This window comes from Luteolibacter sp. SL250, assembly GCF_026625605.1.
GTDB lineage: Bacteria > Verrucomicrobiota > Verrucomicrobiia > Verrucomicrobiales > Akkermansiaceae > Luteolibacter.
This window is the reverse complement of record NZ_CP113054.1, coordinates 852,054-1,082,739: the sequence shown is the minus strand read 5'-3', so window position 1 is coordinate 1,082,739 and position 230,686 is coordinate 852,054. Positions and strand designations below refer to the sequence as shown.

Genomic DNA, 230,686 nt, shown 5'->3' with positions numbered 1-230,686 from the left:
CCCTTACAAACAATCGGGAGCTTTCGACCACCGGCCTTCCGTCACTCCAGGCCGCGCTCGTTCACCTCATCCTCATCCCAGCCGAGGTAGTGTCCGAGTTCATGGAGGAAAGTGGTGCCGACCTCGTCACGGAAGTCCTGTTCGTCCTCCTCCACCCATTCCCAGATGTTTTCCACGAAGATGCGGATCCGGGGAAGATCCTCCGGGGAAGGTTCATCGAGCAGGCAAACGCCTTCGAAAAGACCCAGCTCATCCCCGGCCAGCTCCGTATCGAACGCGCCGTGGCCAGGTTTCGCTTCGAAAGTGATCACGCATTTTTCCGCCGCTTGCTGCACATCCGGAGGGAGGATGCGGACGACCGCTTTCACTTCCTCGTCCGCCCACTCGCTCAGCGTTTCAAATTCCATGCCCCGCTCTACGGGATTTCCGGATGGGATTCAATCACAGGATGATCGTCCGCCCCACGATCGTGCTATGCCGCGGCCCCTTGTAGGACGGGGGAAACTGGTGTCTCTTCTGAAAGGTCAGCCGCCCGTGGGGCGTAGTGGCAGCGCGTGTTTTTCCGATGAGAATCCTGACTCCCAGCACATTCGCAGTCGCCGCCATCTTCATGGCAGGCCTGCCCCTGCATGCCCAGGACGCTGCTCCCAAGGAAGCCGCAACTTCAGCACCCGCTCCAGCACCCGCTCCAGCACCGAAGCCCGAGGCAGCGGATGTCCATCCCGGAAAGATCATCTGGGAAAAGCACTGCGTGGACTGCCACGGCCAGAACGGCGAAGGAGTGAAGAACAAATACGAAGACCCTCTCCATGGTGACAGGACGCTCGCGTCCCTCGCCAAGCGCATCGACAAGACGATGCCTGAAGATGAGGAGGAGCTGCTGGACGCCGTGCAGTCCGCCCAGGTGGCCGACTACATCTACCACGCTTTCTATTCCGAAAAGTCGCGGGAACAGTCCACACCACCGGCCAAGCAGAGTTTTTCACGCCTCACCGCATCCCAGTTCAGGAACTCGGTGGCGGATCTGTTCGCGGATTTCCAGCCGGTCTGGACGAAGGAGCGCGGCCTGAGCGTCCGCTTCACCAGCAAGGGAGTGACCGCGCTCCAAGGCATGGGTGGCGGCCGCAATACCGTCATGCGGAAGGATGGGCAGGTTTCCTTCAACTGGGGCGAGCAAAGCCCCGTGCCGGAAGTCCTGCCGAGTGACGAATACTCATCCAAATGGGAAGGCTCCGTCATCGCCGAGGAAACCGGCGTGTATGAGTTCGTCATCAAGTCCCAGAACGGCGTGCGCCTCCACGTCAACAACTGGCGCGACCCCATCATCGACGGCTGGGTCAGTTCCGGTCCGGACATCCGTGAGGAGAAAGGCACCATCTTCCTGCTCGGCGGGCGGTCCTACCCGATCACGCTCGAGCATTTCAAATTCAAGGAAAAGGCGTCCTCCATCGAGCTGCTGTGGAAAGCCCCGAACGGCGTGCTGGAGGTCATTCCGCAGCGCAATCTCGTCCCCTACTCCACGCGGGAGACGCTGGTGGTTTCCACCCCGTTCCCAGCAGACGACTCCAGCGACGGCTATCCCCGCGGCACCTCGATCTCGAAAGCATGGTTCGATGCGGTCACCAGCGCCTCGATGAGCGCGGCGGACATCATCGCCGACCGGCTCGACTCGTTCATGTGGACGAAGAAGGATGACCCGGAGCGCATCAACAAGATCAAGAGTTACTTCCGCGGTGTGGCCTCCATCGCCTTCCGCCAGAACCTCTCCGACGAGGAATACAACACCCTCATTGAAGCCCGCTTCGCAGCAACTCCGGACAAGCCGGACATCGCCGTCAAACGCGTGGTGCTGGCGATCCTGACCTCCCCGAGGTTCCTCTACCCGTCCGCCGCCGAGGAAGGGCAGCCAACCCAGCAGATCATCGCCTCCCGCCTCGCGCTGACCATGTGGGATTCCGTACCCAGCCGCGACCTGTTCCGCAGGGCGAACGAAGGGAAGCTCGGCACCGAGGAACAGATCCGTGCCTATGCCAATGGCATGCTGTGGGACCCCCGGGCAAAGGAAAAACTCCATGGCTTCTTCCACCATTGGCTGGAGATGAAGGATATCCACAACATCGCCAAGGATTCCAAGACCTACCCGGACCTCAACGACGCCGTCCTAGCCGATCTCCGCCGCTCGCTCGATTTCTTCATCGACGACATCGTCTGGAACGGATCCGGCGACTACCGGCAGCTCCTGAGCGCGGACTACATGGTTCTCAACGACCGGCTCGCGAAGTTCTACCAAAAAGAATCCGTCGGTCCCGACTTCAAAAAAGTCCACCTCGAAGGCAGCCAGCGCGCCGGGGTGCTGACCCATCCCTACCTGCTGACCTCCTTCGCCTACTTCAAGGACACCTCACCCATCCACCGGGGCGTGTTCCTGACCCGCAGCATCGTGGGCCGCGCGCTCAAACCCCCGCCGGAGGCCGTGGAGTTCAAGGACGCGCATTTCGACCCGACCTGGACCATGCGTGAAAAGGTGACGGACGCCACCCGCTCCGCCGCGTGCATGGGCTGCCACTCGGAGATCAACCCCCTCGGCTTCGCCCTCGAGCAGTACGATGCCGTCGGCCGCTGGCGGGAGATGGACAACAACAAGCCGATCAACACGGCCAGCGACTATCCGGACGACAACGGCGGCACCATCCGCATCGCCTCACCGAAGGACATCGCCGCCTTCGCCATCGGCAGCGACACCGCGAAGAAGACCTTCATCAAGCACCTCTTCCACCACACCAACAAGCAGCCGCTGGCCGCCTTCGGCAAGGACACGGAGAAAAACCTCGTCCAGAAATTCGCCGAGCGGGGCTATAATGTGCGGGACCTGCTGGTGGAGTCCGCCCTCATCGCCACGACCCAGGGCATGCAGCCTGCTCCGCCGAAGGAGACCGCCTCGAACTGACCTGAATCCCGTCACTTTCCTGGAATAAACCACCGGACCACGCCTCCCAAACGTTCCCATCACTTTTTCACCGCCCCACCCGCCATGACCTCCATCCCACGCCGCGATTTCCTCCGTCACCTCGGTATCTCCGCCGCAGCCCTGCCATTCATCGGCGGACTGGGCAGCCTCTATGGCAACCAGGGTACCGCGCCGCGCAAGAAGCGGCTGGTCATCATGTTCTCCCCGAACGGCACGGTTCAGGAGAAATTCTGGCCGGATGCGGCGGGCAAGGATTTCCAATTCAAGTCGATCCTGGAACCGCTCGCCCCGTTCCGGGACAAGACCCTGCTCCTGAAGGGCGTCTACAATAAGATCCAGGGCGACGGCGACCGCCACATGCGCGGCATGTCCTGTCTCCTGACCGCGACGGAACTCGCCCCCGGCAACATCCAGGGCGGCTCCGACACCCCGGCCGGCTGGGCCAGCGGCATTTCCATCGACCAAGAGATCAAGAATTTCCTCCAGGGCAAGGCGGAGACGCAGACGCGCTTCGGCTCGCTCGAGTTCGGCGTGGCCGTGCCAAAGCGCGCCGATCCTTGGACCCGGATGTCCTACGCGGGCGCCAACAAGCCCGTCGCCCCGATCGACGATCCGTCCCAGATGCTCGGCAAACTGTATGGCAAGATGCAGGACAAGGAAGGTCTCGTCAGCGTGCTGGACCACGTGAGCGGCGACCTCAAACGCATTTCCACCAAACTCAGCAGCGAAGACCGTGCCCTGCTGGACGAGCACATGAACCTGGTGCGCGAGATGGAGGGCGAGATCGCCCGCCAGAGCCAGCAAAAGGACATGGGCCACCCGATGCCGGAGATCGACCCGACCATCGAGCTGGTCAACGACAACACACCACAGATTTCCCGCATGCAGATCGACCTGCTGGTGAATTCCTTCGCCAACGACATGGCCCGCGTGGCCACGCTGCAATACATGCGCTCCGTGGGTGAGGCCCGCATGAACTGGCTGGGTGTGCAGGAAGGCCACCACACGCTTTCCCACGAGCCGGACAACAACGCGGACGCGCAGGCGAAGCTGGAGAAGATCAACCTCTGGTTCGCCGGAGAGTTCGCCTACCTCGCGAAGCGCCTGGCCGACACTCCCGAGCCTGGCGGACAGGGCAGCATGCTGGACAACACGCTGCTCGTCTGGACCAACGAACTCGGCAAGGGCAACAGCCACACGCTGGATGACATCCCGATGGTGCTCCTCGGCGGTGGCGGTGACTTCACCATGGGCCGCTCCCTGGTGCTCGACAAGGTCCCGCACAACCGTCTCTGGATGACCATCGCAAAGGCCATGGGCCACGACCTCCAGAGCTTCGGCAACACCGCCCTTTCGAATGGCGGCGCGCTGGATCTGGTCACCGTCTGAGGACGGGCGGAGTCACTTCCGGTATTGGTTCGGTGTCACCCCGTGATTGCCGCGGAAGTCGCGGCAGAAATGGGAAACGTTCCGGTAACCCACCTTCCTCGCCACCAGCTCCACGGCATCCGTGTGGGTCCGCAGCAGTTCCGCGGCGCGTTCCATCCGCACGCGCTTCAGGAACGCGTGGGGTGAAATTTCCAGCCGCTCCCTGAACAGGCGCGTGAGGTGGCTCGCGCTGACGAAGCTGACATTCTGCGCCAGCCACTCGACATCGATCCCGCTGGCGTAGTGGGTGCAGATGAACGACGTCGCCCGGTCCACTGGATGGATGTCCGGCACGACCTGTCCCTGCGCGCTCGCGACCCGGAACCATCCGGCTTCCAGGTGGTGGTGCGTGGCCTGCTCCGCAACCCATGACTCGTCGGAAGCCCAGGCTTCAATGAGGAATTCATGCTCCCGGTAGAGGGTCATCAGGCTCGGCCAATAGACTTTCTTCACGTGCCGGATCCATTCGCCGAGGTCTCCCGCCACGGCCTCCCAGCAGTGCGACAACGCGGCGACACCAGCACTTTCCACCAGGGATCGGTGCAGCTTCATGTCCTCCGCATGGAACGCCGGATAGTCTCCCTGCATGGCGTGATCCTTCATCAGGGCGAGATGGCCGAGGAACATCCGGTGCAGCGCACTGCGGTCCGGATGGCCGCCCAGGCGCACCGCCGCGAACGCCTCCAGCGTGGAGCGGAGGCGGCACAGGTCATGCAGTTCCTGCAAATTGTCGAATCCAGCCACGGCGGGTTACGGGTTGATGCCGGATTGCACCGCCGGTCCGCTCGGGAAGCGAGTCAAAATCCCTTCACATGGCCGTGTCCCAGTCCTTCGCTGATCCTGGCGGTCCGGGTGAGAGTATTGCCGCTTTCCCTGATACGGACCACGGCACCGGCGGCATCCGGAGAAATTTCCCCGAGTGTCATCCCGGTACCACAATCTTCGAATCCGTTGCCGCTGATGTCGATCAGATCGACCAGCCCGCCCATCCATACGCCTTCATCGAATCCGCGGAAAGCATTCGAACGGATCTCCAGCCCGGCGGACTGGTCCGGCAAATGGATGCCGGTAGCAGGCTGGCCGTCTTTCCCCGCCGCACGCGAGAAGGTGTTGTTCCGGATGACAACCTTCAGATCATTCCGCCCCAACGAAACGCAGTGCGGATTCTTGTAGAGGGTGAACCCGCGGAGGCACCCGCTGACGGCGTTGTTCTCAAACAGGATGTTGCCTTCCTCGAAGCAGTTCTTGTCCTCGTAACCATCGACCATGGCGAGGCCGGAACGGAAGCCATCGATGATGTTGTTCCTGACGATGCTGCCGCACGCGTAGCCCTCGATGACACCGACCCCCATGGTGCCTCCACGCGTGACATGCGTGTAGTAGTAGTCCGCGGAGTGGGGCACCGTGGTCGTGAGCCGGTTGTCCGTGATCCGCGTGTTGCGGCCGCAGGTGATGATGCCCTGGGCGCTGGCCGTAACCGTGTTCCCGGATACCTCCGTGTCGTAGCAGGCCTGCTGGACCTTGATGCCGGACCAGATGCAGTTCGACGCGGTGCAGTTACGGATGAAACAACCGATCGAAGGGATGCCGCCTCCCGCCTCCACCGAAGCGCTGCGGGTGATATTGAACGGATGGGTTCCGCCGTTGGCACTGCATCCCTCCAGCCCGCTGGCCGTGCTGCTGATGATCTTGAACAGATTGTAGTTCGAGAAGTTTTTATAGACCTTTTCCTTGGCGTCGAGGACGGCCAGAAGCTCCGGTGAAAGCTCCACCCGGAAATTGCGGACGGTGGTGTTCCGGACGTAGATCGCATAGACCACCGAAAGGTCGGGCGTGCCGTCCTTCTTGAACGATTCGGTGTTCGTCGTGAAAGCGATGTTCTCCAGCAGGCAGTCCTTCGCATAGCGGACGCGGAAAGGCATATGGCAGTCCCGGGTCCCCTCCACGGCGAAGTCGCGGAGGGTCACGTTCCTGACCAGGGACAGCTTGCTCACAGTGGTGGACTTCCGCTGGACGAAATCCTTCCCGAGGGACGGAGGTTCGCGGCTATCGTCCTTGAAGTAGCCGGGAAAGATCCGCTTGCCGGCGGTGGTGAGCTTCGGACCGTCGATGGACTTGACGGTATCGAACTCGCCGTAGAAGCAACTGGATTTCCGGGTCCGACCGAGCACCCAGTCCGTTGCATAGTGGAGTCCGGCGGTGCCTTCGCGGATCATGGAGTTTCGCTGGCCGCGGATGAGGATGTCATCCCCGGCAGTCAGTCCATCGGCGGATTCAAGATCGATTCCGTCTGAGAAATCCACGATGTCAGCAGCAACGGGCACCTCTTTCCCGGCCTCGCCGTTGATGTCAAAAAGACGTGTTCCGAGGGGAACGAACACGGTGCCTTCCCCCGCCCCGCGGAGGGTCATGCCATCGGAAAATTCCACCCGGGAGGTGAGGTAGCGGCCCTCGGGGACGTTCACCGTCGGCGAATCCGCGAATGCCTTTCTGATGGCGGGCGCCCAATCGTCGCCCTTCTTGTGGTCGGCATAGTCAGCAAGGGAGACTCCGGTGTCCGCCAGAGCCGGGGAGATGCAGGAGAGAATGACAGCTGCCAGCGCCGCCGGTTTGAGCAATGGAATCATGGGAGTAATGTTGCCGGGTTATTTGAGGGCGTCTTTTCCTTTGGTATCGATAATGCCGCCGTAGGCGGAGCCACCGCCGCCGAGGTAGCCGCCGGACGCGCCGTTGGCATCCTGGCTGACCCAGAAGGAATAGAGGCTGCCATCCGTGAGGTGGAAACGGAAGCGGACGGATTTGCCACGGAGCTCTTCGAGGTTTTCCGCACCTTTCCAGATGACTTCGTGGAGGGTGCTGTCTGCCTTGATGGTGACGCTGTTCTCCTTGGTGAAGGGAGCGATGGGTTTCCCTTTTTCATCAAGAATCTCGACGCGGAGTTCCCCTCCCGGGTTGCTGATGTTCACGAAAAGATGGCGGCCGTTGAAGGCGACGGGCCGGGTGGTGAGGGTGCCGGATTTCCCGGTGGCGTCCATGGATGCGAAGCCGTCCCGGCGGAGGGTGGCCATGCCGATGGAGGCGCCGGTGTACATGCCGCGGTGTCCGTTCGGCGCGATGCCGGAGTAGCCGCAGTAGGGGAACCAGAGCTTGTCATCATGGACGAGCATGACGCCGTTGGTGCCGTGGAGATAGGCTCGGTCGTGCTGTCCGTCCTGGCGGCTGGCGGCGATGAAGGGCCTGCGATCATCAGGCCGCGACCAGTGAAAGCCATCGCGGCTGAAGCCGAGATGCAGCTCGGTGATCTTCGGGAACTTCCCTTGTTCGCAAACCCGGTTCGTGGGACCGAGCAGGACGTAGTGCTCGCCAAGGAGGATGCTCTCATAGGCGACGGCGTTGAGGCTGTAGAGCTGGGGGGCATTATTGATCGCAGGATCGGGCGGATCGAGCTTGTCCGCGTTCGTCCAATAGACGGACTTGTCCCGCCCGGCGGAGCCGGTGAAGGCACGGCTTTCATGGTAGTAACGGGCGCGGCCACGGTCGGTGTTGCGCTTGATGCTCTGGACCCAGACGTTGCGGAACGGGTTATGGAAGAACGACGAGTAATCTCCGGAATCCCCTGCGGGGATGCCGGACGACCAGACGAGGCCGTCGGGTGAGGTATGGAGCGTGTGGCCTTTCCCGCGCTGGATGATGGCCTTGTAGCGTTGGGAAGGATCCTTCGCGGCCAAATCGAGCCAGATGGCGTTGTCCTTCCCGGCGAAGTCGGAGCCTGCGGGCAGGATGATGTTATCTCCGGAAAGCCCGAGCTGCGGACGGGTCCAGTGGATCAGGTCCGGACTGGTGGCGAGCGCCAGCCCACCGCGCCAACTGGCGGTGTAGAACATCTCGAAATGGCTCTTGGCAGGATTGTAGAACACCCCGCCGTGACCAAGGTAGGTGACGGCCTGGTCCTGTCCCTCGATCCCGGTGGGTTCGAGTTCGTGTTTGGTTCCCGGCTTGAAGACGGGGTTGGTTCCGTGCTTTTCCGCAGCGTGGAAGGTGCGGGTGAGGTCGGTGCTTTCGACCAGGAAGTCATCGACGAAAAGCTGGCGGCCGATGTTGATGGGGATGACGGCGGGAATGTTCTTCTTTTCCAGATACGGCACCGGCATGGGTTCCGCGGACTTCGGGTCCAGATCCTTCGGCGGCCATTGCTCGGCAAGCTGGATGCCGTTGTTGGGAAGATACGCACCTTTCCGCGCCCCCCGCCCTTTGAAGACAGGGATCTGTCCCGCTGAACCCTGGGTGACGAACTCTTTCGCGAGGATATCCGCCTCCGTGAACTTCGCGAAGAGGATCTCGCGCTGCTTCGAGCGTTCGCGGTCGTGGATGATGTAAATGCGACCGTCCGGTGCCTGGAAGCCGTCGGGATAGGAAACGTCCTCGCGCTCGTCGATGACCAGCCCGCCTTTCCATGTCTTCCCGTCGTCATCGGAAAGATAGGCGGTCATGTGGGTGCGCTCAAACTTCCGGTCGAGCGGGCCGTTCTTTACGAGCAACAGGTTCCCGGACTGGAGGCGGCGGAAGAAGAAGCGCGAGCTGGGGTTCTTGATCTCCGAGGGCACGGGTTCGCTCCACGTCGTGCCCTGGTCACCGGAGTAGGACTCCATGATACCATCGCCATTGCGGGCGAGCATCCGCAGGCGTCCGTCCTTGAGCTCGACCAGCATGTGCTCGTCAAAGCGGGGCTTCGGGAATGCGACGCCGCCGCGCCGGGTCCAGGTTTTCCCCTGGTCGCTGGAGGCGAACCAGTGGGCCATGCGCTGGTCATCCAGTTCCGGGTAGGCGTCTCCGAAGACCGGCTTGATGTGCCCACGGTCCCACAGGGAAATGGGCAGCATCCAGTCGCCGTTGGTGAGGACGGTGGGCTTGTTGAGGGACATGCCGTGCCAGATGCGGCGGGGCGCGGACCAGGTGGGCTTTTCGTCATCGGGATTCTCGCAGGTGATGGCCCAGACACCGGCCCGGCCATCGAACTGTTCCAGCGACTGGTCATAGAACATCCAGAGCTTTCCGGTGGGATCCGTCCAGAAGTTGCCGACGATGACGCTGCGGTTCAGCCCGGTCACCGTCCGGCCAGGGCGGATGACCATGCGCGGGTGGGACCACGTTTTCCCATCGTCATCGCTGGTGGCGGCGATGAAGTACGCGAGCGGACTGTCACCGCCGCCGACCCATGCGGCCCACAGCCGGCCCTTCGGCGTGCGATCCATGCCGATGACCATGGCGTAGTCCTGCTGCTCCTCGGAATATTCCGGACCGGGGTTGAAGTTGATTTCGGTGGGTTCGAGCGTGAGATCGAGGATGCTCCGGGGCACCGGGCTTTCAGCACGAACGAAGCTCCAGGAAAGGAAAAGGGCGGACAGGAGAAGATGGCGCGTCATGGGTTCGGAATGAGTTGGGTTCGTGCGAGGGTGAGGATCTGCTGGTAGCCGTTGCGGAGGATGGAGAGGTCGGAGTCGATGGCGATGTGGGTGAAGCCGAGTCCGAGATGGTGATGATACTGCGAATGGTCCCGCACGAGGATCCCGGTAGCCTTACCATGGGCGCGGGCGGCTTCATTCACCCGCCCCAGGCATTCGGCGTAGGTGAAGGCGGCGGCTTCGGGCCGGGCATTGAGGTCGAACTGGAGATCCGCTGGCCCCACAAAGAGCACGTCGATGCCCGGCACCGCGGCGATCTCCGAGGCATGACGGACGCCCTCGATGGTTTCGATCTGCGCCATGATGAGTGGGGGCGTGATCTCCGCGGCGGAGGACGGAGATTGGAGGCCGTAGCCGTAAGCGCGGGAACTGCGGGAGTATCCCCGGTTGCCGCGGGGGGCGTAGTGGGCGGCACTTACCAATGCCTCCGCTTCCGCGGCGGAGTTGATGCGCGGAGCCATGATGCCATCGGCACCCCAGTCGAGCACGCGGGCGATGAGATCCGGATACGGCGCGCCGACCCGGACGATGGCTTTCACGGAGGTGCCGGAGATGGCCCGGAGCTGGTCGGGGATGGCAGCCTCCGTCGCGTTGCCGTGCTCCAGGTCAAGAAGCAGCCAGTCAAAGCCGGAGCGGGCCGCGATTTCCGCGATCACCGGGGAACCAATGGAAAGCCAGGAGCCGATCATGGAGGGAGGTGGTTTATCGGAGGGATGAAATGGGGAGGTCCCCGCGCAGGCCGGCGAGGGCTTGGCAGAGGCGCTGGTGGGTGAATGTCTTCAGATCCACACCGTCATTGATGAGGAAGAAACTGTTGCTCCGGTCGAAGTAACCCGCGCCGATGCGGATGACGGACTTCACCAGCATGTTCCGCAGGAGATGCAGCCAGAAGCGGCGCTGGTGCTCAGGGGGAAGCGCCCGCCGGGTCTGGTAGGATGCGAAGGCGGGCGCAAGAACCTGCGCGCCGTGAAAGCAGGCGAGCAGCGAGAAGTCATCCATGGGATCCCCGGAAATGGCATCGTCCCAGTCAATGAAGGCGAGGATTTCATCGGGGGTGCCGAGGATATTCCAGAAGGCGAGATCCTTGTGCACCAGGCAACCCCGGGGCAGATCGAGCAGGGTCTGATGGGCGATGATCTCACGGCGGATGGCCGATGTTTCCACAGGGGACAGGAAGGACTCCCGCTCGAGAAAATGGAGATGCCGGTCGAGATGGAGGAAGAAGTAGTCGCCGTAGGTCGGGTGCCATCCCTCCAACGCGCCTTCGGTGGACCTGAAGGGACCGAAGCCCGCGGGACAGAGAGATTGCCAGGTTGCGATGGCGGCGCCGATGGCCTCCGAAGCGGAATGAAGATCGAGGGTGCCTGCCTTGAAATGGTGGTTGATGTCCGGCGCATCGATCCGGCGCATGATCTGCCATGCGAAGGGAACCTCCGACCTTGAGGCATCGGCCGCGAAGATCTCCGGCGTGGGGATACCCAGCGCGCGCACCGTTTCCTGGACCCGCGATTCGATGGCCAGGTAGCCGTCATGCTCCGGGCTGTCGTCGATGCGGATGAAAAGGGACCGCCCTCCGCAGGTGGCGGTGAAGGTGACGTGGTTCCCCTGCCCCGGCCCCTCGCTGATTTCCGCAGGAGCTGAAAACCGGCGCTCCACCAACGACTCCACCATCCGGGATAGGGTGGCGTGGTCATGGCCGGAGCTGCCATGGAACGCGGCGGGGCGGTCACATTTCCAGTAGTAGGTGCCCGCACGGAGCGGTGGGGTGGAAGAGGGCATGGCGGTGGATCAGGCTTCTTCCGAGGCGATGGGTTCCACGGGAGTGGAGGATCTGACCGGCCGCTTCCGCCACCAGGTTGCGAGGAGGCTGCCGAGCAACGTCTGGGTGATGGCGCTGAACACGGCGGGAACCGCGGCCAGCGGCTGGAGCGGGAAATTCTGCTTCGCCAGCACGGCGGCCAGTCCGCCGTTCTGCATGCCCACCTCGATCGAGATGGTGCGGGCGATGTCCTCCGGATAGCGGATGAATTTCGCGACAACGTAGCCGATCCCAAAGCCCAGCGCGTGGAGCAGGACAGCGGCGATGGCCAACGTGCCCGCGTTCTCAATCACGGAGCTGGCGTTCTGCCCGACGATGCTCCCTGTGATGAACATCAGCGCGACGACTGACACCAGCGGGCCGATGGGCTTGATCCTCGCGGTGGCGGCGGGGAATTTCCAGTTGCAGAAGACTCCGAGGAGGACGGGGATGACCGCGATCTGGAGCGTGGAAAGGCAAAGTTGGAGGGCATCCACCGGGACGTATTGTCCGGCCAGCGCCTTGCACCACAATGGGGTGGTGATGAAGGCGACGAGCGTCGAAGCAAGTGTGATGATGACGGCGAGCGCGACGTTGGCGCGGGCCAGGTAGCAGATGACATTCGACGCGGTGCCGGACGGACAGCTCGCGACGAGGATGAGGCCGACGGCGAAACCGGGATCCAGTTTCAGGAGGTGGGAAATGCCCCACGCGGAGAGAGGCATGATGGTGTAGTGGGCGATGAGTCCGACAGCGACACAACCGGGCATCCTGAAGATGCGGCGGAAATCATCGACGGTCAGCGTGAACCCCATCCCCAGCATGACCGCGCTGAGCGCCCAAACCACCCACGGACCGCTGAACCAGGTCATCGCCTCCGGCTTGACGAGGCCAATGACGGCAAAGGAGATCACCCATACGGGATAGAGATCGGTGAAGCGGCTGATGAGTCCGTGCATGTCGTTGTCCCATCACGGTCAGGATACCGTGGCAGGGCAAGTCCCTTGCGGCGATGCTTGCCGGTTGGATTCGGACAGAACACACGGATGATCGTTTCAGAACATTTCAGACGGGATCATCCCGCGCTGATCAGGCTCCCGGATGCACCCAAGGCGCACGGTAGGGCCGCGCGAGCAGCGCGTTCGCTTCATCATCCTCGATGACCTTCGCGCCATCCCAGCGGAGCGTCCTGCCCAGCTTCATCGCATTGTTCGCGAGGATGCACGCCGCGCTGGAGATGTGGCCTTGCTCGATGTCGGCCACCGGCTTGCCACGCGACTGGATGTTTTTCAGCAGGTCGATCATGTGGCCGCGGATGGCCGGGGCGACGTGCTTCTCCAGATCCTTCTCGGTCTGGTCCTCGACATACTTATCCAGCTCCATCACGCAGTCGCGGTGGATGGCCGCCTCGCCCTTCGCCCGGGGGATGAAGTCATAGGAATTCACGCTCGCCTTCAGCGTGCCCTTCTCACCGTAGAACGTCGCCCCCCACGGATACTTGGGATCCGGCGCATCACCCCAGGAACGGTGGCTCCAGATGACGTTCAGTTCATCGAACTCGAAGGTCGCGGTCTGCGTATCGGAAATGTTCGCCGCGCTGGCCTTGTCCATGAAGATGCCGCCGCTGCTGCTGATGCTTTTCGGCGAGCCGAGATCCAGCATCCACCGCACCATGTCCAGCATGTGGACGCACATGTCACCGACGATGCCGTTGCCATACTCCATGAACGCCCGCCAGCTCCGCGGATGGACGGTCGGAACATAGGGCCGCATGGGCGCGGGGCCGGTCCACATCTCATAGTCGAAGTTCGCCGGAGGAGTGCCCGCAGGCTCGTTCTTTTTCGAGCGCATGTGGTAGTAGCAATAAATCTCCACGTGCGAGATCTTGCCGAGCTTGTCCGCCTTGATGATGTCGTTCATCGCCTCGATCAAATGCGGCGTGCTGCGGCGCTGCGTGCCCACCTGGACGACTCGGCCATGCTTCCGCGCGGCGGCCAGCATGGCGGCGCTCTCCGCGACATCCACGCCGGTCGGCTTCTGCACATAGACGTCCGCGCCGGACTCCACCGCGGCGATCATGTTCAGCGCGTGCCAATGGTCCGGCGTGCCGATGATCACCATATCCAGGTCCTTTTCCTTCAGCATCTCACGGTAGTCGCCGTAGAGCCGCGGCACCTTCTTCGACACTTGGCGGGAGGCGACCAGATCGCCCGCTTCCTTCAGCATCACGGAGTCCACGTCACAGAGGGAAACCACATCCACCGGCGAAACCTGGATCAGGCGGAGCAGATCACACTTCCCATACCATCCGGAGCCGATCAGCCCGACGCGGTGCTTTTTGTCCGAAACCTCCTCCGCGAACAGCGACTTCCGGGTGAGGATGAACGGGGCCGCCGCGAGGCCAGCGGTCTGGAGGAAATTCCTGCGATTCATTCCCCGAGATTTACCCGCGATGCCAAGGTGCCGCAAGGATTCTGACACCTCCGGGCCAATGCCGCAGCCGGGGACCGCCGAACTTGCTTGAAATCCCCCTCCTCCTCCCCATGATGGCGGGAACCCATTTTTTTCCGCACGTGAAACCCCCGTCCGTTTTCCTCGTCTGTTTGCTGCTCCTGAACCAGGCATCAGCCGCCGTCTATTTCCTGAACTTCGGCAACGGAGGTGACCCGCTCAACGTGCCGACCACGGTTCAGGATCAGACCAACAGCCCCTATCACACGGAGAACCCGTCCTTCGCGGGAACCGTCTGGAACAACCTCACTACGGCGGATGTCGGCAGCGGCATCGTGGACGCCGCAGGAGCTTCATCCTCTCTCGGGATCAACCTCGGCGTCGCGCCTTCGACCGGATCCACCAGCATCAACCTCGCCGCACAGCCCGGCGGGCACTCCGCGGTGACAGGGACGGCGTTCAGCTCGAACATCTATGCCAACAATTCCGTCGGCAGATACGCGATTTTCTCCAACTCCACGGCCAACAACGCGACCACCAACCGGATCGCCCTGGGCCTGCAGATCTCAGGCCTTGCGGCGGGCACCTACGACATCTACACCCTCACCCGGAACACCAACACCTCAAGCGCGCAGACTTTCCAGGTTCATCTGGGAACCAGCGCAAGCGCGGGAAATTTCGACTTCTCCGGCTACTCTTCCGAGTCGATCAGCATGAGCACCGGTGCGAACACCGCGTGGGTGGACAACACGAACTACCTGAAGCAAACCATCACCATCGCGGATGGAGAATTCCTCAACATCGCGGTCGACGGGACGTCCGGACAGACGCGCGGGTTCCTCAACGCGATCCAGATCGTACAGGTTCCGGAGCCGTCGTCATTGCTGACGGCGGGCATGGCCGGATCCTTCGCCTTCCGGCGACGGAGGAGGTAGGCCAATTCAGGCGAAGCCGGGCACGGACGCCTTGCTGCTGCTGCCGAACTCGTCGATCTCCACGCCCATCTTCTGTGCGACCTGCACGAAGAGGTTGGCCAGCGGGGTGTTGTCCTTCGCGTCGCAGGCGATGTGCTGGCCGTGCTGGAAGCCTCCACCTGCCAGCAGTACCGGCAGGTTCCGCCAGTCGTGGCTGTTCGCGTTGCCGAGGTTGCTTCCGAAAAGGACGGAGGTGTTGTCGAGCAACGTGCCGCCGCTTTCCGATTTCCCCTTCAGGGAGCCGATGAGCTTGCCGTAGGCGGTGAGCTTCGCCTTCTCGATCAGTTCAAGCTGGCGGATCTTCTCCGGATCCTGGCCGTGGTGGGAAAGGTTGTGGTGGTCCATGCTGACACCGGGCACCGGCGGCACGTCTCCGCGACCCTGGATGAGGATGGTGATGAGCCGGGTGCTGTCCGTCTGGAGGGCCAGGGGCACCAGCTCGAAAAGCAACTGCGTGCGGCCGATGATGTCGTTCGCCTCGCTGACGTCGGCGGAGATTTTCTCCTCCATGTCCGGCTTCGGCTTCTGGACCCATTCCTCCGCCGTTGCCAGGCGGCCCTCCATCTCACGGACGGAGGTGAAGTATTCGTCGAGCTTGTCCTTGTCCCCGGCACCCACCTTCGAGCTGAAGCGCTTCGCCTCCTCCCCCACGCTGTCCATGATGCTGCGGCCCTCGCGGAGCTTGCGCATCTGCTTCTCCACCTCCGCCTTGCTGCCGTTGATGAAAAGTTTCGCGAACACCTTGGAGGGCGTCGTTTCCGCCGGGATCATCACCCCGCTGCGGGTGTAGCTCTGGCTCACGCCGTTGGTCCCCAGCACCAGCGAGGAGTAGCGCGTCTGCAGGCCGATCTTCTCCGCGATGGACTGGTCGATCGAGATGGTGTTGCGGAACCCACCCATGCCCGGGTGGCGGGCGGAAGTCAGCCAGGTCTGCTCGGAGGCATGGCCGTCCGGCCCGGACTGCTCCGGATGGGAAAGGCCGGAGAAAATGGTGAAGTCATCCCGGTAGTCCTTCAGCAGGTCCAGGTAGGGGGTGGAGCTGTATCCCCTTCCCGTCTCCTTCGGGAAAAGCGCGGGCCCGTAGATGCCCAGGCTGGTGCAGATGGCCACCATGCGCTTCGGCGCGGCGGCGGCGGATGCAGCGGCGAGCACGCGCACCGGCAGCATGGCCTCCAGAAATGGCAGCGCCATCGTGACACCGGCACCACGGAGAAAGGTGCGGCGGGAGAGTGGGGCGGAGCGGAGGTGCATGACTTTTACTTGGATAGGAACAACGGGCTGGCGACAACCTGGTGAACTAGGGTTCGCAGCCCGCCGCCCTGTTCTTTCGTTTTGCGTGAAATCTCTGCGACCGCCCTGCGGTCCGCGAAGCTGATACCGGCACCCGTGGAGTAGGTCGCCAGCTTGCCGGCCATCGCCGTCATCAACTGGTCCGGCTTTTCCAGGATCAGTTTCTTGAACTCCCGGATGTCAACGAATGCCTTCCCGTCCAGGGTGCCGCTGGCATCCACAGGTTGGCCATACTTCACATACTTCCGTTTCTCCCGGGTGTTCGACAGCTCGATCAATTTTCCGCCTTCACCCTGCGAGCGGTATTGCTCCCGGTAGCCGCCGATCACGTCGAAGCTCTCCAGCGCGAATCCAGGCGGGTCGATCTTCGCATGGCAGGCCGCGCAGCTCTGCGAGGTGCTGTGGAGGGCGAGCTGCTCCCGCACGGTGGTGGCTCCGCGGGTGTCCGGCTCGATGGAGCCGACACCGGGCGGTGGCGGCGAAGGTGGCTGGCCGAGGATCCGCTTCATGACCCACGCGCCGCGCAGGACCGGAGAGGTGGTGGTTCCGTTCGCCGTGATCTTGAGAACGCTCGCCTGGGTGAGGAAGCCGCCGCGCGGGCTGTCCGGCGGCAGTTTCACCTTCCGGATGTCCTGCCCGCTCACTCCGGGGATCTGGTAGTGCTCCGCGAGGCGTCCGTTCACCATCACGAAGTCGGAATCCACCACCGTGGTCACCGGCAGGTCCGCCTGCAGCATTTCCGCGAAGTAGGCCTTCGTCTCCTCCGGCATGGAAAGGCGGAGCAGTTCGTCGGACTCCGGATACAGTTTCGCGTCCGGCGTCGTCGCATCGATGTTCCGGAGATCCAGCCACTGCCCGGTGAAGTCCTCCACGAATGCGGCGGACTTCCCGTCCTTCAGGAGCCGTTCCACCTGGCCGCGCAGCACCTCCGGCTGGGACAGCTTTTTCTCTGCAGCCAGCTTCAGCAACTCGCCATCCGGCGGCCTGCTCCACAGGAAATAGGACAGCCGGGAAGCGAGTGCGTGGTCATCCAGTTTTCCATGGTCCTCCCGGAAGAAAAGGAACTGCGGGGAAACGAGGATCGCCCGGAAGCCGATGCGCATCGCCTCCATGAACGGTTGGCCCTCATCCAGCGCCGCGTGGGTCAGGCCGACGTAGCGGTCCACCTCACCCGCCTCCAGGGGACGGCGGAAGGCTTTCCCGGCGAACTGCTCCAGCGCCCGCCGCGAATCCGCCTTCGGATCCTGTGGCCTGATCTCGTAGGCGACGTTCTTGTTCTTCTTCCTGGCCTCCTCGTCCAACTCCACCACCGGGATGTCACCGAACAAGGTCGCCACACCCTTCGGCGGCCATGTCTCCAGCAATGGTCCCTCGACCTCCACCCACTGCAGGGCCAGGCCGGAACCGGTGAAGTCCTTCACCGGGGTGTTATAGACGTTCTTTCCTTCCTTATCCTGTCCGGTGTTGGAGGGCTCGATCTGGATGAAATCCCCGCCACGGATGAAGGTCGTGAACTCCACCACCTGCGGCTTGTCCGGCTCCATCTCGAACCAGCCGAGGAGCTGCTTGTCCTTGTAGTTGTTGCCATAGACCCGCATCGGGACGGACACCCCCGGGCTTTGGTAGGCATATCCGCTGATGCGGACCTTATAGATTCCTTCCGGCCGTGACCGCGGCTTTTCCTTCGGGGGCTTGATCTGGGCCGAGGGATAGCCCGTGTTGAAGAACACAACCCCGTCCGGCAGCATGCGCAGGAGATGCCGGTGCGGCCCGGCGCCACCCGCGCCATCGCCCTTGCCCTCCGGCTTCTCCAGGTGCCAGCGGACCTCCTGGTTCTCCACCATCTCAAAGCGGTCTTTCACCAACTCTGGCTTCGGTTCCAGGCGGATCGCGTCGTCGATGGCCTTGTCCGCCGCCTCCAGGTATTTCTCCATCTGGAGGGTGGAAAGCCGGAGTCCCTCCGCCACGGTGTCGAACCCGTGCATGGGCGTGTCATTCGGCAGCATCACCGTCAGCGGCGTGCGGATGCCCAGCAGGTCGTGCAGCGTGCGTTCATACTCCACGCGGTTCAGGCGGCGGAGGACCGTCCGGCCGCTCGCCGCCTCACGCTTCTCATCCGCCGCGGTGAGTTCCTTCCCCAGTCCGCCCAGAAATTCCTCCACCTCCGCGGCGTCCGGCCGCTGCTTGCGGTTCTTCGGCGGCATCTCGCCCTTGTCGATGAAATCGAAAACCTTCACCCATATCGCCTGGTTCGCCCGGTCGCCCGGCCTCCATTCCAGCGCCTCCAGATCCAGGCCGCCTTTCTTCTCCTCCGCGTCATGGCAACTGACGCAGTAGGTACCGATCAGCTCGCGCGGAATCTCCGCACCAGCGATCGCCGTGAACAACAGGACAGGGAGGACGGAGCGGAGCAAGTTCAAGAGGCGCCGGATACGGATACACCCCCAGCCGCCTTTCCTCAATCTGCGAACAGATAACACTTTGGGGTGATCCCGGATTTCAATCTGGCCAAAAAGCAATATTTCCCCATAATATCCCACAAATCCCCAAAATCCATGAGAATCTCCCTCCCCATTTGCTGCATTTCCGGTGCGTTTCTGGCACCCGCGATCACACATGCCGCGCTCACGGACAATTTCGACACCGGAACCTACCCGAACTCCGGGACTGGATGGTCGGCAGGGTGGACGCAGGGGGCCTCGACCGGAACTGTGGTTTCCACCAATCCACTCAGTGGCGGAGGCAGCTACCTCTCGGTCACCACCGGCACAACAACCAGCAGCAACGCGGGCATCAGCCGCAGCATCGGCACCATGGCCGCGTCTCCATACACACTGACATTCAACTGGAGATATGATGGAAACGTCTCGAATTTCGTCAGCTATGACGATCGCATCCACTTCGGGGCATCGACCGCGGTTGACTATGGCACGAACGCCAACTTCACCTGGCTCATCGGGGTGGTGGGCGGGGACAACTCGACCGACTTCTCCGACGGGGAGTGGTATTTTTACGATGGTTCGTCATCCACCACCACCAGCGAAAACACGTTCGTGCCCGGTGACATGCAGATGACCGGCATGATGCTGCAAAGCGGTGTCGTCTATTCATTCACCGTCACCGTGGACCCGGCCAGCCAGACCTATTCCGCGTCCATCAACGATGGCAGCACCTTTTTCAGCGCCGCCAGCCTCAACTTCCGGAATCAGGGTGCGACCAACGGTGCATCCAATCTTCTCTTCGGCGGAGCGACCACAGGCAGCCCCACCGCCGACCATGTCCTCACCTGGTCCATCGATTCAATCAACGTCGTTCCGGAGCCCTCCTCCGGCCTGCTCGCCGGGTTGTCCGGCCTACTCTGCTTTGTCCGCCGCCGCATCGCCCATTGACCTTCTCCCCCGGCCGGACAAAATCCCCGCATGATCGCCCGACTGCGCGGAACCGTCCTGGAAGCCTACCCGAACCGTCTGGTGGTGGACGCCGGCGGTGTGGGCTATGAGGTGTTTGTCCCCCTCTCCACCTTCGACCGGCTGCACGCGTCCGAGGGCACCCGGGTGGACCTGCGCACGCACCTGCATTTCAGCCAGCTCGGCCAGAAGCTGTTCGGCTTCGCCACGGAGGAGGAGCGGGATATTTTCCTGCTGCTCATCGACCGCGTGAGCGGCGTGGGTCCGACGATGGCGGTCGCGGTGCTCAGCGGCATGGAGCCGAACCGGTTCAAGCAGGCGGTGGTGGCGGGGGATACCGCCGCCCTTTCCAAGCTGAAGGGAGTGGGGAAAAAAACCGCGGAACGGATCGTCCTGGAGCTCAAGGACAAGGTGGGCGTCGTCGATACCTGGACGGATGCCGCTTCCGGCTCTGTCAGCGCCGCCGCGGCGGATGCGGAGTTGGCGCTCATCGCGCTCGGCTACAAGCAGGTGGACGCGCGGAAGGCGGTGAAGAAGGTGCTGGATACCGATCCTGCGGCGACGACGGAAATCCTCATCCGCGGATCGCTGCGGGCGCTCCAGGGGTGATCAGAGAAAGATCCGCTCGAACGCCCACCACGAGCCAATGCCCGCGATGCCGAGGCAAGCTGCCAGCCGCACCCAGCGGTAGGCGGGCGTGGAGTTCCAGCCGATGGTGAGAATCCAGGCTCCTGCCAGCAACGCCGCCTGCGCGGTCTCAACTCCGAGATTCGCCATCAACAGCGATGGCAGGAAACCATCCCCGGGCTTGAGCCAGACGGAGAGCGCACCGGCGAAGCCGAGGCCGTGGATCAGTCCGAAACCGAAGATGACGGCCAGCCTCACCCGGCCATCCGCTTCCTTTGATGCGCGGAGGTTCTCCAGTGCCACCGCCACCAGGCTCAGGGCGATGACCGGCTCCACCCAGTTTCCCGACACCTTGACGATCCCACCCGCCGCCAGTCCGAGTGTGACCGTATGCGCGGCGGTGAACGCCAGCGACTGGGAAAGTAGCGGCCGCCATTTCCTGCGATAGAAGAACAGGCCGAGCACGAAAAGCACGTGGTCCCAGCCTTCCGGGACGACATGGAGGAAGCCCTGCCGGAATGAAGTCAGCAGGGCACCGCGGGCCTGTGATTCTTCTACGACATCACCCCCGACCGCTCCGCTCCCTCCGGGCTCCAAAGTGAGATATCCGCCATCCGAACCTGCGGTTTTCAGGATGAAGGTTGGACGCCCCTCCCCCGCCGCCCATTTCAGGGTAACAGGCTCCGCAACGGGATTCACGGGATCGACCTTGATCCGCAGGTAGGCGCCGTTGGTAAGCAGGACGGGAAATGCAGGAGGGTCCGAATCAAAGTCGATGAACGTCGCCTTCCACTGCACCACTTGTCCGGCGGACTCCACAGCCAGGCACTCGCGCAGGTACCGCTCCGCCTCCGTGCGGAGGACAGCCCAGCCTTCCTGCCCTTGGGCAAGCAGCCATTGGCGGTCCGGTGCGGCCGCCACGGGGTCCTCACGGACGGCAGGCACGGCGAAGCCCGCTTCGAAAAGCACTTCCATCGACCATGCCTCCGGCGTCCCTTTCGACTCCGCGTAGAGCTGGGTGACGACATGGGCGGACGCTGCCGCCATCAAGGCCAGCCAGCATCCGAAAAACAGGGCGACGCGCTTCACGGCGTCGCCTCCACGGGCGCGGGCAACACACACAGCCGGATGATAGCGACCACCATCCAGATGAACATGATCGCCGAAATTCCCAGGCCGATTGTCGTCGCCACCATCACGTTCCCGATGTGGTCGCCAAGCGCTCCGACATCAGCCCCGCTCGTTCCCAAAGCCCCGAAGGCTCCTTTCATCCCGACCATGGTCGCCATCATGGCGGCGACTGGAGAAAAGATCATCAGGATGGAGCTGATGACGATGTTCCAAATCCAGAAGCTCCGCTTCTTCCGCCAGACGGGATCAACATGGACCACGGCGACGGAGGGCGGAGCTTCCATTGGAATCTTGTGCTAGTGGGAGCCTCAGGAGGTGACGCGCATCGGCATCAGCACGTAGAGGAAGGAACCCTCAATGCGCAGGACGCCGGGGCTCATCTCATCGATGAGGTCCAGATAGACGTCGTTGCTGTCCAGGGCGCGCAGCGGGGCCTGGAGGAATTCCGGGTTGAAGGCGATCTGGATGCGCGGGCCGTTGTAGGCCACATCCATGGACTCCTCCGCCTCACCGACGTCCGGAGAGTTCGCGGTGATCTGGATGTTGTTCTCGCTGAAGACCATCTTGACCGAGTTCGACTTGTCGGAGGAAAGGAGGGAAACGCGACGCACGGTTTCCAGCAGCGCCTCACGGGAAATGATGACCCGCTCGTTGCTGTCGCCCGGAATGACCTGACGGTAGTTCGGGTAGTTGCCCTCAATGAGCTTGCTGGCGAGGAAGTTGTCGCCGACCTGGAAGGAGATCTGGTTGTCGCTGAGCTTCACGATCACGTCGCCCTCGTCACCGAGGAGGCGCTGGAGTTCCTGCACCGCCTTGGTCGGGATGATGACGTCCGTCTCATGGGAGGCCGGGAACTCGAGATCCGTATCGACCATGGCGAGGCGGCGGCCATCCGTGGCCACCAGGGTCAGCTTGCCCTCGCGGAAGGAAGCGAAAATGCCGTTGAGCACGTAGCGGGTCTCGTCCGTGGAGATCGCGTAGGAAGTTTTCTTCAGTCCGTCGCGGAGATCCTTCTGGGGGATCTTGAAGGTTTTCGCACCCTCGAAGTCCGGCAGTGGCGGGAACTCCGCCTCACCCAGGCCGATGATCTTGAAACGGGAAGGACCGCTCTTGATTTCCGCGTGGTTCTTGGAGTCCACGGACACCTCCACCTCGCTGGAAGGAAGCTCCCGGACGATGCTCACGAGGCGCTTGGCAGGCAGCGTGGTCGCGCCTTCCTTCTCGATCTGCGCTTCCACGGAACCGGTGATTCCCACATCCAGGTCCGTCGTGGTGAATTGCAGGCGGCCTCCCTTGGCCACCAGCAGCACGTTGGAGAGGATCGGGAGGGTCGTGCGCGAGCTCACGACGTGTTGGACCTTCTGCAGGCCATCGAGGAACGCTTCCTTGGAAATACGGAACTTCATGGAGAGAAAACTACGGATCGAGTTGGCCCGTAGTTTCCGTTTTCAACCTTCCTTGGCAAGCCTTCTGTTGGAAATCCGGAGGTACTCGCGCACCTCCGGGAATCCCGCGGCTCAGCGCCGGAGCTGGGCCTCGATCCGGTCCACGACCTGCCTGACCTCGCCCTCCTCCTTCATCCGCCCGGCCACCTTCTTGCAGGCGTGGATGACCGTTCCGTGGTCCCGGCCGCCGAACTGCTCGCCGATCTCCATGAGGGACACCTTCGTCATGCTGCGGCTGAGATACATGGCCACCTGGCGGGGGAAAGCGATGCTCGCCGGACGGCGGCGGCTGGTCATGTCCGCCACCCGCACGTCGAAGTGCTCCGCGACGGCTTTCTGGATGGAGTCGATGGTAACCTGGCGGCCCGCCTCCTCACGGAGGAGGTCCTTCAGGAGGTGCTCCACCTTGTCCACGCCGACGGATTCACCGGCCAGGGAGGCGTAGGTGGCCACCCGCATCAGCGCGCCCTCCAGGCGGCGGACGTTGGTGCGGATCTTCTCGGCCAGGAATCCCAGCACGGTCTCATCCACGCGCACCTTCCAGTCGGCGACCTTCTTCTTGAGGATGGCCATCCGCGTCTCCATGAGCGGCGGCTGGATCTCCACGGTCAGGCCGCACTCGAAGCGGGAAACAAGACGCGGCTCCAGGCTCTTGATCTCACAGGCAGGGCGGTCACAGGTGAGAACCACCTGGTTGCGACCGTCCAGCAAGGTATTGAATGTGTGGAAGAACTCCTCCTGGGAGCGGTCCTTGCCCGCCAGGAACTGGACATCGTCAATGAGCAGGACGTCCGAACTGCGGTAGCGGCGGCGGAATTTCTCGATGTCGCCTTTCCGCACCGCGTCGATGAACTCGTTGGTGAACTTCTCGCAGGTGAGGTAAATGACGCGGGAGGTGGGGTTGCGCTTCAGCAACTCATGGCCGACCGCCTGCATGAGGTGGGTTTTGCCCAGACCCGGACCACCATAGATGAAGAGCGGGTTGTAACCGACGCCGGACTTCTTCGCCACCGCCTCGCACGCCGCATGGGCGAACTGGCTGTTGCTGCCCACCACGAAGCTGGAGAACGTGAACGCGGGATTCAGGCCGGCGTTCTTGATGCGGCGCTCCAGCGCCTCCCCCCGCTCCTCCGGAGTCTTCGCAGGGGACTGATAGACGTAGCCCTTCGCCTCCGGCTCGGAGGATGGGACTTCCCCGGGAATGGCGCCGCCCACCACCACCTTCACATCGCGGAGGTCGGCGAAAGCCTGGCTCAGCGCCATGTTCAGCTCCGGCATGTAGTTGGTCTCGATCCACACCTGGTGGATCTCACCGGGAACCGCCACGCGTCCCACGCCATCCTCCAGACCCTGCCACTCGGTCGCACGGAACCAACGCTGGAACGCGTCGTTGCCGACCATCGAACGCAGCAGTTCACAAGCCTGCCCCCAACCGCCCTGTCCGGCGGAACCCTCCTCGGAGTATCCTGTTAGATCATTCTCTTCGACCGACACTCCCTGCCTTTCCAACATGATGCTTTGGTATGAAAAATTTATGAGTTTATTTGCGGCGCACGCTTCGTTTCGGAAGCCCCTCGAGCGCTGCTGGGTCACCATCATGCAGACCGATCCGGGGCAGGGAAAATTTTTTTAGAAAACCCCCGGCGGGCACATGCCGCAGTCCGGCATTCCACAAGCGTTCCACGGCTAATTTTTTTTAAAACTTGATCTCCCGAATACTAAACCAAGCCAAAATATCGGAATCGCCGAAGCCGCCGGAGCGTGCGTAAATCTCTAACAGACAGAACCCTGCATGTGACATTTCCGCCATTCTACAAGGCATTCACCCACGCACGGTGGTTCGCACGGACGCACATTCCAAGCCGTTGCAACGATCTACGGCGCACGCCGTATTCACAAGAACACCGGTTTGCCACCGGAGCAAAACGCACCTCCCATTTTTCACGCTTCGAACCGATTGCGGGAGGGGAAAAGAAGCGCCACTCCCACGGTGACCAGGGTGCCCGCCATGATCCGCCAGGTGAACGAGATCATGGGCAACCACGAAGGATTCTTGTACATCTCGTTCCCGGTGACCATCTTCCACACGTCGTTCGGCAGGTTGGTCAGCAGGCCGACGACGATGAACCCGCAAAGCATGGCGATGAGGTTGCCGGCGCAGTTCCCGCGTTTCTTCGTCAGCATGCCGACCAGGAAGACCCCGAGCAACGAACCATACGTGTAACCAAAGGAGCCGAGCACGATCGGGATGATCCGCAGTTCGGGATTCTTCAGCTTCACGAAGGCGGTGCCGATGCCGATCAGCGCGAGCAGGACGGAGAACACGATGGTGGCTTTCTTCGCGGCCTTCATCTGCTGCTCGGACGTGGCGTCCGGCCGGAACACCCCGACGTACCAGTCCTTCGTGTAGGTGGTCGCCAGCGCGTTGAGCGCGGTGGAGAGGGAGCCCATGGCCGTGGCGAAGAGGCCGGCCGCGATGAGTCCACGCAGGCCCGGTGAGAGATCATGGACCATGAACCAGGCGAAGATGCCCGGATCCCCCTCCGGAGCACGCCCCGGGTTCATCTCATAGAAGCGGTAGATGAGGATGCCAATGGCGAGGAAACCCACCACCACCGGCAGGTCAACCAGACCGGAGACGATGACGGCGCGCTGACCCTTCTTCGCGTCCTTCGAGGTGAGCATCCGCTGCACCATGTCCTGGTCCGTGCCGTGGGTGGCGAGGGTCGTGAAGATGGAGCCGAGCAACGCTGCCCAGATGGTGTATTCCTGGGACAGGATGAAGTAGATGGATTCACCGATCGATTTGTGGTCCTCACGAATGCCCGTATCGATCGCCACCGGCGTGGCAACCGATGAGGTGAACCCCTCCCAGCCACCCGTTTTCCCGAGCAGCCAGAAGAACACGTAGAAGGCCGCGCCGAACATCAGGGACACCTGGATGAGGTCCGTCCACACCACGGCCTTGATCCCGCCGAGGGTGGTGTAGATGGCGGTCAGGAAGGTGATGAGCACCACCGCCCCCGCATAGATGAACATCTCCTGCACGAAGCGCTCCTCCTTCGGCATGGCCATGAACTCGGGATGGACCACCTCCCATGCCAGCACCAGCAGGATGGCGGCAACGAAGATGCGCGAACCGCTGGCGAGAGACCGAGTCAGCAGGAAAACGAAGGACGCCAGCCGCCGGGTCAGCCTGCCGAAACGGATCTCCAGGAACTCATAGATGCTGACGACGTTGTACTTGTAGAATGGCTTGATGAAAATCGCAGCCACCAGCAAGCGGGCGAGGATGGTGCCGATGACGAGCTGCGCGTAGATGAAGTTCCGCTTCGCGAAACCTTCCCCCGGTGTGCCGAGGAATGTGCCGGCTGAGATCTCCGACGCGAGGATGGACGCCAGCACCGCCCACCACGGCATGGAGCGGTCTCCCAACGCGTAGGACTCCATCGTTTTCTGCCCCCTGGCCGCGTACAGGCCGATCCCGATGATGACCGCGAAATAGACGCCGACGATGAACAGATCCAACCCGAATTCCGACATGCCCGCCAAACTAGGCTTCCCCACCGCCGATCCAAGCTAATAAGCAGCATTCCGGATGCCGGGTTGATCCGCATTTCCCGTACATTTCCCTTTCCGCCACCATCCGGAACCGGCATGCTGCGCGGCGATGTCGGAAGCTCCCAAACTCGTTCGTGACGATCCTTGGCTGACCCCCCACCAAGCCGCCATCGAGGGGAGGATGAACCACTTCGCGACGACGCTGGCGGACATCCGGCGGACATCCGGCTCGCTGCCCGCCTACGCCACCGGCCACAAATTTTCCGGCATCCTCCACAATGCGGCGGCCAACCAGTGGATGGTCCGCGAGTGGGCCCCAGCGGCGAGAGGTGTGTTCCTGACAGGAGACTTCAACGGCTGGAACCGGGAAAGCCACCCGCTCGCCCCGTCCAGCGGCGGTGTCTGGCAACTCCGCCTGCCGGGCGACGCGCTCCAGCACGGGCAGCGGGTGAAACTGCACGTCATCGGTGCGGATGGCAGCCGCCGCGACCGGATCCCCGCCTGTATCCGCCGGGCGGTCCAGGACCCCTCCACCAATGACTTCAGCGGCCAGATCTGGAATCCACCCCAGGCCTACGTGTGGCGGAATGATTTCGATCCCACCGTGGTCGGCACCCCGTTGATCTATGAGACCCATGTGGGCATGGCCGGGGAGGAAGCCCGCGTCCACACCTACCGGGAGTTCGCGGACGGCATCCTGCCGCGCATCGTGAAAGCGGGCTACAACACGGTGCAGGTCATGGCGGTCCAGGAGCATCCCTACTACGGGTCCTTCGGCTACCATGTGTCCTCCTTCTTCGCCGCCTGCTCCCGCTTCGGCACCCCGGAGGACCTCAAATACCTCATCGACACCGCCCACGGCCTTGGCGTGGCGGTGCTGCTTGACGTGGTGCATTCCCATGCGGTGAAGAACACCGCGGAGGGGCTGAGTGATTTCGACGGCTCCGGGAACCAGTATTTCCATGCGGGGGAACGCGGCGACCACCCGCTGTGGGACTCCAAGTGCTTCGACTACGGCAAACCGGAAGTACGCCAGTTCCTGCTCTCCAACCTCCGCTACTGGCTGGAGGAGTTCCGCTTCGACGGCTTCCGCTTCGACGGCGTGACTTCCATGCTCTACCACTCCCGCGGCGACAAGGCGTTCAGCACCTACGACGACTACTTCGGCGCGGATGCGGACGGCGACGCCATCCTCTACCTCCAGCTCGCCAACCAGCTCATCCGGGAGATCAAGCCCGGCGCGATCGTGGTGGCGGAGGACATGTCCGGCATGCCGGGACTCTGCAAGCCGCTGGAGGACGGCGGCATCGGCTTCACCCACCGCCTCGCCATGGGCATCCCTGACCACTGGATCAAGCTGCTGAAGCACAGCCGCGACGAGGACTGGGACATGGATGAAATCTTCGGCATCCTCGCGAACCGCCGCTACGGGGAGAAGACCATCGCCTACGCGGAAAGCCATGACCAGGCGCTGGTGGGGGACAAGACGCTCGCCTTCCGCCTGATGGACCAGGAGATGTACTTCCATATGGGGAAGGAGGACCGGAACCCTGTGGTGGAACGCGGCGTCGCCATCCACAAGCTGATCCGTCTGATCACCCTGGCCGTCGGCGGTGAGGGCTGGCTGAATTTCATGGGCAACGAGTTCGGTCATCCGGAGTGGATCGACTTCCCGCGCGAGGGCAACGGCTGGTCCTACCACCATTGCCGCAGGCAGTGGTCGCTGATGGACAACCCGGAACTGAAATACCACTGGTTGTCCGACTTCGACCGCGCGCTCATCACCCTGGCGCGGGAGACCAACCTGCTCGCCGCCGCCCCCGCCCAGTATCTCCACGTGGACCGCGAGCGGAAGATCCTCTGCTTCGAACGGGCGAACCTCGTTTTCGTCCTGAGCTTCTCCGTCAGCCAGTCCGTCTTCGATTTCACCTTCTCCGTCCCCGGGACGGAGACGCGGAAGCTCGTCCTGGACAGCGATGCGCGGGACTTCGGCGGGCACGGCCGGGTTGACCATTCATTCGACTATCCCGTGGATGCGGATGGCCGGCTCCATGTCTATATTCCGTCGCGCACCGGACTGGTGTTCGCGAAAATGTGAAATGGACAACCTCCCCGTCATCCCCGATCCCGACCAGCCGGGCCACAAGATCGCCAACGCGATCCTGAAGTTCCTCGGCAAGATCCCCGAGACCAAGCAGTCGGAAAGCATCACGCCCCACCAGAGCGCACAAGCGATCGCGAATGCCGCGGCGGCGAAAGCGGCGGCCGCCGCCGGAGCACTGGCCCTGCCACCCGGCCCCATCGGCTGGCTGACCATCCTGCCGGAGCTGCATACCATGTGGAAGATCCAGACCCAGATGGTGGCCGACATCGCCGGGGCCTACGGTAAGACCGCGGCTTTGTCCCGGGAGCAGATGGTCTACTGCCTGTTCCGCCACGGTGCGGCCATGGCCGTGCGGGATGTCGTCGTGCGCGTGGGTGACCGCTACCTGGTGCGCCAGCTTTCACCAAAGGTGCTGGAGAAGATCGCGAAGAAGATCGGCGTGAAGATCACCCAGAAATCGCTCGGCAAGGCGGTCTCCCGCTGGCTGCCGGTGGTCGGCGCCCTCGGTGTGGGAGCTTACGCGTTCTACGACACCGTCAAGGTCGCGAAGACGGCGATGGAGCTGTTCGAGCATGACATCGACGTCGAACCGCCGACGGGAGGAAAGGGTCCGCCGCCGCTCCCGACCAGGACCCTCGAGCTGGAATAGCCGCGACATCTGGCTGCCCGGGTAGCGGAATGGCTGCGCCATTCCGGTTGGGGAGATCCACTGACATCCCTGCGGCTCCGTCCGGAGAAATGATGGCATCCATGACGCATTGGAATCGGAGATGGCACCCATCCACCCAACCGTGATGGCGCAGCCATCCCGCTACGGAAAATCTCCTACGGCTTCCCCACGGGTGGTTCCCCCTTGAGCAGCACCGCCCCGTCCCTGAGGTGGACCAACGGTTGCTTCTCGTTGTCCGTGACATTCCCCTCCTTCACCCAACCGGTCGTCTCGGGAAAGCGGAGCTGGATGTTCATCCCGCAGCCGGTCATCCGATTGCCTTCGATGAGGCAGGAGTTCCCCTTGTTGATGTAGATGGCGGCGTCCGTGCAGTTGATGAAGACATTGTTCCGGATCACCCCCCAGCGATGCTCCAGCGAGCGGTCGTGATCCCGGAAGTAGGCCGGACCGGTGCCGCCACCGCCGAACGACGCGCCGATGAAGCAGTTCTCGAAGCGGTTGCCCTCGATGACCGTATCCAGCGAGTTGCCCTTGGTGAACGCGCCATAGGCGGGGCCGCCGTTTTTCTGCACGTTCACGAAGCGGCTGTTGCGGATGACCCAGTCCTTCACGGCCACCCCGTCGATTCCCTCCACCACGCTGCGGGTACCCCCGGTCTTCTTCGTGAAACCGATGTCACATCCATCCACCAGCAGGCGGTCCGGGTAGTGGCCCTTGTCCGGATCACTGGTGCCCTTGACCCCGGACTCACCGTGGTCGCGCATCACCACGTTCCGCAGGACGCAGTCGGTGGAAGAGGCATTGAACTTGAAGCCATGATAGTAGGAATTCCGCACCGTCAGGTCCCGGAACGTCCACTTCGGGGAATCGGTGAGTTCGAAAATCATCTGCACCGACTTGGCGTCCTGCCCGTCCCCCTCGATGATGACGTCCTGCGGCTTTCCCGTCGCGCCGCTTACCGTGACCTGCCCGGGACGTCCGGTGATCCAGATCCTGGAGTTGCCGGTGATGCGGTACGTCCCCTTTGCGATGACGATCTCGTCGCCGGGCAACGCGGTCGCGCAGGCGTTCTCCAGAGCTTTGAAATCCGCCACCTCATGGACCGCCCCGATGGCGGATACGGCGGAAAGGAGGAACAGGCAGATGGCTTTCATAAGGTTTCGTGTTCGCTGCTGGCAACGAGTCCCGTCCCATCCTGCAGGTTGAAGTAATAGACCTTCGTGTCTTCCGGCAGTTCCGCCTCCACGCGGCCATCGCCGGGCGTCGCGGGGATTTCCTTCCACACGCGCTTCTGCCACTGCCCTTCGTCCGTGGTGTAGTTGAGCGCCGCGGAAACCATCTTCCCGCCACCGGTCCATGTCGCGGAAACCTTCCGGCCATCCCGCTTACCGAGAGCCACCCTCGCCATGGCGGGGCCACCTTTCAGAACCGCATCCGCCATTGCATGGATCTCCGCCGGTGCCTCCCCCGCCGCTCCATGGCCGTGGGGCATTCGTGGCCGGATGGCGAGGAAGCGGTCACCCTGCGGCTGCTGGTAGGATCGCTGGAGGGAGTCCATGGGAAAGGCGAAGTCATTGGTCCCCGTGACCCACAGCATCGGCATCTTCGCCTGCGGCAGGTAGATGGAGGGGTCCCAGTTCGCCCGCCACTTCTCCTTGTTCTCCGGCCCCATCCTTCCGAAGGCATCCAGCCAGGCGGAATTGTCCGTTAGGAATCCGCAGCCGTACACTGGCACCGCGAACTTGAACCGGTCATCCACCCCGGCGGTGATGCAGGTGAGATAGCCACCCCACGAGATGCCGGTGATTCCCGTCTTCTCCGCATCCACTCCGTCCTGCGCCCGGATCCACGAATGGGCCAGCATGACATCCGAAACGGCGTGATACGTCCACTGATCCTCCAGTGGCTGTCCGATCTGGTCGAAGCCGCCCCACCCCGGAGGGCCTCCCAAGGGATGGCGGGGATGATTTCTGTAACCACCCCCGCTGACCGAGCCGCAGGTATCCATGGAGATCGCCGCGTAGCCGCGGTCCACCCACAGCTTCACCCATGAAGTGAATGCCGAGCCACCGCCGCCGTGGACCAGCACCATCGCCGGCACCTTCTCCCCAGCCGCCACTTCCGGGATGCCGTAGTAAGCGAAAAATCGGGTCGGTTTGCCCGGTTCGGAATAACCGGGACCATCGATGAAAACCGCCTTCACCCCATCCACCGCCTTGTCTGGCAGCTCTTGGGAAAGGGGCACCTTCTTCAGTTCATCGACGGGCCACGGCGAAGCGGCGGCCACCACCGCGAGTCCCAACCAGCAGAGAAAGGCGGACAGTTTCATCAGGCCTTCAGGATCTTGATGTCTCCCTTGTGGGATTTTTCGAACGCGTGCATCCGGTTGCCATCACCGTCGATGAGCTGGACCAGGATGCGCTCATCATTCACATGGATGTGGTTGAAGCCGAGGATCGGCCTGGAGAATCCCCGGCCGGTGTCCGTGATCTCATAGAGCTTCGCCCCGCCACCGCCGGAGACGAGGAAGCTGGGCTGGTAGCCCTCCACCTGGAGGTGCTGAAGGTTGTGGTCGTGGCCGGAGAGGTAGAGCGAGATCGGGTTCTCCTGGAAGTAACCACCCCAGCTTTTGATCAGGCCCTGGTTGTCCTTCCTTTTTGTGGTGTCGGAAAAGACCGGATAGTGGCTCACCACCCACGTCCACTTCGCTTTGGTTTCCTTTTTCAGTTCCGCTTCCAGCCAGCGCTTCTGGTCCACCTTTTCCTGAGGGGTGAGCGCCCCCTCGAAGTTGTTCGAGTCGAGGTAAATGATCTTCACCAGCGGCTTCCCGGCGGCGGAGAACTCCTCCGCGTACCATTTCGCCGGCATCTTCCAGCGGGAGGTGGGGTTCGCCTTCGCATACTCAAGCTGCATGTCCGCCTTCGCCCGACCCTGCTTCGAGTCATAGGACGGACCGTAGTCGTGGTTCCCCAGGCAGGCGTAGAAGGGGACATCGAGGTGCTCCTTCGAATACATCTCCTCGAAACCCGGACCGAACCGCGCGGGTTCCAGGTGGTTGTAGAAATTATCGCCCAGGGCAAGGACCGCGGCCAAGGGGCTCCCCAACTTGCCGGCGAACTCGTTCATCCGCTCCGCCACCTGCTTCTGCGCCGCGTTCCCGGTCCCGAAATCGCCGACAGCGAGGAAGTGGACGCCATCCTTTCCGAACTTCAGCTCCGGCGAGGCCGCAACAGCCCGGCCCGGCCAGCCGGTGCCGAGCGCGGCACTGCTGAAAACGAGGGTCTTGATGACGTCCCGGCGGCGGAACGAAGGAATTTCGGCGGATTCTTTCATGGGTTGATACGGATACTGTCCATCCCCGCCCTACTCTTGCAATAGGTTCGCGGCGCCTCCGCCAATTCCGGAAAACACGGAGCCCTCATTCCCGCCGGTTCCATCCCAAAAGCCGATTTTCCACACAAAGGGTTTCAAAAAATACGGTCAATTTAACAATGCTTTGCCAAACCGGCAGGGAACGCCATACTTCCGCCCATGAAATTGGCTCTCCAGATGACCGCCGCGGGCTGCACCGCGCTGCTGCTCGCGAGCTGCGGTTCCACGGGATCCACGGCCAGCAACAACAATCCCTCCGGGACCGGACCGTTCGACAGCCGTGGCAACTACATCGAGGAATGGGCCGACAATCCCTCCAAATGGAAGCGCGGAGGCTCACAGACAGGTGACGCCCTGGTCATGAATGATGAACCGCCGTCGGATTCCGTGCCGATCCCGACTGCCGAGAACACCCCTCAACCCGGCCGGATTTCCTCCACCCCGGTGATCTCGAGGCCCACCCAGGTGAAGACCGCCTCCCGCACCACCACCACCACCCGCAGGACATCCGCCTCCACAGCTTCCACGAAGCCGAAGGCCACGGCAAAGAAGACGGTGGCGAAAAAGCCCGCCACCGCCCGCTACACCATCAAAAAGGGAGATACCCTTTCCGCCATCGCCGCACGCAACAAGACCTCGGTTTCCGCCCTGCAGCGCGCGAACGGCATCAAGGGTTCCCTGATCCAGCCGGGCAAGGTCCTGGTGATCCCGAGGTAACAGGCTTCCTTCCGGAGGAATCCCTCCGGAGATGGCGCGAAAAAAGGCGGGCATCACTGCCCGCCTTCTTCGTTCCATGGGGCGGCCTCTTACTTGTAGGTCTTCATCCACTCGACGATGTCCGCCACATCCTGGGCGGTCAGACCGAGTTGATCCGCATTGAGCATCAGGGAACGGTCCATCTGCTTGCGCTCCGCGATGTCTTTCTTCGCCACCTTCTGGACGATGCCGCCGGTGGAGCGGATGGTAACTGGATTTCCGTCAGCGACGATCAGGCCATCGATCCACTTGTTGCCCTTGGTGCGGATGGCGACGCCTTCAAAGCCGAGCGCGATTTCCGCGGACGGATCCACGATCGCGCGGGCCACGACGTCGGCAGGCTGGCGGGAACCAAAGCCCTTGAGGTCCGGGCCATGCTCCACACCCTGGCCGTCAACCTTGTGGCACATGACACAACGCGCGGCGGTCACCTTGCCCTTGGCGGCATCCCCCTTGAGTGCGAGGACGTCCGCCGCCGTGAACTTGGTGGAAGCCGGCTTGGCGGGAACCGTGACCTCGACGATCTCCACCGGTTTCTCGACCAGGCCACGCTTCTGCATTTCCTCTTTGACGCCCATCGACGCCCACTCGCCTTCGCCACGGTTGGTGAGCCACCATTTCGCCTGGTCCTTCACCGGGGAATCGTTCCCGGCGAGGTCGAGCATCGCCGCCACGGACGGGGCGGACTTGATGAAAGCGATGGTGTCAACGGCCAGCTTGCGCTGCTCCTCACTGAGGCCGGCGTCGAGCGCACGGGCCTTCAGCGCGGGGACCGCGGCTTCCGGCATCAGACGCCAGGTCAGGCGGGCGAAAGTATCGGACCACTTGGAAGGCTCGCCGGGCTTGAGCGCATCGGACAGCGCACTCCAGAGCTGGGCGGTATTCTGGCCCGCACCGGCTCCGATGGAGAACAGATACGCACGGTCAGCGCCGTCGTAGCCCTTCGCCACTTCCACCAGCACTTCCTTCGACTCTTCAAAGCTGCGGTAGCGCATTTCCTGCGCGGCTTCCGCACGGATGGCGGACGATGGATCCTTCGCCAGTTTCTTCGCATACGGCAGGGCATCCACCTTGCCGTCGGTCCGGCGTACGGCACGGAAGGCGATCAAGCGCTGGGCCTCATCCTTTGAACTGATGAAGGTGTCGAGCTTCGCCAGACCTTTCTCCCCGAGATGAGGCAGCAGCCAGATCGCGCGGTTGGCAACGTAGGGATTCTTGTCCTCCAGCACCGCGGCCACGGCGTCGTATGCCTTGGCACCTTCCGACTTCAGCTTCTGGAATCCGAGCCAGCGGGTGTTCACCGCCGGGGATTTCAACGCGGTGATGGCACCTTCGACGGTGTTTGGATCGATCTTCGGCACCACGGATTTGAAGCCCTTCGGCGCGAGGCGGTAGATGATGCCACCAGCCCCATCATCCTGGGTGCCGTGACCACCGACGCGCGGGTCTGTCCAGTCGGAGACATAGAGCGCGCCATCAGGGCCGACGGTGATGTCCGATGGCCGGAAGAGGAGATGCTGGATGTCCTCTTTCTTCTTTTTCTCCAGATCCTTGATGTTGCCGCCGACGAAGTCGGAACCGGCGAACACACCGGAGGTGTTCGTGGTGAGGAAATCCTTCCGGTCAAGGGTGCGGCCCGCGCCCTTGATCTCCGGGCGGTAGGAAAACACCACGTTCTTGCCCGGCTCGCACGAAAGCAGGGTGCCGTTGAACGCATCTCCCATCGCACCATTCTCATAGAACGCGATGCCCGTGGGAGAGCCACCGCCATAGACATCCCCGGCGGGCATGGTGTCCGGGTCCCACTGGCGCCATTCGGCGGTGGGGGTGTCCTGACCGGGACGCTGGTCTGCCTTCCAACTGCGCTTGCCATCACGGGAGGCGAATCCCGCGTTGCCCCGCTCCAGGATGTGGGTCACACGGCAGGCTGGCGGGTCGTCATTGTCGTTCTGATAAAGGTCACCCAGCGTGTTGATCGTCTGCTCGTAGGAGTTCCGGTAGTTGTAGCCGATGATCTCCGCGTGGGTGGCGTCCGGGTTCATCCGCACGGTGAAGCCGCCGACATAGACGAAACCATCGTCCGACTTTTCACCGGCGATTTTCCGGGAATCCACGGCTTCCTTGCCGAAACGGCGGTCCTCATACGGACTGCCGATCCGGAACGTCTTTCCGGAAGCGTCGGTGAACTGGGCGCACATGTTCCCCTGGTTGAAATACCATTTCCCGTCCGGACCACCGGTGAGAGAGTGCAGGGAGTGGTCGTGGTTGTAGCCGTTGAAGCCGGTCAGCAGAACCTCGCGCTTGTCTCCCTTGTCCAGCTCCAGCTTGCCGTTGCGGTCCACGTCCGTGAGCTTCAGCAGATTCGGCGGCTGGGAAACGATCACCACATTGTCGAAGACGGCGATGCCGAGCGGGGTGGTCAGCTCCGGATCCTGGTAGAAGACGGTGGACTTGTCCGCCTTTCCGTCACCATCGGTGTCCTCCAGCATCACCACGCGGTCACCTTCAGGACGACGGTTGGCGACGTGGCGGTAGTTCACCCCTTCGGTGATCCAGATGCGGCCGAGGTGGTCGATATCCATGTTCGCGGGGTTGTGGAACATCGGCGAGGTCGCCCAGGCGGTGATCTCGAAATCCTTCTCGGAACAGACGAAGGCATCAAGCTGGGTGAGCGGGGGCTCGGTGGAAGGCGTCCATGCATGCGCGGCGGGAACAGCGGCGACGATGGGGAAAAGATGTCGGAATTTCATGGGTTGGTGCGCGGTCGGAAAGGGTTGCGGGGGAAAGGATGTTCAGGATTTTCCGGACCGGTCAATGGACCATTCCGGAGCCGGAAGGACGGATTTTGTAACCATCCGTCCTCCTCCGGCCACCTTTTCCGGCCGCCGGACCAACCCGGGATTCCGGGAAATTTCCACCTCCGCCCCATCCTCACCAGCCCTTGATTCCGGCACCTGCATCCGGAAGGATTCGCTGCCTATGGATGAACGCGCCGCCATCGAGAAACCCGCCAGGCCCGCGGGCAGATTCCTGAGACGCAGATGGGTGCTGCTGCCGACGTGGCGTCTCAGTGTGATCGCCGCGGTGGTCATCGGTGGTCCGGCGGTTTTCGCGTTCCTCAATCTCTACGGCTGGCTGGCGGTGACGGAGCCCGTATCCGGAGCGGAGACCCTGATCGTGGAAGGCTGGATCCCGGACCATGCGCTGGAAAAGGCCGCGGAGCATGCCCGGACAACGGAGGCGGAAATCGTTTTCTGCACCGGCATCCCGCTCGACCGCGGGACGCTGGATCTCCCCTATAAGACCTTCGCCGACTACGCCGCCGCCACCCTGTCGAAGATGGGCGTCCCCGCGGGCCGCATCCAGTCAGTACCGTGCGGAATCTCCAGAACGGAAAGAACCCGCATGATGGCCCGCGCCCTGGCCGACCACCTGAGGAAGAACCCCACGCTCTCCCCCGGCAAGCGCGCCGACCTCATCACCAGCGCCACCCATGCACGCCGCAGCCGGATGATTTTCAGGGAGGAACTGGGGGATGACTGGAAGATCGGCGTGATCTCCTGCCCGGATCCCGAGGCGGACCCGGGCCGCTGGTTTCTGGGCAGCAAATCCGCGAAGGAAGTGTTCAACGAGATGGTGGCCATGAGCATGGCGCTCGTCGGAGGGAATTGATCCCGGTTGCAGCCTCCTGAGGAGCCTGCGACACGCTTTGACAAACCTCCGCCGCCCCCATAACCAATGCACATGCGGTCGCTCATCAAGCATGTCCTGAAACGTGGGGAACCCACCGATGACCTCCACGTCGCTGGCTGGGTCCGGACCCGCCGGGATTCCAAGGCGTTTTCCTTCATCGAACTCAACGACGGCACCTGCCTGGGAAATCTCCAGATCGTCGCGGACGAAGGCATTCCCGGATACGACCAGATCGCGAGGATGAACACCGGCGCCTCCGTGGAGATCCGCGGCCAGCTCATCCCTTCTCCCGCCGCAGGCCAGAAATGGGAGATGCGGGCCACCTCCCTGAAACTGCTGGGAGAGGTCCCGGAGGACTACCCGCTGCAGAAAAAGGGCCACAGCCAGGAGTTCCTCCGCTCCATCGCCCACCTCCGCCCGCGGACGAATCTCTACGGCGCGGTCTTCCGCATGCGCAGCCGCATCGCCTACGCGATCCACAAGTTTTTCCAGGAGCGGGATTTCATCTACGTCCACACACCCATCATCACCGCCAGCGACTGCGAGGGTGCCGGTGAAATGTTCCGCGTCACCACCCTTCCGGACGACAAGATCAGCAGAGACACGGAGGATTTCTTCAACAAGCGTGCCTACCTCACCGTGAGCGGCCAGCTCGAGGGGGAGACCTTCGCCTGCGCCCTGTCGAACATCTACACCTTCGGTCCCACCTTCCGTGCGGAGAATTCCAACACCTCCCGCCACGCGGCGGAGTTCTGGATGATCGAGCCGGAAGTCGCCTTCTGCGATCTGGAGGGTGACATGGATCTGGCGGAGGCGCTGGTGAAATACCTCGTCACCTATGCCCTCGAAAACCATGAGGGCGATCTGGAGATCTTCGAGAAGTTCGTGGACAAGGGCCTGCGCGAGCGCCTGGAGTTCGTGGCCAGCCGTCCGTTCGAACGCATTTCCTACACGGATGCGGTGGAGCTGCTGCTGAAGAGCCGGAAGCAGTTCCAGTATCCGGTGGAATACGGCCTCAACCTCCAGTCGGAACACGAACGCTGGCTCACCGAGGAACACTTCAAGCAGCCGGTAACCGTCTTCAACTACCCGAAGGAGATCAAACCGTTCTACATGCGCCTCAACGATGACGGGAAGACCGTCACCGCCATGGACGTGCTGGTGCCGGGCATCGGCGAGATCGTCGGCGGCTCCCAGCGCGAGGAACGCTACGACGTGCTGATGGAGAACTTCCGCAAGCACGACCTCGACCCGGAAGCCTATTGCTGGTATGCGGACCTGCGGAAATACGGCAGCGTCCCGCATGCGGGCTTCGGCCTCGGCTTCGAGCGGATGCTCATGTTCGTCACCGGCATGGCCAACATCCGCGACGTCATCCCCTTCGCACGCACGCCGGGGAACTGCGAGTTCTGACAAGTGGCTGCCGCGTCCCGCGGCAGAAAACCCTTGGTTCATTCATCGGCGGGACGCCGATGTCACGGTCTGCTGCGGGACGCAGCAGCCACAGTTCCCGCCGTCACGCGCTTTTCCTCACCTCTTCGGGCAGGAAGCGGTTCCAGCTCTCATCCCCCAGTCCGTTCTCACGCAGGCCGAACAACGGACGCCAGCGCGGCGCGATGGGCTTGTGCAGCGGGTGCATGCCCGCTTCATGCGGCAGCTTGTTCGCCTTCCGCGTGTTGCACTTCACACATGAGGTTACGATGTTCTCCCAGGTGGTTTTCCCGCCTTTCTGCCGGGGCATCACGTGGTCCAGGTTGAGCTGGTTTTCCGGCAGGATCCTCGTGCAGTACTGGCAGGTGAACTTGTCCCGCAGGAACACGTTGCGCCGGGTGAACTTCACCTCCAGCCGCGGCTGCTTGTCATAGATGCCCAGCACGACGATCTTCGGCACCCGCAGGGAAACGCTGACGCCGTGGATCATCTCCGGGTCGATGACCTCCGCGGAGTGGTTCATCCAGGAGCCCAGGTCATGCGCCTTGTAGCACTCCTCCCCATCGACCTGGACGACCAGCGCATGGCCCAGGCAGAGGAGGTGCAACGCACGTCTGACGGAACAGGTGTGAATCGGCTGCCAAAACCGGTTCAGCACCAGAACGGGGAGTTCTAGTACGGCAGTCATAAACCCTTTTCAAACCAATCGCCCGGAAAGTAGCAGGTCCATCCCCCACGGCAACGAAAAAGCCAATACGGAATCGTCGCGCAAGGCCTCCCGCGCTTTCACCGCACATGCCACTTCCGGCGATGACCTGCCACACCTGGAGACACTATTTTTTCTCTCGAATGGTATCCAACACTACCGTCTGCAACACATCAGGAGCAGAACGGGCGTAACCAAAACTACATTTTCCCCATTCGAAACGATATACCTCATAAATCGGGGAATCCGGCGGTTGGCGAGGCGTGGGAGGCACCAGCAATGCCGGTTTCCCAAATTCTTTGATCACAGTTTGCTTCGCCACACCGGCATTCATCTTCAGATCGAGGATCAGCAGACCCTCGGATTTTCTCTCGTTCGCAGTAGCAGCTCGGTAGTCCAGTTTGGCCAGCCATGAGGGCAGGTCGTCGGCTCCAAAGGAATTGAAACTCGGGTTCGACCGCTCCGCTTGCACCTGCAGCGTAACGCCGAGTGAACCTTGTATCGCCGCATGACTCAGCTCCCCCTTTCCGATCAATTTTCTCAAACAAACTAATGGCTCTTCCTTGCTCATGGCTTCAGATTGCAGGCTGCTGATCGTAATAATCGGAATAAGGGGCACCATAATATTCCTCATAGGTCTTCGTTGGGTCCGTGCTGGGCCTCTCGCCTTTTGCGAAGATCGCTCCGATGTCCTTTCGGGCCTTTTCCCGATCCCCGTGCTCCTTGTATTCTTGGTAAGCCTTTTCGTACTCGTCTGATTTCGCACCGGCAATCCCAATGTCCGTCCCTCCATTGCCCATAATTTCATCCCGCACTTTGGCGTTCATCAAAGTAGCCTCACCTTCGTCCTTCAGAGCAGCCTCTACATTTTTCCTCACATACTCGTCTTTGGAGAGTCCGGTATGGGGCACATAGGGATCCGCCGAATAGAGCGCGTGACCGGACTCATGAGCCAGAGTTTGGGTGATGGAAGCGGGATTGTCCTTCTCATTCGGATCAATGACAATTTCCTTCTTGGTCTTGTCGCAGAAGCTTCCTTTTCCCGGCTCTCCATAGCGGATCACCCAACCATCTTCTTCAAGAGCTTTGAGATTCGCCACCAAAGTCGGAGACTTTTCCACCAGCTCATTCACCCCGGCTCCAAGAGCAGTCGGACATGCATTCGGGCAAGCCGCCACGGGGATCTCGGGGATCTTATTTTTACTGAACAACGCCTTGGCTGCCTTGCAGGCGGAATCATAGGCTTCCAGTGCAGCCGCCCCGATTTTCGATCCCAATCCTTTGAGTGCCGCAAATGCCATAAGGAAATCCGGTGTCAGCAGGCTGAAAGCTCGATCCTGACCTGTCGCTCCAAGTCATCCCGTTTGAGATCTTCGCTCAATTGTTGATCTTCCAGAAGCGGTGAAGCCCATGCGCAATCGGCGGTGAAGTCCTCACCCAATGCGCAAACCGCGTTCAAAAACGCGCAAACTCCCAGCTCGGTTTTCAACCCATATCCGTTCGCTCGTTTCCAGTTCCTCTTGAGCAGGTCCTGGATCTCCTCTTCGGAAAGATCCTCCACCCCATCCCCGAAGTACATCCGGATATGCTTTTCCAGGCGCTTCATCATAACCTCCGCATTTGTGGCCCCTAATGCCTCAAACTGCCCCTTCCCGATGATCAGCATGATTGCATCAAATCCATTTTCAAACTTCTGACAAGAAATTACCTATCGCGGAGCAATACGGAATCGTCGCGCAAGTCCTTCCCGTGTTTCTCCGTAGAAGCACCACCTCCATGCACCCGCTCAAGCTCCTTCCCGCATTGGTCTGTCTCGTCTCCCTCCCCTCCGCCCATGCCGGCGAGGTATTCCAGATCCGCGACGGACTGCCGTCTTTCTTCGGGAAAGTGACGAACCCCGGGGAGGAACCGGTGCGCGTCAGCTACTTCGGCGGCTCCATCACCGAGGGCGCGGGATCCTCCGATCCGAAATTTTCCTACCGCTCGCTCCTCACGGAGTGGCTGAAAAAGCAATACCCGCAGGCGAAAATCCAGCCGTTCAACGCGGCGATCGGCGGCACCGGCTCATGGCTCGGTGCCTACCGCTGCTGGGAGGATGTGGGCTACCAGCGCCCGGACCTGGTGATCGTCGAGTTCGCCGTGAACGACGGTGGACTGCCTGAAAACGAGGTGCTTGCCAGCATGGAAGGCATCGTCCGCAAGCTGAGGGAACAGACTCCGTCAAAGCCGGACATCCTCTTCCTCTACACGATGACCACCGGCCAACTGGAGGATTTCAAGAGGGGCGAACTTCCCGCCACGACCCGCTACCATGAGAAGATCGCGGAGCACTACGGCATCCCCAGCGTCGCGATGTCCCGTCATGCGGCGGACCAGATCATCGCAGGAAAGCTCACCGCGGAGGCATTCGCCAAGGATGGCGTGCATCCCACCGACGCAGGATACGCGCTCTACCTGGAGGCGCTGAAGCCATTCTTCACAAAAGCCGCCACCATCTCCACCGCCCGCAAACCCCTCCCCGCACCACTCGCCCGGCGACCGCTGCAGGAGGCGCGCCTCATTTCGTATGACTGGACGGAACTGGATGCCGGCTGGCTGGGCTGGCAGCTCAGCCCCACCGACAGGATCCCCCACCTGGCGGTGAGCGACAAACCCGGTTCCACCATCACCCTGAAGTTCAAGGGCGCGCAGGCCGGGATCTACTGCATCATCGGCCCCGATACCGGGAACATCGAATACTCGCTGGATGGCGGGGAGTGGAAACACAAGGTTCTCTTTGACAAATACTGCCTCACCTACGCCCGGCCTCAGGCATTCAGGCTGGTGGAAGGCCTCGACCCCGGCCCGGAGCGCACGCTCAGGGTCCGCATCGCGGAAGACACTCCTGAGGGCAGCAAGGGACGCTTCACCCGCCTCGGCTACTTCCTGGTCGATGGACAGGTGAAGAACCCGACGGAAGGCATGGATCCGCTCGCCCGCATCGACGCCATCTATGCGACCATGAAGCCGGTCACCTGGCAGCCGCCCGCCGGTCGCTGGAACCACCTGGAGAAAACCAAGGCCAAGCTGGAGAACGGGCCGAAGCTCAACGTCGTCATGCTGGGCGACAGCATCATTGGTGACACCTCCTCCTCCAGCTTCGAATACCTGCTGGAGAAGGACCGCCCGAAGTGCGACGTCACCAAGATCGTCAGCGTCCGAGGCTCGACCGGTTGCTGGTGGTACAAGGACGACAACCGGCTGGAGCAATACGTCTTCCGCCACAACCCGGACCTGCTCGTCATCGGCGGCATCAGCCAGCGCGGCGACATCGGGGCGATCCGCTCCGTCATCCACCAGTGCCGGGCGAAGTTCCCGGATCTGGAAGTGCTGCTCCTTTCCCCGACCTTCGGCGCTCCGCCAAATCCCAAAACCGGTCCGAGCGAGCAATACAAAGCCTACCAGGCCGCGCTGCCGAAACTCGCCGCCGAAGAGAAGTGCGGCTACTTCGACATGACCACGCCGTGGAAGGAATACATCGGCTCCAGCGGCTATGCCCTGGACTCATTCAAGCGCGACGTCGTCCATGCCAACGACCGCGGAAAGCAGATCCTCGGACGGCTGATGCAGCGCTTCCTGGCTCCGTGACCCATGACACCTCCCGGCATCAGAGGCTCCTATCGTCCTCATGGCGGAGATCCTTCGCCGCCTCCATGTACACGGCGTCCTCGCCGATGTTGGTGGCGAGGTCGCCCACACGCTCCAGCGAGCGGACGATCAGGATGAGGTGCAGATATTCCTGGCTGCGTCCGGCGGATGTCTCCAGGCGTGTGCCGTAGAGGGCGTTCGTTTCGTGGTGCAGCTTGTCCAACTCCTTGTCCCGGGCGTGCAGGGAGGCCCCCAGAACAGCGTTGCGGTCGCTGTAGGCGGAGATGGCGTCGCGCAGCAGGCGGTCGGCCAGTTGGTAGAGAGGTTCGATCAGGTTCACCTCCTGCAACTCCGCGCCCGCACTGATCTTCTTCGCCCGCTTCGCGATGTTCGTCGCGTGGTCGGAGATCCGCTCGAGATTCATGGAAATCTTCATCGAGGAAACCACCAGCCGCAGATCCGTCGCCACCGGGTGGAAGCGGACGAGGATGTCCACGCCGAGACGGTCGATCCGCCTCTCGAGTTCATCCACCTCGTCATCATCGGCGATCACCGCGTTCGCCAGCTCGACATTCCTTTCGAGCAGGGACGTGATCGCTCGCTCCAGATTGTGACGGGCCTGCGCCGCCATCGACAAGACTTCGGAGCGGAGGGCGGAAATGGCGACATCGAAGTCGCGGAAGATATGGACGTTGGGCATGGATTTGGTCTCTCTGTTCAGCCGAACCGGCCGCTGATGTAGTCTTCTGTTTTCTTCAATCTCGGGTTGTTGAACATCTGCATGGTGTCACCGAACTCGACCAGCTCCCCCATGAAGAAAAACGCGGTCATGTCCGAAACCCGCGAGGCCTGGGCCATGCTGTGGGTCACGATGACGATGGTGAATTCCTTCCGGAGTTCCCAGATGAGATCCTCCACCTTTGCGGTGGCAATGGGGTCGAGCGCGCTGCACGGCTCATCCATCAGGATCAGCCGCGGCTTCACCGCGATGGTCCGGGCGATGCACAGCCGTTGCTGCTGGCCGCCGGACAGGCCCATGCCGGACTCCTGCAGCCGGTCCTTCACCTCATCCCACAGAGCGGCGGAGCGGAGCGCTTCCTCCACCGCCTGGTCCAGCACCGACTTGCGCCGCTCCCCGGCAAGGCGGAGGCCGTAGGCGACATTCTCATAGATGCTGCGCGGGAACGGGTTCGACTTCTGGAACACCATACCGACATCACGCCGCAGCTTCACCACATCCACCGAACGGTCGTTGATGTCGATGCCATCGATGGTGATGCGGCCGTTGGTGATCCGCGCACCCGGAATTTCGTCGTTCATCCGGTTGATGCAACGCAGCAGGGTGGACTTGCCACAGCCGGACGGGCCGATGAACGCGGTGACCGCGTGGGCGGGGATGTTGAAGTCGATGTTCTTGAGCGCGTGGGAATGCCCGTAGTGGAAATCCACCTTCGACACCTCGATGGAAGTGTAGGTCGGATGCCCTGGGTCGCCGCGGAGCGATTCGGTGGGAGCTGGCTCAGCCAAAAGATCCTGTGACATAGGCTTCGGTTTTGGATTCCTTCGGGTTCTCGAAAATCTGCATGGTCTCACCAAACTCGATGAGCTCGCCAAGGTAGAAAAACGCGGTCTTGTCCGAGCAACGGGTGGCCTGGGCCATGTTGTGGGTGACGATGACGATGGTGTAGTTCTTTTTCAGCTCGATGAGCAGCTCCTCGACCTTGAGGGTCGCCAGCGGGTCGAGCGCGGCGCACGGCTCGTCCATGAGGAGGATGTCCGGCTGGTTCGCGATGGCCCGTGCGATGCAGAGACGCTGCTGCTGGCCGCCGGACAGGCCGAAGGCGCTGGCGTGCAGCCGGTCCTTCACCTCATCCCACAGGACGGCCCCGCGCAGGGAACGTTCCGCGGCTTCATCCAGCTCGCTCTTTTTCGTCACCCCGGCCACGCGGAGGCTGAAGACGACGTTCTCGTAGATCGATTTCGCGAACGGGTTGTATTTCTGGAACACCATCCCCACGCGGCGGCGGAGTTCCAGCAGGTCGATGTCCGGCCGGTAGATGTCGATGTCGTGGATGTGCACCGAGCCGGAGGTGATCTTCGCCCCCTCGATGCGGTCGTTGATGCGGTTGAGGCAGCGGAGCAGGGTGGACTTCCCGCAGCCGGACGGCCCGATGAAGGCCGTGACCTGGCGGTCCGGGATCTCCAGGGAAACATCGTGGATGACCTGCTTCTTGCCGTAGGCGAAGTTGAGGTTGCGGATGCTGATGGCGCTCGCCGCGGCCGCGGCTGGCGCCGGCACGATCTCCCCGGTGTTCTTGTGATCTTTCAAGGTGGTTACCATTTGAGTTTCGCGCGGAGTTTGGCACGCAGGATCATGGAGCCCGCCGAAAGCAGGGCCACCAGCATGAGGAAGACGAAGACGGAGCCGAACTGCGCGCGCTGCGTGTATTCCGAAGCGGGGATCCGCGCGGCGAGCGTGTAGATGTGGTAAGGCAGTGCCTGCACCTGGGAGGAGAGGATGTCCAGCGGATTGGAGACACCCTCCCAGGGGAAGTCATCCTTCGCGGCGACGGCGGCGGTGAACATGATGGGCGCGGTCTCACCCGCCACACGGGCGATGGAAAGCAGCGACGAGGTCAGGATGCCCGGCAGCGAATACGGCAGCACGCACTTCCGGATGGTCTGCCAGCGCGTGGCTCCCATGGCCAGCGAGGCGTCCCGGAAACCCTGTGGCACCGCCCTCAGGGACTCCTCCGATGCGGTGATGATCACCGGCAGAATCATGCACGCCAGGGTCGCACATCCCGCCATCAGAGATGAATTCCAGCCCTGGAAGCTGATATACAGGTCGTTGATGAAGATCGGGATCGTCAGGAAGGAACGGTCCGACGGCTCCCCGGTGATGACCGGAACCGCCAGCACGAACACCGAGAAGCCGAACAGGCCGAACACGATGGAGGGAACCCCCGCGAGGTTGAGGATCGCCAGCCGCACCGCGTCGATGAAGGGACTCTGCTTCGCATACTCCGCAAGGTAGATGGCCGCGCTCACGCCGAAGAACAGCGCCAGGATGATCGAGCCGATGGTCAGCAGCGCCGTCCCCGCGATCGGCCCCGCGATGCCACCGCCGGAGTAGGAGTAGGTGGACTCGTTGTAGATCGGCTTGTCCGCATTCTTCGCGAGGTACTCATTATACTCCGAGGCAGGCAACTGGTGCCGTGTCCCTTCCGCGTCATCGAATACGTGCAGCGTCTGGTTCTTGGCCGTGAGGAACTCGAAGTCCACATAGGGAGCCTCACTCTTGAAAAGGACCGGCGCGCCATCGACGATGATCTTGGCGAACAACGCCATGGCGACGAGCACGATGAAATACGTGGTCAGGCCGAGGATGCCACGGACGACCGCGTTCTTGACGAACCCTTTCGGAGCACCCTTACGGATCAGTTTTTCAGGATTCCACATGGATCAATGAGGCTGCTTTTTGAAGAACCGGCGGGCGGCGGCGTTGATACCGAGCACGATGGCGAACAGGAGGATGCCCACCACGAACAGCGCCCGGTAGTGGACGCTTCCCAGCGGCACCTCTCCAAGTTCCTGGGCGATGATGCCGGTGAGGGTGTGCGCCGGCTGGAAGAACGTGCCGAGACCGGCGGTGAAGTCCGGGATCTTGATCCGGTTGCCCGCCACCAGCAGCACTACCATGGTCTCCCCGATCACCCGGCCGAGGCCGAGCAGCACCGCCGCCAGGATGCCGGAGAATGCGGCGGGGATGATGACCCGGAACGTGTTCTGGATCTTCGACGCTCCGAGCGCCTCCGCCGCCTCCGAGTAGGCGGACGGCACGTTGTTCAGCGCGTCCTCGGAGAGCGAGAAGATCGTCGGGATGCTCATCAGGGCGAGCAGGCAGCCCGCGGTGAAAATGTTGAGCCGCTCCTCGATGGGGAAGCCGGGCAGCCAGGCCAGGGAATCCTTCATCGAAATGTCCCGCAAAACCGTACCCAGCACCAGGATGCCGATGAAGCCCAGCACCACCGAAGGAATCGCCTGGATGAACTCGATGACAGGCTTCACAAAGCCCTGCTCCCTCTTCGAGGCGAACTGGTTCGTGTAGATCGCCGCACCGACACCGACCGGGATGCCGATGACCAGCGCGACCAGCGAGATCATGAGCGAGCCGACGAACAGGGGCAGGATCCCGTAGAAATCCTGCCACTCGCCACCGGTGACCCAGTCCTTGCCGGTGAGGAAGGATTTGACGGCGGCGAACAGGCCGACCGGATCATTGTAACGCCAGGCGTCCAGTTCCGCCGGTGTCCTGGCGAGATGATCGAGATAGATGGGGCTCACTTTTTCCGCGACTTTGAGCAGACGGTCCGCCTCCCCTTCGCTGAGGGAAGCGGGCAGTTTCGCCAGCACCGCGGAGGCATTCGTCCGCAGGTTCTGGTGGATGGTGATGCAGTCCTGCTTCCGCAGCAGCAGTTGCTGGATAGGGCCCTCGACATCAACTTTCTCAGCGAGGGATGCCTTCGCCTCGGTGATGAGTTTCTCCCGCTCGGCGGGATCTTTCGCCTTCTCGGCGGCGGCCATGAGGGTCTTGCGGTCCTTCTCCAGGATGTCGGCCTTTGCGAGCGCCGCTTTGGTGACAGTGACCGACTCGGTCATTTCGGAGATGATCGTGCCCAGCGCGCCTCCAGCCTCCTGGAATGCGTCGATGGTCGCCCGGACCTCCACCAGCGGTTCGGAATGCTTCTGCTGGGCGGCGGAAAATTCCTCGCTGAGCTTCGTCACCAGCGGAGGATCGTCGGAGTCCTCCAGCGTTCTCGCCGAGATGGAGGAAATCAGGGACGCCCGTTCCTCAGCATTGAGGTGAGGGGTTTTGGGCAGGGACTCGAGCGCCTTTTTGCGGGCGGCCTCGTAGTTCCCCTTCATGACGGCCAGCGCCTGGGACTGCTGGTCGATGCCCTCGTTGTTGAGGATGAGATCCCTCGTCGGGGAAACGCGCTCACTGTAGGCATTCCAGAGCTCGCTGGCCTCCAGGGAACGCTTCATCTCATTCGCCGCCTTGCCGTTGATCTCGGCGTAGTAGGCGCGGTTGAGGATGCTGGCGATCTCCTCGTGGGAGGTGAGGTTCTTGCGCGAGATGTCGACGAACTCCAGTCCGGCGATGCGGTAGATCTCAAGCTCGCGCCGGTATCCCGGGAAGAATCCCAGACCTTCCTTCAGCAGGAACGCGATGATGAGCGTCAGGATGACGATCGTGAGACCCGCGTTCGAGGCGAAGAAGTAGCGGATGCCCTTTTCAAAGGAGAATCCCCTTTTCTGGAAACGGTGTCCTTTTTCCGGCGGACTTGATTCGTGGCGACTCATGCAGGGAATGGCTTCAGTTGCGCGCGCGAGGGGATGGGGCACCGTGGACCTGCGCACGTCCACGATGCCCGGCAGCAACCTAAACAATCAAGACCGGATCAGAGGTCTTTGGTCGGGATGAAACCGACGCGGCGGACGATGTTCTGGCCGGCGTCCGACTCCACGAAGTCCATGAACGCCTGGGCTTCCGCCGTCGGCTTGTCAGGGGCGTAGAAGTAGCACAGGCGGGCGTAGGCGTATTTCTTGGCATTGTTGGCCACCGGCTCGACACCGTCGATGGTCACCGTCTTGATGCCGTTGCTCTTGGCGTAGGCCAGGCCGACGTAGCCGATGCCGTTCCGGTTCTTCGCAACTTCCTGGGCGATCTGCTCGTTGCCGGCCATCTTCTGGGAGGTGGACGGATAGTCACGGCCACCCATCGCAAGACCCTGCCAGTCCTTGTAGGTGCCGGAGGAGGTGTTGCGGGTGTAGATGGAGATCTTGCCTGGAGCGCCGCCGATCTCCGACCAGTCCTTCACCTGGCCGGTGAAGATCTTGGCGACCTGGTCCTTGGTCAGCTTGGAGATCGGGGAGTTCTTGTTGACCACCACCACGATCATGTCGTGGGCGACGGCGTGTTCCTTGAGGTAGACGCCCTTGGTGCGGCAGAAGGTCCTCTCGTCGTCCTTCACCTTGCGGGAGGACATGCCGATCTGGGCGGTGCCGTTGGCGAGCGCCGGAAAAGCGGTGGAAGAACCTTCCGCCGCGATCTCGAATTTGACGTTTTTGTTACCTGCCGCCTTGAAAGCTTCGGAAAGCTGCGGGACGAGCTTGGCGCCGAGGGTGTCGGAACCCTTGATGCTGAGAGTCTGCGCGCCGGCGATCGTCAGGAGCGCGGCGGAAGCGAATAGAGTGCTGATGAGTTTCATGTCGGTTTGGAGTAGAGGTGTAGATTTAGTCCGTGGAAATTGGAGCTTTGTTACGGTTCCGTCACGGGATCAGAAGGCCATCCGGAGACCGGTCATCGCGGTGTAACCGTCGTAGTCGCCGCCACCAAGTTGCGAGAACTCGATGCCGTTCATGACCTTCAGCTTGTGACCGTAGAGATACCAGTTGAGACCGACGTATTGTGCGGTGTAGGTGTTGCCACGGCCCCGTGCGCCGGTGCCGGAAGCGGCGAGGCGCTCATAGCGGCTGCCCACCTGGATGCCGTCCGGATCAGCGGAAGTGGCGAACTGCAGGCGGCCGACGAGCTGCAGGCCCGGGGCGATGAAGTAGGTGGGGATGATCGTCAGGCCGAAAACGTCGGACTGGTTCACGTTCACACTGCTGTTGCCGTTGCGGTCCGCTTGGCCCGAAAACCCGAAACCGTAGTTCATGTCCACCGTCAGGCCGAAGCGGCCGCTCTGGATCTCATTGGAGAGGGAGAGTGTGTCGGTGAAAGCCGGGGAGGTCGGTTGGCCGAACCAACCGTCGTTCTTGTCCGACTGGAAGCCCGGGTTGGAGTTGTGGGTGTATCTGAAGGAAACAACGGCGGTGTCGAGACCGCTCTGGGCGGAGTAGTCGTAGCCGATTTTCCCGAAGTAGAGGGCACCATGGCCGAAGCCGGAGAATTCACGGGCTTGGTCGGCACCGTAGACCGCGACTTCGTAGAGCCAGTGGTCAGCGACGTTCTTACCGGTGACCCAGACGCCCGTCAGGTTGCCGGGGTGGAGCATGTTGGCGACGAGGCTGCGCTCGAAGGTCACGATCTCCTTGGACGAGATTTCCTGTTCACGGGTGATCTTGAGCTCTTGCTTGCCGATGCCGACGTTGAATTGATCAGTGGTGCCGTAGACCGCGTAGAGGTCGTAGATGTCGCCATAGTAGGGATCATTCCCCTGCAGGTCGCGGCCATCGGTGTTGATGTCGATCTGGCCTTCCAGCTTCACGCTGCTGAACCACTTGGACTTGAAGCCGAGGTAAGCGCGGCGGACTTCGATGTCGTTGCCCCAGGTCTTGAGGTCGTTCGCGGTGCCATTGCCGCCTTTCCAGTCGGAAGTGTTGTAGCTGTCACCATCAGCTTCACCATAGATGCTCTGGACCTGGAGGCGGCCCTGAAGCGAGAACTCCTGGAGGATCGGGTTCGACGAATCTTTGTAGAGGGTGACAGCCGACCAGATTTTGTCGTAGGTGGTTTCACCCGTCAGTCCTGCGGAGAAAACTCCTTGGTCTTGGGCGTGGACGGCACCGGTGGCCAACAGGCCAGTGGCCAGAAGCACGCGGGGGATGGATTTCATAGGTTGCATGGGATGGAGTATTTGGCCGGGTGATTGACCGATTTTCCCTGGGTTGCGCCCGGCGACCGATGCTTAAATCCAAACTCCGTCACATTCCCAAGGGGTCTTCAGTGACATAGATGTCACATTCGCCATCGGTTGGAAAATGAGCCGGATTTTCCAACCGTTGCCGACTTTACAGCCGCGGTGTTTGAAACTCAATCTCATTAGCTCCGACCCTCGCCCGGCTGGATCCCCTGATGCCCATGAAAGACAAATCCTCCACATCGCCCACCGTCCTGGGTTCGAGGGAAGTCCTCGCGCTCGCGACCTTCCTCACCGCAGGCCACGCTTCCGCCCAAGCTCCCGCCGCCGCTGAAAAGAAAGCACAAAGCCCTGATGACGGAACACTTCCGGAGGTCCAGGTAACGGCCAACCGTGACAACGCGGGAACCTATAAAACCGAGCAACTTGCATCCCGCAAATTCACAGCCCCCCTCATCGACGCCCCGCAGTCCTTTTCCGTCATTCCCAAGGAAGTCTTCCAACAGCAGGGTGCCCGGAATCTGACCGACGTGCTGAAAAACACTCCGGGCATCTCCTACAACGCCGGGGAAAACGGCTTCGGCACCAGCATGAACAACTTCAGCCTGCGCGGGGTGGATACCTCGGGCAGCGTGTTCCAGGACGGCGTCCGTGACAGCGGTAGCTACTCGCGGGACGTATTCAACCTCGAGAGTGTGGAAATCGGCAAGGGCGCCGCAGCCGACAACGGCTACGGAACCGCTGGCGGCTACGTGAATCTCGTCAGCAAGACCGCCCGGGGCGAAAACTTCTACAGTGGCACCGCCTCCTATTCATTCGATGAAACCGACTCCAGCCCCCGCTTCCGCACGGCTTTCGATGTGAACCAGGCGTTTTCCGGAAATGTGGCGTTCCGCCTGAACGCCTTCCTCCAGGAAGGTGGGGTGGCTGGCCGTGACTACGCGGAAGCCAACGGCTGGGGTCTGGCCCCCACCATCACCTTCGGCCTCGGAACCGACACCCGGTTCTTCCTTTCCTACCAGCACGTTGAGCAGAACGACATTCCGGACTGGGGAGTCCCGACGGGAATTTCCTTCGGCAGCGCAAACCGCTTTGAAGGCGTGGACCGCTCGCACCGGGACACCTACTATGGGCTGACCACCGACTATGACGACACCATCACGGATGCGTTCGTCGCCCGGATCGAACATGATTTCAACGAAGACCTGACGCTTTCGAACCAAACCCGGATCGCGAAAACGAACCGCCGCACGGACTTCACGATGCCGCACAGCTTCGACGACGCCACAGCAACCACCGTGCGGCAGGAACGGACCATCTACGACCGCGAGAACTTCAGCTTCTCCAACATCACCAACCTCTCCTACGAGTTCGCCACGGGCAGCCTCGAACACACGCTTTCCGCCGGGTTCGAGTTCATCCGGGAAGATGCCGACGCTCTCCGCTACAACTCCAAGAACCGCGGGCTTGTAAACGCCCACGATCCCAACAACAACCCGGGGATCGCGGAACCGGAGTTCCAGGGTATCGGCCAAGTGGACGTGGAAACCTACGGTCTCTATGTCTATGACACGGTCAAACTCAACGAGCGCTGGCAGATCACCGGCGGCATCCGCGCCGACCACTACAAGGTTGATCTCGTGGACCGCAACCAACTGGGCGTCCCGGGCGGAGCGAACTTCAGCAAGTCCGACACATTCCTCGGAGGAAAGCTGGGCGTCGTCCACAAACCCGCGTCGAATGGCAGCATCTACGCTTCCGCCGGTCTCTCATCCCAGCCTCCGGCTTCTTTCCTCTCCAATTCCGACGCCTCCCGCGGCGGCGGCAACGGCTTTCCCGGAGCCGGCCTCGGCATCAACAACAAGGATGCCCAGACCCAGTACAACCTGAACTACGAGATCGGGACGAAGTGGGACTTCCTCGGCGGACGTCTTTCCACCACGGCAGCCCTCTTCCGCACCGAGCGCCATGATGTGGCGATCTCCGGGCGGTTCACGCCGGGAGCCGGGGCCACGGACACGGGCTATCATGAGCAGATCATCCAGGGCATCGAACTAGGCGTGGCCGGTCAGATCACCAATGAGTGGTCCGTCTTCGGCGGCCTCCTCATCATGGACAGCGAGCGCAAGGTCAGCTCGAAATGGGAGCAGGCACGGATCGACGCCGCCAACGGAGCCGGAGATCCCGACTACAACGCCACCTATGACTCCTTCGACGGTGACGAGCTTGCTTTCACCCCGAACTACACCGGCAACCTGTGGACCACCTACCGTTTCCCGGTCGGCCTGACGATCGGTGGCGGCATGCAGTACGTCAGCGGCTCCTATGTCGGACGTCCTGATGACGCGGAACGGATCATCCCCAACGGCCGCTATGGAAAGTTGGATGACTACCTCGTGTTCAACACGATGGTCGCCTATGAAGTGACTGAAAATGTCACCCTCCGGCTGAACATCGACAACATTTTCGATGAAGTTTATGCGGTCTCTTCCAACTGGAGTGGCGTCCGTTCCAATGTCGGCCCGCCCCGCACCTACACCATCAGCGCCGACTGGAAGTTCTGATTTTTAACGGGTTGTGCTGCAAATCAACCGTCATCCGGCTCTGGCCGGGTGGCGGTTTTGCGATTTTAGGAACAAATCTACGAATCAGGGGTTGACGAGTTTCGTTATTGAGACTCAGTCTCACCCTCGTTCGCCGGGAGCACACTGATTCCAGTGTGGAGATCGGCGGACGCCCATTGCCAACTCCCAATGAAACAAACATCCAAAACGTCGATCAGGGACATCGTCTCGACCCGCGAGGCGATCGCCCTGGCCACCCTGCTTTCCGTCGCCCACTCCACAGCCGCAGAGCCAGCGAAGAAAGAGGAAGCCGGCAACCAGAAGAAACAGGGCCAGGACGGAGCTGTTCTGGATGAAGTGACGGTCAGCGCGACCCGCTCCAACCCTTACAATCCCCAGAGGGTCCAGTCGCAGAAGTTCACCGCGCCGCTGGTCAACACCCCGCAGACCATCAGCGTCATCCCCAAGGAAGTGTTCAACCAACAAGGTGCGCAAGGCCTGGCGGACGTCCTCAAGAACACCCCTGGCATCACCTTCCTGGCTGGTGAGAACGGCCACGTCGGCGGTGCCAACAGCATGAACATCCGTGGCTTCGAAGCATCCAGCAACATCTTCATCGATGGCGTGCGCGACAACGGCAACTACGGTCGCGACATTTTCAACGTGGAGTCCGTGGAAGTGGTCAAGGGACCCGCCGGCGACAACGGCCGGGGCTCCACCGGCGGCTACATCAACCTGGCCACCAAAACACCGCAGGCTGAATCTTTCTACAGCGGCACCGCCGCCTACAAGTTCGACGAGACGGACGCCAACGACCACCAGCGCCTGACCCTGGACATGAACCAGGTGATCGAGAACGGTCCGGTTCCGGGCATGGCGTTCCGCCTCAACGCCCTCCTGCAGGGTGGTGGCGTCCAAGGCCGTGACTACGCGGAGAACAACAGTTGGGGTCTGGCACCGTCGGTCGCCTTCGGCCTCGGCACCGAAACCCGCCTCACCCTTGCCTACCAATACTGGGAGCAGAACAACCGCCCGGACATCGGCTTCCCGGGTTCCGCCGTTCCGGACACCACCTCCCCCGTCCGCCCGGGCGGCTACGTGGACCGCGAGAATTTCTACGGCCTCACGAGCGACTTTGATGATGTGACTTCCCACACCATCTACGCCCGCTTCGAACACGACTTCAACGACCGCCTGCGCTTCAACAACCTGACCCGCTACTCGCTCACCGACCGGGAGGCGATCTACACCGTGCTGGGCGCCTTCACCGCACCGGATACCGTCGGCCGCAGCCGCCAGGCCTTCTACCGCGAAACGGAGACGTTCACCAACCAGTCGAACATCACCGCGGAGTTCGAGACCGGTTCCGTCGGCCACACGTTCGCCGGTGGTCTGGAAGTCGCGCGCGAAAAGGCCCACAACCCACGCGACTTTGTGACCGCGAGCCTGGGAGTTCCCGGTGGAACGAACATCTATGATCCGGACACGGGCACTCCGGTTGCAGCCGATCCGACCTACAACTGGGTCGACGACATCACGGTGGACACCGTCGCAATCTATGCGAATGACACCCTGAAATTCAACGAGCAGTGGCAGGCTTCCATTGGCACCCGCCTGGAGTATTTCGACGCGGAGGCACGCTACAAGCAGGAAGCATCCGGAATCGTCACCAGATACCAATCGGACGATTTGATCTTCAGCGGCAAGGCAGGCATCGTGTTCAAGCCGAAGGAGAATGGCAGCATCTACGCCGCCTACGGCATGTCCGCCCTGCCTCCGGGCGCCAGCTCGCTCTCGAATGACAACGGTTCCCGCAGCACGGGTGGCCCGACCGTCCCCGGGGGTCCACTCACCGGCAACAACAACCTGGATTCGGACGTTCAGAAGTCCTACAACTACGAAGTCGGCACCAAGTGGGAGTTCTTCGACAAGAACCTCACCACCTCCCTCGCCATCTTCCGCAGCGAGCGCGAGAACGTTTCCGTCGGACCGAATGATCCGGTAACCGGAGAGCCAACGGCCTACGGGGACCAAGTGGTCACGGGCGTCGAACTCGGGGCGTCCGGATACGTCAATGAGAACTGGATGGTTTTCGGCGGCGTCTCCTACCTCGAGAGCGAGAACCAGGACGGCAACGACCTGACCTTCAACCCTGACTGGACCGCCAACCTCTGGACCACCTACCGCTTCCCGATCGGTGTGACCATCGGTGCAGGAGCCCGCTACACCGCTTCCACCGCAGCCCGTGTCGATGCGGCCAGCGGCGCGGCGACGGCCACCCTGCCCGAGTCGCTCATCTTCGACGCGATGGTGTCCTACGAGCTCACCAAGAACGTTACCCTCCGCCTCAACGTGAACAACCTGACGGACGAATTCTACGCCCGGACGGTCAACACCGCGGCGGATTCCCGTCGCGCCTACCTGGGCGAGTCCCGCACCTACACGCTCAGCGCGGACTGGAAGTTCTGATCCCGCCTTCTTGTTTATTGGTTGCTGTTTCCGCCGTCCGGGTTGCGCCGGGCGGCGGAATTTTTTCCTCTCACTCCATTCCGAACCGCCCCATCCTTCCGCCATGATCCTCTGCATCCCCTCCGTGCTTGCACCGCTTGAATCGGCGGAATGCCGCAAGCTGCTGGAAGAAGCACTCTGGGAAGACGGCCGCGCCACGGCCGGCCACCAGGCGATGAAGGTGAAAGACAACATGCAGGTCCCGGGCGACCATCCCGCCGCCCACCACGTGGGCGCGGTGATCCTCAAGGCCCTGGCCTCCAACCCCCTTTTCATGTCGGCGGCGCTGCCGCTGCACATCCTGCCGCCGATGTTCAACCGCTACTCCGGCGGCCAGACCTACGGCACCCACGTGGATGCCTCCGTCCGCACCATGCCGGACGGCCGGCGCATCCGCACCGACCTTTCCTGCACCCTGTTCTTCGCCGAGCCGGAAGAATACGAAGGCGGCGAACTCATCATCGAGGACACCTACGGCGCGAAGAGTGTGAAACTCAACGCCGGGGACATGGTCCTCTACCCCTCCACCAGCCTCCACCGCGTGGAGCCGGTCACCAGCGGCACCCGCCTCTGTTCCTTCTTCTGGTTGCAGAGCATGATCCGGTCCGACGAACGGCGTTCCCTGCTGTTCGACATGGACATCGCCATCCAGCGGCTCACCGGCGGGCTGCCGGACCAACCCCTGGTCCATGAGGCGACCACCCAGCTCACCGGCGTCTATCACAACCTGCTCCGCCAGTGGGCGGAAATGTGAGCTTCACGCCAGAAGGCGCAGGCCATCCTTGGCAGCCAGCACCACCCGGGTCTGCCTGCCGACGAAGTCCGTATCGTGCGGATACTCGAGCACTTTCCTTTCGGCGTCCGCCAGCGTCAGCCATAGCTGGACACGCATCTCCTCTTTCAGCGTCGGGTTCCCGGCCAGCGGCCCGTCACCCGCCAGCCATTCGGCAAGGAACTCCCCGAGGAAATGGGGCTGGCAGACACGATAGATGATGGCCCCATACCGGACCAGATCCGCCAGCCACCCCGCCCGGAAGCCCGTTGTCCGGACCATGGCCAAGGCTTCTTCGGCGGAGTCCGTGGCCTCCGCGATCCAGTCCCCCACCTTTTCCGCCCCACCAGGTTCGTCCAGCAGCATGGCCAGCGCCCGGCATCGGACGCTCCGGGCGAGGATGCCGGCGATGGACGCCTCCCCGGAGGTCGGTATGGAGCGCAGGCGGGAGATGCCGTCCCCGGCTTCCCGCCACGCCTCCAGCGCGCGCGCCGCCAGCACCAATGTCCTGGCACGGTTCACCCGCAGCATCGCCGCGAGAAAAACCCGCCGGGCCGTGGCTTCTTCTCCCCAGCGATCCAGCAAATCCTCCGCTTTCGCGAAATCCCGCAGGGACGCCCCCGAGTCCCCCATTTCATAAAAGGCGGCCGCACGGTTCAGCCATGTCAGGATCATGCGGTCCACGATGGCCGGGTTCCCGGCCGGATCGATGCACGCCATCACCTCGATGGTCCGGTCGAAGGACCGCATCGCCTCATCCAGCACCGCCGGTTCCCCCATTCGGAGGAGCACATCCCCCAGGTTCAGCCAGGCGGCGGAGAGCAACCAGGCCGCCTCACCGTCCGTCCGCCAAGGAAGCTGCTCCCGGCTTCCCGCCGCCATACGGAAAATGCCCGCCGCCCCCTGCCAGTCACCGCCTGCCATGGCGCCGAATCCCACGCCCATCCAGCGTGTGGATTCCTCCACCAAGGCATTGCGTTCGTCAGGGTTCACGCCGCTTTCCTTAGCACCGCCTGCTTCTGCACGGAAGCCCTGCGCTTCTTGAAGAAGCGCCGCCAGCTCAGCGCGAAACCGGTCCAGACGAGGATGACCGCCGCCAGCGAGGCCACGCCCATGAGCGCCTGGCCGAACCAGCCGAGCGCCTCGCCGGTATGCACCCAGCGGACGAAGCTGCGGAGTTTCCGCCCGGTGGTCTGTTTCTCGAAACCTTCGTTTTTGACGATCTCCCCGGAGGTGAGATCCACGGTGAGGGAACGCCGCAGATCCGGACGTCCGCGGTGGGAATAAGAAACCGAGTAGTCCGCGGTGGGGCCTTTGGGCAGACTGACGATGATCGTCCTCCAGCCGGGGCTGGCGGCCTTCACCTTCTCAAAGCCTGCGTCCAACCCCGTGAGACTTACCGGAGCGTGGTCATGGTCGTGGTCATGGCCGTGGTCATGGCTGTGGCCACCACCGCCCCGCCCTTCTCCCCGTGCGGCCATGCCACCTTCACCGCCGCGTCCTTCACGGGGAGGACCACTGCCCTCACCACGGCCGCGGCGCTCACCCTGCCCGCCTTCGGCCCGGCCTTCGCGTGCCATGGAGCCTTCACCGCCACGGGTTCCCCGACGCTCTCCACCTTCCCGGGAAGGCCCACCTGCAGCAGGTGGACCACCTGCTCCGCGCGGAGGAGGCGGAGTTTCGCCAACGGCGGTATAGATCAGATTGTTGGCCCACGAATAGGACATCACCAGACCGGTGATCACGATGAAGAAAAGGGGTATGCAGGCCCAGAAGCCGAACGTGTTGTGCCAGTTCCAGTCCCTCGCCCGGCCTTTGAGGCGGAATTGGAGCGTGGCGACCGCACGGAATGCGGTGCGGCTCAGGCGCTTCGGGAACCACAGATAGAGACCGGAAATGACGAGGAACAGAAAGACCAGATTCGCCGCCTTCGTGATGTTGCCTCCGATCTCCCGGGATTCCCCCTGCAGGGTCAGCCAACGGTGCAGACGGAGCACCCATGCGAAGAAAGCCTTCAGACCCGCGTTGCCCTCGCCGAGGGATTCACCGGTGTAGGGGTCCGCATAGGCGGATTTGCCTCGGCCGAACTGCACGGACGCCGGCATCTCCGGATCACTGTAATACGTCACACCACTTGCAGCCGGGCTCGCATCCGCATGGTTGCCCAGGATTTTCTCCGGACCAGCAACCACCTGCTCCGCCGCTTTCGAGACTTTCACCCCGTGGTTCGCCTCCAGGATCTGCCGCTCGAATGACATGATCACTCCGGTGAGGCCGAGGATCAGAATCACCAGCCCGGCCGCCAAACCGGTGGCCAAGTGGAGCCAGAAGACGGATTTCTTGAAAAAGCGCATGGGAGTGTCGCAGGGGAAAGTGCTGCGAATGCGTCTCAATTACCGATCAAGGTCAAATCCAAATCAGCTTCCCGGAAGATTTTCCGGCCTCCGGAAGGCCCAACCGGGGCATCAGACGCCCGGGTGAAATCAGGGCCCCTCCTCGTCTCCACCACCGAAGCGGCCGCAACAGGATCCCGCTTCATGGAAACAGTCGGCACAAAGCGATTCCTCTCCAACCGCCGCCACGGATGGAGCACCGCAGCGGTCGCAGGGAGGGGTATCGGACATGGAGGGATCATTCCTCCGGTCCGCGGCCGCCATCAAGCTTCCGTTTGGAAGGTCATGCCCGCAAAAAACTTTCGACATCGGGATGGCTTCAGGGAGACTGCCGCCATGTACGAAACCGCCGGGAAAATCAAAGTCATCTACGATACGCAATCCTTTGCCAGCGGTTTCTCGAAGCGGGAGTTCGTGGTGACCACCGCCGCCGACAAGTATCCCCAGGATCTGAAGTTCGAGGTGGTGAAGGAAAAGTGCCAGTTGCTGGACGGCTACAAGGTCGGCCAGGACGTGACGGTCAACTTTGACATCCGGGGCAACGAGTACAACGGGAAATACTACGTGAACCTCTCCGCCTGGAAGATCCAGGGCGGTGGTGGCGGAAATGGCGGCGGCGGGGATCCCTATGACCAGTCCGCACCCCAGCGTCGGAGCGCTCCTCCGCGCCAGAATGGCCAGCAACAACACGCCGAACCTTCCGCCGCGGATCTCCGAAAGGAAGACGACTTCGACGACGACGATATCCCGTTCTGATCGTCCGGCTTATTCCGGGATCACCTTCAGGCCTTTCAGCCAGACGATCGATTTGGCCTGCCACTCGTCCCACATCGGCCCCTTGTAGCCGTTGAGACCGTGGCCACCACTCGGCAGCTCGACCAGTTCCACCGGTATCCCTTTGTCAGCGAGAACTTTCCGGAACATCCGGCTGTTTTCAATGGTGACCGACTTGTCATCAAGCGCGTGCGCGAGGAATGCGGGCGGCGTTTTGTCCGTGACCTGCTTCTCGTTCGAAAACAGCTCCATGTGGCCGGCGGCGGGCGTCGCGCCGAGCAGATTCTGCCTGGAGCCGCCATGGGTGGCGATGTCCATGGTGATGACCGGGTAGATGAGGATCATGAAATCCGGGCGGCAGGAAACACGTTCCACCGCCTCCTCCGCGTCCGCCTTGCCCGTGTCGAAATGGGTTCCTGCCGTGGATGCAAGGTGCCCGCCGGCGGAAAAGCCGATGATTCCGACCCGCGCCGGATCGATCCCCCACTCCGCGGCGCGCGAACGCGTCGTGCGGATCGCCCGCTGGGCGTCCAGCAGCGGCACGAACGGCCGGCCTGCGGGCAGACGGTACTCCAGGACGATGCCCGTCACACCGAATCCGTTGAGCCATTTGGCGATGCCATGGCCCTCGCCGCCGGTCACCAGCATCCGGTAGCCGCCACCCGGGCAGATCACGACCGCCGCGCCATTCGGCTTCTCCGGCTTGTGGACGGTGATGAAGGCATTCGCCGGATCGAACGTGCCGTCGCCGACGGGAGCTTTTCCTTCAGGCCACAGGGGCTGGCGTTCCTGAGCCGTTGCGGACATCCCGAGGGAAGAAAACAGAAACGAAAGGATCAACGCGGCTCGCATCCCGACGAGGCTAGGGTAAGGCGGAACCGCGTCAAGAAACCACGGAGCGCTCTTGCGGGTCCCTCCTGCGAATGCATCCTCCCTCCATGGATCTTTCCAACTACCTCGCAATGGATCCCCATCTGTTGTTCGGACTGGTGAACACCGAGCTGCGCAATCACAGCGAGTCGCTCGATGATCTGGTGAAAACGCATGATCTGGACCAAGCCGCTCTGGAGGAAAAGCTGGAGAAAGCCGGCTACATCTACCAGTCCGCCCTCAAGCAGTTCCGCTGAGAAGCCCCTCCTCCCGGAGCAGGCGGCGCATCTTCTCCACATCCACGGTTTCCAGATACTCCCGCACGTTCGGGAACACATCCGCATGGTGGCCGTATCGCGGATCCAGCACTTCCGCGATGGCCTTCTCCCGTGGCCAGCGCTGGATCACCATCCGGTACATCGCGATGACCGCGCCCGTCCGGTCAGAACCATGCCAGCAATGGACGACGATGGGTTGCTTCGCCGCGGCCAGCACCCGCAGCGCCTCCAACATCTCCTTGTCGCTGATCTTTCCGGCGCGCATCCGCACGTGATGGCACACCAGGTTTCCCGCGATGGCATCATCGGAGTGATACCGGCGCAGGTTGAGCACCTCCCGGATGCCGTCCTTCTCCATAGCGCGGAAGTCCCGCTTCTCCGGCTGGGAGGAGCGCCACACGTTCGCGTCCACCTGATGGAGATTCGCCCCCACCCCGCATGAGGCGATGGAGAAGGCAACCGCCACGGGGAGGAGGCAACGGAAGACGGATATGATCATCCTGATGGAGGTAACCTTGCCTTCATGTGGACGCAACCAGCCTTTCCCATCCAACCAAGTTGGTATCACCCACGAAAAACGGCGCACTCCCCTGGGAATGCGCCGTGATTCAGAAAAATCCGCCGACCGGTCAGATGTTTTCCGCAGACTGCGTGTTTCCGGTCACCGGTGCTTCCGGTGAGGGAGGCTGCACGGATGGCGGGTTGGCCTGCGGGTCGTCCAGCTTGCCGAGATAGGAAGGCAGTTCAACGCCAACGTTCTTCGCCAGCTCATGCAGCGGAGGCACTGAACCTGCGAGGCCGGAAAGGAATCCGGCGGTGCTGTTTTTTCCGTCCGCGCCCTTGCCGCTGTCCCAGACGGTGAGCTTGTCGATCTTGAGGTTGGCGATCGCCTTGACCTGGGCCTCGACGAGCTGGGGCAGGAGTTCGGTGATGAGGAGTTGCTGTGCACCGCCCGGTCCTTGGCAGGACTGGATGAGGTCTTCGAAACCCTTCGCCTTTCCGACAAGGACGGCCTGCGCACCTTCCGCTTCCGCGAGCAGGCGGGATCTCAGACCATCCGCCTCCGCGATGAGGCGGGCTTTCAAGCCGCCTGCCTCCGCTTCCTTCACGAAGATGATACCATCCGCTTCCGCCTGCTTCTCGGCACGGACACCGTCCGCCTTGCCCTGCTGGATCCGGCGGACCTTTTCCGCCTCCGCATCCGCTTCCACAAGCTGACGCTGCTTGGCCACCTCCGCCGGGACGACGATGTTGGCGAACTGGGTGGCCTTGTCCCGCTCGGCACGTTGCTTTTCCGCGGATTGCTCGGAAACGTAGGCCTCTTCCAGCACCTTCGCATGGGCGACCTTTTCCGCCGCCTGGGCAATGCGCTCCGCTTCCGCCTGCGCGCTCCGGCGCTGGGCGTTGGAATGGGCTATCTCCACCTCCGCAGTGTTCTCCCCCCGGGTGGCCTCCGCATTCGCTCCGGAAACGCTGATCCGTTTGTCCCGCTGGGCGGCCGCCGCTCCGATCTCACCGTCGCGGTCCGCTTGGGCAACTTTGATCTTCGCGGCGGCAATGGCGGCGGAAGCGGCTTCCTGACCCAGGGCGTCGATGTAGCCGGAGGCATCCGTGATATCCTGGACATTGACGTTGATGAGACGGAGGCCGACTTTCTTCAGTTCCACCTCGACGCCCTGCGAGATGTTCGCGATCAGCTTGTCGCGGTCCGAGTTGATTTCCTCGATGTCCATCGTGGCGATGACCACGCGCATCTGGCCGAAGATGATGTCCTTCGCCAGCTCGCTGATCTGGGGCATGGTCAGCCCGAGCAGGCGCTCGGCGGCGTTCTCCATCACGCCTGGCTCCGTGGAGATGCCGACGGTGAAGGTGGACGGGGTATTGACCCGGATATTCTGCTTTGAGAGCGCGCCTTCCAGACGGATGTCGATCGGCAGCGGCGTCAGCGTCAGATATTGGTAGTCCTGGATGACCGGCCAGATGAACGCGGCACCGCCATGGTAGCACTGGGCGGATTTCCCATCACCGACCTTGCCATAGACGACCAGAACCCGGTCGGAAGGGCATTTCTTGTAACGCGCGGCGATGGCGACGAGCGCGGTGAAAAGGACGAGAACGACCGCGGCCGCGAGGATGAGCACGGGCAGGGATGCTGCGAGATACACGAGTGGCATGGTTTTTCAGGGGAGGTCAGAGAGGTTCGACAACAAGGGTGGAGTGCCCGATTTTTTCAACGATGGTCACCTTCGTGCCCGGTGAGAGCGGGGCATCGCCGCGGGACAGGGCATCCGCCATGGTGAGGCGGCCTTGCAGGAGAACCTCCACCTGCCCACCGGCTTTCCGCCCGGCGGGGATGGTGACATAGACCGTGCCGACCTTGCCGACCGCATTGGCGAAATCGAGCGTGCCGCTGGACTGGAGGCGCAGCATGCTCGTCATGAGCAGGAAGATGCCCAGCATGAGGGCCACCCCGACGGTCATCCCCACGGCGATGGCCGGGATGAGGCCCCAGCCTGCCTTCAGGGCGATGACACCGGACCAACCGAAGCCGACGAAGAAGGCGGTGACCCCGCGGATGGAGAAAAAGCTGAGGCCGGACGAGTGGTCGCCCGCATGGTCGAAGTCATGCTCGTCCATCCCACCGAAGACGGACAGGGCAAGCTGGAGCAGCAGCACCAACAGAGCGATGATTCCGATGCCATAGAAGACACGGAGTTCCAGGTTCAGGGCATCCCACCAAGAGTCGAACACGATACGACATTGGGAAACCCACCGCACACTTGCAAGGAATTTGAGAATCCCATGAATCCATCAAAATACACAATAACCTGTCCGTCATCCACTTACATGACATATCATTGGAAACCATGCCGCCGATTCCACTGACACAAAGCTGTAGGAAATCAGATCCATGCGGATGGGCAGAATAAATCCACCCTGTATCCCGTCGAAGGGGATGATGAAACCCATCCACCTGCTCCCGTGCTGTCTCTTCGCCCTCGCTCCGGCCGCCAGCGCCGTGGAACCCACCAGCGAGCCTTCCGATGCGTTGATCTCGAAACTGATCAATCTCCGGAGCCAGAACCGGACTCCTGCGATCGCCGTGGCAATGGTGCTGGAAGGAACCACGAAATCCGGCCCGTTCGAAGTGAACCATGTGCGCCGGATCATCGCGGTCCACCCGGTCATCGAAAACGGCAGGCAGGTGCGGAGGATGAACACCTATGAACTCCACTGGACACCTGCCTATGGCTGGTTCCTGTGGGAAAAACGGGATGAGGCCGGCGGGGAGGCCGTCTGGATCTGGAGCGAGCTGCAGGGAGAGGTGGTCGTCCGCTGACGCGGGTGTTCACCGGCCGTGCTCGCCGGCAACCGGCACATCCTGCAGCCCAAGGTGCCGCTCCAACTGCTGCTCGATGAACAGCGCCTGGTCGTGGTGCCTGATGCCCTGTGCCAGCTTCTCCCTCCGGTTTCCTTTCAGGACCGCATGCACGTCATAGGTCACGGAGGATCCGTTCTTCGTCCGTTGGACTTTCTCCGTGCAATAGAACTGCTCCACCTCATGCTTCGGGATGGTCTTGTTCCCCTTCCATGGCAGAGGGCCGCTGCGGGTCTCCACCGCATCATAGGTGACCTTCACCGTCGTCGAGTTGAGGAACATCGCCAGAACCAGATAGATCAGGAACAGGCCCACCCCGGTGTGCAGCAGGCCGAACAAGGACATGGCCCAGATTCCCTGCGAGAGTGAAATGACGCTCCAGACGATCATGAAGCCATTCCAGAACACCGCGAAAATCAGGAGGAACCATGCCGTTGCATCCAGCCAGCGGCGGGTGATGGTCAGCCCGTCCATCCGTTCCTCGATTTTCATGCCACGGGGGAGCGCCACATCCGGACGCGCGATCGTGCGTCCGCCTGCCAGGTGGGGCAAGGCGAACAGGGCGTTGCAGTGATGGCAGCGCGCCGCGGAGAGTTGCGGCGAGATGTCCTCCGGCTTCAACTGCGAGCCGCAGTTGTTGCATTTCAATTCAACCAGCATGATCTGGCGGAGTCTGGCGGCGGCGGTTTCCCCCGCCAAGCGCATTTCCAGCGCATATCGGCTTGCGAAGCGCCCGGGATGGACCTATCGCGCCGCCCGCATGGCCATGAAACGTGTTGAAACGATCGCGGAACCGGACGTCATCCTCATCGGCGGAGGGATCATGAGCGCCACCCTGGGCGTCCTGCTCAACCAACTGGACCCCTCGCTGAAGATCCAGATCGTGGAAGCCCTCGCGGAAGTCGCGAAAGAGAGCACCAATCCCTGGAACAACGCCGGCACCGGCCATGCCGCCCTCTGCGAGCTGAACTACACCAAGGAAAGGCCCGACGGCTCCGTCGATATCTCCAAGGCCGTCGAGATCAACGAGGCATTCGAGCTTTCCAAGCAATTCTGGTCCTACCTCGCGGCGCAGGGCATCCTCCCCGCTCCGGAAGAGTTCATCACCAAGGTGCCGCATATGAGCTTCGTGCGCGGAAAGGAAGACCAGGCCTTCCTGAAGCGCCGCCATGAGACGATGGCGAAGCACCACTTCTTCGCCGAGATGGAGTACTCCGAAGACGGCGGCCGGATCAAGGAATGGGCGCCGCTGTTGCTGCAGGGCCGCAACGCCGCCGAACCCATCGCCGCGACCCGCGTGGAAGGCGGAACGGACGTGAACTTCGGCGCGCTCACCCGCAGTCTCGTGGACTACTTGGTTTCCAAGGAGAACGTGAAGGTGGCCACCCGCCACCAGGTCCACAACATCAAGCGCAAGCGCGACGGACGCTGGGAACTGACGGTGCGCAACCTGGAAAAAGGCATCAACCGCTCCGTGACCGCTCCCTTCGTCTTCGTGGGGGCGGGAGGTGCGTCCCTCCCCCTTCTCCAGAAGTCGAAGATCGAGGAAGGCAAAGGCTTCGGCGGATTCCCCGTCAGCGGCCAGTTCCTGGTCTGTGACAATCCGGAAGTCGTCGAAAGCCACCACGCGAAGGTCTACGGCAAGGCCGCCGTCGGCGCGCCGCCGATGTCCGTCCCCCACCTGGACACCCGGGTGATCGACGGCAAGCTGTCCCTCCTCTTCGGGCCGTTCGCCGGTTTCTCGCCGAAGTTCCTGAAGTCCGGATCGTTCTTCGACCTGCCGGGATCGGTGAAAATCTCCAACCTGATCCCGATGCTCGCCGTCGGTAAGGACAACATGGACCTGACCCGCTATCTGATCGAGCAGGTGATCCAGCATCCGCAGGACCGCCTGGACGCGCTGCGCGAATTTTTCCCGGATGCAAAGCTGGAGGACTGGCGTCTGCTCACCGCAGGCCAGCGGGTGCAGATCATCAAGCAGGACGCGAAGAAAGGCGGCGTCCTCCAGTTCGGCACGGAAGTGGTCGCGGCCGGTGACGGCTCGATCGCCGCGCTGCTGGGGGCCTCCCCCGGTGCATCCACTGCGGTGGATGTGATGCTCGATATCATCGGCAAGTGCTTCAAAAACCGCCTGCCGGAATGGAAGGCGAAGCTGGAGGAAATGGTCCCCTCCCACGGCAAGAGCTTGGCGGGCGATCCGGAACTCTACCGTAAGCTGCGCACGGCAGCGGATGGCGCGCTCGGCATTTCCTGAGACGCCACCCGGCCCACGAACCGGGATGAATAAGCGCGGCGGGGCGCACGTCATACGGTCATCTTCCATCGGAAGAAACCGCATTGCCATTCCACCGTCATCCGGGCAATTCGCAATCCGAAGCGCAGCGCAGGATTCATAACCCTTTGATGACAAGTGATGGCATGCGGTTTGCGAGACAGACCCTGCCATGAAAGCAATCATCTACCTACTTGGAACCGCGGTTCTTCTCGCGGGCATTCTCTACGGCGCTTCCGTGATGGGGGTTCCGCAGGTCTGGCTCATCGTCACCGGACTCGTCATCGGGGGTCTCGGTATCATGGGCGCCGCCCGCTCGGTGTCCAACACGACCAGTGCGACGGAGGTCACCACCGGTGGTGGTGCTCCGCCACGAACCAAGGAAACCACGGTGACCAGCGACGCGAGCTGAGCCGTGGGCGTTTCCCACAAAAACTCCACGCCATGAAAATCCAACATCCGCGCGCCGTTGCCGGCGCAATCCTGCTGTCGTTGTCCTGCAGCGTCTTCCTCCTTCCCCGGAATGCGGTGGCACAGCCGCAGGCGGGCGTGGAGGAACTCACCCGCGGCCCTGTCCACGAAGCATTCGCCACCTCGGTCAGCTTTGAGCCGGAGGTGGGGATCACCGTGGACAGGCAGCCGCCGGAAATGATCGAGGAACTGCCCCCCGACCAGCGTCCTGTCGGGGATAACATCGCCTGGATTTCCGGCTACTGGGCGTGGGATGATGACCGGAGCGACTTCATCTGGGTCAGCGGCGTGTGGAGGAACCTGCCACCCGGCCGCCAGTGGGTTCCAGGCTATTGGAATCCATCCGGCTCCCAATGGCAGTGGATCTCCGGCTACTGGGCGTCGGAGGGTGCTGAGGAAGTGACCTATCTGCCGACACCGCCGAAAGCGCTCGAGAACGGCCCCAGCTCCGACGCACCCGGGGACAATCAGGTTTGGGTGTCCGGCAACTGGATCTACAATGAGAACCGCTACGCATGGCGGCCCGGTTACTGGCAACCCGCACAGGAAAACTGGGTTTGGATCCCCGGCCACTATGTCTGGACCCCACGTGGCCACGTCTACGTGGATGGCTACTGGGACCACGACATCAACCGGCGCGGGATGGTGTTCGCCCCCGTCCATTTCGACCGCGTGGTCTATTCCCGTCCGGACTACTACTACACGCCCGCCACCGTGATCCTCACCACGGTCTTCATCGACCACCTGTTCGTGAGGCCCCGCTATTGTCACTACTACTTCGGCGACTACTACTCCACCCGCTACCGCGACCGCGGCTGGTACGCCTCCTTCCACTATCACGGAAGCCGCCGCGGATATGACCCGATCTTCGTCCACGACCGTTGGCGTCACCGCGGCGACCGTGGCTGGGAACAGCGCCGCCGCGACAACTTCGAGTACTTCCGCAACAACGAGGATGCACGTCCCGCCCATACCTGGGCGGAGCTGGCACGACGCCCGGACGGCCCGCGTGGCGACCGGGGGAACATGAGATTCGCGGAGCCTCTCAGCCGCTTCGTCTCGAACCGCGAGGACAACCGCGGCCAGCGCTTCCAGGCGCTCGACAGGGATGCCCGTGATCGGATTGTCTCCCAACGCCAGGACATGCGGAAGTTCACCCGTGACCGGCAGCAGCTCGAGGTCCGCGGTGACCGTGACCGCAACCCGGGACGGGATGGCTCCGCCGCGCAGGTGATCCGGGAGCGGCTCCAACGTTCACCGGTCGTCGCAAAGCGTGCCGACCAGCTCTCCGGCAACGATGCGCCTCCGCCACGCAGGGATCTCCGCCCGGGCAGCCGGGATGACCGGGGAGCCAGCCGTGAGACCGGAAGCGGACCTGGAGATCGCCGCCTTCCGGATGGCATGAGGCGCGGACCGGACGCGGATCGCCGTGGTGATGAAGCCGGCCGCCGCCCGGATGCGACTCCGGAACGTCGTCCGGACACAGGTCGCTCATCGTCGGACGAAACCGCAGGACGCAATCGTGGGGATCGTCGCCCCGGTGTGATTTCCCCGCCCCAACAACGCGAAAATGAACGTCCGAACCGGGTCATCGAGCCGCCGGCAAACATGAAGCGCGACAACGAGCCGAGGACCACTCCCCAAGTACCCCGCCGGGAAGAAGCGGAAAAACGCGAACGTCCGGCTCCTCCCCAGCAGCGCAAGGCCGAGCCGCCCCGCCGGATCGAACCACCACGCCAAGTGACTCCGCAACGCAGGGAAGTGGCACCTCCACGCCAGGCCACGCCGCCGCGTCAGGCAACTCCGCAGAGGAGGGAAGTCGCGCCTCCGCGCCAAGCGACACCACAACGGAGAGAGGTAGCCCCTCCCCGTCAGGCAACCCCGCAACGCCAGGCAACCCCGCAACGCCAGGCAACCCCGCAACGCCAGGCAGCCCCGCAACGGAAGGCTCCCTCTGGAGGCGGACGCCAGGAGGGAAAACGCGGTCGTGATTGATGCAATGGAGCGCGGGCTGAAATCCGCGCTCCTTGATCATCAATGACGCCGCTGCGTCATCATGAACTCGTTCCCTTCCGGATCGACGCACATCGCCAGATGGATCGGTTCCTCAGGGGTATCGACCGGATCGGAGGTGAGTTCCCCGCCGCATTCCTTCAGGCGGGAGATTCCTTCGCGGATGTCATCGAGCTGGAAGGAAAGGCCCGTCCAGGTGCGCATGCCCTCGCCGCCACCATGGACGCCGATGGTGGCACCCGCGACGACGATCTCGCTCCAGGTCTCCGACTCGAAGCTGATCACCCCACCGAAGAGATCCCGGTAAAATGCAAGGCAACGCTGCCAGTCGGCAGCCCACAGCACGTATTTGACCTTCTCGACTTTCATTACGGTTTGACGGGTTCGGCTTTCTTTCCGGGCTTCGCCTGCGGCTTGGGCTTCGGCGGAGCGGGCGGGATGTAGGCGGGATTGGTCATCGCTCCGGGAGCGGCTTCCTTGAGGTTCGGCGGCGTGGCGGCCTGCACCTCCCCGGTGGTCCAGCGGATCGCGCCGACGAGGATGTTCTGGAACGTCACGTTCGTCCAGATGTCCTCACGGTGGCCCATGGCGGTGTAATAGACACGGCCCTTGCCCTCGGTGCGCGCCCAGCCGGTCGGGTAGGGCGGGCGTTCATACATCGCCCCTTTCATGGACGGGGAGTCGATGACGGTCAGCGCGTGGATGTCCGGGTTGAAGTCCTTCAGCGAATACCATTCCTCATGGAAGGAGAAGCTGTCCCCCGCTTCCTCGAAGCCGGGGAACTTCGGATTGATGACCTTGTTCACCGCCTTCTGCTGCGCGCCGTGGATGATGAACTCCCCGCCGATGAAGCAGACGTAGGGGTCCGCATCCTTGCCATGGTTCACGTAGCGGTCCGGTCCTTTCTTGGACTCGTTGTCGGTGTGGAATGTGTCACAGGCGGAGTGCAGTCCGACGAATCCCTTGCCACCTTTCACGTAGTCGAAAAGCGCCTGTTTCCCTTCCTTGGTCATCGCCGGCTGCTTGTCGGTGCCCGGAGTGGTGAGGTCACCGGTGGTGTAGAACACGACGGTGTCGAACCCGGCGAGATACTCCGGGGAGAATTTCGAACCGTCCTTGGAGAACTCAAACTGCCAGCCGTGCTTCTCCCCGAGTTCGAGGAAGATTTTCTCGGCGTGGCTGGGCTGGCCCTTTTTCCAGGAAATGACGTCATGCTCGTAGCCGCTGGACTTCGTGAAGAAGAGGATCTTGTGCGGGGCCGCATCGACGGATGCGCAGAGCGAGAAGGCCGCCACCAGAAGGGACGCGATGGGTTTCATCATGGGCGGAGCGTAGATTCCGCTTTCCCGCCAGCGAGCAAAAATTCATGCTGCGCCCATGTCAGGAAAGGTTCTCGCCCTGCACACGGGAAAGGTCCTCGCGTTCGCTGCCACAGGCTCCGGCGAGTGGTGGGACAAGGAATGGACCACCGGCTTTTCCAAAACCCGGACGGACGGACCGGCCTGGCTGGGCTATGAGGGGTTCCGCGGCGACGAGCAGGCGGACCGCCGCTACCACGGGGGATCGGAAAAGGCGGTCTGCGTCTATCCGGCGGAGCATTACCCCTACTGGCAGGGCCGACTGGAGATCCCGGAGTTCAGCCATGGCGGGTTCGGGGAGAATCTCACCGTGGATGATCTGCCGGAGGACCAAGTCTGCATCGGCGACCGCTTCTCCCTGGGAGGGGCGGAGGTGCAGGTTTCCCAGCCGCGCCAGCCTTGCTGGAAGCTCGCGCGGCGCTGGCGGGTGAAGGATCTGGCGCTGCAGGTGGAGCGCACCGGATTCACCGGCTACTATTTCCGCGTCCTCCGCCACGGTGAGGTGCGGCCGGGCGACCCGCTCATCCTGTTGGAGCGGCCCTATCCGGAGTTCACCATCGCCCACTGCAACCGGACCATGCACCACGAGAAGGCGGACTTCGCCGCGGCGAGGGCACTGGCGGAATGCCCCCTCCTCTCCGCGAGCTGGAAGGACGGCCTGTGGATGCGGGCGGAGAAAGGCAAGGCTGCAGGCACATCATCGCGCACCGGCCAACCGGAGTGACCATGGCGGAAATGCTCAGGTTCAAACTCACCATCGCCTACGATGGAAAGGCATGGCAGGGCTGGCAGAGCCAGAAGTCCGGCCTGGGTGTCCAGGACCGGATCGAGGCGGCGCTCGCACGGCTGTTCCCCTGCGCGCCGAAACTCACCAGCTCCAGCCGCACGGACGCGGGGGTGCACGCCTTCGGGCTGGTGGCCCATTTCGAAATCCCGCGCGCCGAGTTCCGGATGCCCGCCCGCCACCTGATCCTGGCGGTCAACGCGCTGCTGCCGGATGACATCCGCGTGCGGTCCGCCGTCCGCGCCGCCCCCGGATTCCATGCCCGCTTCGATGCCACCGGAAAGCAATACCGCTACGGGATCTGGAACCATCCCGCGATGAATCCGTTGCTGCGCCACACCGCATGGCATGTCCCGCAGCCACTGGATGTCCCAGCCATGCAGGAGGCGGCGGCCCAGCTCATCGGGCGGCGGGATTTCCGCTCCTTCACCGCGAACCGTGGCGCCCCGCTGGAGGATGCGGTGCGCACCCTGACCCGCTGCGAGATCCGGAAAGCCGGGCCGAAGCTGACCATCATCATCGAGGGGGGAGGGTTCCTCTACAAGATGTGCCGTGGGATCGCAGGCACGCTGGTGCAGATCGGACAGGGAAAGTATCCGGCTGCGGCCATCGTCGAGATGCTGGACGAGCAGGACCGCCGGGCCAGTGGGATGAACGCCCCCGCGCACGGACTGATCCTCTGGCGCGTGTTCTACGGCAAAACGGGGGACGGCTGACGGCGCTTGCCGCGCCCTCCCGCCCTGCTAGATTTCCACCCGATCGCAGATCCGCCGTTCATGAGCAGCAATGAAGTGAATCCATACTCGGCGCCAGCGGCCCTTCCGGACGCCACTCCGCCTCCCATTCCCTTCCATCTTTTCTCCCCCCTTTATTTCAGGGACGGAAAATTCCTGGTCGTGCGGGACGGGGCGGAACTTCCCGATGTCTGCCTGAGAACCCATGAATCCGTGGGCGGCAGTGGATGGCGGAAGAAGGTCCCCATCGTATGGACCCCACCATGGGTCATCGCCCTCATCGTGATCACCCCGCTCATTGGTTTGCTCGTCATGATGATCACCCGGAAGAGGGCAAGGATCACCTACAGCCTGAACGGAGACACACGCGGAAAAATCCTCCGCTGGAGATTCATCGGGGCCGCGCTGCTGATGGCTGCCATCGGGCTGTTTTTCATGGCTGCCGGCTCGAACAATGACGACACCATGCTGTCGTTGATCATCGGGGGCTTCGCCGCATTACTCGCCGCGCTGGTTCCACTGGCCATCTCCAACCCCATCAAGGTGGCGGGGTATGAAAACGGGTGGTTCAAGATCAAGGGCTGCTCCCCGGCCTTTCTCGACATCCTTCCCCACCCTCCAGGCGGATTCTGAAAACCATGGACTGGAACGCACGCTATCAGGAACAGGACACGCCGTGGGACAAGGGCATCCCCACACCGGTGCTGGCGGAGATCCACGAACGTCATCCCGGCATTTTCTCCGGCAGCACCATCGTCGTCCCGGGCTGCGGCACGGGGCATGACGTCCGCTGGCTCGCGGAACAAGGGGCGGAAGCCACAGGACTGGACATCGCGCCACTGGCGATCGCGAAAGCGAGGGACCTCGATCCAACCGGGCAGGCTGACTACCAGGTGGCGGATTTCCTTGATCCCGACAGTCCGCTTCCAGACACCTTCGACCAGCTTTGGGAGCACACCTGTTTCTGCGCGTTGGATCCCTCACTGCGCGCCGCTTACCTGAAGGCCGCCCGCAGGTATCTCAAACCGGGAGGAACGCTGGTGGGTGTCTTCTTCATCAACCCGGAGATGGATGAGGGGGAAACAGGACCACCGTTCGGGATCGATGAGGATGAACTTTCCCGGACGTTGGAGGAAGCCGGTTTCCGGACCACCGGCACCTGGGTTCCCACCACCGGCTTTCCCGGCCGGATCGGCCGGGAACGCGTGATGATTCTAAGCCGTGATTGATCAGCGGACACGGACCACCAGGACGCGGCGGTCGAGCGTCAACTGCGACTCATTTCCATTGGGGTAGTTGGGATACGTCTCGCCATACCCGTGCGCGCTGAGGTTCGCCGCAGGCACCCGGTAGCGTTGGGTCAATTCGTCGAAGACCCTGCGCGCCCTTGCGGCGGAAAGATTGAGATTCATGTCCTCCGCTCCCTCGACGCTGGTGTGGCCTTCGACATCAAACCGGGCTTCCGGGTTCGTGCGGATGATGTCCGCTATCGCCGCCGCGGTCTGATCGAGGGCAGAGCGGGATTCGGAATCCAGGAGTTCCGCCGTTTCCTTCACGAAAAGGACGGGGATTGTGATGTAGGGAAGCTCGCGTCCTTCCACCACGACCACGTTCCGCTCGGTGTGATAAACGCGGCCTCCGACGCTGCGCACCGTCTCGGTGGTTTCAACCGTGCTTCCGGGAGCTGGAACAGGTTCATCCACCGGCAATGCCCGAGGGACGATGCGGAGTCCGGCGCCGGGATCGAAAGCCGCCGGAGGTGCGACCGGGCGCTCCACGACGGTTTCTTCGACCACCCGTTTTCCGGGAGTGACGGTTTCGGTGACGGTGGTTTCAACAGTTGTTGGTGGCTGCGCGTAGAGCGGAACCGCGAGGAGGGTGGCGAGAAAGCAGTATGGTTTCATGGGATGGTCTGGTGGGTTGATCCAACCATTCCCGCAGGAAACATACCTGTTCTTTCCCTGCCCGGCCAAGCCCACAACCTTCTGGAAACAAATGACGTCCGCCAATATCGCAAAAGGACTCACCCCAACCCCGCAAGGCATCGCGCACGCTTCCCCCCTATTTTGCCCGAATCATTCCGCCTCCAAAATGCCAAGGCGGAAGAAATCTCCGCAACGGGACCGGTAAATCCTATCCGTAACCCGTTGAAGAAATCCCACGTCCGGATTAGTCTTCCGGAATTCGATGGGAACCAGAACGTCACCATCCGAGTCCGATGATCCTTCAACCGCTGATCCAGCGGCGGAGCGCCAGAATTTCCGGAAAACCCTGAGCCAGTTCGCACTGGTCACGCGGGCCTTCTATTCTTCCGAACGGCGGCGCAAGGCACGCATCCTGTTCATCATCCTGATCCTCCTATCCCTCGCCGTGGGTGGGGTGCAGGTGTTGATGAGCTATGCCGCCCGCGATTTCATGACCGCCATCGCGGAGAGGGATCTCCGGAGCTATTGGCATTCGCTCGGTTGGTACCTCGGCAGCTTCGCCCTGGCGGTGCCCATCGGGGTCTTCTACCGCTGGGTGGAGGAGCGCCTCGCGCTGCTGTGGCGGGAGTGGATGACCCAACATCTGCTGAAGCGCTATTTCAACAACCGCGCTTACTACCTCCTGCGGAGTTCCGAGAAGATCGACAACCCCGACCAGCGGATCACGGAAGATGTGAAAAACTTCACCACCAATTCGCTGGCGTTCTTCCTCATCGCACTCAATTCCGCCGTCACCCTGATCGCCTTCACCGGGGTGCTGTGGACCATTTCCGGAATGCTCGTCGGCACCCTGGTGATCTATGCCACCCTTGGAACCGTCCTCAGCATCCTCATCGGCCGCAAGCTGGTGAACCGCCACTATCTCCAATATGAAAAGGAAGCGAACTTCCGCTACGGACTGGTCCGGGTCCGGGACAATGCGGAATCGATCGCGTTCTATGCGGGTGAGAAACGCGAACACCTCGATCTGGTGCACCGCTTCGCGGCCGTGGTGCGGAACACCGCCGCGAAGCGGTGCACCAGCACCGCTTCGCGGCCGTGGTGCGGAACACCGCCGCGATCATCGGCCTGAACCGCAACCTGGCCTTCTTCACCAACAGCTACAACTACTTCGCACTGGTGGTTCCGCTCATGATCGCGGCCCCCATGTTCATGCGCGGGGAGGTTCAGTTCGGTGAGGTCACCCAGGCAGCGGCGGCTTTCGGTCAGGTTCTGGCGGCGGCCTCCATGATCATCACCCAGTTCAGCGGCCTCAGTTCCTATCTCGCCGGGGTCCAGCGCCTGGGGAACCTCTGGAACAGCCTCGACGAACACGACGCCGAGGAGCAACGGGCGGAACGCATCAAGTCGATGGGGGTGGATGAAGGCGGGTCCACGGTGAAGCTCGACGAGCTCACGATCCAAACTCCGAACGATGCCAAGACGCTGGTTTCCAAACTTTCCTTCGAGCTGGGGTCGAAACAAAGCCTGCTGATCATGGGACCCAGCGGTACGGGCAAAAGCTCCGTGCTCCGGACGATCGCCGGCCTGTGGATGAGTGGCTCGGGATTGCTCGAACGCCCGATGCTGGTGGACCTCATGTTCCTGCCCCAGCGCCCGTACATGGTCGAGGGCAGCCTCCGCAACCAGCTCCTGTATCCCTACCCCGACAGCGGTGCCACTGATGAACAGATTCTGGAGGTGGTGGAAAAGGTGAACCTGACGGATGTGCTCGAACGCGTGGACGGGGATCTCGACAGGGTGGTGGACTGGGGGAATGTGCTCTCGCTCGGTGAACAGCAACGCGTGGCATTCGCACGGCTGTTCCTGCGGCAGCCGAAATTCGCTTTCCTTGATGAAGCGACCAGCGCTCTCGATGAGGAAAACCAAGCCCACCTGTATCGGATGCTGAGGGAATCCGGGATCGGCTCGATCAGTGTCGGACACCGCAGCACGTTGATCGAGTATCACGATCGGCTGCTGCAACTGGAACGATCCGGAACGTGGCAGATCAAAACGAATCTGAGCCAGTCCCTGCACGAGGCGGAGGTGGATCTCATCCAGGTGGCGCAACCGGCGGGGCGCCCGGACGGTCAGGCCAGCAAGTCATGATACTCCGGATGGCGCTGGATGAACGCCACCGCGTAACTACAGACAGGACGCACTTTCAGTCCGCGGTCGCGTGCGATGTCCAGCACTCCATCCATCAGCCGGCCTGCCGCTCCCTTCCCCCGCAACGCGGGGTCCGCCTCCACATGAGGCAGCACCAGCACACCGGCGGCCTGATGGTAATCCGCAAACGCGAGCTTTCCGTCCTCAACCAATTCGAAACGCCGCTTCTCCGTGTTGTCCGTGATCTGGCTCATGCAGCATGGGTAGACCGCGATGAGGATGAGGTCAAATTTCCCGGCCCGCCGACGAAATCCCTCCCGCCCGGGGAAAACTGCGGTAAGCTCCGCAAGTCTCCATGCCATCCGTTCCCACGTTTCTCAAACCCCGGCTGGAAAACCTGCTGCGCAGCCAGTTGGACGATGGCAGCGGACGCATGATGGATTTCACCCAACCTGCCGGGGAACCTGCACTGGTGGCGGCGGATTCAATTTCATGGCGGGTTTTCGCAAACCCCGTGACACTGGTCATCGGCGGCATCACGGCGGTGCTGCTGGAACTCGCCGAGCCGAAAGTCCGGTCCGGAGTATGGGACCACACCACCTTCCGGACGGATCCCCTGAAACGCATGCGCCGGACCGGCTTGGCCGCGATGGTCACCGTCTATGGAGCCCGCAGCCAGGCCACGCGGATGATCTCCGGAGTCCGCCGCATGCATGAGCAGGTGCGCGGCACCACTCCCGAAGGTGTCCCCTATGAGGCCAACGATCCCGAGCTGCTGCGCTGGGTCCACGCCACCGCCGCCTTCGGATTCCTGGAGGCCTATCATCACTACGTGACGCCACTGGATCAGGCCGGGCGCGACAGATATTATGCGGAAGGCGCGCCCATCTCACGGCTCTATGGAGCGGAGACCGCTCCCGTTTCAGAAGATGAACTCAGGGAGCTTTTCAGCGGAATGCTGCATCGCCTCGAGCCATCGGGGATCCTTTCCGAATTCATCGGCATCATGGAATCGCTCCCATTGCTCCCGCGGCCATTGCGCCGCTTCAACAGGATCTTCATCTCAGCATCCGTGGGTCTGCTACCTCCGGACATCCGGATGAAACTCGGCCTCTGCGGAAGGTCTCCGTCCGCCGCCGCCACGAGGGTGCTGCGCTTTCTCGCAAGGCAGGCGGAAGGTCTGGAACTGGATTCCAGCCCGATCATGCAAGCTCGCCGCAGAGTGGACGATCTACCAAGAAACCCCGCATAACTTCGACAAGATACATAAAACTCCGCAATTCTAACAGTGCTTATACGTGATTGCGTGCTTAAGCTATATTTACAGTCGGATCATATAAATATACTGATCTGATCCATGAACGATCGTCAGGGATTCAGCCAACCGCACGCACCGGGTCAACAGCAGGCGGGGGCACAGGCACCGCAGACATGGCAGTTCACCCGCCCTCAGGAAGCCTCGCATCGCCAGACCGCGAGCGAAGCCGTTCCCCCGCAGCAGCCCGTCTCCGCCTTCCAATTTGTCCGGCCTCAACCGGCCGAGGAAGCACCGAAGGGATCGTTCGATTCCAGCAGCGAGGAATTTTCACGGATCATCGACCAGAAGATCGCCCGCCGCCGCCGCAACGGCCGCATCTCGTTCCTGGTCACCATGGCCTTGCTTTTCGGCTCCACCGCCGGAGGTGCGGGGTGGTTCATCTCAAATCCGGACCGCGTGACGGCATTCAAGGCAGTTCTCGCGGACCTGAAAAGTGTCACTGACGTCCAGTCCATGAAGGCAAAATACAACGAGGCGCTCGCCAAGATCGGCCGCCGGAAAGGACAGATCGACGAGGCGACATCCATGATGGGCATCGACCCCAGCAAGCAGGTTGCCCACGAAGATGAGTATTTCGACAAGGAGATGAAGGACATGATGGGTGAAGGCGGTGGCCCCTCCGTCGGGGAGCGGAACCGCAACTTCGCGGCGACCGCGGACAAGCTCATGAAAGCCGGACTGCTCAAGGACTCACCTCCCGCCGGCGAGTCCAAATAAGTCCATCATCCGACCTTCCTGAGAATCTCCCCGACACGGGTGAAGTGCCCTTCGGGAAAGCCCATCGACTTCTTCAGACGCAGATCCCTCTCGATCAGGTTCGGGATGCTGGCTGCCTCAGCCCTGGCGGGGCCATCGACCAAACCGCGCATCCGGGCATACCAGGTGCCGACGGGAACAGGGAAATCACTGCCGTGGACGAAACGGTCCGCCAGGTCGCAGTGGAGGATCTTCGCGAACGCGGAACTCCTCACCGGGGTGTTCAGCGCGCTGCTGTCACCATACAGGTTCGGGTGGCGGCGCATCATTTCCACCAGCACGTCGAAGTAGTCTTCATCCCAAAGGCTGCTGTTGCTGGCGGCATGGGCGGCGATGATCTTCACGCCGATCTCCAGCGGACGCTCCAGGTAGCGTGGATCCTGATAAAGCTTGTTCGCCACGGGCACGGTCATCTCCCCACCGGTGTGGGCGAGCATCGGCAGGCCCGCTTCCGCCATCTTCTCCCAGAACGCATCATAGGCGGGCCGGGAGCAGTCCACGTCCAGGCAGTTCGGCAGCAGCTTCAGCGCGCGGGCGCCCTGTGCCAAACAGCGGTCCAGTTCCTCCAGCGCGTCCTTCCGCGCGGGATGGATGGACACCGCGGGGAGGAACGCCGGATTTCCGGAGCAAACCTCGAACAGGTAGTCGTTCGGCACGTGGAAGGAGCCGAAGTCCCGCTTCGTCCCATCCTCGTGATAGACCTCTTCCTGAGCGAGAAGCAGGATCTGGTCGGCGGAGGATTCCTTCACGAAATCCGCGAGCCGGGAAACGTACGCGGCATCGAATTCCTCATGCTCGAAGCTCACCGGCATGCCGATCATCTTCGCCATGAACCCGCCCAACCAGCGGTGCCACCCGCTCATCCGGATCCAGCACCCGCTGCCTTTCCTGCCGTTTCCGACCAGGTGGACGTGGCAGTCGATGACGGGCGTGGCTGTGGCGGGACTCATGGTGAAAGATGCGATCTATCGTTTCTCCAGATCATCCAACCGGAAACGGGTGCTGATGATCGAGTGCTTTTCCGGCCCCGGACGATATTTGATGTAGGTGGTCACTACAAATGTGCCATCCGGGAGGAGTTCCACGCCGGGATAGCCGCAGTCCCCACCGGCATGGCTGTGGAGCAGCTTCACGCGGATGCCCTTCTCCTCGTGGGGGATTTCCTCGAACCGGCCCACCCAGGCGACGAAATGATTCATCGTCCCGAATGCGCGCGATTTGTCCCGGAAGCAGATGACCAGCCTGCCGTCCGGAGCATACCGTGCCTTGTGCCGGTCGCCCGCCAAGGTCTGCGGCAACCGCCGGGGGGACGACCATGTCTTCCCCTCGTCGTCGCTGGTCATGAATCCAGCCTCCCGCCTGCGGTTCTCCCGGTAGAGGCAGAGCAACTGGCGGCCGTCCGGGGAGCGGATCACCTCCGGCTCGCAGACCCGCAGCGGCTGGAGATCCAGAATGATGCGCCAGGGAGACCAGGTGAGTCCGCCATCGGTGGATTCACTCTGGGTGAGGATGTTGGAAAAGCGATCCTCCGTGTCACCGGGGCGGCGGATGTTCGTCAGGCCGATGAGCTTCTTCCCTCCTTCGACCGGCGCGATGGTGCAGAAGGGCATCACGCACTCCAGACCGTTCGGCTTCATGGCGGACCATGTCTTCCCGCCATCCTCCGAGACCGACTGGTGCATCGTCCCGTTGTCAGGTTGCCGGGAACCGCCCGGTCCCTGGCCCGCGAAAATGATGAGCCGTGTCTTTCCCTGCGGATTCGCGAGCTGGTAGATGGCAGGGCAGTTGCGGACCGTCTTCCAGTCCTCCGGCACCGGAAGCAGGGGGCCCCAGGTCTTCCCGCCGTCATCGCTCCTTTTCATAGGACCACAGGGACCACCATGGCCCAGGGTCCATACCGCGAAGAGGGTGCGGCCGTCCGGCAGCAGCGCGGTGGTCGGGTGGCCTTGGTAGATCTCCGGGGTGCCTGCCTCCACCACCACCTGCCGCTCCAAATCTCCTGAGAGGTCCACTACCGGCAGAGCGGAAGCGGGGGATGCCCCGCACAGGATGGCCAGGAAAATGAGGTGGGCTTTCATTCCGGATGAAACGTGCGCGGAATGTCCCGTCTTGCCCGCTTTCAGCGTTTCTGGATTCCCGGAGGCATCCAGTTCTTGTCCATCCGCTGGAAGGTGGCGGACGCTCCCTCCGCGGATGGCGGCGCGGTGGAAGGGGCCGGTGGAGTTCCACCATCCGCCACTGTCGTGGCCTTCACCCCCAGACCTCCGGAATGCTTCGCAAACATTTTCTGGATTTCACCCTTCTTCAGCAAGCCGATGAAGCGATCCACCTGCCTGCCGTCACGGAACACCCGCACGTCGGGAATGCTGCGCACCCCCGCCTTTTCCGCGAGGGCGGGATGCGCGTCCACATCGACCTTGCCGATGATCACCTTCCCACCGGACTCCTCCGCCAGGTCCTCCAGAATGGGGGAGAGGGTCTTGCAGGGACCACACCATCCGGCGTGGTAGTCCACCACCACCAGCCTACCCGGGGTGGCGATGAATGATTCATAGTCATCCCCACCCACCTTCCTCACTGTGGGTCCTGCGGCGGCGGCACCGCGCGAGGTTTCCATTTTCTCCTGTAATTTCCCAAGCATGCGGTGCGGCTGGCTCGCCGTGGATTGGGGAGGAGTGGCTACCGCTTCCGACTGTTTCCGGGGCGCGACCTTTTCCACGACCTCCTTCACTTTTTCACAGGAAGGCAGCGCCATCACCGCGAGAACCAAGACGGAGGCGGATGGGATGGACCACTTCATATGCCCTGAATTTCCACCGAACCCAACGAAATGTCGAGCTTCCATCCCAGCCCGGCACCCGCCGCAAACAATCCGGTTCTCCTTCCGTATGAGGATGATTCCCACTCCATGAGCCGTCCACGATCCATCACTCCCTTCCTCTTCGCCGTCGCGGCATGCCTTGTTCCAATCACCGGAAGCGCAAAGGAATCACAGGCAGGATCCACCGTATCCGCTCCCGGGACCACGGACCAATGGCGCGGCCACACCCGGCACCGGTTCGAGGTGTCCGGACACCAGGCCTGGGTCGTAGAACCGTCCAATCCCCTGCCTGGCAAACCGTGGACCTGGTGCACGGAGTTTCCGGACGCCTTCACGGACCGGACCGGTGTTCCGCAGCTCCTTGAAAAGGGCATCCATCACGCGCATATCAGTGACTTCAACCGCTTGGGCTGCGAGGAGCAGCTCAGGTTGATGGATGAGTTCCACAAGGTGATGGTCTCAAAGGGCTTTGCGGCGAAGGTGGGCCTCATCGGCATCTCCCGCGGCGGCTTCATGGCCTACCGGTGGGCGCAGCGGAACCCGGACAAGGTCGTCTTCATCTACGGGGATGCTCCGGTCTGTGACCTGAAAAGCTGGCCGGGCGGATTTGGCAAGGGCAAGGGAAGTCCGAAGGACTGGCAGCACGCGAAAAACCTCTACGGCTGGAAAAGCGATGAGGAAGCCAGGGCATTCCGCGGAAATGCCCTGGATGAAGAACCCCTCTCCCGGCTGGCTGCGGCGAAGATCCCGCTCCTCCACGTGGTGGGGGATGCGGATGATGTGGTGCCGGTGGCGGAAAACACCGCCATCCTGGCAGAGCGCTACCGGAAGCTGGGCGGTGACATCGCGGTCCTGCACCACGCCGCGGGCCACCATCCGCATGGACTGGATGACCCCGCCCCGGTCGTTCGCTTCATGCTTGGACACCTCGCTCCGGCGAATCCTGTCCGCTGAAACGGCGCTTATCTGGGAAGTTCGTTTCCTTCGATCAGCCGCCACCAGGACAGGCCGTGGACCAGGTTGTAATTGCGGAGCTGTTGCGGCAGATCGGCCGGAGGCTGGGCCAGTGCCTTGCCATCGAGTGTCTCCATCCGTCCCTCGCCTCCCATCGCGACGATCGAATCCGGACCGATGTCCCATAGCCTGGACTGGGCGTGGACCGGAGGATTCGCGCCAAGGAGATTCCTTCCGATGGCATGGTAGGATGCACCCTGCGGAGCGACCATCTCGATGACGGTGGCCCCCAGGTCATAGTGGCTCCCTCCGACACCCGAGAGGTCGGGGAAAGTCCGCCCTTTCTGCCACAGGACCAACGGAACCAGAGCCTGCTCCATCATGGTGGGGCGAGGACCCGGGAACGCGCGGCCCCAATGGTCCGCCGTCAGGGCGAAGAAACAGCCGGGGGCCTTCGCATCCATCCGCTCCACGAACTCGCCCACGCATTTGTCGGAATACTTGTGGTGACCCAGCATCCCCAGCGTGGCATTTCCCTCCGCGAAGTTCGGGTAGCCGGTCGCCGGCACCTTCACCTCGCAGCCTTCCTTCGCCAGATCGATGCTGAACGGTCGGTGGTTGGAGGCGGTCATGATCACGCTGAAGCTGGGAACGTCCGGGCGGATGGTGCTCTCGATGTATTGGTAGAGGTCGCGGTCGGTGACGCCCCATTCGTTCGAGCCGGGGCTTTTGGGCATGTCCGGCCCCATGTGGGTGTGCTTGAAGCCCTGCTCCTTCGCGAAGTCCTCCACCCTCTGCCAGGTCCCCAGTCCGGAGTAGAAGAAGTGCGTCTCAAAACCGAGGCCGTTCATCTGCGGGGCGATCGAGGTGGCAAACGGAGGCTGCCCGGGACGGGACCGCTCGTTGGTGATCACCCCGGCATCCGCCAGGCCGGAGATGACGGACGAAAGTGAAGTCATCGTGCTGCGGGACGCGGCGACGAAACGGGTGACCCGCGCACCCTCTTTTCCGAGACGCAGCATGTTCGGCGCAATGTCCCACGCGGCATGCTCCGGCATCATCGTCCAGCCGTCGTAGCTTTCCAGCAGTACGACGAAGATGTGCCGCGGTACAGGCCCGGTTGGTCCCGCGGCTTTCCGGAGAAAGGCGTCGTCCACCGTTTTCAGGTCATCCGTCCCGGCGAACTCGCGGAAGGCGGCCTTGATTTCCTTTTCATCCAGATACTGGTCCAACCCACCCTGGTCCATCAACCGGCGGTGCGCGCCAATGGCATAGTGCAGGGCGAAGAAAGGATTCACCACGCAGCGGTTGAGAACCTGGTCACGGGTGCATCCCGCGTCTTTCTCCTGGACCGGGCGGCCCTTCACCGCACCCCGGAGACCGACGACAAGGATGAAGAGGACCGCCAACGTCCACACGATCCTGCCCGGCAGCGTGCGGGGTGCGGATGGCAGGCGGTGCGGGAAATCCAACAGCACCCATCGGCGCATCAGCCAACAGAGGCCGGCCATGAGCGCCAGCAGCACAAGGAGGCCCCTGACGATCGGATACGTCTTCCAGATGGTCTGCACCACCGCACCGAAGTCATCATAGACCACGCCCAGCACGTGGGGGTCGAACTGGTTGTGATACTCCCGGAAGTACCCGAGGGTGATGGTGCCCAGAAGCAACCAGAGGATGGTGAACAAGAAACCTGCGGCCAGGGTGGTGCGCCGGGTCGCCTTCGTGAGATCGAACTTCAGGCACAGCGCGCTGAGGATGACGGAGGGGGCCAGCAGGAATGCGGCGATCCGTCCGTCGAACCGCAGCCCCACCAGCATGGCCTCGGCGTATTCCCAACCGGTGGTCGCACCATCCATCGCGTGGCGGTTCAGCCAGACCAGCAGTCCCCGGGAAATGCAGAGACAGACGAGGATCCACAACACCAGGCGGACCACCATGGAGAGTTGGGAAATGAACCGCTGCCAACCTGGGGCAGGAGATGCAGATGAGATCATGGGCGGCGAGAACTGTGGTAAACCCCCACAAATGTGCAAGCGAAACGGATTTGTCACACATTCCCACCCTCCCCACAACAAACTAACTTTCAGCAAGTCTCCAGCCACTCCAGCCGCCGCCGGAGCTTGTCCTGCCGGTCCGCCGAGGGCTCCGGATAAAGGATGGGATACCAGGCGCTCATCACCGCCGCCCGGGCGACCAAGCCATGGTGCAGCGCCTCCGCATGGATGGCGCCGCCTTCCGCTTCATAGGCGGAAAGGATGCCGTCCGCCGTCGCGTGCTCTCCATCAAGCAGCCGGGCGTTCCAGATGATGGAGGCGAGATCCCACTCCACGGGACCGGAAAAGGTATCCTCCCAATCCGTCCACAGAAGCCCGCCGGTGGTATTCATGAGGTTGCCCATATGGGCGTCGCCGTGCAGTGGCTGCATGGGATACGCCCGCAAGGCCGCCAGCGAGGACACCAGACGACCGCGCAGCAACCGGATGACGGAGGCAGGGAACGCGGCCTGTTCTTCCAGGGAATCCAGAAGTTTCAGGCTCTCCACCGGGATGGCAAGTTCCGGAAGATCACCCCGGAACGAGCGCAGCAGCTCGTGGCAGCGGAACAAGGTCCGGCCGATCTCCCCAGGCTCCGGTTCCATCCCGGACCGGGTGACGTATTGCCAGAAATTCATCGGGTAGCCGGAGTGTTCATGCGGCCCCGGAGGGATGTCCGGATGCATGGGGATGACCGGTGCCTCCAGCTCCGCGAGGTGGCGGGCCACCGCGTTTTCCCGCTCAAACCACTCCAGACCTTGGCGGGGACCATCCGGATCCAGCACAACGCGTGCGACCAAGGTTTCCGTCAGCCGCAGCACCAGGGTGTTCGCCCGCTGGAGGATTTCACACCGATCCGCGATGATGCCATGGTTCCTGGCGGTCTCCGTGGCAGCGTGGATGGGAGCGGTGATATCTTCGGTCGGCATGAGGAAAGGCCAAGGAGATGGACCACGCGGGAGCCGCCGGATCAAGCGATAACGGCATCAGGAAATGCGGGTGCATTCCTCCGGCGGAGAGTATAGTACGGATGCCATGAAGCACGTCCTCATCACCGGCTGCACGCGCGGCCTGGGCCTGGAGATGGCCCGTTCATTCGCCGCCCGTGGCTGGAAGGTCTCCGGATGCGGAACAAAGGCGGAGGCGGCCGACCGGCTGGCGGCGGAGCTGGGGGACGGGCATTTCATCCGTCCGTGCGATGTGACATCCTCCGCGGAAGTCGCCGCCTTCGCGCAGGATGTGATGGACGGACCCGGTGCCCCTGACCTGCTGCTGAACAACGCCGCCGTCATCAACGGCAACGCCCCGCTGTGGGAAGTTCCGCCGGAGGAGTTTTCCCGCGTCATCGATGTGAACCTGAAAGGCGTCCACCATGTGCTGTGGGCCTTCCTCCCCGCGATGACCGGCCGGGGCAGCGGGGTGGTGGTGAATTTTTCCTCCGGCTGGGGTCGATCCACCTCACCGGAGGTCGCTCCCTACTGCTGCACGAAGTGGGGCGTGGAGGGACTGACGCAAGCGCTGGCACAGGAGCTCCCGAACGGAATGGCCGCCGTCGCGCTGAACCCGGGCATCATCGATACGGACATGCTCAGGAGCACCTTCGGCGAGGACTCCCATGATTACCCGGACCCTGCCACATGGGCGGAGAAGGCGGTGCCGTTCCTCGAAAGCCTCGGCCCGCGGGACAATGGCAAGTCCCTGACCGCCCCGCAGTAGGGCCCGGATGTTTCCGCCCCTCACCCGCAGCGGACGTTCACAGCGCGGCTTTCCGCAGATCCTCCGCGGAGTGCTGCGAAAGCAGGCCCACCGGGATGTCGAACACGGTGCGGGCACCGCTTTCCCCACGCCGGAATAGACGGACCGCCGCCCGCGCGTAGGCGATGAGCACGCTGGAGGTGAACTCCGGGTTGCTGTCCAGCTTGATGCCGAACTCGACCAGGTGCTTGTTGCCATGCGCGGTCTCTCCGGAACGCAGGACGAACCCTCCGTGCGGGAGGCCCGCGTGGTCGCGCTCCAGTTCCTCCTGGCTGATGAAATTCACGGTGGTGTCATAGTCCGCGAAGTAGTTCGGCATGTTGACGATGGCGCTTTCCACCACCGCCGCATCCGCGCCGTCCTCCAGCACCACGTAGCAGACGCGGGTGTGCTTCTCCCGGGTGGACAGATCCGGATTTCCGCCACCGCGCACCTGCTCCAGCGCCGCATCCGATGGGATGGTGTATTGCCGGCCGTCCCGCACGCCGGGAACACGGCGGATGGCATCGGAGTGGCCCTGGCTCACGCCCCTGCCCCAGAAGGTGTATTCCTTCCCCTGCGGCAGCACGGCCTCGAACAGCACGCGCATGATCGAGAAAAGGCCCGGATCCCAACCGGTGGAAATGACGGCGATCTTCCCGCCCTTGCCCGCCGCACCATCGACCGTGGCATGGTATTCAGGGATGCGGGCATGGGTGTCGAAGCTGTCCACGATGGTGAAATGTTCCGCCAGTTCCGGTCCCTGCACCGGCAGATCGGTGGCGGACCCGCCGCAGAGGATCAGCACGTCCAGCTTCTCCTTCCACGCCAGGATGCCGTCCATCGGCGCGTAGAGGGGGTGGTCCAGTTCACGGCGGCTGAATACCGCCTTCAGTTCCATATCCGGACTGATGGAGATGGCCGCCTCCGCGCCCCGGCCCAGGTTTCCGTAGCCGACGATTCCAACATGAATTTGATTCATGGAGCGGAGCTAACTTCCGGAGACGGCTGATTGTCAATGCCTCTGCCGGAGGAATGGAGGCACTTTCCTTCAGTTCCGGGGGATGAGGCCGTCGCGTTCCATGGCCGGGACGAGGTTGGCGAACATGTTTTCGTGCACCTCCGGCATGACCTGCATGGGATTGGCGAAAGGGGCGGCGAAAATCAGCGGCAACCAGAAGACGGTGGTGGCACCATCGTCCAGCCGATACTCACGGGATCTGCCGGAGGCGGTGCGGGCGTTGGCGGTGAGGGTGTAGTTGTCGGAACCACCGCCCGGGATGGTGAAGAGGGAGAAGCCGGAGATGAAACCGGAGACAAAGGCGAGGCCGCCGTTGCCGTGGTTGAGCATGTCCACATCCAGATGGACGGCACCACCCTTGCCGGACTTCACGGAGGAAAAACGTCCGCTCTTCTCCATGGCGGAGACCAGTGCCTTCTCATAGATGCCGTTCTGCTGGGCCGTGCCTTCCGTGCGGCTGCCGGTCAGATTGTGGCCCGACTTGATGGTATAGGTCAGGGAGACCTTTTTGCCCGTGGCGGCGGGGGTGCCGGAGACCTTGGGAAGCTGGTTCTTCGGCAAAGTGGCGCAACTGGTGGCGAACAGGCTGGCAACGAGAAAGGAAAGAAGAAGCAGCGTGGATCTCAGGGCAGGTTTCATCGGAGGCGGAGGCTACCTATCCACTGGGTCCTGTCCAGAGGCATCGCCCCCCCGCCGTCAGTTGCCGGACTCCAGGTCGAAGAGATCCTTCTCGGCGTCCTTCAGCTTGTCATGGATCTGCTTGCGCGCTTCGTGGTATTTCTCGTGATGCGCGCCCAACTCTCCCAGCTTGCCCACTCCACTTCCGCGGTTCGAACTCCTGGTGCTGCTGCGGGAAGCGCGCTCCTCCCGCTTCTTGAGATCCTCATCCAGTTTCGCGATCTGCTGCTTCAGGTGGGCGACGTAACCCTTCATCAACACGATCTTCTCCGCTTTCGTCCTGCCTGTTGCATCCGGCTTGTCCTCACCCAGTATCCGGTTGAGAAAGGCTTCGTCGGAGTTCTCATCCGCTTGCCCCGGCACCTGGGGCTTCGCCATGTCCGGCAAGGGTGTTTTGCCCCCGTCCGCGCCGGGCGTCTGCATGCCATCCCCCACCGCGCGGTCGTGGGCGGCGTTCTGCTCCGCTTCCTTGCGCAGTTGTTCCTTCGCCGCCTCCGGATCCACGGCGAAACGCTGCCTCAGCTCCGGCGGCAGCTTGTCATAGGCGATGCGGGAGGTCCCGCCTTCGTGCATGATCTTGATGCCGATGGCGTCGCTGCTGACCACCTTCACGCCATCGAAGGTGCGGCTGCCCGCACCGACGGTCGTCAGGGAGCCCAGCTCCAGGGGGAACTTCACCGGCTCCGCCGAAAGGACGATTCCCGCCATGCACAGGAGGCAGATCAGAGGAAGCTTCATCGCTATCGGGATATCAGAAATGCCATGCTCCGCAATCCATTATCGGTCTGGCCTCAAAGCGGGGTTCCAACATCGCCGGCCGGCATGCGCGGTCCACATCCTGCCGCGGGACGCGGCAGCCACGGTGGTCACCCTTTCATGATCTCTTCGCCGATGATCCTGCCGGTCTTTTCGTCCACCAGCCAGACGGACTCCTGGCCCTTCGGCTCGAGTATTCCCTTCACGCGGTAGTTGCCACCGGCCTTCGGGGTGATTGAGGGCGGATTGAATCAGCGGTTCTGCCTTCCATCTTCGATTGCCGCCACGGGGTGGGTAGCGGAATGGCTGCGCCATTACGGTTGAGAAAATACTCCCTCAGGTCATGCGACACCGCTTGCCGGAAGGATGGCGATTCAGGTGTCATTGGGATCGGAAGGACGCATTCCATCCACCCAGCCGTGATGGCGCGGCCGTCCCGCCGTCCATCTGCCGCGGGTGGGGAGAAAACGCAATCGGGTCCGGTTGCTGCCGGGTGAAAGCGGTCTGATAACCGCTGAATACACTGATTTACTGATTCAGAATCGGGAAAGATGACCTCAAACGGGTACCTTCCCCTCTCTTCAAATCAGTGAATCAGTGATCAGTGTAATCAGTGGTCATCCTTTCCACATCCCGGACGGAGCTTTCGAAGCGAGGAGATCCTGATTTCCAACCGCCCCCATTTGACGGGGGCGGGGTCCGGGGTAGGGTGACGCGATTTCCCAACACGACCCCGAACCATGTCACTCGATTCCCTCTTTTCCAGTCTGAGCCAGAAAGTCAAAGGCGACCCGAAGGCGCTGCTCGGCAGCTTGCTGGGCGGGGCGGGCACGCAGGGTGCCCTCGGTGGGGCGGCGTCCGGCGCGCTGGTTTCCGTGCTGATGAATTCCAAGGCGCGGAGCAAGATCCAGAAAAACGCGGTGAAGGTGGGCGGCATGGCGGCACTGGCGGGGATAGGCTACTACGCCTACCAGAAGTGGCAGCAGAGCCAGCAGGTTTCCCAGACGGCGGCCGCGCTTCCCGCGACCCCGGCACCCGCCCCGGCCACCCCTCCCCCGCCGCTGCCGGCGAATCTGGAGGTGGCCGCCGTGCAGGTGAAGGTCACCGGCGAGCTGCCGATGAAGATGATCCTCGCGATGATCGCCGCCGCGGCGGCGGACGGCACCATCGACAGCATCGAAATGACCGCCCTGGCCGGTGCCATCGACCAGGCCCCGGTGGAGCCTGCGGAAAAAGCGCGGCTCACCAGCGCCCTCAACGCCCCGCCCACCGTCGAGCACATCGCCGGTCTGGCCAACGGCCCGGAGGAAGCCAGCGAGATCTACGGCGCCGCCCTCACCGCCATCGACCTGGACTCACCCTCGGAGCACCTCTTCCTCCGCCGTCTGGCCAGCTCGCTCAAACTGGATGAGCAGTTGGTGAAGACGGTCCATGAGACGCTGGAGAGGGAATGACATTCCCATCGGACGGAATAAGGGGAAAATCCAACGCTGCCGCTTTCATAGCGCCCTGTTAACGCCACGAGATTTTTACAAACCACGGTATTGGTGCTGTCGCGATGGATAATCCTTATAGCAGCAACCCACTTCCCGTGGGCCCTACTCTCCTTCGTACAGGTTCCATCTAACACCTCTTCATGGCTTCACAGAGACGACCCGACCTGATCGCCACGGACACATTTCCCTCGTCTTGAGCTGCTCATGCTTGTTGGCAGGCAATGTGCGGCCGAATCCGCCTATGGAAAACGGGTTTCCAACCGATATGGTAGCTGGTCGACTTGAGAGATACCGATAGGTGTGGTGTTTATCACCCCCTCTCCAGCTGTTCTCATAGAAAGTTGCTGTCTGGCACCTAGTCGGCTTCGTCTCGAAATAAACCGGCCCCGCATGCAGGAAACCTGCAAGAATGACACCACCACTTATAGCAACACCAAGCATGACTGCACAGACTGATGCCCGAAATAATTCGTCGGATGATCTCGCATATCAGATATACAACCTGACATGAACCCTCAAAAAAAATGCAAAGACGCATGACCGCCTTTGCATCTTCAATAAGATTATCACTTATATTATCTCTTAGGAGATCTGATTCGATCCACACCAAGACGTGACACTTCATCTTTTGAATTTGAATTTCTTGTGTCTATGGAACCACTAAAATACCTAACGGTATCTTGGTAAGTTGATGATTTACTTTTAGGCGCTTGATCAAATTTTTCAACAAATGCAGGAGAAAGAGAAGATCGCAGGACTGGTTTCATCGGCAATAAATATATATGTTATTATCGCAATGTCAATTAAATTTTCAAAAATAGTTATTCATTTGTTTTGCGCACCATGCCTACGCCCCTTCTTCAGATAAGGCTTAGAACGCCTAGCGCCTCTTGAGCCTCCAGCTTTCGGCTCCAAACTAGACTCTAACTCATGAAGCACATATTCCTCTAATTGCAGATAATTCTGAGGAAGCATCTTCAGCCTTGGAACAGCATTAGCCTTATCAAATATGAGCTTCTTACCTCCTTCACCTCTTCTTTTTTTCTCAGCACCCGGACTTAGCATCATTGAAAATAGCATCATATAATAGCGCGGCCCCAATCCCTCAAACGGAGTAAATACCAATCGCTCCGACATCGTCCCACTTCCAGGACTATCTAAATATTCACATGAATCGTCATGAAACTCCGGGGCCTTGCTTTTCTGGTAAGGTTCAATATACACCACACGCGAAACACCTGCACCTATGATATGCTTTGCACAATTATGACATGGGAAAGTTGTCACGTACATCTCCGTATCCGCGGTAGCAACTCCCCGTTTAGCACATTCTAATAAGGCATCCATCTCCGCGTGCAACATTCTTCCGAACTCGGTCAAACTATCAATCCGAGTTTTCGCGATGACCGCATTAAATTTCTTTTTCTGGTCATCTCCCAACGCTAATGGAGTCTTCTTAATCAATCCCGCCTGTGTAAGGCCTTCAAACAACTGAAGTTTTATATCTTGAATTTCAGCCTTATTAGGCTCGTAAAGCCTTTTGTAATCCCTTCCTCCGGGAGAATCCAAAACAACTCCTCTTGCATCTGTATATGGCCAATAAGTGCCTCCTCCGAATTTAGGAACCTCATTCGCTCCAAGCGATAGTATAGATTGATTTTGGGCCACAACCGCCCCCACCTGCCTTGACAAGTCCGCCGTCTTGGTCGCAGCGGTATATGCAACGTGCATAGCATATTCTTCAAAAGTCGGAGTTACAAACGGATCGTTGAATACCATTCTCAAAAATCGATCCAATCGGACCTGAATACCTGAGACATCTGCGTTTCCGTCTAAAAAATAATCCGCCAAATGAAAAACTTTCCCAACTTCTTGACCATGCCCATCTATATCATCTTGATCTAGATCCATTAAGTCATTCACTTGCTTGAGTGCCTGCTTCTCATTTATAGTGCCACGCTTGGTAAGCAAGAAAGCTCGGCGCCTTTCTTTTGGAGAATTTAATGCTAGCAGATAAAACCCATTTGCATATATTCCCTTGAGAAACTCAAGTTCTGCTCGATTTTTAATTGAATCGATCAGATAAACGACCTTTCTGATCGAGGTTGCTTTCCCTTGCTGTTTTGCAGGAACCCCCTGCTTCCGCAACTGCCTTATTTCCCAAGTTGCCAACCTCATCAGAATATCATCAGAGAAAAGGGCGCGTGTTTCGTTCCCGGCCTTCATCAGATTGCGACTCCTCAAATAATCTCCAGAAAAGTTATAATCTGGATCTTTTGATTTCGCACTCGCAAGAAATGAACTTATCCTGATATGCTTGAGATCATATCCATATAAACTCAATTCTTCCCGCAATGCTTGAATCAAGCTTTCACGTTCGATTCCCAATGGGTAAACAAGTCCAAACACCAATTCAGTAGGATGCTTGGATTCCTGAAAAAGAGTGTATGAAATATCTGACATAATAATATGATTACCTCAATAGATCAAAATCTCAATTTTCTCACATTCACCACCGATTCATATTTCATCTTTACATAAGCCCTAAAGAGTGGATTAACGAATCTGAAACGCACATATTTTCCTGCTTCCACTCTATGAAGGACGCATCCACGCTCTTTTAAGCATAACTTACCCACATGATATGAAAGAGATTCAGATTTAGCCGATTTCTTAGTGAGAATTTCAAATGAAGAAACGACATCCTTCGTACTAAAGGTTCCATGCTCATCGGATGCAGAATTTGCACAAGCCCATAGAACGGCCTCAAAATTAGATTTATCTTTGGTTGAAAAAGTTGCTTGTTGATAGACCAAACGGATTGACTCATCAACTCTCGCAACGCTAGCCACCAAAGCTCTAGCATATTGCTCGGATCCAATCGTAAAAGCACCATCTTCGATAGTAGCTTTTGCTGCTTGCTTAGTAAGCAAGTGGGTAAAATGAGGGAAGCCTTGCGACAACTTCACCACTCTCGCCCTTACTTCCGGCTGAACTCCGAATCCCAGGAAATCAAGGCCCCTGCTAATAATTAAATCTAATTCCGAATCAGACATACGAGGCATTAACACCTGCCTCATACATCTCTCGATTGATGGATGAGCTCCAATTAAACCAGCGACATTGTCCGCTATACCCACTATCATCACGGTGATCTTAGGAGCGTTATCCGACAGCGCCTTGATTGTATCTGCCATTTTTCGCAGAATATCAGGGTCTATAATGGAGTCGTATTCATCAAAAATAAATAGTAAGTTAAATTCGACCTTTTCAAGAATTAGTTGAATATCTAACGGAGAGACATTTTCACTTTCAGGCAGAAAAAGGTCTAATTGAAGCTCTTCTACCGTATTAACGGGGAGGTAACCAACTCCAACTGAGTTCTTCTCAAACTTTACTTTCGCAAATGCCTTCCCCCATATATTTTTGAAGGAATCACTTCGATTGCAAGTTACCTTAACAGGAAAAACTCCTATGAGCTCCTTACCTATAATATTTGAAAACGACGTTTTACCGACCCCCCTTTCCCCATAGACAATTACATGCTGTCCTCGTTCATTGATTGAATCGACTACCTCATCGATTTCACTGATCCTACCCGCAAAGAACTGCTTTTCTAAAATTGGGGACGAAGGAGAGAACGCTTGCTCTAACTCAAGCGCCTTTTGTTCTCTATTATAGGGTTGATGAATTTTTGTGATAGAGTCCATTTTTTACACCCAAATCTGGGTGTGCTCTTCATTTTTTTACACTCTTCAAAAATAGAACCGGGATTCTTTCGATTCTCTTTTTTCAGATTTGCTCATAAGTGATTGTCACATAATTTATCAAGGTAATGGCTTGATTATTGGCAAGCCTCACACGTCCCGCCGTTCAGCATCGCATCGATGCTGCAGGCGTTCTTCTCTTCCGCGGTGTATTCCCGCTTCGGAGCCGTTGCCGGGGCGGTGGCACCGGCCATGAAGCCGCGGATATCTTTCACGACTTTCCCAGTAAACGATTCGCTGTCGTTGGCCTGGAGAGTGCGGAGGTAGTAGGTAGTCTTGAGGCCCTTGTCCCAAGCGCGGCGATACATGTGCGAGAGGGTCTTCATGTCCGGGGTGGCGAGGAACAGGTTCACCGACTGAGATTGGTCGATCCACTTCTGCCGGCGGGCGGCAGCGTCGATGATGTATTCGAACGGTATGCCGAAGACGGTCTTATGCTTCTTCTTGATTTCGGCGGGGATGCAATCGATGTCCTCAAGTTCTCCTTTGAAGTATTTGAGTTCATCCACCATTTCCTGGTTCCAGAGGCCGGCTTTTTTCAGATCCCGCACGAGCTCCCGGTTAAGGACAATGAATTCGCCGGAGAGGTTGGACTTCACGTAGAGGTTCTTGTAGTTCGGCTCGATGCAGGGGGTGGTGCCGGTGATGTTCGAGATCGTCGCGGTGGGGGCGATGGCGAGGACGTTGGAGTTCCGCATGCCGTTCTTCGCGATCTTTTCCCGGACGACGGACCAATCCATCTTTCCGCCGCGCGGGACGTCGATCTTGCGACCGCGCTCGTCCTCGAGGAGATCGAGGGTGTCCTGTGGCATGAGGCCGCGGTCCCACTTGCTCCCCTTGTAGGTGGAGTAGGTGCCGCGCTCCGCGGCGAGGTCGCTGGAGGCGCTGTAGGCGTAGTAGGCGATGGCTTCCATGAACTCGTCATTGAACTCGACGGCGGCGTCCGAGGCGAAGGCGAGGTTCCGCTTGTAGAGGGCGTTCTGGAGGCCCATGACGCCCATGCCGATGGGGCGGTGGCGGCTGTTGGCGGTGGCGGCGGCGGTGGTGGGGTAGAAGTTGATGTCGATGACGTTGTCCAGGGCGCGGATGGCGACGGTGATGGTCTCCTTCAGCATCTCATGGTCGAGGGCGCCGTCCCGGGTGATGTGGGTGTCCAGGATGACGGAGCCGAGGTTGCAGACGGCGGTTTCCTCATCCGAGGTGTTCAGCGTGATCTCCGTGCAGAGGTTGGACGAGTGGATGACGCCGACGTGGTCCTGCGGGGAGCGGACGTTGCAGGGATCCTTGAAGGTGATCCATGGGTGGCCGGTCTCGAACAGCATCTTGAGCATGCTCTTCCAGAGCTCCAGGGCGGGGAACTGGCGGCCCCAGATCTTGCCATCGGCAGCCATCTGTTCGTACTCCGTGTAGCGGCGCTCGAAGGCCTGGCCGTAGAGGTTGTGGAGGTCCGGGACCTCGTTCGACCGGAAAAGGGTCCACTGTTCCCGGTCCTCCATGCGCTTCATGAAGAGGTCGGGGATCCAGTTGGCGGTGTTCATGTCATGGCAGCGGCGGCGCTCGTCACCGGTGTTTTTCCGCAGCTCGAGGAAGTCCTCGATGTCGTTGTGCCAGGTCTCGAGGTAGGCGCAGCCGGAGCCGCGGCGTTTCCCGCCCTGGTTGACGGCGACGAGCTGGTCGTTGTGGAGCTTCAGGAACGGGATGATGCCTTGGGACTCGCCATTGGTGCCCTGGATGTAGCCGCCGGTGCCGCGGACGGCGGTCCATGATCCACCGAGGCCGCCGGCCCACTTGGAAAGGTAGGCGTTTTCCGCGATGCCGCGCTGCATGATGGACTCGATGGAGTCGTCCACCTTGTAGAGGTAGCAGGAGGAAAGCTGGCTGTGGAGGGTGCCGGAGTTGAAGAGGGTGGGCGTGGAGGAGCAGAAGCGGCGGCCTTTGTAGAGGTTGTAAAGGCGGATGGCCCAGTCCTCCCGGGCGGTTTCCTCTTTCTTGAAGAGGCCCATGGCGACGCGCATCCAGAAGAACTGGGGCGTCTCGATGCGGCGCTGCTTTGCCCCGGTCTTGTCCACGATGAGGTAGCGGTCATACATGGTCTGGATGCCGAGGTAGTCGAAGTCCAGGTCCGCGGTGGGGTCGAAGGCTTCCGCGAGCTTGTCGAGGTTGTAGGCCTCCAGGATCTCCGGGTGGAGGCGCTTGATGGCGACGCCGTGTTTCAGGTAGCTCTTGAAGGCGGCCTTGTGCGCGGCCTTGAGCTTGTCGATGCCGTCGCGCTGGATGCTCCAGTCGAGGACTTCCTCATAGATGTAGGAGAGGAGGATGCGGCCGGCGAACTTGTCGAAGTCGGCGTCTTTCTCGATGAGGGCCTTCGCATTGAGGATGATGGTGTTCTTGAGGTCCTTTTCGGAGATCTCACTGCCGACGGAGCGGCGGAGCTCGCGCTCGATCTCGGCTTCCGGCATGTCGATGTCGAGGCCGATGGAGGCGTAGGCGATGCGTTTGCGCAACTCACTGCCGTCCCAGAAGGAGGACTGGCCGTCATCCGTGATGACGGTGATCATGAACTCCTGGTTGGCGTCGTCGGTGTTTTCCTCCTCCTCGCGGCGGAGGCGGGCGCGCTCGTCGCGGTAGCGGACGTAGTGGGTGGCGGCCTTGAAGTGGCCCTGGCGCATGAGTTCCTCCTGGACCATGTCCTGGACGTCCTCGATGTGGACGAAGGAGGAGTCACCGCAACGGACGCGGTCGGTGACGGCCTTGGCGACCTCGACGGCGGGCTCCGGGTTTTCCTTGATGGTGAGGAAGGCCTTCCGCACGGCGATCTCGATCTTGGTCTCCGACCACGGGACGACGTTGCCGCTGCGGCGGATCAGGCGGACGGGGAGGGCGTGGGGGTTGGCGTTGACATCGACGGAGCCGGTCTTCTCCAGGGAGCGGCGGAAGGCGAGGGACTTCGCCACGTCGTAGGCCTCGTTCTCGAGGAGGGCCTTTTCGATGAGGAGGTAGAGGTCGCCCTCGGAAAGGCGGAGGCGGCCGCCGTCGTCCAGGGACTTGGTGAGGAAGGAGGCGACGGAGTGGGCGACGTCGGAGACGAACTTGCGGTTGACGTCGGAGAAGATGGATTTCTCGTCCTCACTGCGGGAAATGAGGAGGTCGGTGAGGGAGTCACCGATGGCGTCCGCGACGTCTTCCAGGGAGAAGTGGGTGTCGGTGGTGCCGCGGGTGATGGTGATGTCCGGGATGGGATTGCGCTTTTCCGAAGGGAGGACTTCGCGCCAGGCGAAGCCACGGTCTTCGAGGGAAAAGCGGTCGGTGACGACCTGTTTGAGGGCCAGGTCTTCGTTGAGGTTAAGGGAGCGGTACATATGGTGAGGTAAGGGAAGGATCGGTGAACAGTGGGCTGCAGTTGCTAGTTTTCAGTGTTCAGTTTTCAGGGAATAGCAGAGCGGGTTATCGGGAATCTTGCTGGCGGCGGGAAGTGATGCTGCGGATGAGACCCTGGAGCATCGCGGAGATTTCGCGGGTCTCCTTGATCATCTCGCGGGAGTTTTCGGTGGGCGGTTGGCCGAGGGCTTTCTGGACGCACTCACTGATGTAGAGCTGGGTTCTCAGTTCGCCGCAGGAACCTTTGCTGATGCGCAGGAAGCGGACGAAGTCTCCTTCACTGTCGCGCTCGGCACCTTCGGCGATGTTCGAGGGAATGGAGATGGCGGCGCGCTGCATCTGGTCCTTGAGATTGTAGTTTTTGGAATCGTGGGTCCGCACACAGACATCCACCGCGAGCTGGCACCCGCGTTTCCAAACTTCCAGATCCTCAAAGGTCGTTATCGCCATCTTGTTTCTTCTCTCTTCCTGAAAACTGAACACTGAAAACCAGCAAACTCACGCGCATCGCGGCTTACAGCTCGTCGTCGTCGACTGACGACAGCGCCGACGCTTTCTGGTACTCCGTGACGCGGCCTTCGAAGAAGTTGGTTTCCTTTTTGATGTCCATCATCTCGGCGAGCCAGGGGAAGGGATTGGAGGTGCCGGGGTTGAGGGGAGCGAGGCCGCAGGAGGCGAGACGGCGGTCGGCGATGTAGTCGATGTAGGTCTCGAAGTCGCCGGAGTTGAGGCCGAGCGCGGCGACGGGCAGGCAGTCGCGGATGAAGAGTTTCTCAAGGCGGATGCCCTCTGCCATGGTGGCGCGGAGGTCCTCGCGGAACTCCTCCGTCCAGATGTCCGGGTTTTCATCGATGAGGTCCATGAGGAGGTTGCGGAAGACCTCGATGTGGTTCGACTCGTCGCGCAGGGTGTAGCGGAACATCTGGCCGATGCCCGGGAACTTGTTCTGGCGGTAGAGGCTGAGGATCATGCCGAAGAGGCCGTAGAACTGGGTGCCCTCCATGACCTGGCCGAAGAGGAAGATGTTCTTGGCGAAGGCCTGCTTGTTTTCGAGGATGGTCAGGTCGATGTCGCGGCGGAGGGCGCGGGAGTTGGAGACGACGAAGTGGTTCTTGTCCTTCATCGTCGGGATGTCCTCGAACATGGCCTCGCACTCGTGGGGGTTCAACCCGAGCGAGGAGAGCATGTAGACAAGGCTGTCCGCGTGGATGTTCTCCTCATGGGCGTGGCGGCCGAGGACGAGCTTCAGTTCCGGCGCGGTGACCAGCTCCCGGGTGACGTGCTGCACGTTGTCCCCGACGATGCCTTCCGCGGCGGAGAAGTAGCCGATGCCCATCTTGATGATCCACCGCTCCACGTCGGTGATCTCGTCGGAGCGCCACTGCTCGACATCCTTCTGCATGGTGATGTCCTCCGGCTCCCAGTGGTTGTTCTTCATCGTCTTGTACAGGTCGTACGCCCACTGGTATTTCAGCGGGAGGATGTTGAAGAACATGGTGTCCTTGCCGTTGATGACTTTTTTCGCGGCGAAGGCGGCTTCGGCTTTTTCGCGGTCGAGGATGAAGGTCTTGTTTCCGACGGTGACGGTGGTGGTGGCGGCCATTTGACGTGGGTGAAAATCGGGTGATGGTGCTTGTGGAGGAGGTCCCTCCGGCGCGTCCGGAATCTTAGGAGAAGGTTCGGCGCGCCGGGGGGAGATACTGATAGCAGTCACGGTGCCGGGTCAATGCGATTTGGGATCAGGTTTGCTCATTTGGTATTAACAAATTATTCACAATACAACATATGGTAGTGAGGCAGGTGCATGCACATTGCCAATCCGTCGCTGGTTGTAGGAAGATCGGGCATCCAGGGAGGGGGTGGGAGGCAGGTCTAGGGGGTGGAAAATTTTTCGTTCCGGGGGCGCGCCAACGGGATCTGCCGGATTTTTGAAAAAGATTCCGCTCCGCTTTCCTCCGTCACTCCATCGGGGGCCGGTTTTCCTGACAAAAGCCTGATATTTAGCCTCAAAAATTTTGAGTCCGCGGGGCGGATCCTCCACCAGGACAGGTGACCGGAGGACGGACGGCCAAGGGTGGGCGTGGGAGTTTGACTTGGCGGGGCAAGAAGCCGGGTTACGATAGCGCCATGAACAAGCGATTGCTGATCGAACTTGGTAGCTTGCCGGAAGAGGGGAAAGCCTATTCCGGAGAGCTGCCGGAAACCGTTTTCGACCTGCCGGAGGATGATGCCACCGCCACCGGACCGTTGGTTTATGACCTGTGGGCACACCGTTTCGGCTCGGAATTGCTGCTCACCGGCTCGATTTCCGCACCTTTTGAATTTACGTGCGTGGTGACGCTGAAACGCTTCATCAAAACCATCGCGCTGGATGGAGCGGCGATCTCGCTGGAGATTGGTAATCAAGGGGAAATCGATGCCACGGAAGCCCTCCGGGAGGAGATCCTGATCAACTTCCCGGCCGACCCGCGGATCGACGAAGCGGACGAGCCGGAACCCTGCGAAATCGATTCCCGATATTTATCAGTGGACAAGCCGGGGGAAGATGGTCTACCCACTCCGCCCCGCGCCGGGAGCGACGACCGCTGGTCAGCTCTCGATTCTCTCGACCTAAAGGACCAACCTTAACAGAACACGACCATGGCCGTACCAAAGCGCCGCCAATCCAAAAGCCGTCAGAAAATGCGCCAAGGCGCAAAACGCTGGAAGGCACCGATCTTCAAGAGCTGCCCCGACTGCGGCAGCCGCGTTCCTTCGCACATCGCCTGCCCTTCCTGCGGTAACTACCGCGGCCGCCAGGTGGTCGAAGTGGAGGCACTCTGAAATCTGGCAACAGATTTATTTTCAAAATTGCCGCGCCGGGAATCTTCCCTGCGCGGTGATTTTTCGTATGCTTTTTCCGGCCACCGGCCATCTTGAATCCGTATGAAAGTCGCACTCGACGCCATGGGCGGTGACCGCGCCCCCGCCGTGAACATCGGAGGGGCAAAGGACGCCCTCGCCGCCTACCCGAAACTCACCCACCTCTATCTCGTCGGGGATGAAGCCATCCTGAAGGCGGAGTGCGAGAAACACGGCCTCAACCTGAACGACAAGCGCGTCAGCATCGTCCACGCCTCCGAGGTCATCGGCATGTCGGAGCCGGGCGCGAAGACCGTGCGCAAGAAGAAGCAGTCCTCCATCAGCATCGCGATGGACATGGTGAAGGAAGGCAAGGCGGACGCCTTCGTCTCCGCCGGCAACACCGGTGGAGCCGTCGCCGCCGCCACGCTGAAGCTGCGCACGCTGAAAGGCGTGGACCGCGCGGGCATCGCCTCCGCGATCCCGAACGAGCACGGCCTCTGCCACATCCTGGACGCCGGCGCGAATCCCGACTCCAAGCCAGAACACCTCGTCGCCTACGCGGTCATGGGCACCGCCTTCTGCAGGCACGTGCTGGGCGTGAAGAGCCCGAAGATCGGGCTCATGTCGAACGGTGAGGAGGACGAGAAAGGCACCGCCTTCACCAAGGAAACCTTCAAGCTTCTCAAGGCCACCCCGGGCATCGATTTCATCGGCAATGTCGAGGGGCACGACCTTTTCGAAACGCAGCTCGACGTCGTCCTCTGCGACGGCTTCGTCGGCAACGTGGTCCTCAAGAGCGTGGAAGCGACCGCCAAGGCCGTCTCCAAGTGGCTCAAGGCGGAGATCAAGGGCAACCCGCTGCGGATCGCCGGAGCCGTGCTTGCCCAAGGCGCGTTCAAGGCGCTGAAGGAAAAGAGCAGCTATGAAACCTACGGCGGCAGCCCGCTGCTGGGGGTGAATGGCGTGGTCATCATCGCCCACGGTTCCTCCTCCGCACTGGCGGTGAAGAACGCCATCCGCGTCGGTGTGGAAACCGCGGAGCACCGGATCAACGCGAAGATCGAGGAAGCGATGGCCGCCATCGCCCCCGTCGTCAGCCCACCGCCGCCCGCTCTCGAGGTCTGACCGGCTCCAGCGGGATTATTTCCCCAGGGATTCCCGGAACGGCTTCCAGGAATCCCGCAGGTAAAGTGCGAACGGGATCCACCAGATGAGGTCGTTCGTCAGGCAGAGGATGGCCGACCGGAGCGGCCAGGTGCCTTGGAAAATCAGCACCGCCATACCGATCGGACCGAGGACTTTCCCCACAAGCCCCACCGCGGCGAGCAACCAGCCCCGCTCCGGCACCCGCGCCACCTCCAGATAGAGGATGCCATACAGGCCGACGACCATGCCCAGGCAGGCGTAGATCTGCGGGTGGTTCAGCGGCGGCATACCCGCGAAGCGGAACAACCACTGGGGGTCCGCCGTGGCGAACAGCCCCCATGCGATGTTGTAGATGCCGGCGGCGATGAACACCCGGCGATGAAGCCTCCGACGCGGAATCCACTCTTGCATGGTCAGTAGCCCTTCACCGCATCCACCTGGTTCTTGAGCGGCACCCCTTTCGTGAACCGCACGATGTTGTCCAGGATCAGCTCATTGGAACGCGCGCTCCGGGCGTCCGACACACCGGCGATGTGGGGTGTGATGATGACGTTCGGCATCTTCCACAGCGGGCTGTCCTCCGGCAAAGGCTCCGGATCCACCACATCAAGCCCCGCTCCGGCGAGATGGCCGCTTTGCAACGCCTCCACCAAGGCGGCGGTGTCCGCGATCCTGCCGCGGGAGACATTGATGAAATAGGCGCCCTTTTTCATTTTCCCGAACTGCTGCTTGCCCAGCATCCCGTCCGTCTCCGGGGTATGGGGCACGCAACTGACGATCACATCCGCCTCCGGCAGCATCGCATCCAGCTCATCCGGCTTGCCGAACCGGTCCACCGTCACCGTCAGGGGGATGTCCTTGTCATCCACCGCCAGCACCTTCATCCCGAAAGCCCGCGCCCGCTCACCCACCTGGGTGCCGATGCCGCCGTAGCCGATGATGAGCATCGTTTTGCCGCGCAGCTCGATGAGCGGCATCCCCTCGCGCGAAGACTTGATCCACTCCCCCTGCTCCTGCGCGGCATAGTACGCCGCCATGTTCCGGCTCAGGCCGAGCAGCAGGGCGAAGGCGTGGTCCGCGATCTCCGGCCCCTGCTGGATCTTCAGACTCGTCACGGTCAGGCTGTTATCCTGGAAACGTGGGAGTTCCCGCTGCTTGTCGATGCCCGCACTGAAAATGTGCACCCATCTCAGCTTTGTGGCCGCGCGCATGAACTCCGCGTCCGGGGAGCCGATGAATCCCTCCGCATCCTGCGCCTGGGAGAGCGCATCCTTCCCTTTTCCATAATACGCGGGTCTCAGCGCGGGATACTGCGCCAACAGGCCATCCACATCCTTTTTCATTCCCTCGGGCATCAGCACCGCCTGCGCGGTGGCCATCCCGCCCGATACCAGCAACCAGACCAACGGAGTTTTCCAAGACATGGCATCAGAGATCACAACCCGGACCGAAAGACAATCACGGACGATCGGCACCGGCTTGCATAAAGCATGAACCCGGAGGCATCGCGCACGGGAAAATCGCCACATTTGACACGTAAGTCATTGAAAACAGGCACGGCACACTCCCTGCAACTAGTTTCCTCAAACCGGCCTACCCGGCGACCAACCGACTATACCACCATGAAAACCACCATCATCACCCAGATCCTCGGAGCAAGCGCGGCAGCTTTCCTGTTCACCTCGTGTGACTCCAAGCAGGAAAACATGCGCGAGGACGCTCTCGAGAACAAGGCGGACACCCTTGAAAAACAGGCGGATACGGTCCGCAAGGATGCTGAGAAAGCCGCAGATGCCGCAGAAGACACCGCGGATGCCCTCAAGAAAACCGACCCCGCCGCAGCCGACAATGCCGAGAAGGCCGCGGATGCCGCACGGGACAATGCCGAGAAAGCCGCCGACGCGATCGAGAACGAGGCGGACAAGACTCGCGAGCAGAAATGATTGATCCGACAGGATCACTTTCCCATCAAACCCGAGAGGCCGGATCACCTGATCCGGCCTTTCTTCTTTGCGGCAGACCACCGTTTCCCGAGCCTCCGGGCGTCCGGATTTGCCCATTGCCAAGGCTTGGAAAGGGGCGTAGGGTCCCCCCACGCGAGACGGCCCCGTGCCAGCCCGCGACTGCAACCGCCTTCCAAGCCACCGTGGGTTTTCTCAACGCAATCAAACGTTGGCGTCTCGCCCGACAAGGGCTGTCGTCCGGCAAAAAACGCCGTGTCCACAGTGAGAACCCTGTGATCCAGGCATTGGAGGAGAGTTTCTGGGTTCGCCTGTCCCTCTACGCCACCTTTGTGGTGACCATCGCCGTGATGGTGATCCAAGCCCCGGTGGATTCCACCTTCGCGGACAACCCCGTCAAGGGCGGGATGTACGCGGCGGTCATCTCCCTCACCGCGCTGGTGATGTTCCACCAGAGCCATGTGAATTCCTGCCAGCGGAACAGCCGGGTCATCCTCGTTCTGGGAGGGCTCATCGGCCATCTCGCCATCGTCCGGGTGGTGCTTTCCCTCAATACATCCGCCTCCCTTCCGGAGGCATTCAGCTTCCTGTTCATCCCCTTCGCGCTTGTGCCGATGTTGCACAGCGTCCTGCTGGGCCGGAACGTGGGCTCCTTCTCCACCGTGTTCGTCAGCTTCATCGGCTGTCTGTTCGTGCCAAGGGCGGATGTCATCGGCTTCCTGATCGTCAGCCTGGTCGGCGGGATGACCGCCGTGGTGCTGACGGAACGCATCCGCAAGCGGGTGCAGCTCCTCCGCGCGGGTCTCTATGTGGGTGCGGTGACGCTCATTCTGGTCTTCATCCTCGGCAGGCTGGATATGTCATCCGCCTTCGGCCCGCAGGCCGCGGACGGTCTCCGGCTGCTTGGCAAGGGTTGCGCCGCCGTGTTTGGCACGGGCGTGGTGACCGCGCTGCTCATCAGCGGTCTTCTTCCGGTGTTCGAAGGCTTCTTCCGCCTCACCACGGACATCAGTTGGCTGGAATTGAGCGACCTGAACCACAAGCTGCTGCGTCAGATGCAGCTTGAGGCTCCCGGCACCTTCCACCACAGCCTCGTCGTCGCATCACTCGCCGAGGCCGCCGCCGAGAAAATCGGCGCGAACGCCCCGATGTGCCGGGTTTGTTCCTATTTCCATGATGTGGGCAAACTGAAGAAACCCACCTATTTCATCGAAAACCAGCACGACGGGAGTGAGAACCCCCATGATGCGCTGACACCGACGATGAGCGCCCTCATCATCATCGCCCACGTAAAGGACGGGGTCGATCTGGCGGTGAAGCACAAGCTGAACCCCCGGATCATCGACGTGATCCAGGAACACCACGGTGATTCCCTGGTGGCTTACTTCTACCGCCGCGCGCAGGAGCAGAAAAAGGCCGAACTCGACAAGGTGGACCGCAAGCTGGAGAACCCGGAGGACCTGCCCCAGATCGGCGAGAAAAACTTCCGTTACCCGGGTCCCCGCCCCAGCACCAGGGAAAGCGCCATCATCTCCCTCGCGGACGGCATCGAGAGCGCCTCCCGCTGTCTCCAGAAACCCACCCCGGCGAAGATCCGCCAGCTCGTCGAGGACATCGTCCGCTCCCGCCTCAATGACAACCAGCTCAACGAGTGCCCGCTCACCCTGCAGGAACTGGCGGCGGTGAAGGACAGCTTCGCCAGCACCCTGCGCAGCATGCTGCACACCCGGATCGACTATCCGAAGGATGACACCACCGCGGGCGGAAAGCGCGCGTCCGACATCCAGCGGCCCGCCACCCCGACGGACAAGGCGGACCAGACCCGCGGCGGCCGCACCCAGCGGCTGGAGAGCGTCTGAAAACTCCCGTCCCAACACCAAACCCATGTCGCTTGAGATCATCATCGGCAACAACCAGGAAGCCATCGAGGTCCCCGAGGCATGGTTGACCGCTTACGAAAGCATCGCCTGTGAGGCAGCCGCCCTTGCCCTGGCCCGCGCTTCCCAGCAGGACAGCCCTCTTTCGTTCCTGGCCACGCTGGAAGTCGCCCTCGTCGATGATGAAACGAGCGACCGCGTCCACCGCGAGTTCATGGACATCGAGGGTGCGACGGACGTGATCACCTTCCACCACGGGGAGATCGTCATCGGCGTGGAGGTGGCGGAACGCCAGGCCGCGGAGTATGGCGAGCCGCTCGCCCGCGAGCTTCTGCGCTACTTTGTCCACGGACTGCTGCACCTCGCAGGCCATGAGGATGCGGACCCGGCGGAACGGGAGGCGATGGAAGCCGCGCAGGAGGAGATCGTCACGCACCTGTGGACTCCCGCGCTTGAGGCCCGGCTGGATTGATTTCCACTGAAATCTTCCCACCCTCCGCGCCGTTTCCTCACACCGCGCCGCGACGCGCCCGGCATGATTTCCTGCATCCCTGTTTGATGAAACCGCATCTCTCCGCCGCCTTCCTGGCCGCCTCAACCCTCTGCCCCGCGCAAAGCCCTCCGGATGGAGCCAGCCTCCACACCCTCAACTGCGCAGCCTGCCACCTTCTGGACCAATCACTGGTCGGTCCTTCCTTGGTGGAGATCCGCAAGCTCTACCTCGGCAAACCGGATGACTTCGTGAAATGGGCTGTCGCCCCTGGCAAAAAGCGTCCCGGCGCGGTGGACATGCCCTCCATGGTCCATGTGGGGGAACCCGGACTGAGGGCCATCCACGCCCACATGATGGCCATCGCGGAAGGCGTGAAGGAAAAGAAGGTCGAGAAAGGCGATCCCTTCGCCCACTCCCCGACCCAGGCCGCTCGGCCACAGGTCCAGCGGATCTTCCTGCCGAACGCCGGTCCGGCGGCCATCGCCATCGCGCTCGATGACCAGACCTCCCTCTGCTGGGACGCGGGGGCCTGCCGACTGCGCTATGCGTGGACGGGCGGCTTCCTCGAGGGCTACCCCTACTGGAAAGGCAACGGCAGCTCGCTGGCGAAGATCAAAGGCACTGTCCGCTACACGGAGGCCGCCCCCCTCTTTGACGGCACGCCCAGATTCCATGGCTATGACATGGACGGCGGCCTGCCCCTGTTCCGCTACACCATCGGCGAACGGGACGTCACCGAACGATTCACACCCGTTGCGGGTGGCTTCGTCCGCCACCTCACCCTCTCACCCGCTCCCACCTCCCCGCTCACGCTTGAGTTCCCGGCGGACAAGTCGGTGGAGATCACCAGCGACGCCGGCACCTGGGACAAGAACCGCCTCACCCTCTCCCCGGCGGATGCGTCCTCCTTCACCCTCACCTTCCGCTTCCGATGATCCTTACCCGCCTCATCGCCCTCGCCGGGCTGTCCGTCGCTCCCGCACTGGCGGACACATGGACGGACCACTTCACGCTCGAGGCGCTCCCGAACCCTGCGGGAATCGACCCACAGGTTGGTGCGCTTGCAGCGCTGCCGGACGGAAAACTCGCCGCCGCCTTCCACCGGGGCGAGGTCATGATCTATGACCCCGCCGGGAAATCCTGGTCCCTTTTTGCCAGTGGCCTTCAGGAGCCGCTGGGCATGCTCCCACAGGCGGACGGAAGCCTGCTGGTGATGCAGCGGGCGGAGCTGACCCGCCTGGTGGATGCCGACAAGGACGGGAAGGCCGAGCGTTACGAGACTTTCTTCGACGGCTTTGGAATGACGGGGAACTACCACGAATTCGCCTACGGTCCAGTGCGGGACAAGGACGGCTCGCTGTTCATCGTGCTGGGAGCTGCCTCGAACGGTGCCCCTATCCGCCCGGAAGTCCGTGGCGAGTTTTCCAAGATCGGCCAGGCGGACTTCAACCAGATGAAGGACGGGAAGAACTGGAAGGAAAACAGCAAGCTGGCGGGCCGGATGTACTCCCGCGTGCCCTACCGCGGCTGGGTCATCAAGCTCTCCGCCGATGGCAGGACTTCCGAGCCTTGGGCCAGTGGATTCCGCTCGCCGAACGGCATTGGCTTCGACGCCCGTGGCCGCCTCCTTGTCACGGACAACCAGGGCGACTGGCGCCCCACAAGCCCGCTCTACGAGATCAAAAAGGACGGCTTCTACGGGCACCCCGCCTCCCTCATCTGGCGCAAGGACTGGGACGGACGGGATCCGATGAAGATCTCCGCGGATGAACTCGACCGCATGCAAACCCCCGCCGTCGGCTACATGCCGCAAGGCGAATTGGCCAACTCCCCCACCGAGCCGGTCATCATCCCGGACGGAGCCTTTCCCAAGGAGTTCGACCGGCAGACCCTCATCGGCGAGATGAACCAACCGTGGCTCGTCCGCGTGCTGGATGACGAGGTTTCCGGACAACTCCAGACCGCCCTGGTTCCCTTCCTCGACGGCTCCCCGCTCGGCATCGGCAACAACCGCCTGGCCTTCGGCAAGGATGGTTCCCTCTACGTCGGCAAGACCGCCCTCTCCTGGGCCGGTTCCTTCGGAATCACCCGCGTGAAATGGAACGGAAAGCCGTTCTTCTCCATCGCCGGTGTGAAGGCGACGCAATCCGGCTTCACCGTCACCTTTTCTGAACCCGTGGACCCGTCCACCACCGGCGGCGTCAGCGCGAAGCGGCATACTTACAAGTATCACGCCAACTACGGTTCGCCGAAAATCGATGAAACGAAGCTGCCCGCCAAAGCGACGCTTTCAGGGGATGGCAGGACGCTCACCCTCGATCTAGACGGTCCGTTGAAGGAAAAGTACCTGCACCTGCTCGATCTCAGCGCCCTGCGCTCAAAGTCCGGCAACAGCTTGCTAGGCGCGAAGGCTTGGTACCAGGTGAACAAGGCTCCGTGAGCGGGTGAGGGTGCCCCCCTCACACCACGTACGAGACGCCCACTGGTGATGGAGACTCCTTGCTAGCCGATGCTTTCCGGAGGAGGAAGGTGTCTCCGGATTTCATCCACGCGCAGTCCGAAGCCTGGACCGCTGACACTGCGGAGGTCGATGGTGCCATTCCGCCGCTGGTAGAGTCCGGAATGAATCCTTGCCTCCGTCTCCGATGCCATCGGATAGAACTGCATGGCGTTGGTTTCCACACCGGCGATCGTGGGGGAGTGTGCGGCCAGCAAACAATGGGGCACCTGGGCCAGCATGGGATTGGTCAGGTCCTGCACCATGAGTGTCATCCCATGGGCCTGGGCCCAACACAGGCTGAGGAGCGCGCCGGTCTGGGTCTTGCAGGTCTTGAGCGCCACACCGTTCCATCCCAGTTCCCGTCCCCGGCGGATGTTCCGCCAATCGTGGGCGCTTTCATCCAGAAACAGGGGCTTCCGTGAAGCCACGGCATGGACGGGAATGGGATGTTCATCGAGCTCATAGGGGAAAGGCTGTTCCACATAGAGGATCAGCGCGAACACCCCAGGTTCCTCATCCCTCAGGCGGTCGAGGATACCCGTGACGCAAGCGGGATCCGTCACCGTGCAGTTGAAATCCGCCGTGAGCCAGAGAAGCCCCATTTCCAGCGCCACCCTGCCGATCCGCAGAAGCCGCTGGTAATCCCACTCCGGGTCATTTCCGCGGAGCTTGATTTTAAGGGCTTTCAGTCCATCCCGGCGGATCCAGTCAACCAAGGTCACCGGATGACCATCCTCCGGCTCGTCCCCGGAAAGGTCCGTTTCATCGACCGCATCCAGGCCGCCCACCAGATGCCATGCCATCAGCTCGTCCCGCCGCTGGGGGAGCAGGAAGTCAGCCGGAAACCTCCCCTTGAAAGACAGATCCCCACGATCCTCCGCAGGACTCAGGTAGGTGGACAGATCGCGGCTCATCCATGGAGCCCGGTAGGTCTCGTAGGTGGCCACATCGTTGGCCACTCCGTAAGCATCATGCAGGGCAAGATCAAAGGCCGAAGCACAGACCAATGCCGCGAGCCACGGCATGGTGGATCCCTCCGGGCGCTGATCATTGAAGATCCGCAGTTGGCGGCCCAATTCATCTTCGATGAAGTCATGCCCGATTTCCATCGCGTGCCCTTGATTGGGAAATTGTGGCCATGCCCGGGCAAGCTGCCGGCAGAAATCGCACAACGCCGTATGGCGCTCCTCATAGGAGAGTGCCGACGGCCATACCCATTGGACGCTGAGAGGCGTCTCACCCCACCCGTCGGCTTCACGTCCATCCGTCCTCTCCACCCTCAACCGGACACGTGCACACGTGATGGAGGTCAGTGTTTCCCCACCGAATTTCAGCGGCACCCGGGTGGTGACAGGCAGTAAAAAAAGCTCTGAGGCGGAGACGCGGATGTCGGTATCCATGACGTGTGCGGTGGGTCGGACGGTGTCCTGCTTCCGGGCTTCCGGATCCAGCGGCGCGGACGACGCGACCACCGGAAGGACGCCGATTCCGGGTTGGAATATAACGGCATCCGGATCGTCCACCTATCAGGAAGGGAAGAGGGAATGAGCGCGTCTGTTAGGGACGGTAGGCATTCCGGTTCCTCAAGGCCTGCTCCAGCGGCGGCTGGGGATCGCACAGCCGGTCGATCATCCTGTCCCACACTTCCCTGCCCTTCAGGATCTCCACCTCGATCCGCAGGAAAAAGATCGGCACGTTCAGCTCGGTGGGACGCGGGAAGCGGACCGCGTCCTTTTCCGTGGTGATCATCAGATCCATGTCCCGCTCCACACAGCGCTGCATGAACTGGTCCACATCCTTGCGGGTGAACCGGTGGTGGTCGGAGAAGTGCCGCCGCACCTCAACCCGCGCGCCCAGCTTCTCCACAGAGCGCTCGAACGCTTCCGGCACCGCGATGGCGCTGATGGCGGCCACCCATTTCCCCTTCAGGAAATGCAGCGGCTTGCGTTCACGGGTGAACAGGTTCTCCAGATAGATCGGCCCGTGGGTGGTCTCCACGACCTCCGCGGTCCGGTTGTATTTCCGGATGCGCTTGATGAGCGCTTCGTTGGAGGTGCCGTCGCACTTCGTCAGGAAGATGTAGCTCGCCCGGCGGAGGTTTTTCGGCGGTTCCCTCAGGGTACCGCGCGGCAGCAGCGCCTCCGTGCCGAATGGCGACCCGGCGTCCACCAGCACGATGTCGATGCCATGGGCGAGGTTCAGATATTGCATGCCGTCATCCAGCACCAGGGTGTCCGCGTCCAGTTCGTTGATGGCGAAGCGCCCGCCTTTGACCCGGTCCTTGTCCACCACCACGGAGACGCCATCGAGGTTCCGCGCCAGCATGAACGGCTCATCCCCCGCGTATTTCGAGTCAAGCAGGAGGGCGGAACCGGTGGAGACGATCTTCGGCATCTTCTCCGGGTCCACCTGGGAGCCGTCCCGGTGCCGCCACTTCTGGGGCCGGTCCAGTTTCTTGCTCTTGTAGCCGCGCGAGAGGATCGCCACGCGCCGCCCGCGGTCGCGCAGTGTCTTTGCCAGAAACTCCGTCACCGGGGTCTTTCCCGTCCCCCCGACGGTGATGTTGCCGATCGAGATGACGAGGGTGCCAAGGTGCCTCTGCGGCTTCCACCCGGTGCGGAAAAGCGCCAGACGCGTCTGCACCAGCAGGCGGAACACGCCCGAAAGCGTGGTCATCGCCATCCGCATCATCGCGGCGCGGAAACCCTTCGCCCGGCCGAAGATCACATCGGATCCCCAGCGTTCGAGTTCGGCGAGCATTTCCTTCATCGGCGCAACGACGATGGTCCGGCCCGCGACCGGGGATCAAGCGCCGAAAAACGCCCGCTCGATGACCCACTTCACGCCCCACAGCGCGACCACGATGGAACCGCCCGTCTGTATCTCACGCGTCCACCGGCGGAAAGGCCACAGCAGGAGGAATGCGGCGGCCAGAACGGTGATCTGGGCCAGTTCCACCCCCAGGTTGAACCCCACCAGTGGCAGTGCGAGGGCTTTCCCCTTCACTCCCTCCAGCTTCTCACCGAGCACGCTGGCAAAGCCGCAGCCGTGGATGAGCCCGAACAGGAAAACGAGGATCACCCGCTGCCTGCCCAGTCTGCGGACGAACAGGTTTTCGAAGCCGATGAAGGCGATGCTGGCGGCGATGGCCACCTCCACCCATTTCCCGGGCAGGGAGATCACACCGAAGACCGCCAGCGCGAGGGTCACCGAGTGGGCCAACGTGAAAAGCAGCGACTGGCCCACCAGCGGCTTCCATTTCGGCGCCATCAGGAACAGCCCGAGGATGAACAGCAGGTGATCCAGCCCGAGGGGGATGACATGGTGGAAGCCGGAGACCAGCCACTCTGAGAGCCGCGTCTTCGGCGGCTCCACCGCCCCTGCCCCGTCCACCCGGAACAGTACCGTCGAGCCGCCTGGTGCGGCGGTCACCACCGGGCCACCCGCTTCATCGAACACCGCGATGAACTCAGACTCCAGGTCATCCTCCCAGTGGGCCACCAGCCTGCCCGGCCCCGGCTTGGCATCCGCGATGATTTTCACCGAAAGCAGCGCGGTATCCCCCGCGTCCTCAGGAAGATCAAAGGGCACCTTCTTGAAATCCGGAAACTCAATCCGCCAAGGGACCGTTTCGTCATTGTAGCTGAGGGACAGCATTTTCCGGAGCTGGCTCTCCGTCTCGCGGCGGTAGCGGGCGAGTTCCTCCGGAGGTGCCTGCAGGGTCTTCGCCCGGCTGAGCGGCAGCCCGTCCGGCACGCCCCGCATCTCCGGCAGCATGAAGGCGATGTCCACCTCGCCGAGCAGGCGCCATTCCTTTTCGTCCGCCTGGAATTCGAACTCCACGGCGTCGATGACGTGGCCGGCGGCTGGAGCCTGGATGGCCAGCAACAGCCCCAGCGAAAGGATGAGGATACGGAAGAGGTTCATGAATGGATGGGGAAAGTTATTTCGCCAGCAGGCGGATCTCCCCGGCTCCGGGGACGGCATCATAGCGAACGAGACCGTCCTTCACCGCCACCGTCTTCTCCAGTTCCCCCTGCTTGACGGTGCAGGCTTTCCAATCGGCTGGGACGGTGGTTTCGAGAGTGAGCGGCAGGTCGTAGAATGCCGGATCCTCCTTCGTGGTGAGGGTGAGCCGGATGCCACGCGGGACGGTTTGCAGCACCTTCACCTCGGCACTTTCGCGCTCCTTCTTGTACTGGATGTAGTGGACGACGTCAGCGACCCAGAGGTTCTCCCTTTCCGCATCCAGCTTGTCCAGGATGGCGGTGAACCACTCCACCGGCGTGACCAGCCAATCTCCTCCCACCCCGTGCATGTCGAGGTGCCCCATCTCCCCGGACGCCAACGCCTTGTCGATGGTGGCGACGCATTCCTCCGCGGACTTCTGGTGGATGGGAGGCCCCCAGAAGGGAGGACGCTCCACCAGGTGGTGCTTTGCGAGAAGTGTGGCCACCTCTTCCTTGGACACTTTCCACGGGACTCCGCCGGGTTGGCCGTAGCCGATCAACCGCGGCCATTTCTTCCCGGGGGTGAAGGCCTTGATCGCTTCGTTCGCCTTGGCGAACTCCTCATCCAGTTGGGCGACATCGGTCGCACCCACGTGGGTGAACGTGTGGTTCTGCAGCGCGACGACTGGACTGGACACCACCTTGTCCCACTGGGCCTTTTTCGGGGGCAGGGTTCCCTTCCCGGGGACAATGTAGAAATTCCCCACGATGCTCCGCTTCTCCAGCTCCGGGATCACGTTGGTGAGGTGGGTCGGGCAACTGTCATCGAAGGCGAGCAGGAAAACGGCTTTCTTTCCGTCCTTCCATTTCAGGACCTGGGTTTCACCGACCTCCGCCCCGGCGGCGGGCTGGATGGCCAGCAGGCCGCATGCCGCCACCGCCAGACGCAGAATGCCCCTCACACGGACCGAAGCGAAAATCTCACGCATGACCGCCTTTATAGGAGGCATTTGTCACCCCGCAAGCCCGGCCTGAGGCGGATCAAACCATGATTTCAAGCCGGAATCCGGCGGAAAAACCCCGCTTTACAAGCCCCGGAACGACCATCATAGTCCGCCGCCCATGACCTTCGCCGCGATCAATTACCTCTCGATCAGCATCAACCTGTTGCTCGTCGTGTTTGTTTTCGTCTGCGTCCTGATGACCCTCGTCATCCTGATGCAGCGCCCGAAACAGGAGGGTCTCGGCGCCGCCTTCGGTGCGGGCGTGACCGACCAGGTCTTCGGTGCCCGGACCACCAACGTCCTGCAACGCGGCACGGTCTATCTCGCTTCGGCGTTCTTCATCCTCAGCCTCCTGCTGGCGATCCTCATCGGCTTCCAGAACCGGAAGAACTCCCTGCTCGCTCCGAAGTCCGCCAAGCCCGCTGCTGAAGCGCCGGCGGTTCCCGCTGAAGCGGAAAAGCCCAAATCCCTCACCGACGACCTTCCTGAAACGGCACCCGCTCCGGTAACGCCCGCCACTCCCGAGGCACCCGCTCCGGCTCCTGCCCCGGAAGCACCGGCACCCGCCCCTGCTCCCGAAGCAACTGCTCCGGCCCCAGCACCTGCTCCGGAATCCGCGCCTGCGCCGGCTCCAACAGAAAAACCGGAGGGGCAGTGACGCTTCCAGCGGCGTGAACGATCCCGCCGCCGATACCCCCACGATGCCCGTCTGGGCGCGTGACACCGCATTCCCCGAGGCACCGGGGGGCTGGGGATGGGCCGACTCCAAGGACAAGCGCACGCTTTGCGCCTCCCCGGAGGAGCTTTCCCAGGCGGTCCTCACCGACGAAGGGGGTAATGTCTCCTTGGTCTGGACTCCGGAAACGCCGCGGATGGTGCTCCCGGAGGAAGTCCCCGCCCTGAATGATGCCGTGTCCGCATCCCGGGCGAAGTGGGCACGCGGTGATCTGGATCACTACACCTCCCGTTTGCGGAGGGGGCTGACGTTTTTCAGCATCGTCTTCGCCTGGGTCTTTTTCGGCCAATACCGCCTCGTGAGCGGCACCTCGTCCTTCGGTGCGCTGGACTCAATGGGCAAGGCGCTCCGCGCCACGCTCAACCATGGCTTCATTGAGATCGGCTTCCTGTTCCTGGTGATGTTCGTCCTGATCCCGTGGTACCAGGCGCGGAAACGCTACAACGAGCAGGGCCGTTTCAGCACCCCGGCCGGTCTTTCCGAAGCGGTCCCTGCCATGCGGTTCGAGACATGGCTGGAGCGGCAGAAAGCCCCGTTCACTTATGTGTTCCTCGGACTGATCACCCTTGTCGGGCTTGCCCAGCTTCTCCCGGACGGGCCGCAATCCAGCATCAAGGCCGCTGGATTGGTGAAAGATGCCTACCGAGCCGGGGAATGGTGGCGGCTTTTCACGGCCCCGTTCATGCACGGGCATCCCATCCACTTCCTGATGAATGCCGCCGCCCTCCTCTACCTGGGCAAACGGCTGGAGGTGTTCGCCCGGTGGCCGCACCTGCCGATGGTGTTCCTCTTTTCCGCGGTCGTCGGCGGACAGGCATCCGCCCAGTTCCTCAGGAACGCCGACTCCGTCGGCGCATCCGGCGGGCTCATGGGTTGGCTGGGCTTCCTGCTGGTCTTCGAAACCCTGCATGCACGGCTCGTCCCCCGCTCCGCCCGCAGGAGGTTGGCCGCCGCCGTGTTCCTGACAGCCGTCATCGGCCTGATCGGGCACCGCTTCATCGACAACGCCGCGCACGCCGGAGGATTGGTCGCGGGCATGGTGTACGCCGCGATCGTTTTCCCGAAGTCCTCCTCGGTCAACCGCCCGCAGTCCACGCTCACCGACCGCATCGGTGGTTCACTGGCGCTCGCCGCCTGCGCCGCCTCCGCAGCCTTCGCGATCTGGAAGATCTGTGCACCTGCCTGAGCAGCGAAGTTACCACGACTTTCGCTCGATCACGCCTTTTCAACCGCCTCCGGCTTGCCGTTCTTGATCGAACGGTAGATCGCCTCCACGGCCAGCAGGTCCTTCAGTCCTTCCTCACCCGGAACCGCGAACGGCTTGCCGTTGATGATGGCTTCCGAAAAGGCATCCATCTCCAGCACGAAGTGGTCGGACGGAGGGAAGGCGAACGGAACCTTCGCGTCCGAGGTCCACCCGGTCTGGCCGCTGTAGCCATAGGCAGGGCCCATCCCGTAGCGGCCTTTCTCCGCCGTCACGGTGAAGTTGTTCGCACCGTTGAAATTGTAGGTCGTCATGCAGTTCGCCGTGATCCCGGAGGCGAACTTCATCTGCCAGGTGATGGTTTCATCCACCTCCGCGAACTTCACCGGGTCCGTCTTCGTCTCCAGCGCGGAGATTTCCACCGGTTCCTCGCCCGTCAGATAGCGGCAGGCGTTGAGCGCATAGACACCCACATCCATCAGCGCTCCGCCACCCGCCAGATCCTTGCGCAGGCGCCACTGCTTCGGATCCCCGATCTTGAAGCCGAACTCCGCGTTCACATGCTTCAGGGCGCCGAACACCTTCTCCCGCCCGAAACGGATGGCCTCCAGGTGGTGCGCCTCGAACTGGCAGCGGTAGGCCACGCCCAGCAGCACCTTTGCCTTCTCGCAGGCGGCGATCATCTCGCGGCACTCCTTCGCGGTGTTCGCCATCGGCTTCTCGCAGAAGACATGCTTGCCCGCCTTCGCCGCGCGCAGCACGTATTCATGGTGCATCGAGTTCGGCAGGACGATGTAGACCACATCCACGTCCTTGTCCTCGATGATCTTGTCGAAATTCTCGTAATTGTAGACCTTGTTCTCCGCAAGGCCGTATTTCTCCCGCCACTCCACGCCCTTCGCCGGAGTGCCCGTCACCACGGCCGCCAGCCTGGAATGCTTCGACTTCAGCAATGCGGGCGCGATCTGGTTCTTGCTGAGCGAACCGAGGCCCACCAGCGCCCAGCCGAGCTTCTTCGGCTCCGCCTGCGCTTCCTGGGCTCTGGAATAGACGGAGGCCAGCGAGGCCCCCACGGCGAGTTTGATGAATGGACGTCGGTTCATGAATGGGTTTGGGAAAACTGGGTCAGAGGCTCTGGTAGGGCATCGAGAACGTGTCGCCGTCCTCCATCTTTCCACTGTCGAGGCCTTTCTTGAACCACCTCATGCGCTGTTCCGAAGTTCCGTGGGTGAAGGCATGGGGGACGATCTTGCCCTGCTGCTTCTTCTGGATCGCATCATCACCGATGGCGTTCGCGGCGCGCATCGCCTCCTCGATGTCGCTCTTGTCCAGGTTGAAATACTCCACCGACTGCCGCGCCCACATCCCGGCATAGAAGTCCGCCTGGAGCTCCAGCCGCACGGAATACTGGTTGTAGTCCGGGCGGCCGCGCATCGCCGACACCTTGTCGGAATCGCCCAGCAACTTCTGCACGTGGTGGCCAACCTCGTGGGCGATCACGTAAGCTTGGGCGAAATCCCCCGGCGAGTTGAACGTCCTCGCCAGCTCATCGAAGAAGCTCAGATCGATGTAGATCTGTTGGTCCGCGGGACAGTAGAAAGGCCCCATCGCCGCGCTGCCGGTGCCGCAAGCGGTGGCGACATTGCTTCGGAAGACCACCAGCTTCGGCTCGACATACTGCATGCCATGCCGGGCGAACTCAGCCTGCCACACTTTCTCCGTGCCTCTGAGCACCCGGCTGACGAACTCGTAGCTTTCCTTGTCCGCCGGTGTCTCCGCCCACTCGCTCCCTCCGCCGGAGCCACCACCCGAAAGCTGGAGAGGGTTGATGATGCCGCATTTCCACAGAACAACCCCGGCGACCACGGCGACCAGGATCCCTTTGATCCCGAAGGTCCGCCCGATCAGCGTGAGGATGCCGAACATCCCGCCGCCACCACCACCGAATCCGCCACCTCCTCCGGTCCGGCCCCGTGCGTCTTCCATGTTCCCGCTCCCCTCGCGATCCTTCCAGTCCATGATCTTTATTTGTGGTTCACTACAGGTCTATGCGAACACTCCGCCACCCGCAAGCACGCAACTCACCTCACCGCGGATAGAGAAGATAGGGTGCGCGCACCGCGGAAAAGGCCCGCAACCCCGGCTCCCACGCCACGCGGATCTCATCCAGGCTCTTCCCCGCAAGGATCGCGTCCACCGTCGGGCGGTCCCCCGTCAGCTTGAGTATCTTGGAAATTCCCGCCTGTTTTCCGTAAAGCCGGTGGAAGGCCGAGGCCATCACCACCCCCAGGTCCACCGACCGGAATGCGTCACGGTTCGTGATCTGGATGCGGACTCCGCCACATTCCTTCCCTTTGAACACGCTGGCCACCGGGGTGTACCGGACAGGCACAAACCCGACGCCCGGCAGTCCGGCCCGGGTCAGTTCCCCCGCGAACTTCAGTTCATCGACATACGGCGCTCCCACCAACGAGAAAGGCGCATCCGTCCCCCGTCCCACGCTGATGTCGCAGAACTCCAGCAGCCCCACGCCGGGATAGAGGGTGGCAGCCTCCAGGCTCCGCATGTTCGGTGACGGGTTCCTCCATGGCAGCCCGCAGCGGTCATACCACTGCAGCCCGGCGCCTTCGCACTTCACCACCTCCACCTCCGCGCCGGACTTCCGCTCGCCGTTGATCATCAGCGCCAACTCCCCCACCGTCATGCCATGCCGCACGGGGATCTCATGGGTGGCGATGAAACTCCGCTCCTCCGTGAGCACCGGCCCCTCCACCGCCGGGCCGATGGGGTTCACCCGGTCCAGCACGATGAACTTCAACTTCGATTTCCCAGCCTGTTCGATGCAGTTCGCCATGGTCGAGATGTAGGTGTAGAACCGGCAGCCGATGTCCTGGATGTCGAAAACGAGCGCATCCAGGCCCTCCAGATCCGCGGGCAGGGGACTACGGGTTTTCCCGTAGAGGCTCTTCACCGGAAGCCCCGTTCCCTGGTCCTTCGTGTCGGTGATCTTCTCATGGTCCTGCTCGCCGCGGATGCCGTGTTCCGGGCTGAACAGAACCTTCAGCTCCACCCCATCCGCCTTGTGGAGCAAATCGATGGTGGACTTCCGCCCCCGGTCCTGACCCGTGTGATTCGTCACCAGTCCGATCTTCATGCCCTTCAGTCGGGCGAAGCCCTCGCGCTCCAGAACATCGATGCCGTTCAGGACCGGCACCGGAGCCACCGCCGGGGGCAGGTTTTTCTTCGGATCCACCGGCAGGGCATCCGGAACGTAGAGGAAATTGTAGTCCGCCACCGCCTGGGCCGCGAGCGTCCCCAGTTCCCGCTGGAGGAGGAGGGAGTTGCCGCCGGACGGATGGTTCCGGTTCGACAGGAAAATGATGAAGGTCCGGGAAAATGGATCGATCCACAGGCTGGTCCCCGTCCATCCGGTATGGCCATATCCGCCGATGGGCAGCAGGTTCCCCCGCAACCCGGTGTAGGGGGAGTCGATGTCCCATCCCAGGCCGCGCCGGGGGAGCCAGTCCGGCGTCTGCACGGAGGTCATCAACCTGACCGTTTCGGGCTTCAGGATGGTTCCACCACCGGAGAGCATCATCCGGGAAAACTTCGCCAGGTCTTCCGCCGTGGTGAAGAGGCCGGCGTGACCCGCCACCCCTCCCATTTTCCGGGCGGTGGGGTCATGCACCACGCCCCGCAGGACGGTGCCATCCGCCAGCTTTTCCGTAGGGGCGGTGTCCGCCGCCACCTTGGGCAGGTATCCACTCCGCGTCATGCCCAGCGGTGTGAAAATCTCCCGCGCGCAGAAGACCTCCAGCCCTTCCCCGGTCACCCGCTCCACAATGGCCCCCAACAGGATGAAATTGATGTCACTGTAACGGTAGGCGCCACCCGGAACATCCGTCGGCTCTTCTTTCCGGATCTCCCCCAAGGCCCCGGCCAGGCCGCTCCAGTCGCCCCGGGAGGAAATCCCCGCCCGCAGGCCGGAAGTATGGGTCAGCAACTGCCTCACCGTGATGGCCGCCTTTCCCCCCTCTCCCATCTCCGGCAGGTAGCTGACAAGTTTCTCCTCCAGGTCGATCTTTCCTCCCTCATGAAGCTTCATGACCGCCGTGGTGGTTGCCACCACCTTCGTCAGCGAAGCGGCGTCGAAAACGGTGTCCACCGTCATCTCTTCGCGCGCTGGCACAACCGCCCGTTGGCCGAACGCCTTGGAATGCCGTCCGTTCCTGGTTTCCAGCCACAGGACGCCGCCGGGGATCTTTCCTTCAGAGATAGTGCGCTCAACCGCCGCATCCATCTCTCCAAGCTTGTCCGGACGGAATCCGGAAGCCGGCTCCGAAGCATGGGCCAGCACCGATGACAGCAGAAGGAACAGGGAAAACCGCATGCTCCCGGACCTATCCGGAAGGTGGGTTTTCCCCAATCAAAATCCGCATCCGGCGGACAACTGAACCGGCAGAAGGAGAAGAAAACCAATCATCGCCGTCTCAGCCTTTCCGAATGCCCATTTTCCGGGAAATTTTGCGGAAAACGGCGAAGGTTCCGCGCTTTCCGCCGGTATAATGGGGCCCGGCAGCCTCCGGAACCCGCGATTCCGCCCCGACTCCCTCCTTGGCAACCGGGAAACGCGGCATTAGTTCTTCAACTCTCCAACCCATCCCGCATGAATCGAATCGTCAAATCGCTCGTCGCCACCGTGGCGGTCACCACCCCGCTGCACGCGGCCACCAAAGTTTTCCAGACCTTCAACAGCGACGGTTTCGATGACTGGAAATTTGAAGGCAAGGCCTTCGGTGTCGCTCCGGTTTCCGGCAAAACCCAGGAGATGAAGAGCGAGTTCAAAGGCTACTCCGGTGAGTATCTGGTCATCTCAGCCCATGGCGGCGATGACGCGACCGGCTCCCTGACTTCCGCGGAAATCACGCTTCCTGAGCCCTACATCGCCTTCCTCGTCGGCGGCGGCAACCAGCCTGGCAAAACCGCCGTCCAATTGCTGGTGGATGGCAAGGTCGTCCGCGAAGCGGTCGGCAAGAACGATCTGGAAATGCGCGCCACCGTCTGGGATGTGCGCGACTTCAAGGGTAAGAAAGCCCAGATCCGCATCCTTGATGAGGCGAAGGGAGCCTGGGGCATCATCGCCGCGGACCATTTCATTTTCACCGACTACCCGAACCAGAAGTTCCCCGCCAGCACCCGCGGCGGCAAAGCCTACTCCCCGGGCTTGGTCAACGACCCGAACATGCCCGGCGTGACTATCCCGGAAAACACGACGCTGAAGGTCATCGCGGACTGGAAGGATCAGAAAACCATCTCCCCCACCGCGCTCGCCGTGGACGAGCAGAACAACATCTTCATCTCGGAAACCCACCGCTTCCGCTTCGGCGTCCAGGACAACCGCGAGCACCTCTACTGGTACTTGGACGACCTGCAGAGCCAGACCACCGGCGACCGCCGGAAGATGCACGACAAGTGGAAAGAGAAAGTCAGCATCCAGTCGATGACGGAGAAGTCCGAACTCGTCCGCAAGCTGGTGGACAAGGACGGCGACGGGGTCTACGAGACCTCCACCGTCTTCGCGGATGGTTTCAACGACGTCCTCGATGGCACCGGTGCCGGCGTCTTCGCCTTCGAAGGCACGACTTACTTCGCTTGTATTCCCAAGATCTGGGCGCTGCGGGATGAAAACGGAGACGGCGTGGCGGACCAGAAAAAGGTCGTGGAAGACGGCTTCGGCGTCCGCGTGTCGATCTCCGGCCACGACCTCAACGGCTTCGCGCTCGGCCCGGATGGCCGCATCTACGGCACCTGCGGTGACCGTGGCCTCAGCTTCACCACGAAGGAGGGCAAAAAGTACCACTACCCGAACGAAGGCGTCGCCTTCCGCTTCGAACCGGACGGCACCGGCTTCGAGATCTTCCACACCGGTCTCCGCAATCCGAAGGAAATCGCCTTCGACGCGCTGGGCAACCCGTTCTCGGTGGACAACAACTCCGACCAGGGCGACGCCGCCCGCGTCGTCTATCTGGTCGAAGGTGGAGACACCGGCTGGCAGATGGAGCACCAGACGATGCACACCTTCCACCGCCAGATCGGTCTGGCCATCCACCCGCCAAGCCGCTGGATGGACGAAAAGATGTGGCACCTCCAGAACACCACGCAGCCTGCCTACATCATCCCAGCGGTCGCCCACCTCACCGCCGGCCCGTCCGGCCTCGCCTACCACCCGGGCACCGGTTTCCTGGAAACCGAAGCGAACCGTTTCATCATCACCGACTACCGTGGCGGCAGCACGAACTCCGGCATCTTCTCCTTCGAGATGAAGCCCAGCGGCGCGGGCATGGAGATGACCGACAACCGCAAGCTGGTCTGGGGTGTGGGCGTCACCGATGTGGAATATTCCTACGACGGAAAACTGCTCATCAGCGACTTCATGAACGGCTGGACCTCCCACGACAAGGGCCGGATCCTGGCTCTCAGCGCTGGTGACAAGACCTGGCGCGCGAAGGAAGCCGCCGAAGCCGGCAAGCTGATCAAGGAAGGCATCGACAAGCTCAGCGCGGCGGAGTGCCTCAAGCTGCTCCGCCACCCGGACCTCCGGGTCCGCCTGCGCGCGCAAATCGCGATTTCCCGGAAACCGGAAGCCCTCAAGACCTTCACCGACGCCGTTCTTTCCGTCGAACAGACCGAGCGCATCCACGGCCTCTGGGGTCTGGGAATCCTGGCCCGCCGCGGTGCGGTCCCCTCCCCCTCCAGCGATGGCTTCGGGACTCTGCCAGACATCCGTTCCAGGGTGACCGCCGCGCAGGTGATCGCCCGGTATCTCGAGAATGACGATGAGGAAACCCGCGTTCAGGCAATCCGCGCGATCGCCTCGGCAGGCGTTCCTGGAGATGAACTGCCACTCGGCGTGCTGACCAGGGACAAATCCCTCCGCGTCCGGGCTGAGGCCGCCATCGCCATCGGCCGCCTGGGTTCCATCGGCCAGTTCAGCACCATCTGTGAGATGCTCCGCGAGAACAACAACAAGGATGTCTTCCTCCGCCACGCCGGTATCTATGCGCTGGAGTTGCTCGGCCGGAAAGGAGCCCAGATCTTCGCGCTGAAAGATGACAACTCCCCCGCAGTCCGCCTCGCCGCAGTGGTGGCCCTGCGCCGCCTCCATGACCCCAAGGTCTCGCTGATGGCCCTGGACTCCGACCCCACCGTTTCCGACGAAGCCGTCCGTGCGATCTATGACAACGATCTGGTCGCCCAACGGCCGGAAGCCGCCAAGCTGCTCGACAACCTGGAGGCGCGGAAATGGACGCCATTCATGCTGCGCCGCCTGATCCACAACTCGTTCCGCATCGGTGACGCGCAGAACCTCCAACGCGTGCTGAACGTGGCGAAGAACGCGGACATGCCGAAGGAAGTGCGGGAAGAGGCGCTGCGCCTCATCTCCATCTGGACGGAGCCACACACCAACGACCAGCTCACCGGCAACTTCCGGCCGCTGCCTCCGCGTGACGTCAAGGACATCCAGCCGACGCTCAACGCGGCGCTGCCAGGTCTCCTGAAGCAGGACGGGTTCATCCTGACCGCCGCTCTCGGCTTCATGGAACACTACAAACTGGACACCAAATCGCTCGACGAAGGCACGCTCCGCAGCCTGATCACGAATGACAAGGTGCCTGCGGAGGCCCGGGCGAAGGGCCTGGAACTGCTTGCGGAGCGCAAGCCCGCCGATCTCAACGCGTTCCTGGCGAAAATCGCCACGGATCCCGCGAATGAAGTCGCTCTTTCCGCGCTCACCGGCCTTTCCAAAAGTGATCCCCAGGGAGCCATCGCTCCGCTGCAGACGGCTGCGGATTCCAAGAACGCCGAACGCTCCCAGAAGGCATGGACCATCCTGGCCACCATCCCCGGGACGGAAGTGGATGCGTTCTTCGTGAAGCACCTCACCGCCCTTCAGGCCGCCGCAGGCAAGTCCGCCTCCGCCATCGAACTGCTGGAAGGCGCCAAAACGCGCAAGGATCCCGCCGTCGCCGCCGCCGTCGCGGCCTTCGACAAGGCCATCGCCGGAAACGCCGACCCACTCACCAAGTGGAACATCGCCCTCGAGGGCGGTGACGCGAAGAACGGCTTCTCGCTGTTCTCGTCCCACCCGGGCGGCCAGTGCATGCGCTGCCACCGCGCCAGCGATGACAGCCACGCCGCAGGCGGTGAAGCCGGTCCGAACCTGTTCGGCATGGGCAAGCGCCACGACAATCACTACATCCTCGAAGCAATCGTCCAGCCGAGCGCGAAGATCGCTCCCGGCTTCGGCGTGGTCAGCGTGACGTTCAAGGACAAGACGACGCTGGGTGGCATGTTGGCCGAAGAAACCGCCGACCACCTGGACATCAATGTCTCCGGCAAGGTCTACCGTGTGAAAAAGGCCGATCTCGCCGAGATCCCGCCCGTCGCATCCGCCATGCCGCCGATGGAGTATCTGCTGAAACCGGCCGAAGTCCGCGATCTCGTGGCATGGCTCTCCTCACTGCAGAAGGAACCGAAGGCCCAGAAGCCGGGTCCGAAGCCGATCCCCTACGATCCGAAGAATCCTCCGGCGCTTCCGAAAGCAAACTGAGCTCCTGAAACAATCACCGGCCGGAGTCCGTTCCCTACGGACTCCGGCTTTTTCTTTTCCGCATCGCTTTCCACCTCCTCTTCGCTTCCCCGTGCCAAAAGCACTTCCAGCCCTCCTTCTGGCCTCCGCGCTATCCTCCATCCCTGCCTCCGGCAATGAGGGATTCTCCAAATACACGCTGTGCGCCGCCTGCCACGGTCAGAGCGGGGAAGGAACCAATCTGGGACCACCGTTGGCTGGCTCCGAATGGGTCAATGGACCCGCCAGGAACCTCATCCTGATCCAGTTGCTGGGGCTGCAGGGACCGATCAAGGTAAAAGGGGTGGACTATCACTTCCCCGGTGGAATGCCGGCGCTCGGCCACCAGTCGGACGAAGACATCGCCACGGTACTCACATTCGTCCGTTCGTCATTCGGCAATGATGCCCCCGCCATCACCGCCGCAGAGGTGGCGGAAGTAAGGAAAGACGCGGGAAACGGCCCGCTCACCGTGGCGGACCTCATCACCCCGTCCCCTACCGCCCAGGCCAAGCGGGAATCCACGGGCAGGTATGATGATCTGGAGGCCAGCTCCGGTCCACCGGCGTGGTTGTGGATCGCCATCGTGGCGGCAGCCGCCGGTGGAGGGATATTCGCCCTATCAAGGCGCTCCTGAGCCTTTCAGGCCGAGGGCCGTCTCCTTCTTCACGGTGTTGAGGAAACGGACCCGGTCATCTCCGACCCGCGAGACCATCAGGAACCGCTTGTTGAGCGCCTCCACCGGCTGGTCCAGCGCGGGAACATCCTCTTTCATGGCCGTGGCCGAGACGTGGTTCAAAGCCGCCTCCTGGAATCGGTCGGCGACCTCTTTCGACTCCAGGACGACGTCCCACACGACCGCGGACTGGGTCTCGCTCTCCGGGAAAAACAGATAGCGGTCGTTCTTCCAGCCGGATGAGATTTCCAGCGCGGCACCAGCATCCCCCAGAGCCTCCAGCCATAGGCGCAGGCCGAGTTCCCCGGCCCTGTCGCTCATGAATGGCTCCATCTCCACGGCGGGCATCCCTAGAAGCTCCGGCTCGTTGACGTCGGAACCCGGCATGAGGATGGCTTTGGTCGTCCGCGGCGGATTCCGCAATGCGTCCGCCAGCTTTTCCGGACCTTCGCCCTTCAGTGCGTTCACATAGGCCGCGCCATCCGTCAGGGGAAACATCGTCAGTTCCTGGATGAAGGGGGACAACTGGTCCATGACCCGCTCCGTCTCCGACGTATCCGCCATGGGAATGAAGCCGCTCATCCTCGCCTGCTCCGCGTAGTACTTCGCTTCGCTGGCGGAAGCCGCGCCTTGGTGCAGGGCCTCCCGGGCACGCGCGGCGTCATCACCGGGATACTCCGGCGGAGGAGGAAAATTCTGGTGGAGGAGGATCCTCACCACCACCCGCAGCAGCGCCGCCTGGTCCGGGACATTCTCCATCTGGAACCGGTCCGTCAGCCAGCCTTCACCCGTTTCACCATCGAACCAGCCGCGCGCGCCGACGGATCTCACCGCGGTGAGTTGCACCAGCAGCTTGTCCTCCGGCATCAACCAGCCGATCAAGCCATACGCCTCCTGGCGGTAGTCCAGCCCGCCCGGCCCGAAGCCACTCTCAAAGGATGCCGAGATCCTCTCCCGCAGATCATCATTGCTGATGCGGTGGACCACCGGGGTGGATTTGAAGCGGAGGCCGAATTCCTTTTCGACGCGGTCCACCAGTTCCTGGGGCACGGAGACTTCCCCTCCCCCTTGGGCAAGGGACCGCAGAGATTCATTCTCACGGCGGAGGATGTTGTTTTCCTCCGTGGCGATCCGGAGTTGGTTCTCAAGCCCGCCGGCGTCCCCCGCGGATCCACCAACCGCCCTCCACTGGAGTCCCTGGAAAATACCTCCGGCTCCGACCGCGGTGCCGATCAGAATGGGGAGCAGCGTCTTTGGAGAAAGCACGGTCTCTCCGGATCAGTTGCCCCTGCCCACACCGCGCGCATTCGGATTCGCGGGCCTCGCCGCCTTTCCATCATCGAACGGATTCGCGTCCAGAGCGGTGCTCTTCTCGCCGAAGACGTCTTGGAATTTCTTGCCGGGCAGGAGATTGATGGCGATGGGCTGGCCGCGGTTGCCCTGGGGATCAGGGAGGTAGATCAGGCGCTGGACCGGCTGTTCCTTTCCGGTGTCCTTGTTGATCCGCTTCACGCGGGAGTCGAACATGCGCTCCTCCAGAAGTTGTCCGGTCTCCCGGTGATAGCCATAGCTGACCTTGAACAGTTCGTTCTGCTGGCCGTCGATGATCTTGCAGCTCATCGGGTTGCCATGCACATCCATCCGGTAGATGGCGACCATGGCGAGGTTGCCGCCTTTGAAGGTCTTCTTGGTGAGGGTCCGCTTGTCCGCAGAGCGGCTGAAAATCGTCTGTCCGCCATCCTCGTTCTTCATCACCCGGACGTTCGGGCCATCGACCGCGTCCAGCTCGTTGGCGGATGCGTGGCCACCAAGCAGAGACAGGGAAACCCATACGATTTTCCAGTTTGCGATCCGGATCATGGCGGCCAGACTAGGCGCGCCGCTGCTGGACTGCAAGCAGCCAGTTCTAACACATGATCTGGAGAACACGCCGCCATCCCATGGACCTGAGCCGCCGCGGACGGATCATGGGCATCCTGAACACGACCCCGGATTCATTCTCGGACGGAGGTCTCAACAACGGCCCCGGCACGGCCATGGAGCACGCCCGGCGGATGATCTCCGAAGGCGCGGAGATCATCGACATCGGCGGAGAGTCCACCCGCCCTGGTGCCGCGGAGGTCCCGGAACAGGATGAAATCGCCCGGACGGCCCCCATCATCCGCGCGCTGCGGGCGGAATGGGACGGATGGATCTCCATCGACACCTCAAAGGCTGCCGTGGCGGAAGCCGCGCTCACCGCCGGGGCGGACATCGTCAATGACGTCTGCGGTCTGCGGGATCCGGCGATGGTGGCGGTGTGTGCCGCCAGCGGATGCGGCGTGGTGGTCATGCACATGCAGGGCCAGCCGCGCACCATGCAACTGGCCCCCACCTACGGGGATGTGGTCCGGGAGATCCGTGGGTTTTTCGAGGAACGCCACGCTTCGCTGACATCCGCCGGGATCCATCCGGAGGCACTCTGCTTCGATCCGGGCATCGGCTTCGGAAAGACCCTGGATCACAACCTGGCCCTGCTGCGTTCTCTCGGGGATCTGGCCGCTCACAACCGCCCGCTGCTGCTGGGGGTATCCCGGAAGTCATTCCTCGGGGTTCTGCTCGGTGAAACCGCACTGGAGGCACGCGAATGGCCGACCGCCGCGCTCACCTCGCTGGGCAGGGAAAAAGGCGTCCTGCTCCATCGTGTCCACAGCGTCAGGACCAACCTCGAAGCCCTGCGGATGACGGAAGCGATCCTCGGTGGAGGGCAGCTTCCACCGGCTGCCTGATTACCGGCTCAAGGATTCGGCTTGGAAGCGGGCATCCGGGTCACCGCGAACTGGTATTTGCGGATCGCGGTGGCAATGCCATTCGCCAGCGCGATCTGGTATTTTTCATTCGCGATCAGCCTCGCCTCATACGGGTGGCTCATGAAGCCTCCCTCGAAAAGGATGGCCGGGTGACGGATCCCGCTGAGCACGCTGAACCTCGCGCGCTTGATGCCGCGGTCGAAGGTGTTTTCCCGCAGCTCGCGGAGGATCGATCCATGAACGGCCGTGGCCAGGGCAATGTTCGCGGAGTCATGCTCATTGCCCCTGCGGGCGAACGCATCGCTCGATTTGAAGCCGGCTCCATAATGGGCGACTCCCGGTGGGGAAAGGGTGAAGGTCTCAATGCCGCGGGCGTCACGTCCACCGGAGTTGAAGTGCAGGCTGATGAAGATCGAGTTCTCCTTCACCGCGTTCGCGATCTCCACCCGTTCCTGCAGGGAATAATAGCGGTCGGTGCTGCGGGTGAGGATGACGCGGAAGCCCTGCTTCTCCAGCAAGCCTTTGATCCGCCCGGCAAGGGAGAGATTGTAGTTCGCCTCCGTTCCCAGCGGGTTTGTCGCGCCGGGATCCTTGCCCCCGTGTCCGGCATCCAGGATCACGGTCCTGAAGTCGCCCGCATTCGGGATGAAGTTGGGGCGCAGCACCGGCTCGATCAGCTTGATCAGGTCCATCTGCGAAATCAGGCCGAGGCTTCCCCCCGACTCCACATTATGGGTGAAGATGAACTTCACCTTGTTCAGCAGGCACTCCTGGGAACCGATCTGGAGCTGCATGATGATGCCGTTCTTCCCGGTCTTATCGAGCGACTTGAGGACGATCGAGTTGCCCTTTTTCTCCGCCGTCTGGAAGCCGTAGAACTTTTTGACGCTCTCGATGCTCACATAGTCGCGGCCCTCGATCTTGGTGACCTGCCAGCCCTGCGCCATCAAGGATGGCACCGCCAGCGCATAAGTACACACAGCCACGACCAACGCGAGGAGGCTGCGGAATGCAGGAAAAATACGGGGGCGGGATGCCATCTTACGGGGTTTTGACTCTTGCAACTCCGCTTTTAGCGGTTCGCACCAGCGATGACAACGGCTTTTCTCGCGCAGTCAGACGCTTCTCCGCCCACCGGCATGCTTGATCCGGTGAAACCGCTCAAGGAATGCGGAAAATTTTCCCGTTGGAAGGGTCCTTCGCAAGCTGGCCGGAACGGAAGCCGTCCACATCGATGACGTTGTACGGCGGATACGGGCTGATCACCCGCTTCGGACTGCCCGTCCGCTCCGCGTAGGGATAGTCCTGCCGGGGCGTGGAGCGCTCCGGAGGAGCCTGACGATAGTCGTCCCGGTAATCCCCACGATAGCCGCCCCGGTCATCATAGTAACCGTCTGGAGGCGTCGAACGGTTGCGGGCGTTCTCCTGGGCGGCGGTGATCCCGGTACCCAGCGCGGCACCGACGATGGCTCCGGTGGCGACATCGCGACGATCATTTCCCGCCAGCGCTCCCACCGCCGCTCCACCCAAGGCTCCCACGCCGGCTCCCTGTGCTTGGTACTGGGTGCAGGAACTGAGGAGCAGCGCTCCCGCCATGGAACAAAAGAAGATTTTTTTCATAATGATGAAACGGATGATTGCACAGATTATTCGATTCATCGCTTCCGTGCAATCAGATGCTTCGAAAGGATTGTCAATTTCCGCGCCTTGGAGATGGCGTAACGCTTCGCGAAAACCCGGAACCCGTCCGCACGCATCTTCACCAGCAGGGTGTGATAGATTTCCGCCATGATCCGGGCTGGGAGCAGCGACTCCCGGTCCATGGCAGGCAGGCATTCCTCCGCCTCCTTGAAATACATTTCCGCCCGCCCGGCTTCGTACTCCATCAGCGCGAGGAAGCGCCCATCATGGACACGCCCCACCAGATCCCGCTCCGTGTACTGGAAGCGAGAAAGGTCCGCCAGCGGCAGATAGATCCGCAGCCCGTTCGAAAGATCCTCCCCGATGTCCCTCAGGATGTTGGTCAGTTGCAGGGCATGCCCCAGCGCCACCGCATACCGGTCCGACACCGGATCCTGGCAGCCGAACAAGCGGACGGACACCAGGCCCACCGCGCAGGCCACCTTCCAGGTGTACCGCTCGAGATCTTCCCAGGTTCCGAAGCGCTGCGGCTTCAGGTCCATCTCGCAGCCGTCGATGATCGCCAGCAGCAGGTCGTTCGGAACATGGTTCCTGTCCCGCATATCCACGACCTCCCGCTCGAACTCCCCGGGCGCTGGAAATCCGTGTTCCAGTCCTTCCCTCCATCCCCGCAAGGCGGCGGAACGGGCGGACGCCTCCATCGCGGGATCATCCGCGATATCGTCCATGGTCCGGCAGAAGGCATAGAAGACCACCATGTCCTCCCGCCGTTCCCTTGGCAGGATGCTCAGCGCGAAAGCCAGATTTGACTTCGCACGGCGGGTGATCTCGGAGGAAACGGACACACTGTCAGTGGATGAGCCCCCAATGCCCCGTGGTGATCGGCCAGAGGGAGAACAACGCCGGCCCCACCAGGTTGAACTCCTTGACGCTCCCCCAATAGCGGGAATCCAGGGAGTTGCGCGTGTTGTCACCCAGGGCCGCATACTCGCGCATGCCCCTCGGCGCGTCCGCGGCCAGAGCCAGAGGGCTGGCGGAGTGACTGAGGTACTGCCGTGGCGGGAGACTCTGCCCCGGACGGACATCTTCCCCGCTTGCCAGGACATAGCCTACCTTCGGATGAGGTGGTGTACCGTTGGCCACCCGCTGGATGCCCGGCTCCTGCGCCACCTTTCCATCCACCAGCAGATTCGGGGTATCGATCGAAAGCGTGTCCCCCGGAACTCCGCAGAGCCGCTTGATGTAGTGGGAGCCGTCCGCCTGGTCCCCGCTCCGCTCGCGGATGCCCTTGATGCCGATGGTGTCGAAAACAAACACCTCGCCCCTCTTCGGCTTCCGGAAGTGGTAGGAGAACTTGTTCACCAGCACGAGATCGCCGGTATCGATGTAGCCTTCACACAGAACGGTCCCCTTGGGGAGGACCCCGCCATTCTGCCGGGCCACAACGGCTGCTTGGGCCAGACCCGCGCTCTGGCAGGGATTTCCCGGAGCCGGCAGCGGAATCAACGTGCGGTCCGCACAGACAATCGCACCACGGCTGAAAAAGTGGAACTTCTGGACATCCGTCGTCGCGATCAGCGAGCCGCGGTCCATGAAAAGCACCTGCTTGTCCTCCTTGTTCTCCAGTTTGACGTAACTCCTGCCACGGAGGACGAACTCCACCATCCGTTGCGGGAACGACGGCCATTCCTCCTGCTTGAGCGAGGTGCCGACAATGCCGTTCAGCGTCGGCTGCATGGATCCCGTCGGGATCCGGAAGGGTTGCAGGTAATAGGCCCGCAGGCCGAGCGCAATGACGATGGCGACGAACATCACCTCGACGTTCTCCTCCAGCCAACCCACCGGCTTCTCGTATTTCAGGGAATTCTCACAGGTCGCCCGGAGCTGTTTCCCGGCTTCCGCGGCCTTCTTCGGGTCATTCGCCTTGATCGCCTTCAGCAGATCGTCCAGCCGCGACTCGATCTCGTCCACCCGCTCCGGCTTCAGCAGATCCCGTTTGTAATTCACAAACTTCCGCCCGCCCTTCGCGAGCAGCTTCGCCTCTTTCTTCCACTTCGGCGTGAACATGCCCGGATTCTCAACGCTCGTTTCCTACCACGCAAGCAAGCAATGGAAACATCCTCTCCGCCTCTCCGAACAAGCTACCACCCCACAATCCTCGCGGAATAAGAGCATTGCATCAGCCCTTTCCAAGAAAAGCGAATCAAGCCCCACCCAACGCCCCCTACATTAGGGATGGGCAGTTCCCTGATACGTGCATTTTTCAACCGCAGATGAACGCAAAATCTTTGCTTTTATCTTACGCCTCGGACTTTTGGAGTCGAAGTTGCGGTTCGGACCCGGGTTTTAGATCCATCCTGACGTTCATCTGCGTCCATCCCGTTCATCTGCGTCCATCCCGTTCATCTGCGGTTGGATTTCTCCCGAATGTAGGACCCCTGAGCCTCACCCAAATCCCAATGCCCCCGGCACACTCTTCCCTCAAAAACAAAAAAGGCGGGCCGAAGCCCGCCTTTTGAGATTTGTTCAACGCTTCCGCAATCAGCGGCGGCGGCGAAGGAGACCAAGGGCACCAAACGCACCGAGAAGCATTGTGGATGGCTCGGGAATGAATGTAATGCCCGTCGCAGCTCGGATCGGATCTGCGCCAATGAAAACATCATCGACAGTCACGACGTTACCAGCATCGGCAGGAAGAACAAATTCCGAAGAAGAAAGCACCCCAGCAGTTTTGGTAACGGAGTCAAACCAGATAAGCTGGAAGGTCTGTCCTGCCAGAATACCATTGGTGTAATTGACCGTGATAGCAGAAACACCACCAGAAGTTCCTGTCGTACCTCCAACATCAGTGAAGGCACCACCGAAGCTTTGATCAGCAGTGAACGTATCAGCAAACACAACGATTGCGTCAGTTGCAGCGCCTCCAGCCGTGAGTGCCACTACAGCACTGAAAGTCGGAACGATAGGATCAAAGGTGGTCTGTGAAAGGGAGCCACCATCTTTATCGATGATGATGCCCCAAAAGAGACCGTTTGTCGCAGCCACACCTGCAGCGTTGGAGAGGTTCGAGGAAATGCCACCGGAGAATGCTTCATTGAATTGGAACACCGTCGCAGCACTTGCAGCACTCCAACCGGCCATCAGACCGAACGTCGTAATAAGCAACTTTTTCATAGTTTTCGAAAAATTGTGATCAAATTTGCGCTTCTTTAGAGAGAAGGGAGATAGGCCTGAGAACTAGACCATTCTCGAATTCCTTGAGGCGTGGATGCTGCGGCACGATAAACGTATCCACGACCGCCAACCAGTTCATATGTGTTTTGGTTTCCAGTGAGAGGACCAAAGGTACCCACCCAAGCTGAACCGGTAAAGGTCATAATCTGACTCGGAGCCTTATTGCGACCTGTTACAGCATTATCATAGATGAAAAGCTGGTCACCGGCAGCATTTCCCAAGCCACTTGCGAGCAAAGGCTGATTCACAGGACTTGTATAAGCGATCCGAATATCTTGGGCAGTTCCTGCCGCACTAAGCTTGGAGAGCGTTGTGCGATGCTTGAAAGTCGGAACCTCACCACTGAGAACGAGATTAGTTACAGGATTCGCACCTGTTCGAAGAACCAGTGATTCAGTCGGATAAACGATGAAGTTATCAGCGGTTCCCGTACCGCCAAGGGTAAACACCCAAGTTGTACCCGTAGATGCCATAATGTGAGTGGGCGAAACGTTGATACCAGCAGCAGTTCCGGCATAAGCAAACAACTGAGTTCCTGGAGGAACAGAAGCAGGACTGATGAAGGATTTGACCGTCCAAGCTGGGATGATTTTCAACTTATCGCCAGCGGCAAGACCACTGAGAGTACCGTCAACCACCGTTACCGTCAGGGAGCTTCCGGAACTCCCAGTAATGATCGCACTCAGACCTTCTTGGGCTCCGCTAGCCGAGTATAGCAAATAAGGCTTGGAAGCATCCGAGGTCCACTGAGTAGAGGTCCAACCCTGCGCCCCGGACACCTCGATAGTATTACCAGAAACACTCGCCACCAACCCGGCAAATTCAGCCGAACGAAGGAGAGGACTGGAAACTACAACGTCAGTGTTTGCTGGAACTGCAGTGGCCGAACCTTGGTTGCCAAGAGTGATATAGCCGACTGGTCCAGTCGTCGCCGTCGTCTGGGCGGTGGCCACACCTGCAGCCATTGCCGCGGCCAGGAGGGAATATGAAAGGATTGATTTCATGTGCGGATGATTTCGAATGTGAGAGGGAGTTTGTCGAGTTCTAAGGGTTTTTTGGGCCGTGACGTTTTCGTAAACTATCCTAGCCGCAATGAAGCTTTCGCCAGTTACCATGCAGGGGGCATCCCTCGGCAGCAAGTAAAAAATTGAAGACCACGGCGGTATTTTTCAATTTTTCGCCGCAGAACTCACTCCATTCAATTCATTGAACAAGAATGATTTATATAAAATTCACCAAAATCACCACCAAAATTCTGTTCCATTTTGACCTTAATCGGACGCATTTCGCGGACTTTACATTGTCATGGCCAATGGGTGATCGATTTGAGGAACGCGAGGCGCTCGTCGATCTGGGTGCGGCTGAGGGTCTGGAGGCGGCGGGTCGAGAATGCCTCGCAGGTGAAGGATGCCACCACTGAGCCTTGGACAATGGCCTGCCGGATATCCTCGAAGGAATACTCGGATTTACCGGTGGACGCGAGGTAACCGGCGAGCGCGCCGAGGAAGGAATCGCCTGCCCCGGTGGGGTCGGCGACTTCCGTCAGCGGGAAGGCGGCGCAACGGAAAAGCTGCGGGCAGGAGGTGCCATTGGCGGTGAAGAGGATGGCTCCGAACTCACCCAGCTTGATGACCACGTGCTTCGGTCCCTTTTCGAGCAGGCGGCGGCCGGCGACGACGAGGTTGCTGGTGCCAGCGAACTCGCGGGCCTCGCTTTCATTGATGACGAGGAGGTCGATGCGCTTGAGCACTTCATGAAGCTTCTCGTTCGCGATGGCGATCCAGAGGTCCATGGTGTCGGCGACGACGAACTTCGCGCCGGTGCAGGCGTCCAGCATCTGGAGCTGGTTCTCCGGGGACATGTTCGCCAGCACGACCACCGGTGCGTCCGCGATGGTGGCGGGAACCTTGACCGACCAGTTTTCCAGGACGTTGATGTCCACCTGGCGGGTGGTGCGGTCGTTCATGTTCTCATGATACTCACCGGACCAGGAGAAAGAGTCGCCCTCGGAGCGCTCCACCCCGTCGAGGGTGATGCCCTTCGCATTGAAAAGCTCCACGTGTTCCTTCGGGAAATCCTTGCCGATGATGCCCACCAGATGGACCGGCGAAGTGTAGTAGGAGGCCGCGATGGAGGCGTAGGAGGCGGAACCACCCAGCAGGTTGGCAGCTTCGGCGTTCGGGGTCTTGACGTGGTCGATGGCGATGGTGCCGCCGATGATGACTGCGGATGATGTGGACATGGATGGAATCAGGCTAGGAGTGTTTTGAATTGATGGGTGGCGGAACGGATGTCCGGGGACCGGAGCAACGCGGAAACCACGACGATGCGGCGCGCGCCAGCGGCGAGCACCTCCGGCAGCGTTGCCGGGGTGATCCCCCCGATGCAGAACGCCGGGATCTTCGAGCCGATCTCCTCCTCCATGAACGAAATGTTCAGCAGCCCGATGCCCGGCCTGCCGCGCTTGGTGGGGGTGGGGAACAGCGGACCAAAGCCGATGTAGTCGAACCCCGCAGCGAGGGCCGTTCGGGCCTGCTCGAGCGAATGGGTCGAGCGGCCGATGATCTTCCCCTCACCCACCACGGCACGGGCCTTGGCCAGTGAGCCGTCATCCTGGCCGATGTGGACGCCATCCGCGTCCAGTTCCGCCGCCAGGTCCGGGTAGTCGTTGATGATGAAAGGCACACCCGCCTCACGGCAAAGGAGCAGCAGCAATCGCCCGACCTTCCGGATCGTTTCCACGTCGTGGTTCTTGCCCCGGAGTTGGAGGACATCCGCACCGCCTTCCAGCAGTTGGGAAGTCACCCGCACGGCCTCCGTTTGCGCGACATAGTCCAGGTCGAGGATGCAATAGAGACGGGCGGAGGAGAGAGACATGGAATGGGAACGGGGCGGCCTTTGCTCGGGTTACGGCACCAGCCGGAGCTTTGGATTCTGGGTTCCGGTTGCAGCCGGAGCTTTTTGCTTTGAGTTCCGGTTGCAGCCGGAGGACAGGAATGGGAGCGAAGCGGACATAGCGGCAAAGCCGCAATGTCCTCCCTCCTTACTTTTCCTTACTTCCGCTGCTCCAGGTAGCGGGCGACCCAGCCGATGTCGTAGTTGCCGCTCTTGAAGTCCGGGTGGTTGATGATCTCCTGCTGGAAGGGGATCGTGGTCTTGATCCCGCGGATCATGAATTCTCCGAGTGCGCGGTTCATCCGGGCGATGGCGATCTCACGCGTCGCTCCGGTGACGATCAGCTTGGCGATCATCGAGTCATAGTGCGGCGGGACGGTATAGCCGGAATAGACGTGGGTATCCACGCGGACGCCCTTGCCGCCGGGGGCGTACCAGAGGTCGATGTTGCCCGGGCTGGGGGTGAAGTTGTTGTAGGGATCCTCCGCGTTGATCCGGCACTCGATGGAGTGGCCGCGCGGCTGGGCCTGGAGAACGTGGTGGGAAAGCGGTTCACCCGCGGCGACGCGGATCTGCTCCTTGATGAGCTCGCAGCCCATGACCTCCTCCGTCACCGGGTGCTCCACCTGGATCCGGGTGTTCATCTCCATGAAGTAGAAATTCTCGCCCGCCTCATCGACGAGGTACTCGATGGTTCCGGCGTTCTGGTAACCGATGTTCCGGATCAGGTTGACGGAGGCCTCGCCCATCCGCGCGCGGAGCTCCGGGGAAATAAGCGGGGACGGGCACTCTTCGATGATCTTCTGGTTGCGGCGCTGCATGGAGCAGTCGCGCTCACCCAGATGGATGAAGTTGCCGTGGGAGTCCGCGATGACCTGGAACTCAATGTGGTGCGGGTTGAGCACCAACTTCTCCAGATAGCACTCGCCGTTGCCAAAGGCGGCCATCGCCTCGTTGGACGCGGCGCGGAACAGGGAAATGAAGTCCTCTTCCTTGAAGCAGGGGCGCATGCCCCGGCCACCGCCACCTGCGGTCGCCTTGATCATGACCGGCAGACCGATCTCCTTCGCCTTCGCCAGCGCTTCCTCAGCGGTAGGCATGATGTCAGATCCCGGAGTGATCGGGACATTGTTGGCGATGGCGGTCGCACGGGCGGTCGCCTTGTCCCCCATCATGGAGATGACCTTGGCGGACGGTCCGATGAACTTGATGCCGGACGTTTCGCAGATTTCCGCGAAGCGGGCGTTCTCGGACAGGAATCCGTAGCCCGGGTGGATGGCCTCCGCGCCGGTGACCTCCGCGGCGGCGATGATGCGGTCCGCCTTGAGGTAGGATTCCTTGCTGGAGGCCGGCCCGATGCAGACCGCCTGGTCCGCGAGCTGGACGTGCATCGAATCGACATCCGCCTCGGAATAGACGGCGACGGATTCAACTCCGAGTTCGCGGCAGGCGCGGATGATGCGGAGGGCGATTTCGCCGCGGTTGGCGACCAGGACGCGTTTGAACATGGAGGAAGTTTGCTGGTTTTCAGTTTTCAGTTTTCAGGAAGAGAAAACGGCAAACTCATTTGATGCGGAAGAGGACGTCGCCGTATTGGACGGGCTTTCCGTCCTCGGCGACCACAGCGCAGATGGTGCCGGATTTCTCGGCCTTGATCTCGTTCATGACCTTCATCGCCTCGATGATGCAGAGGGTCTGGCCTTCGGAAACGGCGGTGCCGACTTCCGCGAAGTTCGGTGCGTCCGGAGCTGGTTTGCGGTAGAAGGTACCGACCATCGGTGAAGTGATCTCGGTGCCTTCGGCGGCAGGAGCGGCCGGAGTGGAGGAGGATGGGGCGGTGGCGGCGGCAGCCACGTGGACCGGAGCAGCAGCCTGCTGGGCAGGGAGCGCGGAAAGGAGGCCACGGAGATCATCCAGGTCCGCGCCTTTCTTCAGCTTGAGGTGAAAGTCCTTCTTGGTGAGGTCGAAATGAGTGAGCCCGTGCTCGTTCATGAGTTCGACGATTCGGCGGATTTCCTGGAGGTCCACGGTTTGGAAGATTGGGAGTTGGGTCGCGAGAGGCGGCCAGAGAAGCCACCCGTCGGCTGGAAAGGCTAGGAGTGGAAGGGAAACAGCGTCAAGCGGGAGTTAGGCCTTGTGGTGGATTTGGGGTTGCGGAAGGACCATTTGGAGGTTGTTGATTTCCCCGTGAGCGATTCCCAGCCTCTCAACATCCTCCCCCGCCCCGCGATGGCGAGCGAATTCGTTCCGGAGCACTATTTCCGGAGGTTGGAGAAATCCGCCCTGGTGCATGGGGACAGGCCGCTGGAGGTGGACCTGGGCTGTGGCGATGGCTCCTTTCTCATGGAAATGGCGGCGCACCATCCGGAGCGGGACTTCCTGGGCGTGGAGCGCCTGCTGGGGCGGGTGCGGAAGGTCTGCAAGAAGGCGACGAAGCGCGGCCTCACGAACTGCAGGGTGCTGCGGCTGGAGAGCCGCTATACGGTCGAGTGGATCCTTCCACCGGAGTCCATCTCCCGCCTGCACCTGCTCTGCCCGGACCCGTGGCCGAAGTTCAAGCACCGCCGCCGTCGCATCGTGCAGCAGGAATTTCTGGAAGCGGTGTGGAGCGGACTGGTCCCGGGCGGCGAGTTTCTTTTCATGACCGATCACGAAGAATACTTCGCGTGGGCGGAGGAAAAAGTCGCGGTGTTCGGCAGGTTCGAGCGCCTGGAGTGGGAGGAAGACACGTTTTTCTATCCGAAGACAGACTTCCAGCTCCAGTGGGAGGCTGAGGGAAAAGTGATGTTCCGCCTGCGCGGGCGGAAGGCGGTCAACGCCTGAGCCTGACCACGGAGCCATCCACATATCCTTCCAGCAGCAGATCCCCGTTGCCATCCACGCGGATGGTGACGCCGCCGGTCTTCCCCTGATGCACCACGGTGATGCCACGGGATTCCCAGAACTCCACCTGCCGGAGACTCAGCCGCTCCGTTCCGGGAAACTCCGAATGGGAGGCGAGGATGGCCTGCGGCCTCACCGCATCCAGAAACACCGCGCCCAGTGTGGGATCGGATGGGTGCCGCCCGGAGATGACCAAATCCGCGGAGAGGTCCCTGCCGGATGCCAGCATGCGGTTTTCCGCCATGGTCCCGGCGTCCCCCGTCAGCAGCAGCTTCCAGCCCCGCCAGTGCAGGCGGAAAACCGCGACCCGGCTCGATGACCGTGCATTCTGGGCGGCGGGGTCCGGCACATGCAGCACCTCCAGCCGCGCACCATCCGGAAGGGGCAGTTCATCCACCTCTCCCGCCCTGAGTATTTTCACCCCGGCCGCCGGGCCATCTCGGAACCATTCCCGGAAGACCGGGCTGCGGGCCTTTTCGACGGGAAGCCATGCCTGGCGGATGGGGAATGCCTCCCACACATCGGACCCACCGCCCAGGCTCCCGCCGTCCGGCTGGCTGATGACCACGGAATCCGGCTCGATCCCCACGCCACGCAGGGACCGCGCGACCCGGAAGCGGAACGCCCGCGGATCCCCGCAGTCCAGCAGCACCGCGCCCTCCCGCCCCCCGGAGAAACACGCGGCGGCGGCCCCGTAGTCGAGGTCATAGACCAGCAGCATCGGCTCGCCGGACGGCTTGGTCGTGAAATGGGACCCGGGAATGGCGGCCAGCCCCTGCGCCAGAACCACACAAGTGTCCGCCACCTTTCCATTCCCCACGTTGATCCATCCGGCGGCTCGCGGCGAGAGGGGATGGAGCGCGGCGGAAAACAACGCCGCCCCCAGCATGAGCGTCACCGGAAATCCGAGGACGAGCGTGCCGATCAGCGCTACTGGAGTGACCAGTCCGAAGTGCCAGATACCCAGCGGGGTCGAGCCGATCCAGGCGGCGGTGGAGACACTGAGCGAGGTGGCCAGCCGTTTCCGCCACAGGAGCCAGCGCGCCTGCCACCCGGTGATGAGGCTGTCCGGCAGATACTCGTCCTTTTCCGCCATCCACCCGAACCACCGGGACGCCCATGCCGTGCCCACCGCGATGGCGGCGACCACCCCGTAGGACATCTGAACCCCCGGCTGGAACAACAGGTTCCCGTCCCACAGCATCGCCGCCAGCAGCACCGCACCCAGTGCATTGAGCAGGTCCGGCTGGCGCCGGAAACTGAAAGCGAGGAGGAAAACCGCCATCATCCAGGCGGAGCGGACTGCGGGGGCACTGTTCCCGGTGATCCATGAGTAGCCGAAGACCAACGGCACGATCAGCAGCACGGCCAGGCGGCGGGAGACCCGCAGTTGCCGGAGGACGAACCACGCGATGCCGCCCACCATGGCGACGTGCATGCCGCTGACAGAGAAAATGTGGAGCGTTCCACTGTTGCGGAACGCGGCCACCAGCTCGTCCGCATCCGCCGGTGACTCCCCGATGACGATGGCACGGATGACCTTCGCCTGCCGCGAATCCTCCTCCAGCCCTTCGGTGACCGCCGTCCGGAATCCCGCACGGACCGCCGCCCCGAAGGCCGCGGCCGGGCCGGTGTGGACCGCATTGTCCCGTGAGCGGAAAACCGCAGCCACTCCCTTCCTGCGCAGCCACCGGGCCTCGTCGAACTCCTCCGGGTTCCGCGGCTCCCGCAGTTCCACGAAATTCCCTCCCCCGCGGACAGAGGACCCGGCCACCGGCAGGTCACCCGAGCCTTCCCACTGGATCCGGGTGCCTTTCCATGGCCCGGCGGAAATGCGGGCGGGAGCCGACCACCGGCCCTGACCGCCCTTCGCGTCCGCCAGGATGACGGCTTCATACCGTCCGCCCGTGTCCACCAATCCCCTTTCCGCCCGCAGGCGGCTCTCATTCCGCACCGCGAACACGGCGACGGCGGCCAACCCACACACCAACCAGACCAACCCCCGCCCCGGCTTTCCGGCAAACCATCCGATGCCTCCGCCGATGATGGCGACCAGCCCACCCACCGCCCAATGCCAGTCCGCCGCGATCACCGCACAGACCGCCACGCATGCCACCGCGAACAGGGGGTGGCGTCCGGAAAACTTCCCGGCGCGGTCCTTCATCGAGGAAATCATGGACGGGCCGGCCATGGAATGATCAGGCCACTCCCCACTCTTTCAGCCGCTGGCGGGCGTTCATGGCATGGCGGGAATCCGGGAACGACTGGATGACCCGCCGCAGCATCGCCACCGCCTGCCCCCTGCCCTGCGGATCCTCATTGTAAAGGTCCGCGAGACGGAACAGGAGGAAGGACTGCTCCTCCTGCGGCCAGTCCCGGGAAGCGAGCGCCTCATTGAGGGTGGCCACCGCTGCCGCCGGTTGGTCGAGGTGGCGGGAGTGGATGCGGGCGATCTCCGTCCACGGCATGCAGTTGGCGGGATCCTCCTCCACCGCTTTCCGGAAGGTGGCGATGGCCGCCTCATACTCCCCTTTCGCCACCAGCGCCCGGGCTTCCCGGAGGGTGGCCGGATCGTCCACTTCCGCGTTGCTGCCATAGACGGATTGGGAAACGCGGCTGGCCCAGCTTGGCAGAATGAAGGTCACGAACAGGGTACCCAGGAACGCCGCACTGCCGATGGCCAGCAGGATACCATTGAAGGTACGGGTGGTCTCCAGTGAGTGGATCTCATGCTCCAGGCCGGGGATCTCCACCTCTTGGTCGCCGGACTCCAGCAGCGCGTCGATGCGGTTCTCCAGCACCTCCAACTTCTCGCCGGAGCGGTGAAACATGAACCAACTGCCCCCCACAACCGCCAGCGCCAGCAGCAGACCGAGCCATCTCATTTCCGGAAAATGCAGCGGCCAATCCCGGCTGTCAGCATCAAATGAACGGAGTCACTCGATCACGTCGGATCTTGGCTGGGACCGCGGAATTCATTCCGCTTGGTTTCGCCGGATTCCATGGGGCGGGATGAATCCCGCGGTCCCAGTCCGGCCAATCCATGTTCCAAAAGAAGAAGCCACAAGCCGCATCACAGACGCTTCGCGTTCCGGCCCTCGTCGATGAGCTTCCAGAAATGCTTCGACTTCGCCAGCTCCTCGTCCTCGCCGAGCGGCATCTTCGAGCGGAAAAGGAAATCGGAGAACGTCCCCTTGTGCAGCACCCGGTGGACGATCACGGAGCCTTCCTTCACGGAGAAATAGATCCGGTAGTCCTTCGCCCGGAAGCGGTAGAGGATCTTGCCGTCCCGCTCGATCTTGCCGAAGCGCTCACCATTCAACGTCTCCAGGTCCTTCTGGGAAACCTTGAACTCCTCCAGCAGCTCGAGCTGCTCGAGCGTGCCCAAGGCGGAGATCTCCGCCGCGCTGATTTCATTGAAGACGATCTGAAACACGGAGGAAGCGTCGGGAATCCACAGCCGGGAATCAAGGACGGAGCGCGGATTTCTGTGGGACCGGGGAGGTGGCGGAAAGGGAGGCAGCCCGGTTCGCCGGAAGTTCCATCCGCCGCCTCCGGCGCGTCATCTCTGCCGCCGACGGAGAAGGAGCAGCTTGGCGCCAAGGCATCCCAGAAGGGCCACCGCCGGCTCGGGAACCATCGGGCCCGACACCGATGTCGCGGAAGAAAGCGCACCGAGCTGCAACCACGTCGTCTGGGTGTTGTAGTTCCCGCCGGTCCCGTTCACATCCTGGTTCATGGCATTCGGCTGGTTGCTGGTGGCGACCAGGTAGCGGATGGGAGTGTCCTCACTGAATCCTCCCCCCACACCCTCCAGATTCAGGCGGTTCACCTCATCGACCAAAATCTGGAAAGGCAGGATCATCGTCACGAAATGGTCCGTCGCTCTCGCTCCGCCCGAGCCTCCATCCAGATTCGTGTTCGTGCCCCGGGTCGATCGTCGGTGTCACGGGCAGGAAGGAAAAGTTGGAGGTGCTGGCCGGAGCCGAATAAAGTGGCGTGCCGTGCTGGATGCTGGTCGTGCCGGGTGAGACGTTCGCCCCCGCCCCGACCGCATAAAGTCCGATTTGGTCATCTTCGATGGCACCAGCGAACAGGTCCATCGTGCCGTCCATGTTGGCATCGATGCCGAACCATACCACGGTCTTTGATCCCGCCGGATTCGCATCAGCCGCCAGCCTGACCCGGAAACCGATCACGTCATCGGCGAGCGAAACCGTGCCTCCGTCGTCAAAAGCCGTGTAAAATGAAGGATTTGCCGCGTCCCCCACAATATCTCCTTCCGCCGACCCCTTCTGCTGGTCGCCGGAAGCATCCGCCGATGGGGCATCCGCGTACTGGACGGCCAGCCATCCGGTGGTCGGACCGGATACGGAGATGGCCGCCAGGACGGACATGGGAGATGCCAGAAAAACCGACAACAGGAGGGTACAGTACGACTGCATGGCGTGCGGGGGGGCGCGCGGGTGGGGGTGGAGGGAAGGGGGCACCCTGCTTTCACGGGGCAAGAAAGACCCTAACCTGGGAAAACAGTTAGTAAATAAGAAAAATTAAGATTTCTTAAATAAAATTATCCAATTCTCTTCCTCATCGGGTTCTGGATTGATGGAGCATGAAAAGCCTGTGTGGTGGCGATGCGGAGAAAAACTCAGCCAATCTACCACGATGCGGGAGACAAGCGGACACCTGGATGCGGTCCGCGAGCAACCCGTCACTTTGCCATATGGGATCGGGCGATCCCCCCGGCTCCGGCCTCCCCATGGAACGGGAAACGACGGGACCCGGGATGAAAGCATACAGCGGCTCAATACCCACCATGCAGAAGCCCGGCATACCATGGCGGGCAGGAAACCAACCGCTTCCGCAAGCTGGCAGGACAACGGAAAATTCCATGAAACGGTCCGGATCCAAGCCGACTGCCAGGGGATGTGAGGTTGAACACATCCGGTGGGGCAATGCGACGACCGCGTCCCGTCATTCCGCGCAATGTCTCTGGACTCCCGGCGGAACATCCGTGAGTCTGGTGTCATGCGCTGCTTCTACTCACAGGATTTCGAACTCGCCCTGCCGGCGGGCCATCCGTTCCCGATGGAGAAATTCCGGGTGTCGAAGGACATGCTACTGGAGGGCGGCATCCTGAAGCCGGAGGAGATCATCGACGTGCGCGCGGCGGACGTCCATCTGCTCCAGCGGGTGCATGAGCGGGACTACATCGGCAAGATCCAGTCCGGCGCGCTGGACCGGAAGGAGCAGATCCTGCTCGGACTGCCGGTGGACGGAAAGCTTTTCGCGCGCAGCGCGACGGAAGTGGAGGCGACCCGCCGGGCCTGCCACGCCGCGCTGGAGGAAGGCGTGGGCGTCTGCCTGGCCGGCGGCACCCACCATGCCTTCAGTGAGCACGGTGAAGGCTACTGCGTCTTCAACGACATCGCCATCGCCATCCGCGACCTCCAGGAAAAACAGCCCGCCATCAAGGTGATGGTGGTGGACACGGACGCGCACCAGGGCAACGGCACGGCCGCCATCCTGGGAAATGACCCGCGCGTCTTCACCTACTCCATCCACGTCGGGAAGAACTACCCGACGAAGAAGATCACCGGCTCCCTGGATGTGGAGACCATCCGCTATGTGGAGGGGGAAATGTATCTGCAGCAGCTTTTCGGCACGCTGGCGAAGGCGCTGGATGACTTCGCGCCGGATCTGGTCATCTGGATCTCCGGGGCGGACAACCACCGCAACGACCGCTTCGGCCAGATGCACCTTTCCCTGAAGGACATCCAGCGGCGGGACGAGGTGCTGCTTTCCGCGTTCATCAGGAACCGCATCCCGGTGGCCATCCTCTACGGCGGCGGCTACAACCGGCAGCCGGAGTTCACGGCAAAGCTGCACCGCAACACCATCGCCACGGCGAAGCGGCTGGCGGCGCAATACCGCGGGCTTTGAGGGGAAACGAAACGCAATCGAAGCGTAGCGGAGATGGGCGAACCGGAGTCTCTGTAACGAGCCAAAGGCGGGGAGGTCGCGGAGAGGAACGCGGAGTTTTCCAATGCCGCCTCTTGATCCGAACAATCAGCGGTGATCCCTGTCCGTGATCCGAAAGGATAACCACTGATTGCGCTGATTCACTGATTTCAAAGAATCGACTCCGCGCCTCTCTCCGCGACCTCCCCGTCTCCGCGTTTCGTGTCACACCCCATAGTTTCTTCTCCCCTTCCCAGTTCCATCTGCTTAAAGGATAGGAACCCATGAAACCCGGGACCACACTCCCTCCCCTCGTCGTCGCCATTGGCGGAGCCATCTGGCTCGGTTCGCAGACGGCGACCATTTCCAGGATCGAGACGGAGAACAAGGACCTCGGCAGCCGCATAGCCGCGCAGCGGTCCCGTCCGGGCGGCGGTGGCATCGACCGACCGCAGACCACACCGGAGCGCTCCCGGACCACCGCGAAGAATGCCGCACCGAAGGAGGAACCGTTCGATTGGAAGGAACTCGCCGGGCAGATGGCCCAGATGCAGCGGGGCGGCGGCATGGCGGACATGAAGTCGATGATCCGCCTCCAGCAACGGTTGCAGAAAATGACCGCGGAGGAACTGGCGGTGGCGCTGGATGAGATCGCCGGACTGGATCTGCCGGAGCAGGAACAGATGATGCTGGAACAGATGCTTGCCGGACCCCTGGCGCAGAAGGACCCGGAGCTTGCGCTCAACCGCTTCCTTACCCGGCTCAATGACCGGAATGGTATCTGGGGCTGGCAGCTTTCCTCCGCCCTGAAACAGTGGGCGGAGAAAGACCAGACGGCGGCGGCCGCCTGGTTCGATGCCCGGATCGCGGAAGGAAAATTCGACAGCAAGGCGCTGGATGGGAAAAGCCAGGCCCGCACCCAGTTCGAGGGCGCTCTGCTTTCCCTCCTCATCGGCTCGGATCCGGAAGAGGCTTCCCGCAGACTCGCGGAAATGCCGGAGGATCAGCGCGGGGAGATTCTCAAGCATCATGAATTCTCCAACGTGAAGGAGAAGGACCACTCCGCCTTTGCCAAGCTGGTCCGCGAACAGGCATCCGAAAAGGAAAGGCCGGACGCGCTTGGCCAACCGGCGGCGAAGCTCGCCTCGGAGAAAGGCTACGCGGAGGTCACCGCCTACATGGAGCGCATCCAGGCCACGGAGGCCGAACGCGCCGCCATCGTCACCAGAGCGGCCCAGGGACGCCTCTCCACCCTGAATCATTCCTCGCCCGTCACCTCCGTGCAGATCGATGAGATGCGGACATGGGCCGCCGCGCAGGCCCCGGGATCCGAGGACAAAGCGACGGGCAAGGCCCTGGCCGACATGGCCGGATTCAATGACCGGAACCAATTCGCCAATGCCTCGAAGCTCGCCGGACAATACCATGAATCGACCGGTAACGACGAGATCCTGACCACGTTCCTCGATGGATGGGCGGCACGCTCCAACAGGGAAGCATCCCGCGAACTCGCCGGGAAAATCCGTGATGAAAAGAAGCGGGCCGAAGTGCTCAAGAAGCTCCAATAGCCCGCAGCCACCGAGATGAAACGAACCCTTGCCATCACCGCCGGTCTCGCACTCGCCATCGGCCTCGCCGGCTGGCGCAACCAAGGCCGCATCTCCACCATCCAGGCGGAGCGCAAGGCATTGCATGCGGAAGCGGAAAAGCTGGGCATCACCACCGGGGCGGACACCGCTGGAACGGAAGCCGCCGCGGAACACCGCCGCCGTCCGGACCGGGAAGCCGCCGCCAAGGCGACCGCAGCCGAAGTCATCGCCTTCGCGAAGGAAATGGAAGCCATGCAGAAGCAGGGCGGGAATCCGAACGCGGACATGGAGGGTTTCCAGGAGCGGATCCTGGGTTTGATGGACCGGATGACCTCGCTGGACTCCGCCCAGCTCAAGGCACTGATCGCGGAGTTCCGCAACGCGCCGGGACTGAGCGATGAGATCCGCCAAGGACTGATCGGCTTCTCCGTGATGACCCTGTCCAAGGAACATCCCCGCACCGCGCTCGAACTCTTCACGGAATCGTCCGACCTTTTTCCCGACAACCGGATGAGCAAGCACATGGTGTCCGGCGCGTTGGGGGAATGGGCGAAGAAAGACCCGGATGCCGCCCTGGAGTGGATGCGCACGAACAAGGAAAAGCACTCCGATCTCATCACCGGACAGGCGAAGCAGCACCTCATCTCCGGTATCGCGCAGACCGACCCGCAGCGGGCGTTCCAGTTGCTGGCGGAGCTTTCGGACGGTTCTTCGCCGGAGACTTACAGCCCGATGCACGCCATCATGCAGGCCGCCCGGACGCCCGCGCAGCGGACCGCGACTCTGGAGGCCTTCCGCGAATATGCGGCCGGACTGCCCGCCGGTGACGGCAGAACCCATGCCACACAACAGGCGCTCAGCCAGCTCGCGTCACAGATGGCAGGGGAAGGCTTCGAGAGTTCCACCGCGTGGGTCGCCTCAGCCAAGCTCTCTCCGGAAGAAATGGAGGCTTTCTCCGATGGCATCACCTACAACTCGAAACCGGAGGACAAGGCAAAGTGGATCGGTTGGGTCAGCGAAACCCTGCCTCCGGAGAAATCCGCATCACAGGTGAAGCAGATCGTCAATCAATGGACGCGCGACGACTACAAGGCTGCCGGTGAGTGGCTGGTCGCCGAGCCTGACGGCCCGTCGAAGAACACCGCCATCCAGGCCTATGCGGAAACGGTCGCACCCTACGAGCCGGACACCGCCGCCCAGTGGGCGCTCACCTTGCCGGCGGGCAAGGAGCGGGATGCCACATTGAAAAGGATCCACCGCGAAATGAAAGGCAAGGACGAAGCCGCCGCAGCTGCCTTCGCTCAAAAACACGGGATCAAATGAAACCCATCCATTTCATCCCACCCGCGCTGGCCCTGGCCGCTGTCGGCCTCTGGCTCAGCCGGAGTTGGGGTGAACTGCAGGCCGCCAATGAACGACTCCTTGTCCTGCAGCGGGCAAGCAGCCATGACGGGGATCCATTTTTGGCAGACGGAAGTGAAAGGAGCCGTCGCCCCCCGCGCGACATTCCGAAACTTCAGCCTAAAATCGGCTGGCAACGCCTTTCGGAAATCCACGGTCAGCCCAGCAAAGGGATCTTCGCCAAGCTGGAACTGCGCCGGGCGGAACTCCTGCTGCGGGAGATGACTCCGGAGGAACTGCTCGCCGCGTTGGCGGAGATCGCCGCGTTGGATGTGGATGTGCGCGAGCGTTGGGCCATGAATGAGCAGGTGCTCACCGTCCTTGCCGCCAAGGATCCGGTGACCCTGCTGGATCACCTCACCAGCCCGGGCGGCACGGAGGTTCTGAGTGGCAATTTCACGTTCGATGTCTTCTCGGGATGGGCGGGAAAGGATCCTGCCGCCGCCATCGCATGGCTGGATGGAAAAATATCCTCGGGGGACTTCACTTCAAAGTCACTGACCGGAGAGAACCATCACCGGACGACCCTGGAGGCGGCGATGCTGAAGGTTCTCATCGGCAGTGATGCCGCTGCGGCGACAGCCCGCATCTCCGCGTTGCCGGAAGCGCAACGCGCGGGGATCATCACGCGGTTCAACATCTCCGGGGAACTCGGAAAGCGGGGCTTTCCTGACCCTTCCCTGACGAATTACGGAGCCCTTATACGGGCGACGCTGCCTGCGGACGATCAGGCCACCGCCATTTCCTCCCCCATCAGATCCCTCGCGGCCCATCCGGGGTATGGGAACATCGATGGATACCTGGATGAGGTCGCAGCCACCCCGAGGGAACGACTTTCGGGTGTGGCGGCCACCGCGACCACCAAGTTCCGCTATTTGGTGGAGGGCAACCGGTTGAACGTGGAGGAACTGGACAAGTTCCGCGCATGGGCCGCCACGCAATCGCCTGAAAGAGCCGACGCGACGATGGGATCCGCGCTGGCCGGTCTGGCCAACAACGGAGCGGGCGCGGGGGCAAAGGCCTATGAACTGGCCGTCCATTATCATGGGGAGACGGGCAACGATCAGATTCTGGTCAGTTTCATGATATTGGGTAGCTCCTACGGCAGGGAGAAACTGCTTTCTCTGGCCGAGCGCATCAAGGATCCCGAACTCCGCGGCAAGTCCATCGAGGAACTTAGGAAGAACCCCTACATGGGACCATGAAACCCGCACTGATTCTGACTGTCATCATCCTGGCGGGTGGAGTCGCCGCGGACCGAATCATCCGGGGAAAGACCAGGGATGCCAGCGAGGCTCTGCACAAGGCGACGGCTGCCTCCGTCCCATCCGGAAAGACGGAGGAACCTCGAGGAGAGACGGGACGTCCGCGGCCCGCCGGAGCCAACGACACCAGATCCCTCCTCGCTGGGCTGCTGGCACTCGCGAAGGAACTGGAGGCTTCTTCCGAGAAAGATGACCTCGCAACGCTGGATGCCCGGCGGGATGCGATGCTCGATTGGCAGAGGCGCCTCACCGGGCTGGAACCGGAGCAGATGAAAGAACTCATCACGGGAATCCTCAATGCTCCGGAGCTGGATGATGAAACACGCCAGAGCCTGCTCCGCCTGTTGCTGGAATCCCTCACGGAAAGGCACCCCTTGGAGACGCTCGGGAGCATCTCGGCCAGCCCCACCCTCATCGGTGATCCCGGATGGAAGATGAGAATCACTTCGGATGCGATGATACGCGGAATCGCAGAAGCCCCGGACGAAGTGATCCGCTGGTACGAAGACCATGTCACCACTTTCTCCGACCGGGAAAGGGACATCATCACGGACCGGGTGTTGCGTGCCTTGGGACAGACTGAGCCAGAGCTGGCCTTCCGGATGATCAAAGGACTCGGAATCCAGGATATCGGAAAAGCAACGGGGGCAATCGCCTCCAGCGCGAGGACGCTGGACCAGGCATCGGAATCGCTGGCCGCCTTCCGCGATCATCTGCCCACGTTCGGCAACGCGGAGGAGCAGGACAGTCTCCGCTTCGGAGTGAACATGTCTCTCATCACGAACTCCTTCAACCACGGCTTTGACGAGGCGGTGGACTGGATCGGCACGGCGGGTTTTTCTCAGAAGGAACTGGCCGACTACATTTTCCGCGTGCAGCGGAATGTCCGCCAGGATGAAGCGTCCCGCTGGCTCGGGTGGATCGACGAAAATATCACCGACCGCTCCATCGTTTCCAAAGTGATCCCGGATCTGGTGTCAGACTGGACTCAGACCGACTACAAGGCGGCCGCTGAATGGCTGGAGCGCCAACCGGACTCCGATTTCAAAACTTCCGCCGTGCAAAGCCACGCGCTCACGCTCGCCCACCATCAACCGGAAGCGGCGGCACGGTGGGCTGCCACGATGCCCGAAGGTGAAGCCCGCGCCTCGACCATGAAGATGGTCTTTGATCGATGGCGCACGACCGACGCGGCGGGTGCGGAAGCCTTTGCGGAGAAGCACGGGATCGGCCCGTGAGGTGGAAGGCCCGCCCGGTTGGAAAAACACGCATTAATTGCTCTCCTCCCCGGGGGCACTGGCGTTTCCACTTCCTCACGAAAAGTCCGGATTTCGCGCAGACCCGGCACCCAACCTGCTTAAATGCCTGCCACGATCCCATGAGCACCCTGAACAAGCCCGGCCTCGCCATCATGACCTCCGGTGGCGATTCCGCCGGCATGAATCCCGCGATCAAATGTGCGGTGGAATACGCGTCACAGCGGGGTTACGAGCCTTTCCTCATTTACGACGGACTCAACGGCCTGATCGAGAACAAGATCTTCCCCGCCACACGGGAGCGCGTTTCCGGGATCCTCCATCGGGGTGGGACAGTCCTCCGCTCCTCCCGCTCGAAAGAGTTTTTCGACATCAGCTTCCGCCAGAAAGCGTTCGAAAACCTGAAGGCACGCGGGGTCGGAAAACTGATCGTCATCGGCGGCGACGGCTCGTTCCGCGCGCTGAATCAGTTCTACGCGGACTTCGGCGTGCCGTTCGCCGGCATCCCCGCCACCATCGACAACGACATCGCCGGGACGGACTACTGTCTGGGCGTGGACACCGCGCTCAACATCATCCGGCAGTCCATCGACTCCATCCGGGACACGGCTTCGTCCTTCCGGCGGGCGTTCGTGATCGAGGTAATGGGCCGCCACTGCGGCTACCTGGCCATGGTCAGCGCCCTGTCCTGCGGGGCGGAGGTCTGCCTTGTGCCGGAGATTCCCTATGATCTGGACCAGATCGGGGCGCGGCTGAAGCACGAGATCGGACAGGGGCGGGAGTATGTCGTCGCCGTGGTCGCGGAGGGCGTGAAGATGTCCGAGTATCTGACGCGTTTTATCAACGACTCCATCGGCATGGAGGCACGTCTCACCGTGCTGGGCCACGTGCAGCGCGGCGGCTCGCCGACGGTCCATGACCGGGTGATGGCCTACAAGTTCGCCGTCGCCGCCGTGGATGCCCTCGACCGCGGGGAGACGAACGCCATCATGGTCTATCGCGACGGAACCTACGGTCACCTGCCGATCGACGCGGTGGCGAACCAGAAATACAAGCTGGACCAGACGTTGCTGAAGCTGGCGGCACCGCTGGCGTGTTAGGCGACATGCGTGGCTGCTGCGTCCCGCAGCAGGCCGTGGCATCGGCGTCCCGCCGATGTTGCGTAGTCAGAGTGAACTCCAGAAAGAATTGCGGCGGGACGCCGCAGCTACGGTTCCCACAGCATCACTGCTTCAACACCCCATCGAGGAAGCCGATGGCTTCATCCACCTCCCTGCTTGAGAAAAGGAAGGTGGTGATGTGGCCCAGGCGGGGGATTTCCCTCACCTCATGGCGTGCCCCGGCTTTCCGGTAGGTTTCCGCCATCAGCAACGGATGCTCCGGCCTGACGAGGCGATCCCTGGCACCATAGTAGAGGAAGATCGGCGGGCTGGATTTCGTCACGTAGTTCGCCGGGGAGGCTTCGTAAAAACGCTCCGGCACTTCGTAAAGGCGGCCTCCCAGATATTCCGGCACCAGATCCCCCTCCGCATAGAAGATCATGTCGGAAGGTGCGCCACCGGCGACGATCGCCTTCACCCGGGTCGGCCCCGCCGGCTCGGTGAGCGCCGCCAGCGAGGCAAGGTAGCCGCCCGCCGAATAACCGAAAACCGCGATCCGCTGCGGGTCGATGCCGTGGGCGGCACCGGCATCGCTCCTCATCCAGCGCAGCGCTTCCCGCACATCCTCCAGCGGCACCGGGTGCTGGTACTTCGGCACGGTGCGGTAGGTGGAGTTCACCACCACGTAGCCACGCCGCGCCAGCCTTCCGGCGATGCCCCCCATCTGCCAGCGCCCGCCGCTGTCCGCCAGTCCGCCGCCGTGGAGGAGGAGAACCGCCGGATGGGGACCTTCACCCTTTGGCAGATCCACATGAGCCTTCATCGGTTTCGGCCAGTCAGGCCGGGAAAAGACGATATTGCGGACGGTCTTCACCTCCGGAGCCGGGATCATGGTGCAGGCTCCGGTGAGCAGGCAGACCACTGGAACGATGATGGAGGAAAGCATCCGGAACACGGGAGATGCTCCGGCATCCCCGATGCTCCGCCAAGCCACCATTGGTCTCCGGAAGAACTTCATGGCTTCTCCGGCTTTTCCTTCAGCCCCACCCGCCGCAGGATGGGGGTGACGGCGAATTTCACGGCGACCAGGACGAACGGCGCGACCAGCAACCACGCACTGGCCGCGCGGAGGATGATCCAGCCAAACTCCTGCCAGAAACCCCACGGATCCTCCGCGAACTGGGTGCGCAGGAACTCGAATGAAAGGCGCACCCCTTCCTTTCCATACAGCCATTGCCCAAGGTGGATGAACGGGATGATCAAGGCGACGTGCAGCGGATAGACGAGGCTCTTGAATGAATGCAGCACCGGCTGGTTCAGCTTGAACCACCACCCAGCCAGCAGGCAGAGCCAGGCGCGGGTACCGAGGACAGGAAAAATCCCGAGCGTGATGCCCGCGCCGATGGTCCAGCCCAGCTTGTCAGGGGAAATCCCCTGCTTGAGCTGGCCTACGACGGGATCCCACAGCCAGCGCCTCCACCAGCCCCGCTTTCGGGCTGCCTCTCCGGAGTCCGCATGGTCCTTTCCTTCCACCGGCGGAATGATGCACCAGTTCCCCCTGATGACAACGGATGATCCGGCGGCAGCCTCAGGCGGACACCGGCGGCGGGAACGGCTGTTCCGAAATGATCCAGTCCTCGTTCTTGTCGGCGAAGGTCTTGAACGCCCACTCGCTGGGAAGCAGGGCGACGAGCCAGCCGTTGGAATCCCGGGCCAGCGTGGTGCCGAGCGAGAGCGATGGACGCGCCTCCGGTGCCAGCGGGTCGCCTTCCTTCGGCTTCAGCCAGCGGGCGATGGACCAATCCGCCTGCTCCAGGCGGGTTTCGGCGGCATATTCCCCCTCCAGGCGGTGCTGGAGCACCTCGAACTGGAGCGGACCCACGGCACCCAGCAGTGGGATCTGTGAACCGCTCTGCTCCAGCAGGGTGAACTCGCTGGCGACTCCTTCCTTGAGAAGCTGGGCCAGACCATCACGGAAGCGCTTGTATTTCGCGGTGCTCTTGTTGTGCAGCCAGGAGAAGCACTCCGGGGCGAAACGCGGGATCTCATCGAAGACGACCTGCTTGCTCTCCGCGAGCGTGTCGCCGATGAGCAGGTCGTGGTTGCCGACGAGGCCGACGACATCCCCGGCGAAGGCATCGTCCACCGTTTCCCGGTCCCGGGCGAAGAGGCGCTGGGAGTTGGAAAGGCGCATCTTTTCCCCGCTGCGGGTGTTGAGCACGTTCATGTCGCGCTCGAACTTTCCGGAGACGATGCGGATGAAGGCGACGCGGTCGCGGTGCTTCGGGTTCATGTTCGCCTGGATCTTGAAGACGAAGGCGGAGAATTTTTCCGAGGCGGGGTTGATCGGGCCGTTCTCGGTTTCCTTCACCAGCGGCGGCGGGGAAAGTTCCAGGAAGCGGTCGAGCAGGAGCTGGACACCGAAGTTGTTCGCGGCGGAGCCGAAGAAGACGGGCGTGAGTTCCCCGGCCAGCACGGCGGAGATGTCGAAGTCGGCACCGGCGCCTTCCAGCAGTTCCAGCTCATCGCAGACCTGCTGGTAGGTCTTCTCATCCATGGCGTTCTTCACGCTCTCGTCCTCGATGCCCTTCACGCTCACCGGAGCGCGGTAGGCGCCGTGGACGGTCCGCTCGAACAGGTGGACCTGCTTGTGCTCGCGGTCATAGACGCCCTTGAAACGGGGGCCGTCACCGAGCGGCCAGTTGAGCGGATAGGCGGCGATGCCGAGCACGCTCTCCAGCTCGTCCAGCAGGTCGAGCGATGGCCGGGCCGGACGGTCCAGCTTGTTCATGAAGGTGAAGATCGGCACGCCACGGCGGCGGCAGACCTCGAACAGTTTGCGTGTCTGGCTTTCGATACCCTTACCCGCATCCACCACCATGACCGCGGCGTCCACGGCGGTGAGCACCCGGTAGGTGTCCTCCGAGAAGTCCTTGTGCCCCGGCGTGTCCAGGATGTTCACCACGCAGTCCTTGTATTCGAACTGGAGGACGGTGGAGGAAACGGAGATACCCCGCTGCTTCTCCAGCTCCATCCAGTCGGAGGTGGTGGCCCGCTGGTTTTTCCGCGCGGTGACGGAACCCGCCAGATTGAGGGCGCCACCGTAGAGGAGGAACTTTTCCGTGAGCGTGGTCTTGCCCGCGTCCGGGTGCGAAATGATCGCGAAGGAACGGCGGCGTTTCACCTCCCGCTCGAGCGGGGGCGAAGGAGTGGCGTAGGCGGAGATGGACATCGGCGGAAAAGCGGGGCCGCACGCATATCCCCCCCGCCGCGCCCCGTCAACGCCGGGGGAGGAATGGGAAAACCGCGAATGAACGCCAATGGACGCGAATTTTACGAAAATGATCGGGATACCCCACCTGATTCGCTTTGATTCGCGTCCATTCGCGGTCGGAAAAGCCGGAACACTTCCCAATTTCCCTTCTTCCCTCTTCACTCCCCGCATGCGCGACGACACCGCCCGCTGGCTCCATTTCGACAAGACGCATTGCTGGCACCCGTTCACCCGCCAGGCGGAATGGTGCGCGCCGGAGAGTGAGCCGGTGGTCATCACCCACGGGGAGGGCGTGTGGCTGCATGATTCCGAGGGCAGGCGCTACATCGACGGGAACTCCTCCATCTGGACGAACATCCACGGCCACAACCACCCGGAGCTGAATGCGGCCATTTCCGCGCAGCTCGGGAAAATTTCCCACTCGTCCTTCCTGGGCTTCACCCATCCCTTGGCGGCGGAACTGGCGGAAAAGCTGGCAGCACTTTTTCCCGCTGGCTCGCTCGAACGGGTCTTTTTCTCCGACGACGGATCCACCGCCATCGAGTGCGCGTTGAAAATGTCCCTCCAGGCACAACGCCAGTCCGGCGCACCGGAAAGGACGCACTTCATCGCCTTCCACGATGCGTATCACGGTGACACCCTCGGGGCCTCCTCGCTCGGTGGGGTGGCACGGTTCCAGACACGGGCGCATGGCTTTCCGGCCATCCACCTTTCCGCCACGGAGGATCTCGCGTCGGTGGATGCCGGGAACGTGGCAGCGGTGATCATCGAGCCGCTGATCCAGGGCGTGAACGAGATGCGCCCCTGGCCGCCGGGCATGCTCCGCACGCTGCGGGAGTGGTGTTCCGCCAATGGCGTGCATCTCATCCTCGACGAGGTGATGACCGGCTTCGGCCGCACGGGCCGCATGTTCGCCTGCCAGCATGAGGACGTCATCCCGGACTTCCTGTGCCTCGCCAAGGGCCTGACCGGCGGCTACCTGCCGCTGGCCGCCACGCTCACCACGGAGCAGATCTACTCCACCTTCCTCGGCGAAGCGGAAAAGGCCTTCTACTATGGCCACAGTTACACCGCGAATCCGCTGGGCTGCGCCGCCGCGCTGGCATCGCTGGAGCTGTTCGCACGGGAGAACACCCTGGAAAACCTCCAGCCGAAGATCCGCCAACTGATCGAACGGCTCACTGAAATGAAATCCCGCCACCCGGTCATCCACGACATCCGGCAATGCGGCTTCGTCGCCGGGATCGAGCTGCGCCAGCCTGACGGCGGACGCTTCCCCCGCGAGGCCAGAACCGGCGAGGCCGTCTGCCGCGAAGCCGCGAAACACGGCCTGCTCACCCGCCCCATCCTCGACACCATCGTCCTCATGCCCCCGCTCGGCATCACCCCGGAGGAACTGGATTTCGCCATCTCCGCCCTCGGTGCCGCGATTTCATCCACCATCGGATGAATCCGGGCATTGACAACCCCCGCCACGGGGCGTAATCACTCGGCCCCGCGTTACACAGCGATGGCGGAGTAGCCAAGTGGTAAGGCAATGGTTTGCAAAACCGTCATTCGAGGGTTCGATTCCCTCCTCCGCCTCCATCGCTGATTTTTTCTGATGCGGGATTCCGACTTCTTCGGTTTGTGAGAGTCCCTTCGGCCACCTCATTCCCATGCGGAAGGCTTTCCGCAAATCCATCGATCACACGTGATCGCGGTATGGAAAGGTGGCCGATTTGGTGCCATGGTCTTCCTCGTGTAAGGGATAGCACAATTGCCCCCCCGAGGGCCCGGGGCCGCTGAAAAAAAGGGATTTCGGCGGCCCCGGTTTTTTTTCTCCCATTTGATCCCGGGGCAACACTCCGGACGAAGTCCGCCCTCCCCCCAAAGCGGTCCTCATTCTGAAAGAAGATCTCCGGGACCGCCGTAGCGGTCGGGAATCCCCAACCCATGAACCGCCGACGTTTCATCCTCCAGTCCCTCGGGGCGTCCCTCGCACTGCCGGGGCTGCCGTCGCTCATGGCAAATCCGGCGGGAAATTCCGCACTGCAGGCGACCAAGGGAGCCGGCGCCGGTGCGAACCGTTTCGTGGCGATCGGCAATCTGCTGGGCTATCAGGTAAAACAGCTTTTCCCGACCACCACGGGCCGCAGCTACGAGAAGACGACGCTGCTGGAACCGCTGTGGGACAACCGCCACCAGATGACCCTGTTCCGGGGTCTGGACCACGGCGTGAAGGGCGGACACTTCGCGGTGCACTCCTTCCTCTCCGGCGTGCTGAACTCCGAGGCGCAGAACCGCCCGGATGGAAACGTCAGCATCGACCAATACCTCGCGGATGAGGTGGGCTTCGCTACCCGCTTCCCGTCGCTGACGGTCGGCTCCGAAGGCGGGATCCACGGTGGCTGCCAGATCGCATGGACGAAATCCGGCGTGCGGGTGCCGCCGATCACCGGTCCCGCCCAGCTTTTCGAGCAGCTTTTCATCAGCGACCCGAAGGAGCGGCAGGTGCGCCGCGTGCAGGAGAACCACGTGCAGGCCTCCATTCTGGACTCCGTGCTCGAGGATGCGAACCGCCTCTCCCGCCAGGTGAACAAGGAGGACAAGGACAAGCTGGACGAGTATTTCACCTCCGTCCGCGATGTGGAGAAGCGCCTGGAACTGCGCAAGCGCTGGGCCAGCCAGCCGAAGCCCGCGGCCCCTTTCGAGAAGCCGGCGAACCGCAACACGGTGGAGGATCTGCCGCTGTTGTATGAACTGATCGCGCTGGCGCTGCAGACGGACTCCACCCGCATCGCCACGCTGGAGATCGGTGGGGACTTCCTGCCGCAGAACCTGGGCATCGACAAATCCTACCACGGCCTGTCCCACCACGGAAACGATCCGGAGGCCATCGCCCACCTGATCGCGCTGGAGAAATACCAGATCGAGCACTTCGGCAAGTTCCTCACCCGCATCTCGAAGATGCAGGACGGGGAGCGGTCGCTGCTGGACTCCACGACGGTGCTTTTCGGCAGCGGCATCGGCGACGCGAACACGCACAAGAACTCCGACCTGCCCATCATCCTGGCGGGTGGCGGCTACAGCCACGGCGAGTTCCGCGAGGTGCCGCGCGACGGCATCAACAAGGTGCCGCTCTGCAACCTCTTCGTGGACATCGCGCAGAAGATGGGCGTGGAGACGGATTCGTTCGGCAGCAGCACCGGCCGCTTCTCCTGATGCGCCTGCCAGCTTTCCATGTCAGCGGTCTCGCCATACTGGCGGCCGCCGGTTTCGCCTCCGCGGAGGACGCGGCTTCCCAGCAGAGGATTCTGCAGGATTTCCTGGGGAACTACTGCCTGGACTGCCATGACAAGGAGTCAGAGAAGGGCGACCGGGAGTTCGAGACGTTCAAGCTGCCGCTGGATTCCGAAGCGGCGCTCATTTCCGCGAAGGAGATCATCGACCAGATCACGCTGAAGGAGATGCCGCCGAAAAAGGCGGACCAACCGGACGACGAGGAGCGTCTGGCGGTGCTGCGGGTGCTGCGGGAAGGCTCCCAGGCGGCACGCGGAAAGATCGCCAGTTCCGGCGGACGCACGGTGATGCGGCGGCTTTCCAGCCGGGAGTATGAGAACACGCTCACCACGCTGTTCGGACGGCGGCTGGACACGCTGGGCCTGACGGCGGATTTTCCGAAGGAAAAGACCACCCAGCATTTGGACACCATCGGCCAGTCGCTGGTGACCTCCAGCTTCCTGGTGGACCAATATTTCCAGGCGGCCAACCGGCTGGTGGAAACCCGCTTGGGCAAGCCGCCCACGGAGCCACAGACGTGGACCTTCAACAGCAATTTCGTCCAATATGAGGAGCTGCAGGGATCACACAAAAAGGTCTTCAACTTCCGCTACCTGAACCTCTACGAACAGCCGAACACGGACACCCGGCAGGGTGGCTACGGCCACATCGAGGACTTCAAGAAAGGGGTGCCCGTTTCCGGTCTCTACGACCTGGAGGTGGAGGCGCAGGCCATGCACCGGGACACCCACTACGACCCGGAGATCTTCGGCATCGACTTTTCCGAGCCCTTCATCATCGGAGTCGTCCCCGGGGACGTCACGAAGGGCCATATCCACTACCCGCAGTCCATCGAGCCTCTGCTGGCCAGCTCCACGGTGCCGGATGACAAGCCCACCCGGCTGAAGTTCCGCGTCTGGCTGGAAGGCGGGCAGACGCCGCGCTTCATCTTCCCGAACGGACCGTATGAGTCCCGCGCCTCCGTCATCAACGTGAACAAGCGTTACAAGGACGACTTCGGCGGACGCACGGAGAAGTCGGACGTGAGCCGCGCCATCCTGCTGGAGGAAGGCAAACTGCCGCACATCCGCATCAGCGAGATCAAGATCCACGGCCCCCTCAAGGAAGAGGGCGGCGGCGCGGAAGAGCGCGCCGTATTCGGAAAGGAAGGCTTCCAGGAAAGCCGGGCCCTGGAGCAACTCCACGCCTTCGCCGAAAAGGCCTACCGCCGCCCGCTCACGGACAGCGACCGCCAGCCGATCCGCGCGCTCCATGAGAAGAGGCTGGCGGAAAAGGCCACACCGCGGCAGGCCGCGCTGGATGCGCTCAAGCTCATCCTATGCTCGCCCTCCTTCATCTATCTGAGTGAGATCACGGAGGAACCGTCACAGGCGTTGAAACCTTACGATCTGGCGACTCGTCTTTCCTACGCCCTGTGGAGCGCGCCGCCGGATGCGGAGCTGCTGGCAGCCGCCAAGTCCGGCAAGCTCACTGAAGACGCGGAGCTGGAAAAGCAGATCCAGCGCATGCTGGCCGACAAGCAGGTGAGCGGATTCATCCAGGGCTTCACCGACAGTTGGCTGAATCTGCGGGATCTCGGCGGCATGCCACCACCCCGTGAAACGAACCGCTCTTACTACGCGGAGGATCTGCCGTCCTCCATGAAGGAAGAGGTGAGGTTGTTCTTCCAGGACATGCTCACCCACAATGGCCCGGTGGCAGGCTTCCTGAACGCCGAACACACCTTCGCCGACAAGAAACTGGCGAAGCTCTACGGCCTGCCGGAGCAACAATCCCTGCGCCTTGCGGATGGATTCCGGAAGGTCAACCTGAAAGGCAACGCCCACCGCGGCGGCCTGATGGGCATGGCAGGAGTCCTCACCGTCAGTGCGAACGGAGTGGAAACCTCCCCCGTCACACGCGGAGTCTGGGTCAGCGAGAATCTGCTGGGCATCCATCCGCCACCACCACCGGATGAGGTGCCCGCCATCGAGCCGGATGTCTCCGGGGCCACCACCATCCGCGAACGGCTGGCAAAGCACAGCTCGGACAAGACCTGCGCGGAATGCCACCGGAAGATCGACCCCCTCGGCTTCAGCCTGGAGAGCTTCGACCCGGTGGGCCGCTGGCGCGAGTACTACCCGAAGCCCAAGAAAGGCGGGGCGCCCAAGGTCGATTCCTCCGGCGAGTTCCCATCCGGGGAAGGCTACCAGGACTTCGCCGGATTCCGGAAGATCGTCCTCGAAACACGCAGCGGACTTTTCACCCGCCATCTGGTCCGCCAGATGCTCGCCTACAGTACCGGCCGGCTGATGGAAACAGCGGATGATTTCGCCGTGGAGGACATCCTCAAGGCAGCGGAGAAGGACAACCAGGGTCTCCGCTCGCTGGTAGTGGAATGCCTCAAAAGCGAGGTCTTCAGGACGAGATAGAGGTCGCGGAATGATATGTGAAAGAGGCGGACCGGCAGCCAACCGATCCGCCTCACACACACATATAATTGACAATCGGGTGTCCCCCCGAAGGCAATCGGGATGAATCTAACCGATGGATCGCGGATCGTCTCTTACGTGATCCTGTGTATTGGGCACATGATATCTCCGCAGCGCCGGCGGGACTCACTTCACCTTCGGCCGGCTCAGCACCTCGACGGCCAGCATCGCGGCCGCGTTGCGGTTCTCGACACCGAGCTTCTCAAAAACACTGCCCATGTGCTGCTTCACCGTTTTTTCGCTCATCCCGAGGATCCCGGCGACATCACCATTGCTCTTGCCCTGCGCCACCCATAGCAGCACCTCCGCCTCACGGTTGGTGAGGCCGAGGCCGCCGAGAGGTTCATGGGAAGAGAAATCCGGACTGAAGCCGACGCCATTGGCGGTCGTGGCGGACTGGAGGCGGGCCTCGATCGCTTCCGCACGGGCGAGCCGCACCTCGACCGCAGCCAGCAGGTCCTCCCGGACCACCGGTTTGATCAGATAATCGTCCGCGCCGAAGTTCATGCCGATCCGGAGGTCACCTTTGTCGCTGCGGGCGGTGAGGAAAATAAACGGCACGGTGGCGGTCTCCGGAGAAGCCCGCAAGGTCTGCACCACTCCGTGGCCGTCCAGTTCCGGCATCATCACATCACAGATCACCAGATCCGGACAATCCTTGAGGGCTTGCTCCACGCCGATCCTCCCGTTCTCCGCGGTGATCACCGCAAATCCTTCCATCTCAAGCATCAATGCAATATTCCGACGCATCGGCGCTTGGTCTTCAATGACGAGAATCTTCTTCATGGCGGGGTGGCTGAGCCCACTTTTTACACATGCCCGCAAAAATGCACTATTTAATCCGACCAAAGTCGGAGTGCCGGGAAGAAAATTCCATGTTTTCCTGAAGGAGTGCTGCCCCCGGACCAGAAACACCGCTTGCGAAAGTCATTCGCCCTTCTGGAACGACAGAGCCATGTGGCGGCTCTGGTCTTCTATCAGAACCTCTTCAAGCTGAATCCGGAGCTGCGGGCATCATTCGACACGGACATCGAATCAAGGGCGTTCACGCTGATGGACAAGCTCGCCAATGCATTGAGCCTGTTGGAGAAGCCCGACGAATTGATCCCCGCGCTGGAGGACCTGGGAGCCAAACACCTGGAGTACGAATCTGAAGCCGACAACTTCAAGAATGTGGCGGCCGCCCTGCTGCTGATGCTTTCCAACGTGCTGGGCAAAAGCTTCGACGAAGAAACGCGGGCCGCCTGGATCCGGCTTTGCGAGGTGGTGGATGAATATCGGCCCAAGCTTTCACGCTAGCCGGCTTCCGCTCAGGAGAAGATCGGCAGCCGGACGGTGAACGTGGTCCCTTCCCCGGGAGCGGAAACGAACCCGATCTCACCGCCGTGCATCTCGACGCAGCGCTTGGCGATCAACAGGCCCAGACCGCTTCCCGAGATTTCCCCCACGTTGCCGGCCCTCTGGAAGGCTTCGAAAATTCGCGGCTGGTCTTCCTCCGGAATGCCGATCCCCCGGTCGATGACATCGAACAAGGCATCATAGCCGTCCCTGCGGACCCGGAACTCCACCTTGGAGCCTTCCGGGGAATATTTCGCGGCGTTGGAGAGGAGATTGGTGAAGATATGGCGGAGAAGCGGCTCATCCGACATGGCGCCCGAAAGATCATCCTCAAAGTGGATGTCCACCACACAGCGCATGACGGTCGCGGACTGGGACTCATCGACCAGTTTCTCACAAACGCTGGGAAGATCAATGGGCACCGGAGTGAAGGTCAGCTTGCCGACGTCCGCCCGGCCCAGCACCAGGACCTGTTCCATCAGGACGCCCATCCGGCGGGTGGCGGAATGGATGTCGTCGAACAACTCCTTGCGGCGCTCCAGATCCAGCCGGTCGAAGTAGTTCCGCAGGAGCTCGATGGCGGACATGATGATGCCCAGCGGAGTCCTGAACTCATGCGAAACAATCGAGGTGAACCGGGTGCGCAGCTCGTTGAGTTCCCGTTCGTTCTCCAGCGCCCGGCGGATGGTCCGCTCCGTACGGACCTGCTCGGTGCGGTCGATGATGGCGGCGATGATTTTCGGAGCTCCTCCGTCAGGCAGGGAGGAAAGATGGACATACGTGGGGATTTCATCCCCATGGATGTTCTGGTGGATCCACTCGAAGCTGGGATGCTCCCCCGCTAGGGCCCTTTCGATGTGCCCCCTCGACGTCTCCCTGCTCGGCAGTCCGTCCGGCTGGGTCTCCGGGCTGAAATCCTCCGGGGAATGTTTCATGAGCGTCGCACGGTCCACCCCGAAGAAGGTCAACGCGCTGGCATTCCCATCCACGAACAGGCCGGTCCTGATGTCCACGACCACCGTGGGGGTCGGGGAATGCTCCATGGCGAGGTGATAGCGCTCCTCACTCTCACGGAGCGCCTCCTTGGTCTGCTGCCGGTCGTCGATCTCCATTGCCAGGGCGATCCACTGGGCGACATGGCGGGCGAAATCAATGTCCCGCGCGCTCCATTCCCGTGGTCCGCCCAGATGTTCATGGCAGATGATGCCCGTCAGGCGCCCCTGCCGGTGGACAGGTGCGTCCAGCATGGCGCCGATGCCAAGGTAACCGAACTCCCCTTGCTGAAACTCCAGGAGGCGGGGGTCAGTCTTCGCGTCCGGTGAGACGATCAGGCTCATCCCTTGGTGCAGGGATGAGAAATAAACGGGCAGCATCCCGTCCGTGAGGAGCAGGCTGGAGGAATCCAGTTCATCCGTTGAGAGATAGTACTGGTGTTCCCTGTGGATCGCCTTTCCCCCATCCCGGATGGTCCAGTAACTCACCCTCTCCACCCTCAGGGTGGTGGCGCTTATTTTGAGCAACTGCCCGATGATGTCTCCCAGCGGCTCCACCCCGATCCGCTCGATGAGGCTGTCGAGATGCTCACTGTAGGGTCGGGACGCTGGACTCATGCCTTGTTAGACAGAGGGCTAGCACAACATCCCGCATCTGGAAACCCCGATTAATACGGAAATAAGTCCTCCCAAAGTCGGAGTCACACCACCCCGTTGCTCCGTCCTAGGTCCGATGGTGCTGCTAACAAATCCATGGGAGAAAGAGTCAGCCACACACGAAAGCCGTCTGTCCAACGGTTCCCACCCATCACCCGTTTCCAGAAACCACACACATGTCCGGAAAAACCAAAGAAACCCGGTTCGCCCCGATGCTGGTCCCCCCACCGAAGAGCAAGATCCGCCGCCCCATTTCGGGGATTCCCGGCGAATTCGTTTCGCTGAACCAACTGATCCACTCACTGGACAACAACCGGAGGCTTTACTTCCTCTACCGACAGGCGGCGCAAACGGGTGCCACCGGGGCACGACTCCGCTTCCAGAGGTTGGTCCGCTCGCTCGGACAGTCGGAACTGCGCGAGATCGAGCACTCCTTCAAGACCCAACGCCCGATGCAGCGGACGGCTTGACGGAACCGCCGCCATCCAAAAAAGGCTCCCAACCGGCCGTGCCGGACGGATCGAAAAGCGGGCAACACAACCCGGTATCAACGCCTTCCGCCCTCCCCAAGACGAAGGCCAGCGCCACATTCTCCGTGGCATGTCGTACCGGGGTGTTCGATCGCAGGTTGAAGACATCCGCCTTCAGTCGGAGAGACTGGGGATCAGCCGCCCACCAATGAAAGATCTTCTCCCTCCTGAGTCGGAGAGCGGGAGACGGAGGGCAAACTTGGTCACCAACGCTTCCGCCGACGGTGCCACGGGGCCGGTCTCACCCACCCTCCGTGCCCGATCGATCGCATTCCTTGGAGAAAACATCGTGGGGACCGTCACGGAACCGTCACGGCTGACAAGGACAAACTCCGGCATGGAAGGCCAGAAGCTGCTTGCCTGAACCGCCCTGTTTCCACAGAGTTCCGTCAGAAATGTACCGCTCCGCGCTGACAGCCCCGCTTTTCGGTTTCCTGCTTGCCGCCACCACGGTCTCGCATGCCGCGAGTTTCAGCGGCTCCTTTGCGGCGGTGTATCCGGCTGAATACGGATCCTCCGGAGCTCTCACCATCGCAGGAAGTGGAGTTTCCCTCATTGGCAGCGGAGTGGTGAGCGGGGGCACCTTGAGCGTCGTCAGATCGAGCAGCGGAACCCTGACGCTTTCCGAAGGGACTCTGGCCGTCACTGGCAACAACGTCCTTTCCACCGGCTCCCTTTCCGGCTTCAGCGATTCCCTGGGAAGTCTCACTTCCTATTCCGGGAGTTTCCTCGTGCTTCTTGGGAATTCCCCGGCCACGGATCAGGAGACATGGAGCCTCGTCTCCTCTACGGGCGGCACCTTCGGCGACAACCCTTTGCTCATCGAGAACGAGGCGGGGTTGTGGTCCATCTCCTTCACCGATCCCAATTTCCTTTCGAGCGGATCGCTCTCCCTGATCACATATCAGGGCATCAACTACGATATCACCGGTTGGACGCCTGTCCCGGAACCCTCCGGCGGGATGCTCGCCATCGCGGGGGGAACTTTGCTGCTGACCGGACGCAGGCGGTCCCGAGGAACCGCATTGCCGGATGGGGCGCGGTCCGCTTGAGTTCGGCGCATGCTCCGCCGTCTGGCACTGCCGATCCTGCTTGTCGTTTCGATCCTCGTGGCGACCGCGGGGCTGATGCGGCTCCGGTTTGACACGGACATCCTTTCGATGCTGCCGGGAAACCTGCCCGAGGTGAAAGGGCTGAAGGTTTTCCACGAGGCGTTCTCCCGGAACAACGAGCTGGTGGTGCTCATCGAGGGCGGCGAAGAGGACGAGGGCCTGCTCGGAGAAGCGGCGAAGTCGCTGGGCGAACATCTGGAGGAAAAGGGCGTGGCGAAACGGGCGCGCTGGCAGCCGCTGTGGATGAGCGAGCCGGAAGGCCTGTCCGAGCTGCTGGCCTACCTGTGGCTCAATGGCGATCCGGCGGCGGTGGAGGCGCAGGCGGCAAAGCTTTCCCCGGAGTCTTCGCAGGCAACGATCAAGACCTCCCTGGACGATATCGCCACGGCGATGGAGGGCATGGACATGGTGATGAAATCCCATGATCCGCTGGGATTCCTCCGCCATCCGTCGGTCGCTGCGTTGACTTCCTCCGGCGAAGGGGGCGAGGCGTTCGAGAGCGAGGACGGCCGCGCCCACCTGTTGTTCGTGGAAGCTCCGCAGGCCATCGACGGCTACCGCAGCGCGGAGGCCTGGCTGATCAAGGTGAAAGCGGAGGTGGCGGCCTGGCAGAAAGCGGACGGGGGGAATCTGAAGCTCCGCTATACGGGAGAACCGGCGTTTTCCTCCGAGATCGGCCGGGCGATGGAGACGGACCTGAGCGGCTCCATCGCGATCACGCTGGGCCTCATCGGCCTTCTGTTCTGGTGGATGCAGCGGCGGCTGAGCCTGCTGCTGGGGCTGACGGTGATCCTGACGCTGGTCTTCGCGGTCGCACTGGGCGTGGCGGGATGGATGTACGGAAAGCTCAGCATCATCGCGCTGAGTTCGGCGGAAATCCTCATCGGCCTGGCAGTGGACTACGGACTGGTGATCTGCCAGGAAGCGAAAGTCACGGGGCACAAGGTGAAGCCACTGCGCGAAGCGAGCGGCAGGCCGGTGCTGTTCGGCGCGGTGACCACGGCGATTGTCTTTTCCGCGCTCAACCTCGGCGGTTTTCCCGGGATGGCGCAGCTCGGCTCGATCGTGGCGGTGGGTCTCGTTGCCGCGGCCATCCTGATGCTGGTGCTCTATCTGCCGTTCGTGGCGAAGTTCGGCGTGGACCGCGCTCCCGCGGTGGGAAGCGGCAGGCTGCTGCCGCGCTCGAAGGCGGCATGGTCGATCACGGCGGTGCTGGCCGTAGCGTCATTCACCGTGTTGTTCGTGATGGGGCTGCCGGGCATCGACTTCGACTCGAAGATCATGCGCCCGCGCAACAGCCAGGCAATGGAGGCCTTCGACCGTCTCCAGAAGGCATTCCCCGGCTGGAACAGCCAGACCATGGGCCTGGTGGTGGAGGCAGAAAGCGATGGCGAAATGCAGGCGCGGCTGGCGGAAGCGCACCGCCGGGTGGACGAGGCGAAGCAGGCCGGACTGGTGTCCGGGGTGAAGCTGCCGGATGGCTGGTGGCCGGATGCGGCGACCCAGGAGAAAAACCGGGCGCGGATTTCCGCGATGGCACAGGACCGGGAGCGGCTTCTGGCGGAAGCGGATGCCGCGGGATTCTCCGAAGAGGGCCTGGCGCTGGGACGCGGGGTGCTGGAGGCGATGGCAAAGCAATCCACCATCTCCGGAGTCGCCTTCCCCCAACTGGAATCCGCCCGGGAGGTGATGCGGTTGTTCCTGAACCGCGACGACAAGGGTGGCGGCTATGTGCTCGGCTCCGTGACCTCCGGTCCCGGCGTCGAGCCTGCGGCGAAGGACTACCCGGCGTTCAGCAAGCTGGCGGGTGACGGCATCTGGCTGAGCAGTTGGTCGCTGTTCAAGCCGGCGATCTCCAAACTGGTGGACGAGGACATGACCCGCATGCTGCTGCCGATGGGTATCCTCCTCGTCGGGATGATGGTCCTGATCTTCCGCCGGGCGGGCGACGTGCTGCTGGCCCTGTTCGCGATGGCTTTCAGCACGCTGATGCTGCTTGCCATCATGAAAATCACCGGCCTGCGGTGGAACTTCGTGAACCTGATGGCCACACCACTGCTGCTCGGCACGGGCATCGACTACGCCATCCACGTGACCCTCACGCTGCGGCGCACGGGCGGCTGTTTCAAGGAGCTGTGGAACGGGACGAGCAAGGCGCTGCTGTTCTGCGGCGCGTCGAATGTCATCGGCTTCGGCTCGCTCATCACCTCATCGAGCGAGGCGCTGGTGAGCCTGGGTTATGTCGCGGTGATCGGCATCACGCTGAGCATGGCGGTGTCCATCTTCCTGCTGCCGGGCTGGAAAACACGGCGGATCCCATGAAGGAGCAGACCGCCCGCGCCGCGCCGTCATTCCGGGATGCCCTGCGGTTCTGGTGGAAGCTCGGCTGGATCAGCTTCGGCGGACCGGCGGGGCAAATCTCCATCATGCACAAGGAGATCGTCGAGCGGCGTCGCTGGATGACGGAAGACCATTTCCTGCACGCTCTGAATTTCTGCATGCTGCTGCCCGGTCCGGAGGCCCAGCAACTGGCAACCTACCTGGGATGGCGGCTGCATGGGGCGAAAGGCGGAATCGCGGCGGGCGTCCTGTTCGTCCTCCCATCCGTCTTCATCCTGTTCGCCCTGAGCTGGCTCTACATGGCCGGCGGCGGAGTGGCATGGGTGGAGGGAATGTTCTACGGGCTGATCCCCGCCGTCATCGCCATCGTCGCCGGGGCGGTGAAACGGATCGGCTCAAAGGTGCTGAAAACACCGGGGCTTTGGCTGGTTACGGTGGCGGCGTTCACCGCCATCTTCGTGTTCAAGGTTTCCTTCGTCATCATCCTGGCGGTGGCGGCGCTCATCGGCCTGATCGGAGGGAAATTCATGCGGGAGCGTCAAACCGCAGCGGAATCCGCAATGGAGGAGGCTCCTCCGGAAGAGGCCGCCGTGGCTCTGCCTCCGGCCCCGAAGGGTAGCGTCGGGCGGACGGTGGCCATCAGCGTCGTCTGCCTCGCGCTGTGGTGGCTGCCGTTGCTGGCGGTGGGTGCATGGCTCGGCTGGGGAGGCGTGCATTTCAAGGAGGGCCTGTTTTTCAGCAAGGCGGCGCTGGTCACCTTCGGCGGCGCGTATGCGGTGCTGCCCTACGTCTCCCAGATGACGGTGGATCACTACGGCTGGCTGAGCCAGCGGCAGATGATGGCCGGGCTGGGCCTGGCGGAGACGACGCCCGGCCCGCTGATCATGGTGTTGCAGTTCGTGGGCTTCGTCGCGGCGTGGCAGCATCCGCCGGAAGGATGGAGCTCCCTGGCCGCCGCGACCCTGGGCGCGGGAATCACCACCTGGGTGACCTTCGTCCCCTGCTTCCTGTTCGTTTTTCTGGGAGCCCCCCATGTGGAGACGCTCCGCAACCGCCCCCGCATCTCCTCGATGATGACGGTCATGACCGCCGCCGTCGTCGGGGTGATCCTGAATCTGGCGGTCTGGTTCACCTGGCACTCCCTGTGGCCGGGGGGTGGAGCTTTCGATGTCTTCGCGGCGGTGGTCGCCATGGCATCATGGTTGGCGCTGGAGCGGTTCAATACCGGAGTGATCCCCACATTGGCCGCGTGCGCGGGGCTTGGCATCCTCTACCGGCTGGCCGTAGGATCGTGACCGAATGATCCAGGCTCTATCGATTTCTTTCCTGCTCAGCCTCACGGGCCTGGGCAGTCCGCTGCCCGCCGGGGCGGATCCCCACGTCATCCGCGTGGGGGAAACCTACTGGATGTATCCCACCGAGTCGGGTGCTCCCGAGCCCCTCTTCGCCGCCTACCGGTCCACGGATCTGAAGGAATGGAAGCGGGAAGCCGTCATCCTGAAGCTGTCGGACCTGCCGTGGGTGAAGGAAGACCCCGCCCCCAGAAGGCTGGCATGGGCACCGTCGATGCTGGAGAAGAACGGCCGCTATTATTTCTATTACTCGGTGGGACCACAGAGCGCCCAATTCCCCAGCCACATCGGCGTCGCAACGGGAGACTCCCCCACCGGCCCGTTCCGCGACAGTGGCGGCGCGCTGCTGACCGGCGGAAATGGCTTCGAAGCGATCGACCCGATGGCGTTCACCGATCCGGTAAACGGAAAGACCTACCTCTACACGGGTGGCAGCGACGGGGCCAGGCTCCGGATCTTCGAACTGGAGGACGAGCCGGTGAAGATACGGCGGGAGGTCCCGACCACCACCCCGCCGCATTTCACCGAGGGATCCTTCATGCACCGCCGCGGGGACACCTACTACCTCTCCTACAGCAACGGCCGGTGGAACCGCGATGAATACTCCGTCCACTATGCGACCGCTCCCTCCCCTGTGGGACCGTGGAAATACCGGGGGATGATCCTTTCCAAGGACGAGGAACGGCAGGGACCGGGCCACCATTCCTTCGTGGAATCTCCTGACGGCGAATGGTTCATCGTCTATCACCGCTGGGAAACGAAAGAGCGGCCGGGGCCTTACCGGGGCCGCAGGCAGATCGCCGTGGAAAAGATCCAATACGATGAAAAGGGCCTGATCCTGCCGGTGGTGATGACCGGTCCGGCCGGAGATTGAGCAAAGTCCCGCTCATCTTGAACAATCCCCCGCGAGCGCGGCTGGCGCGGGCGGGGTAGGATGGCGGCATGTTCTGCTCATGGAAGACCAGCCCCGCCGCGCCCTGCAGTTGCGCCTACCGTCTCCACAGCCCGGTTGACGAGCTGCTGAACCACCTCTGTTCCCTGGGGAAAGGAACGCTCATCCTGCGCCGGCCCGGCCTCAGTCTGGCGAAAGCCACGCGCTTCGGCCTCCACATCCGCAGCCGCTCCCATGACTGGAGCGTCCTCCACGACGCCATCAGCGGGCTGGAGACGGATCTCGCCCCGCCCCAGCACGCCTACCTGCTGAGGGAATTCCCGGACCAGTGCCCGCTGTTCGCGATGGGGCCTCCGGGAAAACCCATCGAGTTCACCGTCCGGCTGGATGGCCATGACTGGAACTCCCCGGCGGTCAGGGACATGCTTGCCCGCTTCGGTGGTGTCCCGCTCGATTGCGTGGAGAGCCACCGCCTGGGGGCGGGGGCCTGGTTGGACGAGTGGGAACAGGGCAAGCCCCCCTCACCCTCCTGCCTGGACACCATGGTCCACGAAACGAGCGGCGCGCTCCAGGCCTGCCGCCTGCTGGAGGTGGAGATCCGGACGAGCACGCAACGCAGCGAAGTCTGCTTCAGCCCGTCCTTCGTCGATGTGGAGGGATCCGTACTCCGCATCGCCGACCGCAGCCGGAGCCACATCGTCTATGCGGATGTGAACGCCGCCGAGTTCCGCCTCGCTCCCGCTGGCGCCCACTGCCTGCGCCTCTGCCACACCGCCTGAAATTCTTCATCCGATCCATGAATTCCCTCACCTCACACCGCTACCACCGCATCGAGGAATCCCCGGCGACCGTGCTCGCCGGACTCAGCAACATCACTCCGCTCTACCTCCACGCACGCAACTGGATGGCGGAAATGGCGGTCGTCACCGCCCTGTCCGACTCATTCCAGAGCGACGACGGATGGTTTTCCTTTCCCGAACAAGGGATGAACCTTTCGCTCGATGCGATGCAACACATGCACTGCGTGGCGATCAACCACCACGCACGGCCTTCGCTGGCGCTCGAAATCGCCACCCACGGCGAGCCGCGTGCCGTTTCCTTCGCCGCGATCCCCTCGCTCAGCGACCTGGGCGCCTTCCGGCATGCGCTGGACCATCATCCCTCCCAGCCCCTCACCTCCGGCCAATACCATGACTGGCGGACATCCCACCTGATCCGGCCCACCGCATGCTCGTGCTGCGCGGGCGCCGCGGAAGCCCGGCGCAAGGATCCCGGCAACAGTCCGCTGGCCCGCATCCTGGCCCACAGCATCCGTGAGGGGCACCAGCTTCACTGCCGCCTGCATTCACCATCCTTCCACTTCGCATTGAGCCTCACCCCGGCGGATCTGGTTCTGAACAAAGGCCACATCACCATCACCGGCGACGACTGCGCCAGCATGGTGGAGATCGACCCCGGCCTGTGCCACTCCCTCATGCTCCACCGCAAGGAGATCGATGCGGAGCCGATGACGGTGCTGCGGGTCTACAACTCGCTCGGTGTTCCGGAACTGGTGATCGAGACGCCCGGCTACGAAGCCCACGACCGGTGGCTGGAATTCTGCCGCGCTTCGTGAGTGAGGAGCGCGGACTTCAGTCCGCTTGGATTCGCAAGCCCCGGCGATTTCCAATCGCCATCATTGGAAGCAGTGAATCCGCGGTGATCCCTTTCCCGGTTTGGCAGGTGACGACAGCTGATTGCACTGATTTACCGAGAGGTGGCTCAGTCCTATATCCCGGTCAATCTGCTGTTGCAAAGATGCGGACTGAAGTCCGCGCTCCGTTGCCTCACTTCCCGTTGGTGACTTTCACTCCGTCGGCCACCTTGTCCGGAGGATGGAGGATGACGGTCTTGCCCGCTTCCAGGCCTCCGAGGATCTGGGCGGAGACGCCGTTGTTCTGGCCGATGGTCACCTTGGTCTCGCGGGCGATGCCGTTTTCCTCGGTGAATGTCATCCACTGGTTGCCTTTCCGGTAAAGCGCCCCGGTGGGGATCTGGAGGACGTCGTCCCCTTTCCAGGTGACGATGCGCGCCTCCACCCGGTAGCGGTCGCCGAAGGTGTGGCCGGCGGGGACGGGATCGAGGAAATCGACACGCACCTTCACCCGCTGCTCCTCCACACCGAGGGATGAGACTTTCGTGAACCCGCCGGGTTCCACGACGCTGACCTTTCCGCGCAGCGGGGTGCCGCCGCCCCATTGCTCGATGGAAACGTCCGACCCGGGAGCGATCCCGACGGCATCGCTGGAAAGCAGCTCGATCTCCGCCTCCAGGTCCTGGACATCCCCCACCTCCATGATGGGCAGGCCGGGCGTGACCGGGCGCTCGCTTTCCTCATAGACGTTGAGCACGAACCCATCGACAGGAGCCAGCACCTCGATGGGCTTTGCCTGGTCCGCCGATGGAGCCTGCGCCTGGAGCAGGGCGGCGCGGGCGACCTCCACATCGGAAGCGGCGGCGCGCAGAGCGAATTCCGCGGCATTGCGCTCGCGCTTCCTGACCTGGGCCTCGGCGGCGGCGATGTCGTAGTCCTGATCGGCGGCGGCACCGGACTGGCGGAGTTTCTCCTGCCGGTCGAGCTGCTTGTCGGCGAGGTCCATGGCGGCGGTGGCGCGGTCGAGATCCGCCTGTCGGGTTTCGCGGATGGCCTCGGACGCCTTGATGCGGGCTTCCGCCTCCGCCTTCGTGCGGGGGTCGAGGAAGTTCGAGGTGGATGCCTGGATCACGGCAAGCACGGTCTTTCCGCGGACGATGGGCGCTCCCGCGCGCAGTTCCACCCGGCGGAGGTAGCCCGCGACCGGCGGGGAGATGACATGGCGGTGGCGGATGCGCGTCTTGCCCTCCTCCACCACGGAAACGGTGAGCGGCCCGCGCTTCGCTTCCGCGGTGTCCACGACCAGCGGCTTCGGCTTCAGGCCGTAGATCACCGCGGCAACCAGAAGGAGGACGATCAACCAGGGAACCAGCTTGCGGATGGGGCCGCCTTTTTTTGATTTGGTGGATTTCATGGAAAAGGGGTGGTTCAGTCGCGGGCCTTCAGCACGCCGATGAGGTCGAGGTTCCTGATCCTGCGGCTGACGATGGCAAAGGAAAAGGTCGATGAAGCGAGCACGATGAGGACGGCGGTGGTGAAGGTGCGTGAGGTGAGGACCAGCGGCATGCGTACCGTTTCCGTACTGACACCCACGACCAGAAGGTTGGCAAGGCCGCTGCCGAAAAGAAGGCCGGCGGGGATGGCCGCGAGGGTGAGCATGGCCAGCTCCCCGATGAGCACACCCGCCACCTCCCGGTGGGTGAAGCCCACGACGCGCAGCGTGGCGAGATCCCTCCCCCGCTCCGACAGGGCGATGCGCGCGCCGTTGTAGACAACGCCGAAGGAGACGATGACCGAGAAGCCGAAGTAGATGAGCTGGATGCTGTCCATCATCTCGCCGGTGGATTTCCGGAAGCTTTCGCGGGCGGTCTGGGTGATGGAGAGGGAGGCGATGACCGGAGTCTCCCGGATCCTCTCAAGGAACAGATCCCAACTGGCGGAATCCACGGAGACATGCGCCCCGCTGACGGTTGGTCCCTCCTTCATTTCCCGGCGCAGGGCGTCGATGTCCATGTAGGCGGCGACACCGGCGTAGTCCGTGATGGTGCCGCCGATGGGGATCTCCAGGGTGGGCCTCCTGCCCTCCTGCACCTCCAGCCGGACGATGTCCCCCGGCACCACGCCAAGGATCTCCGCCAGCTTTGCGGAAACGAGGAGGCCGCCGGGAGGCAGCGCGACGGGCCGCCCCTTGTCATCCAACTGGCGGTTCAACCGAGGGTCCAGCGTGATGCCATTGATGCTGACGCGGCGCTCCCTGTGCCCGAAAATCATCCGGGCGGGAACCGCGCGGAACGGCTCGATGTCCATGACGCCGGGAAGGTGGCGCATGGCGTTGAGCGAGTGCGCGGAACCCGCCTCCACCAGGCCCAGCGTGGCCGTCTGGCGCTGGACGTGGGACCACTGGAAATCCATCAGGTAGGCGATGCCATCCCGCATGGCTCCCGGCACGATGGGGATGGCGGTGGCCAGTGCCAGACCCAGCGCGGTGAAGAGGGACTGGAAGGGTTTCCGCTCGATGTTGCGCAGGGCCATCCGGAACGACGGGGAGAAGAGATGGGCGAGGCCCAGCCGCTCGATGACGGTCGGTTTGAACTCCGTGGGTGGCTCCGGGCGCATGGCCTCCGCAGGGGCGAGCTTCACCGCCAGCCTCACCGCTCCGGACACGCCCAGAGCGACCGCACCGGTACTGATCACGAGCGAAATGGAAATGGCCCGCCAATCCGGCAGCAGTTCCAGCAACGGGAAGCGGAAGAACATGTGGTAGAGGTTCACCACGTTGGTCGCGAGGATCAGCCCGAGAACCCCGCCGAAGAACGTGGCGGTCGCCACGATGACCAGCGCGAACTTCATGTAGTGCCAGCCGACCGCCGCGGAGGAGTAGCCGAAGGCCTTCAACTGCGCGATCTGCTCCCGCTGGAGCTTCACCAGACGGGAAATCGCGGCGCTGGTCATGAACGCGGCGATGCCGAGGAAGATGGCGGGGAACACGACGGCGAACCCGCGGAGGATGCGCAGCTCGTCATCCAGCCGGAGGGCGGACGCATGGTCCTTCCTGCCATAGGCGATGAGGCCGCCATAGGGTTTCAGCAACCGGTCGATGTCCGCCATGACCGCGCGCTGGGAGGCACCCGGCGCGAGATCCACCGCCACATGGTTGAACGCGCCATCCAGGTCCAACGCGATGGAGAGGTCCCGCTCGCTCATCCAGAAGACGCCGAAGCGCTTGTTGTCCGGCATGGTGTCACCGGGCCGGGACTCGAAGACATACTCCGGGGAAAGCACGACGCCGGTGATCCACAGCCGCTCGCGCAGCCCGCGGATGGTCGCATCGATATAGTCTCCCGGACCGAAGCCGTGGGCCTCCGCGAACGCCTCACCGATGACGATTTCATTCTTCGCTCCGGGACGCGGCAACCGGCCGGAACGGATGAACAGGAGGTTGAGCGTCTGCGGCCGGTCGTCCGGCAGCGAATGGATGGTGCCGTCCGCAGGCTCTTTCATGCCGGGGATCTCCAGCACCGCGCTGCCTTTCACGCTGGTCTCCACGGCGGCGACACCGGAGATTTCGGCCAGCCTCGGGCGCAGGGAGTTCGGCGCGCGTTTCAGATCCGAGAAAACCTCAGCGAAGCGATGGTCCGCGTAGTACTGCGAGCGGGTGACATCCAGGGAGTGGATCAGGCTGCGGGCCATGATCATGACCGCCAGCCCGCACGCCATCACCAGCGCCACGGCGATCATCTGGCCCTTCATGGAGCCCAGGTCGCGGACCAGTTTTTTGTCGAGCGGGTGCATCGGGGATCACCAATCGAGGCTGGCGACGGGGTTCCGTTTCTCGTTGCGGTCGATCCGGGTGATGTTGCCGTCGGAGAAATGGATGACACGGTCCGCCATGCCGGCGATGACCGCGTTGTGCGTGATGATGACCGCGAGCGTGCCGAGATCCCGGTTCACCCGCTCGATGGCCTCCAGCACGGTCACACCGGTCTTCACATCCAGCGCGCCGGTCGGTTCATCGCAGAGCAGGACTTCCGGCTTTTTCGCGATGGCGCGGGCGATGGCCACCCGCTGCTGCTGCCCCCCGGAAAGCTGGGACGGGAAATGATCCATGCGGTCACCCAGACCCACCATGTCAAGCGCCTCCTCCGGCTCCATGGGGTCGCGGGAGATCTCCGTGATAAGCGCGACGTTCTCCCGCGAGGTGAGGCTGGGGATGAGGTTGTAGAACTGGAAGATGAATCCTGCCGCATCCCGGCGGAAATTCGTCAGCGCCTTCTCGTCGGCGTTCGCAAGGTCCTGGCCGCGATAACGGAGGGACCCTTCCGTAGGGGTGTCCAGCCCGCCAAGGATGTTCAGGAGGGTGGATTTACCGCTACCGGACGGCCCCAGCAGCACCACCAGTTCCCCCTCATACAGTTCCAGATCCACTCCTGCCAGTGCGACCACCTCGATCTCACCCGGATACACTTTCGTGATCCCACGGGCCACGAACAGGGGTTCGGTATCGCGCGGGGCAGCCGGTTCGTCAGGCACGTCCCAATGAGTCTCCGGAACCTCCGGCGGTCAAACCCGAAGTGGTCCGGAGGAAGCAGGTTGCGGACCCATTGGAGAAAATTTAACTTTCCCGAAATTTCTTCGCGCGTAAATTCATCCCCATGAGATTTGCCTGCGCCCTGCTGTTCGCCGCCGCATTGAGTTCGTGCAACACCACCATCGGTGTGGGCCGCGACATCAAGGAAGGCTTCATCTGGTCGAAAAACAAGATCCAGGAGAAGCGTGCCCAGAGCCAGCAGCAGCAGGATTACGGTGGCTATCAGGACGACGGTGGCGCACCGGTCTATTGAGGTTGAACCAGTCCGGTTGACGTTTTCGTCGTGGCGGGTTCCACTTTCCTCAGTAGTATATATTCAATTTGATCGAAGTTCGTTTCAACCGCGGCATTTTCCTGCCGGATCTGGACCTATGGCTGGATCCCTGGGACGCGAAGCCGCGTGCCTTTGTTTCCCACGCGCACGCGGACCACTTCGCCCGGCATGAATCCGCGATCTGCTCCGACGTGACCGCACATCTGGTGCGGAGGCGGTTCCATCTGGCGGAAAACCGGCTGGTGGCAACGCCCTTCCACGTGCCGATCATCGAAAACGGCTACCGCCTGCGGCTGCTGCCGGCGGGCCATATCGCGGGCTCCGCGATGCTCCATGTCACCCGGATCAAGGACAACGCGAGCCTCCTTTACACGGGGGACTTCAAAACGCGGCGCGGACGGACGGCGGAGCCGGTGAATTTCATCAACGCGGACACGCTCATCATGGAGACGACCTTCGGCCTGCCGATGTTCGAGTTCCCCAATCCGATGGAGATCGAATCGTCGATCCTGCGTTTCGTGAACGACGCGTTCACGGATGGGGAGACGCCGGTGCTGCTGGGATATTCCCTGGGCAAGGCCCAGGAGGCGTTGGCGTTGCTGGCCGAACACCAGATCCCTGTGATGCTGCACCCCAGCGTGGCGGAAATGACCTCCGCCTGCCGGGATGCGGGCGTGGATCTGCCGGAACCGGTCATTTTTGAAGGCAGCATACCGGCCGGGATGGCACTGATCGCCCCACCGAATGCGGTCCGCTCACGCGCGCTGCGCGGCCTGAAGGCGAAACGGGTGGCGATGCTGAGCGGCTGGGCGATGCAACCGGGCGCGAAATACCGCTACCGTGTGGATGAGGCCATCCCCCTGTCCGACCATGCCGACCACCCGGGGCTGATGGAGTGCATCCAGCGGGTGCGTCCGAAGCGGGTGCTGACGGTACACGGCTACGCGCTGGAGTTCGCCGCCGAGCTGCGGGCAAAGCGGATCGACGCGTGGAGCGCGACCGGCAATGACCAACTGGAGCTTTCCATGGGCGAGGCATCCCGGCGCCTGACCACCTCCTCCACCCCGCGCTACAACCGGGTGATCTGCACCTTGGCGGACTTCAGCGACCTCTGCCGCCTGGTGGGTGAAACCAGCAGCCGTGTGGCGAAGGTGAAGTTCCTGGCCTCCTATCTGGCAGGATTGGAAAGCGACCATGACCTGCGGCTGGCGGCATTCTGGCTCACGGGCGAGGCCCTGCCCCGGCGCAGCGGGCGCCGCCCCCTGCACGCGGGCTCGTCCACCATCCGGCGGGCGCTGGTCTCCATCCCCGGCACGCGGGAGGAGCGCTACCGCGAGATCTCTTTGGCACAGAATGACGCCGCCCGCACCGCCCGGTTGGTGCTGCAGGAACTGCCACTGAAACCGGAGCCGCTGGACCTCCCCGGACTGGAGAAATTTTTCCTCTCACTCGCTGGGGCGGAGGGTTCGCTCGACCGAATCGACAAACTGGCCTCCCGGCTGGCGGCGCTGCACCCCATGGAGGGAGAGACGGTGGTCAAGCTGCTGACCGGCGACCTGAGGATCGGCCTCAAGGAAGGTCTGGTGGAGGACGCCATCGCGCTCGCGTTCAAGACGGACCCGGCGGACGTGCGGCATGCGAACATGCTGACGGGCAACATCGGCGAGACGGCCGTGCTCGCCCGTTACCAGCAACTGGACGAGGCGACGCTGAAACCGATGGTGCCGGTGAAATGCATGCTGGCCGCCCCGCTCGAAAGGGATGGGGACAGCGACCTACCCCTGTTCGACCAACTTCCATTTCCATCCCCGGTCTGGCTGGAACCGAAGTACGACGGAATCCGCGCGCAGCTCCACAAGTCGGGCCATGAAGTTGCACTCTTTTCACGTGATCTCCGCCCCCTCAACGACGAGTTCCCCGAGCTGATCTCTGCCGCCATGCGGCTGGAAGGGGACTTCGTCCTCGATGGCGAACTCATCGCCTACGCGGAGGGGCGCAAGCTGGGCTTCGCCGACCTGCAGAAGCGGCTCGGCCGCACCACGGCCAGTGCGGATCTTTTCCTGACGGATGCGGACCATGATCTTTCGGTGCCGCTGCGCTTCGTGGCGTTCGACGTGCTGTGGCTGAACGGGGCCGATCTGCTTTCCAACTCCCTGACAGAACGCCGCGCCCACCTCAACCATCTCAATCTCACCGGCCCTTTCGAGACCATCCCCGTCCACATGGCGGCGGATGCGGGCGAGATCGAGGCCCGGTTCAAGCAGGCGCTGCAGGAAGGCCACGAAGGATTGATCGCGAAGGATCCCGATGATCCCTACTCCCCCGGCCGTCGCGGGAAATCATGGATCAAGCTGAAGGGCGTGATGCCGACGCTGGACTGCGTGGTGGTCGCCGCGGAGCAGGGGCATGGAAAGCGCTCTGACGTGCTGTCCGACTACACCTTCGCCGTGAGGGATGAGGAAAGCGGCGAGCTGAAGGTGCTGGGCAAGGCCTACTCCGGCCTGACAGACGACGAGATCGAGGACCTGACGGAACACTTCAAGCGCCACACGCTGCAGACGGAACGGCGCAAGCGGTTGGTGGAGCCGAACCTGATCCTGGAGATCGCCTTCGACGCGATCCGGACCTCCCCGCGCCATGACTCCGGGCTGGCACTGCGGTTCCCGCGCATCAAATCCATCCGGCGGGACAAGACGTTGGATGAGATCGACACGCTGCAATCGGCGCGGGCGCTGGTCGGTTAGACCGGGCCGGGTTCATCCCACCCGGCGGCGGCGGACTCCGAGAGCCGTCGCACCGAGAAGCACCAGAACCGAGGAAGCTACGCTGCGGTATTTCGATAAATCTCGATTTCACTGGAGATCCCCACCACAAACCATTTCCCATCCCGGGAAAGCGCAACTCCTTTAAGATCTTCCTCATCAGAACAGATCTCCTCATCAATGCCTTCTCTCGTTATGAGCGCCCTCCAAGCATATTCATTCCGCTCAACACGACATTTCAACATTCCGTTGGCAGCCTCCTCGTATGCAACACCGCCGTGTAAACCGACGATATCGAAAGTTTCATTCTGAAGAGGACCAATACCTTCACAACGATTGTCGTCCGGTGAGTACCAAGCCCGCCCCGCCCAATCTTCATAATCTCTCGCAATACGTTCACCGGATTCGAGCTTAAACAAGCCACGACCGCTGTGCGACACTGCGAGAAGGTAATGGTTGGCGCGATCAAACCCGATTGCGACCAAACCTCCCATCACAATCGACTTATGGTGTATCCATGACATTTTGTAATATGAAATAAAAAAAGCGGCGATCACCTGACCGCCGCTTCTTTCTCAAAGATCAGTGATCTGTGGCTTTCTCCGCTCCGAGGCCGGTGTGGGCGCGGACGCTGAACTCCGCGAACTTCGCTTCGCTCTCCGGTTCCTTGCTGATGAGGCTGCCGATGATCGCCGCGATGAAGCCGATCGGGATGCTGACGATGCCCGGGTTGTTGAGCGGGAAGATCGCGTCCATGCCCATCAGGTTCTTCATCACGCTCGGGCTGAGGACGATGAGGATGATGCTGCTGGAAAGCCCGGCCATGAGGCCCCAGACGGCGCCGCTGGTGTTGAACTTCTTCCAGAAGATGGTGAGGACGATGGCCGGAAGGTTCGCCGAAGCGGCCACCGCGAACGCGAGGCCGACGAGGAACGCCACGTTGATCTCCTTCAGCAGGATCGCGAGGATGATCGACATGGCGCCGACGACGAACGCGGCGATCCGGGCGACCTTGACCTCCTTGTCCTGGGACACCTCCTTGCCGTGCTTGAGCACGTTCGAGTAGAAGTCGTGGGCGAAGGAGGTGCTGGCGCTGATGGTCAGACCGGCGACCACCGCCAGGATGGTGGCGAAGGCAACGGCCGAGATGAAGGCGAAGAAGATGTTTCCGCCCAGCACGTGCGCCAGCTCGGGAGCGGACATGTTCTCATTGAATCCGAGGATCTCCTGCGGGCGGAGCAGCGTCAGCGCGCCGAAGCCGAGGAAGGTGGTGAGGATGTAGAAAATGCCGATGATGATCATCGCCCAGACGACCGAGACACGGGCGGTCTTCGCGTCCGGCACGGTGTAGAAGCGGACCAGCACGTGCGGCAGGCCGGCGGTGCCGAGCACCAGGGCGAGACCGAGCGAGATGAGGTCGAGCGGACCCCACTTGCTGATGTCCATGCCGAACTTCATCCCCGGATCGAGGAAGTTCTTGGTCACTTCCACGCCGGTTTTCGCGTCGGTATATTTGTGGGAGGCGACGGCGTCGAAGAAGGCGGGGAAGCTGAAGTTGAACTTCTGCATGACCAACACGCTGAGCAGGATGGTGGCCCCCATGAGCAGCACCGCCTTGATGATCTGCACCCAGGTGGTGCCGTGCATGCCACCGAAGATCACATAGACGATCATCAGGACGCCGACTCCGGCGATGGCGACGTTCTGTGAGATCCAGGGATAGTCCTCCTTCAGCAGCATGTTCACCAGCAGGCCGGCGCCGCTCATCTGCGCCACCATGTAGAAGGTGGAGACGGTCAGCGTGCTGACGGAGGCGGCCGCGCGGACCGGACGGGCTTTCAGCCGGTAGGCCAGCAGGTCCGCCATGGTGTACTTGCCCGCGTTCCGCAGCGGCTCCGCCACGACGAACAGCACCGTGAGGTAGGCGACGAGGAAGCCGACGGAATACATGAAGCCGTCGTAGCCGAAGAAGGCGATCATCCCGGAAATCCCCAGGAAAGACGCGGCCGACATGTAGTCACCGGCCACGGCGAGGCCGTTCTGCCAGCCTTTGATGGAGCGTCCGGCGGCGAAGTAGGCGCTGGAGCCGGTATTCTTTTTCGCACTCCAGACGGTGATGCCGAGCGTGGCGATCACGAAGGCGAGGAACATTGCGATGGTCATGGGCGGAAAGGGATCAGTGGGTTTCGTGTTTGATGATCTCCGCCGCGGCGCGGTCGAAGGTGGCGGCTTTCCGCATGTAGACCCATGCCATGCCCCAGGCCATGAAGAACTGGGAGAGGGCGAAGAGGTAGGCCACGTTGATCTTGCCGAAGACCGGCTGCTTCATCAGTTCGAGGTGCCAGCCCACGAAGTAGAGGAGCGCGAAGTAGTAGACGAGGAAGAAGATGCAGCAGGGGATGGTGAATCTTTTCTTCGCCGCCAGGAGCTCCTGGAACTCCGGCTTGCGGGACAGGGCCTCCCAATCGGGCCGGGTGGATGGGTTGTTTGCCATGGGGTATCCCCACCGACTAACAGCCCGGCCGGACCGTGTCAAACAACGGACTTCCGGAGGCACGGGTTATTTGGGGGATGTCAGGGGTCGGGCGCCTAGGGAACGCCAGTTTCGAGCATCCACTTGTCAGTCGCGGTTTCCGGCTGCGGGTCGCGCATCGAGGATTGGATTATTCGCTTCCTTGGTCCTCCAAAAGCCGAGGCGAAAAATCTCGTTGGAAGCGTAAAGAACAAAATTGGGGCCAGCACTCGAATAGTCCCATCCATTGTTGATCGCCTCACGAATGCACCACTCCACCTCATGACGGGTGACCGTGGGATAATACCGGAGTTCTCCGAAATCAGTCACAGGCCACACCGACCTATCCTTCTGTATAAGCCCCTCCACAATCATCTTGCTCGCATTGTGGTTCTCACTCTGAACGGTGATATTGAGTGAGCCGATAGACCCCTTCGCTCTCGGGCGTCGTCGACACCTTGTGTCGAAATGGATTGTTTCCGACAACCACTCGCCGCGATTTGTGCTTTGAGATCATTCTTTGCCAAACGTCAGGGATCAATCTCCGTCGGAGGTTTACCTCCTACTCTCAGCAGTTTTTCCTATATTTCATGAGCTGCCCGTGAATGCAACAAACAGAATAGAACCTTCATCAAGAACCCAAAGTTCCACCCCGCCGCAGGATACGTTACTCCCGGGGATCTCTTTTTCCGGAAGCAATCCACCGTATGGTCCTCCACCATCCCCACCTCCTGCATGAAGGCATACATGGTGATGGAGCCACCGAAGTTAAAGCCCGCCTTCCGAACGGCCTTCAAGATTGCGTCGGATCCATGGTCTTTGCCGGAAGATCCCCGTCATTGACGATGACTCCCGTAGTTTGGATTTCGGCTGTTGTGCCTCACTGCCGTGACTCTGACGGTCGTGCTGAAGACCCGGAATAAGAAGTGATACGGAAATCGGCTGAGATTCCCACGACGGCGGCCACTCGGATCGAAATGGTGGCGGGATGGGAACTCGCGGGCGTATTCCAATGCCTCCGTGAGTTCGATCCAGAAATCGTCAGCGAGGATCCGGGAAATTCCCTGATAATAGGCGAGTATCTCCCGGACCTCCGCAGGAACATCGGGATGGTAGGAGAGCGACCTCATCAACGACCGACCGCCGTTAAAAATTCCGCGTGATTCAGGGCAGTTACCTGACCTGAATCCAATTCGGCCTCCCGGCGATCAACTTCATCATCATCCGGCCCCAAAGGACACGACGAGAACGACGAGAGAAGGTGGGCGACCAATCCGGCACGATCCTCGTTGCTCAGCTCGTCAGCAGCCTTCTGAACTTCGAAAAGCGTTGCCATGGGGGGAATTCTACACTGCTGGTGATAGGTTTCAATCTATTAGCGGAACTCAAGACCTCATCCCCGAGAGATCTCCTTTTTTCGGAAGCAACCCACTGTGTGATCCTCCACCATCCCAACTGCCTGCATGAACGCGTGCATGGTGGTGGAGCCGACGAAGTTGAAGCCGGCCTTCCTCAGTGCCTTTGAGAGCGCGTCGGACTCAGGGGTCTTCGTTTGGAAATCCGCCATCATCTTGAAGCGGCTGCGGCGGGTCTTGCCGCCGACGAAGCTCCAGAGAAACTCCACCGGGTTCTCCAGTTTCAGCCAGGCCTGGGCGTTCGCGCGGATGGCGAAGATCTTCCCGCGGTGGCGGATGATGCCCGGGTCCAGCACCAGTTTCTCAAGCTGGGCGTCCGTCATCTTCGCCACCTTCACCGGGTCGAAGTGGTGGAAGACCTTCCGGTAGTGCTCCCGCTTCTGGAGGATGGTCCACCAGGAGAGTCCGGCCTGCATGCCCTCCAGGCAGATCATTTCAAAAAGCAGCCGGGGATCGCGCGTCGGCACGCCCCATTCCTCGTCATGATACTGCGTGTATAACGGACGATCCGCGGGGAGCCATGGGCAGCGGCATTTTCCATCGGGGAAATCATTCATAGCCCGAAAATAGTGTTCATCAGAACTCTTTCCGCAAGTGGATTCGGCGGAATGACGGCATTTCCGCCACACCCCCTCCGAATCACGTCTTGCCCCCCGTTCCCCCGCCTGCTTCCATCCGCGCTCCCAACCCGCGTACCTTTATGGCCAACAAAGACAACACCGACCCCGCCCGCATGGAAAAAATCGTGTCGCTCTGCAAGCGCCGCGGATTCATCTTCCAGGCTGGCGAGCTTTACGGCGGCCTCAACGGCGTGTGGGACTACGGTCCGCTCGGCGCGGAACTGAAGCGCAACCTGAAGGACTTCTGGTGGCGCAAGACCGTGCAGGAGCGCGATGACGTGCTGGGCATGGATGGCTCCATCCTGACCATGGAACAGGTGCTCGTCGCCTCCGGCCACGTCGGTGGCTTCTCCGACCCGATGTCCGACTGCCTCCTTTCCAAGGCCCGCCTCCGCGCGGACCAGATCCCCGCCCAGGACGGCACCGCCGTCTGGTTCAGCGGCGCGAAGCACCCGGCCTCCAACTGGAGCGTGCAGCGCGAGTTCGCCGTACTCATCGCCCCCGGCAAGGAAGTCGGCGAGGCGCACAAGACCGCCCGCAAGTACTACGCCGAATTCAACCCGGACAAGAAGATCTCCCCGAAGGAACTGGAGCTGGACGAGGTGCGCCGTGAGGAACTCACCGGCACCACCCGCTTCAATCCGGAGAACGGCTCCCTCCTCACGGAGCCACGCCAGTTCAACCTGATGCTGCAGACGAACTTCGGCGCGACGGGCGAGCAGATCGCCTACCTCCGCCCGGAGACCGCCCAGTCGATCTTCGTGCAATACAAGAACGTGCTGGATTCCAACCGGGTGAAGCTGCCGTTCGGCATCGCCCAGGTCGGCAAGTCGTTCCGCAACGAGATCAACCCACGCAACTTCACCTTCCGCTCCCGCGAGTTCGAGCAGATGGAGATCGAGTATTTCTGCCATCCGGACGACGGCCTGCGCCTGACCGACGAGTGGCTGGAAACCCGCCTTTCCTTCTACGAAGAGATCGGCATCCCGCGCGCGAAACTCCATATCAACGACATCCCGGATGGCGAGCGCGCCTTCTACTCGAAGAAGACCTACGACATCGAATACGAATTCCCCTTCGGCGTGCAGGAGCTGGAAGGCGTGGCCTACCGCACCGACTATGACCTGGGTGTTCACCAGAAGTCCGCGGGCAAGCCGCTGCTCTACTTCGACGAGGAGACGAAGGAAAAGTTCCTCCCGCACGTGGTGGAGCCGTCCGCCGGTTGCGACCGCACCGTGCTGGCCCTCATCTGTGAAGCCTTCGACGAGGAGACGCTCACCGATGAAAAGGGCAAGGAGGACGTCCGCACCGTGCTGCGCTTCAAGCCGTCCATGGCTCCGGTGAAGGTCGGCATTTTCCCGCTTCTCAAGAAGAACGAGGAACAGGTCCGCATCGCCCGGGAGATCCAGAAGTCCCTCCAGAAGTGGTTCCCCGTCTCCTACGACGATGGTGGTGCCGTCGGCCGCCGCTACCGCCGCCAGGACGAGGTCGGCACGCCATTCTGCGTGACCGTCGATTTCGAAACCATCGGCCAGGGAGAAGGCGAAGGCGCCGAGGCGCTGAAAGGCACCGTCACCATCCGTCACCGTGACTCCATGGAGCAGGAGCGCATCGCCATCGACGCGCTGCTTCCATGGTTGCTGGAGCGCGTCCGCTGAGACCGCCCGGTAACACCCCTCAAAAGAAAACGCGGATCCGGCAACCGGGTCCGCGTTTTTTTTGTTTCGGAGGGTCTTTGGTTTTCAGTCACGGCCGCAGTGTTCCAAACGCCGGGATCCCGTTTCCGGCGGAATCTGGCCCGGAATCCGCTTTTCCGCCGGTGACTCAATCCGCCGCACCCCCGGACGTTTCCATGATCCGCCCCGCCATCATCATCGCTTCATTCGCCAGCCTGCTGCTCACCGCCGTCCCTTCGCGCGCCCAGTTCGAGGTCACCCACCCGGCCATCGCGGGCGCGGAAAAGTCCGCCAGCGCGGTGACCGCGGACCGCCGGCACATGGTCGCGGTGTTGTCCGGCACCACACCCTCCGCGCTCACCGTCTACCGCCAGGTATCCGACCAACCGTCCGTGGCGTGGGATGCGGTCACTAGCTTCGCCTTGGATTCGCAGGCACCCTACCACTACCGGGTGAAGTCCGGCAATTCCACCACGTGGGTCGCCTGGCAGGGCGAACCGACAGCAGGAGGTGCGCGCATCATCCAGATCCGCCGCGTCTTTCCGACCGTCGGCCCGGTGGAAATGGTCACCGGCTCCGCGGATCAAGCGTCCGGCTTCGATCTCGCCATCGATGATCAGGACCGCCCGTGCATCGCATCCTACAGGACCACCACCGCCGCCCAGCCGAACCTCGTTCCTTTCATCCGCATCCACCGCCGCAGTGCCAGCGGCACCTGGGAATACGAGCTGGCCGCTTCCTACGAGGAGGAAATGATCGCCAAGCCGGAAGAGATCGCCATTACCACCCGCGGCAACAAAATCCATGTGTTCGACGTCGCGTGGGCGCAGATCACCTTCTCCGGCATCTCCCTCCGCCAGTCCACCCTCTATCACACGGAGATCAACGCGCCCGGCACGCTCGCCGCCGCGACCTACGATTTCCGCACCGTCGCCAACGAGACGTCCAGCACTTCGGAAGGTCTCCGCCCCGCCATCTTCCGGGTCTCCGCCGCCGTCGCGCCGGATGGTGCGCCCGCTGTCAGTTACTCCCACACCGGATCCAAACAGGTGAAGTACTCGGCACTCAGAGGCTCCACATGGACGGGGGAAACACTCGTCCAACCGAACGGTGAGATCACCGCCGAGTATCTGGATGAAACGCAGATCGGCATTGATCCCGCAGGGCGTGCACAGGTGGCGTGGCGTTCCAGCACTTCCGGCTCGCTCGCCCGATCCGCGCGTCTCAGCGGTGGTTGGTCCACCAGAACCGTCTCCACCACCAAGCTCGCGAATCCGTCCTTCACGCTCGATGCCCTCGGCAACGCGCACTACAGCGGCGTGGATCTCACCGTCCCCGGCCGCGTCACCGCGCTCCGTCCCAGCGCCATCACCGATGCGGATGGCAACGGCTACACCCGGCTGGAGGAGGACGCATTCCTCATGCCCGGCGGCGGTAGCACGGCAAACGCACCCGCCCAACTCATCGTCACGGTGGACGGGAAACGCTATCCCGCCATCCGTTACTATAGCTCGCCGGAAGCATTCGCCGCCCCCGCCAATCCGTTCACCAACGGCGGCTACCAATACACCGTGGAGATCTCCACTGACCTGGTCACCTGGACCACCGCCCCGTCCTCGCTGGTCCACCACCAGACCGACACCGAAAACCCGGAGCACACCATGAGCATCTGGCGCTCCAGTGTTCCGCTCGATGAAAACCCGAAGCAGTTCCTCCGCATGCGGGTGAACGGCCCGGATTGACCGCTCACAGCAACCCTTCCCGCAGCGCCTTCGCCACCGCGCCGCCCAGCGTGTTCACGTGGAGCTTGCGGTAGATCCGCCGCAGGTAGTTGTCCACCGTGTGGACGCTGAGATCCAGGCGGTCGGCGAGTTCCTTTTTGGTGAAGCCGTCCGCGAGCAACCGCAGCACATCCCGCTCCCGGTCGGAAAGCCCGACGTCCGATGTCGGGGAAGGAAGCTTTGAAAAACGGTCCAGCACCAGGCGCGCGATCTCCGGCGTCATCGGGGAGCCGCCCTGGCTCACCTCACGGATGGCGGAGAGGACACGCTCCATCGGCTCGGACTTCAGCAGGTAGCCGGACGCTCCGGCGCAGATCGCCTGGAAGACATTCATCCGGTCATCGAACACGGTGAACACCAGGATCTCCGCGGACGGTGCGGCGTCCTTGAACCGGCGGATCCCCTCCAGCCCTGACATGCCGGGCAGCCCCAGATCCATCACGACGACGGCCGGGGCCGTCCCGCCGCCCAGCGCGGACAACGCATCCTCGCAACTGCCGAAGGATGCGACATCCCCGGCGACGGACATGCCGATGGCTTCGCAAAGCGTGGCCCGCAGCCGCGCATGGTCCTCCACCACCCACACGGTGGCATCACTGGCATTCGTGCCCGTTTCCGCGCTCATGAATGATGGTATGGCATGTTGAGTCTGATGCGAGTTCCCTCACCCGGGTTGCTGTCGATTTCGAGATCCGCGCCCATCGCCTCCGCGCGCTCGCGGAGATGGCGCAGGCCGGTCCCGGAGGAAGAAGCCGCAGCTTTCCCATCGAAGCCCTTCCCGTCATCCTCGATCCGCAGCAGCAGCAACGCCTCCCACTGCAGGGTGACAAGGATCATCGCAGGCTTCCCGTGGCGGCGCGCATTGGTCAGCGATTCCTTGAGGAATGCCACCAGATCCCGCGCTTGCCCGATCTCCGGTTTTCCCGCCGGTGGGTTGCCCTCCACTTTCACCTCATGTCCCGTGCCTTCCAACAGACGGCGGCTGATCGCTTCCAGCCGCAGCGACAGATCCTGCCAATCGCCACCCGCCTTCGGCGAAAGCAGCCACACGATGTCGCGCATCTGGTCCAGTGTCTCCCGCGCCGAGTCTGACAGGTTCTGCAGCCGCTCGGAGGTGAGTTCGGCGCGGTCCAGTTTCTGCCGCGCCAGATCTCCCTGCATCGCCAGATGGCTCAGGCTCGCGCCGATCTCGTCGTGCAGGTCCCGCGCGATGCGCTCGCGCAGTTCCTCCTGTTGCCGCTGCGACCTGCGGCGCTGCCATGCGACCACCGCACCGGCCAGGACGATGGTGGCCCCGGCGATGATCGCCGCCCGCATCCCGAAAGCGGCAGCGTCTTCCTTTTCCCTCACAGCGATCTTCCGGCGGATCTCATCCGCCTGCAGCCGCAGCGCCTCCGAGCGCTCGATCCCATCCAGCCACGCATCCCATGACAGCAGCGGATGGGAGCTGGAAAATCCATCCGTGAGCGCCTCCGGAGACCACAGCGGACCGCGGACTTCATCCGATACCGTGACCGTCGCCCCCGCCGCCAGGTTCGTCCCTTGGTGCCAGCACTGGATCTCGCTCAGGGCAAACAGATAGTCGGAGCGCCCGCCCCGGCTGGATCCCTGCCGCCACAACGCGTCGCACACCACACGGACACGGCGCGCATTGATGCCCTGCGTTTCCTTCATCACCGGAGCCGCCCCGGGATTCGGCAGCGCCTCCGCCGGAAATGGCGGGCTGTTTTCCTTCAGGATGATCGTTTCATCCTCCGTCCCCGGATCGGCGATGACATTGAAATGTGTCGGGAAGCCGTAGCCATGGAACGTGATCCCCTCCCGCGGCGCGGCGGGAACCAGATGAACCGCATCAATGGGCCGCCGCACTCCCAGATCCACCTCCACCCAAACAGAGCCATTCACCTCGGGGTCCTCTCGCGGGGAGGTCTGGTAGCCTTCCGTCGGTGAAGTGCCCGGCCCCTGCAGCGGCTGGCACCAGAAGTAACCATCCACCAGGTTCATGCCCTCCCACGCCCGCGCACTGGCCAGCGCCGCGCTGTGGGTGATAGGCCGTCCGAGCGCGGCATTGCCACCGTTCTCCATCACCACGATCTCACCGAGGCGGAACGATTTCCTGCCCGATCCATCGTCGCGGAAGCCGGACACGTTCAGCCGCAGGAACCTCCCGGAGGCACGGTTCCCCTCCAGTATGAGGAACGGAAGCCGTTCACCCGCACCGGGGGACGTTTCCTTCCAGTCGGCGATCTCGATGCTGGCGGAAAACTCCGGCGTCTCGTCGATCTCGATGTCGAACGCCGATGGAAATCCATTCGGCGGCGAGTTCTCCCCGGCCGGTGGCCGGGCCGGGAACAAGGCGATCCGTTCCGGCGTCACCGTCCTGCCGAAGTCGATCACCACCCATGCCGGGTCCGCCTCAAATCCATGGTGCCCGATCCGGGCCGGTGTCTGCTCCGCCGCCGTCACCGCAGGCAGTGAGGCGCGCTCCTTCTCGATCTCCGCAAGCCGCCGCTCCAACGGCTGCGCCACTGCCACCGCGGAGAGCGCGGACAGCCAGAAAATGGGACGGAGAAAGGTCATCGGACGGGGCAACGGACGGCAGCCTGACAGGAAACAGGCCACCGCGCATGTGACGGATTCTCGTGGCATGACAAGATCCCGTCGAGCGCCCAATGTCAGGGGACCCCATGATCCGCCTTTCCTTCATCGCCGCCGCTTTTCTCTGCCCGACGCTTCTTGCGGCGGAAGCAATCCGCGGGATCGATCCGAAGGTCGCCGCGACCCTGGAGAAGCACTGCAACCGGTGCCACAACGAAAAGAAGGACAAAGGCGACTTCCGGCTCGATGACCTGCCGCCGGACTTCACCGCCGAGATGATCGCCCAGAAATGGGCGCAGGTCATGTTCCGCATCAACACCGGTGAGATGCCGCCGGAGGATGAGGAGCCGATGGCACAGGATGAGATCGGCGTGGTAGTGGACTGGATCGCCACCCGCACGGAGGAAGGCCGGGCCGCACGGCATGCCGCGCGCGGACCGGTGGAACACCACCGCCTGAGCCGAACGGAGTATGCGAACACCGTCCGCGACCTGCTGGGCGTCCACTATGATGTCTCCGCCCCTGGTGCCCTCAACGTGGACCCCATGTGGCACGGCTATGACCGCATCGGCTCGCTGCTCACGCTTTCACCGTCGCATGTGGATCGCTACCTGAAGGCGGCGGACCTCGTGCTGTCCCGCGCCTATCCGGAAACGGAGCCGAAGGTTTTCAACAAGCGGTTCGACTCCATCGACATCCGCTACACCCGTTACCGGAGATACACCCGCGAGCAGATCGTGGAATTGGGCATCGCCGACAAGGTGCGTGCACCACTCTGGCCGAAGGGTGCCTTCGCCGGACTGCAACCGCACTGGCTGCCACGCGGACAGCAGCCCGGCATCTACAAGGCGCGCATCCAGCTCAGCGGACTGCCCGGTCCGGACGGCACCGCCCCCCACCTCACCATCTGGGACGCCAACAGGAAGCGTGCCTTGTTTGATGAGGACGTGATCGCCCCGGAGGACAAGCCGGTCATCCTCGGGTTCGAGGCGTTCCTTGACATGCCCGCGAACATCGAGATCCAGAATGAACTGCCGCTGCCATTTCCGAAGGACGGCAACCACACCCGCAACGTGCTGGACCACCAGGACCACGGCTTCTTCATCCACTCGAAGGATGGGTCGATGCTGAACCCCACCGCCTACAAGCTGTTCGATGATGACGGCAAGCCGATCTACCCCATGCTCATCGTGGACTGGATCGAGTGGGAAGGCCCGGTCAGTTCCGGCAGGGACATCGAAAAGCGGAAGGATTTCCTCCCGGCGAGTGAGGAGGAACCGGCAGTGCGCGCCGCCCTCCACCGCTTCGCCACCCGGGCATGGCGGAAGCCTCCGGAAGACGGACAGCTCGACCGTTACATCGCGCTCATCGCGGCGGAGAAAGCGGCCGGGGAAAGCTTCCGCTCCGCTTTCAGGACCGCGATGGCAGGCATCCTGACGTCGAAGAATTTCTACTACCTCAAGGAAGGCTCACCGCATGAAAAGCGGACCCATCTGGATGACTGGGAGCTGGCGTCGCGACTCTCCTATTTCCTCTGGAGTTCCACGCCGGACGCCGCGCTGCTGGAGGCGGCGGGGAATGGCAGTCTCGGGACACCGGACGGGCTGCGCGGCCAGTTCCAGCGGATGATCGCGGACCCGAAGGCGGAGCGCTTCATGGAGGATTTCCCGCGCCAGTGGCTCCAGCTCCACCGTGTCGGCATGTTCCCACCTGACCCGAAGCTCTATCCCCAATACGACCTGTGGCTGGAGAAAAGCATGGTGGGGGAGTCCACCGGCTACTTCCGGGAGATGTTCGCGGGCAACCTGCCGCTGCGGGAGTTCCTGGATTCCAACTGGACCATCATCAACCCGAGGCTCGCCAAATTCTACGGACTGCCGTCGCCCGCCTCCTCCGGTTTCCAGAAAGTCTCCCTCCGTCCGGAAGACAACCGGGGCGGCCTGCTGACCCAGGCCTCCACGCTGATGCTCACCTCCGATGGCACGCGCCACCGCCCCGTCCATCGCGGAGTCTGGGTTTCCGAGACGATCTTCGGCCGCACCCCGCCGCCTCCACCGCCCAACGTCGATCCCATCGAACCCACGCCTTCCGACCAACCGAAGGCCACGGTCCGCATGCAGCTCGAGGCGCATGCCTCCAATCCCGCCTGCGCCTCCTGCCACCGGAACATCGACCCGCTCGGTTTCGCCTTTGAAAACTACAACGCCATCGGCCTGTGGCGCGTGGAGGAAATCACGACCGGAAAGGGCGGCAACCCGAAGGTGGACCCCAGCGGCATCCTTCCCGGCGGCCTCCGTTACGATGACGCCGCCGGCTTCAAGCGCCACCTGGCGGACGACACCGACCGATTCGCCGATGCGTTCTGCGGGCAGCTCGCCACCTATGCCACCCGCCGCATGGTCACCTACGCGGACCGCGCCGAACTCGCCTCCATCGCGAAACAGGGTGCCGCCGATGGATACCGCCTCCGTTCGATGATCGAAAATTTCGTCCTCTCCGACTTCTTCCGCAAACGCTGAACCCGCCGAACCCATGAACATCCAGAGACAGAACTGGCTCATCAGCCGCCGCCATTTCCTGCGCGGCGCGGGTGCCTGCATCGCACTGCCGCTCCTCCAGTGCATGGTGCCCGCCCGCGCCGCGACCCCTCCCGGCCCGCAGCCCCGGCGCGGCGTGTTCATCTACCTGCCCAATGGCGTGAACACCTACGAATACCAGATCCTGGAAGCGGGTGTGGAATACAAGCTCAGCAAGCCGATGGCATCGCTGGAGAAACACCGCTCCGTCATCACGCCCATCAGCGGCCTCCACCACCCCAGCGGACTGGGCCACCACCACAACTGCCAGCGCATCTGGCTGAACGCGGCGAAGGTGGGGCAGACCCACCGCGCCACCATCTCGGTGGACCAGCTCATCGCCCAGCAGACCGCGCCTTATACGCGCTTCCCCTCGCTGGAAATCAGCAACCAGGGTGGCAGCATGGCGTGCAGCGCGGACGGCGTGATGCTGCCCTCCCACGCCAGCCCGGAGGCGGCTTTCAAGGAACTCTTCGAGGAACCGAAGGGCGGAACCACCGCGCAACGGCGCGACTTCAACCGCCGCGCGAGCGTGCTGGATGCCGTCATGGATGAGGCTAAGAAACTGGAGTCCGAGCTGGGCAAGGAGGACAAGGGACGGCTGGACCAGTACCTCACTTCCGTCCGCGAGGTGGAGATCCGCACCCAGCGGTCCGACGAGTGGCTGGACATCCCGCGGCCGAAGCTGGAACCCGCCATGCAGTCCCACCTGAACCGCGACATCTCCCTCCAGATGCTGGGCGACTACCTCCGCACGATGTACGATCTCATCGCCCTTTCGTTCCAGACCGACATCACCCGCGTGGTGACCTTCGTGACCGGTGACGAGGGCAAGGGGCCCGCCATCCCGGAGATCGGCGTGCGGCAGGACCGGCACTCGCTTTCCCACCACAGTGGAAACGCGGACCGGAAGCGGGAACTGGCCGAAAGCGACGCCTTCAACATCTCCCAGTTCTCCTACTTCCTCGACAAGCTGAAGGCCACGCCGGACGGCGAGGGCAACCTGCTGGACACGACGATGGCGCTCTATGGCAGCGGCATGTCCTACGGCCACAGCCACGGCAACGCGAACCTGCCGATCATCGTCGCCGGGGGAACGAAGCTCGGCGTCCGCCACGGCCAGCATCTCGACTTCAACCGGACGAAGGATTTCAAGGGCTATGACGGCCACGGTCCGGTCTATTTCAAGCCGGTCAATGAGGAGGCACGCCTCAGCAATCTGCTGCTGACCATGGCGCAGAAACTCGGCGTTGGGACGGATTCCTTCGCTGACAGTCTGAAACCCATCTCCGAACTCAATGCCTGAGCCGATGATGAAGCTCACCTCGCTCCTGTTGGTCCTGCTTTCCCCGCTCACGTTGGCGCAGGAGGAATTCATCCCGAAGCCGGGGGTGTTCGCTCCGACGGATGCCGGACATTATTACGCCGGGGAGCTGGTCTCCATCGACCACGTCAACCGCCGGGGTGGCCTCCGCCTGGACGGGGACGGCAACTCGGCCCGCTATCAGGCGGCACCGTCGCATTTCTTCTCGCTCCTTCCTTACGCCACTCTGCGCTACCAGGGGGCGACCGCGGACCTCGTCCACATCCCGCTCGGCACGCACCTCCACGGCACCTTTGTCCTGCCACCGGAGGGTGACACCTCCGTGCCCGCCCCGCGCAAGGACGAGGAGAAATGGGTGCCCGCCCACAACCACGTCCTGCTGCTGGAGGATGACGTGAGCTTCTACCAGCGGCGCGGGCAGGCGTGGAAAATCGACTCCGTGGACGCGGAGAAGAAGTCCCTCACCGCCACGCTGACCGGCCCGGATCTGCCGGGAGGACTGAAGGGCAAAAAGACCTTCAGCATCGACGGCTCCACCCGGATCTGGAAGGGCAACGGCTTCGGTGCCATCGCGGACATCCAGCCGGGGCAGTCCGTCCAGATCAGCCTCGCCTGGCGTCCGGAATGGGAGTTCATCGACTTCCATCTGGCGGACGTCTGGCTGGATGAGGAGAGCCTGAAGCTGGCTGCCACCCGCCAGAGCGAGCTCCACAAGCGGCACGCGGCGCACCGCTGGCTCCCCGGCTGGATCGACCACGTGGAGCACCTGCCGGATGCGAAGGGCATCATCACCTTCACCCCCTTCGCCGGGCAGGATCCGGCGATGTATGAGCTGCTGAAAAAGGAAGCCGCCAAACACGGCGGGGCATCGCTGGCCGCGGCGGAGCCCACCCTGCGGACCTGGCAGCACTACCAGGACTCGAAGAGCGGGACGATCATCGACATCAAGGAAATCCCGGACGCCCCGCCTGGCAGTTCCGGCCTCCAGTTGCGCCTCAACGTGAACGCGCTGATCGACGGCTACCGCCCGGGCCGCGTCGCCCGCTTGAGTCTGCATGGCTTCTCCACGCGGGGACTCCCCGCCGAGGAACGGATGCGGCGGCTCGACCAGCGTTGATGCTCACCGGGGCGGAGGCTCGGATCTTGACCCATCCGCCCCCCCGCCTAACCTCTGCGGCGATGTCCGCTCCGACGCTTACTCCGATGATGGCCCAGTACCAGGCCATGCGGAAATCGCTGCCCGGGGATGTCATCCTGCTCTACCGCCTGGGGGACTTCTACGAGATGTTCTTCGAGGATGCGAAAACCGCCGCGCCGATCCTCAATGTGGCCCTCACCAAGCGCGGCGGCACCCCCATGTGCGGGGTGCCCTACCATGCCGCCCAGGCCTACCTCGCCCGGCTGCTGAAAGCGGGCAAGCGCGTGGCCATTGCGGAGCAGACGTCGGATCCGGTCCCTGGCAAGCTCGTGGAGCGGGAGATCGCACGGATCCTCACGCCGGGTTCCATCGATGACCTGACCTTGCTGGAGGACGAGCGGCCGAACTACCTGGCCGCCGTTTTCCGCCACGGCAAAAAGGCCGGCCTCGCCTGCATCGACCACACCACCGGGGAGTTCACGATCTGCGAGTTCGCGGACGTCGGCCAGCTCATGGACGAGCTGGCGCGGATTTCCCCTTCAGAGCTGCTGGTGCCGGACCACCAGACCGCCGAGTTCGGCCACCTGGTGAACTGCCTGGCCTATGAAGGCTATTCTTTCCTGCCGGAGCACGCCTCCCAGTTGCTGAAGGAACACTTCGGCGTCCACTCGCTGGACGGCTTCGGCTGCGCCGACCTCCACGCCGCCTCCGGCTCGGCGGGGGCCATCCTCCACTATCTGATCCACCAGCTCCGCCGGCCATGCGGCCACCTCAACCCACCGCGGGTGCGGGAAAGCGAGCATCACGTGCTGATCGACGCTTCTTCCCAGCGGAACCTCGACCTGGTTGACTCCCGCAGCGGCAAGCAGCACACGCTGCTGGGCGTGCTGGACCGCACCGCCACGCCGATGGGCGCGCGCCTGCTGCGCGACTGGATCCTCCACCCGCTGCGGGATCTGGCCACGCTGACCGCCCGGCAAGATGTGATCGCCGCGTTCCTCGCGGAGCCGTTCCTGCTTTCGAAATGCCGGGAATCGCTCAAGGGCATCCGCGACATCGAGCGCACGACCTCGCGGCTTTCCCAAGGCTCCGGAAATGCCCGCGACCTCCAGTCGCTGAGCGTTTCCCTCGGCTACATCCCGGCGCTGAAGGAGGACCTTTCCTCGCTGGGCACCACCCATTTCTCCCTCGTCGAGCGGCTGCACGACTTCAGCGACCTGACCGACCACCTTTCCCTCGCGCTGGCGGATGAGCCTCCCGCCAACCTGAAGGACGGCGGCATCATCCGTGACGGCTGGTCCGCGGAATTGGACGAGCTGCGCTCCGCCGCACGCGGCGGCAAGGACTGGATCGCCCGCCTGCAGGAGGACGAACGGAAGCGCACCGGCATCGACTCCCTGAAGATCAAGTTCAACAACGTCTTCGGCTACTTCATCGAGATCACCTCCACCCATCTGGCGAAAGTCCCGGACGACTACACGCGGAAGCAAACGATGGCGAACTGCGAGCGGTTCATCACGCCCGGCCTGAAGGAGATGGAGAACAAAGTGCTGGGCGCGGAGGAACGCTCGAAGAAACTGGAGGCGGAGCTTTTCATCGAGCTGCGCGGGGAGGTGGTGAAGCGCCTCATCCAGCTCCAGGAAGCCGCCGCCGCGGTCGCCCAGGTGGATGTGCTCTGCTCGCTGGCGGAGGTTGCTCAGCTCCACCGCCACTGCCGCCCGGTGTTGGAGAACTCACGCGCGTTCTTCGTCACCAACGGCCGCCACCCCGTGCTGGAGCAGACGCTGGTGGACACCAAGTTCGTTCCGAACGACACGGAGCTGGATCCGGAAACGGCGCGCCTGCAGATCCTCACCGGCCCGAACATGGCGGGTAAATCCACCTACATCCGGCAGATCGCGCTGATCTCGGTGATGGCCCAGATCGGCGCCTATGTCCCGGCGGACGCGGCCACCCTCGGTCTGGTGGACCGCATTTTCTGCCGCGTGGGCGCCTCCGACGACCTTTCCCGCGGCCAGTCCACCTTCATGGTGGAGATGAGCGAGACGGCGCTGATCCTGAACCACGCGACGGACCTGTCGCTGGTCATCCTCGATGAGATCGGCCGGGGCACCGCCACCTTCGACGGACTGTCCATCGCCTGGGCGGTCGCGGAGCATCTCCATGACATCACCGGCTGCCGGACCCTCTTCGCAACCCACTACCACGAGCTGACGGACCTCGCGAACACCAAGCAGGCGGTCGCCAACTACAACGTGGCGGTGCGCGAGTGGAACGACGAGATCATCTTCCTCCACAAGATCCTGCCCGGAGCCGCGGACAAGTCCTACGGCATCCAGGTGGCCAGGCTGGCCGGACTGCCCAAGCCGGTGCTGGACCGGGCGAAATCCATCCTCTCCCACCTGGAGCTGCACTCCGTGAAGCCGGAGGCGAAAAAGCAGGGGCCGAAGGCGAAGAACACCGTCCAGGACTCCCTGCCGAGGGCGAATCCGCCACAGATGGACCTGTTCGCGGATTTCTGATGTGACGGGGCCGCAGGGTCAGGCGGCCATCACGTCATAGACGACCACCTTGCTCCACAGGTGCGAGCATTCCTCCACGAACTTTTTGTGCGCGGGGTGGACCTGATAGACGTTCTGACCCTCCACATCGTCGAAGCAGAGCATCTCGGAAACATGGTAGCTGTTCTCCACGACGTCCCGCTTCTCGGTGGAGGCGGGCACGCCGACGTGGATCGCGCGCACGGTCTCGATTTCACCGAGTTTCTTGATCCCGGCGATCAGCGCGGCACGGTCCTCCGCGGAGTCCGGGTTCTTCAGCCAGAAAAACACATGGTGGACGAGCTTCGGCACCGTGGCCTTCCCGGAGGCGGGCGCGGCTTTGGTTTCGGCGGAGGCGGCTGCGGCCACCCCCATGAGGGCACCACCGACGATGAATTTTCTGCGTGAGGTCTGTTTCATGATCGCCCGACCCTAAAAGAGCAGGCACCCACTTCAAAAGGAATCCGCCCCAAAGTTGAATTTCGGCGGTCTGGAACAGGCGAAACCCACGAGATTCGGAATTTTCAAAAAAACAGGTATTATATTTCCATTAATTATTTGCCATTCGTGAAGGAATAGGTAGCGTGACGCCAACCTGTTCCAAGCAGGGTGTGGCGAGGGTCCGGGGGGAGCCAAACTGCATTCTGCTTGTTGATATGGTGATTACGGCGCGGGTCTGGCAACGGACCCGCGCCTATTTTTTGTCCGGAAAGGTGCCCCGGCAAAAGGAAAGGCTCCTTTCCAGGGATGGAAAAGAGCCCTTCAGGATGGTAGAGCCGCCTCAGAGAGGCCGCGCGTAGGTGTCGCAACGGTTGTGCCAGCCCGGGAGCCACTTGCCTTCGTTGCGGGAGGCAGGGGCGTTCTGGACGCGGCGGGACATCATCCGCTTGGCGGAGGCGGCGAACTCGGTGGCGGCGGCGGGACCGGACGGAACGTCACGCATGTTCCCCAGCACCTGCATCAGGCCCCAGCCCATGCCGTTGTAGCGCTCCGTAGCCTGGATGCCCTCCCCCTTGAAGTTGACGTAGTCGATCAGGGCATAGGTGCCCTGCGGCGTGGTGGCCACCTTGCGGTAGTTCGCCTCGATCTTCGCCCGCTCTGACGGCGGGGCGGCGGCCAGGATCTTCGGCAAGGCTCCGCGGGAGCGGGAAATGATGTAGTCGGTCTGCACGCCGATGTTCCCGGCCAGCCAAGTCCTCAGCGAGGAAAGCTCCGGGCCGTTGAACTGACGTTGGAACTCCGCCTTCGTGGTCCACGGGCTGTGCCGCTGCTGCGCCACCGCCGGAGGGTTCGCCCCTTGCGCGCGGGCGAAGGCCACAAACTGCGGCCAGCTTTCCTCGAACGGCCCGCGCTGGCCCGCTGGATACCAGATGAAATGCCCGATGCCCAGCGACGGGAATCCCTCCCCGCTGTTCCACGCCGTCAGGCCGTTGACCGTTCCGCCGCTCTCGTTCTGCCAGATCTTCCGGCCGATGGCCGCCTTCTGGGCACCGCTCAGGCCACTGGCGGCGGGGGCGGCATCTCCCGGCGCGGGCGGGTTCGCGGTCGAACAGGCGGTCAGGAAAATCGCGGCGGCGGCCGCGAAGGCGAGAGCGGTGGCTTGCATGATCCCATCCTAGGCCCATTCTGCATGAAACGGCAAGCGACCATGAACAAGATCCCCTGGGACAGCATCCTCAAGATCACCCCCTTCGATGTGGTGAAACTCCTCCTCACCGCGGCGATCATCCTGATCGTCAACAAGATCCAACTGGTGAACGACCGCCTTTCCGCGCTGCTCATCGCCCTGCCGCTGACCTCCCTGCTGGCGATGATCTGGATGCACCAGGGAAGGCAGTCGCCGGAGCGCATCGCCAACCACTCGGAAGGCACCTTCTGGTTCGTCCTCCCCACCCTGCCAATGTTCCTGGTCTTCCCTTGGATGCTGCGGAACGGCTGGGGATTCTGGACGGCACTGGTGGCCAACTGCCTGCTGACCGCCGCCCTGTTCTGGGCGATGGTGTTCATCCTGCGCCGCTTCGGAATCGACCTGATGCCGAAATAGTCACGCACCCGACCGGCAAATTCCCCGCCACTTGCAAGTTTGGGCTTGTCAGCGGGGTGGTTTGCTGATTTGACCACCGGTCCCGGTTCTGCCACCGGACCAACCCTTCCTTGTGTTTTGAGCGATCAAGCCCCGTCACTGCCAGACAACGTAGTTCCGTTTGAGCAAACGCGGCCCCAATCGCGCTTTCCCGGCTCTCCCATGAAAAGCGATCTTGTCGAAAAGGCCTCCGATATCGTCACCGACCCTCTGGTCCTGATCAACCTGGTCTCCCAGCGCGTGAGACAACTCAACAGCGGCCGCTCGCCGCTGGTGCCCACCCGCCCCAGCATGGGTGTGGCGGACATCGCCCTGACCGAGATCATCGAAGGCAAGATCAAGCTCGTCAACAAGGCCGAGGCCGCCGGCGAGTGATCCGCCGCGGGGAAGGATCGCCATGAGCTCCGAGATCGCCACCAACCGGAAAGCCGGGCGCGATTTCCATATCCTTGAGAAATACGAAGCCGGCCTCGAACTCAAGGGCACGGAGGTGAAGTCCATCCGTGCCGGGAAGATCAATGTGTCCGACGCGTTCGCACGCATCGAGAAGAACCAGATCTTCCTCTACGGCTGCGACATCCAGCCCTGGCAGACGGCCGGTGAATGGTTCAACCACACCGCCAAGCGTCCGCGGCGGCTGCTGATGCACAAGCGGGAGATCATGAAACTTTCGGCCGCTGTGGCCATCAAGGGCTGCACCCTGCCGCTGCTGCGGATGTACTGGAAAGACCGCCGGGTGAAGGTGGAGATCGGCGTCGGCAAGGGCAAAACCCACGCCGACCAGCGCCACGACCTGAAAGAGAAGGTCGAACTGCGCGAGGCACAGCGCGAGATGTCCCGCTTCAACCAGCGGTGACGCGACGGCGGGCGTTGACCGCCGCCGCGCCTTTCACGGAAGGTTCACCGGGACACCACAACCCGATAGAACCCGGCAGCCCGCAGCGTGGCGCCCGTGGAAATCACTTCGGTTTTCACCGATCCGTCTCCGGCAATGCCGGTTTTCACGTTCTCCCATCCATCTTCCTTCAGATCCGTGCTGCGCTGGATGGCATACGTCCGGCCGGCAACAGTCTGGAAGGTCAGGACAACCCCTGTCGCCTGCCCTGCCTGTTCCGGTCCGGAGAACGTCGCGGAGGCTTTGAGCGCGCTGAGATTGTCCTTGGGTCCGGTGCCCGCCACATACTCGTCGCGGTTGCTGATTCCGTCACCATCGCTGTCATCCCCGCCAAGGAAGCCCGCGGACGCGGTACGGCTGTTGAAATGCTCCAGCATCCAGTGATCCGGGATACCGTCACCGTCGGTGTCCGTCACCTGGAAGTCCGAAAGGGTGATCTGGTTGCCGGCATAGCTTACCTGGAATGACCCGAACCCGTCTTTCGTCGCGATCCTGCCGCCTTCCGGGGCCGCGGCAAAGGTCCCACCAACCGGAGCCGTGGAGGTGAGGATCTGAAACCGGTCATCCGGCGAAAGCCGCTCCAGGAGATCCACAGGCACGTGGACGTCCAAGCCGCCGGCGAGGGAGACGTTGCCCTCCACCGCCAGTTTGTCGTACTGCCCAGCCTCCGTGCCTGCGATCTCTATGGAGAGGGCTCCGGCACTTTCCTGCCGGTAGTTTCCCCGGACGTTGATCTCTCCCGGCGAGTTCCCGGGCGCCACGACGGAGGAGTTCGTGACATCCCCGATGATCCGGCCATTGCCGCTGAGCTGGCCACGCTCCACCACGTGAACGCCCGACGTCGCGGTGATGGCTCCAGTGGAAAGCTTGAAATCCGTGACTCCGCTGACCCCGGCCCCGATGCGGAGGGAGGCGATGCCAATCTCCGCGGCCGGACCCAGCACCGGCACACCGACATCCGGGATGATGTCCACATGGTTGTATTCCGCAGGGGTCAAGCTGGCGGTCCAGCGGCCGAAATCATCCCAGATACCCCCGATGAGATCCCGCCAACGCAGCCGCGGGGCGAAAACCATGACGCTGTAGCCGGGATCCCCCTCAAACCGGGTCTGGTAGGCAACCTGCTGGAAGGCATTGTAGGCCTTCGGGTCGATCCCGATCTGCGTCATCACCTTTCCATCCACCGTATCCCCGGCTTGGGAGACCTTGACGAGATCCCGTCCGTCCGTGAGGAAGATCGCCTGATAAGTCGGATTCCCGTTCAACTGCGCTCCGAACATGACGGTGCCCTTGTCGCTGAGCCGGCTCATCGCGAATCCGGTGATGGTCGCGCCACCGGGAGTGAGGTCCCCCGTTTTCGCCAGAAGCCGCTGGGTGACACCGTTTCCGACAAACAGCGCGCTTCCTCCGTCGTAGTAGCCGACGAAAGAGACGTCACCCGAAGCATTGATCCCCACCGAACTGTCGAACGCGGTGAAGGTGCCCAGGCCCCCGGGTGCCTGTTGGCCGTGGAAAGCGATGGCCTTCAGGCTACCGGCATCCCGGCCCTTGAAGATGCCACCACCACGATGGTTGCCGGAGGTATCATTAAGGTGGGCATAAAACACGGCTTCTCCGGTTTCATTCAGATCCTGGGGGCTTATCCAGCTGAAGGTGTAGCCGGTGCCGGGGGCCGCATCCCTCGAAACGGCGATCTTCACCAGCGACCCGGTGGTTGAACGGCGGTACACGGAGTGTTTGTTGTGTACATCCGGGTGGTTGAGCTCACCCGCGATGAGCATCTGTCCACGGTCGCGGAGCGAGCCGTGGATCGAGGTGAATGTGTGGGAGGTCCCGGGCGCGGACTGTCCGGCCCTCACCACCTCCGCGACGGTCCCATCCGGATCTCCGATGAAAAGACCCCATCCGGCCGGAGCAAGCCCCAAGATCCCCACCTGCCCCTGGTCATTGATCCCCGCCTGATAGGTGCTGGACAGGGTGTAGCCTTTGTCGGTCACCGTTTGCCCGGCCACCACCACCGCGCGGAGGGTGGCGGGAGAACGCCCCGCGACAACCCCATCCCGCTCGATGCCGTCCAACCCGCGGAGCCTCACAAACTGGGAGATCTCGGAGAGTCGGTTCGTCTCCACCCGGTCCGACCACTCCACGACCGTTCCTTTCCCAGGGATCGTGGCTCCCGGTCTCATCACCTCGCGGACACCGGAAGCGTCGGCGACAAACAATCCGCGGACCTCCGCATTCGTCAAAAGGGCTTCAAAGGCGGCACCACGGTTGGACATGGCAAAGGAGCCGGCATGGGCAAAAGTATCCGTCCCTCCCGGGGCCGGATGACCAGGCGCAGCGAGGGTGTAGGTCCGGTCGGAGAAAATCTGGCCGGATCCGGAGGTGGTGGCCGCGAGCCAGAACGGCGCGGCGATGACCAAAAGGGAGAGGTTGTTTTTCATGGCAGGACGGGAAAATTCGTCCACACCATGTATTTACTCAGTGCATCACGTCAATCACTAAAAACTCTGAGCATTATTCCGTAACTGGCTGCGCTTTCAATATATTAGGTTCATTCTCTTCCACTGGAACGGCCCGTGCCGGCGGAGGCGTGGCGGGCATTTCCGGCTCGACCGGTTTTGCCCTCGGAGGAGCGGGCGGAGCCTGTTCGACAGGCATCGCTTTCGGAGCGGTGGGTTCCGGCTTTGGAGCCGGGGGGCGGACGACGCGTTCCTCCAGCATGCGCACCCGTTCCGGACTGGGCCGGACCAACTGCGCCTTCGGAGGAGCAGGCTCCTCCATGGGTGCTGCTGGAGGCGCGGGAACAGGAGCCGGAGGGGCGGGAGGCATTTCCTCTGGAACCGCAGCGGCCTTCGGCGGCGCGATTTTCATCTGCTCCTCGGTAGGAGGGGTTTTCCGCATCTTGATCTCCACGCGGCGGTTGGGAGCCTGCTGGTCCTTGTCTCCGGTGGTGATGATTGGCTGGAATCTGCCGTAGCCCCGGGTGATGATCTTGTCCGGATCGAAATACATGGATTTCACCAGGTAGGCCTTCACCGCTTCCGCCCGGCGGATGGAAAGCTCCAGGTTCGCGGGATCACTGCCGATGAGGTCCGTATGCCCCTCGATCCAGCAATACATGGTGGGGTTTTTGTCGAGCAGGCTGCCCAGCTTGTAGAGGCCGATCTTCGCGCTTTCCCGGAGTTCCGCTTTGTTGAACTCGAACAGCAGATCGCTGGGGAGCATGGTCTTCTTGCCCAACAACTGGTTAGCGGGAAGCCCAATCAGATCATCCAGCGAGGTCACGCCCTCCAGGCTGCCTTTCTCCGCCTTGCCGTTGGCTCCCCGTTTCATCACATCGTCCGTGAAATCGGATAACTCGGAGTCAGCCTTGAGAGAACCCGGATCCACGGTCACCTGACCAACGGCCGCAGGCTTCATCTCCGTCTCACTGCGCCCGAGCTCCGGGAGATCGTCCGCGATGTCAATGACCGGAGAGACGGCCGGTGCGGTGGCGGTCGGAGAGCCGGAGGCGGCAGGATTCGACGGCAGGATGGCGACGGTGGTCTCCACCACCTGCGGGGCCATGTCCACATCCAGATCCTTCACCGCATCCAGCAGATCAACATCATCAAGGAGTTTCGCCGTATCCGTTGGTGGAGGAGGCACGAAATCCTCCGGAGGGGGTGTGATGGTGAAGCGCTCTTCCGGGATGACCTCCGTGGGATTGAGGATCGACACGCGCTGGGTCTCGACTTCCGCGGGCTGGATGCCGAGGGCGAACTTCACCTGATCCAAGGCGAAGAAAACGACGACGTGCAGCAGGATGGACGCCAGCATGGCGGCGGCCGCCCACCAGCCAAGATGATCCTGGTTGGATGTGCGGTAGGAGGAACCGGTGCTCCCTTGCTCCCATGAATAGCGATCGGACACGCCCGATTATACGCGAGGGAAACACGCTGGCAATCACCGGAATTTCATGATAATGGGGGGGCGCACTTCAAACCAACACGTCCATGGCCGCCAAGAAGACCGCGAAAAAAAGCCGCCGCAAAGAAAACGGCGAAGGAAGCCACCGAAGCACCTACAAAAAAAGCGGCGCCAAAGAAAGCCGCTGCGAAAAAGGCCGCGAAATCCGCGCCCAAGGCCGAGAAGAAAGCCGCCCCTTCCATCGACTCCGTCGCCCGCAGCGCTTACCTGAACTACCGCAGGCGCGTTGAGAACGGCCTGCCGGGAGATTCCCACGGTGACTGGCTGGAAGCCGAGCGCCAGCTCCGCGACGATGCCTGAGCGCCGCTTCGCCGTCCCCACAAGTTGATATCCACGGTCCACCTGCGGGGTGGAATCTCTTGTGCCATGTCCCCGTCCCGGCACCATGCGTGGGATGCACATATCCTGCAAACGGCACCGGTTCTTCCGCGCCCTTGCCGCGGCCGCCCTCACGGTGACCTGCGCCTTGGGCCAGGACGCCCATGTCACCGTGATGACCTACAACGTCTGGAAGAGCTGGTCGCAGGTGGACGAAGGCTTCCGAAAAGGCATCGATTCCATCAAAGCGTCCAGCTCGGACATCGTCGGCTTGCAGGAGGCCTCACCTGACCTCGCGGACAGGATCTCCGGTGAACTGGGATGGTTCCGTGCGGACAAGGGCAACGGATCACCGCAGATCGTAAGCCGCTTCCCCATTGTGGAATCGATGGCCATGGAACGCCTTGTCGGTGCACGGATCCGCATCTCTGAAGCTCCCGTCCGCGAAATCGTCGTCTTCAACTGCCATCTGGACTACCGCTTCTACGGTCCCTACGCCGCCATGAAGCCCGGTGCCACGGCGGACAGCGTCCTGCAGGAGGAGCAACGCTCGGAACGCGCCGCACAGATGAAGTCGATGCTCGGCTTCATGAAATCCCGTCTCGATGATGCGGACTCCCTCCCGGTCGTCCTCACCGGCGACTTCAACTCCCCATCCCACCTGGACTGGACCGCCGGCGCGGCCCACCTTCACGGCAATGTCGGCCCGGTCGCCTGGTCCCCCAGTGTCCAGCTCACCGGAGCGGGGATGGCCGACTCATTCCGCACCGCCCACCCGGACCCTGCGGCGGAGCCCGGCTTCACCTGGTCCCCCATCCACAAGGAGGGCGAAAAGCAGGACCGCATCGACTTCATCTACCACAAGGGAGCAGGCGTGAAGGTCAGGGGATCACGCGTCTTCACCACCCGGGTCGAGACCACCATCGGTGCCTGGGGAGCGCACGACGACGTTGCGAAAGTGAAGAAAAACACGTGGCCGTCGGACCACGCTGCCGTCGTGACCGAGTATGCGCTGGACTAGCAAGGCGGCATTCCCGCTCCGGGAGTTTCGTCAAATACGGCTTGGAGAACCAGTTCCAGCCCGCCACATTCCGCGGCGTGAACTCTTGCTCGTCACTTGGCATCGGCCTGGCCGGATTCGGAACCGTCGGCTCCGGCGTGTGGAACATCCTGCACCGCAACGGCGGACTGATCACCGACCGGACCGTCGGCGGAGTTTCACTGCACATCCCGAAAATCCTCGTCCGCGACCGGTCGAAGGTGCGCGCCACCATCTCCGAGGTGCCCGCCGACATCCTGACCACGGACTGGCAGGAACTGGTGGCTGACCCAGCGGTGGAGATCGTGGTCGAACTCATCGGCGGTACCACGGACGCGTTCGAGATCGTCGCGGCGGCCCTGCGGGCGAAGAAGCCGGTGGTGACCGGGAACAAGGCCCTGCTGGCGGAGCGCGGCGTGGAGCTGTTCGCCCTGTCCCGGGAAATGGACACGCCGATCCACTTCGAGGCGGCGGTGGCCGGGGGCATCCCGATCATCCGCACGGTGCAGGATTCCTTCATCGGCAACCGGATCCACTCATTCTCCGGCATCATCAACGGCACCTCGAACTACATCCTCGGCCGCATGACGGACGCGGGGCTGGACTTCGCCGCCGCCCTCGCGGAGGCCCAGGACCTGGGCTATGCGGAAGCGGACCCCGCCCTGGACGTGAACGGCTGGGACGCGGCCCACAAGGCCATCCTGCTCGCCACGCTGGCCTACGGGTTCCCGATCAACCCGGCGGACGTCCACGTTTCCGGGATCGAGCAAGTCAAGCCGACCGACATCTCCTTCGCCAAGGAACTCGGCTACGTGGTGAAGCTGCTGGCCGTCATCCGTGAAAAGGCGGACGGCCAGGTGGAATTGCGCGTGCAACCTTCCTTCATCGCAAAGACGAACATCCTCGCCAGTGTCCACGGCGTCTTCAACGCCGTCGCCGTCCATGGTGACGCCGCCGGGGAATCCCTCTTTTACGGCCGCGGCGCGGGCCAGGACCCGACCGCATCCTCCGTCGTCGCGGACTTGGTGGAGGCCGCCCGCTCCCTCCAGCACGCCGCAGGCCACCGTGGCTTCCTGCCCTACAAGGAATCCGGCAAGCTCGTCCCGGTTTCCGAAACCTCCACCGCCTACTATGTGCGCTTCGACGTGACGGACCGCCCGGGCGTCGTCGCGGAGATCGCCAAGGTCCTGGCGGACCACCGCATCGGTATTTCCGGCATCCACTCACCCGTTGATCCGGCGAATCCGGACGCGGAGTTCGTGGACATGGTCTTCCTCCTCCACACCTGCCCCTTCGGCCAGTTGCAGACCGCGCTTTCGGAGATCGGCGGGTTGGATTGCGTCAATTCGGTGCCGGTGGTGTTCCGGATCGAGTCGCTGGGGTGATTCTCCTTCGTGTCGTTTGCGGTGAATCTCTCATGATTCGCGAATGCCGCCGGAGGACAGGAGTGTCCTCCCTCCACATTCTTTCACGATCTCATAGGACCTCAAGCGGTCCTCATGACGGTAGAATTGGGAGTGGATGATGAGTTCATCCGCGCCGGTGGCGGCGACGAATTCCTCCAACTGCGACTTCACGGACTCCGGTCCGCCGATGATGGCGGCGCCGAAGAACTGGCGGACCTCCGCCTGCTCTGAGAGCGACCATTTTCCCGCCATGGTCTCGACGGGAGGCGGGACCATGGACCGCTGGTTGCGGACGATGTTGAGGATCATCTGCTGGGAGGAGGTGGAGAGAAAGGCGGCCTCCTCATCCGTGGACGCGGCGATGACGGGAACGCCGATCATGGCGTAGGGTTCCGGCCAGCGCTCGGATGGCTGGAAATTCGCCCGGTAGAGCCGCAGGGCTTCATGGAGGAGCTTGGGCGCGAAGTGAGCGGCGAAGGCGAACGGCAGGCCGAGGTAGGCGGCGAGCTGGGCGCTGAAGGTGCTGGAGCCGAGCAGCCACACGGGAACCTTCGTGCCCATGCCGGGGACGGCCTTCACTTTCTGCCCGGAGACGGGATCTCCCAGATAGTGGATGAGCTGCTGGACCTCCTGCGGGAACTCGTCGGCGGAGTTCGGGTCGCGGCCGATGGCGTGGGCGGTGGCGCGGTCCGTCCCCGGCGCGCGGCCCAGGCCGAGATCGATGCGGTCGGGGTAAAGTTCCGCCAACGTGCCGTAGTGCTCCGCGATGATGAGCGGGGAATGGTTCGGCAGCATGACGCCGCCCGAACCGACCCGGATGGAGGAGGTCTGCCCCGCGACATGGCCCACCAGCACGGAGGTGGCGGCACTGGCGATGCCAGGCATGTTGTGGTGCTCCGCCAGCCAGAAGCGCTTGTAGCCGAGCTTTTCCACATGCCGGGCGAGGCTCACGGTGTCACGAAAGCTCTGGGCGATCGACCCGCCCTCGATGACCGGGGACAGGTCGAGCACGGAAAGCGGGATGTCCTGCAGGCTCTTTGGTTGCATGCCCCTGATCTCGCACGGATTCCGCGGATGGCAACTTCCATGCCCGGTCTTGCCGGAAAGGCGCGGCGTCGCGTAGCCTGCGCGCGCGATGAGTGAACCGCAGGCAAAAGCCCCCCTCCACATCCGCGTGCAGCGCGTCCTGCTGCGGGCGGTGGGGCTGGTGATCGTCCGGCTGGTCTATCGTGTGCGGGTGACGGGCGCGGAGCATGTGCCTGCGGAAGGCGGTGCCCTGCTGCTGCCGAACCATGTGACCTTCGCGGACGCGTTTTTCATCTCCGCGTCCTGCCCGCGTCCGGTCCGCTTCGTGATGGATGATGCGGTGCTGAAATACGCGCCGGTCCGCTGGTTCTGCTCCGTCTTCAACACGGTGAACATCCGCCGGGGCCAGTCCCGGGACGCACTGCGGATGACGGTGGAGGCGGTCAACGGAGGAGACATCGTCTGTTACTTCGCGGAAGGCCAGCTCTCCCGCACCGGTGCGCTCAACGAGCTGAAACGCGGCGTCGAACTGATCGCCGGAAAGCTGGACGCCCCGCTGGTGCCGCTGTGGGTGGATGGGGCATGGGGTTCCGTTTTCTCCTACGAACGGAATGTATTTTTCCGGAAAATGCCCCACCGGCTGCCGCATGACGCCTACTCCGCCTTCGGCCCACCGCTGGCACCCGCCGGGGCGACCACGGAAGTGGTCCGGGACGCGCTGCTGCGGGCATCCGCGGCCGCACTGAGGTTGCGTTTTCCCGACAGCGCGACGCCGGAGGAAATCAACGGCCACCAGATCGGCCAGGTGAACGCGTTGCCGTGGCGGAAGCCGTTCATGGCGCTGCGGAGCGACTCGCTGGTGCATGCCCTGCCCGCCTTGTTCGACGGTTTTTCGCAGGAGTTCGGGGCGCGGGTGGATGCGGAAGACACCATCGTGGACAGCCATGGTCCGTGGGTGGGCGGGGAGGCGCTGCGGAGGCGGCTGGAGATCGCCCCCGCCGGGCATGAGATGGATTTCTACGACTTCAGCGCGCGCGCATCGGTCCCGTTGGAAAAAGACCCTGTGCGCCACTTCCCCTGCTTGGCCATTGCCGGACGGGTGGTTTCCATGTCGATGCCCGACCCCGCTACACCACGGACCGGGACCGCCCAGGCCGGGAGCAAACCGGGCACGTGGGGCAGGCTGCTGCCGGGGTGGTTCGTCGAAGGTGGCATGGTGAAAGGCCCCGCCGCCCCGGAGGGCCTGCCGCTGCCGGACGGAGCGCATGTGGACGCGGAAGGTTTCGTGGTGGCGGGCGGCGCTTCCTGAATTCTCCCTCGACTCCGGCATCCCCGCTTTCAATCATCCGCCATCAACCGTCACTGACCTATGGGAAGACATTTCGAATGCCGCCGCCGCGCGAAGGAAAGCCGCTGGGCCTCCATGTCCAAGGTGTTTCCGAAACTCGCGAAATCCATCACCCTCGCCGCGAAGAATGGCGGGCCTGATCCGGACTCCAACGCCCCGCTGAGGGTCGCGATCAACAACGCCAAGGCCCAGAATTTCTCCAAGGAAAACGTCGAGGCCGCCATCAAGCGCGCCAGCGGCAAGGATGCCTCCGAGATCACCGAGATGAGCTACGAGGGCAAAGGCCCGCACGGCTCCCTGTTCTACGTGGAGTGTGCCACCGACAACGGCAACCGCACCGTCGGCAACCTGAAGATCATCTTCAACAAGAACGGCGGCCAGCTCGTGAACTCCGGCCAGCTCGACTACATGTTCAACCGCAGGACCGTGATCGAATTCCCCGTCCCAGCGGACAAGGACCTCGAGGAACTGGAACTGGAACTCATCGACGCCGGACTTGAGGAACTCGATGTCGAGGAAGGCGTGGTCTCCCTGATCGGGGATTATTCCAACTTCGCGAGTCTCTCCGCCGCGGTGGAGGCCCAGGGCATCACTCCAACCAAGGCCGGCCTGCAACGCCTGCCGACCCAGCCGATCGAGCTGACCGAGGAACAGATGGAGGACGTGGAGAAGATCCTCGACCTGATCGAGGACGACGACGACGTGCAGGCCGTCTTCACCAATCTGGCGTAAGGAGGGAGGAGGGTGGACATTGCGGCAGAGCCGCTATGTCCATCCTCCTTACTCATCAATGGTGTAACGCAGCCGGTAGAACCGCATTTCCCCCGGCAGGCCGGTGGTGGAGCGATGGCCTCGTTGGTACAGGATGACGTTACCGTTCCTCACGGCTGAAATGTCGAAGAGCGACGCTTCCACATCCTGCCAGTCCCGCAGGGCATCACTGGTTTCAATTTTCTGGAGAAGATCGAACGCCTCGGTGTTCCGCGGGTAGGTGAGACCCAGGTAAAGTCCGTCGGCGTCTTCATGCAGACCAACGGTCAGGGAGGAACCGGGATCCGGAATACGGGGATGGGTCCCGCGGGCATACTCAGCAAGGTTGGGGACACCATCCCTGTCATCGTCCCCATCGGGGCCGCCGACTTCCGGATCATCCATCTCCGCTGAGTTGAAGTATTCCTTCCGCCAGCGGAGGAAGGGAGGATTCACCTCGACCGGCTTCGCCGTGGCCGTGGTCATGTGGTAAGGCAGTTCCCACGCGCGGGTGCCCCCGGCGGCGCCGAAATAGAGATGGCTCTCCGTGAGGACCTCCGGATTTCCATCCGCCCAGAAGGAGTGGAACCTGCCATGACCATCCTGCGGCTTGCGGACGTAGTTGTGCTTGCGCGGGCTGTTCTCCGTGACGTGGCGCACCTTGGTCCAAGTGAGCCCCTGGTTGGATGAAGTCCACATTTCCAGCTCGCCGCCATTTCCCCAGAACCTCTGGGGATTGCTTTCCCTGATCGACGGATCCGAGCCGGTGGGAGCGATGACATTCCAGACGCCGTCCTCGATCCAGAGGCTTCCGTTCGCGTAGTTGTGGGTGGCGCTGGAGATGGCGGTGGCGGACGGCGGCATGTCGCGGATGATCCATTCACTGCCCGTCCAGCGGGCTGTATGGAGCGTGCGGGGCTCCCCGTCAGGACCGGGGCGGAAGTTGGCGCTGGTGAGATAGAGCAGGACCGGCCGGTGGTCCTCGTCAAAGGCGATGTCGATGCCATACATCAGGCGGTTCAACGCGGAGTAGTTGAAGATACGGGCTGGATTCGCCGCAGTGGTGAGGGGCAAGGTGAGCGGCGTACCATCCGCGGTGGTCCACGTTTCCCCCCAGTCCGTGGTCTGCATGTAGTAGAGATCCGTCCGGGCATCCACATTCCCACCGGGGTGGCGGTTGAAGAAGGTGGCAATGATGTCGCCGTGCTTCTCACTGGCCTGGTAGTGGCCTCCAATCTTTGCCATCGGTTTCACCGCGCCCCATGTCACCCCATCCGGGCTGGTGCGCCAGTAAAGCTCCCGTCCGTTCGAGTAGATGGTGTAGAGATGGATGAAACCCTTCACCGGATCATACCACACCTGCGGATAGGTGTAGGTCTCGCCACCCGCCGGGGAGGTCATCGAGAAACCGTCCGTGCTGTAGGGCTCCGCGCTGCGGTAGGTGAATCCTTTCCGGCCGTTGCCCCGCCCGGAGACAAAGATCCAGATGTACCCATCCTTGTCCATGGAGATGCACGCATTGTCATGCGGATCATCCACGCCGTTCTTGTCCATCACCACGGTCGGCTTGGTCACGGTGTGGGTGGCATGATCATACTCCCCCGCCATGATGAGGAGGTAGCGCTTGTCCGGACCACTGGTACCGCCGTAGGTGAAGAAGGTCTTGTTCGCGGCGGGTGAATAGACGGCCATGGGCCGGTGGTTGGTGGTGTAGGTGCCCAGCCCGCCGGAGTATTTGTCCCCAAAGGCGGAAACCTGCCCTAGCGCGAACCAGATGCCCTTGTAACCGTCCGCCTTGGTGCGGACCACGGGATTCGGAGGGATGATCGGCGGGCTTTCGAACGGTTCCTGCAACTGCGTGGTCGGAAGGGCATCCGCCGTGAAGCGCACGTTGTCGATGGCTCCTTTGAAAAAGGAAGATCCCGCCCCGGTCGTACCGGTGGAGCCGATGGCGAACATGGAGTCCGCATTGTAGGTTCCGGTTGCGATGGAAACCGTCTCATGGAGCGGATCACCTCCGGTTGTCATATCCTTGAGAACCATGGTCACCACCCCCGCTGTGGAATCCAGGACCGCAGCGGCGTAGTAGTTCCGCCCGGCAACGAGCTCGAATGAGTTCACGGAAGCCAAGCTGGAACCGTTGGTCGATTTCGCGAAGCGGAGCTTTCCCCCTGCCTCCGCGAAGTGCCACCCCCGCTGGTTGGCGGTGTTGTTATGGTGGGAAACGATCACCTGCGTAGCACCGGTGGCCACGGCGGTGGCGCGGAAGTAGGCTTCGATGGTGAAGCGCTGGGAATGCCAGAGGTCGGAGTCCGGGAAGGTCAGCCGGTTGCTCCCGGAAAATTCCGCCGCTTGGCCGTCCCCGGGGCCGCCGGCAGCCAGCGGGGCAACTCCCCCGTCATTGGAAAGCGCGCGTCCGTTCCCCGATGAATCACCCAGAAAGCCGGGCACCGCCTCAAAACGCCAGAACCCGGCAGGCGTCACCTGGGCCTGCAAGGCGGCGCAAAGGACGAAGCACGATGCCACGACCGCTGGGAGGGATTTCATGGGTTTGTTCCAAGATTCCGGAACCTCCGCCTCCTAGCAACGGGAATCTGGAAACTCACACGAAAGGATTAGTCGCGAAGGCAAACTCCTCGACCGCCTTCCCGCCGATGAGGTGCTCCTGGATGATCCGCTCCAGCACCTCCGGCGTGCAGGAGTGATACCAGGTCCCCTCCGGATAGACCACGGCGACGGGACCGCTCAGGCAGACGCGCAGGCAGTTCGCCTTCGTCCGGAAAACGGTCGAGTCCCTGCCACCGGCCAGGCCCAGTTCCTTCAGCCGCGCTTTCAGAAAATCCCACGACGCAAGGCCCGCCTCCTTCGAGCAGCACTTCGCCTCCGTCTGGTCCGCACAGAGGAAGATGTGGCGGTTGAGATGGCCGATACCAAAGGATTCCGCTGCCTTCCGGAGTTCGTTCATGGCAGGACTATCGCCGCCATGGACGGGGTTGCAAGGCATCGAGCGGGGACAGGAGAAACGGATCAGCGCTGTTCCCAAATGGCGATCGTCTCCTTCCGCATCTGCCGGGCGGCGCGGTGGACATACGACGGAAATTCGGGTTCCTCCATGCTGGTGACCATGAAGTGGTCGCGGGCGGACCAGTATTGCTGCGAGACGTGGAAGCCGCCGACAACCGCCGTCATGCAGATCATGGCGGAGATGTAGCTTTTCAGGTTCACCCGGGTCACCACCGCCATCAGCAAAACGTCCTTTGTCCCACTGAAGATCGATTTACACAGCGTCAGCAGAAGCCACAGGCCCGGAACCCCGGCGAGAATCATCTGCGGCCAATCCTTGTTGAACAAATTCAGCAGAATGGGATCCCATTCATCCGGCCAGTCCTCCTGATCGTATTCGGAGATTCCAAGCAGGATCAGGAGGCACAGCACCCCCCACCATCCCAGCCGGGAAGCCTTCCGTTCCCCGAACATGCCCGCCTTGAGCGACAACCTCCACCGGGCGACCAACACCGGAAGGATGACCAGCAACGCCGCGAGGATGGCGAAGCGTCCCATCATACCGGGCATATCCAGCATCCAATTCATCGAATCGACCGACCTGTCGCGCCCCCCGATGGGAGAGAAAAGAAGCAGCCCCAGGAATCCCAGAACAGGCAGCAAAACTCCCCCTCCGATGATCCAAAACCAATCGACCCGATCCAAAAGCTTCTCCACCCTGGCTGCCATGGATCTTACGAGGCCCGCCGATCTGAACCGGAAACCGAACACAGCGAGGGAACAAATTCCGAGAACCGTCCAAACGGCGATGGCATAGCCCCTGGCGAATTGGTCATGTTCGGTGAGACGCCCCGGCCGCAGTTTCAGTTCTGACACAGGGGGAGGTTCCAGAAGCGCCGACTCTACAGAACCCGCCATCCGTTGTGCGAGGATGCCGCCATATCGGTAGATCACATTTCCCCTGACCCTGAGACGACTCCTCGATGCCCTCTCGGATTCTCCGATCTTCGCGAAGCGCCGCGCCTCATCTTCAAAACCCAGTTTGTTGGCTGACGCCTCGAAGTCTTTGACAACATCAACCACCAGTCTCCTGGTTAAAAGAATCTCCGATAAATCCGCTTCCCCATTCAGGAATTGCCGTTCGACGATCCGCTGATGGGTCTCAAGCAATTCCTGAAAACCTTTGGTATCCCCTGCCTCCGCAAGGAGCCACGCCCTGCATTTCAGCAATCCAGTCAGGTTGCCCGTCCCCGATGCAGAGCCCCATCCTGACTCCAGCAAATAAATCCTGCCCAATCTCTCCCGTGAACTCCCGGCATGTAAAGTGAACCACGAGAGCCGCTCCCTGAATCGGGTGAAGGAATATCCTTCACATTTCGACTTGTCGCCGCTGGTGAGGAGTATCTGCCAAGCCTGTTCGAAGGCTGCGGGATCGCCTACCTCCCAACGATCTGGCTCCCGGAGACCATCGACATATTTCCCCAGGATCTTCCTAAATTTCAGGTTCACCAATGAAACCGCGGCGAGCCGGTCGAACCACGCGTTGTCCGGATCAAGCCGTTCGGCATCAGATAGAAATGTCGGAGGCAAACCCTTGCGCCAGGCCAGCTTGACCGCATAACCCGCCAAGTAGGCCGGATTCTCCGGCTCCGATTTCCAGAGAAGCTCCGCATTGTCGACGGATTCCTCTCCTTCCCGGACGAACAAATGGGGCTTCGCGTTTTGTGGTATGTATTCCGGAACCCATTTCCTCAAGTCTCTCGCCAAGCCTGGGATAAATTCGACGTCGAGCAACCGGGAGAATTCAGCCGTATCCCGGAGAAGCAGGTAAAAGGGGAACAGCAGCAGAATACAGATCGATCCCCAGATCATCAGCAACACCGGCTCCCGGTGCTTCCGCCTTACCCTTGCATCTACCGCCTTCCAGCGACGGATCGCGCCGGAAAGTCCTTTCTCATCCGCAACTGAGACCGTCTCCGCCATCCATGACTTCGCGGCGAGCTTCTTCTCCATGTCGTCACCGAAGTCCGCGACAGCGGAATCGATGAATTGCTCGCGGGCATCCGGCATCTCCGGATTCAGAAGGATGGTCCGGAGAAATTCAAGCGGTGAGGAGCACTGAACCGACTCACTCCATCGTGCCCATCATGGCCCTCACGGCCATCGCACGCTTCAGCCTGAAGGTGACATGGGCCAGACGCTCCGGCGCGCCGTTGTTGAAGGGGGTGATGGTGAGCATCTCGATGGTGTAGTCACCATCCGTGCTGACAAAGCTCTCCAGATCCCCGATCACCAGCGCCTGGTTCTGCGGCACCTCCACCGAGTCCGAGTAGGCGACGGCGGTGGACGGCAGGATCTTGCCGACGGTTCCCAGCAGCTCCGTGCCTTTGTAGATCTGGGCGTAGATCTTCGCACCAGGGTAGATGTCCTTCACCATCACGGTGGCATTCTTTGGTGCCGACGTGAAAAGCTGGTCGGGCTCGATGCCGGAGATCTCCGCGGTGGCCACGGGCCAGATCTTGATGGTCGCCTTCGCCAACTGGCTCTGCACCGCACCGCTGCTGGTGCGGGTGTAGACGGTGAAGGACTCCTCGCCCACCGCTTTGGTCGGGCTGGCGACGGGCAGCCGCTGGGTGATGGAGCTCTGGTATTCGCCGTTCTGATAGAAGTTGAAGGCGTCCGCATACTCCCCGGCGGTGCCGTTGGGCTGGTAGCTCACGGCGTCATAGAGCGCGTAGCTGCGGTTCATCCGCACGCTCTTCGCGTAGTCCGGGACGGCGGGATCCGTCTGCATGCCCTCCACTTTCAGCCTCATGCCGTAGGGTCGGTCCGCACGGGTGCGGGCGGGGACGTGCGGATCCTCCGAGGTGGCCTGCAGGGTGATGGTCGGCAGGTAGGTGCCGGTCGCCTTTTCATCCAGCTTCAGCAGCTTGGTGGTGTTGTTGGCGCCAGCGACAGTGGTGTAGAGCTGGAACGTCGCGGTGGCGGACGTGATCGGCTGGGAATTCACCGTGCCGCTGTCATTGGCAATAGGGATGTCATAGATGACGGTCGCCCCGTTGACGGTCTGGATCTGGCGGATGAAATCCGCGCACCCGCCGCGGGCGGCGAGCAACAGGGCGATGGCTGCGGTGAATGCAAGACTCTTCATGGTGCGGTGGTGGCAGCGGGGGCGATGGACTGGACGGAGATGGGATTCCCATTGAAAACGGCGACGAGGATCAGGCCCGAACGGCGGGCGGCGGCAAGGCGTTCCTCCTCGATGGGCTTCGCTCCGGATGCCTGTTCGACGGTGACCTCAAACGGAGTCACCAGGCCGCGGTATTTCGTGGAGAACTCGTTCCACAGGCTGAATTTTCCGGAGATTCCGGTGACAACCGCGTCCTTGAAGCGGTCAGGGACAAAGAGGATGGCACCTTTCGGAACCAAGGTGACGGCTCCATCATACTTGATGAAAGAGGAGTTGGCATCCAGATCCCAGGTTTCCTGCTTCTGGCCCTTCGGGGCCAGGCCGCCGAATTTCTGGGCCTTCTGCGCCGCGAGAAGCTGCGCATCCGTTGCCACAACCGAAGCCGGAGCCGGACGGTTCTTCGGGATGACCTCTTCGCCCATCCCTCCGCCTCCGGGACGCTGCTGGGCGGATGCCAAGGCTGGCAGAGCGAGGATTGCGAGAAGAGGGAGAGCGCTTTTCATGTTTGCTTGAGATCAGTTGGTCTTTGCGAAAACCACTTCGTTCCCCGGAGTGTAGCCGGTGAAGGGAGGGGTCTGGCCCGTGGTGCTGCTGCCGCGGGTGATGCTGTAGCCGACGGGCGTGATGTTTCCGCGGAGCAGGTAGTTGCAGTCGATGGTGAGCTTTCCGGTCGGTTCGCCGGCGGTCGGGTTGATCTCTCCGACCACGTAGAAGAAGCCGGAAGGGTTGCGATTCGGGATCGCGTAGTCTCCGGAGCCGGCGAGGTGGAAGACGACGGTCGTCTCGCGGTAACCGAACTTTTTCATGCTTTCCCAGGTTTCACCGTAGAGGCGCACCGGGCCGCTGCTGACGCCCGGGCGGTCGCCGGTGACTTCCACCCGCTTCGGGTAGTATTGCGCCCCGTTCACCTGGAGCTTCACGTGGGAGGAAATATTGGTGTAGGCGCCAAGGCCGCCGATCCACCATCCTTGGCGGAAACGGTTGTCGGAGGAATTCGGGTCCGGGAAAGCGCCATCGCACTGGTTGCCGAGAGTGAGGCTGCCGGCAACGCCGTAGATGACGTAGTTCTCAGGACGGCCGCAATAGACGCCGACGCCCTGTCCGTGGGAGTTGAGCGTGATCGGGGCGGTCATGCCGGGGGCCCAGCACTTGACGTTTGCTCCCGTGTTGCCGGACACGGATCCGGTCAGGGCGAGAAGCAAGGTTGCCAGGCAGGCAAGGAGTGATTTCATTTCAATATCGAGTGGGGGGAGTTCGATGATCCGTTCCGGCCAGTCGGCCATCGTGATCTGCGGGTGTCAGGAGTTGTCGTCCGGACGCCCTCACTTATACCCAATTCCGGCCATTCCGGCATAACGCGATGACGGTAGAAATCGGGACAAAATCGCCGGAATCCCGCTTTCCAAGCGGAAAATCCGGCATCCGACCGTCCGTGGGCGCCACGGATCCGGTGTTGTCCGGAGCGCGGTTCCGTGAGGGGGGCCAGCAGGTTTTTCGTTTGACGGCCCGTTCATCGATCAATAGCTCTGAAAAAGCATGCATCCCCCCCGGTTCATCGTCCTGATGCCGTCCTGCCTTCTGGCATTGTCCGGACTGGCTCCGGGTGTGGTGCTGATCAGCGACTCGTTCGACAATCTGGCAAGCGGGGCGGGCCTCGACGGGAGGACTCCGGAAACCAGCGTCGCCGGGGGAAACTGGATCGCCCCAGGCACCGGTGCGGGCCTGCAGGGGGATGGAGCTGGAGGCATCATCCTGGACTATTCCTCCGGCAGTTCGGCGGGCTTTGATCTCGGTAGCTCCTACATCACGAGCAATCCCGGCATCTACGACATCCGGCTGACCGTGACCCACCCGGTGTTCAACAACCAATCATGGGCGGCGCTGGCTTTCAGCACCACTTTGAACACCGCATCCACCCCCTCCGGCAACGGCCGGCCATGGATCTACTACCGCCAGAACGGGAACATCTCCGTTTCCGCGAACGCCACCTCGACCATCCCGGCCAATAACATCGGCGCGGGAACAACGGGAGCCACCACCGGAGCGCCCCATACCCTGCGGCTGGTGTTGGACGCCACCATCCCCACCGCCCTCACGTTCCGCGCCTTCGTTGACAGCTATGAGTTCGATCTGAACGGTGCCACGGCGGGCAATACCTACACCTACGGGACAAGCACGGTCCCGAGATATGTCCTGTTTTCCATGGGCTTCCCCGACGCGGGCTCGGCTTCGTCGCAGACCTCCTCCGTCGGGCAGTTCGAGCTTCACTTCACTCCGGTGCCGGAGCCGTCGGCCGTCCTGCTCGCCGCGGCGGGTGCTTGCTTCCTTTCACGGCGGCGGAGGAGATGCTGAACCCGCCGCAGCCGGTCAGCGGTGCTTGTCGACCAACTGCCTCAGCCCGGTGCGCATCTGGTGCGCGAGCCGGTATTCGTGTTTCGACAGACCCGGTTCATCCGCGCTGAATTTCATCAGTTCGTCCCGTTCCAACCAGTATTGTCGTGCCTTCTGGAAGCCGAAAATGGAGACATGGGCAACCAGCACGCCGGTCGCGCAGACCGGCAGCATGACGCGGGAGATCACGACCCGGGAGAGAAGGCGCGGAGGGCCGCTGAACACGGCGCGGCCCGCTACCAGCAGCAGCCAGAGCAAAGCCAGGGCACCCGCTCCATAGGATACCTGGTAGGGCCACACGTGCTTGTAGGAAGTGGCGAAGATCAGAAGGCCGCCAACGGCCAGCCAGCCAGCGCCATCCCCGCCGCGAAAGCCCAGCGCCCCCGCCTTTCTCCGAAGCCGCCAGCGGACAACCAGCACCGGAACAATGATCATCAAAGATCCAAGCGCCAGGAAAGCGGGGATGGGCTGGACGAGATACAGGACGCTCGCCGTCCTCCTGACGCTGGTATCCCAGCTTCCCAGCGGTGTGAAGAACATCAGCGAATATACCAACCCCACCGGCAGCACCACTCCTCCGGCGATGATCCACAGCCAATCCATAGGGGACAACAACCACTCGACCCGACGCGACATCACCCGGACCAACGACGATGCCCGGAACCGGTAGAGCAGGAACCCGACGCCTACCCCAGCGATGAACAACCGGAGACCTCCGGAACCGATCATGGAAAGCCATGAGTAGTCATGCAGTCTGCTCGGCTTGAACTCCTCTTCCTTTATCGGCTGGGAATCCGGAAAGCGCTCCAACGCGGACGGGACATACAACATCGCCAGAAACCCGCCTTTCCGGTCGGCCACCGAGACCTTGCCCTTACGTTCTTCCGACCTGTCGCTCCTCTCGAGCCTCTGCTTCTCCAGAACCTCATACCATTCCGCCGCCCATGGAAACTCTCCGGCGATGCTCATATCCACCGCGCGTTCCGTCACATGGCGGGAAATGGCGGCAACCGAGACATGGACGGTCAGTTCATTCACCATGTTGAACTCCCCATCCCGGACCAGTTTCAGGATGTATGCCCTACCCTCTCCCGCGAACTCGCGAAATCCGTCGGCATCGCCCGCTTGCTCAAGCTCATCGAGCCGGGCGCAAAAGGTTCCGGAAAGGTCCAGCAGAATGACAATGGACGCGTGCTTCATCCCCACAAGATAGGCGGTGGATGCCAGCTTTTCCTGGAGGGTGGACTGCGGGAGCAGAGCCACCCGGCGTGAGATCATTTCACGCTCATAGCTGTTGTAGTTAGGCTTATCCCCCGCCCTACGGATGATCTCAAGCGCCTGCCCATAGGTTTCTCGGTTCCTGATTTCATAGCGGTGCGCCCTCTTGCGCTTCTTGTCCTCCTCATCATTGGGGAGCTTCTTCACCGACTTGTAGCCGGTCACCGCCGCACCGTAGTAGTCGAACCACGCATTGTCGGGATCGAGCCTGGTCGCGGTTTCGAAGTAGTCCGGAGGCAGGGTCTTGTGCTGGGAATGATAGGCTACGGCATACTCCGCGAAGAAGGCGGGATTCTCAGGCGCGCTGTCCCACAGTTCCTTCTTTTGCTCCAACAGTGGCTTGGAGCCATCCCCCAGCAAAAGCCATTCCTCCGGGGTGAGGTCGGCAAGCGAGGACTCCGGAAACAGGGTCAAACCCGCCCCCATGCCTTTCACCGAGTTGAGGGATTCCCTCTCGGTTTCGATCAACCGGTCGATCCAAAATGCCAGCCCCCCACAGACCATCAGCGAAAGGATGAGATAGATCCGTCGCCATGGGATGGACTTTCCGCGTCGGTCGAGTGCGTCGAATCTCCGCGCAAGTTCCGGCATCCCAGGATGATCCGAAGCGGGTACCACCTGCTCCATCCATGCGCGCGCGCCCGCGCTCGCCGCCAAATCATCGGCATAGATGCGGACGGCGGATTCAATCACTCTGTCACGGTCGGTACACACCCGCGGACCCTATTCCGCACTGGATCCCGCGGGCAAGAAAAGGAAAAGCCGGCACCCTCACGGATGCCGGCTTTTGAGAGCGGAAGAGAGCCGGTCCGGAGACCGGCGCTCCCAGCGGGATTATTCAGCGGAGGCAGGAGCTGCTTCGGCCGGGGCGTTGGCCTCGGCTTCGGCGGCCTTCTGGTCGCGGAGCCAGGCACGGCGTGACATCTTCACGCGGCCCTTCTCATCGACGCCCAGGCACTTGGCGGTGACGACATCGCCCTTCTTGACGACGTCCTCGACCTTCTCGGTGCGGCCTTCGGCCAGCTCGGAGACGTGGATGAGGCCGTCCTTGCCCGGAAGCACTTCCATGAACGCGCCGAAGGCGGTGATGGAAACAACCTTGCCGGTGTAGGTCTTGCCCACCTCGATCTCCTGGAACATGCGGTCGATCATCTCCTTCGCACGGTCGAGACCCTGCTGCTTGGAAGCATAGATATGAACGGTGCCGTCGTCCTCGATGTTGATCTCGGCTCCGGACTCCGCCTGGATGCCCTTGATGTTCTTGCCGCCTGGTCCGATGAGCTCGCCGATGCGGTCGGCGGGGATCTTCACGGAAACGATGCGCGGTGCGTGCGGGCTGAGTTCGCCGGCGGTGGTGATGGACTCGGCCATCTTGGCGAGCACCTTGGTGCGGCCGTCCTTGGCGATGCGGATCGCTTCTTCAAGCATGCTGAGCGGGAGGCCCGGAAGCTTGAGGTCGAGCTGGTAGCCGGTGACACCTTCGCTGGTGCCGCAGAGCTTGAAGTCCATATCGCCGTAGAAGTCCTCGGAACCGATGATGTCGAGGAGCATCTTGTGGGACTTGAGGGAACCATCTTCGTTGTTCTCGGTGACGAGGCCGACGGAGATACCACCCACCGGGCGGATCAGCGGGACACCGGCGTCAAGGAGGGCCATGGTGCCAGCGCAGACGGTCGCCATGGAGGTGGAACCATTGGACTCGGTGACCTCGGAGGAAACGCGGATGGCGTACGGGAAGACGGCTTCGTCAGGGATGACCGGCTCGATGGAGCGCTCGGCGAGGGAGCCGTGGCCGATCTCGCGGCGGTTGATGCCACCCATCCGGCCGGTTTCACCGACGGAGAAGGGAGGGAAGTTGTAGTGGAGGATGAAGCGCTTCTCGGACTCACCACCGGAGTAGTTGTCGAAGTTCTGCTTCTCGTCGGCCGGAGCCAGCGTGGTGATGGCGAGCGCCTGGGTCTCTCCGCGGGAGAAGATGGCGGAGCCGTGGACGCGTGGCAGGGTGCTGACTTCCCCGTAGAGGGTGCGGAGATCACCGATGGAGCGGCCGTCGGCGCGGACGCCCTTGTCCATGATGGAGATCCGGAAGGCTTTCTTCTGGAGGTATTCGAAGGCCTGCTCGACGTCGAAGGCGGTCGCATCCGGAGCGCGCTCCTTGATGGCGGCTTCCACTTCGTCGCGGAGGGCGCCGACTTTTTTGGCACGCTCGGTCTTGGTCGGGGCGTAGATGGCACCTTCGATGCGGTCACCGGCGATTTCGTAGGCGATCTCGAGGAGGTTCTCCTTGGCGAGGACCGGGGTGAAGTCGCGCTTGGCCTTGCCGGCGAGGCGGACGAGTTCTTCCTGGGCTTCGATGAGCTTCACGACGGCGGCCTGGGCGTGGTGCAGGGCGGCGATGAACTCGTCTTCCGGGAGCTCGTCGGCCTGGCCTTCGATCATGATGACGTCGGTCTTGTTGCCGACATAGACCAGGTCGAGGTCGCTCTCGGCGCGCTCGTCATGGGTCGGGTTGATGACGAACTGGCCATCGACACGACCGACGCGCACGGCACCGATGGGGCCTGCGAACGGGATGTCGGAAAGACAGAGGGCGGCGGAGGCACCGTTCATCGAGAGGATGTCGGCGTCGTTCTCACCGTCGGCGCTGAGCAGGATGGCGATGATCTGGGTGTCGTAGAAGTAACCCTTCGGGAACAGCGGGCGCAGCGGGCGGTCCGTCATCCGGCAGGTGAGGATTTCCTTTTCGGTCGGGCGGCCTTCGCGCTTGAAGTAGCCACCGGGGAAAACACCGGCTGCGGAGGCTTTCTCCTTATACTCCACGGAGAGTGGGAACCAGGTCTGGCCATCCTTGACTTTGGTGGCGGAGACGGCGGTGACGAGGATGATGGTGTCACCACTGCGGACGGTCACAGCACCGTCGGCGAGTTTGGCAAGCTTGCCGGTTTCAATCGTGATCGGGTTCGAGCCGACTTGGCTCGTGATGGTATGAATACTCATTTTCGTTCTTCTTTTCTTATGCGTACGGCCCGCATGGCCGGATGCCAGGCGGGCGATTTCAGGTTCCAGACGGGATTCCGCGGCCGAAACAGTCGGCGGAGGAGGGTTTGTCTGACGATCCCCCATCCGTGACGGAAGCGGAACCGTTTTTGCAAAACAGCCACGGGATTTCCCGTGGCTGCGTTGCGGAGAGTGGATTTTGCCTCAGCGGCGGAGACCCAGGCTTTCGATCAGCTTCTGGTAGCCCTCTTCATTGTGCGCCTTGATGTAGTCAAGGTGCTTGCGGCGGACAGCGACCATCTTCAGGAGACCACGGCGGGACGAGAAGTCCTTGGTGTGGATGTTGAGGTGGTCGGTCAGTTCGACGATGCGCTTGGTGAGGAGCGCGACTTGATATGGGGAGCTGCCGGTGTCTCCTTCGTGTTGCTTGTATTCGGCGAGGTTGATTTCTTTGGCCATGGTCTTGAAGGGTGGATCCAGCCGGAGCCAGACCGTCCTTGGTTGAGGTTGGGCGGGAAATCAAGCGGCTGCCCGGCCTTTTGGCAAGGTAAAGTTTCGGTGGACTCCCCTCCTCCCCCCGGGACCGGAGGCATCCGGGACCACCCGGCGCGGCGGAAGCCGGAATGGATCCTTACGTACGGACATCTCTCCCCTGTCACACCACCTCGGTTCGGGAAATCAGTTCTTACCGGAGACACCCATCCCGGAAAACCCACCATGTCCCCGAGCCACCTCATCCTTGCCGCGACCGCTTTTCCGGCAATCGCCGGAGCCGCCAACCTGTCCGGCATCCTCGGCCCCATCACCCCGGTCTATGAGGGGGATGAAACGGGCACGAAGTTCACGAAACCCGGCTGGTTCCCGGACGCACAATTCCCCCTGGTGTGGGGTGGGGCGAACGAGCCGGACACGAACCTGAGCTGGTGGATGTCCCGCCACAGCGGTGGATACCTCCTGGACTACACCCGCAAGGATGGCCAGTGGATCCCCGGGGGACCGGCGGACGCCCCTGACGAACGCGGCTACTGGATCCAGGATGTGTACCGGCCCGTGGACATCGACCCGACGTTGCGCGGACGGACCGTCACCCTGGAGATCTACCCGAACGACGCCACCTACAGCACGCCGTCCGCCACGGAGGAACACGTCATCGATGACAACTACCTGGTCGGATTCACCCACATCGAGGACTGGGCGGGCCGGGAGGTGAACGGCTCGCGGACCATCTACTCCATCGACAACGGGAAGAACTGGAAGAAAGGCCCGCTGCGGGCGATGAGCATCTGCGCGATCGATACCCGCACGGATCCCTCCCAGCCCCGGTTGGTGAGGATTTCCCATCACTGGATCGACCATGGGAAATACAACGGCAGGAAGACCGTCACCTACGACATCGCGACAGGTGTCGATGGCTATGCCATGGGCGCACCGAACGTCGAGACGTTCACCCATGGGAACATGTATGGCGTCACCGGCATGTTGTGGAGCCGCTACCTGAACAAGTGGCTGGTCATGTTCGGCCTCAACGGCAGCCATGGAAAGGACCTCCAGTTCGTGACGACGGACTCGTTCGAGACCTACTCCTGGGAGCCCAGCGTCAGCATCGAGAGAAATGAGGTTCCCGGCCGGGGCACCGTCGCGGGATCGGGGGACTATCCCACTTTGCTCGGCGGCTTCCCCCACGCCGCCGCCTATCCGATGCCGTTCAACAAAGAGGTGGGGCAGCTCGGCTGGATCTACAACAAGCACAACGGCCTCAGCGGGCGGGCGATTCACTTCATCGCGCCGGTGGAGAAGCGCATCACCTGGCAGGGGGCGGACGCCTCCCGCGCCGCCACACTCCGCATCGGGCCCGGGGCCGCATCCTTTTCCGCCCTCCGCCACAAGGGCAAGGAGGTGGCCGACCTGGACGATGAGGACGGGGATGGCGTTGTGAATCTGATGGAATACGCCACCGGCAGCCCGATCGGAGCCGGAAACAAGGTGCCCGGCATCCTCTCCCGGGAAGCGGAGGGGTTCCATTTCACCTACACCCGTGACACGGCGGCGGCTGCATTGCCGGTGGTGGAATGGTCGGAAACACTGCGCGACAACGACTGGAGGACGGATCGCATTTCCGAGCAGATCCTCTCCACCTCCGGCAGCGTGGAAACCGTCCGCGCCTCGCTCCCGCAGTCGGACACCACTCGCCGTTTCTTCCGCCTGCGGGCCAACCGCGCCCTGGCATCCCCCGCTTCCGGAAATGGCATGCCCTCCGCGCCGGTCGATTTCGGCAATGGGGTGACGCTCACGCTGGATCACACGGAGATCCCATCATCCGGCGGAACCGCCACGTGGACGTTCACCCGCTCCGGCCCGACCACGGATGCCCTGAACCTGTCGTTTGGCGTCACCGGCAACGCTTCATTCTCCGCGGACTACCAGCTCGCGGGGGCACCATCCTTCGACGGATCGACCGGGACGCTCGTCATTCCGGCCGGGCAGGCCAGCGCCAGCTTCACCACGACCGCCACCTCCGGAGCAGGGAAAAGCATCACCGTCAGCGCCCCCGGAACGCTCCATCTGGCGGGGACCGGCAACTGGAACCAGAGCGGGGGAGGATTTTCCGGCATCGTGGATGAGACGCACACGCTCGACTTCAACTCCACCGCGGGCGGGACGTTCCAGAACGACATCCCGGTGACCAAGCGGGTGCGCAGCATCAACTTCGGGGCGGGGTCCGGAGATCACGAGATCAATGGCAACCCCATCGAACTGGAGGCGGTGAACAAATGGCTGTCCACCGGCTACGCGATGTACGGCATCAACCAGTACTCCGCTGCCACCGCGACCTTCAACACGGACATCAACACCCGCTCCGCCGCACTCTACCTGCGTCCGTGGCAGGCGGGCGGAAAGATCGTCATCAATGGAAAGACCGACATGCTGGGCACCGGCGGCGTGGTGGTCTCCGGTCCTGGGGATGTCGCGCTCAACGGCGATCTGGTGGACACCGGCTACCGGGACTTTTCCAGCGGCCTGCCGGGACTGGTGGCAGGTGTGAACATGGGACGGCTGATCATGGCCGGGGACGGCACCCTTTCGCTGGCGGGCGACAACACCTTCAACGGCCGCACGGAAATCAAACATGGAACCGTCCGGGTGGAGTCTGCGGGCGCGCTCCGGAACAGCATCGTCACGCTGAAGAAGCATGACGCGCTTGCGCCCGTCACCGACTTCAAACTCGGCGGTCTGGATGGCTGGGGCAACATCGACCTGGCAGGGCATCATCTCACGCTGGGCAACCACAACCGGCCCGACTGCTACACGACGAACCATACCGGCGTGATCCGGGGTGACGGCTCCATCACCAAAATCGACACGAACACCCAGCGCCTCGGCGCGGTCAACCTGCACACCGGAGGCACCATCCTGAAAGGTGGCATCCTGGAGGTGCCGGGCAGCTCGCGGACCGCCTTCGGCAGCGGGGCCATTGAGTTCGACGGTGGGACGCTCCGCGCGGCGGGCACCGTGGCGGCGGACAATCCGGTCGTCGTTTCCTCCGGCGGAGGCACGCTCGATACCGGCGGGCGCACGGTCATTCTCAACGGCGCGTTGTCCGGCTCCGGGCCACTGACTGTGGCAGGCACCGGCTCCGTGATCCTCAATGCGCCTGGCACCTACACCGGCACGCTTTCCTCATCCGGAGAGATCCGGGCCAATGTCTCCGGCGCGTTTGGCAACGGGGTGCTCAATGTGGGCGGACGGATCACGCTGGGGGCAGACCAGACCGTTGGCGGCCTAACGGTGACGGCGGACGCTCCGGTGGTTGATACCGGCGCGTTCACCCTGACCGTGAATGGACCCATCCGAGTGGCGGCGGGGAAGGCGCTGGTGAAGGCCGGCGCCGGGACGCTGGACTGGACTGGCAGCGCGGCGGAATTCAACGGTGGCCTGGTGGTGAACGGCGGCACCTTCCGCACGACGGGCGGCGGGGATGTGACCCACGGCGACATCACCCTCAACGGCGCAACCCTCTCGCTGCACTCCTCCGCCACGGGCAACGCGGAATTTTCCATCGCCCGCAACCTCGGAACGAAACTCACGGTCAACGGCGCGGCCCGGCTGATCCTCGACAAAGGCACGGCGGACACGCTGACCGCCACCATCGGCTCCGGGACGAACGCCGACGCCTTTGTGATCGGGGAAGGCTCAACCTTCCTCACCACGCTGGGCCAGGACACCGTGCTGAAGCTGGATGGCCAGCCGGACACACCCGCCAATGCCACCTACCCGCCCTCGTTCCTGCTGGCGGCGGGTGACCGCACCGGTGACTTCGCCGCCTACGATTCCACCGGCGGCTTCACACCTTTCACCGGCTACGTCCAGCGGTCGGGCGCGTGGACGGCAGACAGCGGGGAGATCCCCAACATCACCGCGGCGACCACCCTGGCAGCCGACGCGACGGTCACAGGACTGCGCGTGCAGGACACGAACAACCTGATCCTGACCAGCCGCGTGCTCGGCTTCAGCGGTGCCGACGGCAAGGCGGGCCTGATCCTCAACAATGGCTCCCTCACCGGCGGGGCGATCGATTTCGGCACGAACAAAGGCTACATCTATGCCTCCGGTCCGGATGCCACGATCAGCAGCGCCATCCGCGGCAGCGCGGGTGTCATCTTCACCGGCCTGCCCGGCACGAAGGTGAATCTCACCGGAACGCAAACCACCTACTCGACACGACTGACGGTTGCCGGCACCACGCTCGAACTGCCGAGCTTGGCGGTGATGGGCGAAAGCGGAACCCCCATCACGCTCGACGGAGGTGGCACGCTGGCTTTCCCGAATTCCATCAACTTCACCCGCGAGCTGACCTTCGGCAGCGGCGGCGCGGGCATGGAAGTGGCGGCGGGCAAGACCGTCACCAGCAGCGGCACCTTCTGCGGATCCGGTCCGTTCCGCAAATCCGGCCCCGGCTACCTGAAGCTCAACGGCGCGGGAAGCTCCACCGGCGCGGTGACGGTCGATGAAGGCACGCTGGAGTATATTTCCACCGCCATCCAGGGCAGCACCGGACCGATCAGCGTCGCGGCGGGAGCACGCGTGAACATTTCCTACACCGCCCACGGAGTGGCGTTCTCGCATGATCTCCGGATCGCCGGCCACGGACCGAACGGGGAGGGAGCGCTGTCCGTCGGCGGCAGCGGTAACACCGCGAGCAGCATCACCCTGACGGATGATGCGAGGATCCAGGCGCTCAACGGGGCGACCTTCGCCATGCACGGCCCCATCCTCGGCCAAGGACACGCGCTCAACTTCAGCGGGACGGGCCGGTTCGGCATCCATGGCGCGATCGACGTGGACGGTGCGGACCTCAGCGCGTCGCAGACGCCCTACCTCAGCATCAAGGCGACCTCCTCGGTGATCTGCGAAAACCTCACCACCGCGGCGGGCAGTATTTTCGAAAGGCCACGCGGAACACGCGCATCAACTCCGCGACCATCGGCGGTCGCCTGTGCGGCCAGAAAGGCAGGCTGGCATCCACAGGCGGCGTGACCATCGTTTCCGGAGGAACCCTCGCGGGCGGCCTCGTTGACACGCCTGACCTGTTCACCATCGACGGCGACCTCACCCTCCAGGAGGGAGCTACCTACCATGCCTATGTCAAAGGCCCCGTCGGCGCGGGCAGTGATGGCGCGGGCAGCCAGCACGGCCAGGTTCTGGTGACCGGCTCAGGCGTTGTCGGGGGCACGCTGAAGCTGGTCATCGCCGCCGGATACACCCCAGCCACCGGGGATGAGATCTTCGTGATGCTGCGCAACGGCGGCTCCGGCGCATTTGACAAGGTGGTGGTGGTCGAAGGCTCCACCACCATGCCGGACCAACCCGGAGCGCAAGGCTCCGCCATCACCATCAAGGGCAAGACCGGAACGCTGCGCTACAACAGCCACTCCAGCATCAACCTTTCCAGCCCTGCGACGGCAGCGGATATTTCGATCAAGTTCTGATGGCGAATCCGGATTCGGATTGGTTCCCGTGCGGAGATGTTCCAAAGTCTCCGCAGGATGACACCGGAGCCGCGGACGGGATGGGTTGTATTCGGAGGATGCTGCCTCGCATTCCTGGCAGCGGCGGTGAACGCCGGATTCCTCATCGATCTCGGAACCTCAGTGAGCCACCTGACCGGAGATGTGTCCAAGGTGGCGATGCAGTCCCTGGGAGGCGAAGGATGGGAGAAATCCGGAGCCCTCTATCTGGCGGTGGCGACCGTAGGATTCATCTTCGGGGCGATGGTCTCGGGCTTCTTCGTCCACCATCCGACGTTGGAAATATCGCGCCCTTACGGCCGCACCATCGCCGCCATCGGGGGGCTGCTGCTGGTTTCACATGGAACCTTCACGGGCATCCCCTGGCTCTCGGTATTTCTGGCGAGCTGCGCCTGCGGGATGCAGAACGCGCTGGCAACCCACTACCGGGGTATGATCCTGAGAACCACGCATGTCACCGGCCTGCTGACGGATCTGGGGACGAACCTGGGGATGCGGCTGAAGGGGCACTACATCGCACCATGGAAACTGGGAGTTCCGGTGATGCTGCTGGGAGCGTTCTTTCTTGGAGCCTTGTTCGGCACGCTGCTACACCTCTGGCTGCCGGGACGTTTCCTGCTGGTTCTCGGGGTGATCTACATCGCCGGAGGAATCGCCTGGACGATCCGGAAGCGATGGGACCGTGGAGCATCGGGCGGGCCGGTCTGAGGACGGCACTTACCGCGCCGCCACCAGGTCGTAGCCGCGCCAGTCCTTGATGGTGACGGTGGCGAACTCGCCGACGGGGATGTCCTCATCGACATGGACGGAGCCGTCGATTTCAGGGGCGTCCCACTCGGTGCGGCCGACGCCGGGTTGCTCGACCAGGACGCGGACGGTCTTGCCGACCTGCTCCTGGTTCGTTTCTCCGGCGATCTTCTGGAGCTTTGCCATGGCGCGGGACCAGCGACTCTTGCGGGTGGCGTGGTGGAGGTGGCCGTCCATCTTGTTGGCGCGGGTGCCTTCTTCCTTTGAGTATTGGAAGACGCCGGCGCGCTCGAAGCGGAACTCCTCGATGAACTCGAGCAGTTCGGTGAAATCCTCCTCCGTCTCGCCGGGGAAGCCGACGATGAAGGTGGTGCGGATGCCGAGGTTCGGAATACCGGCGCGCATGCGGCGCAGCAGGTCGCGGATGTAGTCGCCGCTGGTCACGCGCTTCATGGCGGTGAGCATGCGGTCGGAGATGTGCTGGAGCGGGATGTCCACGTACTTCGCGACCTTGTCGCACTCTGCGATGGTGGCGATCAACTCGTCCGACCAATGGGCCGGATGGGTGTAGAGGAGGCGCACCCAGAAGTCGCCCTCGATCTTGTTGATCTCGCGCAGGAGGGTGGAAAGGGATTCGCCGCGGGTGGAGTCCACCGGGGAGTTCGGCTTCGGCCGGTCGCCCTCCCACTGGTCCATGCCGAAGTAGGTGGTGTCCTGGGAGATGAGGTTGATTTCCTTCACCCCGGACTTCACCAGTGCCTCGACCTCGCGGACGACGCTATCCTGGGTGCGGGAGCGGTGGCGGCCGCGGATCTGCGGGATGATGCAGAAGGTGCAGGTGTGGTTGCAGCCTTCCGCGATCTTCACATAGGCGAAGTGGTCCGGCGTGAGGCGCATCCGCGGGGTGGCGTAGTCCGGCACATACTGCGGCTTCAGCGTGACGAAGTCGCGCGGATCATCCGTGGCGGCGGGGCCTTCGTCCTTCGTGACCTCCGCGTGGTTCTGCTTGCCGAGGAGATTCTCGATGATCGGCGCGACCTTGGTGATCTGGTCAAGACCGATGAAGGCGTCCACCTCAGGCATGATGCCGGGCAGGTCCTTCGCGAAGCGCTGGGAAAGGCAACCGGCGACGATGATCTTCTGCCGCTCCAGTTCCGGGTTGTCCTTGCGGGCGTTCACCGCGCCGAAGACGGCGTCGATGGACTCCTTCTTCGCCATGTCGATGAACGAGCAGGTATTGACGATGAGGACATCGGCAAGCTCGGGATCCGGGGTCAGGGCCATGCCCGCCTGCGCGAGGTGGCCGATCATGACTTCCGAATCGATGAGGTTCTTCGCGCAACCGAGCGAGATGAGGCCAACGGTGGTGGACATGGGGAAAGGGGGAAAATGATTACTGGGGAGGCAGGATCAGCTCGTCCCCGGGTTGCGGTTTGAAGTCACCGTATCCGGGCATGAGGTTCGCAATGCCACCTTCAACCGTGATTTCCGACACCTTGATCTGGCCGATGATCCCGGTCTTCCTGCGGATCGCCAGGACCGATCCGGTCTGGACGTTCTCCGGCATCAACACCTCAAAGACCACGAACATTCCGGTTTCCGCATCTCCAGCCAGTTCCTTCACCCGGCCCATGAGCAGCGCCTCACCGATCAGGCGGGCGCGGCGGAGTTCCCTGTCGCTTTTCTCCAGATCACGCTGGCCGAGCAGTCCTTCCTCATCCTGGTCCACCTTCGCGTCGCGCTCCGCCTTCGCCTTTTCCTCGGCGATGCGGGCGATCTCAGCCTCCTTGGCGGCAAGCTCGGCCTTCAGCGCATCCCTTTCGGCGGAACTGACGGGCGGCGCAACCGGCTCGGAGGCCCGGACCTGCTGCATCTGCTTTTCAAGCTGCAGGCGATCCTGTTCCAGGCGGAGCTCCTCGACCTGCTTCTTGAGACGGGAGATCTCGTCGGAGGAGGCCTCTTTCGTCCCTTCGCGCATGCCGTGCCATGACAGGCCCACCGCGCCGAGCAGAAGGGCGATCGTCGCGCCGAGGAGAATCTTCATCGTGTCCATGTGGGGCACCGTGTACTGGCTGGGTGGCGGATGTCAACGCGGCGGTCCACGCTTGGCCACTTGCAAAGGGGGCGGGGCGGTGCTTCAGTGACCCTCGATGAAAGCCCAACCCTCCCTCCTCCTTGCCGCGTTGTCCGCCTTTCTGACCTCCCACGCAGGCGCTGTGGTAGTGGCGAACTACCCATTTAACGGCGGTTCGAACACATCGACCGACGTCCACGCCCAGAGTACGGCCGGAGCTTTCAGTATCTCAGGCGGAAGCGCATCGGACCAGTCCGGCTTCTCCTCCAGCACCAACCAACCATTCATCAGGGTCACCAGTCTCACCACCACGAAAGCCGACGCGATCACAGGCGGGGACTACTTTTCCTTCACCTGGACGCCCGGCTCGGAATTCACCAGTCTGCTGGGACAGTTGAGCTTCTCCTTCGGTGGCAGCAACCTGGCAAATGGATCAGAGGCGGACAACTACACCGCATTCATGTCACTCCAGGCCCAGGTCGGGTCCGGAGCGTTTTTCGATGTGGGACCGGAATTTTCACGCTTGGTTCCCTACCAAAGCGGCAACAGCCAGCCGCAACTCACGGATAATCTTGTCATTGACCTGAGTGGGGTCAGCGCGTTGCAGAATGTAACCGATCCTGTGACATTCCGGTTTTATCTCTACAGTTCGGTCACCAACAACAACGGTAAAATCGTGCGGATGGACAATGTGACCCTGGATACCGTCCCGGAGCCTTCCGTGGCACTTCTTGGCCTGGTTGGTTCAATATCTTTGCTGCGGCGCAGACACGTTCGTTAAGTGGAATCCAGGATTGACCCGCACGGAATCCCGGCTTTCCTAAGTCCATGAAACGCTGGGATTCACCGCTCTCCGCCCTGCTGCTGCTCGTCTGTACGGCCTCACCGTCCGTGGGTCAGGAGTTCCGGACCTTCCGCAGC

At 62.4% G+C, this 230,686-nt stretch carries 195 protein-coding genes, 1 tRNA gene and 1 pseudogene (1 of these 197 running past the window's edge); 85 read left to right on the top strand and 112 right to left on the bottom strand.

Translation table 11 applies throughout. The annotated features are described in order from the left end of the window. Window positions 1–41: 41 nt before the first annotated feature. The gene (locus OVA24_RS04815; RefSeq protein WP_267674046.1) at window positions 42–407 is read right to left on the bottom strand and encodes a metallopeptidase family protein; all 366 of its coding nucleotides are present in this window, start codon (window positions 405–407) and stop codon (window positions 42–44) included. A gap of 158 nt (window positions 408–565) precedes the next feature. Between OVA24_RS04815 and OVA24_RS04810 the strand changes: the two genes are divergently transcribed. Next, on the top strand, window positions 566–2,947 hold the full coding sequence (locus OVA24_RS04810; RefSeq protein WP_267674044.1) for a DUF1592 domain-containing protein: 2,382 nt from the start codon (window positions 566–568) through the stop codon (window positions 2,945–2,947). An 84-nt stretch (window positions 2,948–3,031) separates the two neighbouring features. Continuing rightward, window positions 3,032–4,357 (top strand): DUF1552 domain-containing protein, encoded by a 1,326-nt coding sequence (locus OVA24_RS04805; RefSeq protein WP_267674042.1) that lies wholly within the window; start codon window positions 3,032–3,034, stop codon window positions 4,355–4,357. Between the two features lie 12 nt (window positions 4,358–4,369). Here OVA24_RS04805 and OVA24_RS04800 read toward each other — a convergent pair whose 3' ends face one another. The 7 genes from OVA24_RS04800 to OVA24_RS04770 form a co-directional block, all read right to left on the bottom strand. Further along, the gene (locus OVA24_RS04800; RefSeq protein ID WP_267674040.1) at window positions 4,370–5,140 is read right to left on the bottom strand and encodes a helix-turn-helix transcriptional regulator; all 771 of its coding nucleotides are present in this window, start codon (window positions 5,138–5,140) and stop codon (window positions 4,370–4,372) included. A 53-nt stretch (window positions 5,141–5,193) separates the two neighbouring features. Continuing rightward, a complete protein-coding gene (locus OVA24_RS04795; RefSeq protein WP_267674038.1) occupies window positions 5,194–7,023 on the bottom strand; it encodes a right-handed parallel beta-helix repeat-containing protein in 1,830 nt (609 codons plus the stop codon). An 18-nt stretch (window positions 7,024–7,041) separates the two neighbouring features. Beyond that, window positions 7,042–9,819 (bottom strand): exo-alpha-sialidase, encoded by a 2,778-nt coding sequence (locus tag OVA24_RS04790; protein ID WP_267674036.1) that lies wholly within the window; start codon window positions 9,817–9,819, stop codon window positions 7,042–7,044. Then, the gene (locus OVA24_RS04785; RefSeq protein ID WP_267674034.1) at window positions 9,816–10,547 is read right to left on the bottom strand and encodes an HpcH/HpaI aldolase family protein; all 732 of its coding nucleotides are present in this window, start codon (window positions 10,545–10,547) and stop codon (window positions 9,816–9,818) included. The genes OVA24_RS04790 and OVA24_RS04785 overlap by 4 nt, the downstream gene beginning before the upstream one ends. Before the next feature lie 13 nt (window positions 10,548–10,560). Further along, window positions 10,561–11,637 (bottom strand): phosphotransferase family protein, encoded by a 1,077-nt coding sequence (locus tag OVA24_RS04780; protein WP_267674033.1) that lies wholly within the window; start codon window positions 11,635–11,637, stop codon window positions 10,561–10,563. 9 nt (window positions 11,638–11,646) lie between these two features. Beyond that, the gene (locus OVA24_RS04775; protein ID WP_267674032.1) at window positions 11,647–12,615 is read right to left on the bottom strand and encodes a bile acid:sodium symporter family protein; all 969 of its coding nucleotides are present in this window, start codon (window positions 12,613–12,615) and stop codon (window positions 11,647–11,649) included. Between the two features lie 130 nt (window positions 12,616–12,745). Further along, window positions 12,746–14,089 carry a Gfo/Idh/MocA family protein gene (locus OVA24_RS04770; protein ID WP_267674030.1) on the bottom strand — a complete coding sequence of 448 codons (1,344 nt, stop codon included), beginning with the start codon at window positions 14,087–14,089 and terminating at the stop codon, window positions 12,746–12,748. Between the two features lie 140 nt (window positions 14,090–14,229). On the opposite strand from OVA24_RS04770, the gene OVA24_RS04765 reads away from it, so the two are divergent. Next, a complete protein-coding gene (locus OVA24_RS04765; protein WP_267674028.1) occupies window positions 14,230–15,042 on the top strand; it encodes a PEP-CTERM sorting domain-containing protein in 813 nt (270 codons plus the stop codon). Between the two features lie 6 nt (window positions 15,043–15,048). Here OVA24_RS04765 and OVA24_RS04760 read toward each other — a convergent pair whose 3' ends face one another. Both OVA24_RS04760 and OVA24_RS04755 read right to left on the bottom strand, forming a co-directional pair. After that, window positions 15,049–16,332: a DUF1552 domain-containing protein gene (locus OVA24_RS04760; protein ID WP_267674026.1), complete on the bottom strand. Its 1,284-nt coding sequence runs from the start codon at window positions 16,330–16,332 to the stop codon at window positions 15,049–15,051. Between the two features lie 5 nt (window positions 16,333–16,337). After that, window positions 16,338–18,791: a DUF1592 domain-containing protein gene (locus OVA24_RS04755; RefSeq protein ID WP_267674023.1), complete on the bottom strand. Its 2,454-nt coding sequence runs from the start codon at window positions 18,789–18,791 to the stop codon at window positions 16,338–16,340. A 135-nt stretch (window positions 18,792–18,926) separates the two neighbouring features. On the opposite strand from OVA24_RS04755, the gene OVA24_RS04750 reads away from it, so the two are divergent. Together OVA24_RS04750 and ruvA are read left to right on the top strand one after the other, a co-directional pair. Then, window positions 18,927–19,760 carry a PEP-CTERM sorting domain-containing protein gene (locus tag OVA24_RS04750; RefSeq protein WP_267674021.1) on the top strand — a complete coding sequence of 278 codons (834 nt, stop codon included), beginning with the start codon at window positions 18,927–18,929 and terminating at the stop codon, window positions 19,758–19,760. A 30-nt stretch (window positions 19,761–19,790) separates the two neighbouring features. Continuing rightward, window positions 19,791–20,387 (top strand): Holliday junction branch migration protein RuvA, encoded by a 597-nt coding sequence (ruvA, locus tag OVA24_RS04745; RefSeq protein WP_267674020.1) that lies wholly within the window; start codon window positions 19,791–19,793, stop codon window positions 20,385–20,387. Here ruvA and OVA24_RS04740 read toward each other — a convergent pair whose 3' ends face one another. The 5 genes from OVA24_RS04740 to OVA24_RS04720 form a co-directional block, all read right to left on the bottom strand. Beyond that, window positions 20,388–21,494: a HupE/UreJ family protein gene (locus OVA24_RS04740; RefSeq protein WP_267674019.1), complete on the bottom strand. Its 1,107-nt coding sequence runs from the start codon at window positions 21,492–21,494 to the stop codon at window positions 20,388–20,390. Further along, complete coding sequence (locus tag OVA24_RS04735; protein ID WP_267674017.1) at window positions 21,491–21,820, bottom strand: MotA/TolQ/ExbB proton channel family protein; 330 nt, start codon at window positions 21,818–21,820, stop codon at window positions 21,491–21,493. Before OVA24_RS04735 ends, OVA24_RS04740 begins: the two co-directional genes overlap by 4 nt. Window positions 21,821–21,844: 24 nt before the next feature. Next, window positions 21,845–22,942 carry a DNA polymerase III subunit beta gene (dnaN, locus tag OVA24_RS04730; protein ID WP_267674015.1) on the bottom strand — a complete coding sequence of 366 codons (1,098 nt, stop codon included), beginning with the start codon at window positions 22,940–22,942 and terminating at the stop codon, window positions 21,845–21,847. 111 nt (window positions 22,943–23,053) lie between these two features. After that, window positions 23,054–24,493 carry a chromosomal replication initiator protein DnaA gene (gene dnaA / locus OVA24_RS04725; RefSeq protein ID WP_267674013.1) on the bottom strand — a complete coding sequence of 480 codons (1,440 nt, stop codon included), beginning with the start codon at window positions 24,491–24,493 and terminating at the stop codon, window positions 23,054–23,056. Window positions 24,494–24,922: 429 nt separating this feature from the next. Continuing rightward, complete coding sequence (locus tag OVA24_RS04720) at window positions 24,923–26,524, bottom strand: sodium:solute symporter (RefSeq protein ID WP_267674011.1); 1,602 nt, start codon at window positions 26,522–26,524, stop codon at window positions 24,923–24,925. Between the two features lie 127 nt (window positions 26,525–26,651). On the opposite strand from OVA24_RS04720, the gene OVA24_RS04715 reads away from it, so the two are divergent. Then, the gene (locus OVA24_RS04715) at window positions 26,652–28,640 is read left to right on the top strand and encodes an alpha-amylase family glycosyl hydrolase (RefSeq protein ID WP_267674009.1); all 1,989 of its coding nucleotides are present in this window, start codon (window positions 26,652–26,654) and stop codon (window positions 28,638–28,640) included. 1 nt (window position 28,641) lies between these two features. Next, entirely contained in the window at window positions 28,642–29,295 is a 654-nt protein-coding gene (locus tag OVA24_RS04710) for a hypothetical protein (RefSeq protein ID WP_267674008.1), read from the top strand. A 176-nt stretch (window positions 29,296–29,471) separates the two neighbouring features. Here OVA24_RS04710 and OVA24_RS04705 read toward each other — a convergent pair whose 3' ends face one another. From OVA24_RS04705 to OVA24_RS04695, 3 genes are read right to left on the bottom strand one after another with little or no spacing between them, the layout of a single operon-like run. After that, window positions 29,472–30,470 (bottom strand): right-handed parallel beta-helix repeat-containing protein, encoded by a 999-nt coding sequence (locus OVA24_RS04705; protein WP_267674006.1) that lies wholly within the window; start codon window positions 30,468–30,470, stop codon window positions 29,472–29,474. Further along, window positions 30,467–31,645: an alpha/beta hydrolase family protein gene (locus tag OVA24_RS04700; RefSeq protein WP_267674004.1), complete on the bottom strand. Its 1,179-nt coding sequence runs from the start codon at window positions 31,643–31,645 to the stop codon at window positions 30,467–30,469. The genes OVA24_RS04705 and OVA24_RS04700 overlap by 4 nt, the downstream gene beginning before the upstream one ends. After that, window positions 31,645–32,649 (bottom strand): metallophosphoesterase, encoded by a 1,005-nt coding sequence (locus tag OVA24_RS04695; protein WP_267674002.1) that lies wholly within the window; start codon window positions 32,647–32,649, stop codon window positions 31,645–31,647. Before OVA24_RS04695 ends, OVA24_RS04700 begins: the two co-directional genes overlap by 1 nt. Before the next feature lie 198 nt (window positions 32,650–32,847). On the opposite strand from OVA24_RS04695, the gene OVA24_RS04690 reads away from it, so the two are divergent. Beyond that, a complete protein-coding gene (locus tag OVA24_RS04690; RefSeq protein WP_267674001.1) occupies window positions 32,848–33,405 on the top strand; it encodes a LysM peptidoglycan-binding domain-containing protein in 558 nt (185 codons plus the stop codon). An 89-nt stretch (window positions 33,406–33,494) separates the two neighbouring features. Here the strand turns inward: OVA24_RS04690 and OVA24_RS04685 are convergent, their stop codons facing one another. After that, window positions 33,495–36,194, bottom strand: a complete 2,700-nt coding sequence (locus OVA24_RS04685; RefSeq protein ID WP_267673999.1) for a PVC-type heme-binding CxxCH protein — start codon at window positions 36,192–36,194, stop codon at window positions 33,495–33,497. A gap of 229 nt (window positions 36,195–36,423) precedes the next feature. On the opposite strand from OVA24_RS04685, the gene OVA24_RS04680 reads away from it, so the two are divergent. Both OVA24_RS04680 and asnS read left to right on the top strand, forming a co-directional pair. Continuing rightward, window positions 36,424–37,116: a YdcF family protein gene (locus tag OVA24_RS04680; RefSeq protein WP_267673997.1), complete on the top strand. Its 693-nt coding sequence runs from the start codon at window positions 36,424–36,426 to the stop codon at window positions 37,114–37,116. Between the two features lie 66 nt (window positions 37,117–37,182). Further along, entirely contained in the window at window positions 37,183–38,550 is a 1,368-nt protein-coding gene (asnS, locus tag OVA24_RS04675) for an asparagine--tRNA ligase (protein WP_267673995.1), read from the top strand. Between the two features lie 103 nt (window positions 38,551–38,653). On the opposite strand, the gene OVA24_RS04670 is transcribed toward asnS, so the two are convergent. The 4 genes from OVA24_RS04670 to OVA24_RS04655 all read right to left on the bottom strand — a co-directional run bounded on the left by OVA24_RS04670 (window position 38,654) and on the right by OVA24_RS04655 (window position 40,940). Further along, window positions 38,654–39,175, bottom strand: coding sequence for an HNH endonuclease (locus OVA24_RS04670; RefSeq protein ID WP_267673993.1), 522 nt, complete (start codon window positions 39,173–39,175; stop codon window positions 38,654–38,656). 226 nt (window positions 39,176–39,401) lie between these two features. Continuing rightward, a complete protein-coding gene (locus OVA24_RS04665; protein WP_267673991.1) occupies window positions 39,402–39,845 on the bottom strand; it encodes a hypothetical protein in 444 nt (147 codons plus the stop codon). 4 nt (window positions 39,846–39,849) lie between these two features. After that, complete coding sequence (locus tag OVA24_RS04660) at window positions 39,850–40,575, bottom strand: hypothetical protein (protein ID WP_267673989.1); 726 nt, start codon at window positions 40,573–40,575, stop codon at window positions 39,850–39,852. A gap of 14 nt (window positions 40,576–40,589) precedes the next feature. Beyond that, window positions 40,590–40,940 (bottom strand): hypothetical protein, encoded by a 351-nt coding sequence (locus tag OVA24_RS04655; protein ID WP_267673987.1) that lies wholly within the window; start codon window positions 40,938–40,940, stop codon window positions 40,590–40,592. Between the two features lie 110 nt (window positions 40,941–41,050). On the opposite strand from OVA24_RS04655, the gene OVA24_RS04650 reads away from it, so the two are divergent. Next, on the top strand, window positions 41,051–42,901 hold the full coding sequence (locus tag OVA24_RS04650; protein ID WP_267673985.1) for an SGNH/GDSL hydrolase family protein: 1,851 nt from the start codon (window positions 41,051–41,053) through the stop codon (window positions 42,899–42,901). A 19-nt stretch (window positions 42,902–42,920) separates the two neighbouring features. On the opposite strand, the gene phoU is transcribed toward OVA24_RS04650, so the two are convergent. The 7 genes from phoU to OVA24_RS04615 all read right to left on the bottom strand — a co-directional run bounded on the left by phoU (window position 42,921) and on the right by OVA24_RS04615 (window position 50,526). Continuing rightward, entirely contained in the window at window positions 42,921–43,601 is a 681-nt protein-coding gene (gene phoU / locus OVA24_RS04645; RefSeq protein ID WP_267673982.1) for a phosphate signaling complex protein PhoU, read from the bottom strand. Window positions 43,602–43,618: 17 nt separating this feature from the next. Continuing rightward, window positions 43,619–44,443 (bottom strand): phosphate ABC transporter ATP-binding protein PstB, encoded by an 825-nt coding sequence (pstB, locus tag OVA24_RS04640; protein ID WP_267673980.1) that lies wholly within the window; start codon window positions 44,441–44,443, stop codon window positions 43,619–43,621. After that, on the bottom strand, window positions 44,421–45,230 hold the full coding sequence (gene pstB / locus OVA24_RS04635) for a phosphate ABC transporter ATP-binding protein PstB (protein WP_324287887.1): 810 nt from the start codon (window positions 45,228–45,230) through the stop codon (window positions 44,421–44,423). The genes pstB (OVA24_RS04640) and pstB (OVA24_RS04635) overlap by 23 nt, the downstream gene beginning before the upstream one ends. A gap of 5 nt (window positions 45,231–45,235) precedes the next feature. Next, window positions 45,236–46,363, bottom strand: a complete 1,128-nt coding sequence (locus OVA24_RS04630) for a PstA family ABC transporter permease (RefSeq protein WP_267673978.1) — start codon at window positions 46,361–46,363, stop codon at window positions 45,236–45,238. 3 nt (window positions 46,364–46,366) lie between these two features. Next, the gene (pstC, locus tag OVA24_RS04625) at window positions 46,367–48,268 is read right to left on the bottom strand and encodes a phosphate ABC transporter permease subunit PstC (protein ID WP_267673977.1); all 1,902 of its coding nucleotides are present in this window, start codon (window positions 48,266–48,268) and stop codon (window positions 46,367–46,369) included. A 98-nt stretch (window positions 48,269–48,366) separates the two neighbouring features. Next, window positions 48,367–49,176, bottom strand: coding sequence for a phosphate ABC transporter substrate-binding protein (locus OVA24_RS04620; RefSeq protein ID WP_267673975.1), 810 nt, complete (start codon window positions 49,174–49,176; stop codon window positions 48,367–48,369). A gap of 69 nt (window positions 49,177–49,245) precedes the next feature. Beyond that, on the bottom strand, window positions 49,246–50,526 hold the full coding sequence (locus OVA24_RS04615; RefSeq protein ID WP_267673974.1) for a porin: 1,281 nt from the start codon (window positions 50,524–50,526) through the stop codon (window positions 49,246–49,248). A 245-nt stretch (window positions 50,527–50,771) separates the two neighbouring features. Between OVA24_RS04615 and OVA24_RS04610 the strand changes: the two genes are divergently transcribed. From OVA24_RS04610 to OVA24_RS04600, 3 genes are all read left to right on the top strand, one after another. Then, the gene (locus OVA24_RS04610) at window positions 50,772–53,114 is read left to right on the top strand and encodes a TonB-dependent receptor (protein ID WP_267673972.1); all 2,343 of its coding nucleotides are present in this window, start codon (window positions 50,772–50,774) and stop codon (window positions 53,112–53,114) included. Between the two features lie 189 nt (window positions 53,115–53,303). Beyond that, window positions 53,304–55,583, top strand: coding sequence for a TonB-dependent receptor (locus OVA24_RS04605; RefSeq protein WP_267673969.1), 2,280 nt, complete (start codon window positions 53,304–53,306; stop codon window positions 55,581–55,583). Window positions 55,584–55,686: 103 nt separating this feature from the next. Beyond that, a complete protein-coding gene (locus OVA24_RS04600; RefSeq protein WP_267673967.1) occupies window positions 55,687–56,376 on the top strand; it encodes a Fe2+-dependent dioxygenase in 690 nt (229 codons plus the stop codon). Window positions 56,377–56,379: 3 nt separating this feature from the next. On the opposite strand, the gene OVA24_RS04595 is transcribed toward OVA24_RS04600, so the two are convergent. Next, on the bottom strand, window positions 56,380–57,387 hold the full coding sequence (locus tag OVA24_RS04595) for a hypothetical protein (RefSeq protein WP_267673964.1): 1,008 nt from the start codon (window positions 57,385–57,387) through the stop codon (window positions 56,380–56,382). After that, a complete protein-coding gene (locus OVA24_RS04590; protein ID WP_267673962.1) occupies window positions 57,384–58,748 on the bottom strand; it encodes a PepSY-associated TM helix domain-containing protein in 1,365 nt (454 codons plus the stop codon). Before OVA24_RS04590 ends, OVA24_RS04595 begins: the two co-directional genes overlap by 4 nt. A 375-nt stretch (window positions 58,749–59,123) precedes the next feature. Here OVA24_RS04590 and OVA24_RS04585 point away from each other — a divergent pair, with 375 nt between their 5' ends. Continuing rightward, on the top strand, window positions 59,124–59,543 hold the full coding sequence (locus tag OVA24_RS04585) for a DUF3127 domain-containing protein (RefSeq protein ID WP_267673959.1): 420 nt from the start codon (window positions 59,124–59,126) through the stop codon (window positions 59,541–59,543). 9 nt (window positions 59,544–59,552) lie between these two features. On the opposite strand, the gene OVA24_RS04580 is transcribed toward OVA24_RS04585, so the two are convergent. Further along, window positions 59,553–60,368 carry an alpha/beta hydrolase gene (locus OVA24_RS04580; protein ID WP_267673957.1) on the bottom strand — a complete coding sequence of 272 codons (816 nt, stop codon included), beginning with the start codon at window positions 60,366–60,368 and terminating at the stop codon, window positions 59,553–59,555. A 131-nt stretch (window positions 60,369–60,499) separates the two neighbouring features. Between OVA24_RS04580 and OVA24_RS04575 the strand changes: the two genes are divergently transcribed. Further along, window positions 60,500–60,688, top strand: a complete 189-nt coding sequence (locus OVA24_RS04575; protein ID WP_267673955.1) for a DUF4250 domain-containing protein — start codon at window positions 60,500–60,502, stop codon at window positions 60,686–60,688. Here OVA24_RS04575 and OVA24_RS04570 read toward each other — a convergent pair. The 3 genes from OVA24_RS04570 to OVA24_RS04560 form a co-directional block, all read right to left on the bottom strand. After that, the gene (locus OVA24_RS04570; protein ID WP_267673953.1) at window positions 60,672–61,208 is read right to left on the bottom strand and encodes a phosphatase domain-containing putative toxin; all 537 of its coding nucleotides are present in this window, start codon (window positions 61,206–61,208) and stop codon (window positions 60,672–60,674) included. The two genes, OVA24_RS04575 and OVA24_RS04570, sit on opposite strands and share 17 nt — an antisense overlap. A gap of 130 nt (window positions 61,209–61,338) precedes the next feature. Further along, entirely contained in the window at window positions 61,339–62,883 is a 1,545-nt protein-coding gene (locus OVA24_RS04565; protein WP_267673951.1) for a flotillin family protein, read from the bottom strand. A gap of 16 nt (window positions 62,884–62,899) precedes the next feature. After that, complete coding sequence (locus tag OVA24_RS04560; protein ID WP_267673948.1) at window positions 62,900–63,460, bottom strand: hypothetical protein; 561 nt, start codon at window positions 63,458–63,460, stop codon at window positions 62,900–62,902. Between the two features lie 205 nt (window positions 63,461–63,665). On the opposite strand from OVA24_RS04560, the gene OVA24_RS04555 reads away from it, so the two are divergent. Then, complete coding sequence (locus OVA24_RS04555; protein ID WP_267673946.1) at window positions 63,666–64,049, top strand: hypothetical protein; 384 nt, start codon at window positions 63,666–63,668, stop codon at window positions 64,047–64,049. Window positions 64,050–64,058: 9 nt separating this feature from the next. On the opposite strand, the gene OVA24_RS04550 is transcribed toward OVA24_RS04555, so the two are convergent. Then, entirely contained in the window at window positions 64,059–64,793 is a 735-nt protein-coding gene (locus tag OVA24_RS04550; protein WP_267673944.1) for a hypothetical protein, read from the bottom strand. Window positions 64,794–64,848: 55 nt separating this feature from the next. Here OVA24_RS04550 and OVA24_RS04545 point away from each other — a divergent pair, with 55 nt between their 5' ends. The 3 genes from OVA24_RS04545 to OVA24_RS04535 all read left to right on the top strand — a co-directional run bounded on the left by OVA24_RS04545 (window position 64,849) and on the right by OVA24_RS04535 (window position 68,826). Then, window positions 64,849–66,342 (top strand): malate:quinone oxidoreductase, encoded by a 1,494-nt coding sequence (locus tag OVA24_RS04545; RefSeq protein WP_345783392.1) that lies wholly within the window; start codon window positions 64,849–64,851, stop codon window positions 66,340–66,342. Between the two features lie 190 nt (window positions 66,343–66,532). Beyond that, window positions 66,533–66,772 carry a hypothetical protein gene (locus OVA24_RS04540; protein WP_267673941.1) on the top strand — a complete coding sequence of 80 codons (240 nt, stop codon included), beginning with the start codon at window positions 66,533–66,535 and terminating at the stop codon, window positions 66,770–66,772. A 32-nt stretch (window positions 66,773–66,804) separates the two neighbouring features. Beyond that, complete coding sequence (locus OVA24_RS04535) at window positions 66,805–68,826, top strand: hypothetical protein (RefSeq protein WP_267673939.1); 2,022 nt, start codon at window positions 66,805–66,807, stop codon at window positions 68,824–68,826. A gap of 39 nt (window positions 68,827–68,865) precedes the next feature. On the opposite strand, the gene OVA24_RS04530 is transcribed toward OVA24_RS04535, so the two are convergent. Together OVA24_RS04530 and OVA24_RS04525 are read right to left on the bottom strand one after the other, a co-directional pair. Further along, window positions 68,866–69,213, bottom strand: coding sequence for a VOC family protein (locus OVA24_RS04530; protein WP_267673937.1), 348 nt, complete (start codon window positions 69,211–69,213; stop codon window positions 68,866–68,868). Beyond that, the gene (locus OVA24_RS04525) at window positions 69,213–70,166 is read right to left on the bottom strand and encodes a ThuA domain-containing protein (RefSeq protein ID WP_267673934.1); all 954 of its coding nucleotides are present in this window, start codon (window positions 70,164–70,166) and stop codon (window positions 69,213–69,215) included. Before OVA24_RS04525 ends, OVA24_RS04530 begins: the two co-directional genes overlap by 1 nt. 55 nt (window positions 70,167–70,221) lie before the next feature. Between OVA24_RS04525 and OVA24_RS04520 the strand changes: the two genes are divergently transcribed. Genes OVA24_RS04520 through OVA24_RS04505 form a run of 4 tightly spaced genes read left to right on the top strand, consistent with a single transcriptional unit; the run spans window position 70,222 to window position 72,949 of the window. After that, window positions 70,222–70,926 (top strand): MOSC domain-containing protein, encoded by a 705-nt coding sequence (locus OVA24_RS04520; RefSeq protein ID WP_267673933.1) that lies wholly within the window; start codon window positions 70,222–70,224, stop codon window positions 70,924–70,926. 11 nt (window positions 70,927–70,937) lie between these two features. Then, entirely contained in the window at window positions 70,938–71,702 is a 765-nt protein-coding gene (truA, locus tag OVA24_RS04515; protein ID WP_267673931.1) for a tRNA pseudouridine(38-40) synthase TruA, read from the top strand. A 60-nt stretch (window positions 71,703–71,762) separates the two neighbouring features. Next, a complete protein-coding gene (locus OVA24_RS04510) occupies window positions 71,763–72,353 on the top strand; it encodes a hypothetical protein (protein ID WP_267673930.1) in 591 nt (196 codons plus the stop codon). Window positions 72,354–72,358: 5 nt separating this feature from the next. After that, window positions 72,359–72,949: a methyltransferase domain-containing protein gene (locus tag OVA24_RS04505; protein WP_267673929.1), complete on the top strand. Its 591-nt coding sequence runs from the start codon at window positions 72,359–72,361 to the stop codon at window positions 72,947–72,949. Here OVA24_RS04505 and OVA24_RS04500 read toward each other — a convergent pair whose 3' ends face one another. Then, window positions 72,950–73,624 carry an OmpA family protein gene (locus OVA24_RS04500; protein ID WP_267673927.1) on the bottom strand — a complete coding sequence of 225 codons (675 nt, stop codon included), beginning with the start codon at window positions 73,622–73,624 and terminating at the stop codon, window positions 72,950–72,952. Window positions 73,625–73,907: 283 nt separating this feature from the next. Here OVA24_RS04500 and OVA24_RS04495 point away from each other — a divergent pair, with 283 nt between their 5' ends. Both OVA24_RS04495 and OVA24_RS04490 read left to right on the top strand, forming a co-directional pair. Further along, window positions 73,908–74,777, top strand: coding sequence for an SbmA/BacA-like family transporter (locus OVA24_RS04495; RefSeq protein WP_267673924.1), 870 nt, complete (start codon window positions 73,908–73,910; stop codon window positions 74,775–74,777). Then, window positions 74,720–75,796 carry an ABC transporter ATP-binding protein/permease gene (locus tag OVA24_RS04490; protein ID WP_267673922.1) on the top strand — a complete coding sequence of 359 codons (1,077 nt, stop codon included), beginning with the start codon at window positions 74,720–74,722 and terminating at the stop codon, window positions 75,794–75,796. The genes OVA24_RS04495 and OVA24_RS04490 overlap by 58 nt, the downstream gene beginning before the upstream one ends. On the opposite strand, the gene OVA24_RS04485 is transcribed toward OVA24_RS04490, so the two are convergent. After that, the gene (locus tag OVA24_RS04485; protein ID WP_267673920.1) at window positions 75,778–76,050 is read right to left on the bottom strand and encodes a GNAT family N-acetyltransferase; all 273 of its coding nucleotides are present in this window, start codon (window positions 76,048–76,050) and stop codon (window positions 75,778–75,780) included. The genes OVA24_RS04490 and OVA24_RS04485 overlap by 19 nt on opposite strands. A gap of 101 nt (window positions 76,051–76,151) precedes the next feature. Here OVA24_RS04485 and OVA24_RS04480 point away from each other — a divergent pair, with 101 nt between their 5' ends. Together OVA24_RS04480 and OVA24_RS04475 are read left to right on the top strand one after the other, a co-directional pair. Continuing rightward, complete coding sequence (locus OVA24_RS04480; RefSeq protein ID WP_267673917.1) at window positions 76,152–77,048, top strand: oxygenase MpaB family protein; 897 nt, start codon at window positions 76,152–76,154, stop codon at window positions 77,046–77,048. A 105-nt stretch (window positions 77,049–77,153) separates the two neighbouring features. Further along, the gene (locus OVA24_RS04475; protein WP_267673915.1) at window positions 77,154–77,831 is read left to right on the top strand and encodes a hypothetical protein; all 678 of its coding nucleotides are present in this window, start codon (window positions 77,154–77,156) and stop codon (window positions 77,829–77,831) included. A gap of 5 nt (window positions 77,832–77,836) precedes the next feature. On the opposite strand, the gene OVA24_RS04470 is transcribed toward OVA24_RS04475, so the two are convergent. The 3 genes from OVA24_RS04470 to trxA are packed head-to-tail and all read right to left on the bottom strand — an operon-like array spanning window position 77,837 to window position 80,670. After that, on the bottom strand, window positions 77,837–78,820 hold the full coding sequence (locus OVA24_RS04470) for an amidohydrolase family protein (protein ID WP_267673913.1): 984 nt from the start codon (window positions 78,818–78,820) through the stop codon (window positions 77,837–77,839). A gap of 15 nt (window positions 78,821–78,835) precedes the next feature. After that, window positions 78,836–79,948, bottom strand: coding sequence for a sialidase family protein (locus tag OVA24_RS04465; RefSeq protein ID WP_267673911.1), 1,113 nt, complete (start codon window positions 79,946–79,948; stop codon window positions 78,836–78,838). Between the two features lie 41 nt (window positions 79,949–79,989). After that, complete coding sequence (trxA, locus tag OVA24_RS04460; protein WP_267673909.1) at window positions 79,990–80,670, bottom strand: thioredoxin; 681 nt, start codon at window positions 80,668–80,670, stop codon at window positions 79,990–79,992. Window positions 80,671–80,778: 108 nt separating this feature from the next. Between trxA and OVA24_RS04455 the strand changes: the two genes are divergently transcribed. Then, window positions 80,779–81,645, top strand: a complete 867-nt coding sequence (locus OVA24_RS04455; protein ID WP_267673907.1) for an alpha/beta hydrolase family protein — start codon at window positions 80,779–80,781, stop codon at window positions 81,643–81,645. 8 nt (window positions 81,646–81,653) lie between these two features. Here OVA24_RS04455 and OVA24_RS04450 read toward each other — a convergent pair whose 3' ends face one another. Next, window positions 81,654–83,642 (bottom strand): LTA synthase family protein, encoded by a 1,989-nt coding sequence (locus tag OVA24_RS04450; RefSeq protein ID WP_267673905.1) that lies wholly within the window; start codon window positions 83,640–83,642, stop codon window positions 81,654–81,656. 89 nt (window positions 83,643–83,731) lie between these two features. Continuing rightward, on the bottom strand, window positions 83,732–84,610 hold the full coding sequence (locus tag OVA24_RS04445) for a phosphotransferase (RefSeq protein WP_267673904.1): 879 nt from the start codon (window positions 84,608–84,610) through the stop codon (window positions 83,732–83,734). 106 nt (window positions 84,611–84,716) lie between these two features. On the opposite strand from OVA24_RS04445, the gene OVA24_RS04440 reads away from it, so the two are divergent. Continuing rightward, window positions 84,717–85,397 carry an SDR family oxidoreductase gene (locus tag OVA24_RS04440; RefSeq protein WP_267673902.1) on the top strand — a complete coding sequence of 227 codons (681 nt, stop codon included), beginning with the start codon at window positions 84,717–84,719 and terminating at the stop codon, window positions 85,395–85,397. Between the two features lie 37 nt (window positions 85,398–85,434). On the opposite strand, the gene OVA24_RS04435 is transcribed toward OVA24_RS04440, so the two are convergent. From OVA24_RS04435 to OVA24_RS04425, 3 genes are all read right to left on the bottom strand, one after another. Beyond that, window positions 85,435–86,397, bottom strand: coding sequence for a diaminopimelate dehydrogenase (locus OVA24_RS04435; RefSeq protein WP_267673901.1), 963 nt, complete (start codon window positions 86,395–86,397; stop codon window positions 85,435–85,437). Window positions 86,398–86,466: 69 nt separating this feature from the next. Beyond that, window positions 86,467–87,075: a hypothetical protein gene (locus OVA24_RS04430; protein ID WP_267673900.1), complete on the bottom strand. Its 609-nt coding sequence runs from the start codon at window positions 87,073–87,075 to the stop codon at window positions 86,467–86,469. A 57-nt stretch (window positions 87,076–87,132) separates the two neighbouring features. Further along, on the bottom strand, window positions 87,133–87,852 hold the full coding sequence (locus OVA24_RS04425; protein ID WP_267673898.1) for a hypothetical protein: 720 nt from the start codon (window positions 87,850–87,852) through the stop codon (window positions 87,133–87,135). A gap of 758 nt (window positions 87,853–88,610) precedes the next feature. Between OVA24_RS04425 and OVA24_RS04420 the strand changes: the two genes are divergently transcribed. After that, window positions 88,611–89,324 (top strand): tellurite resistance TerB family protein, encoded by a 714-nt coding sequence (locus tag OVA24_RS04420; RefSeq protein WP_267673896.1) that lies wholly within the window; start codon window positions 88,611–88,613, stop codon window positions 89,322–89,324. A gap of 867 nt (window positions 89,325–90,191) precedes the next feature. On the opposite strand, the gene OVA24_RS04415 is transcribed toward OVA24_RS04420, so the two are convergent. The 5 genes from OVA24_RS04415 to OVA24_RS04395 all read right to left on the bottom strand — a co-directional run bounded on the left by OVA24_RS04415 (window position 90,192) and on the right by OVA24_RS04395 (window position 98,114). Then, complete coding sequence (locus tag OVA24_RS04415; RefSeq protein WP_267673894.1) at window positions 90,192–91,829, bottom strand: anti-phage dCTP deaminase; 1,638 nt, start codon at window positions 91,827–91,829, stop codon at window positions 90,192–90,194. A 23-nt stretch (window positions 91,830–91,852) separates the two neighbouring features. Beyond that, window positions 91,853–93,076, bottom strand: a complete 1,224-nt coding sequence (locus tag OVA24_RS04410; RefSeq protein WP_267673892.1) for an ATP-binding protein — start codon at window positions 93,074–93,076, stop codon at window positions 91,853–91,855. A gap of 134 nt (window positions 93,077–93,210) precedes the next feature. Next, on the bottom strand, window positions 93,211–96,492 hold the full coding sequence (locus OVA24_RS04405; protein WP_267673890.1) for a ribonucleoside-diphosphate reductase subunit alpha: 3,282 nt from the start codon (window positions 96,490–96,492) through the stop codon (window positions 93,211–93,213). Between the two features lie 85 nt (window positions 96,493–96,577). After that, window positions 96,578–96,961 carry a four helix bundle protein gene (locus tag OVA24_RS04400; protein ID WP_267673888.1) on the bottom strand — a complete coding sequence of 128 codons (384 nt, stop codon included), beginning with the start codon at window positions 96,959–96,961 and terminating at the stop codon, window positions 96,578–96,580. A 64-nt stretch (window positions 96,962–97,025) separates the two neighbouring features. Next, the gene (locus tag OVA24_RS04395; protein WP_267673886.1) at window positions 97,026–98,114 is read right to left on the bottom strand and encodes a ribonucleotide-diphosphate reductase subunit beta; all 1,089 of its coding nucleotides are present in this window, start codon (window positions 98,112–98,114) and stop codon (window positions 97,026–97,028) included. Window positions 98,115–98,560: 446 nt separating this feature from the next. Between OVA24_RS04395 and OVA24_RS04390 the strand changes: the two genes are divergently transcribed. The 3 genes from OVA24_RS04390 to plsX all read left to right on the top strand — a co-directional run bounded on the left by OVA24_RS04390 (window position 98,561) and on the right by plsX (window position 100,480). Continuing rightward, complete coding sequence (locus tag OVA24_RS04390) at window positions 98,561–99,139, top strand: YceD family protein (protein ID WP_267673884.1); 579 nt, start codon at window positions 98,561–98,563, stop codon at window positions 99,137–99,139. Window positions 99,140–99,151: 12 nt separating this feature from the next. After that, entirely contained in the window at window positions 99,152–99,334 is a 183-nt protein-coding gene (gene rpmF, locus OVA24_RS04385) for a 50S ribosomal protein L32 (protein ID WP_267673882.1), read from the top strand. 102 nt (window positions 99,335–99,436) lie between these two features. Next, window positions 99,437–100,480, top strand: coding sequence for a phosphate acyltransferase PlsX (plsX, locus tag OVA24_RS04380; RefSeq protein WP_267673878.1), 1,044 nt, complete (start codon window positions 99,437–99,439; stop codon window positions 100,478–100,480). 15 nt (window positions 100,481–100,495) lie between these two features. Here plsX and OVA24_RS04375 read toward each other — a convergent pair whose 3' ends face one another. Both OVA24_RS04375 and OVA24_RS04370 read right to left on the bottom strand, forming a co-directional pair. Then, complete coding sequence (locus tag OVA24_RS04375) at window positions 100,496–100,873, bottom strand: hypothetical protein (protein WP_267673876.1); 378 nt, start codon at window positions 100,871–100,873, stop codon at window positions 100,496–100,498. Window positions 100,874–100,914: 41 nt separating this feature from the next. After that, a complete protein-coding gene (locus tag OVA24_RS04370) occupies window positions 100,915–101,925 on the bottom strand; it encodes a D-2-hydroxyacid dehydrogenase (RefSeq protein WP_267673874.1) in 1,011 nt (336 codons plus the stop codon). Between the two features lie 198 nt (window positions 101,926–102,123). Here OVA24_RS04370 and OVA24_RS04365 point away from each other — a divergent pair, with 198 nt between their 5' ends. From OVA24_RS04365 to OVA24_RS04345, 5 genes are all read left to right on the top strand, one after another. Further along, the gene (locus OVA24_RS04365; protein ID WP_267673872.1) at window positions 102,124–102,444 is read left to right on the top strand and encodes a hypothetical protein; all 321 of its coding nucleotides are present in this window, start codon (window positions 102,124–102,126) and stop codon (window positions 102,442–102,444) included. Between the two features lie 293 nt (window positions 102,445–102,737). Continuing rightward, window positions 102,738–104,321, top strand: coding sequence for an HD family phosphohydrolase (locus OVA24_RS04360; protein ID WP_267673869.1), 1,584 nt, complete (start codon window positions 102,738–102,740; stop codon window positions 104,319–104,321). Between the two features lie 25 nt (window positions 104,322–104,346). Beyond that, complete coding sequence (gene ybeY, locus OVA24_RS04355) at window positions 104,347–104,811, top strand: rRNA maturation RNase YbeY (RefSeq protein ID WP_267673868.1); 465 nt, start codon at window positions 104,347–104,349, stop codon at window positions 104,809–104,811. Between the two features lie 86 nt (window positions 104,812–104,897). Beyond that, window positions 104,898–105,767: a hypothetical protein gene (locus tag OVA24_RS04350; RefSeq protein WP_267673866.1), complete on the top strand. Its 870-nt coding sequence runs from the start codon at window positions 104,898–104,900 to the stop codon at window positions 105,765–105,767. Then, window positions 105,764–107,272 carry a DUF7133 domain-containing protein gene (locus tag OVA24_RS04345; protein WP_267673864.1) on the top strand — a complete coding sequence of 503 codons (1,509 nt, stop codon included), beginning with the start codon at window positions 105,764–105,766 and terminating at the stop codon, window positions 107,270–107,272. The genes OVA24_RS04350 and OVA24_RS04345 overlap by 4 nt, the downstream gene beginning before the upstream one ends. A gap of 62 nt (window positions 107,273–107,334) precedes the next feature. Here OVA24_RS04345 and OVA24_RS04340 read toward each other — a convergent pair whose 3' ends face one another. From OVA24_RS04340 to OVA24_RS04325, 4 genes are all read right to left on the bottom strand, one after another. Then, window positions 107,335–108,441: an enolase C-terminal domain-like protein gene (locus tag OVA24_RS04340; protein WP_267673862.1), complete on the bottom strand. Its 1,107-nt coding sequence runs from the start codon at window positions 108,439–108,441 to the stop codon at window positions 107,335–107,337. Between the two features lie 448 nt (window positions 108,442–108,889). Further along, on the bottom strand, window positions 108,890–110,092 hold the full coding sequence (lpxK, locus tag OVA24_RS04335; protein WP_267673860.1) for a tetraacyldisaccharide 4'-kinase: 1,203 nt from the start codon (window positions 110,090–110,092) through the stop codon (window positions 108,890–108,892). A 45-nt stretch (window positions 110,093–110,137) separates the two neighbouring features. Beyond that, window positions 110,138–111,259 (bottom strand): HupE/UreJ family protein, encoded by a 1,122-nt coding sequence (locus tag OVA24_RS04330; protein WP_267673858.1) that lies wholly within the window; start codon window positions 111,257–111,259, stop codon window positions 110,138–110,140. Window positions 111,260–111,275: 16 nt separating this feature from the next. Next, window positions 111,276–112,271 (bottom strand): polysaccharide deacetylase family protein, encoded by a 996-nt coding sequence (locus tag OVA24_RS04325; RefSeq protein WP_267673856.1) that lies wholly within the window; start codon window positions 112,269–112,271, stop codon window positions 111,276–111,278. Window positions 112,272–112,404: 133 nt separating this feature from the next. On the opposite strand from OVA24_RS04325, the gene secG reads away from it, so the two are divergent. Then, window positions 112,405–112,944 (top strand): preprotein translocase subunit SecG, encoded by a 540-nt coding sequence (gene secG, locus OVA24_RS04320; protein ID WP_267673854.1) that lies wholly within the window; start codon window positions 112,405–112,407, stop codon window positions 112,942–112,944. Window positions 112,945–112,957: 13 nt separating this feature from the next. Beyond that, entirely contained in the window at window positions 112,958–114,208 is a 1,251-nt protein-coding gene (locus OVA24_RS04315) for a rhomboid family intramembrane serine protease (RefSeq protein WP_267673852.1), read from the top strand. Between the two features lie 29 nt (window positions 114,209–114,237). Here the strand turns inward: OVA24_RS04315 and OVA24_RS04310 are convergent, their stop codons facing one another. The 3 genes from OVA24_RS04310 to OVA24_RS04300 form a co-directional block, all read right to left on the bottom strand. Continuing rightward, entirely contained in the window at window positions 114,238–115,329 is a 1,092-nt protein-coding gene (locus OVA24_RS04310; RefSeq protein ID WP_267673850.1) for a Gfo/Idh/MocA family protein, read from the bottom strand. 22 nt (window positions 115,330–115,351) lie between these two features. After that, window positions 115,352–116,245 carry a KPN_02809 family neutral zinc metallopeptidase gene (locus OVA24_RS04305; protein WP_267673848.1) on the bottom strand — a complete coding sequence of 298 codons (894 nt, stop codon included), beginning with the start codon at window positions 116,243–116,245 and terminating at the stop codon, window positions 115,352–115,354. A gap of 67 nt (window positions 116,246–116,312) precedes the next feature. Next, a complete protein-coding gene (locus OVA24_RS04300) occupies window positions 116,313–118,616 on the bottom strand; it encodes an exo-beta-N-acetylmuramidase NamZ domain-containing protein (protein ID WP_267673846.1) in 2,304 nt (767 codons plus the stop codon). Between the two features lie 276 nt (window positions 118,617–118,892). Here OVA24_RS04300 and OVA24_RS04295 point away from each other — a divergent pair, with 276 nt between their 5' ends. Beyond that, on the top strand, window positions 118,893–122,837 hold the full coding sequence (locus OVA24_RS04295; RefSeq protein ID WP_267673844.1) for a DUF7133 domain-containing protein: 3,945 nt from the start codon (window positions 118,893–118,895) through the stop codon (window positions 122,835–122,837). Between the two features lie 91 nt (window positions 122,838–122,928). Then, window positions 122,929–123,492: a c-type cytochrome gene (locus tag OVA24_RS04290; protein WP_267673843.1), complete on the top strand. Its 564-nt coding sequence runs from the start codon at window positions 122,929–122,931 to the stop codon at window positions 123,490–123,492. Here OVA24_RS04290 and OVA24_RS04285 read toward each other — a convergent pair. After that, the gene (locus tag OVA24_RS04285) at window positions 123,478–124,797 is read right to left on the bottom strand and encodes a hypothetical protein (RefSeq protein WP_267673842.1); all 1,320 of its coding nucleotides are present in this window, start codon (window positions 124,795–124,797) and stop codon (window positions 123,478–123,480) included. The genes OVA24_RS04290 and OVA24_RS04285 overlap by 15 nt on opposite strands. Before the next feature lie 12 nt (window positions 124,798–124,809). Further along, window positions 124,810–125,391 carry a hypothetical protein gene (locus OVA24_RS04280; protein WP_267673840.1) on the bottom strand — a complete coding sequence of 194 codons (582 nt, stop codon included), beginning with the start codon at window positions 125,389–125,391 and terminating at the stop codon, window positions 124,810–124,812. An 80-nt stretch (window positions 125,392–125,471) separates the two neighbouring features. On the opposite strand from OVA24_RS04280, the gene folP reads away from it, so the two are divergent. Then, on the top strand, window positions 125,472–126,299 hold the full coding sequence (folP, locus tag OVA24_RS04275; RefSeq protein WP_267673838.1) for a dihydropteroate synthase: 828 nt from the start codon (window positions 125,472–125,474) through the stop codon (window positions 126,297–126,299). 8 nt (window positions 126,300–126,307) lie between these two features. Here folP and OVA24_RS04270 read toward each other — a convergent pair whose 3' ends face one another. From OVA24_RS04270 to accB, 10 genes are all read right to left on the bottom strand, one after another. Further along, window positions 126,308–127,360 (bottom strand): N-acetylmuramoyl-L-alanine amidase family protein, encoded by a 1,053-nt coding sequence (locus tag OVA24_RS04270; RefSeq protein ID WP_267673836.1) that lies wholly within the window; start codon window positions 127,358–127,360, stop codon window positions 126,308–126,310. Between the two features lie 121 nt (window positions 127,361–127,481). Then, complete coding sequence (locus OVA24_RS04265; RefSeq protein WP_267673834.1) at window positions 127,482–127,940, bottom strand: YMGG-like glycine zipper-containing protein; 459 nt, start codon at window positions 127,938–127,940, stop codon at window positions 127,482–127,484. Window positions 127,941–127,975: 35 nt separating this feature from the next. Next, complete coding sequence (locus OVA24_RS04260; protein ID WP_267673832.1) at window positions 127,976–128,806, bottom strand: phytoene/squalene synthase family protein; 831 nt, start codon at window positions 128,804–128,806, stop codon at window positions 127,976–127,978. A gap of 4 nt (window positions 128,807–128,810) precedes the next feature. Then, the gene (gene lepB / locus OVA24_RS04255) at window positions 128,811–130,028 is read right to left on the bottom strand and encodes a signal peptidase I (protein WP_267673830.1); all 1,218 of its coding nucleotides are present in this window, start codon (window positions 130,026–130,028) and stop codon (window positions 128,811–128,813) included. A gap of 474 nt (window positions 130,029–130,502) precedes the next feature. Further along, a complete protein-coding gene (locus OVA24_RS04250) occupies window positions 130,503–131,135 on the bottom strand; it encodes a PEP-CTERM sorting domain-containing protein (RefSeq protein WP_267673828.1) in 633 nt (210 codons plus the stop codon). A gap of 35 nt (window positions 131,136–131,170) precedes the next feature. After that, entirely contained in the window at window positions 131,171–132,199 is a 1,029-nt protein-coding gene (locus tag OVA24_RS04245; RefSeq protein WP_267673826.1) for a TIGR02597 family protein, read from the bottom strand. 299 nt (window positions 132,200–132,498) lie between these two features. Beyond that, the gene (locus tag OVA24_RS04240) at window positions 132,499–133,437 is read right to left on the bottom strand and encodes a PfkB family carbohydrate kinase (RefSeq protein WP_267673824.1); all 939 of its coding nucleotides are present in this window, start codon (window positions 133,435–133,437) and stop codon (window positions 132,499–132,501) included. Between the two features lie 8 nt (window positions 133,438–133,445). Continuing rightward, window positions 133,446–134,072: a thiamine phosphate synthase gene (gene thiE / locus OVA24_RS04235; RefSeq protein ID WP_267673822.1), complete on the bottom strand. Its 627-nt coding sequence runs from the start codon at window positions 134,070–134,072 to the stop codon at window positions 133,446–133,448. Window positions 134,073–134,248: 176 nt separating this feature from the next. After that, the gene (gene accC / locus OVA24_RS04230) at window positions 134,249–135,598 is read right to left on the bottom strand and encodes an acetyl-CoA carboxylase biotin carboxylase subunit (protein WP_267673818.1); all 1,350 of its coding nucleotides are present in this window, start codon (window positions 135,596–135,598) and stop codon (window positions 134,249–134,251) included. A gap of 55 nt (window positions 135,599–135,653) precedes the next feature. Continuing rightward, the gene (gene accB, locus OVA24_RS04225) at window positions 135,654–136,118 is read right to left on the bottom strand and encodes an acetyl-CoA carboxylase biotin carboxyl carrier protein (RefSeq protein WP_267673816.1); all 465 of its coding nucleotides are present in this window, start codon (window positions 136,116–136,118) and stop codon (window positions 135,654–135,656) included. Window positions 136,119–136,277: 159 nt separating this feature from the next. Between accB and trmB the strand changes: the two genes are divergently transcribed. Next, window positions 136,278–136,913, top strand: a complete 636-nt coding sequence (gene trmB, locus OVA24_RS04220) for a tRNA (guanosine(46)-N7)-methyltransferase TrmB (protein WP_267673814.1) — start codon at window positions 136,278–136,280, stop codon at window positions 136,911–136,913. Here trmB and OVA24_RS04215 read toward each other — a convergent pair. From OVA24_RS04215 to OVA24_RS04195, 5 genes are all read right to left on the bottom strand, one after another. Then, window positions 136,903–139,164: a ComEC/Rec2 family competence protein gene (locus tag OVA24_RS04215; RefSeq protein WP_267673812.1), complete on the bottom strand. Its 2,262-nt coding sequence runs from the start codon at window positions 139,162–139,164 to the stop codon at window positions 136,903–136,905. The genes trmB and OVA24_RS04215 overlap by 11 nt on opposite strands. Before the next feature lie 7 nt (window positions 139,165–139,171). Beyond that, on the bottom strand, window positions 139,172–139,858 hold the full coding sequence (locus tag OVA24_RS04210) for a tetratricopeptide repeat protein (protein WP_267673810.1): 687 nt from the start codon (window positions 139,856–139,858) through the stop codon (window positions 139,172–139,174). Between the two features lie 188 nt (window positions 139,859–140,046). Continuing rightward, the gene (locus OVA24_RS04205) at window positions 140,047–140,409 is read right to left on the bottom strand and encodes a hypothetical protein (protein WP_267673808.1); all 363 of its coding nucleotides are present in this window, start codon (window positions 140,407–140,409) and stop codon (window positions 140,047–140,049) included. Window positions 140,410–140,535: 126 nt separating this feature from the next. Next, window positions 140,536–140,838, bottom strand: a complete 303-nt coding sequence (locus tag OVA24_RS04200) for a hypothetical protein (RefSeq protein WP_267673806.1) — start codon at window positions 140,836–140,838, stop codon at window positions 140,536–140,538. Further along, window positions 140,807–141,418, bottom strand: a complete 612-nt coding sequence (locus tag OVA24_RS04195; protein WP_267673804.1) for a hypothetical protein — start codon at window positions 141,416–141,418, stop codon at window positions 140,807–140,809. The genes OVA24_RS04200 and OVA24_RS04195 overlap by 32 nt, the downstream gene beginning before the upstream one ends. A 541-nt stretch (window positions 141,419–141,959) precedes the next feature. On the opposite strand from OVA24_RS04195, the gene OVA24_RS04190 reads away from it, so the two are divergent. The 6 genes from OVA24_RS04190 (at window position 141,960) to OVA24_RS04165 (ending at window position 149,545) form a co-directional block, all read left to right on the top strand. Beyond that, a complete protein-coding gene (locus tag OVA24_RS04190) occupies window positions 141,960–142,916 on the top strand; it encodes a histone deacetylase family protein (RefSeq protein WP_267673802.1) in 957 nt (318 codons plus the stop codon). A 302-nt stretch (window positions 142,917–143,218) separates the two neighbouring features. Continuing rightward, window positions 143,219–144,502, top strand: coding sequence for a hypothetical protein (locus OVA24_RS04185; RefSeq protein ID WP_267673800.1), 1,284 nt, complete (start codon window positions 143,219–143,221; stop codon window positions 144,500–144,502). Window positions 144,503–144,517: 15 nt separating this feature from the next. Next, a complete protein-coding gene (locus tag OVA24_RS04180) occupies window positions 144,518–145,846 on the top strand; it encodes a hypothetical protein (RefSeq protein ID WP_267673798.1) in 1,329 nt (442 codons plus the stop codon). Further along, window positions 145,843–147,129: a hypothetical protein gene (locus OVA24_RS04175; protein WP_267673796.1), complete on the top strand. Its 1,287-nt coding sequence runs from the start codon at window positions 145,843–145,845 to the stop codon at window positions 147,127–147,129. The genes OVA24_RS04180 and OVA24_RS04175 overlap by 4 nt, the downstream gene beginning before the upstream one ends. Beyond that, complete coding sequence (locus tag OVA24_RS04170) at window positions 147,126–148,427, top strand: hypothetical protein (RefSeq protein WP_267673794.1); 1,302 nt, start codon at window positions 147,126–147,128, stop codon at window positions 148,425–148,427. The genes OVA24_RS04175 and OVA24_RS04170 overlap by 4 nt, the downstream gene beginning before the upstream one ends. Before the next feature lie 140 nt (window positions 148,428–148,567). Beyond that, window positions 148,568–149,545 (top strand): 6-phosphofructokinase, encoded by a 978-nt coding sequence (locus tag OVA24_RS04165; protein WP_267673792.1) that lies wholly within the window; start codon window positions 148,568–148,570, stop codon window positions 149,543–149,545. A 124-nt stretch (window positions 149,546–149,669) separates the two neighbouring features. Here the strand turns inward: OVA24_RS04165 and OVA24_RS04160 are convergent, their stop codons facing one another. From OVA24_RS04160 to OVA24_RS04150, 3 genes are all read right to left on the bottom strand, one after another. Then, entirely contained in the window at window positions 149,670–150,491 is an 822-nt protein-coding gene (locus tag OVA24_RS04160) for an alpha/beta hydrolase family protein (RefSeq protein WP_267673790.1), read from the bottom strand. Window positions 150,492–150,559: 68 nt separating this feature from the next. Next, the gene (locus tag OVA24_RS04155) at window positions 150,560–151,078 is read right to left on the bottom strand and encodes a hypothetical protein (RefSeq protein ID WP_267673788.1); all 519 of its coding nucleotides are present in this window, start codon (window positions 151,076–151,078) and stop codon (window positions 150,560–150,562) included. Window positions 151,079–151,133: 55 nt separating this feature from the next. Further along, window positions 151,134–152,777 carry a peptide chain release factor 3 gene (locus tag OVA24_RS04150; RefSeq protein WP_267673786.1) on the bottom strand — a complete coding sequence of 548 codons (1,644 nt, stop codon included), beginning with the start codon at window positions 152,775–152,777 and terminating at the stop codon, window positions 151,134–151,136. 211 nt (window positions 152,778–152,988) lie between these two features. On the opposite strand from OVA24_RS04150, the gene bioA reads away from it, so the two are divergent. The 4 genes from bioA to OVA24_RS04130 all read left to right on the top strand — a co-directional run bounded on the left by bioA (window position 152,989) and on the right by OVA24_RS04130 (window position 158,512). Beyond that, the gene (gene bioA / locus OVA24_RS04145; protein WP_267673784.1) at window positions 152,989–154,269 is read left to right on the top strand and encodes an adenosylmethionine--8-amino-7-oxononanoate transaminase; all 1,281 of its coding nucleotides are present in this window, start codon (window positions 152,989–152,991) and stop codon (window positions 154,267–154,269) included. Between the two features lie 62 nt (window positions 154,270–154,331). Next, window positions 154,332–154,406 (top strand) — tRNA-Cys (locus OVA24_RS04140). Between the two features lie 348 nt (window positions 154,407–154,754). Continuing rightward, window positions 154,755–156,023: a DUF1552 domain-containing protein gene (locus OVA24_RS04135; RefSeq protein ID WP_267673782.1), complete on the top strand. Its 1,269-nt coding sequence runs from the start codon at window positions 154,755–154,757 to the stop codon at window positions 156,021–156,023. Continuing rightward, window positions 156,023–158,512 (top strand): DUF1592 domain-containing protein, encoded by a 2,490-nt coding sequence (locus OVA24_RS04130; protein ID WP_267673779.1) that lies wholly within the window; start codon window positions 156,023–156,025, stop codon window positions 158,510–158,512. Before OVA24_RS04135 ends, OVA24_RS04130 begins: the two co-directional genes overlap by 1 nt. Window positions 158,513–158,698: 186 nt before the next feature. Here the strand turns inward: OVA24_RS04130 and OVA24_RS04125 are convergent, their stop codons facing one another. Further along, the gene (locus OVA24_RS04125) at window positions 158,699–159,358 is read right to left on the bottom strand and encodes a response regulator transcription factor (RefSeq protein ID WP_267673777.1); all 660 of its coding nucleotides are present in this window, start codon (window positions 159,356–159,358) and stop codon (window positions 158,699–158,701) included. A 132-nt stretch (window positions 159,359–159,490) separates the two neighbouring features. On the opposite strand from OVA24_RS04125, the gene OVA24_RS04120 reads away from it, so the two are divergent. Beyond that, window positions 159,491–159,871: a globin domain-containing protein gene (locus OVA24_RS04120; protein WP_267673775.1), complete on the top strand. Its 381-nt coding sequence runs from the start codon at window positions 159,491–159,493 to the stop codon at window positions 159,869–159,871. An 11-nt stretch (window positions 159,872–159,882) separates the two neighbouring features. Here OVA24_RS04120 and OVA24_RS04115 read toward each other — a convergent pair whose 3' ends face one another. Then, window positions 159,883–161,520, bottom strand: a complete 1,638-nt coding sequence (locus OVA24_RS04115) for a sensor histidine kinase (protein WP_267673774.1) — start codon at window positions 161,518–161,520, stop codon at window positions 159,883–159,885. 215 nt (window positions 161,521–161,735) lie between these two features. Between OVA24_RS04115 and OVA24_RS04110 the strand changes: the two genes are divergently transcribed. The 7 genes from OVA24_RS04110 to OVA24_RS04080 all read left to right on the top strand — a co-directional run bounded on the left by OVA24_RS04110 (window position 161,736) and on the right by OVA24_RS04080 (window position 169,400). Further along, on the top strand, window positions 161,736–162,029 hold the full coding sequence (locus OVA24_RS04110; RefSeq protein ID WP_267673773.1) for a hypothetical protein: 294 nt from the start codon (window positions 161,736–161,738) through the stop codon (window positions 162,027–162,029). 455 nt (window positions 162,030–162,484) lie between these two features. Further along, a complete protein-coding gene (locus OVA24_RS04105) occupies window positions 162,485–163,141 on the top strand; it encodes a hypothetical protein (protein WP_267673772.1) in 657 nt (218 codons plus the stop codon). A gap of 9 nt (window positions 163,142–163,150) precedes the next feature. Beyond that, window positions 163,151–165,523 carry an MMPL family transporter gene (locus tag OVA24_RS04100; RefSeq protein ID WP_267673771.1) on the top strand — a complete coding sequence of 791 codons (2,373 nt, stop codon included), beginning with the start codon at window positions 163,151–163,153 and terminating at the stop codon, window positions 165,521–165,523. Then, on the top strand, window positions 165,520–166,836 hold the full coding sequence (gene chrA / locus OVA24_RS04095; RefSeq protein WP_267673769.1) for a chromate efflux transporter: 1,317 nt from the start codon (window positions 165,520–165,522) through the stop codon (window positions 166,834–166,836). Before OVA24_RS04100 ends, chrA begins: the two co-directional genes overlap by 4 nt. 4 nt (window positions 166,837–166,840) lie before the next feature. Continuing rightward, window positions 166,841–167,767, top strand: a complete 927-nt coding sequence (locus OVA24_RS04090) for a family 43 glycosylhydrolase (RefSeq protein ID WP_267673767.1) — start codon at window positions 166,841–166,843, stop codon at window positions 167,765–167,767. A 68-nt stretch (window positions 167,768–167,835) separates the two neighbouring features. Further along, a complete protein-coding gene (locus OVA24_RS04085) occupies window positions 167,836–168,564 on the top strand; it encodes a Niemann-Pick C type protein family (RefSeq protein WP_267673765.1) in 729 nt (242 codons plus the stop codon). Window positions 168,565–168,581: 17 nt separating this feature from the next. Then, window positions 168,582–169,400, top strand: a complete 819-nt coding sequence (locus OVA24_RS04080) for a hypothetical protein (RefSeq protein ID WP_267673763.1) — start codon at window positions 168,582–168,584, stop codon at window positions 169,398–169,400. A 211-nt stretch (window positions 169,401–169,611) separates the two neighbouring features. Here the strand turns inward: OVA24_RS04080 and OVA24_RS04075 are convergent, their stop codons facing one another. The 3 genes from OVA24_RS04075 to OVA24_RS04065 are packed head-to-tail and all read right to left on the bottom strand — an operon-like array spanning window position 169,612 to window position 173,948. Then, window positions 169,612–170,832: an efflux RND transporter periplasmic adaptor subunit gene (locus tag OVA24_RS04075; RefSeq protein ID WP_267673761.1), complete on the bottom strand. Its 1,221-nt coding sequence runs from the start codon at window positions 170,830–170,832 to the stop codon at window positions 169,612–169,614. A 14-nt stretch (window positions 170,833–170,846) separates the two neighbouring features. Then, a complete protein-coding gene (locus tag OVA24_RS04070; protein ID WP_267673759.1) occupies window positions 170,847–173,210 on the bottom strand; it encodes an ABC transporter permease in 2,364 nt (787 codons plus the stop codon). Window positions 173,211–173,216: 6 nt separating this feature from the next. Further along, window positions 173,217–173,948, bottom strand: coding sequence for an ABC transporter ATP-binding protein (locus OVA24_RS04065; protein ID WP_267673757.1), 732 nt, complete (start codon window positions 173,946–173,948; stop codon window positions 173,217–173,219). A 122-nt stretch (window positions 173,949–174,070) separates the two neighbouring features. Here OVA24_RS04065 and OVA24_RS04060 point away from each other — a divergent pair, with 122 nt between their 5' ends. Next, window positions 174,071–174,259, top strand: a complete 189-nt coding sequence (locus OVA24_RS04060; protein ID WP_267673755.1) for a hypothetical protein — start codon at window positions 174,071–174,073, stop codon at window positions 174,257–174,259. 68 nt (window positions 174,260–174,327) lie between these two features. Next, window positions 174,328–177,024 (top strand): ATP-dependent DNA ligase, encoded by a 2,697-nt coding sequence (locus tag OVA24_RS04055; protein ID WP_267673753.1) that lies wholly within the window; start codon window positions 174,328–174,330, stop codon window positions 177,022–177,024. A gap of 77 nt (window positions 177,025–177,101) precedes the next feature. Here the strand turns inward: OVA24_RS04055 and OVA24_RS04050 are convergent, their stop codons facing one another. From OVA24_RS04050 to OVA24_RS04025, 6 genes and pseudogenes are all read right to left on the bottom strand, one after another. Continuing rightward, complete coding sequence (locus OVA24_RS04050; protein ID WP_267673751.1) at window positions 177,102–177,599, bottom strand: hypothetical protein; 498 nt, start codon at window positions 177,597–177,599, stop codon at window positions 177,102–177,104. Window positions 177,600–177,624: 25 nt separating this feature from the next. Next, window positions 177,625–179,205, bottom strand: a complete 1,581-nt coding sequence (locus OVA24_RS04045) for a monocarboxylic acid transporter (protein ID WP_267673749.1) — start codon at window positions 179,203–179,205, stop codon at window positions 177,625–177,627. A gap of 13 nt (window positions 179,206–179,218) precedes the next feature. Next, on the bottom strand, window positions 179,219–179,536 hold the full coding sequence (locus OVA24_RS04040) for a DUF485 domain-containing protein (protein WP_267673747.1): 318 nt from the start codon (window positions 179,534–179,536) through the stop codon (window positions 179,219–179,221). Window positions 179,537–180,243: 707 nt separating this feature from the next. After that, window positions 180,244–180,363: pseudogene (locus tag OVA24_RS21365) on the bottom strand (DNA-3-methyladenine glycosylase I); the annotation flags it as partial. A 320-nt stretch (window positions 180,364–180,683) separates the two neighbouring features. Next, window positions 180,684–180,890, bottom strand: a complete 207-nt coding sequence (locus OVA24_RS04030) for a hypothetical protein (protein ID WP_267673746.1) — start codon at window positions 180,888–180,890, stop codon at window positions 180,684–180,686. A 57-nt stretch (window positions 180,891–180,947) separates the two neighbouring features. Beyond that, window positions 180,948–181,526: a DNA-3-methyladenine glycosylase I gene (locus OVA24_RS04025; RefSeq protein WP_267673744.1), complete on the bottom strand. Its 579-nt coding sequence runs from the start codon at window positions 181,524–181,526 to the stop codon at window positions 180,948–180,950. Window positions 181,527–181,669: 143 nt separating this feature from the next. Between OVA24_RS04025 and OVA24_RS04020 the strand changes: the two genes are divergently transcribed. Continuing rightward, on the top strand, window positions 181,670–183,247 hold the full coding sequence (locus OVA24_RS04020; protein WP_267673742.1) for a glycine--tRNA ligase: 1,578 nt from the start codon (window positions 181,670–181,672) through the stop codon (window positions 183,245–183,247). Between the two features lie 194 nt (window positions 183,248–183,441). Continuing rightward, a complete protein-coding gene (locus OVA24_RS04015; protein ID WP_267673740.1) occupies window positions 183,442–185,007 on the top strand; it encodes a hypothetical protein in 1,566 nt (521 codons plus the stop codon). A 4-nt stretch (window positions 185,008–185,011) separates the two neighbouring features. Here OVA24_RS04015 and OVA24_RS04010 read toward each other — a convergent pair whose 3' ends face one another. Together OVA24_RS04010 and OVA24_RS04005 are read right to left on the bottom strand one after the other, a co-directional pair. Beyond that, entirely contained in the window at window positions 185,012–185,671 is a 660-nt protein-coding gene (locus OVA24_RS04010; RefSeq protein WP_267673738.1) for a response regulator, read from the bottom strand. Beyond that, a complete protein-coding gene (locus OVA24_RS04005) occupies window positions 185,668–187,626 on the bottom strand; it encodes a sensor histidine kinase (RefSeq protein WP_267673736.1) in 1,959 nt (652 codons plus the stop codon). The genes OVA24_RS04010 and OVA24_RS04005 overlap by 4 nt, the downstream gene beginning before the upstream one ends. 107 nt (window positions 187,627–187,733) lie before the next feature. Here OVA24_RS04005 and OVA24_RS04000 point away from each other — a divergent pair, with 107 nt between their 5' ends. The 4 genes from OVA24_RS04000 (at window position 187,734) to mutS (ending at window position 195,204) form a co-directional block, all read left to right on the top strand. Then, window positions 187,734–190,163, top strand: a complete 2,430-nt coding sequence (locus OVA24_RS04000) for a DUF1592 domain-containing protein (RefSeq protein WP_267673735.1) — start codon at window positions 187,734–187,736, stop codon at window positions 190,161–190,163. A gap of 13 nt (window positions 190,164–190,176) precedes the next feature. Beyond that, on the top strand, window positions 190,177–191,526 hold the full coding sequence (locus OVA24_RS03995) for a DUF1552 domain-containing protein (RefSeq protein WP_267673733.1): 1,350 nt from the start codon (window positions 190,177–190,179) through the stop codon (window positions 191,524–191,526). Further along, window positions 191,519–192,661 carry a hypothetical protein gene (locus OVA24_RS03990; RefSeq protein ID WP_267673731.1) on the top strand — a complete coding sequence of 381 codons (1,143 nt, stop codon included), beginning with the start codon at window positions 191,519–191,521 and terminating at the stop codon, window positions 192,659–192,661. The genes OVA24_RS03995 and OVA24_RS03990 overlap by 8 nt, the downstream gene beginning before the upstream one ends. Before the next feature lie 62 nt (window positions 192,662–192,723). Continuing rightward, entirely contained in the window at window positions 192,724–195,204 is a 2,481-nt protein-coding gene (mutS, locus tag OVA24_RS03985; RefSeq protein WP_267673730.1) for a DNA mismatch repair protein MutS, read from the top strand. 18 nt (window positions 195,205–195,222) lie between these two features. Here the strand turns inward: mutS and OVA24_RS03980 are convergent, their stop codons facing one another. Next, window positions 195,223–195,642 carry a Dabb family protein gene (locus OVA24_RS03980; RefSeq protein WP_267673729.1) on the bottom strand — a complete coding sequence of 140 codons (420 nt, stop codon included), beginning with the start codon at window positions 195,640–195,642 and terminating at the stop codon, window positions 195,223–195,225. Between the two features lie 361 nt (window positions 195,643–196,003). Further along, entirely contained in the window at window positions 196,004–196,828 is an 825-nt protein-coding gene (locus tag OVA24_RS03975; RefSeq protein WP_267673728.1) for a hypothetical protein, read from the bottom strand. Between the two features lie 24 nt (window positions 196,829–196,852). Here OVA24_RS03975 and OVA24_RS03970 point away from each other — a divergent pair, with 24 nt between their 5' ends. The 3 genes from OVA24_RS03970 to smpB all read left to right on the top strand — a co-directional run bounded on the left by OVA24_RS03970 (window position 196,853) and on the right by smpB (window position 198,161). Continuing rightward, window positions 196,853–197,266 (top strand): DUF3147 family protein, encoded by a 414-nt coding sequence (locus tag OVA24_RS03970; protein ID WP_267673727.1) that lies wholly within the window; start codon window positions 196,853–196,855, stop codon window positions 197,264–197,266. 201 nt (window positions 197,267–197,467) lie between these two features. Continuing rightward, a complete protein-coding gene (locus OVA24_RS03965; protein ID WP_267673724.1) occupies window positions 197,468–197,680 on the top strand; it encodes a DNA-directed RNA polymerase subunit omega in 213 nt (70 codons plus the stop codon). 22 nt (window positions 197,681–197,702) lie between these two features. Beyond that, the gene (gene smpB / locus OVA24_RS03960; protein ID WP_267673722.1) at window positions 197,703–198,161 is read left to right on the top strand and encodes an SsrA-binding protein SmpB; all 459 of its coding nucleotides are present in this window, start codon (window positions 197,703–197,705) and stop codon (window positions 198,159–198,161) included. Window positions 198,162–198,205: 44 nt separating this feature from the next. Here smpB and OVA24_RS03955 read toward each other — a convergent pair whose 3' ends face one another. Further along, window positions 198,206–200,644 carry a DUF7453 family protein gene (locus tag OVA24_RS03955; RefSeq protein WP_267673720.1) on the bottom strand — a complete coding sequence of 813 codons (2,439 nt, stop codon included), beginning with the start codon at window positions 200,642–200,644 and terminating at the stop codon, window positions 198,206–198,208. Window positions 200,645–200,717: 73 nt separating this feature from the next. Then, window positions 200,718–202,115, bottom strand: coding sequence for an OmpA family protein (locus OVA24_RS03950; RefSeq protein ID WP_267673718.1), 1,398 nt, complete (start codon window positions 202,113–202,115; stop codon window positions 200,718–200,720). Between the two features lie 83 nt (window positions 202,116–202,198). Here OVA24_RS03950 and OVA24_RS03945 point away from each other — a divergent pair, with 83 nt between their 5' ends. The 3 genes from OVA24_RS03945 (at window position 202,199) to OVA24_RS03935 (ending at window position 204,914) form a co-directional block, all read left to right on the top strand. Continuing rightward, complete coding sequence (locus OVA24_RS03945) at window positions 202,199–202,402, top strand: hypothetical protein (RefSeq protein WP_267673715.1); 204 nt, start codon at window positions 202,199–202,201, stop codon at window positions 202,400–202,402. A gap of 164 nt (window positions 202,403–202,566) precedes the next feature. Next, a complete protein-coding gene (locus OVA24_RS03940; protein WP_267673713.1) occupies window positions 202,567–203,511 on the top strand; it encodes an endonuclease/exonuclease/phosphatase family protein in 945 nt (314 codons plus the stop codon). Window positions 203,512–203,588: 77 nt separating this feature from the next. Further along, a complete protein-coding gene (locus OVA24_RS03935; RefSeq protein WP_267673710.1) occupies window positions 203,589–204,914 on the top strand; it encodes a homoserine dehydrogenase in 1,326 nt (441 codons plus the stop codon). Between the two features lie 30 nt (window positions 204,915–204,944). On the opposite strand, the gene OVA24_RS03930 is transcribed toward OVA24_RS03935, so the two are convergent. Further along, on the bottom strand, window positions 204,945–205,982 hold the full coding sequence (locus OVA24_RS03930; protein ID WP_267673708.1) for an LLM class flavin-dependent oxidoreductase: 1,038 nt from the start codon (window positions 205,980–205,982) through the stop codon (window positions 204,945–204,947). A gap of 88 nt (window positions 205,983–206,070) precedes the next feature. Between OVA24_RS03930 and OVA24_RS03925 the strand changes: the two genes are divergently transcribed. Continuing rightward, window positions 206,071–207,270 (top strand): 1-acyl-sn-glycerol-3-phosphate acyltransferase, encoded by a 1,200-nt coding sequence (locus tag OVA24_RS03925; RefSeq protein WP_267673706.1) that lies wholly within the window; start codon window positions 206,071–206,073, stop codon window positions 207,268–207,270. A 60-nt stretch (window positions 207,271–207,330) separates the two neighbouring features. Continuing rightward, window positions 207,331–208,041, top strand: a complete 711-nt coding sequence (locus OVA24_RS03920; protein ID WP_267673704.1) for a YebC/PmpR family DNA-binding transcriptional regulator — start codon at window positions 207,331–207,333, stop codon at window positions 208,039–208,041. A 48-nt stretch (window positions 208,042–208,089) separates the two neighbouring features. Here the strand turns inward: OVA24_RS03920 and OVA24_RS03915 are convergent, their stop codons facing one another. The 6 genes from OVA24_RS03915 to OVA24_RS03890 all read right to left on the bottom strand — a co-directional run bounded on the left by OVA24_RS03915 (window position 208,090) and on the right by OVA24_RS03890 (window position 215,484). Then, a complete protein-coding gene (locus tag OVA24_RS03915; protein ID WP_267673702.1) occupies window positions 208,090–210,606 on the bottom strand; it encodes a BNR-4 repeat-containing protein in 2,517 nt (838 codons plus the stop codon). Between the two features lie 55 nt (window positions 210,607–210,661). Then, a complete protein-coding gene (locus OVA24_RS03910; protein WP_267673700.1) occupies window positions 210,662–211,024 on the bottom strand; it encodes a (2Fe-2S) ferredoxin domain-containing protein in 363 nt (120 codons plus the stop codon). Between the two features lie 62 nt (window positions 211,025–211,086). Further along, window positions 211,087–213,132 (bottom strand): hypothetical protein, encoded by a 2,046-nt coding sequence (locus OVA24_RS03905; protein ID WP_267673698.1) that lies wholly within the window; start codon window positions 213,130–213,132, stop codon window positions 211,087–211,089. A 58-nt stretch (window positions 213,133–213,190) separates the two neighbouring features. Beyond that, window positions 213,191–214,213 (bottom strand): hypothetical protein, encoded by a 1,023-nt coding sequence (locus OVA24_RS03900; RefSeq protein WP_267673696.1) that lies wholly within the window; start codon window positions 214,211–214,213, stop codon window positions 213,191–213,193. After that, on the bottom strand, window positions 214,210–214,755 hold the full coding sequence (locus OVA24_RS03895; RefSeq protein ID WP_267673694.1) for a hypothetical protein: 546 nt from the start codon (window positions 214,753–214,755) through the stop codon (window positions 214,210–214,212). Before OVA24_RS03895 ends, OVA24_RS03900 begins: the two co-directional genes overlap by 4 nt. A gap of 12 nt (window positions 214,756–214,767) precedes the next feature. After that, window positions 214,768–215,484 (bottom strand): hypothetical protein, encoded by a 717-nt coding sequence (locus OVA24_RS03890; protein WP_267673692.1) that lies wholly within the window; start codon window positions 215,482–215,484, stop codon window positions 214,768–214,770. A 304-nt stretch (window positions 215,485–215,788) separates the two neighbouring features. On the opposite strand from OVA24_RS03890, the gene OVA24_RS03885 reads away from it, so the two are divergent. Further along, a complete protein-coding gene (locus tag OVA24_RS03885) occupies window positions 215,789–216,604 on the top strand; it encodes a PEP-CTERM sorting domain-containing protein (protein ID WP_267673690.1) in 816 nt (271 codons plus the stop codon). 15 nt (window positions 216,605–216,619) lie between these two features. Here the strand turns inward: OVA24_RS03885 and OVA24_RS03880 are convergent, their stop codons facing one another. The 3 genes from OVA24_RS03880 to rpsO all read right to left on the bottom strand — a co-directional run bounded on the left by OVA24_RS03880 (window position 216,620) and on the right by rpsO (window position 221,377). After that, window positions 216,620–218,512, bottom strand: coding sequence for a hypothetical protein (locus OVA24_RS03880; protein ID WP_267673688.1), 1,893 nt, complete (start codon window positions 218,510–218,512; stop codon window positions 216,620–216,622). 243 nt (window positions 218,513–218,755) lie between these two features. Further along, a complete protein-coding gene (locus tag OVA24_RS03875) occupies window positions 218,756–220,918 on the bottom strand; it encodes a polyribonucleotide nucleotidyltransferase (RefSeq protein WP_267673686.1) in 2,163 nt (720 codons plus the stop codon). A gap of 204 nt (window positions 220,919–221,122) precedes the next feature. After that, a complete protein-coding gene (gene rpsO, locus OVA24_RS03870; protein WP_267673683.1) occupies window positions 221,123–221,377 on the bottom strand; it encodes a 30S ribosomal protein S15 in 255 nt (84 codons plus the stop codon). 258 nt (window positions 221,378–221,635) lie between these two features. On the opposite strand from rpsO, the gene OVA24_RS03865 reads away from it, so the two are divergent. From OVA24_RS03865 to OVA24_RS03855, 3 genes are read left to right on the top strand one after another with little or no spacing between them, the layout of a single operon-like run. After that, entirely contained in the window at window positions 221,636–226,453 is a 4,818-nt protein-coding gene (locus OVA24_RS03865; RefSeq protein ID WP_267673681.1) for a beta strand repeat-containing protein, read from the top strand. Then, window positions 226,450–226,905, top strand: a complete 456-nt coding sequence (locus OVA24_RS03860) for a hypothetical protein (RefSeq protein WP_267673679.1) — start codon at window positions 226,450–226,452, stop codon at window positions 226,903–226,905. Before OVA24_RS03865 ends, OVA24_RS03860 begins: the two co-directional genes overlap by 4 nt. A gap of 36 nt (window positions 226,906–226,941) precedes the next feature. Further along, window positions 226,942–227,652 (top strand): YoaK family protein, encoded by a 711-nt coding sequence (locus tag OVA24_RS03855; protein WP_267673678.1) that lies wholly within the window; start codon window positions 226,942–226,944, stop codon window positions 227,650–227,652. 9 nt (window positions 227,653–227,661) lie between these two features. On the opposite strand, the gene rimO is transcribed toward OVA24_RS03855, so the two are convergent. Beyond that, complete coding sequence (gene rimO, locus OVA24_RS03850) at window positions 227,662–229,065, bottom strand: 30S ribosomal protein S12 methylthiotransferase RimO (RefSeq protein WP_267673676.1); 1,404 nt, start codon at window positions 229,063–229,065, stop codon at window positions 227,662–227,664. A 19-nt stretch (window positions 229,066–229,084) separates the two neighbouring features. Next, on the bottom strand, window positions 229,085–229,735 hold the full coding sequence (locus OVA24_RS03845; RefSeq protein ID WP_267673674.1) for a hypothetical protein: 651 nt from the start codon (window positions 229,733–229,735) through the stop codon (window positions 229,085–229,087). 106 nt (window positions 229,736–229,841) lie between these two features. Here OVA24_RS03845 and OVA24_RS03840 point away from each other — a divergent pair, with 106 nt between their 5' ends. Beyond that, window positions 229,842–230,546, top strand: coding sequence for a hypothetical protein (locus tag OVA24_RS03840; RefSeq protein ID WP_267673672.1), 705 nt, complete (start codon window positions 229,842–229,844; stop codon window positions 230,544–230,546). A 47-nt stretch (window positions 230,547–230,593) separates the two neighbouring features. Further along, a protein-coding gene (locus OVA24_RS03835) for a C39 family peptidase (RefSeq protein WP_267673670.1) crosses the window boundary here: on the top strand, window positions 230,594–230,686 show its 5' portion. Its footprint extends 1,350 nt past the window's final position; the window shows 93 of its 1,443 coding nt (coding positions 1–93); its start codon is at window positions 230,594–230,596; its stop codon lies off the right edge, out of view.

Excerpts from the sequence above, each read along its gene's own strand:
- bioA (WP_267673784.1), top strand. The coding sequence starts at position 152,989 with ATGCGCGACGACACCGCCCGCTGGCTCCATTTCGACAAGACGCATTGC.
- OVA24_RS04305 (WP_267673848.1), bottom strand. The coding sequence starts at position 116,245 with ATGGACTGGAAGGATCGCGAGGGGAGCGGGAACATGGAAGACGCACGG.
- OVA24_RS04520 (WP_267673933.1), top strand. The coding sequence starts at position 70,222 with ATGTCAGGAAAGGTTCTCGCCCTGCACACGGGAAAGGTCCTCGCGTTC.
- dnaN (WP_267674015.1), bottom strand. The coding sequence starts at position 22,942 with ATGAAGTTCCGTATTTCCAAGGAAGCGTTCCTCGATGGCCTGCAGAAG.
- OVA24_RS04575 (WP_267673955.1), top strand. The coding sequence starts at position 60,500 with ATGGATCTTTCCAACTACCTCGCAATGGATCCCCATCTGTTGTTCGGA.
- plsX (WP_267673878.1), top strand. The coding sequence starts at position 99,437 with ATGAAAGTCGCACTCGACGCCATGGGCGGTGACCGCGCCCCCGCCGTG.
- OVA24_RS03945 (WP_267673715.1), top strand. The coding sequence starts at position 202,199 with ATGGCCGCCAAGAAGACCGCGAAAAAAAGCCGCCGCAAAGAAAACGGC.
- OVA24_RS03840 (WP_267673672.1), top strand. The coding sequence starts at position 229,842 with ATGAAAGCCCAACCCTCCCTCCTCCTTGCCGCGTTGTCCGCCTTTCTG.
- OVA24_RS03905 (WP_267673698.1), bottom strand. The coding sequence starts at position 213,132 with ATGCCGGATGCCCGCGAGCAATTCATCGATTCCGCTGTCGCGGACTTC.
- OVA24_RS04295 (WP_267673844.1), top strand. The coding sequence starts at position 118,893 with ATGAATCGAATCGTCAAATCGCTCGTCGCCACCGTGGCGGTCACCACC.
- OVA24_RS04245 (WP_267673826.1), bottom strand. The coding sequence starts at position 132,199 with ATGAAATCAATCCTTTCATATTCCCTCCTGGCCGCGGCAATGGCTGCA.
- OVA24_RS04815 (WP_267674046.1), bottom strand. The coding sequence starts at position 407 with ATGGAATTTGAAACGCTGAGCGAGTGGGCGGACGAGGAAGTGAAAGCG.
- OVA24_RS04705 (WP_267674006.1), bottom strand. The coding sequence starts at position 30,470 with ATGAAAGCCATCTGCCTGTTCCTCCTTTCCGCCGTATCCGCCATCGGG.
- OVA24_RS04420 (WP_267673896.1), top strand. The coding sequence starts at position 88,611 with ATGTCACTCGATTCCCTCTTTTCCAGTCTGAGCCAGAAAGTCAAAGGC.
- OVA24_RS04585 (WP_267673959.1), top strand. The coding sequence starts at position 59,124 with ATGTACGAAACCGCCGGGAAAATCAAAGTCATCTACGATACGCAATCC.
- OVA24_RS04475 (WP_267673915.1), top strand. The coding sequence starts at position 77,154 with ATGAACGATCGTCAGGGATTCAGCCAACCGCACGCACCGGGTCAACAG.
- OVA24_RS04510 (WP_267673930.1), top strand. The coding sequence starts at position 71,763 with ATGAGCAGCAATGAAGTGAATCCATACTCGGCGCCAGCGGCCCTTCCG.
- OVA24_RS04410 (WP_267673892.1), bottom strand. The coding sequence starts at position 93,076 with ATGGACTCTATCACAAAAATTCATCAACCCTATAATAGAGAACAAAAG.
- OVA24_RS04345 (WP_267673864.1), top strand. The coding sequence starts at position 105,764 with ATGATCCTTACCCGCCTCATCGCCCTCGCCGGGCTGTCCGTCGCTCCC.
- OVA24_RS04365 (WP_267673872.1), top strand. The coding sequence starts at position 102,124 with ATGAAAACCACCATCATCACCCAGATCCTCGGAGCAAGCGCGGCAGCT.
- OVA24_RS04535 (WP_267673939.1), top strand. The coding sequence starts at position 66,805 with ATGAAAATCCAACATCCGCGCGCCGTTGCCGGCGCAATCCTGCTGTCG.
- OVA24_RS04270 (WP_267673836.1), bottom strand. The coding sequence starts at position 127,360 with ATGGCATCCCGCCCCCGTATTTTTCCTGCATTCCGCAGCCTCCTCGCG.
- OVA24_RS04570 (WP_267673953.1), bottom strand. The coding sequence starts at position 61,208 with ATGATCATATCCGTCTTCCGTTGCCTCCTCCCCGTGGCGGTTGCCTTC.
- OVA24_RS04070 (WP_267673759.1), bottom strand. The coding sequence starts at position 173,210 with ATGCACCCGCTCGACAAAAAACTGGTCCGCGACCTGGGCTCCATGAAG.
- OVA24_RS04780 (WP_267674033.1), bottom strand. The coding sequence starts at position 11,637 with ATGCCCTCTTCCACCCCACCGCTCCGTGCGGGCACCTACTACTGGAAA.
- OVA24_RS04445 (WP_267673904.1), bottom strand. The coding sequence starts at position 84,610 with ATGCCGACCGAAGATATCACCGCTCCCATCCACGCTGCCACGGAGACC.
- OVA24_RS04615 (WP_267673974.1), bottom strand. The coding sequence starts at position 50,526 with ATGAAATCCATCCCCCGCGTGCTTCTGGCCACTGGCCTGTTGGCCACC.
- OVA24_RS04085 (WP_267673765.1), top strand. The coding sequence starts at position 167,836 with ATGTTCTGCTCATGGAAGACCAGCCCCGCCGCGCCCTGCAGTTGCGCC.
- OVA24_RS04655 (WP_267673987.1), bottom strand. The coding sequence starts at position 40,940 with ATGCTGATCATCGGGAAGGGGCAGTTTGAGGCATTAGGGGCCACAAAT.
- accC (WP_267673818.1), bottom strand. The coding sequence starts at position 135,598 with ATGTTCAAACGCGTCCTGGTCGCCAACCGCGGCGAAATCGCCCTCCGC.
- OVA24_RS04190 (WP_267673802.1), top strand. The coding sequence starts at position 141,960 with ATGTCTCTGGACTCCCGGCGGAACATCCGTGAGTCTGGTGTCATGCGC.
- OVA24_RS03855 (WP_267673678.1), top strand. The coding sequence starts at position 226,942 with ATGTTCCAAAGTCTCCGCAGGATGACACCGGAGCCGCGGACGGGATGG.
- OVA24_RS03975 (WP_267673728.1), bottom strand. The coding sequence starts at position 196,828 with ATGCAAGCCACCGCTCTCGCCTTCGCGGCCGCCGCCGCGATTTTCCTG.
- OVA24_RS04170 (WP_267673794.1), top strand. The coding sequence starts at position 147,126 with ATGAAACCCGCACTGATTCTGACTGTCATCATCCTGGCGGGTGGAGTC.
- OVA24_RS04720 (WP_267674011.1), bottom strand. The coding sequence starts at position 26,524 with ATGTCGGAATTCGGGTTGGATCTGTTCATCGTCGGCGTCTATTTCGCG.
- OVA24_RS03940 (WP_267673713.1), top strand. The coding sequence starts at position 202,567 with ATGCACATATCCTGCAAACGGCACCGGTTCTTCCGCGCCCTTGCCGCG.
- OVA24_RS04685 (WP_267673999.1), bottom strand. The coding sequence starts at position 36,194 with ATGAAATTCCGACATCTTTTCCCCATCGTCGCCGCTGTTCCCGCCGCG.
- OVA24_RS03980 (WP_267673729.1), bottom strand. The coding sequence starts at position 195,642 with ATGAAACAGACCTCACGCAGAAAATTCATCGTCGGTGGTGCCCTCATG.
- OVA24_RS04810 (WP_267674044.1), top strand. The coding sequence starts at position 566 with ATGAGAATCCTGACTCCCAGCACATTCGCAGTCGCCGCCATCTTCATG.
- OVA24_RS04090 (WP_267673767.1), top strand. The coding sequence starts at position 166,841 with ATGATCCAGGCTCTATCGATTTCTTTCCTGCTCAGCCTCACGGGCCTG.
- OVA24_RS04175 (WP_267673796.1), top strand. The coding sequence starts at position 145,843 with ATGAAACCCATCCATTTCATCCCACCCGCGCTGGCCCTGGCCGCTGTC.
- trxA (WP_267673909.1), bottom strand. The coding sequence starts at position 80,670 with ATGAAGTGGTCCATCCCATCCGCCTCCGTCTTGGTTCTCGCGGTGATG.
- OVA24_RS04695 (WP_267674002.1), bottom strand. The coding sequence starts at position 32,649 with ATGAAAGAATCCGCCGAAATTCCTTCGTTCCGCCGCCGGGACGTCATC.
- OVA24_RS04025 (WP_267673744.1), bottom strand. The coding sequence starts at position 181,526 with ATGAATGATTTCCCCGATGGAAAATGCCGCTGCCCATGGCTCCCCGCG.
- pstC (WP_267673977.1), bottom strand. The coding sequence starts at position 48,268 with ATGAGTCGCCACGAATCAAGTCCGCCGGAAAAAGGACACCGTTTCCAG.
- OVA24_RS04790 (WP_267674036.1), bottom strand. The coding sequence starts at position 9,819 with ATGACGCGCCATCTTCTCCTGTCCGCCCTTTTCCTTTCCTGGAGCTTC.
- OVA24_RS04075 (WP_267673761.1), bottom strand. The coding sequence starts at position 170,832 with ATGAAATCCACCAAATCAAAAAAAGGCGGCCCCATCCGCAAGCTGGTT.
- OVA24_RS04370 (WP_267673874.1), bottom strand. The coding sequence starts at position 101,925 with ATGTCTTGGAAAACTCCGTTGGTCTGGTTGCTGGTATCGGGCGGGATG.
- OVA24_RS04605 (WP_267673969.1), top strand. The coding sequence starts at position 53,304 with ATGAAACAAACATCCAAAACGTCGATCAGGGACATCGTCTCGACCCGC.
- OVA24_RS04130 (WP_267673779.1), top strand. The coding sequence starts at position 156,023 with ATGCGCCTGCCAGCTTTCCATGTCAGCGGTCTCGCCATACTGGCGGCC.
- OVA24_RS03965 (WP_267673724.1), top strand. The coding sequence starts at position 197,468 with ATGAAAAGCGATCTTGTCGAAAAGGCCTCCGATATCGTCACCGACCCT.
- OVA24_RS04650 (WP_267673985.1), top strand. The coding sequence starts at position 41,051 with ATGCACCCGCTCAAGCTCCTTCCCGCATTGGTCTGTCTCGTCTCCCTC.
- OVA24_RS03885 (WP_267673690.1), top strand. The coding sequence starts at position 215,789 with ATGCATCCCCCCCGGTTCATCGTCCTGATGCCGTCCTGCCTTCTGGCA.
- OVA24_RS04785 (WP_267674034.1), bottom strand. The coding sequence starts at position 10,547 with ATGATCGGCTCCTGGCTTTCCATTGGTTCCCCGGTGATCGCGGAAATC.
- OVA24_RS04590 (WP_267673962.1), bottom strand. The coding sequence starts at position 58,748 with ATGCGCTTTTTCAAGAAATCCGTCTTCTGGCTCCACTTGGCCACCGGT.
- OVA24_RS03890 (WP_267673692.1), bottom strand. The coding sequence starts at position 215,484 with ATGAAATCACTCCTTGCCTGCCTGGCAACCTTGCTTCTCGCCCTGACC.
- OVA24_RS03995 (WP_267673733.1), top strand. The coding sequence starts at position 190,177 with ATGAACATCCAGAGACAGAACTGGCTCATCAGCCGCCGCCATTTCCTG.
- OVA24_RS04045 (WP_267673749.1), bottom strand. The coding sequence starts at position 179,205 with ATGACCATCGCAATGTTCCTCGCCTTCGTGATCGCCACGCTCGGCATC.
- pstB (WP_267673980.1), bottom strand. The coding sequence starts at position 44,443 with ATGTCACAGGATCTTTTGGCTGAGCCAGCTCCCACCGAATCGCTCCGC.
- OVA24_RS04715 (WP_267674009.1), top strand. The coding sequence starts at position 26,652 with ATGTCGGAAGCTCCCAAACTCGTTCGTGACGATCCTTGGCTGACCCCC.
- OVA24_RS04505 (WP_267673929.1), top strand. The coding sequence starts at position 72,359 with ATGGACTGGAACGCACGCTATCAGGAACAGGACACGCCGTGGGACAAG.
- OVA24_RS04470 (WP_267673913.1), bottom strand. The coding sequence starts at position 78,820 with ATGAGTCCCGCCACAGCCACGCCCGTCATCGACTGCCACGTCCACCTG.
- lepB (WP_267673830.1), bottom strand. The coding sequence starts at position 130,028 with ATGTTCACGCCGAAGTGGAAGAAAGAGGCGAAGCTGCTCGCGAAGGGC.
- OVA24_RS04000 (WP_267673735.1), top strand. The coding sequence starts at position 187,734 with ATGATCCGCCTTTCCTTCATCGCCGCCGCTTTTCTCTGCCCGACGCTT.
- lpxK (WP_267673860.1), bottom strand. The coding sequence starts at position 110,092 with ATGCTCGCCGAACTCGAACGCTGGGGATCCGATGTGATCTTCGGCCGG.
- OVA24_RS04110 (WP_267673773.1), top strand. The coding sequence starts at position 161,736 with ATGTCCGGAAAAACCAAAGAAACCCGGTTCGCCCCGATGCTGGTCCCC.
- OVA24_RS03875 (WP_267673686.1), bottom strand. The coding sequence starts at position 220,918 with ATGAGTATTCATACCATCACGAGCCAAGTCGGCTCGAACCCGATCACG.
- OVA24_RS04325 (WP_267673856.1), bottom strand. The coding sequence starts at position 112,271 with ATGCGTGAGATTTTCGCTTCGGTCCGTGTGAGGGGCATTCTGCGTCTG.
- OVA24_RS04250 (WP_267673828.1), bottom strand. The coding sequence starts at position 131,135 with ATGAAAAAGTTGCTTATTACGACGTTCGGTCTGATGGCCGGTTGGAGT.
- OVA24_RS04580 (WP_267673957.1), bottom strand. The coding sequence starts at position 60,368 with ATGTCCGCAACGGCTCAGGAACGCCAGCCCCTGTGGCCTGAAGGAAAA.
- OVA24_RS04040 (WP_267673747.1), bottom strand. The coding sequence starts at position 179,536 with ATGGCAAACAACCCATCCACCCGGCCCGATTGGGAGGCCCTGTCCCGC.
- OVA24_RS04750 (WP_267674021.1), top strand. The coding sequence starts at position 18,927 with ATGAGAATCTCCCTCCCCATTTGCTGCATTTCCGGTGCGTTTCTGGCA.
- OVA24_RS04485 (WP_267673920.1), bottom strand. The coding sequence starts at position 76,050 with ATGAGCCAGATCACGGACAACACGGAGAAGCGGCGTTTCGAATTGGTT.
- OVA24_RS04805 (WP_267674042.1), top strand. The coding sequence starts at position 3,032 with ATGACCTCCATCCCACGCCGCGATTTCCTCCGTCACCTCGGTATCTCC.
- OVA24_RS04480 (WP_267673917.1), top strand. The coding sequence starts at position 76,152 with ATGCCATCCGTTCCCACGTTTCTCAAACCCCGGCTGGAAAACCTGCTG.
- OVA24_RS04215 (WP_267673812.1), bottom strand. The coding sequence starts at position 139,164 with ATGGCCGGCCCGTCCATGATTTCCTCGATGAAGGACCGCGCCGGGAAG.
- OVA24_RS04405 (WP_267673890.1), bottom strand. The coding sequence starts at position 96,492 with ATGTACCGCTCCCTTAACCTCAACGAAGACCTGGCCCTCAAACAGGTC.
- OVA24_RS04180 (WP_267673798.1), top strand. The coding sequence starts at position 144,518 with ATGAAACGAACCCTTGCCATCACCGCCGGTCTCGCACTCGCCATCGGC.
- OVA24_RS04060 (WP_267673755.1), top strand. The coding sequence starts at position 174,071 with ATGAGATTTGCCTGCGCCCTGCTGTTCGCCGCCGCATTGAGTTCGTGC.
- OVA24_RS04350 (WP_267673866.1), top strand. The coding sequence starts at position 104,898 with ATGAAACCGCATCTCTCCGCCGCCTTCCTGGCCGCCTCAACCCTCTGC.
- OVA24_RS04665 (WP_267673991.1), bottom strand. The coding sequence starts at position 39,845 with ATGAGCAAGGAAGAGCCATTAGTTTGTTTGAGAAAATTGATCGGAAAG.
- OVA24_RS04195 (WP_267673804.1), bottom strand. The coding sequence starts at position 141,418 with ATGCAGTCGTACTGTACCCTCCTGTTGTCGGTTTTTCTGGCATCTCCC.
- folP (WP_267673838.1), top strand. The coding sequence starts at position 125,472 with ATGGACCTGAGCCGCCGCGGACGGATCATGGGCATCCTGAACACGACC.
- OVA24_RS04610 (WP_267673972.1), top strand. The coding sequence starts at position 50,772 with ATGAAAGACAAATCCTCCACATCGCCCACCGTCCTGGGTTCGAGGGAA.
- OVA24_RS04210 (WP_267673810.1), bottom strand. The coding sequence starts at position 139,858 with ATGAGATGGCTCGGTCTGCTGCTGGCGCTGGCGGTTGTGGGGGGCAGT.
- OVA24_RS04435 (WP_267673901.1), bottom strand. The coding sequence starts at position 86,397 with ATGAATCAAATTCATGTTGGAATCGTCGGCTACGGAAACCTGGGCCGG.
- chrA (WP_267673769.1), top strand. The coding sequence starts at position 165,520 with ATGAAGGAGCAGACCGCCCGCGCCGCGCCGTCATTCCGGGATGCCCTG.
- OVA24_RS04680 (WP_267673997.1), top strand. The coding sequence starts at position 36,424 with ATGGATGAACGCGCCGCCATCGAGAAACCCGCCAGGCCCGCGGGCAGA.
- OVA24_RS03925 (WP_267673706.1), top strand. The coding sequence starts at position 206,071 with ATGAGTGAACCGCAGGCAAAAGCCCCCCTCCACATCCGCGTGCAGCGC.
- OVA24_RS04125 (WP_267673777.1), bottom strand. The coding sequence starts at position 159,358 with ATGAAGAAGATTCTCGTCATTGAAGACCAAGCGCCGATGCGTCGGAAT.
- mutS (WP_267673730.1), top strand. The coding sequence starts at position 192,724 with ATGTCCGCTCCGACGCTTACTCCGATGATGGCCCAGTACCAGGCCATG.
- asnS (WP_267673995.1), top strand. The coding sequence starts at position 37,183 with ATGCACATGCGGTCGCTCATCAAGCATGTCCTGAAACGTGGGGAACCC.
- OVA24_RS04280 (WP_267673840.1), bottom strand. The coding sequence starts at position 125,391 with ATGATCCGGATCGCAAACTGGAAAATCGTATGGGTTTCCCTGTCTCTG.
- smpB (WP_267673722.1), top strand. The coding sequence starts at position 197,703 with ATGAGCTCCGAGATCGCCACCAACCGGAAAGCCGGGCGCGATTTCCAT.
- OVA24_RS04795 (WP_267674038.1), bottom strand. The coding sequence starts at position 7,023 with ATGATTCCATTGCTCAAACCGGCGGCGCTGGCAGCTGTCATTCTCTCC.
- rpsO (WP_267673683.1), bottom strand. The coding sequence starts at position 221,377 with ATGGCCAAAGAAATCAACCTCGCCGAATACAAGCAACACGAAGGAGAC.
- OVA24_RS04100 (WP_267673771.1), top strand. The coding sequence starts at position 163,151 with ATGCTCCGCCGTCTGGCACTGCCGATCCTGCTTGTCGTTTCGATCCTC.
- OVA24_RS04760 (WP_267674026.1), bottom strand. The coding sequence starts at position 16,332 with ATGCACCTCCGCTCCGCCCCACTCTCCCGCCGCACCTTTCTCCGTGGT.
- ruvA (WP_267674020.1), top strand. The coding sequence starts at position 19,791 with ATGATCGCCCGACTGCGCGGAACCGTCCTGGAAGCCTACCCGAACCGT.
- rimO (WP_267673676.1), bottom strand. The coding sequence starts at position 229,065 with ATGTCCACCACCGTTGGCCTCATCTCGCTCGGTTGCGCGAAGAACCTC.
- OVA24_RS04555 (WP_267673946.1), top strand. The coding sequence starts at position 63,666 with ATGATGAAACCCATCCACCTGCTCCCGTGCTGTCTCTTCGCCCTCGCT.
- OVA24_RS03910 (WP_267673700.1), bottom strand. The coding sequence starts at position 211,024 with ATGAACGAACTCCGGAAGGCAGCGGAATCCTTTGGTATCGGCCATCTC.
- OVA24_RS04660 (WP_267673989.1), bottom strand. The coding sequence starts at position 40,575 with ATGGCATTTGCGGCACTCAAAGGATTGGGATCGAAAATCGGGGCGGCT.
- OVA24_RS04185 (WP_267673800.1), top strand. The coding sequence starts at position 143,219 with ATGAAACCCGGGACCACACTCCCTCCCCTCGTCGTCGCCATTGGCGGA.
- OVA24_RS04775 (WP_267674032.1), bottom strand. The coding sequence starts at position 12,615 with ATGCACGGACTCATCAGCCGCTTCACCGATCTCTATCCCGTATGGGTG.
- OVA24_RS04310 (WP_267673850.1), bottom strand. The coding sequence starts at position 115,329 with ATGAACCGACGTCCATTCATCAAACTCGCCGTGGGGGCCTCGCTGGCC.
- OVA24_RS03845 (WP_267673674.1), bottom strand. The coding sequence starts at position 229,735 with ATGAAGATTCTCCTCGGCGCGACGATCGCCCTTCTGCTCGGCGCGGTG.
- OVA24_RS04150 (WP_267673786.1), bottom strand. The coding sequence starts at position 152,777 with ATGTCCATCTCCGCCTACGCCACTCCTTCGCCCCCGCTCGAGCGGGAG.
- OVA24_RS03895 (WP_267673694.1), bottom strand. The coding sequence starts at position 214,755 with ATGAAAAGCGCTCTCCCTCTTCTCGCAATCCTCGCTCTGCCAGCCTTG.
- OVA24_RS04565 (WP_267673951.1), bottom strand. The coding sequence starts at position 62,883 with ATGCCACTCGTGTATCTCGCAGCATCCCTGCCCGTGCTCATCCTCGCG.
- OVA24_RS04005 (WP_267673736.1), bottom strand. The coding sequence starts at position 187,626 with ATGACCTTTCTCCGTCCCATTTTCTGGCTGTCCGCGCTCTCCGCGGTG.
- OVA24_RS03900 (WP_267673696.1), bottom strand. The coding sequence starts at position 214,213 with ATGAAGAGTCTTGCATTCACCGCAGCCATCGCCCTGTTGCTCGCCGCC.
- OVA24_RS04415 (WP_267673894.1), bottom strand. The coding sequence starts at position 91,829 with ATGTCAGATATTTCATACACTCTTTTTCAGGAATCCAAGCATCCTACT.
- OVA24_RS04105 (WP_267673772.1), top strand. The coding sequence starts at position 162,485 with ATGTACCGCTCCGCGCTGACAGCCCCGCTTTTCGGTTTCCTGCTTGCC.
- OVA24_RS03955 (WP_267673720.1), bottom strand. The coding sequence starts at position 200,644 with ATGAAAAACAACCTCTCCCTTTTGGTCATCGCCGCGCCGTTCTGGCTC.
- OVA24_RS04770 (WP_267674030.1), bottom strand. The coding sequence starts at position 14,089 with ATGAATCGCAGGAATTTCCTCCAGACCGCTGGCCTCGCGGCGGCCCCG.
- OVA24_RS04240 (WP_267673824.1), bottom strand. The coding sequence starts at position 133,437 with ATGTCCACATCATCCGCAGTCATCATCGGCGGCACCATCGCCATCGAC.
- OVA24_RS04115 (WP_267673774.1), bottom strand. The coding sequence starts at position 161,520 with ATGAGTCCAGCGTCCCGACCCTACAGTGAGCATCTCGACAGCCTCATC.
- OVA24_RS04600 (WP_267673967.1), top strand. The coding sequence starts at position 55,687 with ATGATCCTCTGCATCCCCTCCGTGCTTGCACCGCTTGAATCGGCGGAA.
- OVA24_RS04430 (WP_267673900.1), bottom strand. The coding sequence starts at position 87,075 with ATGAAACCTGCCCTGAGATCCACGCTGCTTCTTCTTTCCTTTCTCGTT.
- OVA24_RS04400 (WP_267673888.1), bottom strand. The coding sequence starts at position 96,961 with ATGGCGATAACGACCTTTGAGGATCTGGAAGTTTGGAAACGCGGGTGC.
- OVA24_RS04010 (WP_267673738.1), bottom strand. The coding sequence starts at position 185,671 with ATGAGCGCGGAAACGGGCACGAATGCCAGTGATGCCACCGTGTGGGTG.
- OVA24_RS04700 (WP_267674004.1), bottom strand. The coding sequence starts at position 31,645 with ATGAAACTGTCCGCCTTTCTCTGCTGGTTGGGACTCGCGGTGGTGGCC.
- OVA24_RS04710 (WP_267674008.1), top strand. The coding sequence starts at position 28,642 with ATGGACAACCTCCCCGTCATCCCCGATCCCGACCAGCCGGGCCACAAG.
- OVA24_RS03990 (WP_267673731.1), top strand. The coding sequence starts at position 191,519 with ATGCCTGAGCCGATGATGAAGCTCACCTCGCTCCTGTTGGTCCTGCTT.
- OVA24_RS04540 (WP_267673941.1), top strand. The coding sequence starts at position 66,533 with ATGAAAGCAATCATCTACCTACTTGGAACCGCGGTTCTTCTCGCGGGC.
- OVA24_RS04080 (WP_267673763.1), top strand. The coding sequence starts at position 168,582 with ATGAATTCCCTCACCTCACACCGCTACCACCGCATCGAGGAATCCCCG.
- OVA24_RS03920 (WP_267673704.1), top strand. The coding sequence starts at position 207,331 with ATGGGAAGACATTTCGAATGCCGCCGCCGCGCGAAGGAAAGCCGCTGG.
- OVA24_RS04690 (WP_267674001.1), top strand. The coding sequence starts at position 32,848 with ATGAAATTGGCTCTCCAGATGACCGCCGCGGGCTGCACCGCGCTGCTG.
- OVA24_RS04200 (WP_267673806.1), bottom strand. The coding sequence starts at position 140,838 with ATGATCCTGCCTTTCCAGATTTTGGTCGATGAGGTGAACCGCCTGAAT.
- OVA24_RS04165 (WP_267673792.1), top strand. The coding sequence starts at position 148,568 with ATGAGCACCCTGAACAAGCCCGGCCTCGCCATCATGACCTCCGGTGGC.
- OVA24_RS04735 (WP_267674017.1), bottom strand. The coding sequence starts at position 21,820 with ATGGAAGCTCCGCCCTCCGTCGCCGTGGTCCATGTTGATCCCGTCTGG.
- OVA24_RS04465 (WP_267673911.1), bottom strand. The coding sequence starts at position 79,948 with ATGAAAGCCCACCTCATTTTCCTGGCCATCCTGTGCGGGGCATCCCCC.
- OVA24_RS04395 (WP_267673886.1), bottom strand. The coding sequence starts at position 98,114 with ATGGCCGCCACCACCACCGTCACCGTCGGAAACAAGACCTTCATCCTC.
- OVA24_RS04620 (WP_267673975.1), bottom strand. The coding sequence starts at position 49,176 with ATGAAACTCATCAGCACTCTATTCGCTTCCGCCGCGCTCCTGACGATC.
- OVA24_RS03915 (WP_267673702.1), bottom strand. The coding sequence starts at position 210,606 with ATGAAATCCCTCCCAGCGGTCGTGGCATCGTGCTTCGTCCTTTGCGCC.
- OVA24_RS04265 (WP_267673834.1), bottom strand. The coding sequence starts at position 127,940 with ATGAAAAAAATCTTCTTTTGTTCCATGGCGGGAGCGCTGCTCCTCAGT.
- OVA24_RS04525 (WP_267673934.1), bottom strand. The coding sequence starts at position 70,166 with ATGATGAAACCCATCGCGTCCCTTCTGGTGGCGGCCTTCTCGCTCTGC.
- OVA24_RS04530 (WP_267673937.1), bottom strand. The coding sequence starts at position 69,213 with ATGAAAGTCGAGAAGGTCAAATACGTGCTGTGGGCTGCCGACTGGCAG.
- OVA24_RS04550 (WP_267673944.1), bottom strand. The coding sequence starts at position 64,793 with ATGCGCTTGGCGGGGGAAACCGCCGCCGCCAGACTCCGCCAGATCATG.
- OVA24_RS04500 (WP_267673927.1), bottom strand. The coding sequence starts at position 73,624 with ATGAAACCATACTGCTTTCTCGCCACCCTCCTCGCGGTTCCGCTCTAC.
- OVA24_RS04020 (WP_267673742.1), top strand. The coding sequence starts at position 181,670 with ATGGCCAACAAAGACAACACCGACCCCGCCCGCATGGAAAAAATCGTG.
- dnaA (WP_267674013.1), bottom strand. The coding sequence starts at position 24,493 with ATGTTGGAAAGGCAGGGAGTGTCGGTCGAAGAGAATGATCTAACAGGA.
- OVA24_RS04330 (WP_267673858.1), bottom strand. The coding sequence starts at position 111,259 with ATGAACCTCTTCCGTATCCTCATCCTTTCGCTGGGGCTGTTGCTGGCC.
- phoU (WP_267673982.1), bottom strand. The coding sequence starts at position 43,601 with ATGCCCAACGTCCATATCTTCCGCGACTTCGATGTCGCCATTTCCGCC.
- OVA24_RS03930 (WP_267673708.1), bottom strand. The coding sequence starts at position 205,982 with ATGCAACCAAAGAGCCTGCAGGACATCCCGCTTTCCGTGCTCGACCTG.
- OVA24_RS04160 (WP_267673790.1), bottom strand. The coding sequence starts at position 150,491 with ATGCTTTCCTCCATCATCGTTCCAGTGGTCTGCCTGCTCACCGGAGCC.
- OVA24_RS04300 (WP_267673846.1), bottom strand. The coding sequence starts at position 118,616 with ATGCGGTTTTCCCTGTTCCTTCTGCTGTCATCGGTGCTGGCCCATGCT.
- OVA24_RS04495 (WP_267673924.1), top strand. The coding sequence starts at position 73,908 with ATGGGAACCAGAACGTCACCATCCGAGTCCGATGATCCTTCAACCGCT.
- thiE (WP_267673822.1), bottom strand. The coding sequence starts at position 134,072 with ATGTCTCTCTCCTCCGCCCGTCTCTATTGCATCCTCGACCTGGACTAT.
- OVA24_RS04455 (WP_267673907.1), top strand. The coding sequence starts at position 80,779 with ATGAGCCGTCCACGATCCATCACTCCCTTCCTCTTCGCCGTCGCGGCA.
- OVA24_RS04545 (WP_345783392.1), top strand. The coding sequence starts at position 64,849 with ATGGCCATGAAACGTGTTGAAACGATCGCGGAACCGGACGTCATCCTC.
- ybeY (WP_267673868.1), top strand. The coding sequence starts at position 104,347 with ATGTCGCTTGAGATCATCATCGGCAACAACCAGGAAGCCATCGAGGTC.
- rpmF (WP_267673882.1), top strand. The coding sequence starts at position 99,152 with ATGGCCGTACCAAAGCGCCGCCAATCCAAAAGCCGTCAGAAAATGCGC.
- OVA24_RS04440 (WP_267673902.1), top strand. The coding sequence starts at position 84,717 with ATGAAGCACGTCCTCATCACCGGCTGCACGCGCGGCCTGGGCCTGGAG.
- OVA24_RS04340 (WP_267673862.1), bottom strand. The coding sequence starts at position 108,441 with ATGGAAATCGGGCATGACTTCATCGAAGATGAATTGGGCCGCCAACTG.
- OVA24_RS04425 (WP_267673898.1), bottom strand. The coding sequence starts at position 87,852 with ATGAAGCTTCCTCTGATCTGCCTCCTGTGCATGGCGGGAATCGTCCTT.
- OVA24_RS04630 (WP_267673978.1), bottom strand. The coding sequence starts at position 46,363 with ATGTGGAATCCTGAAAAACTGATCCGTAAGGGTGCTCCGAAAGGGTTC.
- OVA24_RS03970 (WP_267673727.1), top strand. The coding sequence starts at position 196,853 with ATGAAACGGCAAGCGACCATGAACAAGATCCCCTGGGACAGCATCCTC.
- OVA24_RS03880 (WP_267673688.1), bottom strand. The coding sequence starts at position 218,512 with ATGCCGGAACTTGCGCGGAGATTCGACGCACTCGACCGACGCGGAAAG.
- OVA24_RS04450 (WP_267673905.1), bottom strand. The coding sequence starts at position 83,642 with ATGATCTCATCTGCATCTCCTGCCCCAGGTTGGCAGCGGTTCATTTCC.
- OVA24_RS04015 (WP_267673740.1), top strand. The coding sequence starts at position 183,442 with ATGATCCGCCCCGCCATCATCATCGCTTCATTCGCCAGCCTGCTGCTC.
- truA (WP_267673931.1), top strand. The coding sequence starts at position 70,938 with ATGCTCAGGTTCAAACTCACCATCGCCTACGATGGAAAGGCATGGCAG.
- OVA24_RS03865 (WP_267673681.1), top strand. The coding sequence starts at position 221,636 with ATGTCCCCGAGCCACCTCATCCTTGCCGCGACCGCTTTTCCGGCAATC.
- secG (WP_267673854.1), top strand. The coding sequence starts at position 112,405 with ATGACCTTCGCCGCGATCAATTACCTCTCGATCAGCATCAACCTGTTG.
- OVA24_RS04030 (WP_267673746.1), bottom strand. The coding sequence starts at position 180,890 with ATGGCAACGCTTTTCGAAGTTCAGAAGGCTGCTGACGAGCTGAGCAAC.
- OVA24_RS04135 (WP_267673782.1), top strand. The coding sequence starts at position 154,755 with ATGAACCGCCGACGTTTCATCCTCCAGTCCCTCGGGGCGTCCCTCGCA.